Genomic DNA, 230,686 nt, shown 5'->3' with positions numbered 1-230,686 from the left:
GGATCGGCTGGAAGCGGCGCTCGAGGGCCGCGTCCTTCTCGAGGTGCTTGCGGTACTCGTCCAGCGTGGTGGCGCCGATGGTCTGGAGCTCACCGCGGGCCAGCATGGGCTTCAGGATCGAAGCGGCGTCGATGGCGCCCTCGGCGGCACCCGCACCGACCAGCGTGTGCAGCTCGTCGATGAACAGGATGATGTCGCCGCGGGTGCGGATCTCCTTGAGGACCTTCTTCAGGCGCTCCTCGAAGTCACCGCGGTAGCGGGAGCCGGCGACCAGCGCGCCGAGGTCCAGGGTGTAGAGGTGCTTGTCCTTGAGGGTCTCGGGCACCTCGCCCTTGACGATGGCCTGGGCGAGTCCCTCGACGACGGCGGTCTTGCCGACGCCGGGCTCGCCGATGAGCACCGGGTTGTTCTTCGTACGGCGGGACAGCACCTGCATGACCCGCTCGATCTCCTTCTCGCGCCCGATGACCGGGTCGAGCTTGGACTCACGAGCGGCCTGGGTGAGGTTCCGGCCGAACTGGTCGAGGACCAGGGACGTGGAGGGGGTGCCCTCGGCAGGACCGCCGGCGGTGGCGGTCTCCTTGCCCTGGTAACCGGACAGGAGCTGGATCACCTGCTGCCGCACCCGGTTGAGGTCTGCGCCCAGCTTGACCAGGACCTGGGCGGCGACGCCCTCGCCCTCACGGATCAGGCCGAGCAGGATGTGCTCCGTGCCGATGTAGTTGTGGCCCAGCTGAAGGGCCTCGCGGAGCGAGAGCTCCAGGACCTTCTTGGCACGGGGGGTGAAGGGGATGTGCCCGGACGGGGCCTGCTGCCCCTGCCCGATGATCTCCTCCACCTGCTGGCGGACCGCCTCGAGCGAAATCCCGAGGCTCTCCAGGGCCTTAGCGGCGACACCCTCACCCTCGTGGATCAGGCCCAGGAGGATGTGCTCGGTGCCGATGTAGTTGTGGTTGAGCATCCGGGCTTCTTCCTGAGCCAGGACGACAACCCGCCGCGCGCGGTCGGTGAACCTCTCGAACATCGTTAATCGCTCCTCAGAGCGGTCAGGCAGTAAGGGGACGCTCCCCTCCCTGTCCTTCCGCAGCTTAGTCCCGCAAGCGGGGACCGCTCATTCCAACTGCCGACACCGTCCTTGGCCTCCTGACCCCGAACGCCGACATCTGCTCCAACCTGATGGTGCGAGACGATGTTCCCGCAGGCCAGGCAGATACCCTCTCCCGCTGTACGCCGATGGCGAACGTGAGATGCCAAGGCCCTGCGTGTCGCCCCTCCCACTAGGCATGTCTTACCCGCGCGCACTGACAGTCCATGCCGCGCGCACCGGTTCCCTCCGCTACGGGCGAACACCCATGCCCGCCGGAACGCTCCCGCACGCCCCTTTTTCAGGAACTCTGCGCGTTCACGGAAATACCCAGCGTAACTCCGGAGGTCTTCCGGCTGTTGCTTCTTGCATGGTTCCCACCGTCCCTGTCCCCCGTCGGCCGTCCGATCCGGGTGGTCCCGTCGATCCGGTGTGCCAGTGGTACGAGAACGAACTGGGCTGGGCGGCAGTGCCCGGGGCGCCGGTACGGCTGGTCACGGGGCTGCGCTTCGACGTCCTGGAGGTGCCGGCGGAGGCGGGATTCCCGGCGCTGCGGCATCTGGAGCCGGCGTCCCCGGTGGTTCTGCACGGGGAGCGGATGCGGCTGCTGGTGGCCGCGGGGAGCGCGGAGGAGCTGCCGGGGCTGCTCGACTGGCTGGAGTGGGGCGCGCTCGCGCTGGATCTCACGGCGATCGGCGCGGGCGGAAGCGTCGAGGCTCCCCCGCCCACGGCCGGTCCGGAAACGGGGATCGGCCCGCGGGGGGCCGCCCGGTGGCTGCGGCCCCCGGAGCCCGGACGCGCGGTGGAACCGGCGTTGCCGACGCTGTCGGCGCTGGGCGGCGGGGCCGTCGGCGGGGGCGTTGGGGGCGCCCCCGATCTCGTACGACTGGTGCAGACGATGGCGACGCACTGCCACCGCTTGAGGCTGCGGCGAGCGTGCGCTCAGCCGTTGGCCTTCTCGTAGGCCTCGCGAATGGACGCGGGAACACGGCCGCGGTCGTTGACCTCGAGGCCGTTCTCCTTTGCCCAGGCGCGGATCTGCGCGGTGTCCTGGCTGCCGCCGGCGGCAGCGACGCGGGCCTTTCCGCGTCCGCCCGAAGCACGGCCTCCGGTACGACGGCCACCCTTGACGTAGGGGTCGAGAAGGCCACGGAGCTTGTCCGCATTGGCGGTCGTGAGATCGATTTCGTACGTCTTGCCGTCCAGCGCGAACGTCACGGTCTCGTCCGCCTCGCCACCGTCGAGGTCGTCGACAAGAAGGACCTGAACCTTCTGTGCCACCGGATTTCCTTTCATCGATAACTTCAGGGCAAGGAGGGCCTCGCGGCGTCCGCCGTTTCGCCGTCCCTTGTTATATGCAGTACTGCAGTACGTCGGAAAGCAAACCGCTTTTGCTGGAAAAACACAAACCCCTGGCGAAGACTCATGGGACTCCGCCCGCACGGAAACGTGCGCGTTTCGGACATAGGGAACGTGGGCAACGCACTCCGCCGGAATAGCCGGTCGCGATCACAGATGCAGAAGCATCCGGCTGTTGCCCAAGGTGTTCGGTTTCACTCGTTCGAGACCGAGGAACTCCGCGACGCCCTCGTCATAGGAACGAAGGAGCTCGGCGTACACATCGGTGTCGACGGGTGTCTCACCGATCTCCACGAAGCCGTGCTTCGCGAAGAAGCCGACTTCGAAGGTCAGACAGAAAACCCGTCGAACACCGAGCCAGCGGGCGGTCTGGAGCAACTTCTCCAGCAACTGATGACCGACGCCCAGGCCCTTGACCGTGGGGTTCACCGCGAGAGTGCGGACTTCCGCGAGGTCTTCCCACATCACATGGAGGGCGCCGCAGCCGACCACCTCGGCGTTGTCGTCGCGTTCCGCGACCCAGAACTCCTGGATGTCCTCGTAAAGGGTGACCGTGGGTTTGTCGAGCAGGATACGGCGGCGCACGTTCGCGTCGAGGAGTCGGCGTACGGCCGCGACATCGCCGGTCCTGGCCCGGCGGACGGTGACGGCTTTTGCGCTGGCTTCGGGATGGTCCGCCGGAAGCTCTGCCGGAACCTCCGCGGGATGCTCTGCTGACATGAGCGGACGCTATCGCCCGGAGGCGTCCCCGTCAGCGGCGGGGTTCTCCTCGGAGGGCTCGGGCGCCGGTGGCCTTTCGGCGGCTTCGGGGGCCCGGGGTTCGGGTCCTTGCACCATGCGGACGGCATCACTGAGGGCCACGCGCTGTTCCTCGCTCATCATCCCGAAGAAGGCGACGAGAGCGGCCGCGGGGTTGTCGCTCTGCGACCAGGCGTCGTTCATCAGGGCCGCCGAGTAGGCGGCCCGGGTGGACACCGCCTCATATCGATAGGCCCGGCCTTCCGCCTCGCGGCGCACCCAGCCCTTCTGATGGAGATTGTCCAAAACGGTCATCACCGTGGTGTACGCGATGGACCGTTCCTGTTGAAGGTCTTCCAGGACTTCCCGAACGGTCACCGGGCGGTTCCACTTCCACACCCGCGTCATGACCGCGTCTTCGAGTTCTCCCAATGGGCGAGGCACAGTTCAGAACAATAGTGGGAGAGGGGCAACAAAAAGGGCGTACGACTCGAAGGACGCAGGAAACGTCCGAGTCGTACGCCGGTGACGCCGCGGCCCGCCGGGGTCGGGCCCGCTCCGAGGGGAGCCGGGCCGAGCCGCGCGGGGCCGCCCGGGGCTCAGGCCCCGGCGTCCTTGGGGGCCGAGGTCTGTTGAGCGGCCTCCACGCGCGCGAGGGCGGCGTCGACGACCCCGTCCTCCTTGGCCTTGTTGGCCCCGCCCTGACTCTTCACGATCGTCACGATGAGCCCGATGAAGAACACGGCCATCACTACCGGGGGCACGAGCGCGGAGACGTAGTCCATGCCCCCAGAGTAGCCAGGGGGCGCCGTTCCGGGCTCGGCCGGGGTCCGGTGGCCGCCGCTAGCCCGCCGCGAGCTGCTGCGGCGGGTCGGCCGGAGGGGGGCCGGGCTTGCGGCGGGGCGGGAAGACCTCGCCGGGAGTGGGGATCGGGCGGTCCGGGCGGGGGGAGCGGACCGGCGGCTGGGGCTGCGGTCTCGGCTCGGGCCTCCGGTCGGGCTCCTCGGCGGCGCGGCCGCCGGGAAGGGCCAGCAGACGGGTGCGGGACGGGGGCACCGAGGTGACCGCGCGGCCCGCGAGCCGGGCGCGCACGTCCTGCTCGGCGAGGACCCGGCAGCGCTCCAGGAGAGCCGCCGCGACGGGGTTGCCGCGCAGTGCGCGGAGCGCGGCGAGGTCGTCGGGGTTCGGCCGGTATCCGGAGGCGAGGACCTCCTCCAGAAGGGCCAGATAGCCGGCGGCGGTGCCCGGCAGGGCGGCCCGGTAGCGGGCGAGGTCGGCCCGCAGGAAGGCCCGGAGCCTGGCCCCCTCGTGGGCCGCCTCGTCGAGGGACTCGGCGAGGCGGAGGAAGTCCTGGACGTCCTCGGCCGAGACGGGGCTGGGGTGCAGGGCGAGGGCGAGGGCACGACGGAGCACACGCAGCTCCTCCGCACCGAACGCCATGCCGCCGTGGGATCCGTAGGGCGTGGGCATGGGGCGACGATACGTGCTAATCAGACAAAAGCCGCATAGCGGAAGAAATGTGGCGCGTCCTGCCTTCGCCGGTTAGCGGGCGTCGGGCCTCGGGCCTCGGGCAGGGAACGCCCGAAGGGGCCCCGCGAACGCGGAGCCCCTTCGGTACCGACTGCCCGGCCGCCCGGCCGCCCACGGCGAGGCGGGCCGAGGTCACATGCGCGAGACGTTCCGCTCGTACACCAGACGCAGCCCGATCAGCGTCAGCCACGGCTCGTGCTCGTCGATCACCGAGGACTCGCCGAGGACCATCGGAGCCAGTCCGCCGGTCGCGATGACGGTGACGTCCTCGGGATCGTCGGCGAGCTCGCGCGCCATCCGGTTCACGACCCCGTCGACCTGGCCCGCGAACCCGTAGATGATGCCGGACTGCATCGCCTCGACGGTGTTCTTGCCGATCACCGCGCGCGGCCGGGCCACCTCGATCTTGCGGAGCTGCGCGCCCTTGACGCCGAGCGCCTCGACGGAGATCTCGATGCCGGGAGCGATGACGCCGCCGATGTACTCGCCGCGCGCGCTGACCGCGTCGAAGGTGGTCGCCGTACCGAAGTCGACGACGATCGCCGGGCCCCCGTACAGCTCGACGGCCGCCACGGCGTTGATGATCCGGTCGGCGCCGACCTCCTTCGGGTTGTCCGTGAGGATCGGCACGCCCGTCTTGACGCCGGGTTCGACCAGGACGGCGGGGACGTCGCCGTAGTAGCGCCGCGTCACCTCGCGCAGCTCGTGCAGCACGGACGGCACGGTCGCGCAGATCGCGATGCCGTCGATGCCGTCGCCGAGCTCCTCGCCGAGCAGCGGGTGCATGCCCATGAGGCCCTGCAGCAGCACGGCGAGTTCGTCGGCGGTGCGGCGCGAGTCGGTGGAGATGCGCCAGTGCTCGACGATCTCCTCCCCGTCGAAGAGGCCGAGGACCGTGTGGGTGTTGCCCACGTCGATGGTCAGCAGCATGCCGGGGTTACTCCGCCGCTCGCAGGTCGAGGCCGATGTCGAGGATCGGGGAGGAGTGCGTGAGCGCCCCCACCGCCAGGAAGTCGACGCCGGTCTTCGCGTACGCCTCGGCGTTGGCGAGGGTGAGCCGGCCGGACGCCTCCAGCAGGGCGCGGCCGGCGACGAGGGCGACCGCCTCCTCGCACTCGACCGGCGTGAAGTTGTCCAGCAGGATCAGGTCGGCGCCCGCGTCGACGACGTCGCGCAACTGGTGCAGGGTGTCGACCTCGACCTCGACGGGGACCTCCGGGAACATCTCCCGTACGGCCTTGAAGGCCTCGGCCACACCGCCCGCGGCGACCACGTGGTTGTCCTTGACCAGCGCCGCGTCGGACAGCGACATGCGGTGGTTGACGCCACCGCCGCAGCGCACCGCGAACTTCTCCAGGGAACGCAGGCCCGGCGTGGTCTTGCGGGTGTCCCGCACCCGCGTCTCGGTGCCCTCCAGCGCGTCCGCCCACGCGCGCGTGGCGGTCGCGATGCCGGACAGCCGGCACAGGAGGTTGAGGGCGCTGCGCTCGGCCGTCAGCAGGTCGCGGGTGCGCGTGGTGACGCTCAGCAGCTTCTGGCCGGCCTCGACGCTGTCGCCGTCGTCGACGTGCCGCTCGACCTCGAACTCGTCGGTGCAGACCACCGACAGGACGGCCTCGGCGACGCGCAGGCCCGCGACGACGCCCGCGTCCCGGGCCGTGAAGTCGGCGGTGGAGACGGCGTCCTCGGGGATGGTCGCGACGGTCGTCACGTCCACACCGTGGTCGAGGTCCTCCTGGATCGCCACGTTCGCGATGTCCTCGACCTCCAGGGGGTCGAGACCGGCGTCGGCCAGGAGCTGGGCCAGAGCGGGATCGAGGCCGCACTCCATGTACGCCTCGTCCATGTCTGCGCCGCAGCCGCAGCCGTCGCCGCAGCCGCCGCTCTCGGCGAGGGGAAGGTCGTGGGTGCTCACTTCGGTCACTGCTCCTGGGGACGGGACGGGGGCGCCGGGTGGGGCTGCCGGGATGTCGGGGGGAAGTCTGCGGTATCGGTGGTGCGGACGGCGAGGGTCCGGTCGGGATTCAGCCGTACGACGATGTGGCGGCGCCACTGGTCGTCGTCACGGTCGGCGTGGTCCTCCCGCCAGTGGCAGCCTCGGGTCTCCTCGCGCAGCAGCGCGGCGGCGACCAGGACGCGGGCCACGCACAGCAGGTTGGTGGCCTCCCAGGTGTCGACGCCCGGCTCGGCGGTCTTGCCGTTCTCGTCCAGGGCGTCCCGCGCGTCGGTGTGCAGCCGCTGGAGCTGCTCGGCGGCGGCCGCGAGGGACTCGGCGGAGCGCAGCACACCGGCGCCGCCCGTCATGATCCGCTGGATCGCGAAGCGGGTCTCGGGGGCGAGCAGCGGGTGCGCGGGCGTCTCGGGGTGCGGGACCGGCTGGGGCACGCGCGCGTGCAGACCGTCCTCGGCGTGGCTCGCCGCGATGTCCGCGGCGATCCGCTCGGCGTAGACGAGGCCCTCCAGCAGCGAGTTGGAGGCGAGCCGGTTCGCGCCGTGAACGCCCGTGCAGGCGACCTCGCCGCACGCGTACAGGCCGGGGACGGTGGTGCGGCCCCGCGCGTCGGTGCGGACGCCGCCGGAGGCGTAGTGGGCGGCCGGGGCGACCGGGACGGGCTCGGTCACCGGGTCGATGCCGTGGGCGCGGCAGGCGGCGAGGATCGTGGGGAAGCGGTGCTCCCACATGGCGGCGCCGAAGTGCCGGGCGTCGAGGAACATGTGCTCGGCGTCCTGCTCCAGCATGCGGCGCGTGATGCCCTTGGCGACGATGTCCCGGGGCGCCAGTTCGGCCAGCTCGTGCTGTCCCACCATGAAGCGCACGCCGTCGGCGTCGACCAGGTGCGCGCCCTCGCCGCGTACCGCCTCGGAGACCAGCGGCTGCTGGCCCTCCGCGTCGGCGCCGAGGAAGAGGACGGTCGGGTGGAACTGGACGAATTCGAGGTCGGAGACCTCGGCGCCCGCGCGCAGGGCGAGGGCCACTCCGTCGCCCGTGGAGACGGACGGGTTGGTGGTCGCGGAGTACACCTGGCCCATGCCGCCGGTCGCGAGGACCACGGCGGGGGCGTGGACGGCACCCACGCCGTCGTGCTGGCCCTCTCCCATGACGTGCAGGGTCACGCCCGCGGTGCGGCCCTCGGCGTCCGTCAGGAGGTCGAGGACGAGCGCGTTCTCGACCGTGCGCAGACCGCGCGCGCGGACCGCCTCGACGAGGGCCCGGGAGATCTCGGCACCGGTCGCGTCACCGCCCGCGTGCGCGATGCGGCGGCGGTGGTGGCCGCCCTCACGGGTGAGTTCGAGGGCGCCCTCGGAGGACTCGTCGAAGTGGGCGCCGGTCGCGATGAGCCGGCGGACCGCGTCGGGACCCTCGGTGACGAGGATGCGCACGGCCTCCTCGTCGCACAGGCCCGCGCCCGCGACCAGGGTGTCGTCCAGGTGCTGCTCGGGGGTGTCGCCCTCGCCGAGAGCGGCGGCGATGCCGCCCTGTGCCCAGCGGGTCGAGCCGTCGTCCAGGCGGGCCTTGGTGACCACGACGGTCCGCAGCCCCGCGGCCTCGCAGCGCAGCGCGGCGGTGAGCCCGGCGACGCCGGAGCCGACGACCACGACGTCCGCGGTCAGGGCCCAGCCCGGGGCGGGCGCGTGCAGGCGTATGCCGGTGCCAGTGGCGGTGTCTGAACCTGTGCCTTTGCCGGTCACGAGGCGGCTCCGAAGGTGAGGGGGATGTTGTCGATCAGGCGGGTCGTCCCGACCCGGGCGGCGACGGCGAGGACCGCCTCGCCGGTGAAGTCGTCCGGGACCTCGGTGAAGTCGTCCGGGTCGACGAGCGCGAGATAGTCCAGGACCAGCGGCGGCCGCAGACGGGCCGCCTCGTCCAGGACGAGGCGGGCGGCCGAGCGGACACCACCGGGCCAGCCGGGCACGGCCTTGGCGACCGCGTGCGCGTCGGCCGCCGCCCGGGACTCGCCTATGGCGCTGAGGGCCTCGGCGCGCTCGCGCGTGGCGGGCACCTCCAGGGCACGCGCGCGCAGTGCCTCCTGGGCTGCGTGCCGGTCGCGGCCGGCGAACAGTGCCTGCGAGAGGGCGAGCGCGGTGCGCCGCTCCTCGGCCGAGAGGTAGCGGTTGCGGCTGGAGAGGGCGAGCCCGTCCTCCTCGCGCACGGTGGGAACACCGGTGATCTCGACGCCGAAGTTCAGGTCGCGTGCCATGCGCCGGATCAGGGCGAGCTGCTGGGCGTCCTTCTGACCGAACAGGGCCACGTCGGGCCGGGTCAGGTGCAGCAGTTTGGCGACGACGGTGAGCATGCCGTCGAAGTGGCCGGGCCGTACGGAGCCCTCCAGACGTTCGCCCATGGGTCCCGCGGAGATCCGGACCTGGGGCTCGCCGCCGGGGTAGACCTCGTCGACGGAGGGGGCGAACACGACGTCCGCGCCCGCCTGTTCGGCGAGCTTCAGGTCGGCGTCGAGGGTGCGCGGGTAGCGGTCGAGGTCCTCGCCCTGCCCGAACTGGAGGGGGTTCACGAAGACGGTGACGACCACCTCGCCCGTCTCCCCCGCGATCTCGCGGGCGGTACGGATCAAGGTGGCGTGGCCCTCGTGGAGGGCGCCCATGGTCATCACGACGGCTCTGCGGCCGGTCCGGGCCCGCGCGGACAGTTCGCCGGCGGTGCGCAGCAGGGCGGTGGTCATCGGGTGTCTCCCTCGGTCCCCTGGGTCGCGTCCGTCCCGGCGGCGAGTACCCCCAGGAGGTCCTCGGCGAGTTCCGGCTTGAGCAGTCCGTGGGCGAGCGCGCGGTCGGCGGTCGCGCGGGCCATCGCCAGATAGCCGGCGACGGTCCCCGGGGCGTGCCGGCGCAGTTCGGCGACGTGCGCGGCGACCGTGCCGGCGTCTCCGCGCGCGACGGGGCCGGTCAGGGCGGCGTCGCCCGACCTGAGCGCGTTGTCCAGGGCGGCGCCGAGGAGCGGGCCGAGCATGCGGTCGGGGGCTTCGACGCCCGCGGTGCGCAGGAGTTCCATCGACTCGGCGACCAGGGTCACCAGGTGGTTGGCGCCGAGCGCGAGGGCCGCGTGGTAGAGCGGGCGGGACTCCTCGGCGATCCACTCGGGCTCGCCGCCCATCTCGATCACGAGGGCCTCGGCGGCCAGCCGGAGCTGGTCGGGGGCGGTGACGCCGAAGGAGCATCCGGCGAGCCGCTGGACGTCCACCGCGGTGCCCGTGAAGGTCATCGCGGGGTGCAGGGCGAGCGGCAGGGCGCCCGCCCTGAGGGCCGGGTCGAGCACGCGCGCGCCGTACCGTCCGGAGGTGTGCACCAGGAGCTGTCCCGGGCGGACGGCGCCCGTCTCGGCGAGTCCTTCGACGAGCCCGGGGAGCGCGTCGTCGGGGACGGTCAGCAGGACGAGGTCGGCGCGCTGGAGGACCTCGGCCGGGGACACCAGCGGGACGTCCGGCAGGAGCTGTGCGGCCCGCCGCCTGGAGGCGTCGGAGACGCCGGAGACGGCCACCGGGCGGTGTCCGGCGAGCTGGAGCGCCGCGGCGAGCGCGGGTCCGACGCGGCCGGCGCCGACGACGCCGACGGTCAGCCGCGCGGGGCGGTCCTTGGGCTCTGGCTGGGGATACGTACTCACGCGACGGCGGCCTTCCGTTCCAGTCCGCTCGGGGTACCGGACGATTTCTCGTCATGTTAACGCGATTGGTCCGACGGGAGTCCGGCCGTCCACAGGCTGTGGGTTTCCGCGCGCCGCGACACCCGTGCGGACCCTGACCGGGTGAACGGGATTTCCACAGGTCACCGGCGTGCGGAATTCGAGGTGACCGGCCGGGCCCGCGCGGGCCATGATCCTGGGATGAGCGATACGTCGGCACGAGGCGGTACGGACCCCGCGGAGCGGGGCGGGACGGACCCTGCGGGACAGGGCGAGGAGGGGGCGGGGATGGCTCCCGAGGAGCGGTTCGAGCGGCGCGTGGCGGCCTGGAAGGCGGCCGGGCGGGTGCTCTGGCGGCCTGGCTACCAGTTGTCGCTCCGCGAGCGCCTGGCCTGGCTGAACGAGGAAGCCGGTGAGGTGTGCGACCTCGACGAGCGGGTCGACATGTACGGCGGCGGCCTCGTCGAGACCCTGGAGGAGCGGGTCGCCGAGCTGCTGGGCGCGGAGGCGGCGGTCTTCTTCCCGACCGGGACCATGGCCCAGCAGGTCGTCCTGCGCTGCTGGGCGGGCCGGACCGGGAACCCGACCGTGGCCCTGCACGGGCTCAGCCATCCGGAAGTCCATGAACGGCAGGCCTTCAGCCAGGTCAGCGGCCTGCGCCCGGTCCGTGTGACGAACGAGCCCCGGCTGCCGACCGCCGAGGAGGTACGGGACTTCCCCGAGCCGTTCGGCGCGCTGCTGCTGGAACTGCCGCTCCGGGACGCCGGTTTCGTCCTGCCCACCTGGGAGGAGCTCACCGAGGTCGTGGAGGCGGCCCGGGAGCGGGACGCGGTGGTGCACATCGACGGGGCCCGGCTGTGGGAGTGCACCCCGCACTTCGGCCGCCCCCTGGCGGACATCGCCGGCCTCGCCGACAGCACGTACGTCTCGTTCTACAAGTCGCTCGGCGGTTTCGGCGGTGCCGCCGTCGCGGGGCCGAGGACGCTCGTGGACGAGGCGAAGACCTGGCGGCACCGGTACGGCGGCATGATCATCCAGCAGTTCCCGACCGTCCTGTCGGCGCTGATCGGCCTGGAGCGGGAGCTGCCCCGGCTGCCGGAGTACGTCGCCCACGCGCGCGTGGTGGCCGGAGCGCTGCGCGAGGGCTTCACGGAGGCGGGGGTCCCCTGGGTCCGTGTCCACCCGGAGGAGCCGCACACCCACCAGTTCCAGATCTGGCTGCCGTACGACCCCGACGTCCTCGGGGACGCGGCGCTGCGGCAGGTCGAGGAGACGAAGACCGGCCTGTTCGCGCAGGGCTGGAACCGGGGCGGCCCGGGACTGGCGTACACCGAGGTCACCGTGGCCGAACCGGCCCTGGAGTGGACGGCGGACGACGTGAAGGCGGCGGTCCGCACGTTCGTGGAGCGGCTGCCGGACCGGAACGGCTCGTAGTCCGGGAGCGGGCGGAGCGGGCGGGGCCTCTCGGGCCTCTCGGGCCTCTCGGGCCTCTCGCGGGCCGGGACCTCTGGCGGTCACGGCTCCGGGGCCGGGAGGCCGGGCGGTCATGGCTCCGGGTGCGGGAGGCCGGGCGGGGCTCAGCGGGCCGGCCGGCCGTGACCGCCGTGCAGCCAACGGCCCAGGGCTCCGCGCAGCCGCCCACGGGCCGGACGTCCGGCCATGACGGCCCGGAACCGGCGGTTCTCGCGCACCTCCCGCGCGGTCTCCCAGTCGTGGCTGCCGGGCGCCGGAGGCGGGGCGTCCCCGTGCTGCGAGGACCGGTAGCTGTCCAGGATGTACTGCTGGGTGATGCTCATGGCCGACCGCCTCTCGGGAGAGGGATGGGGTCCGAGGGCCCCGTGCTGACTGCCCCGGTCGTCCCAGGTTGCGCCTGATCACAGCGGCTGTCGCCTTGATTGACGGCCGTCGTCAATCGACGGCGGCCGCTGTCGGTGGCGGGGTGCACCATGGGGACATGAGCGTGCGCATCGACATCGGCGGCCTGCGGCCGGAGCGGGTCGCCGTCGTGCCGTCGCCGCTGGCCGAGCTGGGGATGGCGCTGCACGCGCTGGCGGAACCGGGGCACCACCCCGGGCTGCAGGGCTGGACGACGGGAGTGACCGCCGGGCTCGACGCCCACCTCGCGGACCGCATGTGCGAGGCGGACTTCCTGTGGCGCACGACGTTCTCGGACCTGTTCCTGCCGTGCGCGGGCGTCCCGGGCGGCGCCTCGGTGCCGGGCGGGACCCTGGCCGAGGACCTGGACCTGCTGGACAAGCTCACCGACGAGCAGTTCGTGGACGCGGCCCTGGAGTTCACCTGCGCGCTGGCGTACGGCACCGAGGGGCCGCACGCCCTCTCCGACCCCGAGGTGCAGCGCCGCGCCGTGGATCTGGCCGCCTCGCGGGGGCCGCAGCAGACCCGGTTCACGGAGCGGCTGCTGATGGACCCGCCGGGCGTGCGGGCCTGGCTGCGGCAGTTCCTGGAGGACTGCGACGAGGCGTTCTTCGCGGAGACCTGGGCCCGGCTGCGCCACCCGCTGGCCGCTGAGGCCCGGCACAAGACGGATCTGCTGCGGCACAAGGGCCTGTCCGAGGCGCTGGCCTCCGTCTCCTCCGCGCTGTCCCTGGACGAGGCGGCGCGGATCATCACCGTGGACAAGCTGACCGAGGGGAGCACCACGGTCACGGCGGACGGCGGTCTGCTGCTGGTCCCCACCAGCCTCGGGCGGCCGCACCTGATGGTGCTGCACCGCTATCAGTGGCAGCCGGTGCTGCACTACCCGGTCAGCTCCCCGGAGCTCGCCGCCCCGCCCTCCGTCGAGCAGCTCACCCTGCGGATGGCCGCCCTGTCGCACCCGGTCCGGATGCGCATCTGCCGGCATCTGGCCCGCAGCGCGTACACCACCGGCGAGCTCGCCCAGGTGCACGGCATGACCGCGCCGGAGATATCCCGGCACCTGAGCGTGCTCAAGAAGGCGGGTCTGATCACCACCCGGCGGCGCGGCCGCTATGTGCTGCACCAGCTCGACGTCGGCGTGGTGGCCCGGCTGGGGAGCGACTTCCTGGAGGGGATCCTGCGCTGAGGCGCGCCGCGGGGGCCGGCTGACACCGGTTGGACGGAGACGTGACCGTCAGTGGCGACGGGCAATTCAGCCCCTCCGGCGTTTGAGGAGCGGGGTCTGGGGCGGAGCCCCGGGTGCGATGGGGGTCCCCCTGGTCGAGCGAAGCCGAGACCTTGGGGGAGGGTAGGGGCGGAGGGGGCGAGAGACGACGGTGGCGGTGGCCCGGGGGCGGTCAGTCGAAGCGGATGTGGCGCACGCTCGTCCGCGCGCGGCGCAGGCGTCCGCGCAGGGCGCCGTCGCGGTTCGGCGCGAGGGTCAGCCCCGCCAGGACCGCAATGCGCTCGGCGGTCCTGGCGACCGACGTCTCGTCGGTCCACAGGTGCTCGGCGAACTCCGGCTCGCGCAGCCGCTCCAGGCAGTGGTCGAGCCGCCCCACCGCCCAGCTCTCGCGCCGCAACGGGGCGTCCTTCCCGGCGACTTGACCCACGAAGTGCCCGAAGCCGCGTTCGCGCAGCCGCCGCAGGACCGTCTCGCGCTCGGCCAGCAGCGTGAAGTGCCGTACGTCGTGGCCCCGTTCACGCAGCCGCCCGACCGTCTCCGCGAAGTACCCGGGGTCCGTGACCGTCATGGGGGCGATGACCACACCGTCCCGTTGGCCGAGCGCGAGGTCGAGCACCTCGACCACACCCTGCCGCCAGGACACCAAGTCCTGGAAATCTCCCCGGAGTTCGGGCGGGAGCATCCGGTGCAGGCCGAAGCCGGCGTGTTCCGGATCGCAGATGACGCTGCCGGGCAGCCGGCGCCGGATCTCGTGTGCGGTCTGTGTCTTGCCGCCCCCGAAGGGCCCGTTGATCCACAGGAGCATGGGCAGACCCTAGTGCGCGACGGTCACGTCCCGGTCACGTCTCCGTGCCGCGCCCGGCCGGCAGGCCGCGGCTTCGTACGTCAGCCGAGGCCGCCCGCCCGGACGAGGCCCGTCTCGTAGGCGAGGACGACCACCTGGACCCGGTCCCGCAGTCCCAGCTTGGTGAGGATGCGCCCGACGTGGGTCTTCACGGTGGCCTCCGAGAGGACCAGACGGGCCGCGATCTCCCCGTTGGACAGGCCCTGCGCGACGAGGATCATGACCTCGCGCTCGCGCTCGGTGAGCCGTTCGAGGCCCTTGTGCTGGGGCTCCTTGCCCGCGTTGGGCAGCAGCGGCGCGAACCGGTCGAGCAGCCGCCGGGTGGTGGACGGCGCGACCACGGCGTCGCCGCTGTGCACGGAACGGATGGCGGCGAGCAGCTCACCCGGGGGCACGTCCTTGAGCATGAAGCCGGAGGCGCCCGCCTTCAGTCCGGAGAACGCGTACTCGTCGAGGTCGAAGGTGGTCAGGATCAGGACCTTCGGCGGGTTCGGGTCCGAGCAGATGCGGCGGGTGGTCTCCACACCGTCGAGCTTCGGCATGCGTACGTCCATGAGGACCACGTCGACCTCGGTGGCGGCCAGCACCTGCAGGGCCTCGACGCCGTCGCCCGCCTCGGCCACGACCTCCATGTCCGGCTGGGCGGCGAGCACCATCCGGAAGCCGGTGCGCAGCAGCACCTGGTCGTCGACGAGCATCACGCGGATCGCCATCGGGGGCCTTTCACTAAGTCGGGGCCGGTCCTCGGACCGGGTGTGTACAGGTGTCAGTGGGCCGCTTTGAGCGGCAGCAGGGCGCTGATGCGGAAGCCCCCGCCGGGGCGCGGCCCCGCGTCCAGGGTGCCGCCGACCATGCCGACGCGCTCCCTCATGCCGATCAGTCCGTGGCCCTGTCCGTCGGCGCCGCCCTCCTCGTACAGCTCGTGGGGCGCTCCCTTGCCGTCGTCCTCGACGAGCAGCCCGAGGCCGTCGTCGAAGTAGACCAGACGCACGCTGGCGCCCGCGTTCGGGCCTCCGTGCTTGCGGGTGTTGGTGAGCGCCTCCTGGACGATGCGGTACGCCGTGAGCTCCACCCCGCTGGGCAGCGGGCGCGGGGTGCCCTCCACCTTGAAGTCGACGGGCAGGCCCGAGGTGCGGCACTGCTCGATGAGGTCGTCGAGCTGCTCGACGTCGGGCTGGGGCACGTACTCGCCGACCTCCTGGTGCTCGCCCGTGCGCAGCACGCCGAGCAGTCGGCGCATCTCGGCGAGGGCCTGCCTGCCGGTCCCCGAGATGGTCTCCAGCGCCTTCCTGGCCTGCTCCGGGGCGGTGTCCATGACGTATGCGGCGCCGTCGGCCTGAACCACCATCACCGAGACGTTGTGCGCGACGACGTCGTGCAGCTCGCGTGCGATCCGGGCGCGTTCGGCGGCGACCGCGACCTTGGCCTGCGCCTCGCGCTCCTTCTCCAGCCGGGCGGCCCGCTCCTCCAGTTGCGCCAGGTAGGCGCGGCGGGTGCGGATCGAGTCGCCGAGCACCCAGGCGAGCGCGAACGGCACGGTCTGGAAGATGGCGATGAAGACGCCGCCCGGCCCGCTGGACTCGGTGGGCCAGCGGAGCTGCGCGAGCGTGCCCGCGCACAGGCCGCCGATCAGCGCGAGCCGGGAGGCCCAGCGGGCTCCGTTGGCGGCGACCGTGTAGATGATCACCAGCATCGCGAAGTCCTCGGGCGCCGAGGGGACGTCCAGGACGAGCTGGGCGAGGCCCGCGGCCACGGCCAGGAGCAGCATCTTCTCGGGCATGCGGCGGCGCAGCGCGACGACCGCGCTCAGCGCGAAGGCGATCGGGAGCGCCACGGCGGTCGACGACGGCCCTTCCGCGGCGCCGTTGACATTGCTGATGCTCACCCAGGAGATCCCGAGCAGGGCGACGGCCCAGAAGGTGTCGACCCATGTCGGGTACCTGCGGAGAAGGTCATAGAGGCGCTGCACGTAACCCAGAGTAGGGAGGCGTTCGGTGTGCCCGGGTCAACCGGAGGACCGATCCGGGACCGCTCCTCGTACTCCCCAAGGTGGATGCCCCCCGCTCCGGGGCACCGGGAAGCGGCCCGGGAGAGCCTGGGGCGTGGCCTAGCCTGGCCCGGTGGACGGTGCGGCTGCGGGTGAGTGGCGTGGGTGGCGCGAGGCGGCGGAGGAGGCCCTGTACGGGCCCCGCGGCTTCTATCGCCGCCCCGAGGGACCCGCGGGGCATTTCCGGACCTCGGTGCACGCCTCCCCGCTGTTCGCGGGCGCCGTGGCGCGGCTGCTGTGCCGCCTCGACGCGGCGCTCGGCCGCCCGGACCCGCTGGCCTTCGTGGACATGGCGGCCGGCCGCGGCGAGCTGGTGAGCGGCGTCCTCGCCGCGCTCCCCGCCGACGTGGCCGGCCGTGTGCGCGCGTACGCCGTCGAGCGGGCGGACCGGCCGGAGGGCCTCGACCGGCGGATCTCGTGGCTCGGCGAGCCGCCGCGGGGCGTCACCGGGCTGCTGTTCGCCAACGAGTGGCTCGACAACGTGCCCGTGGACGTCGCCGAGATCGGCCCGGACGGATCGGCGCGGCGGGTCCTGGTCCGCGCCGACGGGACCGAACGTCTCGGGGAGCCGGTCACCGGGGAGGACGCCCGCTGGCTGCGCACGTGGTGGTGGCCCGTTCCCGACGACGGGCCCGCCTCGGGGGCGGAACCGGCCCCCGAGCGCGTACAGGAAGCGCCGCACCCACCAGGGGCGGGAGTGGCTCCTGGGGCGCCCCTCGCGCCCGTGGAGGGCGCGCGTGCGGAGATCGGGCTCCCCCGGGATCTCGCCTGGGCGTCCGCCGTGGCGGCGCTCGACCGGGGACTCGCCGTCGCCGTCGACTACGCGCACTTCGCGGGCGGACGGCCGCCCTTCGGGACCCTCACCGGCTTCCGGGACGGACGGGAGACGGCACCGGTGCCGGACGGCTCGTGCGACCTCACCGCGCACGTGGCGCTCGACGCGTGCGCGGCGCCCGGGGGCCGCGTGGTGACCCAGCGCGCGGCGCTGCGCGCGCTGGGCGTGAGCGGCGCCCGCCCCCCGCTCGCCCTCGCGTCGGCGGACCCCGCCGGCTATGTGCGCGCCCTCGCGGGCGCCGGGCAGGCGGCGGAACTCACGGCGCCGGGCGGGCTGGGCGACTTCGGCTGGCTGCTCCGGCCCGTCGGCTTCCCCGACGGGCTCCGGGACTCCCCCGACGCGGTCCTGCGCGAGGCCCTACTTGTCGATGTCCCCGACCACGAAGAACAGTGACCCGAGGATCGCCACCATGTCGGCGACGAGCGTCCCGGGCAGCAGTTCGGTGAGCGCCTGGATGTTGTTGAAGGACGCGGAGCGCAGCTTCAGCCGGTAGGGGGTCTTCTCGCCCTTGCTGACGAGGTAGTAGCCGTTGATGCCGAGGGGGTTCTCGGTCCAGGCGTAGGTGTGGCCCTCGGGCGCCTTCAGGACCTTCGGCAGGCGCTGGTTGACCGGGCCGGGCGGCAGCTCGGCCAGCCGGTCCAGACAGGCGTCCGCGAGGTCCAGGGAGTTGTGCGTCTGTTCCAGGAGGCACTCGAAGCGGGCCAGGCAGTCGCCCTCCTCGCGCGTGACGACCTTCAGGGTGTCCTGGAGCTCCCCGTAGGCGAGGTAGGGCTCGTCGCGGCGCAGGTCGAAGTCGACGCCGGAGGCCCGCGCGATGGGGCCGCTCACCCCGTACGCGTGCACGGCCTCGGGCGCGAGGGCGCCCACCCCGCGGGTCCGACCCCGGAAGATCTCGTTGCCGAGCACCAGGTCGTCGTAGACGCCCATCCGCGTGCGCAGCGCGGCGACGCAGGCACGCGCGCGTGTCGTCCATCCGGCCGGGAGGTCCTCCTTGAGGCCGCCGACGCGGTTGAACATGTAGTGCATGCGCCCGCCGGAGATCTCCTCCATGACGTGCTGGAGCTCCTCGCGCTCCGTGAAGGCGTAGAAGATCGGGGTGATCCCGCCCAGCTCCAGCGGATAGGAGCCGAGGAACATCAGGTGGTTGAGGACCCGGTTGAGCTCCGCGAGCAGCGTGCGCATCCATACCGCGCGCGCGGGGACCTCCATGCCGAGCATCCGCTCCACGGCGAGGACGACGCCCAGCTCGTTCGAGAAGGCCGACAGCCAGTCGTGGCGGTTGGCGAGCATGATGATCTGGCGGTAGTCGCGCGCCTCGAAGAGCTTCTCGGCGCCGCGGTGCATGTAGCCGATGACCGGCTCCGCGTGCTGGATCCGCTCACCGTCGAGTACGAGCCGCAGTCGCAGCACGCCATGGGTCGAGGGGTGCTGGGGGCCGATGTTGAGCACCATGTCGGTGCTCTCGGCAGCGCCGCCGATGCCGACCACGGTCTCCGTCGTGGGAGTCATGGCCACAGTCTCTCGTACGTACGCTTGCCGCATGGAGACGGGGAGCGTGCGGACCGAGGAGAGCGCCCCGGGGGAGCCGGTCTGGACCGGACTGCCTCCGGGGCTGCTGCGGATGCGACGGCTGTTGCTTGTGGTGTGGCTGGGGCTCCTGGCGATCGCCGTCGGACTGCTCCTCGCCCTGTTCGCCGGTCCTGGCTGGGCGGCCTTCGCCCTGCTGCCGCTCGCCCTCGTCGCGTGGGGCTGGCGCATGCTGGGGCGCAACTGGCGCTCCTGGCGGTACGCGGAGCGCGCGGACGACCTGCTGATCAGCCGGGGCGTGCTGTGGCGTGAGGAGACCGTGGTGCCGTACGGGCGCATGCAGCTCGTCGAGGTGACCTCCGGGCCGCTGGAACGTCACTTCGGGCTCGCCAGCGTGCAGCTCCACACGGCCGCCGCGGCCACCGACGCGTGCATCCCGGGGCTCGACCCGGCCGAGGCCGAGCGGCTGCGGGACCGGCTCACCGAACTGGGCGAGGCACGATCGGCGGGCCTGTGAGCACGGCCTCCCCGGACTCCTCGGGGCCCCCGTCGGCCGCCTCCGGAGCCCTCCCCGGCACGCCGGGCGCACCGGGCGACGGCGCGTCCGTACCGGAGGCGGAGCCGCTGTCCGAGCGGCGGCTGCACCCCGTGACCCCGTTCCGGCGGGCCTGGGCCCCGGTCGCGGTCCTCGCCGGCTGGGCCGTCCACGACCCGGGCCAGGCGCAGGAGCAGATCTCCCGGCTCACGACGACCGCGCTGCTCCTGGGGCTCGCGGTGGTCGTGCCGGGCGCCGCCCTGTACGGCTTCCTGAGCTGGTGGTTCACCCACTTCGCGGTGACCGGCACCGAACTGCGCATCCGCACCGGCCTGTTGTTCCGCCGCACCGCGCACATCCGGCTCGAACGGCTCCAGGCCGTCGACATCACCCAGCCGCTGCTGGCCCGGGTCGCGGGGGTCGCCAAGCTCAAGCTCGACGTCGTCGGAGCGGACAAGAAGGACGAACTCGCCTATCTGGGCGAGGGTGAGGCGCGGCGGCTGCGTGCCGAACTCCTCGCCCGCGCGGCCGGGTTCGCGCCCGAGTCCGCCCACGAGGTCGGCGAGGCGCCGGTCCGGCGGCTGCTGCACGTACCGCCCGCCGTCCTCGCCGCCTCCCTGCTGCTCACCGGCGCCACCTGGGCCTCCCTGGCCGCCGCGCTCGTCGTGCCGACGCTGCTGTGGCTCGCCACGCACAGCGCCTGGACGGTCCTCGCGACCGGACTGCCCCTGCTCGGCGCGGCGGGAGGCGTCAGCGTGGGACGGTTCGTCGGCGAGTACGACTGGACGGTGGGCGAGTCGCCCGACGGCCTGCGCATCGACCACGGCCTCCTGGACCGTACGCACGAGACCGTGCCGCCCGGACGCGTGCAGACCGTGCGGATCGTCGAACCCCTGCTGTGGCGCGGCCGATGGGTGCGTGTCGAGCTGGACGTGGCCGGGTCGTCGAACACGGTCCTCGTGCCCGTCGCTCCCCGCGAGGTCGCCGAGGCCGTGATCGCCGTCGTGCTGCCCGGAGTGACCGTGCCCGCGGCCCTGGACCGGCCGCCGCGGCGGGCCGGGTGGTGCGTGCCGTTCTGGTGGCGCGGGTACGGACTGGCCGTCACCGGCTCCGTGTTCGCGGCGCGCCGCGGGCTGCTGCGGCGCCGCCTGCACCTGGTCCCGCACGCCAAGGCGCAGAGCGTCCGGCTGACGCAGGGGCCCTGGGAGCGTTTCAAGGGGCTCGCCGACGTCCACATCGACGCCGGCGCCGGCAGGACGGTGACGGCGCGGCTGCGGGACGCCGCCGAGGCGCGGGCCCTCCTCCAGGCGCAGGCCGACCGGTCCCGCACGGGACGCCGGGAGGCCCGGCCGGACCGCTGGATGGCCTGAGGCCCGCCGGGCCCAGGGAACGAAAACGGGTGAGGGCGGTGGCTTCGTGCCACCGCCCTCACCCGCTCATGCTTGCTCTGCCCCGGTCACGCCCGCTCGGCGGCCCCGTCGGTCAGGAGGCCGCGCTCCGCAGCCCCGTCATGTCGATGTGCTCGGTCTCGTCGTGCTCGGTCAGGTCGATGACCTGGCGGTCGGCACCCTCCGGAGCCTGGCCCGCGGACCGGGCCCCGGACGCGCCGGCCTCGGCCTCGTGCTCGGCGAGCGCCTCCTGACCGACCACGTCGGCGAGGTCCTCGTTCTGCACGGCCTCCACGGCGGCGGCCTCGGACGCCTCCTTCTGCGTACCGAAGAAGTCGAACCCTCCCTCGACCGAGGGGCGCCGCACCGGCGCGGGCTGCGGGACGACGGCCACCGCGGTCGGCACGGTGAAGTGCCCGGAGCGCTGGGCCGACCTGGCGGGCGGAAGCGCCGCGCGCGCCGGAGGCGCCGTCACGGCCCGGCGGGCCCTGTCGGGCGCGGTGGACGACGACTCGGCGTCGGCGGCCGCGCGCTGGTGCTCGCGGGCCGCCTCGGGCTTCCCCTGCGCCCCACCCGCTTCCGCGACGGAGTCCGCGGAGGGACCCGTCCCGGTGGCCGGAGCGCTCTTCGGGGCGGCCTCGCCGTTCGCGGCCGTGTCCCGCTCGGCCACCCGGTCCCTCGTCGCGACGAGGTCCTTCGTGGCGGCCGCGCCCTTCTGCATCGCAGCGCGCTTCGCCGCCGCGTCCCGCTTGACGGCCGCGTCGAGCGCGGAGCCGCCGGGAGCGGGCACGTCGTTCAGGGACCTGGCGGTCGCGGTGCGGGTCTCGGGGACCTCGGCCGAGGCGGTTCCGGGAGCGGCGGCTTCGCGGTCCGCGTCCGGCAGCGCGAGCGCCACGGACGTCGGCGCCGTCCCGGTCCCGGTGCCCTCCGGGGCCTCGCCCACTGTCCGGTTCAAGGCCGCTCCGGCCCGCAGGAAGAGCGACGAACCGGCCGGGGAGAAGACCTCGGGAGACTCGTCGGCCCCGGCACCCGCCTCCGCCTTCGCGTCGTCCTCGTCGTCCTCCGTCTCGGAGACCGCGTCGTCGTCGGGCGCGATGAAGGCCTCGATGGCGTCCGACCCGCTCACCGGCGCGTCCGACCCGCTCGCGGCCACTCCGCCCCCGGAACCGTCGGACGGCGCCGGGTCCTCGGACGCCTCGCCCGATGCCGGGCCCTCGGACGCGTCCGGTTCGCCGGAGGCGTCGGGCGCCTCGGCCGTCCCGGTCGTGTCCGGCGCGTCCGCCGTTCCGGAGGAGTCAGCGGTGTCCGCGGTGTCTCCGGAGACCGGAGTGGCGTCCGGGTCCGGCGTGCCGGAGGGGTCCTGGGACTCGGCGGACTCGGCGGACTCGATGGTGTCGACGGCGTCGATCTCGTCCGGAGCCGTCCGCGCGGCAGGCAGGGCACGGGCGGGTACCGAAGCCTCTATGGCGAGCTGCCGGCGACCCTCCAGGGCGGTGGCCCGCTCGGTCTCGGCCGTGGCGTACCGCCGCAGCAGCGCCGCGTGCTCGTTGCGCAGGCCGGCCAGCTCGGTGCGCTTGGCGCGCAGCTTCTGCTCCAGCTTGGCGCGCAGTTCGCGCGACTCCTCGAGGTCCGTCTCCAGTTCGGCGACGCGCTCCTCGTGACGCCACTCGTCGCTCGCCCGCGCGCGCGTGAGGTCGGCGACACGTTTGCCCGCCGCGGTGTCCCATTGGCGCAGGACGACCGCGCTGACGACCGCCGTCGCCGCGGCACCGGCGGCCAGGACACGGAGCGCGAACGCGTCCGTGAACAGCCAGGGGCCTATGGCGCAGACGAGCGACACACCGGCGATCGCCGAAGAAGGCAGCACCCTGTGCAAGGGCGGGGAATGGCGGTGGCGTCCACGTGGCATGGCCAGAAACTTACCGCGCGTAGGCGAATCTTGGTGCCCCGCCCGGTAAAAACCCAGTGTCCCCGCAGGCTTTGTCCTGTACCAGGCACCTACAGGGCACACCGCTTGTCCCACAAAGCCCGTCCCGCCCCCCGATCGCACCGGCTCCGCGATCAATTCCACGGGCTCCGGACAGTTCCCGAATCGTCATCACCGGGAGGCGGCATTCCTCCGGGAACGGCATTTCCGGGTGCCGGACGACCCAATTGGTCCCGGGACGCCCCGGGGCGCGTCCCGGCCGGTCCGGCGGGGCCCGGCTGTCGCTGGGACGTCGTGTCCGGCGGGGCCCGCCGGTCGCCCGGACCTCGTGTCCGGCGGGGCTCAGCGGTCGCTCAGCCGTCCGCTGAGCCACTGGAGAGCACCCGGGATCTCCCTCCGCCAGGTGTTGAAGTTGTGGCCGCCGCTCTCGAGGATGATCGACGAGATCCTGGTGGGATTCCTGGATTTCACGAGGTCTATGAAGTCGAGCGTCGCCTTGTAGTTGGATTCGCCCGCCTTGCTGCTGGTGACGAGGAGCGAGGTGTCCGGGGCGGGCTTGTTCTTCAGGTACCAGCGCAGATCGGCGCTGTCGCGCAGGGCCTTGTCGCCCCGGAAGAGGTCACCCGTGGTCCGGTCGATCGGCGCCTTGTAGTACGGCGAGAGGCCGGCGCCCGCCGCGTACACCCCGGGGTGGTGGACGGCGAGTTTCAGCGCGCAGTACCCACCCGTGGAGTCGCCGATGATGCCCCAGCTCCGGGGATTTCCGCCCACCCGGTAATGCGCCGACACCGCCTCGGGCAGGTCCTTGGCGAAGAAGGACTCGGTCTGCGGCCCGCCGGGGATGTCCACGCACTCGGTGTCCCGCGGCGGAGCGACGGTCGGCCGCAGCATCACGAGGATCATCGGCTGGGTCCTGCCCTCCTTGACCAAACGATTCGCCGTCTGCGGGAAGTGGAGCGCCTTGATGAGCGCCTTGGCCGTGCCGGGGTACCCGGTCAGCACGGTGACCGCCGGGAACGTACGGGTGCGGTAGCGCGGCTGGAAGTACTCCGGCGGCAGGTAGACGTACGCCGGTGTGGCGATCCGGGTCGTACGGCCGACGATGTCGATCTTCTGGATCTGGCCGCCGGTCCGCGGCCGCGCACCGCCCGAGACGGCCACCTGCTCGGTGTCCACGACCTGGAGGGGGCCGCCGCCCGGCCCGTTGGCACCGTCGTGGTCGACGACCACGCCCTCGCCCCTCTCGCGCCCCAGGAGATCCGCCCAGCTCGCGTAGAACCCGAACGCCTGGTTGACGGACAGTCCGACGGAGGCGAACAGCATCACCTGGGTGGCCAGCAACAGCCCGACACGCCCGCTGACGGACCGCCAGGTACGCCGGGAGAGGCGGGGCCACCACCACACCGTGCCGACGAAAAGCAGTACGGCGAGCACGACCACCAAAGCCAGCATCTTGTTGCTCGTGAGACCCATGGGGTGCACCGCCTGCGCTTTCCGTCCGGGTCCGTCCCGCCCATTGGCGAGGCCTTGCCCTGGACTTTCCTTGCCTTTTGAACCGGCTTTCCGGAAGGGAGTGAACCTGTCTCCCCAAGACACCGTCCTAGAGGGCGCAATGTCGCCGGATGCCGGAATGGCACCGGATTCAAGGTCTCTCGCGGAACCACGGGATGCGATGTCTGTCAGGGTAGATGGGGAATTGTCGGGTGGGGTTCCGGGCCGGAGCGGCCGGACGCGGCGCGTGTTGCGCGGTCCGAGCCCGGAGGCCGTCCCCGCCCTGATCGCCAGGGCCTGCACGCTCGTGGGTCTCCTGGACGTCGCCGCGGGCGTCTTCCCGCGCTTCCGTCACAGCCGTATGCACGCCCTCGCCGAGGTGCTGCCCGGCTCGTTCGGGCCCTTCGCCGCGGCACTGTCGCTCAGCGCCGGCGTGCTCCTGCTGCTGCTCGCCCACGGGCTGCGGCGCCGCAAGCGCCGGGCGTGGCGCGCCGCGGTGCTGCTGCTGCCCGCGGGCGCCGCCGCGCAGTTCGCGTACCGCCACTCGGTGATCGGCGTCGTCATCTCGGCCGCGCTGCTCCTGCCGCTGCTGCGCCACCGCGACGAGTTCGCCGCGCTGCCCGATCCACGCAGCCGCTGGCGCGCGCTGGCCAACTTCGTTCTCATGGGCGCCGGTTCCCTCGTCCTCGGACTCGTCATCGTCAGCGTCCACGAAGACCGCATGATCGGCGACCCGAGCCTGGCCGACCGCATCAGTCACGTCCTGTACGGCCTGGTCGGCTTCGAGGGCCCCGTCGACTACGCGGGACCCACCTCCTGGACCGTCGCCTTCTCCCTCGGCGCGCTCGGCTGGCTCACCGCCGTCACCACCGTCTACCTCGCCTTCCGCCCCGAACACCCCGCCGCCCGCCTCACGGAGGACGACGAGGCCCGGCTGCGCGCCCTCCTGGAGCGGCACGGCGGCCGTGACTCCCTCGGCCACTTCGCGCTGCGCCGCGACAAGGGGGTCGTCTTCTCGCCCAGCGGCAAGGCGGCGGTCACCTACCGGGTCGTCTCCGGGGTGATGCTCGCCAGCGGCGACCCCATCGGCGACGTGGAGGCCTGGCCCGGCGCGATCGAGCGCTTCATGGACGAGGCGAGGGCGCACTCCTGGACGCCCGCCGTCATGGGCTGCTCCGAGACGGGCGGCGAGGTGTGGACGCGTGAGACCGGCCTCGACGCCCTCGAACTCGGGGACGAGGCGGTGGTGGACGTCGCGGATTTCTCCCTGTCCGGGCGCGCGATGCGCAACGTGCGCCAGATGGTCAAACGCATCGAACGCGCCGGCTACGAGACCCGGGTACGGCGCATCCGTGACCTCGGCGAAGGCGAGCTGGAACGGATACGGCGCGCGGCGGAGGACTGGCGCGGCACCGACACCGAACGCGGCTTCTCCATGGCGCTCGGCCGTATCGGTGACCCGTCCGACGGCGACTGCCTGATCGCCACCGCGCACAAGGCCGACGAGACGCCCGGCCCGTACGGCGACCTGAAGGCCGTCCTGCACTTCGTCCCGTGGGGCGCGGACGGCGTGTCCCTCGACCTCATGCGCCGCGACCGCTCCGCCGACCCCGGCATGAACGAACTCCTCATCGTGGCGGCGCTCCAGGCCGCGCCCCGGCTCGGCATCGAGCGGATCTCGCTCAACTTCGCGATGTTCCGCTCGGCGCTCGCGCGCGGCGAGAAGATCGGCGCGGGGCCGGTGCTGCGTGCCTGGCGGGGACTGCTCGTGTTCCTGTCGCGCTGGTTCCAGATCGAGTCGCTGTACAAGTTCAACGCCAAGTTCCGTCCGCGCTGGGAGCCGCGCTTCGTGGTCTACGCCTCCTCCCGGGACCTCCCGCGCATCGGCTTCGCCGCCATGCAGGCCGAGGGCTTCGTGAATCTCGCCCTGCCCCGCCTCCTGCGCCGCCGGGCGCCGGCCCCGCGCCCCTGCGCCCACGCGGTGCCGGAACGAGGGGTCAGGGCGGTGTAGCCGTCCGTACCGGGACCGGCGGAGGCGACGGGTCACATCACAGGGCGATGACGCCTCCGCCGGGAGGCCTAGGCTGGACGTATGAGTATTGAGCGCGGGCGCGGCCGAGTCGCGGGACTGCCGACGTGGGACCGCTGCGCGGTCATGGGGGTCGTGAACGTCACCCCCGATTCCTTCTCCGACGGCGGCCGCTGGTTCGACACGACGGCCGCGGTCAAGCACGGCCTCGGCCTGGTCGCCGAGGGCGCCGACCTCGTGGACGTGGGCGGCGAGTCCACCCGCCCCGGAGCCACGCGCGTGGACGAGGCCGAGGAGCTCAAGCGGGTCATCCCCGTCGTGCGCGGCCTCGCCTCCGAGGGCGTCACCGTCTCGGTGGACACGATGCGCGCCTCCGTCGCCGAGCAATCGCTCGCCGCGGGCGCCGCCCTCGTGAACGACGTGAGCGGCGGTCTCGCCGACCCCGCGATGATCCCGGCCGTGGCGGCTGCGGGTGCCCCCTTCGTGGTCATGCACTGGCGCGGTTTCCTGGCCGGCGGGAACGTCCAGGGCACGTACGGGAACGTCGTCACCGAAGTCCTCGACGAACTCCACGCGCGCGTGGAGGCCGTCCTGGCGGGCGGCATCGCCCCCGACCGCGTCGTCGTCGACCCCGGACTCGGCTTCTCCAAGGACCCCGAGCACGACCTGGCCCTCCTGGCCCACCTCGACCGTCTCCGCGCGCTCGGCCACCCCCTGCTGGTCGCCGCCTCCCGCAAGCGTTTCCTCGGCCGTGTCCTGGCCGGCCCCGAGGGCGCCCCGCCGCCCGCGCGCGAGCGGGACGCCGCCACCGCCGCCGTCTCGGCGATAGCCGCCCAGCAGGGCGCGTGGGCGGTCCGTGTGCACGAGGTACGGGCCACCGCCGACGCCGTACGGGTCGCCCGTGCCGTCGAGGGCGCGCGGACCGGCGCCGGCACGGACACCGCGGACTCTCCGGCCGCAGAGGGAGCCCGGTGAGCACACCCCGTACCGACGTCGAACAGGTCGAACTCGCCAACACGGCGTACTACGAGGCGATGGAACGGGGCGACTTCGAGGAACTGACCTCGCTGTGGCTCGCCCCGCTGGACACCTCCGACGACGATTTCGAGGGCGAGGGCGCGGTCGTGTCCTGCGTCCACCCGGGCTGGCCCGTCCTGAACGGCCGCGGCGAGGTGCTCCGCTCGTACGCGCTGATCATGGCGAATACGGAGTACATCCAGTTCTTCCTCACCGACGTGCGCGTGTCCGTGTCCGGCGACACGGCCCTGGTGACCTGTACCGAGAACATCCTCAGCGGCGGTCCCGCACCCGACGAGGGCGGTGAGCTCGGCCCGCTGGTGGGCCAGCTCGTCGTCGCCACGAACGTGTTCCGCCGCACGGCCGACGGCTGGAAACTCTGGTCCCACCACGCCTCCCCCGTACTGGCCGAGTCCGGGGAGGAAGAGGACGAGGAATCCGCCGGTTGAGTGGGATGGGGCGCTCCCGGGGCGGAGAGGTGATTGGAATCCCCGGTCCGGGGTAGGGGCGGCTACCAACCCGTGAGCCGCCGCGTTCCCCAGGGGAAACGCCCGGTGAAGCCTCGTGGCCTTCACCGGGACGCCCGCCCCGATGGGTGAGCGTTGTCGGTGCCCGCAGGTAGATTCGTTCGAGGCCGGTGTGCCGATCCCACTCGGCGTACGACGGCCCTCACCGACAATTGCAGGAGTGATTCGCGTGGATCGTGTCGCGCTGCGCGGCCTCAAGGCTCGCGGGCACCACGGCGTCTTCGAGAAGGAGCGCGAGGAGGGCCAGACCTTCATCGTGGACCTGACGCTGGGCCTGGACACCCGCCCGGCCGCGGCCGACGACGACCTGGCGAAGACCGTGCACTACGGCGTCGTGGCGGAGGAGGTCGTCGCCGTCGTCGAGGGCGATCCGGTCGACCTCATCGAGACGCTCGCCGAGCGCATCGCCCAGACGTGTCTCAAGCACGAAGGCGTCCAGGAGGTCGAGGTCTGCGTCCACAAACCGGACGCGCCGATCACGGTCCCCTTCGACGACGTGACCGTCACGATCATCCGGAGCCGAGTATGACCACGTCCTTCACCGAGGGTCAGAGCGACCCGACCGTCCAGCCGGTGCCCGCCTCCGTGGTCGAACAGGTCGACGCCGCCGACACCACGCTGAGCAACCCCAAGCGCGCGGTGATCTCCCTCGGCTCGAACCTGGGCAACCGTCTGGAGAACCTCCAGGGCGCCGTCGACGCCCTGGAGGACACCCCCGGCGTCCGGGTCAAGGCCGTCTCCCCGGTCTACGAGACCGAGCCGTGGGGTGTCGAGCCGGGCAGCCAGCCCTCGTACTTCAACGCGGTCGTGGTGCTCAGGACCACCCTCCCGCCGTCCTCGCTCCTGGAGCGGGCGCACGCCGTCGAGGAGGCCTTCCACCGCGTGCGGGACGAGCGCTGGGGCCCGCGCACGATCGACGTGGACATCGTCGCGTACGCCGATGTCGTCTCCGACGACCCGGTCCTGACCCTCCCTCACCCGCGCGCGCACGAGCGGGCCTTCGTCCTCGCCCCCTGGCACGACGTGGATCCCGAGGCGCAGCTCCCCGGCCGCGGCGCCGTCGCCGGGCTCCTCGACTCCCTCACCCGCGAGGGCGTCGCTGCCCGCGGCGACCTGGAACTCCGGCTGCCCGAGTAGTCGTTAAGGTCAAGACGACCACTGGCCGGCCCGACACGGGGCCCCGGCCGTACGCGGCTATCGAAGGGGCAACGTGAAAGAGCTGCGGATCAGGACACTGGCTGCCGTTTTCGTGGTGGCCGGAGTGCTGTCCTGGGCGGGCGCCCGCCTATGGAACGCGGTGGGCACGCTGCCCCGGGTCCCGCTGGCCGCCCCCATCGTCCTCGCCCTGATCGCGATCGTCCTCCTCGCGACGGCCCTGTCGCTGCGCTCCCGGCTCAAGGCCCAGCGCGAGCGCCGCCCCGGCGCCAAGGGCGTCGACCCGCTGATGGCCGCTCGCGCGGTCGTCTTCGGCCAGGCGAGCGCCCTGGTGGCCGCCCTGGTCGCGGGCATGTACGGCGGCACCGGCGTGTTCCTCCTGGAATCCCTGGAGGTCCCCGCCCGCCGCGACCAGGCCATCTACGCCGGCTTCTCCGTCCTCGCCGGAATCGGAGTGATAGCGGCCGCCTTCTTCCTGGAGCGCGTCTGCAAGCTCCCGGAGGACGACGACGAACACCACGGCGGCACCGCCCCGGTGGCGTAGCCGGGCGATGCCGCCCCCGGGTGGCTCCAGCGGGCTCCAGCGGGATCTAGCGGGATCTAGCGGGATCTAGCGGGATCTAGCGGGATCTAGCGGGCCATGATGAGGCTCATCGCCTCGTTGCGGGTCGCGGCGTCCCGCAGTTGTCCGCGCACGGCCGACGTGATGGTCTTCGCGCCGGGCTTGCGGATGCCCCGCATGGACATGCACATGTGCTCGCACTCGACGACCACGATCACACCGCGCGGCTCCAGGATCTCCATCAGGGAGTCGGCGATCTGCGTCGTCAGCCGCTCCTGGACCTGGGGGCGCCGGGCGTAGACGTCGACGAGACGGGCCAGCTTCGACAGGCCGGTGATCTTGCCGCTCGTGGACGGGATGTAGCCCACGTGAGCGACCCCCCTGAACGGGACGAGATGGTGTTCACACGTGCTGAACACCTCGATGTCCTTCACCAGGACCATCTCGTCGTGGCCCAGGTCGAACGTCGTCGTCAGCACGTCCTCGGGTCGCTGGACCAGGCCCGCGAATATCTCCTTGTACGCCCGCGCGACCCGCGCCGGCGTCTCCCGCAGGCCCTCGCGGTCCGGGTCCTCGCCGACCGCGATCAGGAGCTCGCGTACGGCGTTCTCCGCGCGCTTCTCGTCGAACTCACCGATCACGCCCTCGCCGTCCAGCGTCACGGGGTCGGTCATCTGGTCCTCGTTCCTGTGGAGCCTGTGCGTGCCTCGACGCGTCCAAAAGGTGCGGGCACACGAAAATGCCGCGCCCCCCAGGCTAGAACCTGGGGGGCGCGGCATCCATTCCGGGCCTGGTGAGGCCGCCCGGAGCCGAGCGGGCTCAGCTCTCCGTGCGGTCCTCCGGGGCCGTCTCCGTGGCCGGGACGGACTCCGTGGCGGTGGCGATGGCCGCCGTCGAACCGTTCGCCCCGTTCGTCAGCGACAGCTCCTTGGGGGAGAGCACCGGCGGGCGGGTGGACGGGGTGCGACGGGAGGAGCCGGTCCACGCGGGGCGGGCCGGGCGCTTCACGATGGGAGCGAAGACCTCGGCGATCTGCTCCTTGCTCAGCGTCTCCTTCTCCAGCAACTGCAGCACGAGCTGGTCGAGCACGTCACGGTTCTCGACCAGGATCTCCCAGGCCTCGTTGTGCGCGTTCTCGATGAGCTTCTTGACCTCTTCGTCGACGAGCGCGGCGACCTCTTCCGAGTAGTCGCGCGGGTGCGACATCTCCCGGCCCAGGAAGGGCTCGGTGTTGTCGCCGCCGAACTTGATCGCGCCGAGGCGCTCGGTCATGCCGTACTGCGTGACCATCGCACGAGCGGTGGCCGTGGCCTTCTCGATGTCGTTCGCGGCACCGGTGGTCGGGTCGTGGAAGACGAGCTCCTCGGCAGCGCGGCCGCCCAGCATGTACGCGAGCTGGTCCAGCATCTCGTTGCGCGTGGTGGAGTACTTGTCCTCGTCCGGCAGGACCATCGTGTAGCCGAGGGCACGGCCGCGCGACAGGATCGTGATCTTGTGGACCGGGTCGGAGTTCGGGGAAGCCGCCGCGACCAGGGCGTGTCCGCCCTCGTGGTACGCGGTGATCTTCTTCTCCTTGTCCGACATGATCCGGGTCCGCTTCTGCGGGCCCGCGACCACACGGTCGATCGCCTCGTCCAGCATGCCGTTGTCGATGAGCTTCTGGTTGCTGCGCGCGGTGAGCAGCGCAGCTTCGTTCAGCACGTTCGCCAGGTCGGCACCGGTGAAGCCCGGAGTCCGGCGGGCCACCGCGGACAGGTCGACGTTCGGAGCGACCGGCTTGCCCTTCTGGTGGACCTTGAGGATCTCCAGACGGCCCTGCATGTCCGGGCGGTCGACCGCGATCTGGCGGTCGAAGCGGCCGGGGCGCAGGAGGGCCGGGTCGAGGATGTCCGGCCGGTTCGTGGCGGCGATCAGGATGACGCCGCCCTTCACGTCGAAGCCGTCCATCTCGACGAGGAGCTGGTTCAGCGTCTGCTCGCGCTCGTCGTGACCGCCGCCGAGGCCGGCGCCGCGGTGGCGGCCGACCGCGTCGATCTCGTCGACGAAGACGATCGCCGGAGCGTTCGCCTTGGCCTGCTCGAACAGGTCACGGACTCGGGAGGCACCGACACCGACGAACATCTCGACGAAGTCGGAACCCGAGATCGAGTAGAAGGGAACGCCCGCTTCGCCCGCGACGGCGCGTGCGAGGAGGGTCTTGCCCGTACCGGGAGGCCCGTAGAGCAGGACGCCCTTGGGGATCTTCGCGCCGACGGCCTGGAACTTCGCCGGCTCCTGGAGGAACTCCTTGATCTCCTGGAGCTCCTCGACGGCCTCGTCCGAGCCCGCGACGTCCGAGAACGTCGTCTTCGGGGTGTCCTTGGTGATGAGCTTCGCCTTGGACTTCCCGAAGTTCATGACCCGGGAGCCGCCGCCCTGCATCTGGTTCATCAGGAACAGGAAGACGACGACGATGAGGACGAAGGGGAGCAGGGAGAGCAGGATCCCGACGAAGGCGTTCTGCTTGGTCGGCGAGACCGTGTAGCCGTCGGGGATCTGCTTGTTCTGGTACTTGTCCTGCAGGGTGTTGGCCAGGGCCACGCCCTGGTCGCCGATGTAGCTCGCCTGGATCTTCGAGCTGCCGTCAACCTTCTCGCCGTCCTTCAGCGAGACCTTGATGACCTGCTCGTCGCCAGTGGTGATCTTGGCTGACTCGACCTTGTTGTCATTGATCGCCTGGACGACCTGGCCGGTGTCCACCGTCTTGTAGCCGCCGGACGAACCGACGACCTGCATCAACACGACCACGGCAAGGACGGCCAGCACGATCCACATGACCGGCCCACGGAAGTATCGCTTCACGTCCATCCATACGGAGCGGTGCCGCCCCGTCCCTCCTGCCATAGTGAGTTTGATAAAGACTGTTCTTCGGACGGTACCCCAGCATTGTCACCCGAAGCCGCAGGGGACTGCTGGCAATCCTGTCCACGCATGCTCCAACGGCGGGAAACCCGCTGGGGTTCCCGATCGTCCTACCAGGACTGAGCGGCCCTCAGGGAGAGGACGCTCAGCCGCCGTAGACGTGAGGCGCGAGCGTACCGACGAACGGGAGGTTGCGGTACTTCTCGGCATAGTCCAGGCCGTAGCCGATGACGAACTCGTTCGGGATGTCGAAGCCGACCCACTCGACGTCGATCGCGACCTTGGCCGCGTCCGGCTTGCGCAGCAGCGTGCACACCTTGAGCGAGGCGGGCTCGCGCGAGCCGAGGTTGGAGATCAGCCAGGACAGGGTCAGCCCGGAGTCGATGATGTCCTCGACGATCAGGACGTGCTTGCCCTTGATGTCGGTGTCGAGGTCCTTGAGGATCCGCACCACGCCGGAGGACTGGGTGCCTGCGCCGTACGACGACACGGCCATCCAGTCCATGGTGACGGGGGTGGACAGCGCACGCGCGAGGTCCGCCATGACCATCACGGCACCCTTGAGCACTCCGACGATCAGCAGGTCCTTGCCCGCGTACTCCGCGTCGATCTTCGCGGCCAGCTCAGCCAGCTTCGCGTCGATCTCTTCCTTGGTGATGAGCACCGACTTGAGGTCGGTGCCCATGTCTTTCGCGTCCACCCGCATCACTTTCGGTCGTCCGTCCCACTTTTTTGGGCTCGTCACCTACAGGGCGCCATGTAACCGGCGACGGTCCCCTTCGGCACGCCCGCGCGGCCGTTCGGACCGACCGCGCCCCGAGTCGAGGGGTCCCGGGGAGCCGCGTGAGCGGCCCCGGTGCGGGGTCCGGATTCAGCCTTGCCGAATCACCAGTCTGCCACCCTGGCGCTGGGCGACGACTTTGCCCGGGAGATTGATGGCCCCCTGGCCGCGCCATCCGGTGATCAGCCGGTCGATCTCCTCGATGTGCCGGGCGAACAGCGAACCGGCCGGAGCGCCCGCCTCGATGGCCGCGCGGCGCAGGATCCGGCGGCGTACGGCGGGCGGCAGGGCGTAGAGCTTGGCGCACTCCAGGAGGCCTGCCGCGTCCCGTACGGACGCCTCCGCCTGACTGGCCCAGGCGTCGAGCGCGTCGGCGTCGTCCCGGGAGAGCTGGGCCGTACGGGCGAGGGCCTCGACGACTCCTTTGCCGAGCGCCTTCTCGAGGGCGGGCAGACCCTCGTGGCGGAGCCGGGAGCGGGTGTAGGCCGGATCGGCGTTGTGCGGGTCGTCCCAGACGGGCAGCGACTGGACCATGCACGCCTTGCGGGCGGTCTGCCGGTCCAGGTGCAGGAAGGGACGGCGGTAGCGGCCGTCGGCCCCCGAGACCGCGGCCATACCGGAGAGGGAGCGGATGCCGGAGCCGCGGGCGAGGCCGAGCAGGACCGTCTCGGCCTGGTCGTCGCGGGTGTGGCCGAGGAGGATCGCGGTGGCGCCGTGGCGCTCCGCGGCCGAGTCCAGGGCGGCGTACCGGGCGTCGCGGGCGGCGGCCTCGGGGCCTCCGTCGCGGCCGACGGTGACGGCGATCGACTCGGCCGGGGCGAGCCCGAGCTCGGTGAGCCGCAGCACGACCTCGTCGGCGCGCAGCCCGGAGCCGGGCTGCAGACCGTGGTCGACGGTGATGCCACCGGCGCGGATGCCGAGTTTGGGGGCTTCGAAGGCGAGGGCGGAGGCGAGCGCCATGGAGTCGGCGCCGCCGGAGCAGGCGACGAGCACGAGCGGCGCCGGGGGGACGTCCTCGCCCGGCCGGGGCCGGGAGCTCGTGTGGGCCTGGTCGTGCGCGGCGCGCGCGGGCACGGCGACGCTGCGCCGCGTCCCGGGGGCGGGGACGCGTTCCGCGTCGGGCGCGCAGGGGCGCGCGGCACCGCGCGCGGGCGTGCGCCGGGTGTCGTGGGCGGGCGGTTGCTCGGTCAGGATGTCGTGGAGTACGCGGCGGACCGCCAGGCGTATCGCTGCGACCGCAGGATGGGGACCCATGTCCGGTTCCCTTCATGAAGTTTTCGGGGGGTGAGCCCGGGGATCTGTCACTCAGAGTGTGTAGATGGTGACAGAACCGGGGCGTTCCCCGAGCATTGCACGCCTACCCATGCTCCACGGTCCCTCGGACGGGTGATAGCAGGAGCGTTTGCCTGCCATCGGCCGGATTCGTTTCACGACCGTCCCGTAGGGTTCACGACTCCGCCTTGCGGTGCACCCGCGCGACCCAGTCCGCCGGTTTGGCGATCTCCGCCTTGGTCGGGAGCGTGTTCGGAGAGGTCCACACACGGTTGAAGCCGTCCATGCCGACCTCCTCGACAACGGCCCGTACGAACCGCTCGCCGTCCCGGTACTGCCTGAGCTTGGCGTCCAGGCCCAGCAGTTTGCGCAGGGCCATGTCGAGGCGGGAGGCCCCCTTGGCGCGGCGCTGCTGGAACTTCTCGCGGATCTCGGCGACGGAGGGGACCACGGCGGGCCCGACGCCGTCCATCACGAAGTCGGCGTGTCCCTCCAGGAGGGACATCACGGCGGTGAGCCGGCCGAGGATCTCGCGCTGGGCGGGCGTCTGCACGATTTCCACGAGGGAACGCCCGCCGTCGTCCTCCTCGGTGTCGGGGCGGGAGCCGGAGAGCGACTGGGCGGCCTCCCTGATGCGCTCCAGGACGGTCATGGGGTCGACCTCGGTCTCCGCCAAGAACGACTGGATTTCGCCCTCCAGGTGGTCGCGCAGCCAGGGCACGGCCGAGAACTGGGTGCGGTGCGTCTCCTCGTGGAGGCACACCCACAGGCGGAAGTCGTGGGGCTGGACGTCGAGTTCGCGCTCCACGTGCACGATGTTCGGGGCGACCAGAAGGAGCCGGCCGCCGCCCTTGCCGGAGGCGGAGGGCGCCCCCGCGGGCAGGTCCCGGGTCGCGGGCGCGAACGTCTCGTACTGGCCGAGGACCCTCGACGACAGGAAGGACAGCAGCATGCCCAGTTCGACGCCGGTGACCTTGCCGCCGACGGCGCCGAGGACGGCTCCGCCCGGGCTGCTCCCGCGCCGCTCCTGCATCTTGTCCAGCAGGGGCTTGAGGATCTCCCGGAACCCGGCGACGTTCGCCCGGACCCAGCCGGGGCGGTCGACGACGAGGACGGGGGTGTCGTGAAGGACGTCATCACCCATGCGGGTGAAGCCCCTGACGTGTTCCTCCGAGGCCTTGGCGTGTCGGCGCAGCTCGGCCACGATGGCCCGGGCCTCGTCACGGCTCACCTCGGGGCCCGGCCGTACGAGCCGGGTCGCGGTCGCCACCGCGAGATTCCAGTCGACCATCCCAGTAGATGCAGCACCACCGATGCTCGTCATGCGTCAACCGTACGTGAGCGGGTCCCGCTGCGGTGAGGGTCCGGCGCCGTCCGCGTCCCGGCCGAGGGGCCGGTGGTGCCTCTGGTTCGCCAGGGGCCGGGAGGGGCCCGATTCCCGGGCCCTGAGGGCGGGAAGGGGCCGCGTCCCGGTCCGGGCCCGCGTCTCGGGCGGGTCGGCCGGGTTCCGCTGCGGCCGGGTTCCGGTGCGGTCGGCCGGATCCCGGTGCGGTCGGATCCCGCTGCGACCGGGTTCCGGTGCGGTCGAGTTCCGGTGCGGTCGGCCGGTCTCGGTGCGGTCGGGTCCCGGTCCGGTCGGCGCTACGGGCAGCCGCACGCCACCAGTGCCGTCGCCGCATGGTCCAACGCGGCCCGCGCCTCCAGGGTGTTCGGGGGGTTGACGGCGTCGGAGGTCAGGAACGCGAAGGCCAGCAGGCGGCCGTCCTTGTCGACGACGGTGCCGGCGAGGGTGTTGACCCCGGTCAGCGTGCCCGTCTTCGCGCGGACGACCCCGGTGGCGGTCGGGGCGTCGGTGTACCGGGTGCTGAGGGTGCCCGTGAAGCCGGCGACGGGCAGGCCGGTGAGGACCGGACGGAGCTCGGGGTGGGCCGGGTCGCCGGCCTTGGCCAGCAGGGCCGCGAGCAGGTCGGCGGAGAGCCGGTCGGCGCGGTTCAGGCCGCTGCCGTCCGCGAACCGCGCCCCGGCCAGCGGGAGTCCGGCCTTCTGGAGCTGGGTGCGGATCGCCTTCGCGTCGCCGTCGAAGCTGGCCTTCTCGCCGGAGGCGAGGGCGACCTGGCGGGCCAGGGCCTCGGCGATGTCGTTGTCACTGTTGGTCAGCATCCGCTCGACCAGGGCGGACAGCGGCGGCGAGGAGACGGAGGCGAGGGCCTGGGAACGGCTCGTCGCCTTCGAGGGGCCGGGCGCGGTCGCGGTGACACCGTGGTCGTGCAGCAGGTCGGCGAACGTCCGCGCGGCGTCCGCGGCCGGGTCCGGGGCACGCCTGGCCGTCCCGCTGGTCGAGCGGTCGAGGCGGCCCTCGTCGACCATCAGCGGGGTGACCTTCGCGATGTTGTCGTTGACCCCGATGGGGTGAAGGTCGGGGCCCGAGTACAGCGAGGTGTCGTAGGAGAGCGTCACGTGGTCCATGTGACGGGCCTTCAGGGCGGTGGCCGTCTTCTCCGCGAGGGTGCTCAGGTCGGCCCAGCCGTCCGTGGGCTTGCGGGCGGTCAGGGTGGGGTCGCCGCCGCCGACGAGCACGACCTCCTTGGTGTCGGGCTCCAGCACCGCACGCGTCTGGATGCGGTGGTCGGGCCCCAGCGCCGTGAGGGCGGCGACGGCGGTGGCGATCTTCGTGGTGGAGGCCGGCGTCTGGACCTGCTCGGCGCCCTTGCCGTACAGCCGCTCGCCGGTCGCCACGTCGATCACGACGGCGGTGCGCACCGAGCCGAGGACGGGGTTGGACAGCAGCGGGTCGAGGACGCCCGCGAGGGCCTTCCCGGTGGGCGCGGGCCCGGTGCCCGCCCGGCCGCCGAGCCCGGCGAGGACGGAGGCGGCGCTGGGAGCGGGCCGGGGGGACGTCCGGTGCGTACCGGACGTACGTGCGTGATGTGTGCCACCCTCCGGCGCCCGCGATGCGGCCCAGTCCCGCTCGGCCGTACGCTGACCGGTGGAGTCCCAGGGACCGGCCACGGTCACCGCCCCGGCCGCGAGTGCCAGGCCGGCGGTCGCGGCAACGGCTGTGAGCTGCGGTGTCGTCAATCGCCCGGCACGCGGCCGGACGGCTTGGGTGACCCGCGCCACATGCGGTCTCACCATCCGCGCGACCCGCACCACATGCGGTCTCGCGGCCCGCCAAGCCCTCAGCTCTGGCACGACCACCAGCCCCTTTCGCGATCACCCACCTGCGTGAGGGACACTTAATCACCAGAACTATGTGCTGATCATGGAGGAGCCACCGGTGGAGTTCGACGTCACGATCGAGATTCCGAAGGGTTCACGGAACAAGTACGAGGTGGACCACGAGACCGGTCGGATCCGTCTGGACCGTCGACTCTTCACCTCGACCAGCTACCCGGCCGACTACGGCTTCGTCGAGAACACCCTCGGCGAGGACGGCGACCCGCTGGACGCGCTGGTCATCCTGGACGAGCCGACCTTCCCGGGCTGCCTCATCCAGTGCCGCGCGATCGGCATGTTCCGTATGACGGACGAGGCCGGCGGCGACGACAAGCTGCTGTGCGTCCCCGCGCACGACCCGCGCGTGGAGCACCTGCGCGACATCCACCACGTGTCGGAGTTCGACCGCCTGGAGATCCAGCACTTCTTCGAGGTCTACAAGGACCTGGAGCCCGGCAAGTCCGTCGAGGGCGCCGACTGGGTCGGCCGCGCGGACGCCGAGGCCGAGATCGAGCGGTCCTACAAGCGCTTCAAGGACCAGGGCGGTCACTGACCCCCGAGGGCGGGGTCACCGCCCTTCGCGGGCGGTCTCCGACCTCCGCGCTCTTCCGAACGGGCCGCGTCACCCCCAGGGGTCACGCGGCCCGTTCGTGTGTCCGTACGCATACTGAGGCATACGGAAGGCAAGAAGAACAGCCACACAGACGGGAAAGGCGAGGCTGGAGTTGGTGGCGGACCCGGAAGCGGAAGACCGCAAGCCGCACTCGGACGAGGCGAGGAGTGCTTTCAGCCCGCCCGCGGGTGTGGCGTCGCCGGGACCGGTGGCGGCCGAGGACGAATCCTCGACGACATCGGAGTTCGCGCTCCCCCAGGGCCTCGACGCGCCGCAGTCCGCCGGGCCCGGGCACGAGGGCTCGGCGTTCAGCACACCGCGCACCTACAGCGCCCGGCAGGCACCTCCCGCGTTCACGCCCGCGACCGGGATCCCCATGGTCAGCCTGACCAAGGACGCGCCCTGGCAGGACCGCATGCGCACGATGCTGCGCATGCCGGTGACCGAGCGGCCCGCGCCCGAGCCCGTGCACAAGGAGGACGAGTCGGGGCCCGCCGTCCCGCGCGTCCTCGACCTGACCCTGCGCATCGGCGAGCTGCTCCTGGCGGGCGGCGAGGGCGCCGAGGACGTGGAGACGGCGATGTTCGCCGTGTGCCGCTCCTACGGCCTCGACCGCTGCGAGCCGAACGTCACCTTCACCCTGCTGTCGATCTCGCACCAGCCGTCCCTGGTGGACGACCCGGTGACCGCGTCACGGACGGTACGCCGCCGGGGCACCGACTACACGCGCCTGGCGGCCGTCTACCGGCTCGTCGACGACCTCAGCGACCCGGAGACCGCGATCCCGCTGGAGGAGGCCTACAGGCGCCTCGCGGAGATGCGGCGCAACCGGCACCCCTACCCGGGCTGGGTGCTGACGGCCTCCGGAGGGCTGCTGGCCGGCGCGGCTTCGGTGCTCGTCGGCGGTGACGCGATCGTGTTCGTCGCCGCCGCGCTCGGCGCGATGCTCGGCGACCGGCTGGCCTGGCTGTGCGCGGGACGCGGACTGCCGGAGTTCTACCAGTTCACGGCCGCCGCGATGCCGCCCGCCGCGATAGGGGTGGCGCTCACGGTGGCGCACGTCGACGTGAAGGCGTCCGCCGTCATCACCGGTGGGCTCTTCGCGCTGCTGCCGGGACGGGCGCTCGTCGCCGGGGTGCAGGACGGGCTGACCGGCTTCTACATCACCGCGTCCGCGCGCCTGCTCGAAGTCATGTACTTCTTCGTGGGCATCGTCGTCGGCGTCCTTGTGGTGCTCTATTTCGGCGTGAAGCTGGGCGCGCAGCTCAACCCGGACGCGGCGCTGAACATCTCGGAGCGGCCGCTGCTCCAGATCGCCGCGTCGATGCTGCTGTCGCTCACCTTCGCGATCCTGCTCCAGCAGGAACGTTCCACTGTCCTGGCGGTGACCCTCAACGGGGGCGTGGCCTGGTCGGTGTACGGGGCGATGCACTACGCGGGCGGGATATCGCCGGTGGCCTCCACGGCCGTCGCCGCGGGCCTGGTGGGCCTCTTCGGGCAGTTGCTCTCGCGCTACCGGTTCGCTTCGGCGCTGCCCTACACGACGGCCGCCATCGGGCCGCTGCTGCCCGGTTCGGCGACCTACTTCGGACTGCTGTCGATCGCGCAGAACAACGTCGACAAGGGACTGGTGTCGCTCACCAAGGCCGCGGCCCTCGCCATGGCCATCGCGATCGGCGTGAACCTGGGGTCGGAGATCTCGCGGCTGTTCCTGCGTCTGCCGGGCGGCTCCGCCGGCGGCCGGCGGGCCGCCAAGCGGACACGCGGGTTCTGAGGGCGCGTCCCGGCGGCCCGCGCCGGGCGGAGGCCCGGTCCGCCGGGCGGAGGCCCGGTCCGGGGAGGACCGGGCGGGTGCCTCAGTTCTGCGCGGGGCCCTGGCCGTACGGGTACTGGTCGGCGTCGTACGGACGGCGGGGGTGGCCCTGGGGGTGCTGCTGCGGGTGCTGCTGGGGGTTGGCCTGGCCCTGGTCGTAGCCCTGCTGGTAGCCCTGGTCGTACTGCTGCTGGTCGTAGCCGTAGCCCTGGTCCGAGCCGTACGGCTGCTGGGGCTGGGGCTGGTACTGCTGGGGCGGCCGGGGCTGGTGCTGGGACGGCTGCGGGTGCTGGGGCTGCTGGTACTGCTGCTGGGCCGGGTACGGGTCGCCCTGCCGGCCGTAGCCCTGCCCCGGGTTCCCATAGGAGCGGCCCTGGCCCTGGCCCTGGTCGCCGTACGACTGACCCTGGTTCCCGTACGACGACTGGCCCTGACCCTGGTTCCCGTACGACGACTGGCCCTGACCCTGGTTCCCGTACGACTGGTCCTGACCCTGATGGCCGTACGACTGGTCCTGGCCCTGGTGGCCGTACGACTGGCCGTGGCCCCCGTCGCCGTAGGGACGGGCCTGGTGGCCGCCGCCGTACGGCGAGTCCTGGCCCTCGTGGACCGGCGGGACGCGCAGCGGCCTGGTCGCGTCGTCCATGACGGGTGCGGCGGGGCGGGTGCGGGCGGCCTCGGACGGGGCCGGGAAGGGCTCCTGGAAGTCCTGCGGCTCCTCGGCCTGCGGCGGGTTCTTCTTGGCCTGGGAGCGGGCGCGCAGGAACTCGATGATGATCGGGACCACCGAGACGAACACGATCAGGATCAGGATCAGTTCGATGTGCTTGTTGACGAACTCGATCTTGCCGAGCCAGGAACCGAGCAGCGTGACGCCCGCGCCCCACAGGACGCCGCCGATGACGTTGAAGGTGAGGAACGGGCGGTACCGCATGCCGCTGACGCCCGCGATGATCGGCGTGAACGTGCGCACGACGGGCACGAAGCGGGCCAGCACCAGGGACTTGGGACCGTACTTCTCGAAGAACTCGTTGGCCTTGACCACGTTCTCCTGCTTGAACAGGCGGGAGTCCGGGCGGGTGAACAGCGAGGGGCCGACCTTCTTGCCGAAGAGGTAGCCCGCCTGGTCGCCGAGGATCGCGGCGAGACAGATCAGCGGGACCGCCGCCCACAGCGGGAAGTCCATGGCGTCCGTGGCGATCAGCAGACCGCAGGTGAACAGCAACGAGTCACCCGGCAGGAAGAAGCCGATGAGCAGGCCGGACTCCGCGAACACCACCAGCAGCAGGCCCCAGATGCCGAAATTGTCCAGGAGCGTGTTCGGATCAAGCCAACTGGGACCGAGGGCAAGCGTCATCACGGGTCCGGGCTCCTGAGGGGTGAAGGGAGGTACGGCGGTCCTGTACGGCCGGCCAAAGCTATCAACGCAATGTGTCGACGCCAGGTTCCACCCGTGACTCCAGGATGCACTGTGCGACGACTGGGACAAAGCTGTGGACCATGGGCATCGATGAATACGGCGGCGGCCAGGGTCCCCACGCGGACGTCATGGTCGTGACGACGAACGACGTTCCCGGCCACCGCGTCGAGCAGGTCATCGGCGAGGTCTTCGGACTCACGGTCCGCTCACGGCATCTGGGCAGCCAGATCGGCGCGGGCCTGAAGTCGATGATCGGCGGTGAGCTCAAGGGGCTCACCAAGACGCTGGTGGAGACCCGCAACCAGGCCATGGAACGGCTCGTCGAGCAGGCACGCGCGCGTGGCGCCAACGGCGTGCTCATGTTCCGCTTCGACGTCTCCGAGGCGGCGGACGTGGGCACGGAGGTCTGCGACTATGGCACGGCCGTGGTCCTGGTGAAGGAGTAGGCGCAGCGCGCGACGCCCGGCATCGGCACGGGCCGCCCACCGGTCAGGGGGCGGCAGGCCCACCCGGTCAGGGGCACGTCTCGGTGAGAGGCACGCGACGCGCGCGCGTAAGGGGCGCCCGCAGTGGCGGACGCCCCTTACCGGTCAGGCCTCCCCGGGGTGCCGGGCCGCGTTCGCCGTGATCGCGTCCCTCAGGTGCTCGGCCAGCCCCGGCCGCATGGAGTCGTAGAACGCCTTGAACCGTTCGTCCGCGACGTACATCTCGCCGAGACCCCGGTGGATCTCGTACGTGCAGGTGTAGAACCACTTGGTGATGTGCTGCCGGTGTTCCTCGGCCATGTCCATGGCCCGCGTGCCGTCCGGCCGCTCCCCGTCCGCCATCAGGGCGTCGTAGCGCTCGCCCCAGGAGGCCACCTCGGCCTGCATGCGCTTCCAGTCGTCCTTGGTGTAGCGGGCGGTGCGGCGCTGCGACTCGGCGTACGTCTCCGTGCCGCCCCAGCGGCGTTCGGCCTCCTCGGCGTGCTCCTCGGGGTCCTTGTCGCCGAAGACCTCGAACTTCTCCTCGGGGGTGAGGTTGATGCCCATCGTGCGTGCCTCCATGGCGTGCTCCACGGCCGCGGCCATCTTCTGCAGCTTCTCGATCCGGGCGGTCAGCAGCTCGTGCTGGCGGCGCAGGTGCGCGCGCGGGTCCGCCTCCGGGTCGTCGAGCAGGGCGGCGACCTCGTCGAGCGGGAAGCCGAGCTCCCGGTAGAACAGGATCTGCTGCAGCCGGTCGAGATCGGCGTCGCTGTAGCGCCGGTGGCCCGCGTGACTGCGTTCCCCCGGCGCGAGCAGACCGATCTCGTCGTAGTGGTGCAGCGTGCGCACCGTGACTCCGGCGAATCCGGCGACCTGGCCCACTGAGTAACCCACTTCCGCTCCTTCCTCGGTACGCCCTTCACGATGGGGCCTGACGTGACGTGAGGTGCAAGCCCGAAGTGCCGGGCCCGGCCGGGTCGGTGGCGACGCTCGGGATGTTATGTCCGATTCGCGCGCTTAGGGTGAGCCCGTGACCCACGAAGCGGCTCCCCCGGGACCGGCCCCCGCCCGGGCGACGCCCGCACGGACGCTGCTGCCGCTGTTCCTTCCGGCCGTGGTCGTCGGCGCGATCTCGAGCCTCCTCTACATCGGGGTGAGCAAGCTCGCCGACCGGCTCAAGGACGTGCTCTGGACCGACCTGCCGGACGCGCTCGGCATCGGCGGATACTCCTCGCTCTGGATGATCGTCATGCTCACCACCACCGGCATCCTGGTCGGTCTGGTGGTGTGGAAGGCCCCGGGGCACGCGGGCCCCGATCCGGCCACGGTGGGGCTCCAGGCGGAACCGATGGCCCTCTACATCCTTCCCGGGCTGCTGGTGGCGACCATGCTGATGCTGGCGGGCGGTCCGAGCCTCGGTCCCGAGAACCCGATCATCGCCACCAACGTCGCGCTGGCGTTCTGGGCGGGCCGCCGGTTCGCGCCCGCGGCCCCCGGGGAGCTGTGGATGATGCTGGCCGAGGCGGGGACCATCGGCGCCCTGTTCGGCACCCCCGTCGCCGCGGCGCTCGTCATCTCCGAGGCGCTCGCCGGACGGCAGGTCAGGGGCATGCTGTGGGACAACCTCTTCGCGCCGCTGACGGCCGCCTCGGTGGGCTCGATCACGACGGCGCTGCTGGGCCACGCGAGTTTCGACCTGGGGCTGCCCCCGCTCGGCAGCCCTGGCTGGGCCGATGTGCTGTCCGCGGTGGTCGTCGCCTCGGCCGCGGCCGTGCTCGGCCTGGCCGGGGTCTACGCCTTCCCCTACGTGCACAAGGCCTTCTCCCTCCTGCGCCATCCCATGGCCGCCCTGCCCGTCGGCGGGCTCGTCCTCGGCCTGCTGGGCTGCCTGGGCGGGCCGCTGACGCTGTTCAAGGGCCTGGACCAGGTCGCCGAGATCGCCCACGACCCGGACGGCTGGTCGGCGGGCCGGTTCGCCCTCATGGCCGTGGTGAAGCTGGCCGCGCTCGTCGTCGCGGCGTCCTGCGGATTCCGTGGCGGCCGGATCTTCCCCGCCGTCTTCATCGGCGCCTCGTTCGGCCTGTGCGCCCACGCGCTGGTGCCGGCGGTCGAGCCGTCGCTGGGACTGGCCGCGGGGGTCCTGGGCACGCTTCTCGCGACCACCCGGCAGGGCTGGGTGAGCCTGTTCACGGCCGCGGTCCTGGTGTCCTCGCCGTCGATCATCGCCCTCCTCTGCATCGCCTCCCTGCCCGCCTGGCTGCTGGTGACCGGGCGGCCGCAGATGCAACTGCGCAAGGACGGAAGCGCGGTCCGGTGAACCGCCGGGGCGCCCTCGTCCGATGAACAAATGGGACGCCCGTCCCGCAGACCGTTGGGAGAAGCCCGTGCCGCTCCACCAGGGCCAGCAGAAGCCCGATGCCCACCCCCACTCCGTCAACCCCTTCTACGGCGAGGCCAACCCGGTCAGCGGCATGGTCCAGGCGCCGCCCAAGCACCGCCTCCCGGACGGCCCGCTGCCGCCGACGACCGCGCTCCAGCTCGTCCACGACGAGCTCATGCTGGACGGGAACTCCCGGCTGAACCTCGCCACCTTCGTCACCACCTGGATGGAACCGCAGGCGGGCGTCCTGATGGCGGAGTGCCGGGACAAGAACATGATCGACAAGGACGAGTACCCCCGGACGGCCGAACTGGAGCGGCGCTGTGTGTCGATGCTCGCCGACCTGTGGAACGCGCCGGATCCGTCGGCCGCGGTGGGCTGCTCCACGACCGGGTCGAGCGAGGCGTGCATGCTCGCCGGCATGGCGCTGAAGCGGCGCTGGACCCAGCGCAACGCGGACCGCTACCCGGGCGCCCGGCCCAACCTCGTCATGGGCGTGAACGTCCAGGTGTGCTGGGAGAAGTTCTGCAACTTCTGGGAGGTCGAGGCCCGCCAGATCCCCATGGAGGGCGACCGGTTCCACCTCGACCCGGAAGCGGCGGCCGCGCTGTGCGACGAGAACACGATCGGGGTGGTCGGCATCCTCGGCTCGACCTTCGACGGGTCCTACGAACCGATCGAGGAGCTGTGCGCGGCCCTGGACCGGCTCCAGGAGCGCACCGGACTCGACATCCCGGTCCACGTCGACGGCGCGTCCGGCGCGATGATCGCGCCGTTCCTGGACGAGGACCTGGTCTGGGACTTCCGGCTGCCGAGGGTCTCGTCGATCAACACCTCGGGCCACAAGTACGGCCTGGTCTACCCCGGCGTCGGCTGGGCGCTGTGGCGGACGGCGGCCGAGCTGCCGGAGGAACTGGTCTTCCGGGTGAACTACCTGGGCGGCGACATGCCGACCTTCGCGCTCAACTTCTCCCGCCCCGGCGCGCAGGTCGTCGCGCAGTACTACACGTTCCTGCGGCTGGGCCGGGAGGGCTACAGAGCCGTGCAGCAGACGACCCGGGACGTGGCACGCGCCCTCGCCGAACGCGTGGACTGCCTGGGCGACTTCCGGCTCATCACCCGAGGGGACGAACTGCCGGTCTTCGCCTTCACGACGGCGCCCGAGGTCACGGCGTTCGACGTGTTCGACGTGTCCCGCAGAATGCGCGAGACCGGCTGGCTGCTGCCCGCGTACACCTTCCCCGAGAACCGCGAGGACCTGTCCGTGCTGCGCGTGGTGTGCCGCAACGGCTTCTCGTCCGACCTCGCCGACCTGTTCATCGAGGACCTGACCCGGCTGCTCCCCGAACTGCGCCGCCAGCCCCACCCCCTGACCCACGACAAGGAGGCGGCGACGGCCTTCCACCACTGAGGGCCGGCCCGGCCCACCTTCCCCGGCCGCCGGCTCCGGGCCGGGCCACCCGGGACCGGTGGGTCCCAGGCAGCCCGGCGGCCCCGCCCCGGGTCGTTCCGTCAGCGGCTCAGGCGGGCGAAGCGCCGTACCGCCAGCGGGAAGAAGACGGCGAGCAGGGCCAGTGGCCACAGGATCGCGGCGCCGATGTGGCCCGGTTCGCCGCCCGGTCCGCCGAACAGGTCGCGGACGGCCGTGGCCGTCTGGGACATGGGGTTCCAGCCGACCACCGTGCCCAGCCAGCCGGGCATGGAGTCGGGGGAGGCGAAGACGTTGGACAGGAAGCCGACGGGCCACACCAGGATCTGCACGGCCTGCACCAGTTCCGGCTTGCCGGCCACCATCGCCAGGTGGATACCGATCCACAGCATGGCGAAGCGGAGGAGCAGAAGCAGCCCCATCGCTCCGAGGAACGCCCCGGGGGTGCTGTCGGGACGCCAGCCGAGCGCGTACCCGACCCCGGTCAGCACGGCCAGGCTCACCGCGGACTGAACCATGTCGGCGGCCGAACGGCCCACGAGGACGGCCCCGTTCGCCATCGGCAGGGAACGGAAGCGGTCGATGACGCCCTTGCCGAGGTCCTGGGTGACGGCCAGCATCGTGCCTTCAAGGCCGAACGCCATGGTCAGGGTGAGCATGCCCGGCACCAGGTACCCGACGTAGTCGCCCTCGACGTCCCGGCCGCCACCGACCAGATATCCGAACATCAGGAGCAGCATCACGGGGAACACCAAGCCGACCGCCGCCTGGACGGGCTGCCGTGCCCAGCGGGCGAATTCGCGGCGGGTCATCGTCCAGCAGTCGGAGAACAACCTTGCTCCCGCGCCGGGTTCGCGCGGCCCGCCAGGACCCGCCGGCCGCCTGGATGTCCGATTCCCTGCGCGGAAGGTGTCGTACGTCGTGTTCACACGGCCTCCTTGGTACGCGATGTCTCCCCGGTGAGGTGCAGGAACACCTCGTCCAGCGTCGGGCGCCGCAGCGCGATGTCCTCCGCCTCGATCCCGGCCTCCTCAAGGGCGCGCACGACCGCGGCGAGGGCCGCCATGCGGTCGGCGACCGGAGCGCTGAGCAGCCGGCGGTCCGCGTCGACCGAGACCCCCTCGCCCGCAAACGGCAACAGGGTCACGGCGGCGCCCAGCAGGCCCGCGTCACGCAGCACCACGTCGATGCGGTCGCCGCCCGTCCGGGACTTCAGTTCGTCGGCCGTGCCGTCCGCGATGACCCGCCCGCGGTCGACGACCGAGATACGGTCGGCGAGCTGATCGGCCTCCTCCAGGTATTGCGTGGTGAGCAGCACCGTCGTGCCGCCGCCGACCAGGGAGCGCACCGCCGCCCACACCTCCGCCCGGCCGCGCGGGTCGAGCCCGGTCGTCGGCTCGTCCAGGAACAGGACCTCGGGGTCGGTGATGAGCGACGCGGCCAGGTCCAGGCGGCGCCGCATGCCGCCGCTGTACGTGCGGACGGCCTTGCGGCCGGTGGCGTCCAGGCCGAAGCGCTCCATGAGTTCGCCGGCCCGTGTCCGAGCGGCGCGGGAGCCCAGATGATGAAGGCGTCCGAACATCTCCAGGTTCTGCCCGCCACCGAGCTCCTCGTCGAGCGCGGCGTGCTGGCCGAGCAGGCCGATGCGCGACCGCACCCGGCGGGCCTCGCGCGCCACGTCGTACCCGGCGACCTCCACCCGGCCACCGTCCGGGCGCAGCAGCGTCGACAGGACCCGGACCAGAGTCGTCTTGCCCGCCCCGTTGGGGCCGAGCAGCGCGTGCACCGTGCCGTGCCCCGCGCACAGGTCCAGTCCGTCCAGCGCGTGATGGTCCCCGTACCGCTTGCGTACGCCTTCGACGACGATCGCTTCGGTCATCCCGCTCCCTCCGTTCCGGCCCGCTTCCGAGCCGGTCCACAGCCGGTCCCCGATCCGGTAATCAAACTTGACTACCAATCCACGAGAACGGAGGTTAAGCCCGGCCCAGGCGTTAGTCAAACTTGATTAGTGGCTCGGTGGAGTCGCGGAGCCGGCGGGGTCAGGACGCGTCCTCCGGATGCCTCTCCCCCGTCGCGTACGGGTTCTCCTGGTCGTCGCGGAGAACCCCGACGAACGGTGCGCCCTCCCCGGCGAAGGTGTAGGCGCCGCCCTCGACGCGGGCGATCAGGCCGCGGGTCCACGCCGCGTCGGCGTCGGCCGAGTGGACCCAGAGATCCATGATCTCGCCGATGTGCCCGAGCTGGGCGGGACCGCCCTCGGGCACGTAGTGCTCGGTGACGGCCGTACGCCACTGCTCGATCCCGCGGATCCGCTCCTTCAGGAGGGCCACCGCCTCGCCCCTCGGCAGGTCGACGATGAAGCCGATGCCCGCCGAGCGGACGTCCATCTTCTGGTCGTAGGACGTCAGGGACTCGCGCAGCAGCGCCAGGTACTCCTCGGTCCCCGCGGGCGTGATCTCGTACTCGGTGCGCGGCGGCCCGCCGGCGGTGGACGGCGCGATCTCGTGGGCGCGCAGCAGTCCTTGCTTGGCCATCTGCTTGAGCGCGTGATAGATCGAGCCGGGCTTGGCGTTGGACCACTCGTGCGCGCCCCAGTACTCCAGGTCGTTGCGCACCTGATAGCCGTGGGCCCGCCCGTGCTGGCGGACCGCGCCGAGCACGAGGAGACGGATCGCTGACATGCCGTCCAGCCTAGGGGTGGTGCGGTCAGCCCCAGGTGGAGCCCTGCTCCAGTGCCACGAGTTCGAAGGCCGTCTTGCCGTCCAGGGACTCGCGGATGATGTCGGCGTGCCCGGCGTGCCGGGCCGTCTCGCGGATCAGGTGGAGGGCCAGCCAGCGCATCGACACGCGGCCCTCGGGCGGGAACCACGGGTCCGGTGGGAGCGCGAAGGTGTCGTCGAGGCTCGGCACCGAGCGCAGGAAGGCCTCCGTCTCGGCGGCGACCTTCTCCCAGTACGCGAGCTGCGAGGCGACCGTCTCGCCGTCGGCGAGGACGAAGCACTCGTGCCAGTTCGACTCGTCCCGCCGGACGGCCGGCGGCTCGCCCTTGGCCCGGGCGATCCAGCCCTGCTCGACCTCGGCGACATGCTTGAGCAGCCCGCCCAGGGACAGTTCGCTGGCGCTCGGCCGGCTCGCGGCCTGCTCCTCCGTCAGTCCGAGGAGCGACCGGCGGATGCCGCCGCGCTGCTCCTCGATGAACGCGAGCAGCGCCCCGCGCTCGTCGCCCCGCTCTTCCGCTCGCACATGCGTGACCATGACCGGCCGCCTTTCATCGGGTCCTTCCGACTGACACCGACGACGCTACGGACCCTTGCGGTCAGTTCCTGTCCGCAAGGGTCCGGGCACGCTGGAGGATCACGCGAAGGCGGCTCAGAAGGGGAAGCGGCTCCGCCCGTGCTGCACCGAGATCCACTTCGTCGTGGTGAAGGAGTCGACCGTCGTCTCGCCGTTCAGGCGGCCGATGCCGGAGTGCTTCTCGCCGCCGAAGGGGACGAGGGGTTCGTCGTGGACGGTGCCGTCGTTGACGTGGAACATGCCGGTGTCGATCTGCTTGGCGAAGTTCACGCCGCGCTCGATGTCAGCCGTGTGGACGGCGCCCGAGAGGCCGTACGGGGTGTCGTTGACGATCCGCACCGCGTCCTCCTCCCCGTCGAACGGGACGAGGAAGACGACCGGGCCGAAGACCTCCTGGCGCAGCAGGTCCGAGCCGGCGGGGACACCGGTCAGGACGGAGGGCTCGACCAGGTTGTCCGTGGTGGTGCCGTGCACCAGGGCGGTGGCGCCCTCGGCGATCGCCTGCTCGACGACGTTCGCCAGCGCGTCGGCCTGGGAGGAGTTGATGACCGGGCCGATGACCGTCTGCGGGTCCCTCGGGTCACCGGCCTTCAGCGTCCTGACCTTGGCGACGAACTTCTCGGTGAACTCGGCCTCGATCGAGCGGTCCACGAGCACGCGGTTGGCGGCCATGCAGACCTGACCCTGGTGGACGTAACGGCTGAAGACCGCCGCGTCGACCGCGTAGTCGATGTCCGCGTCCTCCAGGACCACCAGGGCGCTGTTGCCGCCCAGTTCGAGCACCGAGCGCTTGAAGTTCGCGGCGCAGACCGTGGCGACGTGCCGGCCGACCTTGTCGGAGCCGGTGAAGGAGATGACCTTCGGGACCGGGTGCTCGATGAAGGCGTCGCCGATCTCGGCGATGTCGGTGATGACGACGTTGAGGAGGCCGCCGGGCAGGCCCGCGTCCTCGAAGATCTTCGCGACCAGCGAGCCGCCGACGATCGGGGTGTTCTGGTGCGGCTTCAGGACCACGCCGTTGCCGAGCGCGAGCGCGGGGGCGACGGACTTCACCGACAGCAGGAAGGGGAAGTTGAAGGGGCTGATGACGCCGACGACACCGACGGGGACGCGGTAGAGGCGGTTCTCCTTGCCGTCGACCGGCGAGGGGATGATCTTCCCCTCGGGGCGCAGCGCGAGCTGGACCGACTCCCGCAGGAACTCCCGCACGAGGTGCAGCTCGAAGGCCGCCTTGAGGCGGGTGCCGCCGAGCTCGGCGATGATCACATCGGTGATCTCCGCCTCGCGCTCGTCGATGATCGCGAGCGCCTTCTCGAAGACCGCGCGGCGCGCGTACGCGTTGGTCGCGCCCCACTTCTTCTGGGCGCGCTCGGCCGCGCGATAGGCGTCGTCGACCTCTTCGACCGTGGCTATCGTGATCGACGCCAGCTTCTCGCCGTCGTACGGGTTGAAATCGATGATGTCCCAGGAGCCTGTGCCCGGGCGCCACTCGCCGTCGATGTACTGCTGGGCCAGGTCGGTGAAGTAGGACGACATGTGCTCCCTCAATCCCTGTGCTGCCGAGACAGTCCTTGGCCCGGGTCAGCAGACATCCGATCACGGTCTGATCACATGTCATCGTACTTGTGTTTCAAGGGAGTTGAAGGAGACCAGAGAAGTCCGCGGCTGCTCCTGGGAAGGTCAGGAGAGCTGGAGCAGCCCGCGCAGCAGATCACGGCTCTCGGCCGGCCCGGGGCTGTCCTGCTGGAGCTGCTTGAGCGCGCCCTCGTACTGGTTGACGTCCTCGCGCTTGTCCAGATAGAGCGCGCTGGTGAGCTGCTCCAGATAGACGACGTCCGACAGATCGGACTCGGGGAAGCTCAGGATGGTGAACGCGCCGCTCTCGCCCGAGTGGCCGCCGAAGCTGAACGGCATGACCTGGAGCCGCACGTTGGGCCGCTCGGAGACGTCGATCAGGTGCTGGAGCTGTCCGCGCATCACCTCGCGGTCGCCGTAAGGGCGGCGCAGCGCGGCCTCGTCGAGGACGATGTGGAACTCGGGGGCGTTCTCGGAGACGAGGTACTTCTGGCGCTCCAGGCGCAGGGCCACACGCCGGTCGACGTCGGCGGCGGAGGCGCCCTTCATCCCGCGCCGGACGACGGCGTGCGCGTACGCCTCGGTCTGGAGCAGGCCGTGCACGAACTGCACCTCGTACACCCGGATCAGGTGGGCCGCGCCTTCCAGACCGACATAGGTGGGGAACCAGCTCGGCAGGACGTCGGAGTAACTGTGCCACCAGCCCGCGACGTTGGCCTCCTTGGCGAGCGAGACCAGGGAGGTGCGCTCGGCCTCGTCCGTGATGCCGTAGAGCGTCAGCAGATCCTCGACGTCGCGGGTCTTGAAGCTCACCCTTCCCAACTCCATACGGCTGATCTTCGATTCGGAGGCGCGGATCGAGTAGCCGGCCGCTTCACGGGTGATGCCACGCGCCTCACGCAGGCGCCGCAGATGTGACCCCAGCAGCATGCGCCGCACCACCGAGCCGCTCGACTCACCAGCGCTCACGTTCGTCAGCCTCCCCAACCGTCTTCCAGACGCCGCAGTCTGCCACTAAAACACTTCAAGCAGTACTCGTTCAGTTACGGAAACGGAAAGCAGCCAAAGCAGAAGCACAGAAAAGGATCAGTGAAGCGTCGACTGCTGAGAATAAGGTGAAGGAAGAAATGACCAAGAAGTAGCAGAGGAAGGCCCAATTCGGGCGCGTGCACGTGCATCTGCCCTTGCATCTGCTGTACGCATTCGGAACCATGGTCCCCGCGCCACCGCTGCATCGCAACGACCGCGAACACCCGGGAGTGCCTCGCATGGGGACGAATGGATCGACCATGCTCGAACCCTTACGGCAGGGACTTCCGCCTCTCGATCCCGCGGCCGTGTCCAGCGCCGCCTCGTGCGCCTTGCCCGCCCGCTACGAAGCGGTGCGCGAGGCCCGGCAGTTCACCCGCGGCACGTTGGACCAGTGGGAGATCGGCGACCGTTTCGACGATGTCTGCCTGGTGGTCTCCGAGCTCGTCACCAACGCCCTGCGGCACGCGCTGCCCGCGGACACGCCCCGCAAGGACGACCAAGGGCCGCCCGTACGGCTGCACTTGATGAGGTGGACCTCACGACTGGTGTGCGCGGTGCGCGACCCCAGCCACGAGAGCCCGGTCGCCGGCGACTCGGACGACTTCGCGGCGGAGTCGGGGCGCGGCCTCTTCCTGGTCGACTCGTTCTCCGACAGCTGGGGCTGGCACCCGCTCGCCGGAACGCTCAGCGGCAAGGTCGTCTGGGCGCTGTTCCGGCTGGGAGCACAGCCGGACACGGCCGCGCTCTCCCCCGAATAGCAACCGCGGCGCCTTTTGGCGCCGCGGTTCTACGCGCGTTACTGAACGCAGAGTGAGGTTCACCCTCGGTTTACGCCGCCCGTACCCTCGCCGGCTCTCGGCGACCCATCGGTTCGGGACGGTTCGGGATCACGGCTGTCAGCCCGCGATCAGGTGGTCGAACTCGCCGTCCTTGATGCCCAGGAGCATGGCTTCGATCTCGGCGCGCGTGTAGACGAGCGCGGGCCCCTCGGGGAACCGCGAGTTCCGCACGGCCACGTCACCGCCGGGCAGCCGCGCGAACTCCACGCAGGAACCCTGTGAGTTGCTGTGCCGGCTCTTCTGCCAGGCGACGCCGTCGAGCTCGGTCGCGGCCATGCCGTTGTACACGAATTCAGCCATACCGTCGTACACGTCATCCACGTCGAACACGTCGTGGTCCACAGGTCGCTCCCCGGTCGTGCAGTGGCTGAGGTGGCCATAGATGCAGTAGTCAACTGACTCGGATCATAGCTCTGTTCATGTGCAGATGCATGGGCAGATGCACGTGCACGCGGGGTGGTCCTGCGGTTACAGCTTTTACCGGCCCTTGACTACCGGTTGTCGTACGCCTGACTACGGTCCGCACCTCACCGGAGTGGGTGCGGGCCTACATCCGGTCCAGCGCATTCCCCAGAGATCGCATCACATGCGACCTCCAGCCCCCGTCCATGATCTTCCGCGCCATCATCTGGGCGGGATCGTCCGGATCGAATCCCGCGTGTACTAGGAAGAGACGCGTACCGCGCCCTTCCTGTTCCAGTGTCCAGGTAATGGTCCAGTCCGCTGGCCGCCGGGCGTGCGCGTCGGCCCAGCCGACGCTCAGCATCCGCTCCGGCTCGAAGGCGAGAACGCGCACGTCGACGGTGCCGGAGAAGTTCGCGTTGGGACGCGGGACGGCGGTCAGCGTGTACCGGTGGCCGACCTCGAGCCGGAAGTTCTCGGAACCCGGCATCTGCCACTGCGCGAGCAGCCCGGGCTCGGTGAGGGCCCGCCAGACCTTGGCCGGCGGATGCGGCAGGAACTGGGCGACGCGGATGGTCGTGAGGTCGTCATCACCGAGGGCGGGATCGGCGCCGGTGCCCTGCGGGTCGGGGTTCGTGCCCTGCGGGTCGGGGTTCGCGCCCTGCGGGTCGGGGTTCGCGCCCTGCGGGTCGGGGTTCGTGTCGTGCGGGTCGGAGGTCATGTCTCGGCATCGTCGGGCATGCGGTCCAGGAGGGCTCCGAGGCCCTTCAGCCTGTCGCGCCAGAACCGCTCGTACGGATGGAGCCAGTCCTGGACGTCGGCGAGCGGGGCCGCCTCCAGGCGGTAGATGCGCTGCCGGCCGGCGCGTTCCTCGGACACGAGTCCGGCCTCCCGGAGCACCTTGAGGTGTTCCGAGAGGCTGGGGCGCCGCATGGCGAAGTGATCAGCCAGGGCCTGGACGGGCTGGGGGCCCCGCTCACGCAGCAGCCGGAGCACCTCACGACGGGTGGAGTTGGCGAGCGCCGCGAAGAGCTGGTCCTCACGTGCGGCGGGCGAGTCGGCGCCGGCGCGATCACCGGCTTCGACCGGAGCATCGACTCCGGCGGGTCGGCCGGTCCCGACAGACGAGTCGGCTCCGGCGGGTCGACCGGCCCCGACAGGCGAGTCGGCTCCGGTGGGTCGGCCGGTCCCGGCAGGCGAGTCGGCTCCGACGGAGACACCGGCCGCGGCGGACGAGTCGGTGCCGGTGGTCGGATCGGCTCCGGCGGGGGCACCAGGGGACTCCCCCGGTTCGGCACGCACTCCGGCCGTGGCCCCCGGTCCGACCCCGATCCCCGTCATGGCGCGTTCAGCGTCCTTCCCTCTACTCCGAGGCCGACTCCAGGGCCTTCTCCGTGATCAGCATCAGACCGTTGCCGTCGGGGTCCCGGAACGAGGCCATACGGCCCCAGGGAAGGTCGTCGGGACCCTCCACCGTGACACCGGCGGCGGCGAGCCGCGCGCTGTCGGCGTCGACATCGGTCGTCCCCAACATGATCCCCCGGGCCTCGCCGGGCGTGAAACCCCCCATCCCGGGACCCGAGAGCGTGAAGACGGTCTGCGCTCCCTTCGGCGCGACCTGGAGCCACCGGCCGGGCGGCATGTCCAGGTCGGCGGTGACCTCGAGTCCGAGAACGTCCCGATAGAAGCGAAGGGCCCGGTCCTGGTCGGCGACGGGAAGCGTGACGAAGGAGGCGTGAGTGATGTTCATGGCCACAGAATAGGTAGGAGATTCCCTACGAGTCAATCGTAGGGAATCTCCTACCTATCGCGTCCCCGGAGGGGCCCTCCGGACCTCCTGATAGCTTGCTGCGATCGTCCGGGCGACCCGCATCCATCCCACCCTTGGGGGCTTCAGTGACTACGGCGACCTTCCCGTCCCGCCACGCGCGTCTCGCGGCAGCGGCCGCGGGGCTGGCGGCGGCGGCCGTGCTGACCGGTTGCAGCAGCGGGGGCGACGACTCCGGGGACCCGTCGGCGACCCCGAGCGCGTCCGCGACGGACGGCGCCGGTACGGGCGGCGGCTCCGGGAGCACCTCCACGGCGGGCGGCAAGCTCCAGGGGAGCTGGCTCACGACCGCGGACGGCAAGGCCGTCGTTCTCATGATCAACGGCAAGCAGGCCGGCCTCTTCGCGACGGGCGGCACGGTGTGCAGCGGCACCTCGTCCGACGAGGCGAGCATGCAGATGATCCGCCTGGCCTGCACGGACGGCAGCAAGAAGCGCGCCGTCGGCATGGTCGACTCCGTCACCGGTACGACCCTGACGGTCACCTGGGAGGGCGCCGTCGGCAAGGAGACGTACACCAAGAGCCAGGGCGGAAAGCTGCCGACGGGCCTGCCGACGGCGAGCCTGGGCTCCTGATCCCCGGGCGGTCGACGGCATCGCCGTGAGCCCTAGGGGATCGCGGCGGCCGCCCTCGGCGACACAGGAACGTCAGCGGACCCGACATGGCGGGAACGTCCGCGGACAATATCGGGCGATACCGTTCCCTTGCGGGTGAACAGTGAGGGGTGCGCAACCTCGGTGGACCCGGGTGCGTGATGATCCATGCACATCGTCACGACTTCCAGGGGAACCCATGCGCGCTCTGCCCATCGCCGTCACCGTCCTCGCGGCGGCCCTCGCCCTGACCTCATGCGACGGCGGCGGCTCCGGCAGCACCGGCAGTTCCGAGAAGTCCGGTGCCACGGCCGGCTCGGCGAAGCAGTCGACCGCCGCGGCCTGTGCCATCGGTGACACCGCGATCCAGGTCGGCCCCGCGAACGCCGCCACGGCCGCCGGGGACACGGGCAACATCCCCGTCACCCTCACCAACAAGGGCAGCCGGTGCAACCTGAAGGGCTTCCCCGGACTGGGCGTGGAAGCGGGCGGGACCTCCGCGGACATCGCGGCGGACAAGTCCGCGGCGCCGGAGGCGCTGACCCTCGCCAAGGGCGACACCGCGACCTTCACGATCACCTACGTACGGGGCGCGGAGGGCGACGCCAAGACCCTCGCCGCGAAGACGCTGAAGATCAGCCTGCCCGGCGCCGACACCACGCAGAGCTTCCCGTGGTCGTACGGACCGCTCGCCGGGAAGGGATCGGCGAGCGAGCCGAACGCCTCCGTGACACCGTTCCAGCACGCGGGCGACTGACGCACGCACCGTAGGGCTGCTGCATTCCTAAGCAAGGACGCACCGCTGGACTGCTTCGCGGGGCGCGGGCGAGCCTGTCAGCGGGCTCGGCCCACCGCGTGAGCGCACGGCCTCCGTCGGCGGCCCCGGCCCGGCCCCAAGGGAACGGGCGCCCTAAGGGAGCGGGCGCCGGCCCCTGACCTGGGCGCGGTCCGCCGCAGCGGCGCCCTCGTGCCAGCCGGCCTCGTCGGTGATCCCGCGCATCCTGGTCGTCACCGTCTCCGGGAACATGTGGTCCAGGTGGTCGGTGACGGCCACGTCACGGGCCGCCAGGACCGGCAGCAGCTCCCCCTCCGTCCCCGTGGCGTTCACCTGCTCCTCGGCGACCGACGCGAGCCGGTCGCCGATCCGGTGCGCGTACGCGGCCAGGAACGACTGCCGGAACGTCTTCGTGCGCTTGCGACCGCCCGCCCGCTGCGCCGCCTCCGCCTTCGTCATCGCCGCCGTGGCCTGCACGAGGAGCGAGGTGTAGAGGAGCTCGACCGCTTCCAGGTCGGGTTCGAAGCCGACGACGGTCGAGAAGCACAGGGCGTCGTTCCACACAGCCCGACAGCGGTTCGCCCCCGCGACCGCGTCCAGGAGCACCGCCTTGGCCGTCTCGTACGGGGGCTCGACGCCGACACGGCAGGCGCCCGGCGTGTCCTTCGCGTGGGTCCGGGCCGCCAGGAGCGCCTCGTCGATGGTGTGCCGCGCCATCAGCTCCTGCGCCTTCGCGCTCAGCGCCTCGGCCTCCTCCGGGAACCCGGTCGCCTCCGCCTTCGCCAGCAGGGCGCGGATGCGGGTGAGCATGCGCGTCTCCTGCGGGGCGGCGGCCGTCCCCGGCGCCCGGGGCGGGTCCAGGGGCTCGATGGGGGGCAGGCGCAGGAGCAGGCGGTAGAGCTCCAGGATCGCGGTGGCACGTGAGAAACGGTCGGTCCGGAGGTCGTGGGGTTCGGCCCCCAGCTCGTCGAGCTGGGCCGCCCAGCGTGCGCCCCGGGGCTCGCGGTCGCCCTCCCGCTGCCCGAGGATCGAGGAGATCACCAGGCGTACGTGTACGTCGTCCAGGTCGCGCCGCACGATCCGTACGACGTCGGCGGGCTGCCAGCCGCGCCGCCAGGCCGCCGCCACGAACTCCTCGCCGCGCCGGGCGAGTTCAGCGTCGGAGGCGGGGTCGGCCGCGAGCGCGGAGGCTCCCGTGTCGAGGGCCGTGTCGGTGTCGGCGTAGAGGGCGGCCGCGAAGGCGCGCTCCACGGTGCTGGACGTACTCATCCCACGATCGTGTCACGGGCGGACCGGGGGCCGGTGTCCGCCTCGGCGCCGCGGCCGCGGACTCGTCCACACCCTGTGGACAGAGCGTCGGCCGTCGGCGTCGGGACGCCGGAAGCAGTACGGGCGCCACATCCGGCGACTGTCAACTTCGGGTTGACACCCCCAGACTGTCAACCTACCGTTGACACATGACGACGAATTCTCCCGGCAAGGCATCCGTGCGTCTCGACGACCTGATCGAGGCCATCAAGAAGGTGCACAGCGACGCACTCGACCAGCTCCAGGACGCGGTGATCGCGGCGGATCACCTGGGCGAGGTGGCCGACCATCTCATCGGGCACTTCGTGGACCAGGCACGACGTTCCGGGGCCTCCTGGACGGACATCGGCCGGAGCATGGGCGTCACCCGTCAGGCCGCGCAGAAGCGGTTCGTGCCCAAGGCGGAGGCGGACCTCGACCCCAGCCAGGGTTTCGGCCGCTACACCGAACGGGCCAGGAAGGCCGTCATGGTCGCGCACGAGCGGTGCAAGGCCCTGGGCGGGACCGAGGGGCTGCCCGAGCACCTCGTCCTCGGCCTGCTCAGCGAACCCGACGCGCTCGGCGCCCGGGCCATCACCGCGCAGGGGGTCTCCCTGGACGCCGTCCACGAGGCGGCCCTGGCCGCGCTGCCGCCGGCGGCCGACGAGGTCCCCGAACTGGTCCCGTACGGACCGGCCGCCAAGAAGGTCCTGGAGCTCACGTTCCGCGAGGCCCTCCGCCTCGGCCACAACTACGTCGGCACCGAACACATCCTGCTCGCCCTGCTGGAGTTCGAGAACGGCGAGGGCGTGCTCAGCGGCGCGGGCGTCGACAAGACGGCGACCGAGGCGCACATCGGACGCATGATCACCGAGCTGGTGAAGGAGAAGACGGAGGCGGAGGCGAGGTCGGCGGCAGAGGCGGAGGGCGCATCCTAGGGGCAGCCGTCTCGTATGGGCATCCCCTTCGGAGCGCCGCCCGGCGGGGATGCCCGAAGAGCATCGCCGCCCGGCGGGGATGCCCGAAGGGCAGCCTCGGCAACGCCGGCGGACGGCCGGTCGCTACAGCCTGGTCGGAGTCGATACAGCCTGGTCGGAGGGGCGTTGTCAGACCCTCCTGCGAGACTCGGAGGCATGACCGAGCGCTGGGCTCTCGCGCCGGCCGAGGACGGTGGCGTGGAGCTCGCCGCCCTCGGCCCGGACGGGCTGCCCGCGGGAGAGGTCCGCCGGGAGGCGGACCTCGCGGAGGCCGTACGGACCCGGCCGGACGTGAGCCGGTGGGTGTGGCGGTCGACGGCCGATGTCTATCCGCGTCTGCTCGCCACGGGGGTGCGAGTGGAGCGGTGCTACGACATGGAGGCCGCCGAGACCCTGCTGCTCGGACACGAGGGGCGGCTCGGCGAGCCCCGGTCGGCGGCCGCCGCGCTGGCGAGACTGCGCGGCGGCCCCGTGCCGCCCGACCCGCCGCAGCGCTCCGCCGAACCCGGTTCGCAGTCCTCCCTTTTCGAACCCCGCCCGGTGCACGTGCCGCTGACCGACCTCCTCGCGGTCTACGCCGACCAGCAGCGCCGGCACGACGCGGCCGCGCACCCGGACCGGATGCGGCTGCTGACGGCCGCCGAGTCCGCGGGGATGCTGGTCGCCGCCGAGATGAACCGGGCCGGGCTGCCGTGGAGCGCGGACGTCCACCGGGACGTGCTGCACGAACTGCTCGGCGAGCGGTACACCGGCGGCGGTGAGCCCCGGCGCCTGGCCGAGCTCACCGACGAGGTGTCCGCCGCGTTCGGACGACGGGTCAGACCCGACCTGCCGGCCGATGTCGTCAAGGCGTTCGCGCAGGCAGGGATCAAGGTCAAGTCCACCCGGCGGTGGGAGATCGAGTCGATCGACCATCCGGCCGTGAAGCCGCTCCTCGAGTACAAGAAGCTGTATCGGATCTGGGTCGCCCACGGCTGGTCCTGGCTCCAGGACTGGGTGCGCGACGGACGGTTCCGGCCCGAGTACCTGCCGGGCGGGACGGTCACCGGACGCTGGGTGACCAACGGCGGCGGCGCGCTCCAGATCCCCAAGGTGATCCGGCGTGCCGTCGTCGCCGACCCCGGCTGGCGGCTGGTCGTCGCCGACGCCGACCAGATGGAGCCGCGCGTCCTCGCCGCCATCTCCCGCGATCCCGGCCTGATGGAGGTCGCGGGCCGGGAGAGCGACCTCTATCAGTCGGTGTCGGACCGGGCGTTCTCCGGCGACCGGGAGCAGGCCAAACTCGCCGTGCTCGGCGCCGTCTACGGCCAGACCTCCGGCGACGGCCTGAAGAACCTCGCCCTGCTCCGCCGCCGTTTCCCCAAGGCGGTCGCGTACGTGGACGACGCGGCCCGCGCGGGCGAGGAGGGGCGGCTGGTGCGGACCTGGCTGGGGCGGACCTGCCCTCCGGCCGCCGGGTCGGGCGACGGCGGCGGGGACGAGGCGGGCATCCCGCAGGACGAACCCGTGGAGTCCCCCGCAGAGGAGGGCTGGGTGCCGGGGTACGCGTCCTCCAACTCCCGCGCCCGCGGGCGGTTCGCCCGCAACTTCGTCGTGCAGGGCAGCGCGGCCGACTGGGCCCTGCTGATGCTGGCGGCCCTGCGCCGCACCTGCTCCGGGCTCGCCGCCGAACTGGTCTTCTTCCAGCACGACGAGGTGATGGTGCACTGCCCGGCCGAGGAGGCCGACACCGTGGTGGCCGCCATCCGTGAGGCGGCCGAACTGGCGGGCCGCCTCACGTTCGGGCAGACGCCGGTGCGCTTCCCGTTCACGACGGCGGTCGTACGGTGCTACGCGGACGCGAAGTGACGCGGCCCGCCCGTCGCCGGACGGTCCGGGGCGCCGATGCCTGCCGGGACACCGGCCGACCTCACGACCCGCCCGCCACCACCACGCCGCCCATCGCTCGGTCCACTCCGGCCCCACTTCCTGCTCCGGCGACTCCGCCTGCTCTGCCGGTTCCGGAAGCTCCGACAGATTCGGCCGCTCCGGCTGCCAGCAGGTTCCGCAGTTCGCCCGTCACCGGGCTGTCCGTCTCCGCCAGGGCCTCCAGAGCCGACGTCCACTCCGCGTAGGCCGCCTCGGCGTCGCCGCGTTCCCACAGCAGCAGTCCCGCCTGGTGACGGGCGAGGCCTCCGGTGTACCGGTCGGCGCGGCGGTCGGCGCGGCACCGCAGCAGGTCGCACTCGCGCGCGGCGCGTTCCCCGTGGCCGACACCGCGCAGGGCCCGCACCAGGCCGAGCCTGGTCTGTGACTCGCCGTGCCAGTCGCCGTGACCGCCGAGGATGCGCAGACTCTCCTCGAAGTGCGGTACGGCGGCGGCCGGTTCGCCGAGCGTGAGGTGGGCGTAGCCGATGTTGCAGTGCGCCGAGTGCCGGATGATCACGTCCTGCACGGCGTCGCCGATCGCGAGACTGCGCTTGTGGTGGTCGATGGCGGCCCGCGGGTCGGTGTGCTCGTACAGGTTGCCGAGGTGGCTGTAGGTGATGGCCTCCATGTGCGGGTCGCCCAGCTCCCGCGAGAACTGAAGACTCTGGAGCAGTGCCTCACCGGACTCGGCGTGACGGCCCAGGGATTCGAGGAGCATGCCCCGGTTGTTCAGGGCCCGCCGCTGGCAGGAACGCACGCCGAGGCGGCTCCAGATCGCGAGCGCCTCGTCGTTCAGGGTGAGGGCCTCGCCCACGCGGCCCGTCATGAAGTGCAGGCCACCGAGGTCGCCGAGCGCGTACGCCTCGGCGGCCTCGTCGCCGAGCAGGCGCGCCGCGTCCAGCGCGGCCCGCTGCAGGACCTCCAACTCGGCGACCCGGCCGCTGCGTTGCACGTACGGGTTGAGCAGGCGGGCCAGCAGGGGGAAGTACGGCGAGGCGTGCGCGTGCCGCTCGGCGAGCGCGACCACGTTCGCCAGTTCCGTGTCGCCCCAGGCGAAGGCCTCCCGCCCGGAACAGAACGGGGGTGTGGCCGCCACATCGGCCGCGTGCCCGGCCGGCTGCGAGGCGGTCGGCCTGCTCCGGTCCTCCCTGTCGAGGCCGGGTTCCAGAATCGCCTCCAGGGCGCGGGCGGCGACACCGGCGTACCAGCGCAGGGCACGCTCGGCGACGACAGTGTCGTGGCCGAGCGGTTCGGTCCCGGTCGTCGCGGGGTCCGCGCCGGTGGTGGCGTGGGTCTCGGCGCCGGCGTCGTCGGCCATGGGTGCCACGGCTGCGGCTGCGGCCGTCGCCGTCGCTGTCGCGAGGACGCACTCCGCCGCGCCCGCGATCTCCCGGGCGAAGTCCCGTACGAGATCGTGCGGCGCGTACCGCCCGTACGCGGTCTCCTCGAGGAGGGCCACGTCGACGAGGCGGTCGAGCGCGGCCTCGGCGCGGCGTTCGTCGGTTCCGGTGAGGCGGGCGACGAGGGCGGCTCCGTACGCGGGCAGGTCGAGCGCGCCGATACGGCACAGGGCGAGCGCCGCGTCCCGGTCGGCCTCGCGCTCGGAGGCCCGCAGCGCGTCGTGAGCGACGGCGAGCGAACGGCGCACGCTCAGGTCGTCGTACTCCAGATGGTGCAACCGGCCTTCCGTGGCGGCCAGTTGACCGGCGAGGACATCGGGGGTCAGCGCCCGGCGTGCGGCGAGACGGGCCGCCACGACCCGGAGGGCCAACGGCAGCCGGCCGGTGAGTTCGACGAGAGGGTGGCCTCCGTCGAGCCCGTCCTGGCGGCCGGAGACCGCGCGGAGCAGGGCCGCGCTGTCCTCGTCGGTCAGGGGCGCGAGCGGGAAACGGTCGGCGCCGTCCAGGGCGGTGAGCGGCGAGCGGCTCGTCACGATCACCGCGCAGCCGGTGCCGGCCGGCAGCAGCGGGCGCACCTGGGCGGCGTGCGCCGCGTCGTCCAGCACCATGAGGGTGCGGGTGGGCGCGAGCATCGACCGGAGCAACGCCGCCGCGGCGTCCGGGTGTTCGGGGATGCGGCGGGGTTCCGTGCCGAGGTCGCGCAGGAGCGCGGCCAGCGCCTGACCTGCGGTGAGCGGGGTCATGCCGGGGGTGGCGCCGTGCAGGTTGACGTACAACTGGCCGTCGGCGAATCGTTCCCGCAGTCCGTGCGCGACGTGCAGCGCGAGCGCGCTCTTGCCGACGCCCGCCATGCCGCTGATCACCGCGACGCGCGGGCGGCCCTGTGCGCCGGCGATCTCCGTGGCCCCGGGGTGTCCGGACGCACGGGCGGATGCACCGGCGAACGCGTCTGCGGATGCTCCGGCGCCGGGTGCGCCCCCGGGTGCGCCGGGGTGGCCGACCGGATGTGCCGGGTCCTCGGCCTCGGGGTGCGTGCGACGGGGGAAGTTCTCCGGGTCCAGGACCCGGAACAGGCGGTCGCGGACGTCTTCGCGTCCGGTGAAGTGGGCCGGGGGCGGCGGGAGTTGAGCGGGCCGGGGCGGCGCGGCCACGCCCCGCTCACCCCGGACGGAGCCACTCCCGGGCTCCGCACCGCCACCGTCTCCATCGGTGGCGGCAACCCGGCCGACGCCGGTGTCCCGGTCGAAGCTCCCGGCAGCGTCGGCGCCGGCGTCCCGCCCCGCGGCCCGGTCGCGGACCTCGGTCGCGGAGCGGTCGGCGTCACCGTCCCGGCCGCCGTCGCCGCCGCGGTCGGTGCTCCGGTTCCGGCCACTGTCGTCGCCCACACCGATGTTCCGGTCGGTGCTCCGATTCCGGCCACCGGCCTCGCCGACACGGCCGTTCCGGCCCCCGCTCCGATTCCGGCCACCGTCGTCGCCGACACCGCCGTTCCGGCCGGCACTTCCGTCGCCTCCGACGTTCCCGTCCCCTCCGACGTTCCCGTCGCGGCCGGCGCCCTCGCGGCGACCGTCGTTCGGCTCTCGGCCGGCGCTCCCGCCCTCGTGCCCGTCGTCAGCCCTGCCCCAGCCCTCGTCGCCGCCGTTCTCGGCCCGATTGCGGCCCCGGTCGGCCGTGCCGGCCGCCCGGCGGTCCCGGTCCCGGTCGTCGCCCCGTCGTCGGTCGCCGCCCCTTCTCCGGTCCGCTCCCACGCCCGGGATCCAGGCGTTGCCCTCCCCGCCGCTCCCGATCCCGTCCGGACCCCCGGCACCCTCCCGGGGCCCGTCCGGAACCCGGTCGTAGTCCCGCAGGATCTCCAGGTGGGCCCTGCGCACGGCCGGCCCGGGCTCGATGCCGAGCTCGTCGAGCAGGCGGGCCCGCAGGTCACGGTGGACGGCGAGGGCTTCGGCCTGGCGCCCGGTGCGGTGCAGCACCAGCATCAGCAGCCGGTGGAACGACTCGCGGAGCGGATGCTCGGCCGTGCGGGCGGCCAGCTCCGGGGCCAGCCGGTCGAGCCGGGACGCCGTCGGATCGAGGCACAGCTCCGCCTCGTACCCCCACTCCAGGACGAGCAGCCGGCCCTCCTCCAGCCGCTGCGCGAAGGCGCGTCCGCCGGTCTCGGGCGGCAGGCCGACCAGCGGGGTGCCACGCCACAGCGCGAGCGCGTCGGTGGCGTGCCGCAGCGCCCGCTCCCAGTCGCGCTCGGCGTGCGCGTCCCGCGCGGCGGTGGCGTTCCGCTCGAAGACGCGGGCGTCCAACTCGCCCTCGCCGACGCGCAGGACGTACCCGGGCGACACCGAGCGCAGCCGTTCCGGATCGTCGAGGAGGCGGCGCAGCCGGGTCACGTGGTTCTGGAGGGACGCCTGGGCGGAGGCGGGCGGCGCCCCGCCCCACAGCGCGTCCTTGAGCGCGCCCACGGAGACGACCCGGCCCGGTTCGAGGAGCAGCGCGGCCAGCAGGGCACGCATCTTCCGGCTGCCGATCGAGACGACCTCGCCATCGGCGTCGTACAGGACCGGCGGCCCCAGCAGCCCGAACCGCAGCCCGTTCCGCATCACGCCGCCCATTGCCTTTCCGCCCGGCCGCGCCGGCCGCGCACCACGGCGGTTTCGCGCCCTCCCAGGACGAGTTCGCGCCGGTCAAGTGATCGTCCCCGAGGGAACCGTTGGCCATATGTTAGCGATCCGTTGGCGCAGGCTGATGTGATCAAGCCATCGGATCTGGCCCGACGGTGCGCGCGTACTACGCGTAACTCGGGGGAGTGTCGCCGCCGCGGCCGGATCCGGGGACGTCAGAGGCCCCGGTCGTCGAGGTGATCGACCGGGGCCTCCGTCCGTACCCGTCCGGTGAACCGCCCGGACGACAGGCCGCGCCGATCCGGCCGACAAACCGTGCCTCCGGACGGCGGCCCGTGCCACTCCGGCGGACAAGCCGTGCCACCGGACGGCGGGCCGAACCACCCCGAACGCCACACCGCCCCACTCCGAACGCCACACCGCCCCACCCGGGACGGCGAGCGGTGCCACCCCGGCCGACGAGCGGCCCGGGACGGCGACGGCCGGCTCCTGTGACGAACCGGCCGTCGACCCCAAGCTCAGAGGCCCCTCTGGCTCAGATGACCCGCAGGCTCAGATGACCCGCAGACTCAGATGCCCCGCAGACTCAGATGCCCCGCAGACTCAGATGCCCGGCGGGCTCAGATGACCGGCGGGCGCCCCAGGCGGGTGAGGCGCCAGACCGTCCTCCATCGCATCGGGCGCCGCTCTCCGCCGGGCCGCCGCAGCCCCTCCGCGAAGCCGCCGAACCAGGCCCGCAGCCCGCCGACCGACCGGGTCCGCAGGAGCGTGAGCACGATCCAGATGCCCAGGTGCACGGGGATCAGCGCCAGGGGCAGCCGGCGGCGGGTCAGCCAGACCCGGTTGCGGGCGGTCACGCGGTAGTAGATGGCGTGCCGGGCGGGCGAGGTCTTGGGGTGCTGGAGCAGCAGTTCGGGCTCGTACAGCACGGTCCAGCCGGCGTCGATGGCCCGCCAGGCGAGGTCGGTCTCCTCGTGCGCGAAGAAGAACTCGGCCGGCCAGTCCCCGGTCTCGGCGAGCATCGGCATGGACAGCGCGTGGCCGCCGCCGAGGAAGCCGGTGACCGGTCCGCCGCGCATCGGGTCCTTGGCGCCGACCCTCGGCACGTGGCGGCGCTGCGTCTCCCCGTTCTCGTCGGCGATGCGGAAGCCGACGATGCCGAGCCGCGGCCGGGCGGCGTACAGGTCGCGCACCTTGCGCAGCACGTCGCCGTCGACGAGGAGCCCGTCGTCGTCGAGTTCGACGACCACGTCCACGTCCCCGAACTCACGCAGCCGGCTCAGTCCGACGTTCCGGCCGCCGGGGCAGCCGAGGTTGTCGTCCAGCTCGACGGTGGTCACCTCGCCCGGCAGGCCGAGGCGTTCGGCGAACTCGGGCAGCGGGCAGCCGTTGCCGACGATCACGATCCGGGTGGGGGCCACGTCCTGCTTGGCCACGGAGGTGAGCAGCGCGTCGACCTCGACGGGCCGGTTGCCCATGGTCACCACGGCAACGGCGATCCGTGGCCCCTCCTCCGCCTGCGACACGACACCCACCCCATCCCGGCCGACAACTGTGCCGCGATGCTAGTCGTTCACCGGGATGACCCCTCAAGTACGCCGTCAGGTCCGCCGTACGTACGTCCTGATCTACGCCCATAAGTACGTGATCAGGAGCGCCGGTTCTCCTTGCGGCGGACGAATTTCAGTCCCGACCAGTCCTCCCCCAGGGCCGCCACCTTCACGTCGACGAGTCCGAGCGGCAGGAAGAGGTCCCGCAGATCGTTCTCCGCGATGTCGCTGCGGTGTCCGGCAGCGCGGCGGGGCCAGGCGATCCACAGCATGGACTCGTCCGCGAGGTCGCCGGCCAGTCCGGCCGCCCGCGCCGCCAGTCCGGCGTGCTCCCGGAAGAAGGCGAGGGTGACGTCCGCCCCTTCCGGGCCGCTCTCCGCGACCTCGCAGTCCTCCGGCAGCCCGGGAATCTCCCAGCCGGGCGGAGCATGGACCAGCCGCACCCGGTGGCCCGCCTTGATGCCGATCTTCCGGGCGAGTGGCGTACCGGAGTACCCGCCGCCCGCCGCGCTGGATCCCGTCATCCCCGCAGGATGACACCGCCCGGCCCGGCCGGCCCGCGTTCCCGGGCCACCCGCGCACGCGGCGCCGCCGACCTCCGACGTACGCGAGGACGCACGGGAGCGCGAAGGGGGCGGCGCGGGGGCGGCGCAGGGGCGACGAACGGGGCGGCGCGGGGGTGACAGCCGTCCGGGGCACGCTCGACTACCGGTTGTCGGCGAGCGGGTTCATGCTGGTGAGAGCGGCCCGGTCCCCCGGACGTCCCCGGTGATTCCCGGGATGCCCAGGGCTCGCGGGCCGGGGACAGCGTGCGCCCGGTCCACCCCCGGCGGGCGCCACCAGGTTCCGGAGGGCGCCATGAGCTCACCATCCGTCCCGCCGCCGCCCGCGCCCCTGCCACCGCTGGGCCCGGGCTCCACGGACAAGGGCCTCAAGGGCGGCGCCCTGGGTCTGTTCTCCAGCACGGTGATCGGGCTGGCCTCCACGGCCCCCGCCTACAGCCTCGCGGCGACCCTCGGCGTGATCGTCGGGATCGTGGGCTTCCAGTCGCCGATCGTGGTCATCCTCGCGTTCGTGCCGATGTTCCTGATCGCCTACGGCTACAAGGAGCTGAACCGGGCCGACCCCGACTGCGGCACCACGTTCACCTGGGCGGCCCGCGCCTTCGGCCCCCGTACCGGCTGGCTGGGCGGCTGGGGCATCGTCGCGGCCGACATCATCGTGATGGCCAACCTGGCGCAGATCGCCGGCGCGTACGGCTTCCAGCTCATCGGCGCGGACGGGCTGGCGCAGGACACCTTCTGGGTCACCTTCGTCGGCGTCCTGTGGATCGCCCTGATGACCCTGATCTGCTACATCGGCATCGAACTCTCGGCCAACCTGCAGAAGGCGCTGCTCACGATCGAGATCGTGGTGCTGTTCCTGCTGTCGATCACCGCGCTGGTCAAGGTGTACGGCGGGACGGCGCCGAACGTCTCGTCGGAGATCTCGTGGTCGTGGTTCAACCCCTTCGAGATCAACTCGTTCGACGACCTGACCAAGAGCATCCTCGCCGGCGTGTTCATCTACTGGGGCTGGGACACCGCGGTGTCCGTGAACGAGGAGACCGTCGACCGCGACCGCACCCCCGGCCGCGCGGCCGTCATCTCGACCGTCATCCTGCTGCTCGTCTACGTCCTGGTCACCACGTCCGCGCAGGCCTTCGCCGGGGTCGGCGACAAGGGCATCGGGCTGGGCAACCCGGACAACTCCGGAGACGTCCTCTCCAGTCTCGGCGCCGAGGTCTTCGGCTCCGGGGGCTGGGGCACGGTCGCCACCAAACTCCTGATCGTCATGGTCCTCACCTCGGCGGCGGCCTCGACCCAGACGACCATCCTGCCGACCGCACGCACGACGCTGTCCATGGCCGCATTCAAGGCCATCCCGCAGCGCTTCTCCCGCATCCACCCCCGGTTCCTCACCCCGACCTGGTCCACCGTGGGCATGGGGATCGCCTCGATCGTCTTCTACGTGATGCTGACGCGGGTGAGCGAGAACGTCCTGGCCGACTCCATCGGCTCGGTCGGGCTGATGATCGCCTTCTACTACGGGCTCACGGGCTTCGCCTGCGTCTGGTACTACCGCAAGGTCCTCACGCGCAGCGCGCACGACCTGTGGACCCGCGGGATCATGCCGGGCCTCGGCGGTCTGATGCTGCTGTACTTCTTCATCAACGCCTGCATCGTGTACGCGGCCGCCGACTACGGCAGCACCTCGTGGACCCTGCCGTTCCCGCCGCACCGGCAGCTCGGCGGCGTGTTCGTCACCGGCGTCGGCGCGCTGCTCCTCGGAGCGATCCTGATGTTCGCGTACAGCGCGTTCCGCCCCGCCTACTTCCGCAAGGAGACGATCCCGGTCTCGTCCCACGACCGGGACTCCCACTGACCCACGCGCGACCGGGACGCCCGCTCACGTGCGCGACCGGAACGGCGTGTGACCGACGGCGACCGGAACGGCGACCGACCCGCGCGGGGGCGCGGGTCGGGAGAGCGGTGAGCCGCCCCGGTGGCGCGGGGGAAGTGACCACCGGGGCGGTGCTGAGGGGCGGTGGCGTCAGGCCGACGCGCCCACCGCGACGTCCGTCGAACCGTCGGAGAGGACTTCGCCGTCCTCGTCGACGTCCGGCGGGATGGTCGACAGCGCGCTGGCGTGGAGGTCCTTCGTACGCAGCATCGTGAAGCCGATGACCGCGGCGACGAACCCGAGGATCGCGCTCAGGGTCATGGCGCCGTGGAAGGCGCTCATGAACGCGTCCTGCCCGGTGGCCAGCACCTTGTCGCGCAGCGGTCCCGCGGCCTGGGCGACGGCGTCGAGCGAGCCGGCGCTGATGCCGTGCGCGGCCTCCTCGGCGGCGCCATCGCCCATCTGCTTGCCGACCGCCGAGGACGTGAAGTCGTCGGCCACGCTGTGCTGGAAGTACGCGCCGACGCCGGCGATACCGACCGCGATACCGACCTGCTGGAACGTCTCGTTGATACCGGAGGCGACACCGGCCTTGGCCGGTTCGGTGACGCCGATGGCCAGCGCCGCACGGGCCGGGTTGAAGGCGCCCATGCCGAAGCCGGAGATGACCAGCGCCGGGACGAGCACGGTCCAGGACGAGTCGGCCTTGGTGAGGTTCAGGAACAGGATGCCGACGGCCATGACCGCGGTGGAGCCGCCCAGCAGGATCCGGAAGGGGACCTTGCCGATGAGCCCGCCGCCGAGCGCTCCGGCGACGAACATCGCGCCGGTCAGCGGCAGGAACCTGAGGCCCGTGCCCCAGGCGTCCACGTGCAGCATGTTCTCCAGGTAGCTGGTCTCGAAGAACACCGACGGCAGCGCTCCGGCGTTGCCGATCATGGCGACGAGGGAGATGCCCACGAAGGTGGGGCTGCGGAAGAACGCCGGGTCGATCAGGGCGCGCTCGCCCAGGCGGCGCTCGATGACCACGAAGAGGACCAGGAAGAGCGCGCTGGCGGCGTACAGACCGAGCGTGGTGCCGCTGGTCCAGCCCTCCACGGGCCCGCGGATGGTGGCGAAGACCAGTGCTCCGAGCGCGACGCTGAAGGTGGCCAGACCGGTCCAGTCGGTGGGGTGGGCCCGCTTGTTGAGCGACTCACGGACGCGCAGCGCGCCGACGAGCAGGGCGAGCACGCCGACCGGCACGTTGATGTAGAAGATCCAGCGCCAGGACAGCGCGTTGATCAGCGAGCCGCCGATGAGCGGGCCGGTGGCGACGGCGAGACCGACGGCGGCACCGAACGCGGTGAAGGCGGTCGCCCGCTCCTTGCCGTGGAACTCGTGGCTGAGCATGGCGGGACCGACCGCGAACATGATGGCGGCGCCGACACCCTGGACGGCACGGAACCAGCTCAACTGGCCGGATCCGTCGGCCAGTCCACAGGCCAGGGAGGCGATGGTGAAGATGGCGAAGCCGACCTGGAAGACCTTCTTGCGGCCGATCCGGTCGGCGAGCGATCCCGCCGCCACCAGGAAGATCGCCAGCGTGAGGGCGTAGGCGTCGAACACCCACTGGAGGTCGGCGAAGCTGCCGCCCAGGGAGCGATGGATCTGCGGAAGCGCGATGGAGACCACGCTCAGATCGAGCATCAGCATGAACGAGCCCAACGCGACGATCCCGAGTGTCCACCACCTCGTGGGCGACGGAGCGCGTTCTGCGGACATGGGAGAACCTTCCAATCAGCAGGATCCTTAGATGATGGAAATCTAGATGATTGGAAAGCCATACGTCAACGTTCGTGACGTTCGGTAGCGGCGGGCGCGTCCGCCGAGGACCGACCAGCCCTTCACCGGAGTGCGGTCACCCGCGGTGACGGCAGCAGGTGCGCGACGAGAGCCCTCGGCGGCGGCGAAACGGCACACCGGGCGAAACGGAAGCCGACGCGGACGCCGCCGATCCCGTGGACGTGGCCGGTGCCGCCGCCACCGTCGCGTCGCCCGATACGGCAGAAGCCCGCGGCGCCGTCGAAACGGCGCCGCGGGCTTCCTGGGGCTCTGTGGGCTTCGCGGGCTCCCGCGGGGAGAAAGCGCGGGCGAGTGGAAAACGGGTGTCAGTCGGAGCAGACCGAGGCGGGCCAGCGGCCCGCCATGAGGATGCCCAGCGTCTTGCGCAGCGCCTCGCGCTCGTCCTCCGCGAGTGCGCCGAAGAAGCCCGACTCGACCTCCGTGGCCACCCGGTCCGCGGTCGCGAGCGCCGCACGGCCGGAATCCGTGAGGATCAGGTTGTAGCGCCGCCGGTCGGCCGGATTGCGCCGGCGCTCGACGTGCCCGTTGCGCTCCATCTCGTCGATCACCGTCACGACGGTGGTCGGATCGAGGTTGAGCAGCCGGCTGAGGTCCTGCTGCGAGAGCTCGGGCCCGCCCGCCAGCGCGGCCAGCACGAAGAAATCGCGGATGCGCATGCCGACCCCGGCCAGCGCCTTCTCCACATCCTCCACCAGCACCAGCCCTGCCTTGTGGAGCAGATAGCCGGGCCGCTCGGCGATGAGGAAGTCCTTCCGGGGGGACGCCCCGTGCTGCTCGGCGTTACCGCTGCGCACCATGAGCCGACTCCTTCGATCGTGGCAGTCTCCACCATCGAAGATACAACGATTCTTCCGCGGGTAACCCCTCCCCCTGGCGGGATCCCGGCGACCGGGGCCCCGCGCCCCTCGGCGGCGGCCACGGGAAGGACAGATTCCGGAGCGGGAGGAATTCATCCGTCCGCAATCGGCCCCGCGATGCCGCACGTTACGTCGATGCAAAATCGAACGGACCATCACGGTCCGGGTCCCCGAAATGGAATCAGCCATTCTCCGGGAATGGGCGAGGTCAGACAATTGATGATCACGTGCGGAGTCGGCCATTCGGCCGAGGCGACGGGGTGTCGCCTGTGGCTCGCATCACATAGGGCGTTGTGGCGCGCCTGCTAGGCTCCTGAATTGCCTGGCCAGAACATCGCTCACAGCGACTCGAGCCAGGCACGAGGAAAACAAGAGCGCTTCGCGCGACGGGGGAAAATAGAAATGGTTAATTTTTCGATCAGATGCTGTAGCGGACAACGCTGACGCCGGGGAACGCGCGCCTCTACGCGCCGATCCCGCACCACTGGTGCCACAGTGCCGGTCTGACACAACCGGCCTGAAATCACTGGTCCGGCGTCCCACACCGGCCTGTTCGGCCGGTTCGGCGTCCTTCACCCGCCTGCCGGCACCGGCACGGCATCCATCACTGATCCGACCTCATCCGACTTCAAAGGTCTGACACCGCGCACTGCGCCGCGCTACGCGCGTCGCGCCCTGTGCCGCTTTGTCACGCACCTCTCCATCACCACGGCCGTTTTTCGGACAGGGCTGCCTTTCGACGCCGCTGTCCTCTCCAGCATGGAATGGAAAAGCTCGATGAAACAATCAAGCACCGCCCTCGCCGAAGCCCTGGAGGACTGGCTCGGCGACCCCGCGGTGGAGCGGAACTCCTTATCTTTCGCGGGGGCACTGGAGCTCGACGAACGCGACGAACTTCCGTCCGCGGGAATCGAACGGGTCCGTGCTTTCGGATTCAACCGTTATTTCGTTCCGGAACGACTGGGCGGCGATCTCCGGGCCGCCGAGGACATCCTCATGCTGACCAGGGTCATCGCCCGCCGGGACATGAACGTCGCGGTGAGCGAGAGCACCCAGGTCTGGATGATGCTCGCCTGGGTCGGCGGGGACGCCGAACAGCAGGAGAAGCACGCGGCCACGGTCCTCGCCGGCGGGGTCGTGCCCTGTCTGGCCTACTCCGAGCCGGAGCACGGCGCCGACCTGGCCGCCAACCGGTTCACGGCCACCCCGGACGGCGGACAGTACGTCCTGACCGGCGAGAAGTGGCCGATCAACCGGGGCCGGACCTCCACCCACGTGGTGCTGCTCGGCATCACCGGCGACGAGACCACGCCGGCCAAGCGGCAGCAGTCCATGTTCCTCGTGGACCGGTCACAGATCGTCTCCGGCGAGGTGTCCGGCGTCCCCCGCGTCCCGACCTACGGTCTGCGCGGCTGCGACATCAGCGGAATCGCCTTCGACGGCGCCCGGGTGGACGCCTCGGCCCGGCTGGGCGCCGAGGGCGAGGGGCTCGAACTGGCCCTGCGCGGCCTCCTGATCACCCGGACCTTCTGCACCGGCCTGTCGCTCGGCACGGGCGACACCATGCTGCGGACCGTGACCGGGTTCCTGTCGGAGCGGATCCTCTACGACGGACCCGCCACCGAGATCCCGTACGTCACCGAATCCCTCGCCAACGCCTACCTGAACCTGCTCGTCGCGGAGTGCGAGAGCCTCGTCGCGATGCGCGGACTGCACCTGTACACCGAGCAGTTCAGCATCTGGGCGAACCTGGCCAAGGTGCAGGTGGCCCGCCTGGTCGACTTCAACAGCAAGGCCCTGGCCCGCACCCTGGGCGCCCGGTACTTCATGCGCGCCGCCGAACACGTGGGCACCTTCCAGAAGATGCTCCGCGACGGCGCCGTCGTATCGGTCTTCGACGGCAGCGAGCCGGTCTGCCTGGACAGCCTCGCGCTCCAACTGCCCGCCCTGGCCAAGGCGCAGGGGCACACCCCGGATGAGGACTGGCGGGCGCTGTACGACCTGCGGGCCGAACTGCCCGCCTTCGAGCCGCACCGGGTGAGCGTGTTCGGGCGCGGCAGGGACGCCACGTTCGCGAGCCTGCCCGCGCTGATCACCCGCCTCGGCGAGCTGTCGCCGTCCGCCGGCTGCGACGCGGACCGGCTCGCCGACCTGCGCGGCCGGGCCGGGGAACTGAGCCGGGAACTCGACGCGCTGCTCGCACGGGTCCAGGAGGTACGGCAGTCGGGCGCCGGACTGCCCGCCCAGCCGACGGCCTCCGCCAAGTCCACCCCGCCCCGGCTGATCCGGATCGCGGAGGAACTGAGCGCCCTGCACGCCAAGGTCGCCGCTCTCGGCGTGTGGCTCTTCAACCGGGACCACCTCGACGAGTTCTTCGCCGGCGGCGAATGGCTCCAGGCCGCGCTGGCCCGCCGCCAGGTCCACCAGTACGAGACCGGCGAACTCGACCCCGAGACCGCGCACCGGCTCTTCGCCCAGCTCAACTCCCAGTACGCCACCGACGAGTTCTTCTCGATCCGCCGCATGCGCATGGCCTCGCCCGGCGCGCGCGAGGCCGGCCGGGGCGACGAGTCGAACGCCGCCTGACAACCCCCCACCACCACCGAACACCGGAAGGTATCGAACTGCGATGAGCACGACCGACATGACGATCGAAGAAGTCAAGAGGGTCCTCCTCGAGGCCGTGGCCACCGAGGCGGGAGTCCCGGCCGCCGAGCTGGAGACCGACCGGCCCTTCACCGACTACGGCCTGGACTCCATGGCGGCGCTGACCGTCGGCATGGAGATCGAGGACGTCTGCGGCCTCTCCGACCTGCCCGTGGACCTGCTCTGGGACCACCCGACGGTGGACACCCTGTCCGAGGCCCTGTGGAAGCTGATGAACAACCAGCCCGTCTCCGCCGCCATGGACGGCACGCGATGACGACAGCGCCTCCGACGACTACGGCCGACACGACGGCCGACACGACGGCTCCGGCAGGCTCCACGGCTCCGGCAGATCCGGTCGACTCCGTGCGTCCCGTCAACGCCCAGCAGGCCGGCCTGTGGTTCATCCACGAGACCGACCCGGGGTGCTCCGCGTACCACATCGTGTTCGGCGCCGAGGTCACCGCCGACGCCGAACTCGGCGTCCGGGCCCGGGACGTCCTCGACGGCCTGACCCGTGAGCACGACGCCCTCCGGACCGGCTTCCGGGCCGGCCCGGAGGGCCCCGAGCAGTTCGTGCGGGACGCCGTGCCGCTCGACATCCGCCTCACCGACGCACGGGGGACGGACCCGCAGGAGCTGCGGGACCTCGTCCGGACCGACAGCCGGACCCCGTTCGACCTGTCCCGGCCGCCGCTGTGGCGCGTGCACCTCTACCGCACCGGCGAGCACACCTGGGTGTTCACCCTCGTGATGCATCACATCGCGGCCGACTTCTGGTCACTGGCGCTGCTCCTCTCCGAGGTCCGCAGCCGCCTGGAGGGGACGCCGGGCCGGTTCGCCCTCGACGGCGCCGCCTTCGCCGCGTACGCCGACCAGCAGCAGTCCTTCCTGGCCGGCGAGAAGGCGCGGACGCTGCGCGACGGCGAGGAGAAGCGGCTGGGCGACGCGCCGACCCATCTGGACCTGTACGGCGACCGGCCGCGCCCGCCCGCGCCGTCCTACGACGGCGGCTCGGCCCCGTTCGCGCTGTCCGCCGCCACGACCGAAGCGGTACGCCGACTGGCGCGGGAGACCTCCGCGACGCCGTACACCGTGCTGCTGTCGGCGTACTTCGTGCTGCTGAGCCGGCTGAGCGGCCAGTCGGACATCGTCGTCGGCACCCCGACCTCGGGCCGGCTGCACCGCAGGTTCCGCGACGCCCTCGGCAACTTCGTCAACACCGTCGTCGTACGGGGCGAGGTCGACGAGGAGTCGACGTACCGCCGGCTGCTCACGGCCTCGCGCGAGCGGGTGCTCGAAGCCATGCGGGCGCAGGAACTGCCCTTCCCCTGGCTGGTACGGGAACTCGCCCCGCCGCGGGACCCGAGCCGCACCCCGCTGTACCAGGCGGGCTTCGCCTGGGACCGGCTGCCGTTCCTCTCCGACATGGACGCGTTCTTCCTGCTGGAGCCGGGCCCCGGCGGCGAGCTGGACGTCGCCGGCGCCACCCTGCGGCCGTACCCGCTGCCGCAGCAGGAGGGCCAGACCGATCTGTGGATCGAGATGGGCGCGGAACGCGACGGGGCCTTCGCGGGTGTCCTGCGCTACAACACGGACATCTTCGGCGCGGGCACCGCCCGGGAACTCGCCGCCACCTTCGTCACCACGGTGGAGAGCCTGGTCACCCGCCCGGACGAGCCCCTGCGCGACCTGGTGCGCGGCGACGAGCGGCAGCGGGCCCGGCTCGCCGCCTGGGGCACCGGACCCGAGCGGGAGATCCCGGAGGCCCGGCTGCCGGAGCTCTTCCGGGACCGGGCCGCGCGGACGCCCGACGCGGGCGCGCTGACCGCCGACGGCGAGGAGTGGAGCTACGCGCGGCTCCTGGACGAGGTCGAGCGGACCGCGACCGCCCTGCGGACGGCCGGCGTCGCGCCGGGCGACCGGATCGCGGTCATGGCCGAGCGCGGCGCACCGCTCGTGGCCTCGCTGCTCGCGGTACTGGACGTGGGCGCCGCGTACGTCCCGCTCGACCCGAAGCTCCCCGTCGAGCGGCTGACGTACATGGCCGAGGACTCCCGTGCCCGGCTCCTGATCAGCCAGAGCGACCTGCGCGACAGCCGCCTGCCCGGCCTGCCGGTACTGGAACTGGACGACCTGGCCGCGGGGGTGCACGGCGTCGGCACGGACGGGGCCGGTGCGGACGGGGCCGGTGCGGACGGGGCCGGTGCGGGACAAGCGGCGGCGGAGGCCGACGGCGGGGCCGCGGCGGTCGCCACCGCCTCCGATCCCGCGGCCGGTCCCTCCGACCTGGCGTACATCCTCTACACCTCGGGCTCCACCGGACGCCCCAAGGGTGTGGCGATCCCCCATCGCGCTCTGACGAACCTGCTCCTCGCGATGCGGGACGACACCGGATTCACCGCGTCGGACAGCCTCCTCGCCGTCACCACGATCTCCTTCGACATCGCCGGCCTGGAGCTGTACATGCCCCTGGTCGCCGGTGGCCGGGTCATCGTGTGCGACAGCACGACCGCCGGCGACGGCGCCGCCCTCGCGGCCCGCATCGAGAACTCCGGCGCCACCTGGATGCAGGCCACCCCCACCTCCTGGCGCATGCTGCGCGACGCCGGCTGGAAGGGCGAGGCCCGCCTCAACGTCCTGTGCGGCGGAGAGGAACTCCCGCTGGACCTGGCCGAGTTCCTGGCCGAGCGGGTCGCGAGCCTGCGCAACGTGTACGGGCCGACCGAGACGACCGTGTGGTCAACCTCCGGCCGGGTGGAGCCCTCCTCCGGCATCGACATCGGCGCGCCCCTCGCCAACACCCAGCTCCACGTCCTCGACCCGCAGGGCCGTGGCGTCGAGCCGGGCGTGCCCGGCGAGCTGTGGATCGGCGGCGACGGCCTCGCCCTCGGCTACTGGGACCGTCCGGAGCTGACCGCGGAGCGGTTCGTCACCGGACTGCCCGCCGCCCCCGACCGGCGTCTCTACCGCACCGGTGACCGGGCCCGCTGGACGAGCGACGGCCGGCTGCTGCACCACGGCCGCCTGGACAACCAGGTCAAGCTGCGCGGCTACCGCATCGAGCTCTCCGAGGTCGAGGCCGTCCTCGGAGCGGTGGACGGCGTCTCCGCGGCCGTCGTCGTGGTCCGCGACGACCGGCTCGTCGCCTATCTGGTCGCCGAGCCCGGGACCGAGCTGCGGACGGCGGACGTCAAGTCGGCCGCCTCGGTGTCGCTCCCGCCGTACATGGTGCCCGGCATCGTCATGGTCCTCGACGAACTGCCCCTGACCGCCAACAAGAAGATCGACCGGAACCGGCTGCCGGAGCCCGTCGTCACTCCGGGCGCCGGATTCGAGCAGCCGCGCGACGCCACGGAGATCGTCCTGGCGCGGATGTGGACCGAGATCCTCGGGATCTCCCAGGTCGGCATCCACGACAACTTCTTCGACGTGGGGGGCCACTCGCTGCTCGCCGTCCGGCTCAGCGCGGCCATCCGCACCGAGTGGGACGTGGACGTCCCGATCTCCGACATGCTGCGCCAGGGCACCATCGCCGAACTGGCCGCCATCGTGCGGTCCGGCGGCCAGGGGACCTCGCGCACCCCGGTCGTCACCCTGCGCGAGGGAACGGCGGGCGAGCGGCCCGTCTTCCTGTTCCACCCCTTCGGCGGCACCGTGTTCTGCTACGTCGAGCTGACCCACCACCTCCCGCCGGGCAGGCCGGTCCTGGCCATCGAGGCCCCCGGCATCCAGAACGAGGGCGAGGCGGAGATCAGCGTGGAGGCGATGGCCACCCGCTACATCGCGTACCTCAGGGAGATCCAGCCGGCCGGCCCGTACGCCCTCGGCGGCTGGTGCTTCGGCGGAGTCATCGGCTACGAGGTGGCCTGCCAACTCCGTGCCGAGGGCGAGGAGATCGAGTTCCTGATCGGCATCGACAGCCGGGCGCCGATCGAGGAGAACATCCCGGAGTCCGCGGACGACTCGACGATCCTCTCCTGGTTCGCCCGGGACCTCGCCGTGCCCGCCGGGAAGACGCTCGACATCCCCGCGGACCATCTGCGGGCCCTCGGCGGTGACGCCGCGTTCGACCACATCCTCGAACGGGCCGCCGCCATCGGCGTCCTCGCCGAGGACGCCGACCGCGCGCAGATCCTGCGCTACTTCGAGGCCTACCTCGCCAACGGCATCGCCCTGCAGACCTACCTGCCCGAGCCCGCCGAGCTGGACCTGGTCCTGCTGCGCGCGGCCGACGAGCCCGCCGAGTACGGGCCCAAGCTCGGCTGGGAGGCCCTGATCAAGGGATCACTGAACGTCATGGACGTCCCCGGGGACCACAACTCGGTGATGTATCCGCCGCACGCCGAGACCGCCGCACGGGCGATCGCACCCCACATGGAAGGAGCCACCGACGATGGCGACCACTGAAACGGTCAAGGCCGAGTACGCGTTCCGCCTCCCGGTGACGCCCAAGGAGGCGTTCGCGCAGATCTCCGACCCCGCGCAGGACCCCGTCTGGCAGGCGGCGTGCGTGGACGTGAAGCTGCTCGACGGGGAGCCGCGGCCCGGCGGCCGCTACGAGATCACCTTCCAGCTCATCGGCAAGCGGATGGAATTCACCGTCGAGATCAGCGAGTTCGAGCCGGGCCGGCGCTCGAAGTTCCACACCCTCGACGGTCCTTTCCACTACGTCGGCACCTACGACTACGAAGAGAACGAGGACGGGACCACCACCGTGCACTGGACGTTCGAGGTGGAACCCGGGGACTACTTCGGGATCATGCCGAAGACCCTGCTCCGGAAGGTGCTCGTCAACTCGGTGAAGAAGGACTCCGGAAAGCTCGCGGCACAGCTCGGACAGGGAGCACGCAACCGATGAACACACATCAGGACGACGCCCGCCAGAACGCGGCGCACCAGGACGGCGCCCGTCGGGACAAGGCCCGTGAGGACGAAGCCACGAAGGTCGTCGTCACCGGGCTCGGGGAGATCACCGCGCTCGGCGAGGACGTGGCCGGCACCTGGGACGCCATGCTGCGCGGTGAGAGCGGCTTAGGTCTGCTGGACGAGGAGTCCTGGGCCAAGGACCTTCCGCCGCTGCTCGGCGGCCGGTCGAAGGCGGACCCCGGTCTCGGCCTGGAGCACCAGCAGCGCCGGCGGCTGAGCCGCTCCGCCCAGTTCGCGGTGAAGGCCGCGGCGGAGGCGTGGGCCGACGCGGGACTCGACGACGCGCCCACGGCCCCGCACCGGGTGGCCGTGGTGGTCTCGGCCGCGCTCGGCGACATGACCTCGATCATCGACGGCTGGGAGGCGCTGAAGACGCGGGGCTGGCGACGCGTACCCCCCATGACCGTGCCGATGTCCATGGGCAACGGCTCCGCGGCGGCCGTCGCCCTGCTGGTGAACGCGCGCCTCGGCGTGCACGCGACGGTGAACGCCTGCTCCTCCGGCACCCAGGCGCTGGTCACGGCGGCCGAACTGATCCGGGCCGGGGACGCGGACATCGTGGTGGCGGGCGGCGCGGAGGCCCCGCTGCACCCGCTGGTCCTGTCCTCGTTCGCGGCCATGCGGGCGCTGTCGCAGCGGGTCGACGACGCCGCGTCCGCCTGCCGCCCGTTCGACGCGGACCGCGACGGGATGGTCTTGGGCGAGGGTGCCGGCATCCTCGTCCTCGAGTCCGAGCGGCACGCCCGCGAGCGTGGCGCCCGGATCTACGCCGAGCTCGCCGGCGTGGGCATATCGTCGGACGCGTACCACATCGTGCAGCCGGAGCCGAACGGCACCGGCACCGTCGCCGCCGTCCGCTCCTCGCTGAAGGACGCGGGTGTGACACCCGCGGACGTCGCGCTCTTCAACGCCAACGGCACGGCGACCGGACCCGGCGACTCGTCCGAGGCCCGCGCGGTGCGGGCGGTGTTCGGGGACGCGGAGCAGGGTCCCGCGCTGACCGCGAACAAGTCGATGACCGGGCACAGCCTCGGCGCGGCGGGCGCGATCGAGTCGATCACCACGATCCTCTCGCTCTACCACGGCCTGGTGCCGCCGACCCGCAACTTCACCCGCCTCGACGAGGGCCTCTCGGTCGACGTCGTGCACGGCAGTCCGCTCAAGCTGGGCCCCGAGCAGAACGTCGCGGTGAAGAACTCCGCCGGGTTCGGCGGCCACAACGTGGCCCTGACCTTCCGGGGCCCGGTCGACCGCGCCGACGCAGAGGCGGACGTGACGTGACGTCGGCCGGAGGCCGGGAGCACGGCGCGGTCGTGACCGGGCTGGGCGCCCTGACACCGCTCGGCGCGAACGCGCCCGACGCGTGGCAGGCCCTGCTCGACGGGCGGTCCGGAGTACGGCGCCTGGACGAGGAGCGCGAGGACTGGCCCGAGGATCTGCCGGTGCGGATCGCCGGGACGGTGACCGCGGACCCGGTCGAGATACTCGGCCGGGTCCAGGCCCGCAAGCTCGACCGCGGGGAGCAACTGGCCGTGGCGGCGGCCCGCGAGGCCTTCCAGGACGCGGGCCGGCCCCCGGTGGAACCGGAACGCCTCGCCGTGGTCGTCGGCACCGGGATCGGGGGCATCCTGAGCGCGCTCGGACAGGACGACCTGTACGAGCGGGCGGGCATGCGGAAGCTGTCCTCGTTCGCCGTCCCCATGCTGATGCCGAACGGACCGGCGGCCTGGGTCAGCATCGATCTGGGGGCGCGGGCGGGGGCCCGCGCCCCGGTCAGCGCCTGTGCCTCGGGCGCCGAGGCGATCGCGCTGGCCCTGGACCTGATCCGGCTGGACCGCGCCGACGTCGTGGTGGCCGGGGGCACCGAGGCCAGTCTGCATCCCTTCATCACGGCCGCGTTCGCGCAGATGAAGGCGCTGTCGCGGCAGGAGGGGGACCCGGCCGCGGTGTCCCGGCCGTTCGACGCGGCCCGCTCGGGCTTCGTGATGGCCGAGGGCGCCGCGGTCATGGTCCTCGAACGCGCCGAGTTCGCCCGCGCCCGGGGTGCCCGGGTCTACGGCACGGTGGCCGGCGCGGCCGTGGGCTCCAGCGCCCGGCACATCTCGGCGTCCGACACCGAGGGGCAGGTCCTCGCGATGCGGGCGGCGCTGCGCGACGCGGGACTGGAAGCCCGCGACGTCGGCCATGTGCACGCCCACGCCACCTCGACCCCCGGCGGCGACCTCGCCGAGGCCGAGGCGGTGGCCAAGGCACTGGGCGAACATCCCGTGGTGACCGCGACGAAGTCGATGACCGGTCACATGCTCGGCGCCTCGGGCGCGTTCGGCGCCATGTCCGCGCTGCTCGCGCTCCACCACGGGGTGGTCCCCGCCACCCGCAACCTGGACGACCCCGACCCGGCCGTCCGGCTGGACGTGGTCAACGGCACCAACCGCACGGGCCGGTGGGACGCGGCACTCGCCAACTCCTTCGGCTTCGGCGGACACAACGTCAGCCTGGTGCTGACACGCACGACATGAGCCGCGTCCGGGGGGACGCGTACGGGGGAAGGGGGAGCAAGGCCATGAAGATCGGAGTGCTGGGAACGGGCACGATCGCCGCCACCCTGGCGACGATGTTCGCCCGGGCGGGACACGAGGTACACGTGGGCCCGGGCGCCGACGGAAGCCGCGCGACAGTGAGCGGCGGGGGCGGGGGCGGGGCGATCGTGTCCGGCGGGAGTTGCGAGGAGGTGGTCGCGCGGTCCTCGGTGATCGTCCCCGCCTTCCTCGGCGTTCAGGGAGCGGTGCAGCAGCTCAGGCCCTGGCGGGCCGGGCTGCGGGGGAAGATCCTGGTGGACGTCACCAACCCGTTCACCGGCGGGCACATCGACTTCGTGGGCCCCTGGGCGGTCGGCGGCACCGAGGACCTCGCCGCGGCGTTCCCCGGGGCGCGGCTGGTCGGCGCCTTCAAGAACGTGTGGTGGGAGGCGTTCGACGGATGCCCGGACCCGGCCGCCCCCGACATCCAGGTGATCTCCGACGACACGGAGGCGAAACGCACGTTCCTGCGCCTGTGCTCCGCCACCCCCTTCACCTACGTCGACGCCGGCGGCCTGAACCAGGCCCGCCGGGTGGAACGGATGGCACTGTCGGGGGTGAGCTGGACGGGGGTGTCGGCGGCCTGAGACGACGAAGGGGCCGCCGGCCCCATGGCCGGACAGCCCCTCGTACAGCCCCACTCGGCAAGCGACGAAGACCGTTGCGTGCGGCCGACCCGGGATCAGGGCGGCCCCCCGTCCCTCGGGGCCGCCCCGTCAGTCCCGGCGGATGAGTTCCGGGTCGATACGGCGGCCCACCAGGGGCAGCGACCCCACCGCCGCCATCGCCACCACCCCGGCCGCGGCGAGCACGAGCAGGGGAACGCCGGCCACGTCCCAGCGGATCGCGCCGCCGCCGGTGATCAGGTAGCTGGACTCGGCGAGTTTGCCCGAGACCAGGGCCAGCACCAGTCCGAGGCCCAGGGGCAGCACGACCTGGGCGCACTGGACGGCCCGCATGGTTCGCGCCCGCGCGCCGATCAGCGTCACGGCGGTGACCTGCGCGCGACGCTCCACGGCCCGGTCGGTGACGGACACGAGGAACGCGGCCACCCCGATGACCAGGCCCATGATCATGCCCAGGGCGAGCAGCGTCTCGACCACGGAGATCTGCTCCAGCCCCTGGATGTTCAGTCCGACCAGCTCGACCTCCGCGATCGGGGCGACGGCGGCGATCCCGTCGAGAACGGCACGCACCTGACCGGGGTCGGAACCGCCGGCGAGGAGGAACTCCGCGTCGCGGGGCCGGGCGTCAGCGGGGAGGGCGGACGGCGGGACGAGGAGTTCGGCGGAGCCGACCGCGGAACCGGAATAGCCGCTGTAGACGACCCGGTCCGCGGGCACGGGGACGTTCAGACGCTTGTCCCGCCCGCCGCCGTCCCGGAGCCGGAACGGGAAGGACTCGCCCGGCTTCATGTCGGATCCCACGCTCGAATTGGGGTCCACCAGCCGCAGCACCTTGCCGTCGGCACAGCCCTCGACACGTACGGTCATGCGTCGCAGATCGGCGCAGGTGGCCACCAGGGCCGTGGTCGGGGACGCAACGACGCCCGAGCGGCTGGCGTTGAGATCCACCCAGGAGTTCATGAGAAGGCCGTGCGCCCGGACTCCGGAGACGTCCTCCAGGTCCCGCTGTTCCCGGGTGCCGAGCCCCGACAGGGCCAGGGAGTAGTCCTGTACCGCTCCGGACGGCCGGGTGACCTGTTCGAGCTGGATGAGAACACCCTGGGCCAGCGAGGCTACGTAGACGAGCAGGACGAGACTGGTGACCACCCGCATCGTGCTGCCCGGCTCGGCCTCGTTGCGCCGCATCGCCAGGTTCAGCGTGAGGGACCCGGTGGTCCGCGCCACCCGGCGGGCGAGCGCGTACGACAGGAGCGGCAGGGTCAGCACCAGTCCGACGCCGGTGAGAACGACCCCGGCGACCACCAGCAGCGCGTTGATGCCGAGGCTCGAGGCGGGATGCCCCACCAGGCCCGTGGCACAGAAGCCGCAGACGATGCCCAGGCCGCTGAGCAGGAGCAGACCGACCCACTTGGACGGGGGCCGCGGCACCGCCGTACGCCGCACCGCGAGCGGATTCGCGGTCGCGTCCCGCGCGCTCTTGCGGCTGACGAGCCAGGCGAGGACGGGACAGCCGACCAGGCAGACGGCGATCGTCGCGACGGACAGGGCGCCGTCGCCGGGATACCACCGCAGCCCCGGCAGACCGGCCCGGGACATCACCTGGTTGAGCAGCCAGTACTCGCCGAGTCCCAGCACCGCGCCGAGCAGTGCCGCGACGACGGTCTCGGCGGCGTTCACCCGCTGCATGCCCTTGACGCTCAGGCCGAGCAGACGCAGTGCCGCGAGGCGGCGCATCCGGCTGGCGGCGGAGAGCCGGGCGCAGACCGACAGGAAGATGCCCAGGGGCAGCAGGACCAGCGTGGCCAGGGCGAACCGCACGTCGGTGAGGGTGGACGGCTCGACGGCCGGGAACGGCGCGTAGCTGTAGCCGAACCCCTTCAGGGTCCGGCCCTCGTGGGCCAGCGCGGCCCGGTCGGTCCCGATGTAGGCGTAGAGCTCGTCGGGATGGGCGAGCCCGGCCGGGCCGATCACGCCCGCCTCGTGCCCGGGAAGGAGTGCCTTGGCCGCGGGCGCGGACCGCAGCAGGTCGTGCACGCGCGGGGAGACGAACACCTCGCCGGGAGCGGGAAGCTCGCTCAGCCCGGGAGGTACCGCACGCGTGCCCCCGGTGCCCTTGGCGACGAACACCCGGGTGAAGGACCGGGAGCCGTAGGCGTCGTCGCGTTGCAGGACGAGGGTGCCGTCCACCGGCCCTTTCGCGGAGGTGACGGGCTGACGGGCGGCGTCGCGGCCGTCGTGCGCGTCCAGGATCGCCGGAACGGTGAGGACGAGGGCGAGACAGCAGACGCCGATCGAGCCGCCGGCGGCCATGAGGAAGAAACGTATGCGGTTGCCGCGTCCCGCCCCGAACAGCAGGCGCAGACCGAGCAGGAATTCCCTCACACGGCACCCCGTGGGCTCAGGACTCCGTCGGCCATCGTGTAGCGGGTGTCGGCCTGGGCGGCGACGGCCGGGTCGTGCGTCACCAGGATGACGGCGGTGCCCTGTGACCGGGCCAGGCCCAGGAACTCCTTGAGGACGGCCGAGGCGTTGGCGCTGTCGAGCGACCCCGTGGGCTCGTCGGCGAACACGATCGCCGGCCGGTGCACCAGGGAACGCGCGACCGCGACGCGCTGGCTCTGCCCGCCGGAGACCTGTCCGGGACGCCGCTCGCGCAGTTCACCGAGGCCGAGCCGTTCGAGCACCTTGCCGGCCGCCGCGAGGGCGGGGCCCTTGCGTTGTCCGGCCAGTCGCAGCGGCAGGGCCGTGTTCTCCTCGACGGTGAGTTCCGGCAGCAACTCGCCGTACTGGAAGACGAACCCGAACCGTTCCCGCCGAAGCGCGCTGATCTCGTCGTCGCCGAGCTCCCCGAGCGCCCGCCCTTCGAACCGCACCTGACCGCGCTTGACGGGAAGAACTCCGGCGAGACAGTAGAGAAGCGAGGACTTCCCGGACCCACTCTGCCCGGTGATCGCCACGACTTCTCCGACGGCCACCGAGAGATGAGCGTCGAGAACGGCCGGCTGATTGCCGTAGGAGAGGTCGACTCCCGTGGCAACAAGTATTTCTGACATGCTGTTGGCTTCCCCCAAAGAAGCGTGCGGGTCCAGGAGTACGTCCTGGACCCGCGGTCTTGCCCGAGTGGCCGACTACCTCTGGTAGTGCTTCGTCGGCGAGCAGTTGTCAGGGTTCAGCGAGCCCTTGTCGCGGCAGACGCGTATGTAGGCGTTGCTGGTGTACTGCGCCGCGCCGTCCCAGTTCAACTGGTCGAGAGGAACGGACGTCCGCTGCTTGCCGTTGTAGCGGCTCCAGTCGTAGCCCTCGACCCTCACCTGCACGTAGACGTTGTGCCCGTCACCGCCGTCGGTGTCCTTGAGGTTGCCCTTCCACTCGAAGGCACCGTGGTTCTGCCCGGACGGCCAGAACGCGTACTGACCGCCCTGGAAGGACGCGCCCCCCGTGGTGAGCGTCGGAATGGTGTGCCACGAGACCGCCATCGCGGTCCCGGCGCTCAGGGCGAAGATCCCGCCGGCGAGCACGCCGACTGCCAACTTGCGCATTATTTCTCCCGTTTGGTTGTTCACCCTGGTTGGTCATGGTGCTTCCAGGGCCGCCGATGATCGTAATGGGATCATCGAGAACCAAAACCGAATTAAGTGGGACAGCGCCTGTTTGGCTGGATTCCGTCGTCGTCCTGTACCTGCCCCCGACGTCACATCGGAGTGGCAGGGAGCCGACCCAACTCCCTGCCGGCAGGGGCGGGCATGCCGACCATCCTGGAGATCCTGTGGCACCCCCGGACCAGTCGGCCGCGCCGCCACCTGAAAGGGAGGGGTTCGGCTATCAACGCCGGGCCGCGCGTCGGCGGGTCAGCACGACCCCGCCCGCACCGGCGGCCAGGACCGCGGCGGCCACGCCCGCGAGGGGGAGAGTGGAGCCGGCGCCGGTGTTCGCCAGGCCGCCACCGGTACCCGAGGAGCTCTCCGAGCCTGCCGCCACGGAACCGCCCACAGACCCCGAGCCGACCGTGGACGCGGTGCCGGAGCCGGCTGTTGAGGAGCCCCCGGTGGAGGATGTCGAGCCGGAGTCACCCGTGGAGCCGGTGCCTCCCGCGGAGCCGCCGCCCGTGGAACCGGTGCCGCCCGTCGAACCGGATCCGCCCGTGGAACCGGTGCCGCCCGTCGAACCGGATCCGCCCGTCGAACCGTTGCCGTCGGTCCCGAGGAGGAACACGGCCGTGTCGTTCTTCTTGTTCTTGTCGAACGGGCGCTCCTTCGCCTCCAGGGCCACCGAGCCCTTGGCCCCGGCAACCGCCTTCACGATGCGCAGGTGGAACGGGAAGGTGTAAGTGCTGTTCTCGTTGGCCCAGTAGTAGCTGCTCGGAACGCAGCTGTAGCTGCCTGCGTCGACCTTCTTGCAGCCATCGGCCTTCAGGGTCACGGTCGTTCCCGCGGGCATCTTGACCAGGACATGGGTCACCGCTCCACTCTCGCCGTTGTCCGGCATCACCCAGGCCGGTCCCGCGTTGGTGAACTTCGCCTCCAGCGTGACGAACTGCCTGTCGCGGTCCGTCACTTGCGCGGCCACCTGGAAGTCCGCCGTGTTCACCGCCGTCACCGGCACACCGGCATAGTCGTAGGCGGGGTTCTTGGCCGGCCCGATCCCGCCCAGCGGAGTGGTCGAGGGCAGCTCGACCAGCTTCACGGCGGGTCCGGTCCCGGACACGTCGTCGACAGGGCCGTTCTCGGACATGACCGGGTCATAGTCGCTGATCGTCACCGCAAGGTGCTCGTACAGCGCGTGGCCGAGGACATCCAACGACAACGGCTTCTCCGGCGCGTAGACGGCACCGGGCTTCACCTCCTGATCGAACTCGCAGGCCACGAAGTACTTGCCAGGGAGCCCTTCTTCGTCGACGGGGACCGCGGGGGCTCCCGGCTTCTCCCCACGAGAGCGTTCACAGTTGGAAGGCAGTTCCTGGTGCGTCAGTCCGCGGCTGAAGTCGTAGGTCAGCCAGACCTTGTCGAGTGTCTCGGTGCCCTTGTTCGCGAAGGCGCCCGGCAGCTCAAAGCTGCCGCCGGGCTTCACGCCCGTGACCGGCTTCAAGAGACCCAGCACCAGGCCGGGCCGGGTGTTGTCGGCCGAGGCGGGCCCCGCGGCCAGGGCCAGGGCGGTCAGGGCGACGGCACCGACCATGGCGGAGGTCCTGCGGAGCGGGCGGGCGCGGTCGGCAACGGATCGAGGCACGGGGAGTCCCTTGCGGTGAAGCGACGGAGGCGTACGGGCGAACAACTGGGAACAGCGGTTCCGCCGCGTCAGACACCACGTGGCACCGGACGGTTGTACGACGCTCCCGACGAACGTGATCACGCGGGCGCCACGCCGCAGAAAGGAGAAAGGGAAACGCCCTGAGGGATTCAGGAACCCTCTCCAGCCCGCCGGGCCCCGTCACCGGATCCGGAAAAAGCAAAAGCCCCAGGTCACGGCGAGTGAGTCCTGGGGCTTCCACAGAGCCGCCTTCGGGATTCGAACCCGAGACCTACGCATTACGAGTGCGTTGCTCTGGCCATCTGAGCTAAGGCGGCGCGCTGTCCACACCTATGGTGCGATCAGCAACGTCGGTAAGTCTACACAGTTTCCGGGGGTGCTCCGTACACGGCCCGGTGTGGGGGTTCCGCAGGGGCTCGGAGGGGCTATGAGCAGCGCTTTCCCTTCTCGGGAGGGGTGCCCTGGAGGAGGTAGCGGTTGACCGCGGAGTCGATGCAGGTGCTGCCGCGCCCGTAGGCGGTGTGTCCGTCGCCGACGTAGGTCAGGAGCTTGCCGGAGGAGAGCTGGGAGGCGAGGGACTGCGCCCAGGGGTACGGGGTCGCCGGGTCCCGGGTGGTGCCGACGACGAGAATCGGCGCCGCCCCCTTCGCCTCGATGCGGTGCGGCTCGCCGGTGTTCTTGACCGGCCAGTACGCACAGTTCAGCGAGGCCCAGGCCAGACCCTCGCCGAAGACCGGGGACGCCTTCTCGAAGGCGGGCAGCGACTGCTCGACCTGGTCCGGGCCGGAGAAGGCCGCCGGCAGGTCGAGACAGTTCACGGCGGCGTTGGCGGACATCAGGTTCGCGTACCTGCCGTCGGCGTCCCGCTCGTAGTAGCTGTCGGAAAGGGCCAGCAGACCCGCGCCGTCGTCGTTCTTCATCGCGGACGTGAGCGCGTCACGGAGCTGCGGCCAGGCCGTCTCGTCGTACATCGCCGCGATCACACCGGTCGTCGCCAGCGCCTCCCCGAGCTTGCGGCCGTCCGGGTCCCCCGTCGGGATGGGCCGCTTGTCCAGTTGCCGGAAGAACGCCTTCAGGTTCCGGCCCACCTCGTCCGGGCTCGTACCCGCGTCACCGAGCGGACAGTCGCTGTGCCGCACGCAGTCCTTCGCGAAGGACTGGAACGCCGTCTCGAACCCGGCCGTCTGCTCCTCGTTGAGCTTGCGCGCGTCCAGGGAGGGATCCAGCGCGCCGTCCAGCACCAGCCGGCCCACCCGGTCCGGGTACAGGCCCGCGTACGTCGCCCCCAGAAGCGTCCCGTACGACGCCCCCACGTACGTCAGCTTCTCGTCGCCCAGGACGGCCCGCAGGATGTCCATGTCACGGGCCGCCTCGACCGTGGAGACGTGCCGCAGCAGCTCGGGCGAGTGCGCCCCGCAGCCCTCGGCGAACTTCTTGAAGGCCTCGACGAGCTGATCCGTCTCCCGGCGGTCGTCCGGTGTCGTGTCCGTCTGGGTGTACGCGTCCATCGCGCGCCCGTTGAGGCATTCGACCGGCTCGCTGCGGGCCACTCCCCGCGGGTCGACCGCCACCATGTCGTAGCGGGCACGGACGTCCGCCGGATAGCCGATCCCGGCGTACGACTGGAGGTAGCCGACGGCCGATCCGCCCGGCCCTCCCGGATTGACCAGCAGTGAACCGAGCCGCTTGCCCGGCCCCGTGGCCTTCTTGCGGGAGACCGCCAGCCGCACGTCGCCGGAGCCAGGCTTCGCGTAGTCGAGCGGCGCCTTCATCGTGGCGCACTCGAATCCGGGGACCCCGCAACTGCGCCAGTTCAGCTTCTGCCCGTAGTACGGCGCCAGCGCCGACGGTGTGGCGCTCGGCAGCGCGGTGAGCACCGCCTGGGTCGTCGCGGCGGTCGTCGTGGAACTTCCCGAGGAGCAGGCGGAGAGCATCAGCGCCGCGGCGGCCAGCAGCACGCCGCTCGCACGGAGGGGTCGGGTCGGCCGTGTGGTGCGCCTCATGTGCATCTCGCGAGCGTAACCGTGTGCGATCACAGGATCACCTCCAGTCGCGGAAGCGGCTCGTACGAGTGACCCGGTCAACCAGCCACCGGTTACGTTCACCGGTCGCCCGACACGAGCCAGGCAGGTCGCTTTCCTACCCAGGTCTACACCGAGCGGATCGCTCCCCGCCCACCGCGACGGCCGGACCCGGACGGATCTCCCCCGTCTCGAGTCGGGTCGGCGCGCCGGGATCAGCCCGCGCGGAGCGCCAGCGTCATCGCCTCCACCGCCAGCAGCGGAGCGACGTTCCGGTCGAGTGCCTCGCGGCACGCGGCGATCGCGTCGATGCGGCGCAGCGTCGACTCCGGCGAGCTGCCACGGGCCAACCGCTCCAGCGCGTCCTCCGACTCCGCGTTGGCGATGGCCAGGCGGGAGCCGAGCTGAAGGGCCAGGACGTCGCGGTAGAAGCCGGTGAGGTCGATCAGGGCGAGGTCCAGGCTGTCGCGCTGCGTACGGGTTCTTCGGCGCTTCTGCCGGTCCTCCAGCTCCTTCATCACGCCCGCCGTGCCCCTGGGCATCCGGCCACCCTGCGCCGCGCCAAGGGCCGCCTTCAGGTCCTCGGTCTCCTTGACGTCGACCTCCTCGGCGAGCTGCTTCGCGTCCTCCGCCGCCGTGTCGATCAGTTCCTGGGCCGCCTTGAGACAGCCGCCGACGTCGTCGACCCGCAGCGGGAGCTTGAGGACGGCGGCCCGGCGCTGCCGGGCGCTCGGGTCCGTCGCCAGGCGGCGGGCCCGCCCGATGTGGCCCTGCGTCGCGCGCGCGGCGGCCGCCGCCACGGCGGGCTCGATGCCGTCACGGCGGACAAGGATGTCGGCGACGGCATCGACCGGCGGGGTACGCAGCGTGAGCAGCCTGCAGCGGGAGCGGATGGTGGGCAGCACGTCTTCGATGGACGGCGCGCACAGCAGCCAGACCGTGCGGGGAGCGGGCTCCTCGACGGCTTTGAGCAGGACGTTGCCCGCACCCTCCGTGAGACGGTCCGCGTCCTCGAGGACGATGACCTGCCAGCGCCCGCCGGCCGGGGAGAGCTGGGCGCGGCGGACCAGGTCGCGGGTCTCCTTGACGCCGATGGAGAGCAGGTCGGTCCGGACGATCTGCACGTCGGCGTGGGTGCCGACCAAGCTCGTATGACAGCCGTCGCAGAACCCGCAGCCGGGGATCCCGCCGAGCGCGCGGTCGGGGCTCACGCACTGCAACGCGGCCGCGAAGGCGCGCGCGGCCGTGGAGCGGCCCGAGCCGGGCGGGCCCGTGAACAGCCAGGCGTGCGTCATCTTCGACGCCTCGGGGAGCGTGGCTTGCGCGGCGACGGCCGTGACGAGGGCGTCGGCGTCCCGGGCCGCGGCGGCGAGCTGCTCGCTCACCTTCTCCTGGCCCACCAGGTCGTCCCACACAGGCATGGGCTCCGCCCCTTCCGTCGCACTTTGCCTCGCGTCGTCCATTGTGCGGGTCGCCACTGACAACGGGGACCACCCGCCGGACCACCGGCCCCACCGAGGCCGCCCGCCGGACCACCGGCCCCACCGAGGCCGCCCGCCGGACCACCGGCCCGCCGGAGCCACACACCGAACCACCAGGGCCGCGGAGGAAACCCGCCGGACCCGCCGACGGCCGACGACCGGACTCACCAACGGGCGGACCAAAGGACCCATCGGACCGACCGGACCAGCCAGACCCGCCGAACGCCGACCGCAGACCCGGCGACCGGCAGACCGCCCACCGGCGACCCGCCTGATCACAGACCCGCCGACCCGCCTAGCGTCGCCGCCCGCCCCGCCCGCGGCCCGGGCCCTCGTCCCAGTCGTCCTCCTCGTCGCGCGGGCCCAGCAGTTCGTCCGCCAGGGTCGGGAGGTCGTCGAGCGGGGTCTCCTCGGCCCAGTCGGGGCGGGGCCTGCGGCGCGGAGCGCCCGTCTCGTCCACCTGCGGCAGTTCCCGCGTGCGGTCGGAGGGACCCTCGGGCCCCGCCGCCGGCCGCTCGTCGCGGAAGAAGCCCCGGGGCATCCGGTCCGTCGGGTTCCCGGACGGCGCGTCGCCCCGGCTCCCCGCACCCCTGTCCCGTACCGGCGGAAGCACGGCCGTCTCGTCGGCCGCACCCGGGTCGGGGGAGACGGCCGGCAGCACCGCCGTCTCGTCCGCCGCACCGCCGGGAACCGGCGGCTTGGGCAGCGTGGCCGTGTCCTCGACGTCCGAGCGGGACCCCGAACGACCACCCGAGCGGCTCTCACCACCGGGTCGTACGGGCGGAAGCACGGCCGTCTCGTCGGCCGCCCTCGGGTCGGTCACGACCGGCGTCGGCACCGTCGGCTGGTTGTCCGGCGCGGAAGGCGCCGCGGCCCCGGACGACACCGCAGCCCAGGAAGGCTTCGAGGGAGCGGCGGGGGACGCCGGCGGAGTCGCCGAGCGCTTCGAGGCCTCACCGGCCTCGGCCACCTTCCCGGATCCGGACTGCGAACCCGTCGGACCGGCCGGCTTCGGGGCCGTCCCGGCACTCGACACCGCGGCCTCGGCCGAAGCCGCCGCGGCCGCCGAAGCGGCGGCGGCCTCCGCTGCGAGCCGCCGGGCCTCCTCGGCCCGCAGCAGCGCCTCCTCGGCCTTCCGCTGCTTCTCCAGACGGCGTTCCTCGGCCTCGGCGCGCAGCCGCGCCTCCTCCTCGGCCTGCCTGCGAGCCCGCTCCTGCTCCGCGGCGCGCGCCTCCTCCTCGGCCAGAAGCCGGAGCCGCTCCTCCTCGGCGCGGCGGCGGGCCTCCTCGGCACGCTGCCGGGCCTCCTCCGCCTGGCGCTCGGCCTCACGCCGCTGGGCCTCCTCCAGCTCGCGCTGCTTGCGCTCCTCCTCCTCGGCGCGCAGCTTCGCGAGCTGGGCCTGGCGCTCACGCTCCAGGCGTTCCTCCTCCGCCTTGCGGGCGGCCTCTTCCTCGGCCTTGCGACGGGCCTCCTCCTCGGCCGCCCTGCGCGCCTCCTCCTGGGCCTTCACCTCGGCCTCGGAGAGGGGCAGCATCACGTCGAGCCGGTGCCGTACGACGGTGGTGACGGCCTCGGGCTCCTGCGCTGCGTCGACGACCAGGTAGCGCCCCGGGTCGGCGGCGGCGAGCGTCAGGAAACCGGACCGCACGCGCGCGTGGAACTCGACCGGCTCCGACTCCAGCCGGTCGGGCGCCTCGGTGAACCGCTCGCGGGCGGCTTCGGGCGACACGTCCAGCAGGACGGTCAGATGCGGTACGAGCCCGTCCGTCGCCCAGCGGTTGATCCGGGCGATCTCCGTGGGGGACAGATCGCGGCCCGCGCCCTGGTAGGCCACGGACGAGTCGATGTAGCGGTCGGAGATGACGATGGCGCCCCGCTCCAGCGCGGGACGTACGACCGTGTCGACGTGCTCCGCGCGGTCGGCGGCGTACAGCAGGGCCTCGGCGCGGTGCGAGAGGCCCGCGGACGACACGTCGAGGAGGATCGAGCGCAGCCGCTTGCCGACGGGCGTGGCGCCCGGCTCACGGGTCACGACGACCTCGTGGCCCTTGGCGCGGATCCAGTCGGCGAGTGCCTGGGCCTGGGTGGACTTGCCGGCTCCGTCGCCGCCCTCCAGGGCGATGAAGAAGCCGCTGGTGGCGGGCACCTGCGCCGGGTCGTCGCCGCCGCGCAGGGCGTCGAGCAGGTCCTTGCGCAGCGGCACGCCGGAACGGTCGTCGACCTTGGCGAGCACGAGGGCCGCGACCGGCAGCAGGAGCGCGCCGACCAGCATCAGGGTGAAGGCGGCGCCGCCGTGCGCGAACACGAACTTGCCGCTTTCCAGCCGGTGCGGGCCGATCGCCGCGGCCACCAGGGGCGCCACGATCGCGCCGACCGCGACGAAGACCCGTACGACCGCGTGCAGGTGCTCGGTGGTGCGGGCCCGCCGGTGGTCCTCGGTCTCCTGGTCGAGCAGCGCGTGCCCGGTGTTGGCGGCGACACCCGCGCCCACGCCGGCGAAGGCGAGGATCAGCAGCACGGTGGTGACGTCCGGGACGAGGCCCGCGGCCAGCAGCGTGATGCCGGTGAAGGCGATCGCGAGGGCGAGCAGCCGGCGCCGCGACAGCGACGGGAGCAGCGAGGGGGCCGTGCGGATACCGGCGACGACGCCGCCGGTCAGCGCCAGCACCAGCAGTCCGTACGTCACCGGTCCGCCGCCCAGGTCGATGGCGTCCAGCACGGCGACGGCGACGGCCGCCGCGATCGCCCCGGCGACGGCGGCGCAGGCCGGCACGAGGAGCGGGATCGCGCCCGTGCGGCCCTTGTCGCCCGCGGTGCCCGTCTTCGGGCGGCGCAGTCCTTCGAGCGGCGACCGCGCGCGCGGGGTGCGCGCGTCGGGCAGTTCGAGGAAGGTGATCACGGACAGCGAGGCCGCGAACAGTCCGGCCGCCACGTACGAGGCGAGCGCCACCTGGTGCAGGTGGAACCAGTCGATCCCGGCGCCCAGCATGTTGCTGACGAGGGAGACGGCGACCAGGGCGAGGGCCGCGATCGGCACCGCGACGAACGCGGTGCGCAGGGACAGCCGCCGCAGGGCGTCCATGTGGTCCGGCAGCGGGCGCACGGTGGCGCCCTCCAGCGGCGGCGCGGGCAGCAGCGCGGGTGCCGCGCTCTCCCGGCACACCGTCCAGAACCGCTCGGCGACCCCGGACACGAAGACGATGACCAGGAGCACCGCGAGCGCGTTGTCCGGGGTCCAGTCGATGAACAGGGGCGCGACGATCAGGAGCGCGGCCCGCAGGCCGTCGGCCACGAGCATGGTCCAGCGCCGGTCGAGCGGTCCCTCGTGCGACGTGAGCGATGTGAGGGGTCCAAGGAGCACGGCTCCGAAGAGCAGCGTCGCGAGGACGCGCGCCCCGAAGACGGCCGCCACGGCGAGGGCGGCCCCGCGGGCGCCGCCACCGAAGGAGCCCTCGGAGATCGCCGCCTGGAGCGCGAGGACGACCAGGACAAGCAGGGACAGGACGTCCGCGACACCTCCCACGAGGTGTGCGCTCCACAACCGCTTCAACTGCGGTTGCCTCAGCAGTGCGCGGACGGCACGCTCGCGCGAATCCGCGACCAGGGCTTCGTCGGGGGCCCAATTGTGGGCCGTTGGCTGCTCGGCTCGCGTCATCCTGCAAGCCTATCCGGACCCACTGACTCCCCGAGGTGCTGCCCGAACATACGGACGCCCCTACACGAAATGGTGTAGGGGCGTCCGCTTTTCCGTCACGTCACCTGGACCGACGGATCGGTCCCGTCGGCTCAGCCTTCCGAGGCAGCCGTCTTCTTCGCGGCGGTCTTCTTGGCGGGCGCCTTCTTGGCCGCCGTCGTCTTCGAAGCCGTCGTCTTCTTGGCGGCGGTCTTCTTGGCCGGCGCCTTCTTCGCGGGCGCCTTCTTGGCCGCCGTCTTCTTCGCGGTCTTCTTGGCCGGACCCTTGGCACGCTTCTCGGCGAGCAGCTCGTAGCCGCGCTCCGGCGTGATGTCCTCGACGCTGTCGCCGGAGCGCAGGGTCGCGTTCGTCTCGCCGTCGGTGACGTACGGACCGAAGCGGCCGTCCTTGACCACGACGGGCTTCTCGCTGACCGGGTCGGTGCCCAGTTCCTTCAGCGGCGGCTTGGCGGCCGCGCGGCCCCGCTGCTTGGGCTGGGAGTAGATCTCCAGCGCCTCTTCCAGCGTGATGGTGAAGAGCTGGTCCTCGGCGGTGAGCGAGCGCGAGTCCGTGCCCTTCTTCAGGTACGGACCGTAGCGGCCGTTCTGCGCGGTGATCTCGACACCTTCGGCGTCCGTGCCGACGACGCGCGGCAGGGACATCAGCTTGAGGGCGTCGTCCAGGGTCACCGTGTCCAGCGCCATCGACTTGAACAGCGAGGCCGTACGCGGCTTGACGGCGTTCTTGCCCGTCTTCGGGGTGCCCTCGGGGAGCACCTCGGTGACGTACGGGCCGTAGCGGCCGTCCCTGGCGATGATCTGGTGACCCGTCTGCGGGTCGGCGCCGAGCTCGAAGTCACCGCTCGGCTTGGCGAGCAGTTCCTCGGCGAGTTCGACGGTCAGCTCGTCCGGGGCCAGGTCCTCGGGGACGTCGGCGCGCTGGTGGTTCTCGTCGTCCTTCTCCCCGCGCTCGACGTACGGGCCGTAGCGGCCGACGCGCAGCACGATGGAGTTGCCGACCGGGAACGAGGAGACCTCGCGGGCGTCGATGGCGCCCAGGTCGGTGACGAGCTCCTTGAGACCGCCCAGGTGGTCGCCGTCGCCGTTTCCGGCCTCGGCGGCGCCGGCCGCGTCGCCCTCGCCGAAGTAGAAGCGCCTGAGCCACGGCACGGCCTGCGCCTCACCGCGGGCGATGCGGTCGAGGTCGTCCTCCATCTTGGCGGTGAAGTCGTAGTCGACGAGCCGCCCGAAGTGCTTCTCCAGGAGGTTGACCACGGCGAACGACAGGAAGGAGGGCACCAGGGCCGTCCCCTTCTTGAAGACGTAGCCGCGGTCGAGGATCGTGCCGATGATCGACGCGTACGTCGACGGGCGGCCGATCTCGCGCTCTTCGAGCTCCTTGACCAGGGAGGCCTCGGTGTAGCGGGCCGGCGGCTTGGTGGCGTGGCCGTCCACCGTGATCTGCTCGGCCGACAGCGGGTCGCCCTCGCCGACCTGCGGCAGACGGCGCTCACGGTCGTCGAGCTCGGCGTTCGGGTCGTCCGCGCCCTCGACGTAGGCCTTCAGGAAGCCGTGGAAGGTGATCGTCTTGCCGGACGCGCTGAACTCGGCGTCCCGGCCGTCGGCGGACGTGCCCGCGATCTTCACGGTCACGGAGTTGCCGACCGCGTCCTTCATCTGGGAGGCGACGGTGCGCTTCCAGATCAGCTCGTACAGCTTGAACTGGTCGCCGGTCAGTCCGGTCTCGGCGGGGGTGCGGAAACGATCACCCGAGGGGCGGATCGCCTCGTGCGCCTCCTGCGCGTTCTTGACCTTCCCGGCGTACGTACGCGGCTGGGCCGGCAGGTAGTCGGCGCCGTAGAGCTGGGTGACCTGGGCGCGGGCGGCCGTGACGGCCGTGTCCGACAGGGTCGTGGAGTCCGTACGCATATAGGTGATGAAGCCGTTCTCGTACAGCTTCTGCGCCACCTGCATGGTCGCCTTCGCGCCGAAGCCGAGCTTGCGCGAGGCCTCCTGCTGGAGCGTCGTCGTACGGAACGGGGCGTACGGCGAGCGGCGGTAGGGCTTGGACTCGACCGAGCGGACCGCGAAGTCCGTGTCCGCCAGGGCGGCGGCGAGCGCGCGGGCGTTCGTCTCGTCCAGGTGGAGCGTGTTCGCGCCCTTGATCTGGCCGAGCGAGTCGAAGTCGCGGCCCTGGGCGACGCGCTTGCCGTCGACGGCGGTCAGCCGCGCGACGAGGGTGGACGGGTCGCTCGCGTCACCGGTGCGGCCGGTGCCGAAGGTGCCGGTCAGGTCCCAGTACTCGGCGGAACGGAACGCGATGCGCTCGCGCTCCCGCTCGACGACGAGCCGGGTCGCCACGGACTGGACACGGCCGGCCGACAGGCGCGGCATGACCTTCTTCCACAGGACCGGCGAGACCTCGTAGCCGTAGAGACGGTCGAGGATGCGGCGGGTCTCCTGCGCGTCGACCATGCGCTTGTTCAGCTCGCGCGGGTTGGCGACGGCGCTGCGGATCGCGTCCTTGGTGATCTCGTGGAAGACCATCCGGTGGACGGGAACCTTGGGCTTCAGGACCTCTAGGAGGTGCCACGCGATGGCCTCGCCCTCGCGGTCCTCATCGGTGGCGAGGAAGAGTTCGTCGGAGTCCTTCAGCAGGTCCTTGAGCTTCTTGACCTGAGCCTTCTTGTCGGCGTTGACCACATAGATCGGCTGGAAGTCGTGTTCGACGTCCACACCGAGGCGGCGGACCTCGCCGGTGTACTTCTCAGGCACCTCCGCGGCGCCGTTGGGGAGGTCGCGGATGTGCCCGACGCTCGCTTCGACGACATATCCGGGGCCGAGGTAGCCCTTGATCGTCTTCGCCTTGGCAGGCGACTCGACGATGACGAGTCGGCGGCCGCCGTGTGCGGTGTCGCTGGTCGGGGACAACTTCGCTCTTCTCTCCGGTCGACGCGGAATCTCCTCGGGGCCTGGCTCCCGAGAGGTCGGGTCATGCTGACGCTGCGGAGTGTGACGGTACATCCCGCCCCCGTGTCAAACGGGAAAAGCCCGCAACGGCCACTCGAACGGTAACCCGACTACCGCCATTCCTGCCGCCCGGAGTGTCGACCCGCTCTTCCGGGCCTATCCGGAGGGTAACTTCCCAGTTACCCGAGGCGTGCTGCTCACGCACGGTCTCACAGGCGCGTGAAGCACCACACGGCGAGCACCAGTGCCCCGCTTCCGGCGACGCTCGCGAGGGTCGCCGATGCGACGCGGTTCACACCGTGGGCGACCGGCTCGCCCTGCCGTACCCGGACCACCGTCCAGGCCAGGATTCCGCCTCCGAACAGGGCGAACACCATCCCCGCGAAGATCGCCGGCCCGCTTTCCATGGCTCTGTCCTCTCACCCCGGGTCCCCAGGCTCGGGACGCTGACACGCCCCGGCAGCGGGCGTACGAACCCACGGTGAACACCAGGCAACCGGTGCCCCATGGGCCCCTCACGCAGCACCCGACACGGGGATCCACCCCGCCGCCCGGTGTCCGCGGACGCGGCCTCCCACGCCCCCGACTGTGGCGAATCCGTCGTTCCCGCCCCGTCCCGCCGATGGCCGGCAGCCTCCGCGCGGCGCTCCGCCCGCTCCCGGCTCCCCTCGATCCCGCCTCGACCCGATCCAGCCTCGACCCGCCGCCACGGAGTCGCCCTCCCTCGCAGCCGGTCCCTTTCCTCCTCGCTCTCGTCTCTTTTTCTCGTCCTTTCCACGGACGCCTTCGCTGTGACCGGAGTCCGTGTCCGCGTCGGCGTCGGCGTCGGCGTCCGTCCGCCCATCCATATCCGTCATGCGGGCCGGCCATTCATATCGGCTGTCCGGCCCGTATCTGTCCGAGCCGGACGGTTACGCCGGGTAACTGCTGCGGGTGATTGCGGCGCCGGTGAGGCCGCCCGGAGGTTGGCCGGTTTCCCCTCCCGGGCGGCCGACAGCGAACCCCCCGTTTATTCGACCGGCTCCAGGAATCCCTGCTCGACCAGCAAGCGGATCTGGGCGGGCGTGCGGTCCCGCAGCAATACCGGGTCCTCACCGACCAGTTGGGCGATGGCGTCGAGGATCCGGCCCGCGCTCAGTGTGCCGTCGCACACGCCGGCGAAGCCCGCGCCGACCGTGTCCACCTTGGTGGCCCTGCGCATGCCGCGGTGCTGACGCAGCACCACATGCTCCGGGTCCTCGGCGCCGGGCAGCCCGACCTGCTCCTGCACGACCTCCGCCACCAGTCTGAAGTGACCGGCGAGCAGGCCCGCGTCGTCGTTCCGTCTCAGATAGTCGACCCGGTCGAAGTGCTCCCGTACGGCCTCGCCGAGCGGCTGCTCGACGGAGTGCGGCCACTCCTCCACCGTGACCGACGGCTCGGCCGCCGTCGTCCTGCGCAGGGTGATCCATCCGAAGCCGACGGCCTTCACCTTGCGGGCCTCGAACTCGTCCAGCCACGCGTCGTACCGCGCCTGGTAGTCGGCCTGGTCGGCCCGGTGGTCGCCCGAGTCGCGCAACCACAGCTCCGCGTACTGCGTGACGTCCTGCACCTCGCGCTGCACGATCCACGCGTCACAGCCGCGCGGCACCCAGGAACGCAGCCGGTCCTGCCAGTCCTCGCCCTCCACGTGCTGCCAGTTGGCCAGGAACTGGGCGTACCCGCCTTCGTTCAGCCGGTCCCCCGCCTCCTGGACGAGCGTGCGGCACAGATCGTCGCCGCCCATTCCGCCGTCGCGGTACGTCAGCCGGGCGCCCGGCGAGATCACGAAGGGCGGGTTCGAGACGATGAGGTCGTACGTCTCGTCCGCGCGGATCGGCTCGAAGAGGGAGCCCTGGCGCAGGTCCGCGGCCGGTGCGCCGGAGAGCGCGAGGGTGAGCGCGGCGATGTGCAGGGCACGGGGGTTCAGATCGGTCGCCGTCACGCGCGTGGCGTGCTGCGCGATGTGCAGGGCCTGGATCCCGGAGCCCGTGCCGAGATCGAGCGCGGAGTCGACGGGCCGGCGCACGGTGATGCCGGCGAGGGTCGTCGAGGCGCCTCCCACCCCGAGGACGACCTCTTCGTCCCGGCTGCCGATGCCGCCCGCTCCCCCGACGGCGCAGCCGAGGTCGGACACGATGAACCAGTCCTCGCCATCGGGCCCGCCGTAGGGCCGGATGTCGACGCTCGCCACGACCTCGTCCCCGCCCGTCCGGGTCAGCCAGCCGCTCTCCAGGGCGTCCTCGACGGGCAGCACCTCCGCCACACGCGCGTACGGCACGGGCTGCTGCAGCAGGAACAGCCGGACGAGCGTCTCCAGCGGTGTGTCTCCGCGGGTCGCCCGGAGCGCGGGCACGGTCTCGCTGCGCGCCAGCGCGGCGTACGCGGGGGCACCGAGCAGGTCGAGGAGACCGTCCGCGGTGAAGGAGGCCCCGAGGAGGGCGCTCCGCAGCCGGGCGGTGGTGTCGGCGTGATCGGACGAGGGCAACGGTGACAGGCTGGTGTGACTCACGCCTCCCATTGTGTCCGCTATCGCCCACGGGCACCCACACCTGTGGACAGAGCCCGGCCTGTGGACATCCCCACCTGTGGACAGAGGTTCACCCGTAGGCCGGGGCTCCTCCGCTCACCGCGGCTCGTCTGTCGACGGCGGCCCCGCTGGGGACGGCGGGCCGGCGCGCGCCGCGCGGGCCGAGAGCCCGGCGCGCACGCGCGCCGGGCTCTCCTCGGGCTCTGCGGACTGCCTCAGCCGTTGGCCGCCGCCGGGGACCCGGACGCCGACTTGCAGCTCTCCTGCTGCGCCATCGCCTTGCCCACGTCACCCTCCTCCAGCTTCTTCAGGGCGTCGTTCCCGCTCTGGCTCAGCTTGCCGAGCTGGGTCGCGATGCCCTTGAGGCCCTCGGCGAACTTGGCCTGGTCCTTGGTGTCGAGCTTGGCGACCTGCGTCTTCAGGGCGGCGTACTGCGCGGAGATGCCGTTGAGCTCCTTGACCGCGTTGGTCTGCTTCGTCTTGCCGTCCTCGACGTCCGGCGGTCCCGCGTTGTCGACGGCGGTGCCGATCGCCTTGTAGGCGTCGGACATGTCCTGGAAGGCCTGAGCGTCGGTCTTCTGAACGGCTTCCGGCGTGCTGTTGTCCGAGGTCTGCTTCTGGATCGCGGCGTTCGCTTCCTCGATCTTCTGCGCCTGCGGCTTCACCGCGTCACAGACCTGCTTGGCCCAGGAGTTCAGCTTGTCGTTGCCACTGTCCCCGCTGCTGCCGCATCCCGACAGAGCGAGCACCAGTACCGCACCGCCGGACAGTGCGACCGCGAGCTTCTTGTTCACCGGTTTGGTCCCTTCCATGGCTCTCGGCCCCGGAACATACACGCCATGTGGGCGACACCCACATGGCGAATGCCCGCTATGACTGCTTTTGAAGCCATTTGCACCAAGCGAGAGAAGGCTCACGGCGACAACGTGAACACACGCAGAACGGGCGCGCGGCACGTCAACACGCGCCGCGCGCCCGCCTGTTGGCCCGTATCTGATCCGGCACGGAATTCCGTACCGGATCAGACGCGGAACCGGTGCGCTACGAAACCACCGCGGGGTCGGCCGACTTGGCGACCCCTTCGTCGTTGTCCTCCTCGTCGCCCATGACGATGCCGCGCCGCTTGGAGACGTACACGGAGCCCACGATCACGATGAGCGCGAGGACGGCGATGAACACCCGTACGCCGACGCTCTTGTCGTCGCCGTACGAGAACTTGACGATGGCCGGAGCGATCAGCAGCGAGACCAGGTTCATGACCTTCAGCAGCGGGTTGATCGCGGGGCCCGCCGTGTCCTTGAACGGGTCGCCGACGGTGTCACCGATCACCGTCGCCTCGTGGGCCTCACTGCCCTTGCCGCCGTGGTGGCCGTCCTCGACGAGCTTCTTCGCGTTGTCCCACGCGCCACCGGAGTTGGCGAGGAAGACCGCCATCAGCGTGCCCGTGCCGATCGCGCCCGCGAGGAACGAACCGAGCGCGCCGACGCCGAGCGTGAACCCGATCGCGATCGGCGTGAGCACCGCGAGCAGACCGGGTGTGGCCAGTTCGCGCAGCGCGTCCTTGGTGCAGATGTCGACGACTTTCCCGTACTCGGGTTTCTCGGAGTAGTCCATGATCCCCGGGTGCTCGCGGAACTGCCGCCGCACCTCGTAGACCACCGCCCCGGCGGACCGCGACACCGCGTTGATCGCCAGCCCCGAGAAGAGGAAGACGACCGCGGCGCCCGCGATGAGACCCACCAGGTTGTTGGGCTGTGAGATGTCCATCATCAGGTTCATCGGAGCGCCCGGCCCCGAGACCTTCTGGCCCACGTCGCTCGCGGCCGTGGTGATCGCGTCACGGTACGAGCCGAAGAGGGCCGAGGCCGCGAGGACGGCGGTGGCGATGGCGATGCCCTTGGTGATGGCCTTGGTGGTGTTGCCGACGGCGTCCAGGTCGGTGAGCACCTGCGCGCCCGCGCCCTCGACGTCGCCGGACATCTCCGCGATGCCCTGCGCGTTGTCGGAGACGGGACCGAAGGTGTCCATCGCGACGATGACACCGACCGTGGTGAGCAGGCCCGTTCCGGCGAGCGCCACGGCGAACAGCGCCAGCATGATCGACGTACCGCCCAGCAGGAACGCCCCGTACACGCCGAGGCCGATCAACAGGGCGGTGTAGACGGCCGATTCGAGACCGATGGAGATACCGGCGAGGACGACGGTGGCCGCGCCGGTGAGGGAACTCTTGCCGATGTCCCGGACGGGACGGCGGCTGGTCTCGGTGAAGTAGCCGGTCAACTGCTGGATGAGCGCGGCCAGCACGATGCCGATCGCGACGGCGACGAGTGCGAGCACCCGTGGGTCACCGTCCTTGGCCTTGATCGCCGCGTCCGTGACCCCGTCCAGTTCGCCGTAGGTCCCCGGAAGGTAGATGAAGACGGCGAGGGCGACCAGGACGAGCGAGACCACCGCGGAGATGAAGAACCCGCGGTTGATCGCGGACATGCCGCTGCGGTCGGAGCGCCGGGGCGCCACCGCGAAGATGCCGATCATCGCGGTGAGCACGCCGATCGCGGGCACGATCAGCGGGAACGCGAGCCCGGAGTCGCCGAACGCCACCTTGCCGAGGATCAGCGCGGCGACGAGCGTGACGGCGTACGACTCGAAGAGGTCGGCGGCCATACCGGCACAGTCGCCCACGTTGTCGCCCACGTTGTCGGCGATCGTCGCGGCATTGCGCGGGTCGTCCTCCGGGATGCCCTGCTCGACCTTGCCGACCAGGTCGGCACCGACGTCGGCGGCCTTGGTGAAGATGCCGCCGCCGACACGCATGAACATCGCGATCAGCGCCGCGCCGAGACCGAAGCCCTCCAGGACCTTCGGCGCGTCGGCCGCGTACACGAGCACCACACAGGAGGCGCCCAGCAGACCGAGCCCCACCGTGAACATGCCGACGACGCCACCGGTGCGGAAAGCGATCTTCATGGCTTTGTGCGAGACGGCGGTGAGATCCTTTTCGGGCTCACCCTCCGCCGGGGTCGCTTCCCGTGCGGCGGCGGCCACGCGGACATTGCTCCGTACGGCGAGCCACATTCCGATATAGCCGGTGGTCGCCGAGAACGCCGCGCCGATCAAGAAGAAGATCGATCGTCCGGCGCGCTGATTCCAGTCGTCCGCGGGAAGCAGCATGAGCAGGAAGAACACCACGACGGCGAATACGCCGAGCGTGCGCATCTGACGTCCCAGGTAGGCGTTCGCGCCTTCCTGGATCGCCGTCGCGATCTTCTTCATGCTGTCGGTGCCCTCGCCGGCCGCGAGAACCTGGCGCACCAGGATCCCGGCGACCACGAGCGCTGCCACGGCGACGACCGCGACGACCGTCACGATGAGACGGTTGCCGTCCGTCAGGACCGCGGCTGCGAAGGTTGTGGGGTGGTCAAACTGATGAGGGGTAGAAAGCCCCGCCATTCGTCCTCCTTGACGCTTGGGCTGAGCTCAAGATGTGGACGGATTCTAGGTACCGGAACCTGATCAAAACAGTGCGCGGTAAGCGGAATTAGCCTTCACTTGCCCTTCAGCAAATGATCGACAGGCGTCCACGGACCCAAATGCAGTAATGCCCCAGAAGCGTTGACGCTTGATCCAATTATCACGCGACTGATCGTGAACCAATTCACGAAACGCCGTGCGCGATCAACGGAATACACGATCACCGGAGCGCACGATCACCGTAAGGGTGAGGCAGGTTTCCCGGACATGCCGAAGGGCCCCACCGAGTAGGGCCCTTCAGGTCGAACTCAAGAGGGACGGCTGTCAGGTAAGAGCCACGGCCGGCGGCGTGGTGGGCCAGCTCATCCTGATCAGTCCGCCGTGCTCTCCGGCGATGACTTCAACGTCGTCGACGAGGCCGCTGATGACCGCGAGGCCCATCTCGTCCTCCTCGGCCTCCGCGTCCGAGACGGCGCCGGACGCCGCCCCGCCGGGTACGGAACCCGGCGCCTCGTCACCGACCTCGATGGAGAACTGCTTCTCCTCCTCGATCAGCGTCACGTGCACCGGCGCCGCGATACCGCCGCTCTGGTGCAGTCCGACAGCACGAGTACAGGCCTCACCGACGGCGAGCCTGACCTCGTCGAGGACGGCCTCGTCCACTCCGGCCCTGCGCGCCACCGCTGCCGCCACCAGACGGGCGGTCCTGACGTGCTCGGGCAGCGCGCTGAAGCGGAGTTCAACGGTGGCCATGCATCCCCCTCTGAACTACGGGCGTGCTGTCTGGGGGCCGGGCCGAGGGGCCCGGTCCCCGATGTGTGCGAACCCGGGCCCCTCGGCCCGGGAGACCGGCCGTCAGTCGGTCGCGTTCACCGCCTCGTCCACCGAGGTGTGGATCGGGAACACCTTGGTGAGACCGGTAATACGGAAGATCTTCAGAATGCGCTCCTGGTTGCAGACCAGACGCAGCGAGCCCTCATGGGCCCGTACGCGCTTCAGGCCGCCCACCAGCACGCCGAGACCGGTGGAGTCGAGGAAGTCCACGCCCTCCATGTCGACGACGAGGTGGAAGCTACCGTCGTTCACCAGCTCGACCAGCTGCTCTCGCAGCTTGGGCGCGGTATATACATCGATTTCGCCGCCGACCTCGACGACCGTACGGTCGCCGTTAGGGCCGGACACATTGCGAGTCGACAGGGACAGGTCCACGGATCCTCCAGCACCTTGCTATCGAGCGGTCGCCCCATGGGACACCTCGGCAGAGCCCCCGGGACGGTTCGCCAGCCGCGATGGCATTCAATCACTTACCGGCAGGCGTGCACGACGCCTTGGGCCCATTGTCCGTCACGCCAGTGACACACTCGATGCCGATGGCCAAGAATCACCGATCCGATCGTTCCTCGGCGGACACCGCTTCCCGCCCCTCGCCGAGCACCGTCCTGGACCGGCTCGCCTCGGGGCCGAGCCGGGCTTCGCGCATCACTCATACGGAGCACTTGCCCCCGCGAGCGGGTCGCCATGCCGTCTGGCCCGACCGGATCCGTTCCGAGGTCATCGCCGCCGTGCAGGCGGCGGGCATCGAACACCCCTGGGCCCACCAGGCGCAGGTCGCCGAGCACGCCCTGGACGGCGAGTCGGTGATCGTCGCGACCGGCACCGCCTCCGGCAAGTCCCTGGCCTACCTCGCCCCCGTCCTGACGGCCCTCCTGGAGGGCTCGGAGGCCCCGAACGGCCGGGGTGCCACCGCGCTGTACCTGGCCCCCACCAAGGCCCTGGCAGCCGACCAGCGGCGTTCGGTGAAGGAACTTTCACAACCGCTGGGCAATGCCGTCCGCCCGGCCGTGTACGACGGCGACACACCCTTCGAGGAACGCGAATGGGTACGCCAGTACGCGAACTACGTCCTCACCAACCCCGACATGCTGCACCGCGGGATATTGCCCTCCCACCCCCGCTGGTCCTCCTTCCTGCGCGCCCTGCGCTACGTCGTCATCGACGAGTGCCACACCTACCGCGGCGTCTTCGGCTCCCACGTCGCCCAGGTCCTGCGCCGCCTGCGCCGCCTCTGCGCCCGCTACGGCGCCTCTCCCGTCTTCCTGCTGGCCTCCGCGACCGCCGCCGAACCCGCGGTCGCCGCGCGCCGCCTGACCGGCCTCCCCGTCGTCGAGGTCGCCGACGACGCCTCCCCGCGAGGGGAACTCGTGTTCGCCCTGTGGGAGCCCCCTCTCACCGAGCTGCACGGCGAGAAAGGTGCACCCGTCCGGCGTACCGCCACCGCCGAGACGGCCGACCTGCTGACCGACCTCACCGTCCAGGGCATGCGCTCGATCTCCTTCGTACGGTCCCGGCGTGGCGCCGAGCTGATCGCGCTGATCGCACAGGAACGCCTCGCCGAGATCGACCGCTCGCTGTCCCGGCGCGTCGCCGCCTACCGCGGCGGCTACCTCCCCGAGGAACGCCGCGCCCTGGAGAGCGCGCTGCACTCCGGGGAACTCCTCGGCCTCGCCGCCACCACCGCCCTCGAACTCGGCGTCGACATCTCCGGCCTCGACGCCGTCGTCATCTCCGGCTACCCCGGCACCCGCGCCTCCCTCTGGCAGCAGGCCGGCCGCGCGGGCCGCTCCGGGGAGGGCGCCCTGGCGATCCTGGTCGCCCGCGACGACCCGCTGGACACCTTCCTCGTCCATCACCCCGAGGCCCTGTTCGACCAACCGGTGGAATCCACCGTCCTCGACCCGGACAACCCGTACGTCCTGGCCCCCCACCTGTGCGCCGCCGCCTCCGAGATCCCGCTGACGGACGAGGACCTGGACCTCTTCGGCCCCGCCGCGGCCGGGCTGCTGCCGCAACTGGAGGCCGCGAAGCTACTGCGCCGCCGGGCCACGGCCTGGCACTGGACCCGCCGGGAGCGGGCCGTCGACCTGACCGACATCCGCGGGGGCGGCGGCAGCCCGGTGCAGGTCGTCGAGGCCGGCACCGGCCGCCTGCTCGGCACGGTCGACGAGGGCGCCGCGCACACGGCGGTCCACGAGGGCGCGGTCCACCTGCACCAGGGCCGTACGTACCTGGTGCGCAAGCTGGACCTGGAGGACTCCGTCGCACTGGTCGAGGAGGCCAGCCCGCCCTACTCGACGGTCGCGCGCGACACGACGACCATCGCCGTCCTCGAGACCGACGTCGAAGTCCCCTGGGGCGACGGCCGGTTGTGCTACGGCTCGGTGGAAGTCACCAACCAGGTCGTCTCCTTCCTGCGCCGACGTGTCATCACCGGCGAAGTGCTCGGCGAGACCAAACTCGACCTCCCTCCCCGTACGCTCCGCACCCGCGCCGTCTGGTGGACGGTCACCGAGGACCAGCTCGACGCGGCCCGCATCACCCCGGAGATCCTCGGCGGCAGCCTGCACGCCGCCGAGCACGCCTCGATCGGCATGCTGCCGCTGTTCGCCACCTGCGACCGCTGGGACATCGGCGGTGTCTCCGTCCCGCTCCACCCGGACACGCTCCTGCCCACCGTCTTCGTGTACGACGGCCACCCGGGCGGCGCCGGATTCGCCGAGCGGGCCTTCCACACCGCCCGCTCCTGGCTCACGGCCACCCGTCAGGCCATCGCCTCGTGCGAGTGCGACGCCGGCTGCCCCTCCTGCATCCAGTCCCCCAAATGCGGTAACGGCAACGACCCCCTCCACAAGCGAGGCGCGGTACGCCTGCTCACGGAACTGCTTCGGGCGGCACCGGAGCCGGGCCCGGAGACACCGGTCGGCGAGGAATCGGGGCGCGTGTAGTCCGGCGGACGCGGTCGGGCCAGGATTGATTCGGGTGGGGCGCCAGGGCCGGATGGGTCGGTCGAGGTGCCGAGGCTTGGTGCGCTGGATCGGTCGGATGGTCCAGGCGGGGTGCCAGGGCCAGATGGGCTGGGCGGGTCGCCGGGACCTGGCGGGGTGCCAGGGCTGGGCGGGTCGCCGGGGCCGGATGGGCCGGCCGGGTCGCCGGGACCGGGCGGGTCGCCAGGGCCGGATACGCCAGATAGGCCGGATGGGTGAGGGCCGACGGCCGGTCGGAGGAAAGTTGGGCCGGGATAGGCCGAACGGGTGACGTGGGGGCGCTCGACCCCGCAGGCCCGGCTCTCGATCTGACCTCGGCGGTGATCGGCCCGGTTCCGGACGACGCCGTCACCTCCGAGATCTGACCCTCCACCTCGCACCGCACGAGCCGCGCGCCCTGTGCTCGGGCCACCCGGTCCGCGCGGGCGCAAGCCGCCGTCCCACCGTCGCTCCAGTGGTCCGCCGCCGCGAGGGCCGCCAAGTCCGCGGCCCCCGCGGCCCGATGCCGCACCACGACGGCCTGCCCCATCGACAGCACCGCCCCGAAGACGGCACAGAGCACGGCGACCGCACCCACCGTCCACACCGTCGCGGACCCTCTGTCGGAGGACGCACGCCACCTGCGGGAAGACGCACGCTCCCTGTAGGAGGGCACACACCACCTGCCGGAAGACGCACGCCACCCGGCACGGCGGCCCACCCCGACAGGCGACCACACCCATCACCGGCTCGGCCCGGCGCTCCGGTTCCTCATCTCCCCTCCACCTCGGCGGCCGTGTCCCCCACCGTCTCCTCAGCCAGCGCCACCGCCTCGTCCTTCAGTTCAAGGGACAGAGCGGCGGGACCGGGGGTCCGCGCGCCGACCGTGACCCGGACCAGATCTCCTTCCCGGCCCACCATGACCTTCGCGGCGGGCGGGGCCGCACGACGGGCCGTCTCCAGGACGGCCTCCTCCGGGTCCTGGCGCGCCGCCGACCGAGCGCCCGCCCTCGCCGCGTCCACGCACTGGATCTGCGCCGAGGCGGCGAGCAGGGCCCAGACGAGCGCCATGCCGACGAGCACCAGAGAGGGCAGGACCACGGCGGCCTCGGCGGTGACGAACCCACCGTCCCGGCGTGAGGCCGGACCCGCCCTCAACTTGGCTTGTCCCCTGCGGTGTTCACATCTGGACATTGAGCGCCCGTCCCACGATGCCTTGCAGTTCTTCGCCGACCTGCCCGCTCGTCACCACCTTGTAGAGCGCGGCCGCGAAGGCCACTGCCGCGATGACACCCACCGCGTACTCGGACGTGACCATCCCCGTGTCCCTGCGCGCCGCGACGGACGCGATCCGGGCCCGCACCCACGCACGTCCTCGCCCCCGCTCCCGCCCCCTTTTCCCCTCCAGCTCATGCGCCTGCTCTCGTCCCCGCCCTCGCGCCGATCCGAGAACTCGTGCCATCCCGCTCATGTCAACCTCCTTGAGATTCAGCCCTGTCGGTCACTTCGCTCGCTCGCGTTCACCACTGCCGTTCACCGCTCACCTCCGCCGCCTGTCACCCACCACCCCCTCGCAGCAGTCCGCCGGCGAGCCCGATCACCACGGGCAGCACGCCAATCGCGAGGAAGGCGGGCAGGAAGCACAGGCCCACCGGGGCGGTGACCATGACGGCCGCCCGGCGGGCCTTCGCCGTCGCCGTGCGCGCCCACTCGGCGCGGGCCTCCGCCGCGAGTCGGCCGACCGGCACAGCCGCCGGCACTCCCGAATCACCCGCCCGCTCCAACAGGCGCGCCAGCCCCCGAGCACCCGGCAGCGAGGCCAACCTCCGCCACGCGTCGACCGGTTCGCCGCCGAGCCGTACCTCCGCCGCACCCCGGGCCAGCCGCTCACCCACGGGTCCGCCCAGTGCCTCGCCGACGGCCTGCGCGGCCGCCACCGGACTGGCCCCCGCGGCGATACAGGCGGCCACCAAGTCGGCGGCGAGGGGCAGTTGGCGGGTGGCCGACGCCACGTCGTACTCCTCCGGAAGCGCCGCGTTCCGCCGCCGAAGCCACCGCCGGACTGCGAACCCGGCCGCCAGCCCGGCCAGAACGCCGCCGAGCCCGCCGACCAGAACCCAGCCGGCACACACCACACCCAGCAGAGGCAGCCATCGCCGGCCGAAGCCCCGTACCTCGTGTCGCCGCGGTGGCGGCTCGGGTTCCGGGAGCATCAACGCGGCCAGACGTCCACGCACCCTCCTCACCCGCCTCACCGTCCCGAGCCAACGGGCCGGCGAGCCGATCAGGAGCACTCCGCACACAAGTACCCCCAGCCTGTGGACAACTTCCGCGCTCATGCCGCCTCCGCTCCTCGTACGATCCGCAGCGCCCACCACATCCCCACGCCCTCCAGCACTCCGCCGACCAGCAGGCAGCCCAGCCCGGGACCCGTGTGCAGCAGCACGTGCAGGGGGTTCGCGCCGAGCGCGGTGCCGAGCAGGAGACCGAGGACGGGCAGGCCCGCGAGCATGAAGGCGGTCGAGCGCGACCCGGCCAACTGGGCGCTCATGTCGGCTCTTTGATCCCGCTCGGCTCGCAGCGCGCCCTCCAGCCGGTCCAGTCCCGCCGCGAGCCCCGCGCCCCGGTCCACGGCCACGCGCCAGCACGCGGCGAGCCCCACCAGTCCGTCGGCACCGGGCTGCCGTGCCGCCTCGGTGAGCGCGCCCGGCACGTCTCCGCCGAATCTCGCCGCGGCCAGCACCAACGGCTGCGCCTCGGCGAGTCCGTCCGAATCGCGGGCGGCCACGAGCAGTGCCTCACCGGGCTGGCGGCCGGCCCGCACCTCGCCCGCGAGTGCGCCGCACAGGGCGATCACCGCGTCGCCCCGTCGCTCACGTTCGCGCCGGGCCTCCCCCGCTCGCCACACCCGGCGCAACAGGGGCATGCCTGCGGCTCCGAGGAGCAGGGGCACGAGCGATGCGCCCAGTACCGCGATCACCGCTCCCGCCACCAGGGACCACGCTTCGGGCCGCAGCCGCCCGCGCAGCCGTAGCCAGTCGACACGGGCCCGCTCCCACGAAGGCGGCCCGGTCGCCGCACCGCCGCCGGCGAGCAGCATCCTCGCTCTGCGCGCGCCCGAGCCGTGCCCGCCGATCAGCCAGGCCGCGATCCCGGCGCACGCCACGGCCGCTCCCGCCGGCGCGTCCGCCATCTCACCGAACCTCATCCCGCTCCCCGTTCGCATCCCGACGTCCGCCCTTCGTGAAGACCCCGGCGTCCGCCACTCCCGCAGGACTCCTCGTACTCCTCCGATCCGGAAGGACTTCCTGGCTCCCGAGCCCGAACGGCTCGCGCCACCCCTGACCCGACGCCATCGGCGTGCGGCACACCTGGCTCGACCCCACCGGCTCGCGACGCCTCCGGCCCGGGCCGATCGCCCCGCGGCCGCCCTGAGTTCGGCCTTCCTGGCTTCCCGCCCGGAGGAGCTCCCGCAGCCGCTCCCACCCCCGTTCGTACGCGAAGGCGTCCTCGCCCCACCGCAGTGCCGGCACCGTCACCACCAGCCCCGACGGGGCTCGTTCGAGCACATGGACCTCGGCGATCCGGCGCCGGCCGGTCCGGTCCCGTACGAGATGGAGGACCACGGACAGTGCCGCCGCGAGTTGGCTGTGCAGCGCGGCCCTGTCGAGGCCGGCCGCGGTGCCCAGGGCCTCCAGCCGGGCCGGGACCTGCGCCGCCGCGTTGGCGTGGAGCGTTCCCGAGCCGCCCTCATGTCCTGTGTTCAGGGCCGCCAGCAGCGAGACGACCTCTGGACCTCGCACCTCGCCGACCACCAGCCGGTCCGGTCTCATCCGCAGGGCCTGCCGGACGAGATCCTGGAGGGAGACGAGTCCGACGCCCTCCTGATTGGCGGGCCGCCCTTCCAGGCGCACCACATGCGGATGGTCGGGTCGCAGTTCGGCCGAGTCCTCGGCGAGCACGATCCGCTCGCCCGGACCCACCAGCCCCAGCAACGCGCTGAGCAAGGTCGTCTTGCCCGAACCTGTGCCTCCGCTGATGAGGAAGGACAGCCGGGCGTCCACGAGTGCTCTGAGGACCTTGTCGCCACCCGGCGGCACCGTTCCCGCCGCCACCAGTTCGTCGAGGGTGAACGCGCGTGGCCGCACGACACGCAGCGACAGGCAGGTGGAGCCGACGGCCACCGGTGGCAGCACCGCGTGCAGACGGGTTCCGTCCGGCAGCCTTGCGTCCACCCAGGGGCGGGCGTCGTCGAGCCGTCTGCCGGCCACCGCCGCGAGGCGTTGCGCGAGCCGTCGTACGGCCGCCGTGTCCGGGAAGGACACCGAGGTCAGCTCCAGGCCGCCACCGCGGTCCACCCAGACCCGGTCGGGCGCCGACACGAGCACGTCGGTCACCGACGGATCGGCGAGCAGCGGCTCCAGCGGGCCGCTGCCGACCAGTTCGGAGCGCAGCCGCTCGGCCGCGCCGAGGACTTCGGCGTCCCCGAGCACCCGCCCCTGCTCGCGCAGCGCCTGGGCCACGCGCGCGGGAGTCGGTTCGGATCCGCTCTCGGCCAGCCACTGCCGCACGCCGTCCAGCAGCCCCGCACCGCCGTCCGGCGCGGCCCCGGGTCCGTCCCACGCCTCGATCCCCGGGGGCGGGAGGCCTGGCGGGCCGACCCTCGTCTCCTTTCTCGCGTCCCAGTTCATACGCCCCCTCCTTCGACCGGAACGCGCTGCCAGAAGGCCGCGCAGAACCGTGCCAGGGGCCCCTTCGCCGCGCTTCCCGGCGGCGGCCCGCCGTCGAGCGGGAGCGACTCCGCAGGCAGTTCGCCCACCAGGGGCAGGTCGAGCAGACGGGCGACCTCGCGGTCGTCGAGGCCCGGCGCGCAGGGGCCGCGGACCACGATCCGCAGATCGCGCAGAACCATGCCGACCGCGGACGCCACCCGCCCGGCGGCCGCGACCGAGCGCAGGTCGGCGGGGACCACCAGCAGCCCCATGTCGAGCTGGGCGAGGATCTCGGCGACACCTTCGTCGATGCGGCGGGGCAGATCGACGACCACCGCACCACCACGCCGTCTGGCGGCGGCCAGTACCGCCCGGACCGCTTGCGGGGGAACGGTGACCGTGTCGCTCCGGTCCCAGCTCAGAACGCGCAAGGAGTGCAGCCTGGGCAGGGACTCCTCCAGGGCGCCGCCGCCGACCCTGCCGCGGGATGCCGCGAACGCCGGCCAGCGCAGCCCCTCGGCCGTCTCGCCGCCGAGGAGTACGTCGAGTCCGCCTCCGAGAGGGTCCGCGTCCACGAGCAGAGTGCGCTTCCCCTCACGCGCGGAGGTGACGGCGAGCGCGCAGGCCAGCGTGGAGGCACCGGCCCCACCACGGCCGCCGAGCACGCCGACGGTGAGGGCGGGCCTGCCGACTCCTTCGGCCACGTCCGCGATGCGGTCCACGAGCCATTGCTCGCCGTCCGGCAGCACCAGGACGTGATCGGCGCCGATCTCGACGGCACGCCGCCAGACTCCGGAATCGTCCTGGTCGCGGCCCACCAGGACCACTCCCCTTCTCCGCACGGCGCCCCGTACGCGCGATGCCGCGTCGTCGCCGACCAGGACGAGGGGTGCCGCCTCCCAGCTCCCCCGGCGTTCCGGAATCCCGTGATGGACCTCGGGCCGCGCGCCCGCCGCGGCGCACAGGCGCAACAGGTCGTCGAGAAGGTCGACGTCCTCGGTGACGATCAATGGTCCGCCCTGCCGCCCCTCGGCGGTGGGCGGCCGGTCATGGGTGATGGCTCCCGCCACGATCTCCAGCCCCCTTCGCTGCTTCTTGCGCGGGGCCCTCCAGGACCCCGCGATTCACGCTCGTATGAAGAGCCGGCAAGCGGCCTCCATATGAACGGCCGTTACGAACCGGCCAAACGCGTCCGACAAACGGAACCGGCCATGAACCGGCCGCGAACGGAGCGCGTGGGAATCACGGTGCGGCGATCCCGGAAATCGTGTGGATCTTGGTCGAAAACTGTGGACAACTCGGCGGCTGTGAATATCGCCTTCACGCCTACCGGTGAACGCTCAACGACTTCCGCAGAGCATCACGGCGACTACACACGGTGACGGATCATGGGTACGCGAAGAGAGCGGAATCAGCGGTGCAGAGGAGGTTCCGGGGTCGCGCAGAAGCGGAGAAAACCCGTCCGGACATGCGACGACCCCCGCCGGGGGGGAGAGCGGGGGTCGTCCCCACGGCCGACTCGGGGGGGGAGGAGTCGGACCGGGTTAGCACGGTCGCGAACGATCCGTGACTTCCATGGTGTACCCGAGAGCCTTCTCAGGCAAACCCACGCGCCTCACCTTACGCCGAATGGTGGGCCCTATGCTCGACCTCGTGGAAAACCACTCCTTGCCTCGTACAGCGGCCTTCTTCGACCTGGACAAGACGGTCATTGCGAAGTCGAGCACGCTCACCTTCAGCAAGTCGTTCTACCAAGGCGGACTGATCAACCGCAGGGCGGCCTTGCGTACCGCATACATCCAGTTCGTGTTCCTGGCGGGCGGAGCCGACCACGACCAGATGGAACGGATGCGCAAGTACCTGTCCTCGATGTGCCGCGGCTGGAACGTCCAGCAGGTCAAGGAGATCGTCGCCGAGACACTGCACGACCTGATCGACCCGATCATCTACGACGAGGCCGCGTCGCTCATCGAGGAGCACCACAAGGCCGGTCGCGACGTCGTGATCGTGTCCACGTCCGGCGCCGAGGTCGTGGAGCCGATCGGCGAACTGCTCGGCGCCGACCGGGTCGTGGCGACCCGCATGGTCGTCGGCGAGGACGGCTGCTTCACCGGAGAGGTGGAGTACTACGCGTACGGGCCGACGAAGGCCGAGGCGATCAAGGAGCTGGCGGCGTCCGAGGGGTACGACCTGCCCCGCTGTTACGCCTACAGCGACTCGGCGACCGATGTGCCGATGCTGGAGTCCGTCGGGCATCCCCACGCGGTGAATCCGGACCGCGCGCTGCGCCGGGAGGCGGTCGCCCGCGCCTGGCCGATCCTGGACTTCCACCGCCCGGTCCGGCTGAAGCAGCGACTGCCCGGCCTGTCCGTGCCGCCCCGCCCCGCCCTCGTCGCGGCGGCCGCGATAGGAGCGGCGGCGGCCACGGCGGGACTCGTCTGGTACGCCAGCCGGCGTCGCGCGACGGCGGTGTGAACCCTCACGCGCGCGTGAGGGTTCTCCGCGCACAAGAGTTCTAAATGAAGTCCATTTCTCACCCTTTTGAACCTAAAAGTAAAGAAGTGCGGTAAGGGGTTTCGCTTCCTCCGAACCTGGAGTACAAAGGGTTTAACGGCCCGCGAGACCAAGGACATCCGAGAGGATCACCTTCAAACGCAACCAGGCCCCACGGACCGAGCACGAACATCGAGCACCCACGCGACGTCGACCCGTCGATTACGGGCCAGCCGCACCAGGTGACGGGCAGAAGATCCCGACCTGATGGGCATTTCTCGAGGACGCTTGGTAACCCGGTGAACGTGCCAGCGGCGGTACGAGAACTCGTACCGCCGCAACCCTTTTCCAGGCCGTTCGCGCCCCTAAGCGGCGCCTCGCTGCAGCGCCTCGCAGACCGCGGCGGACTCCCTGGCGCCCAGTTCCACGGCCCGGCCGCAGTGCGCGATCCAGGCGGCCATGCCGTCCGGGGTGCCGGAGACGTAACCGTCCAGTGCCCCGAGATAGGCCGCACGGCCCAGTTCCGCGTGGCCGACCTCCGCCGGACAGATGGACTTCGGGTCGAGACCGCTGCCGATCAGGACGATGCGCTCGGCGGCGCGCGCGACCAGGCCGTTGTGGGAGGCGAACGGACGCAGCGCGATCAGCTCGCCGTGGACGACGGCCGCCGTCACCAGGGCCGGCGCGGAACCGCCCGCGATGATGAGCTGGGACAGCCCTTCGAGGCGGCCCGCGACCTCGTCCGCGTCCGGCAGCGGAAGCTCCACCAGGGGCTCATCGGCCTTCTCGCCGCCCCGCCTCGGCCGGCCGACCGCCTCGCCCCGGTCGGCCGCCGCCACCAGGTGGAGCCGGGCCAGCACACGCAGAGGCGACTGCCGCCAGATGGACAGGAGCTGGCCCGCCTCGGCGGTCAGCCGCAGCGCGGCGCCGACCGTACGGTCCTCGTCCCCCGCACTGAAGTCCGTACGCCGGCGCACCTCTTCGAGGGCCCAGTCGGCCCCGGACAGCGCCGCGGAACCACGGGCCCCGCGCAGCGCCGCCTCGGACGTGATCTCGTTGCCGCGCCGCCGCATGATCCGGTGTCCGTAGACCCGGTCCACGGCCTTGCGCACGGACTCCACGGAATCGGCCACCCCGGGAAGTGAACCGAGGGCCGCGAGCGGATCGGCGGTCGCACCTGTCGTACTCATGAGTACGACATTACGCACCCCGGGCCCGCGCCCCACGAAGGAGTGGTCTTCTTCACGCGGCGCGAGCACCGGGAGCGACGGTCGCACTACCCTTGGTGAACATGAAAATTGCTTTCGTCGGGAAGGGCGGCAGCGGCAAGACGACCCTGTCGTCGCTCTTCATCCGCCACCTCGCCGCCTCAGGGGCACCTGTCGTCGCCGTGGACGCCGACATCAACCAGCATCTGGGGGCCGCGCTCGGGCTCGAAGAGACGGAGGCCGCGCAGCTCCCCGCCATGGGCGAGCGGCTGCCGCTCATCAAGGACTACCTGCGCGGCTCCAACCCGCGCATCCCCTCCGCCGAGACGATGATCAAGACGACCCCGCCCGGGGAAGGCTCCCGGCTGCTGCGGGTCGACGAGACCAATCCGGTGTACGACGCCTGCGCGCGACCGGTGGAACTCGACGGCGGCGTCGTCCGTTTGATGGTCACCGGCCCGTTCACCGAGGCCGATGTGGGAGTGGCTTGCTACCACTCCAAGACCGGTGCCGTGGAGCTCTGCCTGAACCATCTCGTCGACGGCCGGAGCGAGTACGTCGTCGTCGACATGACGGCGGGCTCCGATTCCTTCGCGTCCGGCTTGTTCACCCGCTTCGACATCACGTTCCTCGTCGCCGAGCCGACCCGGAAGGGAGTCTCCGTCTATCGCCAGTACAAGGAGTACGCCCGCGACTTCGGCATCACCCTGAAGGTCGTCGGCAACAAGGTGCAGAACCAGGACGACATCGACTTCCTGCGAGCGGAGGTCGGTGACGACCTGCTGGTCACGGTCGGGCACTCGGACTGGGTGCGCGCCATGGAGAAGGGGCGCCCGCCCCGTTTCGAGACCCTGGAAGAGGCCAACCGGCGCTCGCTGCACGCTCTGCGGGCCGCCGCCGACGCCACGTACGAGCTGCGCGACTGGGAGCGGTACACGCGCCAGATGGTGCAGTTCCACCTGAAGAACGCCGCCAGTTGGGGCAACGCCAAGACCGGGGCGGACCTCACCGGGCAGGTCGACCCCGGATTCGTGCTCGGCGAAAGCCCCATGGCCACCGCGTGACGAGCCGGTCCTGAACGAGCGGCGTCCCGGGCACCCCTGCGACCTGAACGACGGGACGGCCCGGGGCACCGTATCGGCTTGATCGCCGGTGCCCCGGGGACTCCGCTACGGCTTCAGCGCCGGTGCCCCCGGGACTCCTTTCGGGGCCGGGGCGGGGCGGCCTGCGAGGAAGGAGGCCCAGCCCTGCTTCGGCGCCTCTCCGACCTGGAGGCCGCGGAGCTTGTCGAGGGTGGCCGGGTCCTGGGCGTCGAGCCAGTCGGCCAACTGACGGAAGGAGACACAGCGCACCTCGGCCCTGGTGCAGACGCGCTCGACGACTTCGTCGACGGCACGCATGTAGGTGCCGCCGTTCCAGGACTCGAAGTGGTTGCCGATGATCAGCGGGGCGCGGTTGCCGTCGTAGGCGCGGTCGAAGCCCTTCAGCAGCCCGTCGCGCATCTGGTGGCCCCAGAACTCCTGCTTGGCCGGGTCGCCCTGGGTCTGCGTTCCCGACTGGTTGACCATGAAGTTGTAGTCCATGGTGAGCTGCTCGTAGGAGTGTCCGGGGAAGGGCACGAGCTGCATCGAGAGGTCCCACAGCCCCTCCTTCCGCTTCGGCCAGACCTGGTCGCCGACGCCACTGCTGTCGTAGCGGAAGCCCAGCTCATGGGCCGCCTTCATGAAGTTCTCGCGGCCCTCCAGGCAGGGCGTGCGGGCGCCGATGAGTTCCTTGTCGTAGTCGAAGGGCAGCGAGGCCGTGGACTTCAGGCCCGCGTTGGTCCTCCAGGACTTCACGAACGACTTCGCCTGGGCGATCTCGCTCTTCCAGTCCGCGACCGACCACTGACCGACCCCGGCCTCGGTGCCGCAGAAGTGGCCGTTGAAGTGCGTGCCGATCTCGTTGCCCTCCAGCCACGCGCCGCGCAACTGCTTCGCGGTGTCCGCGATGCCCTGCGCGTCGTTGAAGCCGATCTCCGAGCTGCCGGGAGAGTGCTGGGGCGGCCGGTACAGGTCACGCTTGTCCTCCGGCAGCATGTACACGCCGCTCAGGAAGTACGTCATCGTCGCCCGGTTGGCCTTGGAGAGCTCCCTGAAGTGGGAGAAGAGCTTCTGGCTGTCCTCGCCGGCGCCGTCCCACGAGAAGACCACGAACTGCGGCGGCTTCTGGCCCGGCCTCAGCCGCTCGGGCCGCGGAAGATGCGGCTGGGCCCCGGTGTACGACGTGGATCCGTCGCCGATCAGTCGGACCGCGGCGTTGGGCGCCAGGGCCCCCGTCCCCTTCTTCGCGCCGTGCGCCCGTTCGCGGGATGGCGTGCCGCCGCCCGCGCAACCGGCGAGCGCCGTGGCGCAGGCCGCGGCGATTGCCACACCCGCGGCGATCCTCTGGCTGGCGGCCATGTTCCGCCCTCCTTCTCCTCGGTCGGGCAGCGCCGGTCGGGGCACCGGCGCCGCTGTGCACCGACAGGTCCGCCAAGGTTTCACGGGACCGAGAAGGAATAAGTACGACAAGCCGATCAAAAGCTTGCTTCACCCCACGGGATGAATTCATGCCCCAATTGCCCCTATTTTCGACATCATCCCTTTACTCTGCATTACGATCCATTTACCGAGCGTTGAAGAATCCCGCCGCTGCACGCCGTGACCCACGGCCGCGACCCGCCCCCCGCCACTCCCGACGGGGGATCACCTGTTCCGCGACCGCGCCGCCCCGGAGGAGACGGGAACCATGTCTGCCTGCGTCCCCACCCGCGCCGCCGACCCCACTCGGCCCGCGCAGCTTCACCAGCCCCACAGCCCCCCGCCGACCCCGCCCCGACGCTTCCGCGTCGCGGGCGCCGATCTGTCCGCCTCGATCGCGGTCTTCCTGATCGCCCTCCCCCTGTCCCTCGGAATCGCCCTCGCCACCGGCGCGCCGCTCCAGGCCGGGCTGGTCGCCGCCGCCGCCGGCGGACTGGTCGCGGGCCGGCTCGGCGGCTCACCGCTCCAGGTGAGCGGACCCGCCGCGGGACTGACCCTCGTCACGGCCGAGCTCATCCAGCACTACGGCTGGCGCGCGACCTGCGCCATCACCGTCATGGCGGGCATCACCCAGCTCGGGCTCGGCTGCCTGCGCGTGGCCCGTACGGCCCTGGCCGTCAGCCCCGCGATCGTGCACGGCATGCTCGCCGGCATCGGGGTGACCATCGCCGTGGCCCAACTCCACATCGTGCTGGGAGGAATCCCGCAGAGCTCCGTCCTCGACAATCTCGTCGGACTGCCGGACCAGGTGGCCCGGATGCACTCCGCCGCGGTGTCGATGAGCGTGCTGACCCTGGTGCTGCTGTTCGCCTGGCCGCGACTTCCCGGGCGGACCGGACGGGCGCTGCGCAAGGTGCCCGCCGCCCTCATCGCCGTCGCCGGAGCGACCCTGACCGCCTCGGCCGCCGGACTGACGCTGCCGAGGGTCGAACTGCCGTCCTGGAGCAGCCACGCACTGGCCGGACTGCCCGAGGGCCCGGTGCTCGGCATCGTCGCCGCCATCCTCACCGTGACGCTGGTGTGCAGCGTGCAGTCGCTGCTCGGGGCCGTCGCCGTGGACAAGCTGGTGAGCGGCCGTCCGGAACTCCAGGGCCGGGTGGGCCGTTCCCGCCTCGACCGGGAGCTGCTCGGGCAGGGCGCCGCCAACGTCGTCTCCGGCGCGCTCGGCGGACTGCCCGTCGCCGGTGTCGCCGTACGAAGTTCCGCGAATGTGCACGCGGGTGCCGTCAGCCGGAACTCCACGATCCTGCACGGCGTTTTCGTAGTGATCGCCGCGCTGCTGATGGTCCCGATCCTGGAGCTGATCCCCCTCGCATCGCTCGCCGCCCTGGTGATGGCCGTCGGCATCCAGATGGTGTCCCTGCACCACATCCGCACGGTCACCCGCCACCGTGAGGTCCTGGTCTACGCCGTCACCACGCTCGGCGTCGTGTTCCTCGGAGTTCTCGAAGGTGTCGCCCTCGGCGTCTCCGTGGCCGTCGGTGTCGCCCTGCACCGGCTCGGCCGTACCCGCATCACGCACGAGGAGAAGGAAGGAGTCCATCACGTACACGTACGAGGTCAGTTGACGTTCCTCGCCGTGCCCCGGCTCAGCCGCACCCTGCACCTCGTGCCCCGAGGGGCGGACGTGGTCGTGCGCCTGGACGGCTCGTTCATGGACCACGCCGCGTACGAGTCGCTGCAGGACTGGCAGAGCACCCACACCGCCCAGGGCGGCACGGTCGACCTCGGCGGGCGGACCGGAACGCGGATCGCCGAGCCCGCGGACTCCGGACACTGCCGCTGCCGGCCCTGGACACCCTGGCGGAACCACCAGTGCGACGCCGCCGCCGAACCGGGGCCCCCGCCCTCGGAGTCGCTTCCGGACGGACAGGAGGACGAGATGGACGAGGCCAGACCGAGCGGACACCAACTGGCGCGCGGAATCAGCGCGTTCCAGCGCAACACCGCACCTCTGGTGCGCGATGAACTGGCCCGGCTGGCCCGGGAAGGACAGCGGCCGTCCCAACTGTTCCTGACCTGCGCCGACTCCCGGCTCGTCACCTCGATGATCACCTCCAGTGGTCCGGGCGACCTCTTCGTCGTACGCAACGTCGGCAACCTCGTGCCGCCGCCCGGGAAGGAGAGCGGGGACGACTCGGTGGCCGCGGCCATCGAGTACGCGGTGGACGTACTGAAGGTGCGCTCCATCACGGTGTGCGGGCACTCCGGCTGCGGGGCCATGCAGGCCCTGCTCGCCTCGGAGCCTGGAGGGGCGCTCACGCCGCTCAAGCGGTGGCTGCGGCACGGGCGGCCGAGCCTGGACCGGATGGCCGGCGCCGGGCCGAGCGCGCGGATCGCCGGCCGGGCACCCGCCGACACGGTGGAGCAGCTCTGCCTGACCAATGTGGTGCAGCAGCTCGAGCACCTGCGGGCGCACGAGTCGGTTGCGCGGGCGCTTCGGGAGGGCGTGCTCGAACTACAGGGGATGTACTTCCATGTCGGAGAGGCCCAGGCGTATCTGCTGGCCGGGGCCGAGGGGGCCGAACTGTTCGATCACGTAGGCGCGTTCGATCGGGCGGGCGCGGCGGAGGAGCTGAGGCATCCGGCGTGATCGGACGGTGGTGCGCGGTCCTGGTCGGCGGGACCGCGCACCACGCAGGGTCCCCAGGCGCAGGCGCCCCCTCCCGGCGCAGGCGCCCCCAGCCATGAGCGACGCACCCAGAAGTGGGCGACTCACCCCCGGATGAACCCGGTGGCCGGTACGTACGTGCCACAAGGGGGCAGACTCGTGCGAACTCGTGTGGTCTCGTGGAGGGCTGCGGGGCCGTACCGCGGGGCGCCGGTATGCCGGACGGGCCGAGGGCCGGACCGACGGCACGGCATAGGTCTAAACCAATTTATGGTCGGCCCTTGTCACCGGGCTCCCGGTCTGATGAGCTGTGGCCTGGGACACAACGGACACCCTGGGAAAGGGAGATGTCGTGAGCAACGAAAGCCTGGCCAACCTGCTGAAGGAAGAGCGCAGGTTCGCGCCGCCCGCCGACCTGGCGGCGAACGCCAATGTCACCGCGGAGGCGTATGAGCAGGCCAAGGCTGACAGGCTCGGCTTCTGGGCCGAGCAGGCCCGTCGGCTGACCTGGGCCACCGAGCCGACCGAGACACTGGACTGGTCCAACCCGCCGTTCGCGAAGTGGTTCGCCGACGGCAAGCTGAACGTCGCGTACAACTGCGTGGACCGGCACGTCGAGGCCGGGAACGGCGACCGTGTCGCCATCCACTTCGAGGGTGAGCCGGGCGACAGCCGGGCCATCACCTACGCCGAGCTCAAGGACGAGGTGTCGAAGGCCGCCAACGCCCTCACCGAGCTGGGTGTCGGCAAGGGCGACCGGGTCGCCGTCTACCTGCCGATGATCCCCGAGGCCGTCGTCGCGATGCTGGCCTGCGCCCGTATCGGCGCCGCGCACTCGGTGGTCTTCGGCGGGTTCTCCGCCGACGCGATCGCCACCCGCATCCAGGACGCCGACGCCAAGCTCGTCATCACCGCCGACGGTGGATACCGGCGCGGGAAGCCGTCCGCGCTCAAGCCCGCCGTCGACGACGCGGTGAGCCGGGTCGACGGGGTCGACAAGGTGCTGGTGGTGCGCCGCACCGGCGAGGACGTCGCCTGGACCGAGGGCCGCGATGTGTGGTGGCACGACATCGTCGGGCGCCAGTCGGCCGAGCACGCCCCGGAAGCCTTCGAGGCCGAGCACCCGCTGTTCATCCTCTACACCTCCGGGACCACGGGTAAGCCGAAGGGCATCCTGCACACCTCGGGCGGATACCTCACGCAGGCCTCGTACACCCACCACGCCGTCTTCGACCTCAAGCCGGAGACCGACGTGTACTGGTGCACGGCCGACATCGGCTGGGTCACCGGGCACTCGTACATCACGTACGGGCCGCTCTCGAACGGCGCGACGCAGGTCATGTACGAGGGAACGCCGGACACTCCCCACCAGGGGCGGTTCTGGGAGATCGTGCAGAAGTACGGGGTGACGATCCTCTACACGGCGCCCACGGCCATCCGTACGTTCATGAAGTGGGGCGACGACATCCCCGCGAAGTTCGACCTGACCTCGCTGCGGGTGCTCGGGTCGGTCGGCGAGCCGATCAACCCCGAAGCGTGGATCTGGTACCGCAAGCACATCGGCGGGGACCGTACGCCGATCGTCGACACCTGGTGGCAGACCGAGACCGGCGCGATGATGATCTCGCCGCTGCCCGGGGTCACCGAGACGAAGCCGGGCTCGGCGCAGCGCGCGCTGCCCGGCATCTCGGCCACGGTCGTCGACGACGAGGCGAACGAGGTGCCCGACGGCGGTGGCGGCTACCTGGTGCTCACCGAGCCGTGGCCGTCCATGCTGCGCACGATCTGGGGTGACGACCAGCGGTTCCTCGACACGTACTGGTCCCGCTTCGAGGGCAAGTACTTCGCCGGGGACGGTGCCAAGAAGGACGACGACGGCGACGTATGGCTGCTCGGGCGCGTCGACGACGTGATGCTCGTGTCCGGCCACAACATCTCGACGACCGAGGTCGAGTCGGCCCTCGTCTCCCACCCGTCGGTCGCCGAGGCCGCGGTCGTGGGTGCCACGGACGAGACCACCGGGCAGGCGATCGTCGCCTTCGTCATCCTGCGCGGAACGGCTTCCGCCGAGGACGAAGGACTGGTGGCGGAGCTGCGCAACCACGTCGGCACCACGCTCGGTCCGATCGCCAAGCCCCAGCGGGTCCTGCCCGTGGCCGAGCTGCCGAAGACCCGGTCCGGGAAGATCATGCGCCGGCTGCTGCGCGACGTGGCCGAGAACCGCGAGCTCGGTGACGTCACGACGCTCACCGACTCCACGGTCATGGACCTGATCCAGGCGAAGCTGCCGGCCGCGCCCAGCGAGGACTGAGGCGGGTCCGTCCCGCCGGCCCGGCCCTGAGGGGTGCGGGAGCACGCTCACCGTGCTCCCGCACCCCTCAGTCGTCGGCACCCTTCGGCCTCAGTCACCGGCGCCCCCTCCGGCCCGACCAGCCCTCCATCCGGCCCAACCCGCGCTCCATCGGCCCGGACCAGCGAGCCCCGCGTCCGTTTCAGCCGTAGCGTGAAGATCCCCCACCGACCCGGCCGGATCATGGGTAAAGTAAGTAAAGCGTCAAAGACGCGACAAGATCGTTCATGGTGTGCCGGGAAGTCTGGTCGGCGAGTGCTTCGTCCTGCCTGCTCGACCGGAGGTCCTCACCGTGGCCGCGCCCCCCAGCACCACCCCACGCAAGTTCCTGGGCCTGATGTCCCTGCCCGAGCGGAACTTCGTGGCGGAAGCGCTGCGCACCGAGACCGTGGGCGGAGTGCTCCTGCTGATCGCGGCGGTCGCGGCCCTGATCTGGGCGAACACCCTGCCGCACAGCTACGAGGCCGTCTCGCACTACCACTTCGGACCGGCCGCGATCGGACTCGACCTGTCCGTGGAGCACTGGGCGGCCGACGGACTGCTCGCCGTCTTCTTCTTCGTCGCGGGCATCGAGCTGAAGCGGGAACTGGTCGCCGGGGATCTGCGGGACCCCAAGGCCGCGCTGCTGCCCGTGGTGGCCGCGGTCTGCGGCATGGCCGTTCCCGCGCTCGTCGACGTCCTGACCAACGTGGCGGGCGGGGGCTCGCTCGACGGATGGGCCGTCCCCACCGCCACCGACATCGCCTTCGCCCTCGCCGTGCTCGCCGTCATCGGGACGTCCCTGCCGTCCGCGCTGCGCGCCTTCCTGCTCACCCTCGCCGTCGTCGACGACCTGTTCGCGATCCTGATCATCGCGGTCTTCTTCACCAGCTCCATCAACTTCGCGGCGCTCGGCGGAGCGCTCGCGGGCCTGGTCGTCTTCTGGCTGCTGCTGCGCAAGCAAGTGCACGGCTGGTACGTGTACGTGCCGCTCGCGCTGGTCATCTGGACGCTGATGTACAACAGCGGCATCCACGCCACCATCGCCGGTGTCGCCATGGGCCTGATGCTGCGCTGCCATCCGCACGAGGGCGAGAACCACTCCCCGGGCGAGCACATCGAGCATCTGGTGCGTCCGCTGTCGGCGGGACTCGCCGTGCCGATGTTCGCCCTGTTCAGCGCCGGTGTCGTGGTCTCCGGCGGGGCGATCCACGATGTGTTCACGCGGCCCGAGACGCTCGGCGTGGTGCTCGGACTCGTGGTCGGCAAGGCGGTCGGCATCTTCGGCGGCACATGGCTGACGGCCCGGTTCACCCGGGCCTCGCTCAGCGACGAGCTGGAGTGGGCCGACGTCGCCGCCGTCGCCACCCTCGCCGGCATCGGCTTCACCGTCTCCCTTCTGATCGGCGAACTCGCCTTCGCGGGCAACACGGAGCTCACCGACGAGATCAAGGCCGCCGTCCTGATCGGCTCGTTCATCGCGGCCGTGCTCGCCACGGCGCTGCTGAAGATACGCAACTCCAAGTACCGCGCCCTGTGCGAGGCCGAGGAGCGCGACGAGGACCACGACGGCATCCCCGACATCTACGAGGAGCACGAGCCGGCGTACCACCTGCGCATGGCGGCGATCCACGAGGAGAAGGCCGCCGAACACCGCAGGCTTGCCGAACTGGCGGGTGGGGCAAGCGAGGGGGACGACGGTCCGGCATGATCTGACAGGACCGTACAAACACATGCAGAAGAGGGAGATCGCGATGAGCGCACCCGACGGGAGCCCGGTCGGTGCCGAACGCAGCATCGGCCAGTTGGTCGCCGCGGCGACGACCGAGATGTCCGCGCTGGTGCACGACGAGATCGCGCTGGCCAAGGCTCAGCTCAAGCAGGACGTCAAGCGCGGCGCGGTCAGCGGCGGGGCGTTCTCGGCGGCAGGCGCGATCCTGATCTTCTCGCTGCCGATGCTCAGCTTCGCCCTCGCGTACGGCATCCGGACCTGGAGCCACTGGAATCTCGCGATCTGCTTCCTGCTGTCGTTCGCGGCGAACGTGCTGGTCGCGGCCGTGCTCGCGCTGATCGGCACGATCTTCGCGAAGAAGGTGAAGAAGAGCCAGGGCCCGCAGAAGGTGGCCGCCTCGGTGAAGGAGACGGCGGCCGTCCTGCCGAACGCCAAGCCGCACCCCCGGCCCGAACCGGTCGAGGACGCCGTCAAGGCTGTGGCACGCTCATCCTCATGACGGACCCCGCCACACCTTCGGCGCAACCCACCTCGGTCGTACGGATCGACCTTCCCGGCGACCACAAAGTCACGCACCGGGACGTGGCCGCCAACGGCGCGCGCTTCCACATCGCCGAGCTCGGCGACGGACCGCTCGTGCTGCTGCTGCACGGCTTCCCGCAGTTCTGGTGGGCCTGGCGGCATCAGCTCGTCGCGCTCGCCGACGCCGGGTTCCGGGCCGTCGCCATGGACCTGCGGGGTGTCGGAGGCAGCGACCGCACCCCGCGCGGCTACGACCCCGCCAACCTCGCGCTCGACATCACCGGGGTCGTGCGCTCCCTCGGCGAGCCCGACGCCGCTCTGGTCGGGCACGACCTCGGCGGCTATCTGGCGTGGACGGCGGCGGCCATGCGGCCCAAGCTCGTCCGCCGGCTCGCGGTGTCGTCCATGCCGCATCCGCGGCGCTGGCGCTCCGCGATGCTCTCCGACATCAGGCAGACGTCGGCGGGCTCGTACATCTGGGGCTTCCAGCGTCCCTGGATCCCCGAACGCCAACTCCTCGCCGACGACGCCGCCCTGGTGGGCCGTCTGGTGAGCGACTGGTCAGGTCCCCGGCAGCCGGACGAGGACGCCCTGGAGACGTACCGCCGGGCCATGCGCATCCCCTCGACCGCGCACTGCTCCATCGAGCCGTACCGGTGGATGGTGCGGTCCATGGCGCGCCCGGACGGCATCCAGTTCAACCGGCGCATGAAGCGGCCGGTGCGCGTGCCGACGCTGCATCTGCACGGCTCGCTCGATCCGGTGATGCGGACGCGGAGCGCGGCGGGCTCCGGTGAGTACGTCGAAGCCCCGTACCGCTGGCGGCTGTTCGACGGGCTCGGCCACTTCCCGCACGAAGAGGATCCGGTCGCGTTCTCCACCGAACTGATCAACTGGCTGAAGGATCCGGAACCCGACCGGTGACACCTCGGTCACCCGTGTGTGACGGTCCGACCGCGTTCGGTGCCGCGTCCGGAACACGGGCCGTGAACACCTGTCCTACGAACGGCCACTTGCCCGGCGCATAGGCCAATTGAGGGGCCGGGGCGAGGTTATCGACCTTCGGGCAGGGGCAGACGTCGGGGTATGGGCTGGACGCACGACTACAGTGACGCAGCACGCAATCGCCGCTCGGCCACGGGTCTGAGCTCTCGTCAGGGGGGCTCCGCTCAATGGGCGGGCACGGATCCGCGTGTAGGGATTCCGCACATTCTGCGACGCCGGGCCCGCTGGGTCTCCGTACGGCTGCGCCATCCGCGCGGCTGAGATCCGGCCGACACCCTCTCCGCGGCAGAGACCCCGCCCGCACCCTCCGGACGGCCGAGGTCACGGCCGCGCCTTCATGCGGTGAAGACCTCCGCCCGCGCCTCCTTGTGACGGAGGCCGGGCCTGCCGGTCAGAGCGCGCAGCTGTCGCTGTCCACCTGCTGGTCGGCCGTACGGCCCTTGGCGATGTCCTGCCGGACCTCGTCCGCGGTGAGCGCGTAACCGGTCTCGGCGTCGTCGAGCGACTTCGCGAAGACCACGCCGTACACCTTGCCGTCGGGTGTCAGCAGCGGTCCCCCGGAGTTGCCCTGACGGACCGTCGCGTACAGCGAGTAGACATCGCGGCGCACCGTCTTGCGGTGGTAGATGTCCGGGCCGTTGGCCGTGATGCGGCCCCGCACGCGCGCGGGCTGGACGTTGTACGAGCCGTTCTGCGGGAAGCCCGCGACGATCGCGCTGTCGCCGCTGGTCGCGTCCTTGGCGCTGAACCGCAGCGCGGGCGCCTTCAGGTTCGGTACGTCGAGGACGGCGATGTCGCGCTCCCAGTCGTACAGGACGACCGTCGCGTCGTACTTCTTGCCTTCGCCGCCTATCTGGACGGTGGGTTCGTCGACGCCGCCGACCACGTGCGCGTTGGTCATCACTCGGCGGTCGCTGAAGACGAAGCCGGTGCCTTCGAGGACTTTGCCGCAGCTCTGGGCGGTGCCCATGACCTTGACGATGGAGTTCTGCGAGCGGGTGGCCACGGGACTGGCGGCGAGCTGGGGGTCGGGCGGCTGGACCTCGGTGATGGGCTCGTTGGCGAACGGGCTGAAGACCTGCGGGAAGCCGTTCTGCGCGAGGACCGAGGAGAAGTCGGCGAACCAGGTGTTGGCCTGGGCGGGCAGCGCGCGGGAGACCCCGAGCAGCACCTTGGAGTTGCGGACCTCCTTGCCGAGCGTCGGCAGGGTCGTGCCGGCGAGGGCGGAGCCGATCAGCCAGGCGACGAGCAGCATCGCCACGACGTTGACCAGGGCGCCGCCGGTCGCGTCCAGGGCTCTGGCCGGGGACCAGGTGATGTACCGGCGGAGTTTGTTGCCGAGGTGGGTGGTGAGGGCCTGCCCGACGGAGGCACAGACGATCACGACGACCACTGCGACGACGGCGGCGGTCGTACTCACCTTGCTGTCGTCGGTCGTCCAGCTCCAGACGACGGGGAGCAGGTAGACGGCGACGAGACCACCGCCCAGGAAGCCGATCACCGACAGGATGCCGACGACGAACCCCTGGCGATAGCCCACGATCGCGAACCACACGGCGGCGACCAGCAACAGGATGTCCAGCACATTCACGAAGGTCACCTTGTCACGCGCGCCAGTCGAGCGGGACCTGCTTCTCGCGGTCCCACGGACGCTCCCAGCCCGCGAAATGCAGGATCTTGTCGATCACGCCGGCCGTGAAACCCCAGACCAGGGCCGATTCGACCAGAAATGCCGGACCTCGGTGGCCGCTCGGGTGGACGGTGGTCGCACGGTTGGCCGGATCCGTGAGATCCACCACGGGGACCGTGAAGACGCGGGCCGTCTCGCCCGGGTCGACGACGCCGACCGGCGTCGGACAGCGCCACCAGCCGAGCACCGGGGTGACCACGAATCGGCTGACCGGGATGTACAGCTTGGGCAGCACGCCGAAGAGCTGGACGCCGCTCGGGTCGAGGCCGGTCTCCTCCTCGGCCTCGCGCAGCGCGGCGTTCAGCGGTCCGTCGGTCGTCGGGTCGCCGTCCTCGGGGTCGAGGGCGCCGCCGGGGAAGGACGGCTGTCCGGCGTGCGACCGGAGGGTGCCCGCCCGCTCCATCAGCAGCAGCTCGGGGCCTCGCGGGCCCTCGCCGAAGAGGATGAGCACCGCGGACTGGCGGCCCGTGCCGTTCGCCGGCGGCAGGAAGCGGCTGAGCTGGAGCGGTTCCACGGTCTCCGCGACCTGCGCGACCGGGCCCAGCCAGTCGGGCAGGCCGTCCTTGCTGAGCACCGGCCCGCCCTGCGCGTCGCTCGCGTTCCGTGTGTTGCCTGCGTGCTTCATCGCCACCCCCGTTCTGCTGTTCCCAACGCCCGCCGAGGCCGTGTTCGTTCCGTCATCCGGCGCCCAGCGGGGGCGCGGGCCTGCCGCCCGCGTCCAGATAGGCCTGCGGGGGGTTGAGCCGCTGTCCGGGGAAGCCGCCCTTCTCGTACTTCAGGAGCTTCTTCGCCTTCTCGGGGTCCGTCTCGCCCTCCCCGTACGCCGGGCAGAGCGGGGCGATGGGGCAGGCACCGCAGGCGGGCTTGCGGGCGTGGCAGATGCGGCGGCCGTGGAAGATCACGTGATGCGACAGCATCGTCCAGTCGCTCTTCGGGAAGAGCGAGCCGACGGCCTTCTCGATCTTGTCGGGCTCGGTCTCCGCGGTCCACCGCCAGCGCCGTACGAGCCGCTGGAAGTGCGTGTCGACGGTGATCCCCGGCCGTCCGAAGGCGTTGCCGAGCACGACGAAGGCGGTCTTGCGGCCCACTCCGGGCAGTTTCACGAGGTCTTCGAGGCGGCCGGGCACCTCGCCCCCGAAGTCGTCCCTCAGGGCCTTGGAGAGCCCTATGACGGATTTGGTCTTGGCCCGGAAGAACCCGGTCGGACGCAGGATCTCCTCGACCGCCTCCGGGTCGGCCTCGGCGAGGTCCTCGGGGGTCGGATACCTGGCGAAGAGCGCCGGCGTCGTCTGGTTCACCCGCAGGTCGGTGGTCTGGGCGGACAGGACCGTGGCGACGATCAACTGGAAGGGGTTCTCGAAGTCGAGCTCCGGGTGGGCGTACGGATACACCTCGGCGAGCTCGCGGTTGATGCGGCGGGCCCGGCGGACGAGGGCGGTGTGCGACTCGTTCCGCGGCGGAGCCGCGACGGGCCGCACGGATGCCGCCTTCCCGGCGGAAGCCTCATCGGAAGCCGCCTTCTTGGAGCCGGCCGTTCCGACGGCCTTCTTGCTGCCCGTCTTCCCCACGGACTTCTTGGCAGCCGTCTTCCCCACAGCCTTCTCGTCGTCGGTCTTCGCCACAGCCTTCGCCGCAGCCTTCTTCGCCGGAGTCATCTTCTTGGCAGCCGTCTTCGCCGATGTCACCTTCGCCGATGTCACCTTCTTGGCGGTCCGAGGCGCCGTGTTCTTCGCGTCCTTCCCGCCGGCGGTCGCCGACGCGGCCCCGGAAGCCGCCCCCGGCACCGCCTTCACCGGCTTCGACTTTGCCGCTTTTGCCTGTTCTTCGGTTCCGTCGGGGGCCTGTTCGCCCACAGCGGAATCGCGACGTACAACCACCCGCCCAGCCCCCTTGGCCTGTGCTCTCACCGGCGATTTGGACACCCGGCCAGCCTAAAGCCCGGCACCGACATCCGCCCCGGACCCTGAAGATCGGCCCCCAATTGGCCCCCTGCCGCACTCGTTGGGACGCCAGTGCGGCAGACTTGTGACTGATCACACTGTTTGGACCGTCCGGCAAGATGGGGAACACGGTCCCCTGGTACCAAGGGGGAGCACGGTCCCCTGAGCAGGTCGACAAGGAGAGAACTCGTGGACGACGTTCTGCGGCGCGCCCCGCTCTTCGCGGCGCTCGATGACGAGCAGGCCGCGGAGCTCCGCGCCTCCATGAGTGAGGTGACCCTCGCGCGAGGCGACGCCCTCTTCCATGAAGGCGACCCCGGCGACCGCCTTTATGTGGTCACCGAGGGCAAGGTGAAGCTCCACCGCACCTCCCCCGACGGGCGCGAGAACATGCTCGCCGTCCTCGGCCCCGGTGAACTGATCGGCGAGCTGTCGCTGTTCGACCCGGGCCCGCGCACGGCGACCGCCACCGCGCTCACCGAGGTCAAGCTGCTCGGCCTCGGCCACGGCGACCTCCAGCCCTGGCTGAACGCACGCCCCGAGGTGGCCGCCGCTCTGCTGCGCGCCGTCGCCCGGCGCCTGCGCAAGACGAACGACCAGATGTCCGACCTGGTCTTCTCCGACGTGCCCGGTCGTGTCGCGCGCGCCCTGCTCGACCTGTCGCGCCGCTTCGGTGTGCAGTCCGAAGAGGGCATCCACGTCGTGCACGATCTCACGCAGGAGGAGCTCGCCCAGCTCGTCGGCGCCTCCCGCGAGACCGTCAACAAGGCGCTCGCCGACTTCGCGGGCCGCGGCTGGCTCCGCCTGGAGGCCCGCGCGGTGATCCTCCTGGACGTGGAGCGGCTCGCCAAGCGCTCGCGCTGACGCCTACGGCCGTACGTCGACGGGGTCCCGCCTCCCACCGAGGCGGGACCCCGTCGTCGTACCCCCGAAAAGGGGAAGGCGTCGCTGTCTCCCGTCACCCTCGACCTCGCCCCTCTCCCCTCCCCCGGCTGATCCGCGGGCCGATGCGCGGGCCGCTAAATGATCTGCGCCCCGGCCACCCTTCGCGGGACAGTGGCGGCATGACCGCACACGGGCACGGCAGAGGACTCGACGCCGAGGGATACATCGAGCGCGAGGGATCACTCGCGCGCGTGCCGTACGCCTTCGAGGACGTCGTCGCGGCGGCCCGTGAACAGGTCCTGGACGTCTTCGGAGCCCGGCTCGACGGCGCGTACCTCTACGGCTCGATCCCGCGCGGCACCGCGCGCGTGGGACGCTCCGACCTCGACCTGCTGCTGTCGCTGCGCGAGGAGCCGACCGACGCGGACCGCGCCGACACCCGCGCGCTGGAAGCGGCGCTCGACAAGGAGTTCGCCACGATCGACGGTGTGGGAGCGCTGCTGTTCAGCCGTACGCGGCTGCTGAGCGACCTGGAGACCCACGACCTCGGCTGGTTCGTCGCCTGCCTCTGCACCCCGCTCCTGGGCGAGGACCTGGCCGAACACCTCCCGCGCTACCGTCCCGACACGCTGCTGGCCCGCGAGACGAACGGCGACCTCGGCCTGCTGCTGCCGCGCTGGCGCGAGCGGATCGCCACGGCCGCGGACACGGACGAGGCGAGGCGCCCGCTGGTGCGCTCGATGTCCCGGCACCTCGTCCGCACCGGCTTCACGCTCGTCATGCCGCGCTGGAACGGCTGGACCAGCGACCTCGGGGAGATGGCCGAGGCGTTCGGCGCGTACTACCCGAGGCGGGCCGCCGAGATGCGCGCCGCGGCCGTATACGGCCACGAGCCGACCGGCGAGGCCGCGGTGCTCCGCTCGTACACCGAAGACCTGGGCCCATGGCTGGCGCAGGAGTACGCGCGCGTGCACGGCATCAAGGCGCCCCGCCCCTGACCACCGGACCGTCTCCCCAAGACCCCCGACAACGCGGCGCCGAACGCCACGCCCTGTAGGACGCCCTGCAGGGCGGGCGTTTCCTAGATGAGCCCGTGCTCCCGCAGATAGTCCATCTGCGCCCGCACGGACAGCTCCGCCGCGGGCCACAACGACCGGTCCACGTCGGCGTAGACACGGGCGACGACGTCCTGCGGCGAGCGGAGGCCGTTCTCGACGGCGGTCTCGACCTGGGCGAGCCGGTGGGCACGGTGGGCGAGGTAGAACTCGACCGCGCCCTGCGCGTCGTCGAGGACCGGCCCGTGACCGGGCAGGACGGTGTGGACACCGTCGTCGACCGTCAGCGAGCGGAGCCGGCGCAGGGAGTCGAGATAGTCGCCCAGGCGCCCGTCGGGATGGGCCACCACGGTCGTACCGCGCCCCAGGACGGTGTCCCCGGTCAGCACGGCCTGATCGGCCGGGAGATGGAAGCACAGCGAGTCGGCGGTGTGCCCGGGAGTGGACACGACCCGCAGTTCGAGCCCACCGAGGCTGATCACGTCTCCGGCGGCCAGCCCTTCGTCCCCGAGCCGCAGCGCGGGGTCCAGCGCGCGGACGGCGGTCCCCGACAGCTCGGCGAAGCGCGACGCGCCCTCCGCGTGGTCGGGATGCCCGTGCGTGAGCAGCGTGAGCGCGACACGCTTGCCTGCCCGCTCGGCCGTGTCCAGGACCGTCCGCAGATGTACGTCGTCCAGAGGGCCCGGGTCGATGACGACCGCGAGCTCGGAGTCCGGCTCGGACACGATCCACGTGTTCGTGCCGTCCAGGGTCATCGGGGAGGCGTTGGGGGCGAGGACGTTCACCGCGCGCGCGGTGGCGGGCCCGGACAGGACCGTGCCCCGCGGCCGGCCGGGGAGTGCTGCTGCTTCGGTCATGCGGAGGCTCCGCCGGTCGGGATGTGCTTGGTGAACTCGTCGTGCCCCGGCCAGGAGAGGACGACCTCGCCCTCCTCCAGGCGCGCCTCGGCCAGGACGGGGGTCAGATCACGGGCGGCCGCGCCGGCGAGGGCGTCGGCGGCACTCTCGTACGCCACGATCCCGCGCAGGGTCGCGATGGTGGGCGGCATCATCAGCAGCTCGCCCTTGTCGTAGCCGGCGGCCGCGTCCGCGGGACGGATCCACACGGTCCGGTCGGCCTCCGTGGAGGCGTTCCGCGTGCGCTGGCCCTCGGGGAGGACGGCCACGAAGAACCACGTGTCGTAGCGGCGGGACTCGAACTCCGGGGTGATCCAGCGGGCCCAGGCCCCGAGCAGGTCCGAGCGGAGCACGAGCCCTCTGCGGTCGAGGAACTCCGCGAAGGACAGGTCCCTGGCGACCAGGGCCGCCCGGTCCGCCTCCCAGTCGTCCCCCGTGGTGTCGCCGACCACGCTGTCCGGGCTGGGGCCGGCAAGCAGGACGCCCGCCTCCTCGTACGTCTCCCGCACGGCCGCGCACACGATGGCCTGGGCGGAGGTCTCGTCCACGCCGAGCCGCCGCGCCCACCACGCGCGCGTGGGGCCCGCCCAGCGGATCTGCTGCTCGTCGTCGCGCGGGTCCACGCCGCCGCCCGGATACGCGTAGGCGCCTCCGGCGAAGGCCATGGAGGCGCGTCTGCGCAGCATGTGGACCACGGGGCCGGTCTCGCCGTCCTTGACCAGCATCACCGTCGCGGCGCGCCGGGGCGTGACCGGCGTCAGCGTGCCGTCGGCGAGCGCCCGGATCCGCTCAGGCCAGTCCGCCGGAAACCATTGCCCATTCCCCATGGCCGGAGGCTATCCCGAGCCGGGCGGATGTTCGAGGCCCCACCGCCCCACAAGCCCTTTTCGCCCCCTCCGCCCCTGCCCGTCCCACCCTGGGGCTCCGCCCCGGACCCCGCTCCTCAACGCCGGAGGGGCTGGATTTTCCCGGCCGGGGCGGAAACTTTCGCCGGCCGCAACCGAATCCGTGACCGCGCCCGCAGCCGGAAAACGACGGAAGGGGCCGTGCCGGTACATCGATGCCCGTCGCCACCGACGGTCACATCCCGTCCAACGGCGACGGGCTGATGCACCGGCACGGCCCCGACCCACCCACCGGACGGGAACCGCACCCGGCCCCGGTGACACCCCGAAGGGCTACGCGTGCGTGAGCTCCACCTGGATCTCGACCTCGACCGGCGCGTCCAGCGGCAGCACAGCCACACCGACCGCGCTCCGCGCGTGCACACCCTTGTCGCCGAGAACGGCGCCCAGCAGCTCACTCGCCCCGTTCAGCACACCCGGCTGCCCGGTGAAGTCCGACGCCGACGCCACGAACCCGACGACCTTCACGACACGCGCGATGCGATCGAGGTCGCCCACGACCGACTTCACCGCGGCCAGAGCGTTCAGCGCGCACGTACGGGCGAGTTCCTTGGCCTCCTCGGCCGTGACCTCGGCGCCCACCTTCCCGGTGACCGGAAGCTTGCCGTCCACCATCGGAAGCTGGCCGGCGGTGTACACGTACACGCCCGTCTGTACGGCGGGCTGGTACGCGGCCAGCGGCGGAACGACGTCCGGAAGGCTCAGTCCGAGTTCGGCGAGCTTCGCCTCGGCAGTCCCGCTCATGCCGACTTCTCGCGCTTCAGGTAGGCCACGAGCTGCTCGGGGTTGGGGCCGGGCACGACCTGGACCAGCTCCCAGCCGTCCTCGCCCCAGGTGTCCAGAATCTGCTTCGTGGCGTGGACGAGCAGCGGCACGGTGGCGTATTCCCATTTGGTCATGTGGCCGACTGTAGCCGCTGGCGACCACCGCCTCCCGCCCGAGCCACCCCGTCGCCCGGCCGCCGACAGCGCCGGTTGTCCACAGCCTCCTGCTTACTCCGGCCGCGGACTGGTTAGGCTCGAATACGTGAGCAGGCTCCAGGTCGTCAGCGGCAAGGGCGGTACCGGCAAGACCACGGTGGCCGCCGCCCTCGCGCTCGCCCTCGCGACCGAGGGCAAGCGCGCCCTCCTCGTCGAGGTCGAGGGCAGACAGGGCATCGCGCAGCTCTTCGAAACAGAAGCGCTGCCCTACGAGGAGCGGAAGATCGCCGTCGCTCCAGGTGGCGGGGAGGTGTTCGCCCTCGCCATCGATCCCGAACTGGCGCTGCTGGACTACCTCCAGATGTTCTACAAACTGGGCGGAGCCGGCCGCGCCCTCAAGAAACTCGGCGCGATCGACTTCGCCACCACCATCGCGCCCGGACTGCGGGACGTCCTGCTGACCGGCAAGGCGTGCGAGGCGGTGCGCCGCAAGGAGAAGAGCGGCCGCTTCACGTACGACTACGTGGTGATGGACGCGCCCCCCACCGGCCGCATCACCCGCTTCCTGAACGTGAACGACGAGGTGGCCGGCCTCGCGAAGATCGGCCCGATACACAATCAGGCCCAGGCCGTCATGCGCGTCCTCAAGTCCCCGGAGACGGCGGTCCACTTGGTGACACTGCTGGAGGAGATGCCCGTACAGGAGACCGCGGACGGGATCGCGGAGCTGCGCGCGGCGAAGCTTCCCGTGGGCCGGATCATCGTGAACATGGTGCGTCCGGCACTGCTCGACGGCGTCGACCTGGAACTGGCGAAGACCACCGCGCGATCGGCGATCGCCAAGTCGCTCTCCTCGGCCGGTCTCGGCGGGGCGCGGCGCGGCGGACTCGCCGAACGGCTGGTGGACCCGCTCCTCCAGCAGGCCGAGGAGTACGCCGAGCGGTACACGCTGGAGACCGAGCAGCGGAGCGTGCTGGCCGAGCAGGACCTGCCGTTGCACGAACTCCCGCTGCTCGCCGAGGGCCTGGACCTCGCGGGCCTGTACGAACTGGCCGCACAGCTCCGTAAGCAAGGGATGTCATGAGTCTGGACCCCGCCCGCGTCCTCGATCTCGACCCGCTGCTCGACGACCCGGAGACCCGCATCGTGGTGTGCTGCGGTTCGGGCGGCGTCGGCAAGACGACCACGGCGGCGGCTCTGGGGCTGCGCGCCGCGGAGCGCGGCCGCAAGGTGGTCGTGCTCACCATCGACCCCGCGCGCAGGCTGGCGCAGTCGATGGGCATCGACTCCCTCGACAACACTCCGCGCCGGGTGAAGGGCGTCGAGGGCAGCGGTGAGCTGCACGCCATGATGCTGGACATGAAGCGCACGTTCGACGAGATCGTCGAGGCGCACGCGGACGGCGACCGGGCGGCGGCCATCCTCAACAACCCCTTCTACCAATCGCTCTCGGCGGGCTTCGCGGGCACGCAGGAGTACATGGCGATGGAGAAGCTGGGCCAGTTGCGGGCGCGCGACGAGTGGGACCTGATCGTGGTCGACACGCCGCCGTCCCGCTCGGCGCTGGACTTCCTGGACGCCCCGAAGCGGCTCGGTTCCTTCCTCGACGGGCGGCTGATCCGGCTGCTGACGGCGCCGGCGAAGCTGGGCGGCCGGGCGGGCATGAAGTTCCTGAACGTCGGGATGTCGATGATGACGGGCACCCTGGGCAAGCTGCTCGGGGGCCAGCTCCTGAAGGACGTGCAGACGTTCGTCTCGGCCATGGACACCACGTTCGGCGGTTTCCGTACGCGGGCCGACGCCACGTACAAACTGCTCCAGGCGCCCGGCACCGCGTTCCTGGTGGTGGCGGCGCCCGAGCGGGACGCGCTGCGCGAGGCCGCGTACTTCGTGCAGCGGCTGGCCGCGGAGGAGATGCCGTTCGCGGGGCTGGTGCTCAACCGGGTGCACGGCAGCGGGGCCACGCAGCTCTCCGCCGAGCGCGCGCTCGCCGCGGCGGAGGATCTGGATTCCGCCGACGGGGAGAACCCGGAATCCGCGGAGAACCCCGAGGTCGACGCCACGGGCGATCCGGAGGCCGCCGGCGCGAAGGACCCCGGCGCCGCCGACGGAGAAAATCTTGCCGGGGCCCGCATTGTGGATCAGGCGGACGGGAAGGCTGGACTTCGTAACTCTCCCGGCACGTACGGCAGTTCAGAATCACCGGCTTCCGGTGCCCCAGCTCCTGACGAAGGCTCCCCCGCCACCACGGACAGGACGGCCGGCCCGGACGACACCACCGCTACGGACAGGACCGCCGCCACGGACCCCGAGCGGTCGACCGACCAGCTCACCGCAGGCCTGCTGAGGCTCCACGCCGAGCGGATGCAGTTGCTCTCCCGCGAGCAGCGCACGCGTGACCGCTTCGCCGCGCGGCACCCCGAGGTGCCGGTGGCCGAAGTGGCGGCGCTGCCCGGCGACGTCCACGATCTCGCGGGACTGCGGGACATCGGGAACCGGCTCGCGGCCCACCGGCCGGAGCTGCCCGAGAGCTGAGCGCGGCGACTCCAAGGGGTCTCAGCGCAGTGCGGAGACCCCGAGGGCACCTCGGCCCAGCGCCGCGCCCCTGAGGGGCGGCGTCAGCCCTGCCCTGTCCCCACGACCACCGATCGGGCCTGGAGGACCCGTACGGGCCGGAGAGGCCCGAGAGCGGCGCCCTGGCCGCGACGGGCGAACTCCCCTCAGCCCACCGCCGCGTAGCGCTCGTACACCTCTTCCTCGTCGAGGGGCAGCAGGCCCGCCCCGCGCTCGTACTCCGTACGCGCGGTCTCGAGCAGGCGCCGCCACGAGGTGACGGTCGGCCGCCGGCGCAGCAACGCGCGGCGTTCACGCTCGGTCATGCCACCCCACACGCCGAATTCGACGCGGTTGTCGAGCGCGTCGGCGAGGCACTCCGTGCGAACCGGACATCCGGTGCACACTGCCTTGGCCCTGTTCTGCGCTGCTCCTTGAACGAACAGTTCATCTGGATCGGTAGTGCGGCAGGCCGCCTGCGCACTCCAGTCGGTTACCCAGCCCATACCGGCGCCGTCCTCTCCCGAATCGAGGCTCCCCCACGGCGGCAGCGGCATATTCACCGCCGCCAGTTGAGGACGTTACGGAAGGTGGGCACAGCGCAACACCCCCTTCGGGCCCAATCTTGAATGGCCCGAACGGACTATGCGTAAGCGGCAGATCACCCGGGGGAGTGAGCCGAGGACATGCGCGACTATCCCGGCAAACCGGGACAGTTGGGTCGAGTCACAACGGACGCCATGTGACACACAAGGCTGATTCGGGCACGCACTTCACAAGAGCGCGGAACTTCCGGAACGATTCGGGGTCGCCGGACGTATTGATACGTGGCCGCACTGCTGTGACAGTTGTGAGCAGCTTAGGCCAAGGCATATACGCGTGTCCGGCGAATGAGAACGTAGGCTGCCCTCATGCCAAAGAAGCGCTCGGGCGGTGGTCTGTCCACTACGCAGCAGGCCGCCAAGTTCCTCGGTGTCAGCGTGCTCGCGGGCGCCGTCATGGCCGGAATCGCGCTGCCCGCCGCGGGCGCGCTCGGTCTGGCGGCCAAGGGGTCGGTCCAGGGATTCGACGACATTCCGGACAATCTGAAGAGTCCGTCGCTGAGTCAGCGGACGACGATCCTGGACAGCAAGGGCGGCCAGCTCGCGACCGTCTACTCGCGCGACCGCACGGTGGTCGACCTCAAGGACATCTCGCCGTACATGCAGAAGGCGATCGTCGCGATCGAGGACTCGCGCTTCTACCAGCACGGTGCGATCGACCTGAAGGGCATCCTGCGCGCGGTCAACCAGAACGCGCAGAACGGCGGGGTGGCCCAGGGCGCCTCCACCCTGACCCAGCAGCTCGTGAAGAACTACTTCGTGGAAGAGGCCGGCGACGACCCGACCAAGGTCGCCCAGGCCACCCAGCAGACCATCGGCCGCAAGATCCGCGAGCTCAAGTACGCGATCCAGCTCGAAGAGAAGCTGGGCAAGAAGAAGATCCTCGAGAACTACCTGAACATCACGTTCTTCGGTGAGCAGGCCTACGGCATCGAGGCCGCCTCCCAGCGTTACTTCTCCAAGCCCGCCAAGAAGCTGAACCTCCAGGAGTCCGCGCTGCTCGCGGGCATCGTCCAGTCGCCGAGCCGGTACGACCCGGTGAACGACGAGGAGGAGGCCGTCAAGCGCCGCAACACGGTGCTGCAGCGCATGGCCGAGGTGCACGACATCTCCCAGGAGCAGGCCGACGCCGCCAAGGAGGCGAAGCTCGGGCTGCACGTGAGCCAGCCCAAGAACGGCTGCATCACGGCGATCAAGGGCGCCAGCTTCTTCTGCAAGTACGTGGAGAAGGTCTTCCTGAGCGACCCGGTCTTCGGGAAGACCAAGGAGGAGCGGGCCAAGGTCTGGAACCAGGGCGGCCTGACGATCCGTACGACGCTCGACCCGCAGTCCCAGGCGTCGATCCAGGCCTCGCTGAAGGACCACATCTACAAGTCCGACAAGGTCGCCGCGGCGGCCACCCTCGTCGAGCCCGGCACCGGCAAGATCCTCGGGATGGGCCAGTCGAAGCCGTACGGCTACGGGAAGAACGAGACCGAGTACAACTACTCGGTCAACTTCGACATGGGCGGCTCGAACTACGGCTTCCCGACCGGTTCGACGTTCAAGCCGTTCGTGGCCGCGGCCGCGCTGGAGCAGGGCCGGCCGGCGACGCAGGAGTACTCGTCGCCGAACAAGATGCCGTACCCCAGCCCGGTGCAGACCTGCGGCAGCAAGCCGTGGACCAACCAGAACAACGAGCAGGTCCCGAACGAAAGCGCCTCCGAGCAGGGCCCGTACCAGCTCAAGGAGGCGATGGCGAAGTCGGTCAACACCTACTTCGTGCAGATGATCTCCGACATCGGCCTGTGCCCGGTGATGAACCAGATCGAGAAGCTCGGCGTGGTCCAGGGCAACGGCGACAAGCTCCCCGAGGTGCCCGCCATCGCCCTGGGCTCCAAGGGCATCTCGCCGCTCACGATGGCCACGGCGTACGCCGCCTTCGCCTCCCGCGGCATGTACTGCACCCCGGTGGCCATCGAGTCGATCAGCCAGCAGATCGGCGGCCACGAGAAGTCCCTGGACGTGCCCAAGTCGACCTGCTCGCGGGCCATGTCCGAGCCGACCGCGGACACCGTCAACAGCCTGCTGAGCGGCGTGATCGACTCCGGTACGGGTCAGCAGGCCGGCCTCACGGACCGCGCCAACGCCGGTAAGACGGGTACGACGGACGAGCGCAGGAACGCCTGGTTCGTCGGCTACACGCCGAACCTCTCCGGCGCCGTCTGGGTCGGCAGCGCCACCCAGCAGGTCAAGATGCGGGGCATCCAGATCGGCGGTTCCTGGTACGACAAGGTGTACGGCGGTCAGGTCCCCGGTCCGATCTGGCGGGACCTGATGACGGGCGCGCTCGCGGGCAAGGACGCCCCGTCCTTCAACCTGGTCAACATCCCCGACCCCGACAAGAACAAGGGCAAGGGCCAGGACGACAACAACAAGGGCCGCGGCCGCCACGGTGGCAGGGGCAACGACAACACCACCGGCACGATCAACGGCAACACCATCAGCGGCCAGAGCGACGGCGGGGTGACGTTCCCGACGCCTTCCGTCTCGCTCCCCGACGGATGGATCCAGGGCAACACGAACAGCGGAAACACCAACAGCGGGAACGGGAACGGTGGCCAACGCTGAGGCGTAGCCCGTAGCCCGTAGCCCGTACGCCGCCGCGTGAACGCGTGAACGCCCCGTGTCCCAGGAGTCGATCCTGGGACACGGGGCGTTCGACGTAAGAGGTGCTGCGCGGCGGGCCCGGGATGCCACCCGGTCGGTCGCCGACCCGGCGAGGAACCCGGAACATCAACCGAACCAACCCGAACCTGAACCCAGACCCGGAGCCGAACCCGACCCCAGACCCGACCCCAGACCCGGAGCCGGAACCGGAGCGAACCCGAAACCGGCGCCGGAACCGGAACGGTCCAGGGGCGGTGTCAGCCCGCGAGCAACTGCTTCACGACGGCAGCGACACGACCACCCTCGGCCTGCCCGGCCACCTTCGGGTTCACGATCTTCATGACGGCACCCATCGCGCGCGGACCCTCGGCACCGGCCGCCTTGGCCTCCTCGACGGCCTGGGCGACGATCTGCCGAAGCTCGTCGTCGGAAAGCTGCTTGGGCAGATACACGGCGAGAACCTCGCCCTCGGCCCGCTCACGCTCGGCCGACTCGGCGCGCCCGCCCTGCGTGAAGGCCTCGGCCGCCTCACGACGCTTCTTCGCCTCGCGGGCGATCACCTTCTGCACTTCGTCGTCGGAGAGTTCGCGCTTGGTCTTGCCCGCGACCTCCTCATTGGTGATCGCGGAGAGGGTCAGCCGGAGCGTCGAGGAGCGGAGCTCGTCGCGCCCCTTGATCGCGGCGTTGAGGTCTTCCTGCAACTTCGACTTGAGCGTGGTCATGGTTTATTCATAGCCTTTTGTCATGGACCCGGTCAACGAGATATCGCAGGTCACAAGCGACTCGGCACGCCTCCGCAAGGTGGCCCGGATGACCGAAACTCAAAAGGCCCGAGGACGCGGACGTACCGACTGGACGGGAGAACCGGCGGCGATCTACTGCCGGATCTCCCACGTGAACGATGACGACCAAACGGGCGTCGACCGACAAGAGCGTATCTGCCGTGACATCGCGGAACGCCTCGGAGCCACCGTCAGCCACGACATGATCTACGCGGAGAACTGACCAGCCGGCATGCCGCAGGCATCCGCGTCTTCCGCGGAAGGAGATCAACCAGGGCGACTGGCGGGCTCGGGCGATCATCGAGCGCGGCACGTGAGACAAGGCCCAGGAGCGCAGGCGCCAACGAGCCGCAGTCAGCCGGGGCAGGCTCACTCCGCAGCACCCCTACATCCTCCGGGGGCCGGTCATCTGCAAGGGCTGCGGGAACCACATGAGAGGCAGAGGGGGTTCAACCGCCGGCGGCGGAACGACTCCGACTCCCAGCACTGTCACTGCACGGCAAGCGGAGCGCCCCTCGAACAGTTCGTCACCGACACTTCGATCAAGCTCCTCGCTTCCGCTTCGCCACCCTGACCATCGAGGAGGGTCGGACCGACGGCGGATACGTGGACTTCGGGCTCGTGGCGACCAAACCGAACCCTTCGACAACGCGAGCTCGTTTCGAGCCTTCGCGGCCGAACTGGCTATGGATACACGGGCAAGTTCTCAAGCAACCGTGAAAAAGAAACTATTGCCGGAATCAATCAGTCCACTCTCAAGACTCACTCAATTCCATTGAGAGATGCCCTGTGCAGCCACTAGGTTCTTACTTGTTCGCCAGTACGGGAATGCAGCCCGAGAGACGCGAACCAAGACCTAGGGGGACTCATGAATAGCACAGCGCGGATCGGCGTGCTCGTCGGCGCAGTAGCGGTGAGTATGGGTTTAGCAATTACTCCGGCCGCGGCCCAGGATGCGACAAAGACTCCTCGCGCAAGCCCCATCGCGCAATTCTTTGAGCCTGGAGCCAAGATACCTGGCAACCTCACCAAGCCTGGGGCCAGGTTGACAATCAAGCACAATACGGATTACGCGCAGTCACCCTCGATCGTCAGGCCTCGATGGGTATCGAATCTGGGCGAGTCGTGCAGCACGCAAGTAATTTCGAAGACTGCCGGAAACGGTAAGACCACCCTGGTCCTGTCCGTCACCAAGGAGCGATCGGTCCAGCTCAGCGGTAGCGCCGGCATCAGCAAAGGTCTCATCTCTGCGAATGTAGGCTTTGATGTGACAAATACCTATAAAGTCACTGATGAGACGCGCTACGAAGTCCCCAGAGGCAAGCATGGGAATATTGAAGCGTACACTCTCTTCCAGCACTATCTTGTCAAGTTCAGGGATATGCGGAGTATCCCCCACACAGTCGACGTGTATAAGCCTATCGGCGTATGCTTCAATCAGTGGCTGGACTAGACAGTCTAAATTTCCGGTGTGAAAGGGTGGCCCATGGTGCAGGTTCTTCGAAGGCTAGCCTTAGGGGCCACCCTTCCGCTCTTGTGTGTCGCATGCACTTCAGGAAGCGGAGATGGGGCTACGCACGAACCATCGGCTCCCCAATTCACACACCTGAGCCGACTTGACTCGATCGATGATACCGAAGAAAAAATCATCGCAGCGGATGAGTTCCCTTCGAATTCGCACGCCCCCAAGGTGATAGGAGAGGTCCGAAAGGATTCTTTCCGTCTGATCGCATACGTTCAGGGGGACTCCTGCGGCCTTCGGGTAGCTGACGCGACGAACCCAAATCGATCGTTTCTTCACATCACCTCAGCATGGCCTGAGAATGATTCGAGTGGAAGCGCCAAATATCCCGCCGGTCCCTACCATTTCGCTTCGGCGCAAGGTGCGAGTGGATCTGTCATGTGGGCTTCGCTTGGTTGCAGCAAGTCGGCGATGGTGATCGATTACTCGTCTCGGGCTCGGGGACCTGCGTCTGATCAGCGCGGCAACGTGTCCGTCAAAGAGCACTCCACGCGTCCTGAGGCTCTCACCGTGGTAATCGGTCCGCGAGAAGCTCGCGAAGAAGTCCTGCCACGGGCCTGATGACGACTGCGCCTGCCGAAGAGGTGGGCTTGCCCTCCGTCGGTCGCGATGAGGAGGCAACAGCCATCGCGACCGCACCCTTGGGCCGTGAAGACGAGGCCGCGCTCGTCACGCACCGCCTACTGGCAGACGCCGCGGCCCGCACCCGCGCGACCCATCGCGCGCTGATCCCCTTCGACGGGGCGAAGCAGGTACCCAAGCTTGCCAAGCACTCGAACGCCGAACCGAGCGACATCTACGCTGCGTTGACGACTCCAGGACATGCTGGACCGGGAGCGTGACCGCTCCGCTCATACCCCGAGGAGCGGGCGGGCCTTGCGTGCTGCAAGTGCCAAGTTCTGCAGTCCCGCAGCCAGTAGGTGTCTCAAGAAGCCGCTGGACAGGGACTTCCGGACTGTCCACAGGGGGTGAAGAGCGCTCGGCGGAGTCTGACACGATGGGCGTATGCGCGCGCGATACGGAGTACCCCTGGGAATCACGGCGGTGGGCGCCGCCGGACTGCTGTACTCGGCGGGGTTCGAGGCCCGTTCCTTCCGCCTGCGGCGGGTGACCGTCCCGGTTCTGCCTCCCGGGATGCGGCCGCTGCGCGTTCTCCAGGTCTCCGACATCCACATGGTGAGCGGACAGCGCAAGAAGCAGCGCTGGCTGCGCTCGCTGGCCGGCCTGCGCCCCGACTTCGTGATCAACACCGGGGACAACCTCTCGGACCCGGAGGGCGTGCCCGAGGTACTGGACGCACTCGGCCCCCTGATGGAGTTCCCGGGCGCGTACGTCTTCGGTTCGAACGACTACTACGGCCCCACCCTCCGCAACCCCGCCCGGTACCTGTTCGAGAAGGCGGCGGGCCGGCACGGGCTGAACGGCAACAAGCCGGTCGTGGGCGCCGTCCACAACCCGTGGGAGGACCTGCGGGAAGGTTTCGACACCGCGGGCTGGCTGAACCTGACGAACACCCGGGGGACGCTGAAGATCGACGGCGCGGAGATCGAGCTGACCGGCCTCGACGACCCGCACATCAAACGCGACCGCTACGCGCGCGTGGCCGGCGGCCCGTCCGAGTCGGCCGACTTCTCGATGGGTGTCGTGCACGCCCCGTACCTGCGCAGCCTGGACGCGTTCACCGCCGACGGCTACCCCCTGATCCTGGCGGGCCACACCCACGGCGGTCAGATCTGCCTCCCCTTCTACGGCGCCTTCGTCACGAACTGCGACCTGGACACGGACCGCGTCAAGGGCCTCTCCCGGCACACGGCGGAGGGCCACACCTCGTACATGCACGTCTCAGCGGGCTGCGGCGCGAGCCGCTACACCCCGGTCCGCTTCGCCTGCCCGCCGGAGGCGTCGCTGCTGACGCTGGTGGAGCGGGCGTAGGCACCTGAGGGGGGCGCGCCCTGGGACCGGATCCGGTGTGGGTGAGCTCGCCCGACCGGCCAGGCCAGGACCTCGGCCCAGGTCGTCCCGCGCCGCGGTGGATTCGACTGCACTGCGGCGGACGAGCAACCGAGACAGCACGAAGCCCCATCGACACGACCGGTGACGATGGGGCGACGCTGAACAGGATGACGACCACGCCCGTGACCATGTAACCCGCCCGGTCTACCCATATCGCCCAAATGCCTCGATCCGCTTAGCGTGAGGGCATGATCACCCCTATGCCCAGGGACATACCCGATCTCCCCGCGATACCGGGCATCATCCCGTCGACCCACCCCTTCGTCCCGGCGACGGCGGTGGTGGCCCCCTCGCACCGCCCGGTCACGGCGATCTACCGGGCTCTGGTGGCCCTCGCGGCGGCGACGGGCGTGGCCATCGAGATGAAGCTGGGAACCCCGGCCCGGGTGCTGAGCTACTTCACGATCCAGACCAATCTGCTCGTGGCCGTGGTCTTCGCGGCGTCGGCGCGCCGGGCCTGGTCGGCGCGCAGGCCCCTGCCCGGGGTGCTGACCGGCGGCACGTTGATCTACATCTCGATCACGGGCCTGGTCTACCACCTGATCCTGACGAACGAGTCGACACCGTTCTCCATGACCGGAGGCGACGACACGCTCTCCGGGTGGCACGCGGTCGCCAATCAGCTCCTCCACACGGTCACCCCGATCGCCGTGGCCCTCGACTGGCTCCTGCTGACCCGCCCGACCCCGCTGGCGCTGCGCAACGCGGCGACCTGGCTGATCTACCCCCTCGCCTACCTGGCCTTCAGCCTGGCCCGCGGCGCGATGCTGACGTCGGGAACGCCAGCGCGCTACCTCTACCCCTTCGTCGACGTCGACCGGCACGGCTACGGAGGCGTCCTCGGCAACACAGCCATCCTCGGCACCGCCTTCTACGCCCTGGGGCTCCTGATCGTCGTCCTCGACCACGTGCGCCCCGACCCGGTCCGACGCCGCGTCCGACGCCCAGAAAACCGGATTTCGTCTCAGGCCACCGGTGGGCTAAAGTAAACGACGTCGCCGCGAGAGCAGCGACAATCGGGGTGTAGCGCAGCTTGGCAGCGCGCTTCGTTCGGGACGAAGAGGTCGTGGGTTCAAATCCCGCCACCCCGACAGCTACATCGCAGGTCAGGCCCGGTGCTGAGAAATCAGCACCGGGCCTGCCTCGTTTTCCAGGGGCTGTCTGGAGAAATCCTGGAGAAGATCTTGGAATCTGCTGCCTCCAGATCGGCGCCGCTAGCGACCCTTCAACAGCGCGTCCAGAGCAGCCGCGGGTGAGCCGAGACTCGTCGTCCGGCGCGCGTCCAACGCTTCCGACCACATCCCTGTGAGTGCGGTCATCAGTGTCTGTCGCATCCTCGGCGTGATGTGGTCATAGCGCGACGCGACTGGACGGAGCCGTCCTCCTTGCCCATGCGTTCGTCCATGAGCTTCGGCGGCGTCCCCCACTCCCCTCATCAGGGTCTCGTGAGGGTGGCGCAACCCGTGCGGGGTGAGCCCCGGGGCGATCGGTGCCCAACACGCCTCAGCCCGCTTGGCGGCCCTCGCCCGCGGGCCGGGATGCCAGGACCCTGCGGTACGTTCGGCCTGTGACTGCATCAGATCCTGAGGTCGGTCCGGAAGGCGATGAGAGCGGTGGTCGCCCGTTCCAACGCGCGCAGACCGCCCTGCGGTTGCGGCTGGCGGACGGGACGTACCGCAAGGGCGACATGCTGCCGTCGCAGCGGAGCCTCGCGGACGACCTCGGGGTCTCACGAGACACCGTCCAAAACGTACTGAAAGCGCTGGCCGAGGAAGGCTGGATCACCTCCAGGCAGGGCAGCGGCAGCAGGGTGCTGAAGGTTCCGTCGGCCGCCACCCCCCAAGGGCGGCCTCAGCTCTACGACTTCATGCACAACGCGTTCTGGCAGTCGGAGGTGTCCTTGGATGTCTCTGCGCTGACCGCCGAGTCCTTCGTGGGCCTCTTCAGCCGGCAGGTAGAGCGAGTTGAAGCGCAGGAGATCGCTCCGCGCCATGTGCGTGTGCGGATGATGCTGCCCTCGGAGGACACGGCCCTCCTCTACCCGCGGGCCTGGGATGCGAACGACGGCCGGGTCCACCAGCGCTGGCGGGAGAGGGCACGGCAGAACGTCGCCGACATGAACGACTTCTGCGAGCGGCTCAGGGCCAAAGGGGTCGACGTAGATCTGCAAGTGCGCAGGGTCCCCTCGACGCCGCAGTTCAAGCTGTACATCGTCAACAACGCCGACGCGCTCGTCGGTTTCTACACCCCGGTCAGGGGGCCGATCAGGCTTGAGGACGGGATGACCGTCGTCGACGCCGTGGACGTCAAGGGCGCGGGGGCGACCCTTCGTCACCATCCGCGGCCCAAGGAGGGGAACGCCCGACAGGGCTCCTGCTTCGCCGACTTCCGCGACTGGTTCGACTCCACCTGGAACCTCCCCGAGCAGCTGACGTCTGGCCGGGACGAATCCGCTTAGAGGCGCCCTGGTCGACCTCCGAGGACCCGTGTCAGCCGATCGTGCAGCAGCCCCCGCGTCAGTAGCCGGCTGCGGTGACGTCCATGGCTCGGGCCGGTAGCGCCACCAGTCTCCGCTCTCGTCCCTCTTTGCTCGGCGCCACTGGTGTAATCCCAGCATGGACGGAACTACGGCGACTCTGATCGGTACCTCCATCGGCACGATCGGCGGTCTGGCCGGCGGGCTCTTCACCGCCTTCCTCGGCAACCGACAGGCACGAGTCCAGATCCAGGTCGAGGAGCGGCGCCGCAGAGATGACCTGCGGCGCGAAGCATGCAACGCCTTTGCCAACGCAGCCCACCAGTATCGGATGCACTGGTGGCAGCTCAACCGCACGTTGGACAGGGGAGCCGCGGATCAGGAACTGTTCGACAGCAGCGCCGCCCTGTGGACCGAGGTCACCGCGGCGCACAGTCGGACGGCGATCGCTGGGCCGACGAGCGTCGCGGAGGCCGCGGATCTACTGCTGGCCCAACTGCACGCGATGGACGACGCCGGCACGGAGTGGTTCTTCACGGTCAACACCGGTTCCCAGCACAGTGTGGACGTACTTCGGGACAACCTCCTGGCCACGAGACGTGCCGTCCGGGTGGGCGCATTCGCGTCCGTCGTTCGGCGAGAGCTCAACAACGACGAATCGTCGTACGCCGACATCGGCGCACAACCACAAGCGACCGGAGGCGTCCGCTCGCCTCGTGAGCATCCCCTCACCAGCCCGGACACGGCCTGAGAAGCGGCAGCCGGGGGCCGAACGAGGCAGCCGCAGCCGGACCGTCCCGGACAGTCGAGGCCGCAAGGTGCGGACGCCTCGGACCGCGGGCCCGCGGCGTCACGACGTCACGGCTCACGACGTCACGACGTCACGGCTCACGGCTCACGGCTCACGGCTCACGGCTCACGGCTCACGGCGTCACGATCGTGAAGTCCGGGTCCGGGGTGGCGAGATGGCTGAGGAGGGTGGTCAGGGCGCCGGGGTCGCCGGTGACGCGGACGCCGTCCCTCTCCGCGAGCTCGTCCGGGCCGATGAGGCCCAGCAGGACCGCGCGCAGGTCCGCCTCGGTCAGGGTGTAGGTGACGTCCGGCTCGGACTGCGCGGTCCGGGTCGGCCCGTGGGTCAGGACTCCGTTGCGGAGACGCTGGGTCACCGGTTGCCCGTCCGTCAGGTCCCAGCGCACGGTGATCACGGCGTCCCAGGCGCGCGGGCCGTCGACGCGGATGGCCAGGGCGTCGAAGAGCTGGTCCAGCGTGAGGGCCGCGAGCAGGTCGGGCGCGGCGGTCTCGATGGGGGTGCCGACCGGACCGTGGCGCAGTTCGTAGGCGCCCGTCAGGAAGAAGTTGCGCCAAGTGCCGTTCTCGCTGCCGTAGCCCAACTGTTCCAGCGCGTCGGCCTGCAGGGCCCGGGCCTCGGCGTTGTCCGGGTCGGCGAACACGACATGGTTGACGACCTGGACCACCCAGCGGAAGTCGCCGTCGTCGAAGGACTGCCGTGCCTGGCGCAGCACCGCCTCGGCGCCGCCCATGAACCGCACGTAGCGGCGGGCCGCGTCCGTCGGCGGGTGTTCCCACAGGTGGGCCGGGTTGCCGTCGAACCAGCCGAGATAACGCTGGTAGATCGCCTTGGTGTTGTGGCTGACCGAGCCGTAGTAGCCGTGCGTGTGCCAGGCCCGCTCCAGCGCCGGGGGCATCTCCATCCGCTCGGCGATCTCCGGTCCGGTCAGACCCTGGTTGAGCATCCTCAGCGTCTGGTCGTGGAGATAGGCGTACAGGTCGCGCTGCTCGGACAGGAACCCCAGTGCCCTTTCACCGCCCCAGACCGGCCAGTGGTGTGAGGCGAAGACCACGTCGGCGGAGGCCGAGAAGAGATCGATGGCCTCGCCGAGGTAGTGGGCCCACACCCGGGGGTCGCGGACCACGGCACCGCGCAGCGTCAGCAGGTTGTGCAGGTTGTGGGTGGCGTTCTCGGCCATGCACAGCGCGCGGAGGTCGGGGAAGTGGATGTTCAGCTCCGCGGGCGCCTCGGTGCCGGGGGTGAGCTGGAAGACCATCCGGATGCCGTCGATCGTCTCCGTCTGACCGGTGCGGGTGATGTCCAGGGTCGGCGGGATCAGACCGACCGTGCCGGTGGAGGTGGTCTGCCCGAGCCCCGCGCCGACCTGTCCGCGTTCGCCCCGCGGCAGCGCGGCGCCGTACATGTAGGCGGCGCGACGGCTCATGGCCGTACCGGCGTAGACGTTCTCGCTGACCGCGTGCTCCAGGAAGCCCTGGGGCGCGAGGACCGGCACCCCCGCGGCGACGTCCTCGTCGGTCAGGACGCCCCGGACGCCGCCGAAGTGGTCGACATGGCTGTGCGTGTAGAGCACGCCGGTCACCGGCCGGTCCCCGCGGTGGGAGCGGTAGAGGGCCAGGGCCGCGGCGGCGGTCTCGGCGGAGATCAGCGGGTCGATGACGAAGACCCCCCGCTCGCCCTCGACGAGCGTCATGTTCGACAGGTCGAAGCCGCGCACCTGGTAGAGGCCCTCGGTCACCTGGAACAGCCCGTGGTCGGCGCACAGCCTGCTCTGCCGCCACAGGCTCGGGTTGGCCGTGTCGGGGCAGTCCTGGTCCAGGAATCCGTAGGCGCCGAGGTCCCACACCGTGCGGCCGGCGGTGTCACGCACCAGCGGGTCCTCCGCCGTTCCCATGAAGCCGCGCCGGGCGTCCTCCAGGTCCCGGGTGTCGTCGAGGGGGAAGCGCCGGATTACGGCCCGGTTCGCGTCGGCGACCGCCGGGTGGGCGGGCTTGCTGTCGGTGGGCTGGGCCATCTCGCTCTCCCCTGTCGGGCCGCGTCGCGGGATCCGGCGGCAGGGTCCACTCTTGCCGGGAACGGGAGACAGGTACGAGAGGGCTTACGCCGTACGGGTAAGGCCATGTCCGCGCCCCGACCGCCGCTCCGTCGCCATGTCACCGCTGCCCTCGATCCCGGCGCCCCGGCACAGGCCGGAGGGCCATTCACCTGTCGGGGGCTCACTCGCCTCCCGGCGACCCGTCCGTCTGCCGAAGGCCCCTTCACCAGGTCGGGAAGGGGCCCGGGAGCGACCTCGTCCGGCGTCACTTCTCCCCTCCAGGCGTCACTTCGACATGATGAAGTCCAGGGCGAAGCCGGAAGCGGTGGTCCAGTAGGTGACGAGCTGGCCGTCGTCCGCGTACAGCTTCCTGACGGGCAGGGGGACGTCGATCGAGGTGCCCGCGGTGCTGCCGGGCTTGCTGCCCTGGAGATTGAGGGTGATGCTCCTCGCCTCGTACTCGTCCCTGGCGCCGCCGGCGACGAGCAGCGCCGCGTAGGCCTCCTGGCCCGGGGCGAGGGTGACCGGCACTCCCGGGGTCCCGTCGCTCTCCTTGATCACGGGGGTGTTCCGGGTGCCGGCGCCGATCCGCACGAGCGGGTAGCGGTAGAGGTTGCACTTCTTGTCGCTCGCGTTCTGGACGGTCAGGACGAGGTGCCTGGCGTCCCTCTCCTTCACGGAGGACACACCGAGCTCCTTCTGGGAACAGGTGGCGACGGCGGCCTTGGCTGCGGCGCGGTGCGTCACCGCCGCGGGGGCCTTCCCGGCCGTCCGCGCCCCTGAGGCCGAGGCCTGCGCCGACACACCACATCCGAGAGCCAGGACGAGACCCGCGGCCACGGCCACGCGGCGACCCACGACGGACTTCACGTTCATATGCGTGTTCCTTTTCCTATCGGTACGAGGTCGCCCGCAGATGGGTGTTCCCGTGGACGGGTGAGTCGGGGGAAGGGTGCGCTGCCGGGCGGCCGGCCGCTTCAGTCGGTGCGACATCCACAGCGTCGGATCCCGGGCCGGCCCGGGGCAACAGGCCCCGCCCAACCCGCAACGCCGGAACGATCCCACCCCCGACGAGCTGCGGAAACGAGGAGGGCTGGGATGCCCGTCCGGGACGGGAACCCGCTGGATCCGGCGGCGGATCGGCGGCACGGCGGCCGATGGTCCCCGCAGCGGCCGGTCTCCTCACTGGAACCACCCGCATCCGTGCGGCAGTCTTCTCCTCCGTGGGGAATCTTCCGTCTCAGAGTGCGTCGAGCGACGCCGCCGAACACATGGTGGTGGCCGGGGACGACGCCCTGGCCCAGCGACTGGCCGCCGAACTGCGTGGGGTGTACGGCGAGCGGGTGACCCTCGTGGTGCCGCCCGTCCAGCGTGGTGTGCGGCCGCCGGTCGTCGGGCGGGCGCGGGCCACCGCCCTGTTCGACCGGGTGTCCGCCGCCGTCAACCGGGCCTCCGGGAACGGGAACGGCGGAGGAGGAGGCGGAGGGGCGGGGGCGGGGACCGGTGGAAGCGACGAGGCGTCCGGTTCCGAGCGCGTCGTCGAAGCCGCCGAACTCACCGAGAACGCGCTCTCCTACGCGGGCGTCGAGCGGGCCACCGCGCTCGCCCTCGTGTACGACGACGACGAGACCAACATCCGTGCCGCGCTCACCGCCCGGCGGCTCAACCCGCGCATCCGACTGGTCCTGCGGCTCTACAACCGGCGTCTCGGCCAGCACATCGAGGCCCTCCTCGACCAGGCCTCGGCCCTGGCCGCCGCCGCTGCCGCCACCGCCGCCGCCGGACCCGACAGCACACCTGACGCCGGCGGCGCGAACTCCGCCGGAGGCGGCACCGGTTCGGGCGCCTCCCGTGCCGGCCGGACCGCCGAGATCTACGACGCCTCCACCACCGTCCTCTCCGACGCCGACACGGCCGCGCCCGCGCTCGCCGCGACCGCCGTGGCCGGCACCAGCAAGGTCGTCCAGACCGACGGGCTCATGCTGCGCGCGGTGGAGCGGCCGCCACCCGCTCCCGGTGAGGTCGCCGATCCGGGGCTGTGCACCCTGGCGTTGCTGTCCGCCACGGCCAACGACCCGGCCGGCGCCGACGGTTCCGAGGGCAGCGGCTCGCAGGGGCCTCAACTCCTGCCCGACGAAAGGGCGGTGGCAGCCGCCACCGGGCGCGGCACCGTCGTCCTGGAGAACGTGTCGTACTCCGGTCCCGAACTGGGCCCCGGCCGTGGGGTCGTGCCCTGGTTCGGCTCGCTGCTGTCGCGGCGGCTGCGCTGGTCGTTCGCCGGGCTCGTCGCGTGTGTGGTCGGGCTCGCCGTGGCGTCGATGCTGGTCACCGGGGAGCATCCGCTCCAGGCCACGTATCTGACCCTGCTCGATCTCTTCGCCATCAACGACCCGGCCATCGGGCAGCCCCTCGGGCGGCAGATCCTTCAACTCTGCTCCGGACTGGTCGGGTTGCTGCTGCTGCCGGTGCTGCTCGCCGCGGTGCTCGAGGCGCTCGGCACGTTCCGCAGCGGGACTGCCCTGCGGAAACCGCCCCGCGGGCTGTCCGGACACGTGGTGCTGCTCGGGGTCGGCAAGATCGGTACGCGCGTGCTGGCGCGGCTGCGTGAACTGCGGATCCCCGTGGTGTGCGTGGAGGCCGATCCCGAGGCCCGCGGGCTCGCGCTGGCACGGAGCCTGCGGGTGCCCGTGGTGCTGGGGGACGTCACGCAGGAAGGCGTGCTGGAGGCCGCCAAGATCCATCGGGCGCACGCGCTGCTGGCGCTGACCAGCGCGGACACCATGAACCTGGAAGCCGTGCTCTCCGCCCGCACCCTGAATCCCGACCTGCGCGTCGTGCTGCGGCTGTACGACGACGACTTCGCAACCGCCGTCTACCGCACCCTCCGGGCCGCGCATCCCGGCGCGCTCACCCGGAGCCGCAGCGTGTCCCATCTCGCCGCGCCCGCGTTCGCCGGAGCGATGCTGGGGCGACAGATCCTCGGGGCGATTCCCGTCGAGCGGCGGGTGCTGCTGTTCGCCGCGGTGGACGTGGGCGGACACGCGCAGCTCGAAGGGCGCACGGTGGGCGAGGCGTTCCGGGCCGGGTCCTGGCGCGTGCTCGCGCTCGACACGGCGACCCCGGAGGAGCGCCGGGCCGACCCGGCGCCCGACGCGCGTGGTCCCCGGCTGGTGTGGGACCTGCCCTCCAGTTACGTCCTGAAGCCCGAGGACCGCGTGGTGCTCGCCGCGACGCGAAGAGGCCTGGCGGAACTGCTCGGCCGCCGGCCCCGGCAGCGGGCGGGGGCGTAGCCCGGGGCTCGACAGCAGGCGGAGCCGGCCCGGGGCTGGGCAGCAGGCGGGACCGGCTCGGAACTCGGCCGACAGCGGTCCGGCGGGGCGTGGGCGCCCGACCCGGGGCTCGGCGACAGCGGCGAGGGCTGGTCCGGGCCGACAACCGGGGAGAGCCGACACGGGCCGGCGACTGGACGGAAGCAGCACGGGCCGACGACCGGCGGGAATCGGCCCGGGGGCTCGGGCGAGCCCCCGGGCCCTCGTGTCACTTGCCCAAGTGACGTTCCGCGAAGTCGAGTTCCAGGCGGACCTGCTTGATGCGTTCGTCGACGACCAGGGAGCCGTGGCCCGCGTCGTAGCGGTAGACCTCGTGGACGGCTTCGCGGGCGGCGAGGCGGGTGACGTAGTTGTCGATCTGGCGGATGGGGCAGCGGGGGTCGTTGACCCCGGCCGAGATGTACACGGGGACCTTCACCGCGTCGACGTACGTCAGCGGGGAGGACGCCTCGAAGCGCTCGGGGACCTCTTCCGGGGTGCCGCCGAGGAGCGTGCGGTCCATCGCCTTCAGCGCCTCCATCTCGTCGTGGTACGCCGTGACGTAGTCGGCGACCGGGACGGCGGCGATGCCGAGGGCCCAGGCGTCCGGCTGGGTGCCGACACCGAGGAGGGTGAGGTAGCCGCCCCAGGAGCCGCCGGTGAGGATCAGCCGGTCGGGGTCGGCCAGGCCGGAGGTGACCGCCCATTCGCGGACCGCCGCGATGTCCTCCAGCTCGATGAGGCCGACGCGGTGCTTGAGCGCGTCGGTCCACGCGCGGCCGTAACCCGTGGAGCCGCGGTAGTTGACCCGGACCACCGCGTAGCCGTGGTCGACCCAGGCCGCGGGGCCCGCCGCGAACGAGTCGCTGTCGTGCCAGGTCGGGCCGCCGTGGATCTCGAAGACGGTGGGCAGCGGGCCGGTGGCGCCGGCCGGCTTCTGGATCAGGGCGTGGACGCGGCCGCCGGGTCCCTCCACCCAGACGTCCTCCACCGGGACGGAACCCGGGGACTTCTGGCCGGGCGGGTCCAGGACGATCTCGCCGGTCGTCGAACGGACGGTGGACGGCTCCGCGGCCGAGGACCACAGATACTCCACCGTCCCGTCCGGGCGGGCCGTCGCCCCGGACACCGTGCCGGGCGGGGTCGGGACCCGGGTCAGCTCACCGGAGGCGAGGTCGTAGCGCCATACGTCGCTGCGCGCCTCGAAGCTGTGCGCGATGAGGAGGGCGGAGCCGTCCGGATACCACTCGGCGGCCACGTCACCGGGCAGGTCGAGACCCAGGTCGGTCTGCTCGCCCGTGGCCACGTCCCAGACGAGGGGCTCCCAGCGGCCGCGCCGCTGGTGCCCGATGAGCAGCCGGCTGTCCCCGTCGACAGGGGCGAAGCCCAGCACCTCGAGGCCCAGCTCGACCGTGCCGCCCTCGGTGTCGTCCAGCTCGGCGACCGCCGAACCGTCCGGGCGCAGCACCCTGAGCGCCGAGTGCATCGCGTCGCCGTGCTCGGTGTGCTCGACGGCGATCAGCGAGCCGTCGTGCGAGAGGTCGCCGACGCCGGCCGACTCGCGGTGCCGGTAGATCTCCACCGTGGCCTCGCCGGCGCGGGCCACGTGGATCGTCGATCCGTCCTCGTCGGTCGAGCGGCCCACGACCGCCGTACGTCCGTCGCGGCCGATGGCCAGGCCCGCGGGATAGGAGGGGTCGAGGCCGGGGACGGCCGGGTCGTCCACGGCGCCCACGACCAGGGCGGCGTCGAAGGGGCGGCGGCGCCACACGCCGAACTCGTCGCCGTCCTTGTCGTCGAACCACCAGATCCACTCGCCGTCGGGCGAGAGCACCCCGTCCGTCGTGCCGTTCGCCCGGTGGGTGACCTGGCGCTGCTCCCCCGTCGCTCGGTCCCACGCGTACAGCTCGTACGTCCCCGTCGCGTTCGAGACGAACAGGGAGCGGTGCGGTGCGTCCTCCGCCCAGTCCGGCAGCGACACCCGCGGTGCCCGGAAGCGCTTCTCCCAGTCGGGCATGTCTGCCTGCTGCGGCTCGGTGGACCTGGTGCTCTCAGTCATGGCCCCATAGTGCCTGGCCCGGCCCGTCCCGCGCCGGGGAGGTCCCCAGCCTGTGGACAACCTCGCGGCGCCCGCGCGCCCGGCCGGCCGCCCCACGGCCCGCGAAGCAGGCCCCGCGTTCCCGTGACGCGGTCGGGGCCGGTCCCGGGGAAGCGCCATATGCGCAGGTCGGAGCCGTTGTCAGTGGCCGGGTGCAGAATTTTTCGCATGACCGATCTACGCAAGGCCGTGGAGAGCTACTGGGCCGCCGCGGACGCCCGGGACTGGGAGGCGTTCGCGGAGCTGCTCGCCGAGGACGTCGTGTACACGTTGCCGCAGACGCGCGAGCGCATCAGCGGCCGGGAGAGGTACGTCGAGTTCAACCGCGAGTACCCGGGCGACTGGCACGTCGAGATCGAGCGCGTGGTGGCCGAGCCGGGCCAGGCCGTCACCTGGACCCGCGTCACGGTGGGCCTGGAGGAGATGCACGCGATCACGTTCTTCACTGCGGACGCGCGGGGCCGCATCGCCACGGTGACGGACTTCTGGCCCGAACCGTACGAGCCTCCGGCGGGCCGGGACCACCTGGCCGAGCGGTACTGAGCGGGCCCCACGGGCGAGTCCGGCCCGGCCGCCCCGTACCGTGGACGGCGTGTACCGGTTCCTGCTGACGCCCCGCTGGTGGGGGATCAACGTCTTCGTGCTGTTGGCCATCCCCTTCTGCGTCTTCATGGGGTCGTGGCAGTTGGGGCGGTTCGAGGACCGCGTCCAGGATCACCGGACGGCGGACGCCGAAGCCTCGTCGGCCCGGACGGAACCCGCCCGGCCACTGGCCTCGATGCTGCCCGTGACCACCGAGACGTCCGGCAGGCGGACCACCGCGACGGGGCGGTACGCCAAGCAGTTGCTCGTGCCGGGCCGGGAGCTGGACGGCAGGAGCGGGTACTACGTGCTCACGATGCTGCGGGTCGACGGCGGCAGGACGCTGCCCGTCGTCCGGGGCTGGCTGCCCGGCACCGCGGACGCGGCGAAGGCCCCGGTCCCGCCCACCGGCGAGGTCACGGTCACGGGTTCGCTCCAGGCGTCCGAGAGTCCCGGTTCGAACGGGGTCAGCGCGGTCGGCGGGCTCCCCGCGGGGCAGACGGCCGCGATCAGCTCCGCGTCGCTGGTGAACCTCGTGCCGTACACCCTGTACGACGCCTGGATCACGCTCGACAAGGCCGACGCCGGGATGAAGGCGGTGCCTCCGAGCGCGCCCGCGAACAGCGGACTCGACCTCAAGGCGTTCCAGAACCTCGGCTACACCGGCGAGTGGTTCGTCTTCGCGGGCTTCGTCGTCTTCATGTGGTTCCGCCTGCTGCGCCGCGAGACGGAGTTCGTCCGCGACGCCGAACTGGGACTGCTGCCGGAGACCCGGGACCCCTCGGGGACCCCCGGGACCCCGGCCGTCCCCGAGACCGCGGCCGAGCCGTCCGGGACGGCCTGAGCACACGGACAGGGCGGCGACGAAGCATCGCCGCCGCCCGATGGCGAAAGGATCAGCCGTCCGTCAGGACGACGCCAGGATCCCGGTGTGATAGACCGTGCCCGCGCAGGCGTTGCCCACGGTGACCGAAGCGCTCGCGCCGGTCGCCGCCGTGCTGGAGACGACGACACTGCCGTCCAGCGTGCCGTCCTCGACGAGGAGCTGGGGCGCTGTGCCCTCCGCGCCGGAGCCGGTGGTCGTACCGCCGGTGTCGGTGGCTCCCTGCGTCGGGGTGGGATCCGGTGAGGGCTCCGCGGTCGGGCAGGTCGACGAGGGCACCCAGGCGAACTTCACGACGTACGAGGTGCCCGGCTGGAGCACCAGGGAGGTGACCTCCGTGGACGGGTCGGGCAGCCCGGTGGCCGCGTCGCCCCCCACATGCGTCGCCACACCGATCCTGGCGGGGTCGGCCGCGCCCTGGGCGGACGTGCCGACCGTGCCGGCGCTGGTGACCGTGCAGGCGGTGGTGGAGACGTTCGAGACGGTGAAGGAGCCGTAGACCGCGCCGGTGGCGTCCGGTCCGGCCGCCGTGCCGGTCGCACCGCCGAGCTGGTCGGCCGTGCACGGGAGGGCGGCCGAGGCGGAGGCCGAGGGGTCGGCACCGCCGGTGGCGGCCCCTCCCGCGTCCTTGTCGGTGCCGCCCGGCGTCTCCGTCTTGTCGCCGTCGCCGGCGCCCTTGGACGTGCCCGTCGAGCCGGCGTCCTTGCCGGAGCCGCCGTCCGAGCCCTTGCCCTGGCTGGTGCCGCCCTGGGCCTGTGAGCTGTTGGCCGCGATGGACGGGTCGGGGTTCGACCCCGAGGAGTTGGAGACGTGGACGAACGCGGGGATCGCCGTGCCCATGAAGAGCGCCGCCGCCGCCATGCCGACCACTGCCTGCCGCTTGCGCGCCCGCCGCGCCGGAACCGCCCGGCGCAGATGTTCCAGGGTGCCGTCCGCGGGTTCGATCTCCTGAACGGCCTGGTGCAGCAGCCGGCGCAGTGCCAGCTCGTCGCCGAGCCCTTCGGGTCCCGCTCCGTCCATGTCCGGGATACCGGGCTGTTCGTCGGGGCCGTTGTTCACATTTCCGTTCCCAGCGTGCGATTGCGTGTGCTCGTGTTCCGGGCGTCCCTCGTCCTCGGGGCGCCGCCGGTCGTCGTGCTCGCTCATGCCGAAGCCCCCATGGCGACACGGAGCGCGGCGATGCCCCGCGAGCCGTACGCCTTCACCGAACCCAGGGAGACACCGAGCGTCTCGGCGACCTGGGCCTCGGTCATGTCCGCGAAGTAGCGCAGGACCAGGACCTCGCGCTGGCGCCGCTGGAGCCCCTTCATCGCCTTGATCAGGGCGTCGCGCTCCAACTGGTCGTACGCGCCTTCCTCGGCGCTCGCCATGTCGGGCATCGGCTTCGAGAGGAGCTTGAGGCCGAGGATGCGCCGGCGCAGCGCCGAACGCGACAGGTTGACGACGGTCTGACGCAGGTAGGCGAGCGTCTTCTCCGGGTCCCGGACGCGTTTGCGCGCCGAGTGCACCCGGATGAACGCCTCCTGGACGACGTCCTCGCAGGAGGCCGTGTCGTCGAGCAGGAGCGCCGCGAGGCCGAGAAGCGAGCGGTAGTGCGCCCGGTAGGTCTCGGTCAGATGGTCGACGGTCGTGCCCGCCGCCACGCTGTCCTGGGCGCCGTCACGCTGACTCGGGATGCGGGCGGGCCGCGCTGAGGGCATGGGGGCGATCACCGGCATGCCGCCGGGCGCGCCGGGGCTGCGGGGTCGGCGGGGTGGACGCAGGGCCATGCCCCTTGTCTGGACCGCGGTGAATTCGAGTACCTCTGCCACGCCAGTTGGACACACTTCCCCCCGGCAGGGTTGTACGCGACCGTCATCACATTCGTACCGGATGCCGAAACGGCCGGAACCCGTCTCCTCGGAACGCCCCCCGGACCCCCTGTCGTTACGCGGCCCCGCGCGCGCGACAGTGCACCAGATGCCCTCATGCGTAACAGCTCTTCCCCTGTGCCCAATGCTCTGCCGCCCCCCGGACGCCCCTGAATGGCGACGGCGAAGACGCTCACCGCCCTGCGCGCGGTTGCGCGGGGCGGTGACAAAATCTTCGAACGCCGACCCGGGTCCGTTCAAGTGGTCAGGACCATTAAGTTGATCACTGAACCGACAGAGATCCTACAAACCCGCCCCCCGGACGGCACCGGGATTACGGCCGGAGGCCGCCGGCGGCGCAGAACCTACGGGGTGCGGCTGATCTCGGCCGCCACCAGTTCGGCGATCTGGGCGGTGTTCAGGGCCGCTCCCTTGCGCAGGTTGTCCCCGCACACGAACAGTTCGAGGGCCGTCGGATCGTCCAGTGCCCGGCGGACCCGGCCCACCCAGGTCGGGTCGGTGCCCACCACGTCCGCGGGGGTGGGGAACTCACCGGCGGCCGGGTTGTCGAAGAGCACGACGCCGGGCGCGGTGTCCAGGATCTCCCGGGCCTTGTCGACCGTCACCTCGTCCTGGAAACGGGCGTGCACGGTCAGGGAGTGCGTGGTGACGACGGGAACCCGGACGCAGGTCACGGCGACCTTCAGCCGGGGCAGCCCGAGGATCTTGCGGGTCTCGTCGCGTACCTTCATCTCCTCCGAGGACCAGCCGTCCTCGGCGAGCGACCCGGCCCACGGCACCACGTTCAGCGCGACCGGCTCCGGGAACGGCCCGGTGTCGTCACCCACGGCCCGGCGTACGTCACCGGGGCTGTTCCCCAGTTCCGTGCCCGCGACCAGGGACATCTGGCGGCGCAGGGTGTCGACGCCAGCCCGGCCCGCGCCGCTGACCGCCTGGTACGAGGAGACGACGAGTTCCCGCAGTCCGAACTCGGCGTGCAGGGCACCCAGCGCCACGATCATGGACAGGGTCGTGCAGTTCGGGTTGGCGACGATCCCACGCGGGCGCACCCGCGCGGCGTGCGGATTCACCTCGGGGACGACGAGCGGCACTTCCGGGTCCATGCGGAAGGCGCCGGAGTTGTCGACGACGACCGCGCCCTTGGCGGCGGCGATCGGCGCCCACTGGGCGGCCACGTCGTCCGGGACGTCGAACATGGCGATGTCGACCCCGTCGAAGGCTTCCTCCGCCAGGGCCGTCACCTCGACCTCCACACCGCGCACGGCCAGCTTGCGGCCGGCCGAGCGCGGCGAGGCGATCAGTCGGATCTCACCCCAGATGTCCGCGTGCTGGGACAGGATCTGGAGCATGACCGTGCCGACGGCTCCGGTCGCTCCCACGACCGCGAGCGTCGGTCGTCGGGTCATCGCCCGGTGCCTCCGTAGACGACGGCCTCGTCGCTGTCGGAGTCGAGGCCGAAGGCGCTGTGCACGGCGCGGACGGCGTCGTTGACGTCGTCGGCGCGGGTGACGACGGAGATGCGGATCTCGGAGGTCGAGATCAGCTCGATGTTGACCCCGGCGTCCGTGAGGGCCTCGAAGAAGCCGGCCGTGACACCCGGGTTGGTCTTCATGCCGGCGCCGACGAGCGAGATCTTGCCGATCTGGTCGTCGTAGCGCAGCGACTCGAAGCCGATGACGCTCTTCGCCTTCTCCAGGGCGTCGATGGCCTTGCGGCCCTCGGTCTTCGGGAGGGTGAAGGAGATGTCCGTCAGGCCCGTGGTGGCCGCCGACACGTTCTGGACGATCATGTCGATGTTGATCTCGGCGTCGGCGATGGCGCGGAAGATCGAGGCGGCCTCGCCCGGCTTGTCCGGTACGCCGACGACCGTGACCTTGGCCTCGGAGGTGTCGTGAGCGACACCGGAAATGATGGCCTGCTCCACCTTCTGGTCCCCTTGCTTCATCGGTGCGCTGCTGACCCAGGTGCCCTGAAGTCCGCTGAAGGACGACCGCACGTGGATCGGGATGTCGTAACGGCGGGCGTACTCCACACAGCGGTGGAGCAGCACCTTGGAGCCGGAGGCGGCGAGCTCCAGCATGTCCTCGAAGGCGATCCAGTCGATCTTCTTCGCCTTCTTCACCACGCGCGGGTCGGCGGTGAACACGCCGTCCACGTCGGTGTAGATCTCGCACACCTCGGCGTCGAGCGCCGCGGCCAGCGCGACGGCCGTGGTGTCGGACCCGCCGCGGCCCAGCGTGGTGATGTCCTTCTTGTCCTGCGAGACGCCCTGGAATCCGGCGACGATGGCGATGTTGCCCTCGTCGAGCGCCGTACGGATACGGCCCGGGGTGACGTCGATGATCCGGGCTTTGTTGTGGACCGAGTCGGTGATGACGCCTGCCTGGCTGCCGGTGAAGCTCTGGGCGCTGTGGCCCAGGTTTTTGATCGCCATGGCCAGCAGGGCCATGGAGATCCGCTCTCCGGCGGTCAGCAGCATGTCGAACTCTCGTCCGCTGGGCATCGGAGATACCTGCTCGGCGAGATCGATCAGCTCGTCCGTCGTGTCGCCCATCGCGGAAACGACGACGACCACCTGGTGGCCGTTCTTCTTCGCTTCCACGATCCGCTTGGCGACGCGCTTGATGCCCTCGGCATCGGCTACGGAGGAACCTCCGTACTTCTGCACGACAAGGCCCACGTGCGCTCCTCGCTCAGTCCGTCTCTGCACCGCACTACTGCGGTCGGCTCAGTCTAACGAGCGGCCGGATTTCCCTTCCGGGGTATCGCATCGTGAGATGTCCCGCTCACGACGTGATCACTCCGGGCTGTCAGGTCGGCAAGGGAGTCCGGCCGCTCCGAGACGGCACCTGCCCGTGCCGGAGCCCCGTCACTCCGAACGTGCCCCAGGTCACAGCGGGGGCCGAGCGAGAAGCGGAGGGACGGACGGGCGGTGACGGGTCCTCGGCGGGCTACTTGACCGTGCGCAGACCGAGCGGGCCGGCGATCTCCTCCGCCATCACCTTGCCGGCCTCCTCCGCGAGCGCCTCCTCGCCGAGGTCCTGGTCGGTGTCGAGGCCGTTCAGCTCCTCCAGGGGCTGGTTCAGCCGGACGTGGGCGACCACGGACTGCAGGGCGCGCAGGGTCGCGGAGGCGGTGGAGCCCCAGTTCGAGAAGTAGGAGAACTGCCACCACCACAGGGCCTCCGTGGTGCGGCCCGCGCGGTAGTGGGCCATGCCGTGGCGCAGGTCGGCGATGACGTCGGCGAGGTCGTCGGAGATACGGGCCGGGACCGGGGCCTTGCGGGGCTCGTACGGGTCGAAGACCTCGGAGTAGACGTCGATCGGCTCCAGCATCACGGCGAGGCGCTCGCGGAGTTCGTCCACGTCCGCCTCCGGGCCGAGGTCGGGCTCGTAGCGCTCGTCGGGAACGATGTCCTCGTGCGCCCCGAGACGGCCCCCGGCCAGCAGGAGCTGGGAGACCTCCAGCAGGAGGAAGGGCACGGCCGAGTCCGGCTCGTCGCCCTTGGCCACCTCGGTGACGGCGACCAGGAAGCTCTCCACCTGGTCCGCGATCTGGACCACGAAGTCGTCGGGGTCCGGGCTGGTCTCGTGCAGCGTGGCGTCAGACATCTAGAAGTCGTCTCCCCTCGAAGGCGCGGCCGAGTGTGACCTCGTCCGCGTATTCCAGGTCGCCACCCACCGGGAGGCCGCTGGCCAGGCGGGTGACCTTGAGGCCCATGGGCTTGATCATGCGGGCGAGATACGTGGCCGTGGCCTCGCCCTCCAGATTCGGGTCCGTGGCCAGGATGAGCTCGGTGACCGTGCCGTCGGCCAGGCGGGCCAGGAGTTCCCTGATCCGCAGGTCGTCCGGGCCGACGCCCTCGATCGGGCTGATCGCGCCGCCGAGCACGTGGTACTTCCCCCGGAACTCACGTGTGCGCTCGACCGCGACGACGTCCTTCGGCTCCTCCACCACACAGATCACCGAGAGGTCGCGGCGCGGGTCGCGGCAGATGTTGCACAGCTCCTCCTGCGCGACGTTGCCGCAGGTCGCGCAGAAGCGGACCTTCGCCTTGACCTCCATGAGGGCCTGTGCGAGCCGGCGGACGTCCGTGGGCTCCGCCTGCAGGATGTGGAAGGCGATCCGCTGCGCGCTCTTGGGACCGACGCCGGGGAGCCGCCCCAGTTCGTCGATGAGGTCCTGAACAACGCCTTCGTACAACGGACTGCCTTTCCGAGTGTTTCGGTACCGCCTGGTCCCGTCCTACTGTTTCTTCCTGGTGCGTACGGTAGTTGGATGCCGCCGGTCTTAGAAAGGCAGACCGGGGATGCCGCTGCCGCCGCCGAGGCCCTGGGTGAGCGGGCCGAGCGTCTGCTGCTGGAGCGCCTGCGCGTTCTCGTTCGCCGCCTGGACGGCCGCGACGATCAGGTCGGCGAGCGTCTCGGTGTCCTCGGGGTCGACCGCCTTCGGGTCGATCACCAGGGCGCGGAGCTCTCCGGAGCCCGTCACGGTCGCCTTGACCAGGCCGCCGCCCGCCTGGCCCCCGACCTCGGTCCGCGCCAGCTCCTCCTGCGCGTTCGCCAGGTCCTGCTGCATCTTCTGGGCCTGCTGCAACAACTGCTGCATATTGGGCTGGCCACCACCGGGAATCACGATCAGCTCCTGGTTTCGAGTACGGCTGTGCGAGCGCTTCTTCCTGTCCAGCACGAGCCTACGTGGTCCAAGGGCCCGTCGCCCAAGCACTCTTTCGAGTGACATCGCAGCTCCGCCTATACCTGATCAAGGCCCTCTTCCGGGCGGAAAAGCCGGTAAACCCGGTCCATCGCCACCCATTGGGCGGTAGGAAGGGGGCTGCGCATTTGCACCACGCGTCACACGACGTCACGCACCGCACGCACTTCACGTACGGCCGGTGCCGTCACCGTCGTCACCGACGCCACCGTCGTCCGTCATCACCGTCGTCAACTAGGGAGTGCCGGGTGAGTCAGCCGGAGATGCAGCCGGAGGGGCCGCTCCAGGACGGGCGGAGCGAGGGCGCGGCGGGGCCCCGGCCGGGCGACCTGACCGGTCGGCCGTTCCCGCTCGGCGACTGGGGGGAGCCGGCCGAGCGGCTCCACGAGCTGTACCGCTGGGTGGAGCAGGGGGCGCTCGACACGGCCGCCTGGTATCTCTCCGACCGCGTGTGGAAGCGGCGGGCGGCACGGGTGCTGCGGTCCGGCGCCACGCTGGGAGCCGTCGCCGGGGCCGCGCTGCCGCTGCTCGACCTCGCCGGACCGGTCCGGGGGGCGGCTCCGTGGGGCTATCTGGCGCTGCTGCTCGCGGCCTCCTGCGTCGCCGTCGACCGCTTCTTCGGCGTGACCTCCGGATGGATAAGGGACGTCGCGACCGCGCAGGCCGTGCAGAGGCGGCTTCAGGCGCTGCAGTTCGACTGGGCCTCCGAGAGCGTCCGGGAGGTCCTCGGGCCCGCCGACGGAACGGCCAGCGAGGCCGCCGACCGCTGCATCGGCGTGCTGCGCCGGTTCTCGGAGGACGTCACGGAACTGGTGCGCACCGAGACGGCGGACTGGATGGTGGAGTTCCGTACGGGACCGGCGCCGCTGGGGATCCAGTCCTCGGCGGCGGGAGCGCCCCGCCCCGACGGGCCGCCGTTGAACGGCCGCGCCCCGCTGCCGCCGGGCACCCGCCCGAACATGCCCCGCCAGCGCCCGCCCGAGCCCAGGTAGCCGGGCCGCCGGCGCCCGCACGGGACCCGGCGGCGTCCGGGACGGCCGGGTCCGGCCCCGCCGCGGTACGGCACCGGGCGACGAGCCACGCGCTACGGCACCGGACGGCGAGCCGCCGGTCAGCCGGCTCCGCAGATCCTCAGCCCGACCGGCGTCCCGCAGGGGAGATGGCCGTGGGTGCGGACGACGTCTTGGCCGCTGCCCCGGCTGATGTAGGAGAGGAAGCTGGAGGCGAGCGAGTCGGCGGGCGGCTGTCCGTAGGTGTAGGCGTACTCGATCTCGCGGTACGGGTAGTCCGTGGTGCCGTGCTCCAGGTCCTCGACGGAGGCGGCGTGACCGTCGAGGCTGATCCGGTGCAGGCCCTTGTGGCCGGTGGCGTCGTTGAGTTCGCTGTAGCCGATCGCGCCGGGCAGCCTGGCGACCGTGTCCAGCACCTGCTCGGTGGAGCCGAGTTCGCACCGCACGACCGGTGCCGTCGCGTCGTCCTTGTGGACGCAGTCGAGCGAGGAGTTGGCGATCTCGCCGCGCCCGAGCACCCGGCGCTGGAACACCTGCCGGGTACCGGAGTTGGCGTCCCGGCTGACCAGGAGGACGGGTCGGTCGGGTCCGCCGAGCTGCTTCCAGTTCGTGATCTCGCCGCGGTACAGCCGTCGTACGTCGGTCAGCGACAGGTTCCTGACCGGGATGGCGTCGTCGACGACGAGCGTGAACACCGACACCGCGATCCGGTTCTCCCGCAGGCGCGGGAAGTCGCCGGGTTTGGGGCCGTCGGAGAGCGCGAGGAGGGCCGGGGACCCCTTCTTCGACGCCTGACCCGCCGCGTCGAGTTCGCGCACGCCGGCCGTGCTGCCGTGGGCGTCCACCGTGATCGTGGCGCCCTGGCAGTCGTGCTCGTACTTCTCGGCCAGTTCGCGCGCCACCGGCTCGAAGGCGGTGGAGCCCGTGACGGCCAGCGTGCCCCGCTCGCAGCCGATCGGGGGCGGGGTGTCGTCGCGCAGGACGACGATCACGGCGAGCGTCACGACGCACACCGTCAGCAGGACGGTGATCAGCCGCGCGGCCCGGCTGAACAGCGGCGGCTTGTCGTCCGGTGTCGTACTGCGGTTGGGCCGGACCTCGCCGTCCCGGATGCCGCCGACGATCCGTACCGGACAGCCCACGTCTCCGCCCGACAGCAGGACGAGCAGCTTGAAGTGCTCGCCCCGGTTGAGCGGGACCCGCGGGATGCGCAGCGTGCCGCGCTCGTAGCTGAGACCGGCGGCCGGGGTGAAGTGGTCCATCAGATGGTCGGTGCCGGGCGGCTGGGTCACGGACACACCGCGGATGGTGCGATCGGTGAACACCGCGGTCAGACCGTGCCGTTCACGGCTCGTGTAGTCCTCCGCGCCGATGCTCTGCGAGCCGTCGTTCTCGATCCGCAGCAGCACGAGGGTGGCGTCGGACATGCCGGGTGTCTCGTCGAACAGTCCGAGCCGTACGTTCGCGCGCCCCGAGCGGACACCGTCGCCGATGGGGTTGTCCATCTGGACGCGGTAGCCGACGGTCTTGCGGCGCGGCACCCTTCGCTCGTACCAGACCATCACGGCGGAGGAGACGACACCGATCACGGCGGTCCCGACGGCCACGACGTTCTCTGCGCTCAGCCACTCCACGTGAGCCACTCCCCCGAGCCCTGCCCTGCGGTGCGGTCACCGTACGGCTCTGGCCGGAAACACCCCACATACGGGAAGTGAACTTCAACAGCCCTGACAGGCAAAGGGGTTGGCGCACACGCCGAACCGGCCGAGCGCACACGCCACGCCGAACCGGCCGGGCGCACACGCCGAACCGAGCGGCCGCCCACGGACGGCTCGCGGGACGTCCCGCGAGCCGTCGCCCGCGGGACGGCCAGGGACTCAGCCGCTCCTGGTGTACGTCAGCTCGGCCTCGGCCGCCGAACCGGTCTTCGCCCGCCGCAGCCTGCCGTCCGGCAGCAGCGTGACCTCGGAGGCCGCCCCCGGCTTGCAGGACGGCGGGGCACCGACGGTGACCTGGGAGGGACCGATCTCCAGCGGCCCGGCGGTCCCGGGGGCGGCGGCGAGGGCGGCCTGGAAGACACAGTGATAGTTGCTGCCGTCCGCGGTGACCGTCAGCACCGTGTCGCCGACCGCGCCCTGCTGGATGGTCATCCGGCGGGTGTGGTGGCCGCTTTCGTTGTCGATGACCGCGTCCCAGGTGCCGAGGAACGCATCCGGGACGGTGCCCGACTGCGTCGTCTGCGCGCCGGACGACTCGGGGGTGCCGCCGGCCGGGGGCTGCGAGGCGCTCTGCCCCGGTGTCGTCGGCGCGCCGGAGGTGGAGCCGGACGCCTTGGGGTCGTCCTGGCCGCCCCCGCTCCCCCGCCCGTTCAGCAGCGCGAACACGCTGCCGCCCGCGCCGAGCGCGACGACCAGGGCCACCACCACGAGGAGGGCCGTGGAGCGGCCGTTGCGCTGCGCGGGCTCCGGTCCGAGCGGGGCGACACCGGGACCGTACGGAGGGGTCGCGCCGTAGGGAGGGGTCGCTCCGCCGGGACCGTACGGCTGGGCGGCCACACCGGGACCGTAGGGAGGCGTCGAACCGTACGGCGGCTGGACCGAACCCCAGCCGGCCTGCGGATAGCCGTACGCGGGGTGGGCCGGACCCTGGCCGGCGGGCCCCGGGTGCTGCTGCGGATAGCCGTAGGCGGGGTGCGGGCCGGCCGGCGCCGGGGGAGGCGTCGCGCCCGAGCCCCCGATCACCGTCGGGAGATGGTTCACGGGGCCGGGCTGCCCCGGAAGCGGCGGGGTGGCGCTCCCGTCGGCGGGCGCGGGCGCGTGTTCCGGGGAGGCCTCGGAGGACGCGGCGGGTGCCGAGGAGGAGGCCGAGGGCGTCGAGGAGGCGGCGGAGGCCGAGGGAGCGGGCGAGCCGGCGGGCGGCTTGGAGAGATCGGGGGCGGCGACGGGAGCCGGCGGCAGGGCCGGACGGGCGCCGGGCGCCGGAGCGCCGGGCGGGAGCTGCGGCGGTCCCTGGTCCGGGTCCTCCGTGTCCAGCAGCCGCACGGCGTGCCGTCCGAGCTGGGCCACGAGCGAGCCGGGCAGCCAGGGGTCGAGGGTGCGGCCCTCCGCGACGGTGTCCTCCGCGCCCGTGCGCTCCAGGATCTCGTCGAGCCCGGGCCGGGCGGCGGGATCCTTGCGCAGGCAGTCCCGTACGAGGTCGGCGAGCCCCTCGGGCACTCCCGTCAGGTCCGCCTCCTCCTGCGCGATGCGGAACATCATGGCGTGCACACCGCTGTTGGCCGCGCCGAACGGAAGGGCGCCGGTGGCCGCGTACGACAGGACCGAGCCGAGGCAGAAGATGTCGCACGCGGGCGTGACGCGGTCGCCGCGCACCTGCTCGGGAGCCATGAATCCCGGCGAGCCGACGAGCGCCCCGGTGTGGGTCAGGCCGCCGTCCGTCACCGTCTCCAGGGCCCGTGCGATGCCGAAGTCGATGACGCGGGGCCCGTCGATGGTGACGAGGACGTTCGAGGGCTTGAGGTCACGGTGGATCAGGCCCGCGGCGTGGATGTCCTGGAGCGCGTGCGCGAGACCCGCGGCGAGGATGCGCACGGACCGCTCGGGCAGCGCGCCGTGATCGCGTCCGACGACGGCCTGGAGCGAGGGCCCCGCGACATAGCCGGTGGCCACCCAGGGAATCGCGGCATCGGTGTCCGCGTCCAGGACGGGCGCGGTCCACAGCCCGCCGACCCGGCGGGCGGCCTGCACCTCCTGGCGGAAGCGGGCCCGGAACTCCTCCTGTTCGGCGAGTTCGGGCCGGACCAGTTTGACCGCGACGGTACGTCCCCGGTCGGACCGCGCGAGATAGACGTGGCCCATTCCTCCGGCGCCGAGTCGCGCCAGCAGTCGGTACGCCCCGATCTGCTGCGGATCCCCCGCCCCCAGCTTCTCCATGGCAGTGCCCACCCTCCCCCATATGTGTGCAACAGACCGAGGATAGTGCGCCGTGGCCGAAGCCGGGCGGGGCCGTGTCCACGGTTCCGTCACGGCTGGTGCCGTTTTGGTAACGGGGCGCATCGGCGTCCTCGCGCCCTCCGCCGGGAACCGTCCCGTGGGGTCGGCGGACTCCCGTGCCGGGGCCCGGCCAAGCCCGACAGTCTGTCGCGGAAAGCCCCCGACCGCAGACAGGACGCCGATGTCGCGCCCGGTCCGTGGACATTTACGCTTCGCCGCATGACCCCTCAGCCCAACCCCCAGGCCGGCGCCGCCGTGAAGGCCGCGGACCGCGCGCACGTGTTCCACTCCTGGTCCGCGCAGGAGCTCATCGACCCGCTCGCCGTCGCCGGCGCGGAGGGGTCGTACTTCTGGGACTACGAAGGCAAGCGGTATCTGGACTTCACCAGTGGGCTCGTCTTCACCAACATCGGCTACCAGCACCCGAAGGTCGTCGCCGCGATCCAGGAACAGGCCGCGACCCTGTCCACCTTCGCGCCCGCCTTCGCCGTCGAGGCGCGTTCCGAGGCGGCCCGGCTGATCGCCGAGCGGACCCCCGGCGACCTGGACAAGATCTTCTTCACCAACGGCGGCGCGGAGGCCGTCGAGAACGCCACACGGATGGCCCGGCTGCACACCGGCCGTCCCAAGGTGCTCTCCGCCTACCGCTCGTACCACGGCGCCACCTCCACGGCGATCAACCTCACCGGCGACCCGCGGCGCTGGCCGAACGACCTCGGCGCGGCCGGTGTCGTCCACTTCTGGGCGCCGTTCCTGTACCGCAGCCCCTTCCACTCCGACAGCGAGCGGCAGGAGTGCGAGCGCGCGCTCCAGCACCTGGAGGACACGATCGCCTTCGAGGGACCGGGGACCATAGCGGCCCTGATCCTGGAGACGATCCCGGGCACCGCGGGCATCATGACGCCGCCGCCCGGCTACCTCGCCGGTGTGCGCGAGATCTGCGACCGGTACGGGATCGTCTTCATCCTGGACGAGGTCATGGCCGGGTTCGGCCGCACCGGCAAGTGGTTCGCGGCGGACCACTACGAGGTGACGCCGGACCTGATGACCTTCGCCAAGGGCGTGAACTCCGGCTACGTGCCGCTGGGCGGCGTGGCGATCTCCTCCGCCATCGCCGAGACCTTCGCCCGGCGGCCCTACCCGGGCGGGCTGACCTACTCCGGCCACCCGCTGGCCTGCGCCGCCGCGGTCGCGACGATCAACGTCATGGAGGAGGAGGGGATCGTCGGCCAGGCGGCCACGATCGGCGAGACCGTCCTCGGACCGGGGCTGCGCGCGCTGGCCGAGCGGCACCCGAGCGTCGGCGAGGTGCGCGGCACGGGCGTCTTCTGGGCGCTGGAGCTGGTGAAGAACCGGGAGACCCGCGAGCCGCTGGTCCCGTACAACGCCTCGGGCGAGGCGAACGCGCCGATGGCCGCGTTCGGCGCCGCGGCCAAGGCCCGCGGTCTGTGGCCCTTCATCAACATGAACCGCACCCACGTCGTGCCGCCGTGCAACATCACCGAGGCCGAGGCCAAGGAGGGCCTCGCGGCCCTGGACGAGGCGCTGTCGGTGGCGGACGAGCACACGGTGTGAGGCCCTCGAGGCCTTGAGGGTGCCCGCTCCCGGGTGCTCGGGAGTTCGTCTCCCGGGCGCCGGGAGTTCCCCTCCCCGGTGGTCAGGGGTCGTCGCTCCCGGTGGGGGTCGGTCGTGGTGGTTCCTCGTGTCCCTCCGGGGGTGGCGGGGAGTCGGGCGGCCGGCCCCCACGGCGTATGGTGGCCTGCTCGAAGAGATACGCGAGCGGACGCGCACCGACCCACGCGACGGGGAGTGAGATCACCACCATGGCCGGCACCGGCGGCAGTGGCGCCGTAACACGCAGCACCCTGCGGCAGCAGATCGCGGACGCGCTCCGTGACGAGGTGCTCGGCGGGCGCCTGCGGCCCGGCCAGGAGTTCACGGTGAAGGAGATCGCCGAGCAGTACGGCGTGTCCGCCACCCCGGTCCGCGAGGCCCTGGTCGATCTGTCGGCCCAGGGACTCCTGGACGCGGACCAGCATCGCGGCTTCCGCGTCCACGAGTACTCGGGCGCCGACTACCGCGGCATGATCGAGGCGCGCAGCCTGATCACGGAGGGCATGTTCCGCAGCCTCGTGGCGAGCGGCATGCCGCAGGCCGACGACCCCCGCGCGCTCGCCGCCCTCGCGGCCGTCCGGCGCCGCGGCGAGGAGGCCCAGCGCGCGGCGACCGCGGGCGACCTGAACATCCTCATCGGCTACGACCTCCGTTACTGGCGCGAACTCAGCAACCTGTTCGGCAACTCCTATCTCGCCGACTTCCTGCACCGGATGCGGGTCCAGTCGTGGGTCTGCACGGTCCAGCACCTGCGCCACGTCTCCGATCTCAAGGGCCATCTGTGGTCCGGCCACACCGAGCTGGTGGACGCCCTCGCGCGCCGTGACGCCGACGGGGCGCGGGCGATCGTGACGGCGTACAACGAGCACGCGCTGACCCTCATCGAGCGCCTCGACGCCCCCTGAGACGCGGGCCCCGGCCGGATCGTCCCGTTCCCGTGTTTGGGGACACTCCCCGCGGGTGATCGGGAGGATGGGGGCGTGCCCCCTGGAGACGGACAACCCCGGCCGCCCGGCGGCCTACTTGCGCACCGGCCTCTTCACAGGACCGCCACGCGCATTACGCTGCCCTGACCACCCTGCACCCCAAGGAGCAAGAGGAGCCGTCTGTTGGCCTGTGACCTGTGGTTGGTCCCGCTCGTCGACGTGCTGTGCCACACCCCCGACAACCCCTTCGCCGAGGAACTGGCGCTCTACGACAAGGTGCTCGCCGAGGCCGGGCTCCCGCCGGTTCCGGTGTACGCGTACATGCCGGGCCTATCGGGTGACGTGGCCCCGGTCGCCGGCTTCGACTACGACGCGCTGCACTTCCTGCGCCGCGCGTACCTGCTCCAGATGTGCGGGCTCGCGGTGGCGCCGGTCGACGAACTCGGCGGCGACTACGAGCAGTTGCTGGAGATGTTCGAGTCGAACGCCCAGCAGTCCCATCTGGTCTGGCACTACGACCACGCGGGCGCCTACGTCCCGGTGGACTTCCCGCACCCGCTGGCCAACGACGAACTCCTCGCGGGCGGCGGGCCGCTGGGCTCGTCCCAGGTTCTCCTGCGCGAACTCGAGTTCGTGGCCCCCTCGATCGGCATCGACCCGGCGAATCCGCCGGCGCCGCCGCAGCCCCCCAACGCCCCGACGGAGCTGGAGGAGCCCGCCGCTCCGGCCCCCTACGACTCCAGCCCCTTCGCCCGCGAGCGTCACGTCTGGCTGGGCCTGCACGCCGCGGCGACCCGGAGCCTCGCCCAGGGCTCCATGATCGTGTTCAGCTGATCCGTCCGTGCCTGGGTGCGGGGCCCGGTCTCACGGCCCCGCACCCGGTGACGCCCGTCAGCCGAGCTGGGACAGCCCCTTGTGGAGGTCCTCCGGGTTCATGACGGGGGTGAACTCCACGCGGGCACCGAGATGCATGAAGAACGGCTCGGCGATCACCGGCATCTGGCTGCTGTCCTGCATGTCGAAGACCATGTAACAGGTGCGGCTGCCCTCCTGGGCGGTGAAGTAGGCGCATTCCGGCTTCAGCCGGTCCATCGTCTGCCGCATCAGCTCCGGCAGCTTTCCGCTGCTGATGAGTTCGTTGGCCTTGTCCGTGTCCATGGTGGCCTTGAGCATCACGCGCATCGCACTCTCCTTGTCCGTCTGCCGACGCACGCGGAAGCACCAGAACGTGCGCTTTCAGGCTATTCCCCCCGCCTTCTGCGCACTCACCGCGCCGGCCCGGACATCACTCTCTCCAGTGAGGCCCGGTCCGCGCCCCGGCCGGCCCGTCCCGCGCGGCGCGTCGGCGGGACCCGCGGCCCGCAGGCCGCAGCCCGCCGCCAACGGGTGCGCCCCCGGACGTCGTCCGGGGGCGCACGCGTGGAATCAACCGCTCCGGACCAGGGTCCGGACGCTCGGCACTAGATGAACGAGTTGACCTCGATCGTCTCGGTGCGGCCCGGGCCGACACCGATCGCGGAGATCGGCGCGCCCGACATCTCCTCCAGCGCCTTCACGTAGGCCTGCGCGTTCTTCGGGAGGTCACCGAAGGTCTTCGCCTTGGTGATGTCCTCCGACCAGCCGGGCAGGGTCTCGTAGATCGGCTTCGCGTGGTGGAAGTCGGTCTGGGAGTACGGGAGTTCCTCGACACGCTTGCCGTCGATCTCGTACGCCACGCAGACCGGGATCTCCTCCCAGCCGGTCAGGACGTCCAGCTTGGTGAGGAAGAAGTCGGTCAGACCGTTCACGCGGGTCGCGTAGCGGGCGATGACCGCGTCGAACCAGCCGCAGCGCCGGTCACGGCCGGTCGTCACACCGCGCTCGCCGCCGATGCGCCGCAGCGCCTCGCCGTCCGCGTCGAACAGCTCGGTCGGGAACGGACCCGAGCCGACGCGGGTGGTGTACGCCTTGAGGATGCCGATGACCCGGCTGATCTTGGTCGGGCCGACGCCGGCGCCCGTGCAGGCGCCGCCCGCGGTCGGGTTCGACGAGGTCACGAACGGATACGTGCCGTGGTCGATGTCCAGGAGCGTGCCCTGGCCGCCCTCGAAGAGCACGACCTTGTCCTGCTCCAGCGCCTGGTTGAGGATCAGGACGGTGTCCGCGACGTACGGCTTGAGCCGGTCCGCGTAGCTCAGCAGCTCCTCGACGACCTGGCTCGCCTCGATGGCGCGGCGGTTGTAGAGCTTGGTGAGGAGCTGGTTCTTGACCTCCAGCGCCGCTTCGACCTTCTGGGTGAGGATCGACTCGTCGTAGAGGTCCTGGATGCGGATGCCCACGCGGTTGATCTTGTCCGCGTACGTCGGACCGATGCCGCGTCCGGTGGTGCCGATCTTCCGCTTTCCGAGGAAGCGTTCCGTCACCTTGTCGACAGTGACGTTGTAAGGCGTGATGATGTGAGCGTTTCCGCTGATCAGCAGCTTGGAGGTGTCGACGCCGCGCTCGTTCAGTCCGTTCAGCTCGGAGAACAGGACGGACGGGTCGACGACGACTCCGTTGCCGATCACCGGAGTGCACTCCGGCGTGAGGATTCCGGAAGGGAGGAGGTGGAGGGCGTACTTCTGATCGCCCACGACTACCGTATGGCCGGCGTTGTTACCGCCCTGGTAGCGCACCACATAGTCCACGGATCCACCGAGCAGATCGGTGGCCTTTCCCTTGCCTTCGTCACCCCACTGAGCACCGAGCAGCACAAGTGCGGGCACAGGCGTACACCCCTTCCGGGCGGGGCATGTCCAAGGTCGGGGACGTACGTGGCCGTGGCTACGGCTGCGCACACCGGCGACCACCATTGGCCGCGACCGTCGGACCGGATGCCCCGGAATAGACGAAGCCCCTGGCGCAAAGGCGCAAGGGGCTCTTGCAGAAAGATGCTACCCGAGGAAGCGAGGCAGGACCGAGGTGGCGGCTTCCGACCAGCTCCTGGTGGTCATCGACCCGGTCGCCCGACGAACCGACGGCGAGTCCGTCCGGATCGCGAAAGACGTGCTCAGCGCGGGTGCGGCGACGAAGGTGTGCCTCCCCGAGGGGCCCGAGGAATTCGCTCGGGCGCTGATCCGACGGGGCGCGCGCCGACCCGTCGTCATCGGTGACGACGGCGCCCTGCTGCGGGCGGTGTCCCTGTTGCACCGGCGGCGGGAACTCGCCGGTTGCGCGCTGTCCTTGGTGCCCGTGGGCGGCGCGCTGTCGCTGTCCCGTTCGCTCGGGGTGCCCATGGGTGCCGTGGCGGCGGCCAGGGCGGTCCTCGACGGGGCCGAACGGCGGCTCGACCTGCTCGTGGACGACAGCGACGGCGTGGTGCTCGGCGCGCTGCGCATCCCCTCGCTGCCTTCCCCGCACCCGGCTCCGGTGCCCGCCGGAGCACCCGGGGAGGAGGCGGGCGGGCATCCGTGGCTGCGTACGTGCCAGTCCCTCGTACGGACCTTCGCCTCCCGGCCGTCCCGGCTCGCCTCCGCGCCCGGGGCGGGGCCCTCCCGGCTGCGGATCGAGGTCGACGGGGTGTGCGTGGTGGACCTGGACCAGCCCGTGGAAGCCGTGTCCGTGACGCCGGGGGGCTCGGGGACCGGGGCCGAGATCGAGGTGCGCGCGGTGTCCGTGGGGGCCGGATCCTCGCCGCTGCGGCTGCTGGGCCACAAGGTCACCGTCTCCGGCGCCGACTTCCGCTACGGCGCGGACTCCGTGGTGAGCGGCCCGGTCCGCACCCGGACCTGGACGGTACGGGAGTCGGCCTGGGGCCTGACCCTCCCGTCGGCACCCTGAACGGCCGACAGGAGACGGACCCTGCACCGCCCGGCGTGCGGGCCGTCCGTCTGCGGCCGGCGTCAGGCGTCCGTGCCGAACAGGGTCTCGCGGTGGGCGCGCCAGCGTTCCATCATCGCGGCGATCTCACCGTCGACGAACTCGAAGAACGCGAGGGTCTCGGAGAGCCGCCGCCCGGCCGGGGTAGCGGCGCCGAGGGAGTCGACACCGGCGCGCAGGGCCAGTTCCCAGCGCTTGAGCACCGCGTCGCGGTTGGTCAGCGCCTCGTACCACTGGTTGCTGTGCACGCGGTACCGCTCGCGCCGCGAGCCGGGTTCGCGCTCGCGCGAGACCATGTGCTGCTGCGCGAGGTAGCGCACCGCCCCGGACACGGCGGCGGGGCTGACCCGGAGCTGTTCGCCGAGTTCGGCGGAGGTCATGGCGCCGGAGTCGGAGGCCAGCAGCGCGGCGAAGACGCGGGCGGGCATCCGCTGCATCCCGGCCTCGACGAGCTGGGCCGCGAAGCCCTCGACGAACTGTGAGACCGCCTCCGGGTCCCGCTCGGCCGCCCTCGGTTCCGCCATCTCCCGATCATCTCCCCTGCTCACGCTTCGCGGTCGAGTGTATCCAGGATTTATACGTTTCCTTAACTTCACAAATTTCTGAAGGAAGCGTACGTTCGGGCCATGACGAAGGCAATCAGCGTCGCCGGACTGCACAAGTCGTTCGGGAAGACGCACGCGCTGGACGGCCTGGACCTGGAGGTCGAGGCCGGCGAGGTGCACGGCTTCCTCGGCCCCAACGGCTCCGGGAAGTCCACCACCATCCGGGTCCTGCTCGGCCTGCTGCGCGCCGACTCCGGCACGGCGCGCATGCTGGACATGGACCCCTGGGCGGACGCGGTCGAACTGCACCGCCGGGTCGCCTACGTCCCCGGCGACGTCACCCTGTGGCGCAACCTCTCCGGCGGCGAGGTCATCGACCTCTACGGACGGCTGCACGGCGGGGGCCGTTCCCGGCGCGGCGGACCGGGCGGCGGACGCAGCGGCGGCCTCGACCCGGCACGGCGCGCCGAACTGATCGAGCGCTTCGAACTCGACCCCACCAAGAAGGGGCGCACCTACTCGAAGGGCAACCGTCAGAAGGTCGCCCTCGTCGCCGCCTTCGCCTCGGACGTCGACGTGCTCATCCTGGACGAGCCGACCTCGGGCCTGGACCCGCTGATGGAAGAGGTCTTCCAGAAGTGTGTCCGGGAGGAACGCGACCGCGGCCGCACGATCCTGCTGTCCTCGCACATCCTGAGCGAGGTCGAGGAACTCTGCGACCGCGTCAGCATCATCCGCGCGGGCCGGACCGTGGAGAGCGGCTCCCTCACGGACCTGCGCCACCTCACCCGTACCAGCGTCACCGCCGAACTCGCCGGCCCGCCGAACGGACTGGCGGACCTGCCCGGAGTCCACGAACTCGACGTCCAGGACGCCGGGGTCAGGCCCGACGGATCCGGCCACCGGGTCCGGTTCCAGGCGGACGGCGACCGGCTGGACGCCGTCCTGCGCTCACTGGCCGACTCCGGCGTCCGGTCCCTGACCTCGACCCCGCCGACCCTGGAGGAGCTGTTCCTGCGGCACTACCAGGACGACGTGCGGCCGGACGGATCCGAAGGCGCGGTGGCCCGATGACCGCCACGACCGCGGGCACCTTCGCCGCACGCGTCGGCGGCTCCCGCCCTCTGGCCGGCACCGGGACCCTGCTGCGCTTCGCGCTGCGCCGCGACCGCGTGACGATGCCGCTGTGGATCGGCGTGAACGCGCTGATGGTGCTGTCCCTGCCGGCCTCGCTGAAGAGCGTCTACAGCACCCCGGCCGAACGCGCGGGCCTGGCACGGCAGATGCTCGCCGACAACTCCCTGCGCGCCACCTACGGCCCGGTGTTCGGCGACTCGCTCGGCGGCCTCACCGCCTGGCGCATCGGCGTCTACGCCGGAATCCTCGCCGCCGTCATGAGCCTGATCATCGTCGTCCGGCACACCCGGGACGAGGAGGAGAGCGGGCGCCAGGAACTCGTCTCCGCCGCGATGGTCGGGCGCCGGGCCCCGCTGACCGCCGCCCTGCTCGCGGCGCTCGTCGCCGACGGGGTCCTCGCCCTCCTCGTCACGGTCGGCCTCGCCGGACAGGGCGCCGCCGGGGCCCTGGCGCTGGGGCTCGCGATCGGCGCGACCGGGATGGTCTTCGCGACCATGGCCGCGATCGTCGCCCAGCTCACGCAGAGCGGGCGGCTCGCCAAGGGACTGACGGGCGGGCTGATCGGCGCCGCCTTCGTCCTCAGGGCGGCGGGCGACTCCGCGAGCGACGACGGCTCGTCGGCGCTGACCTGGATCTCACCGCTGGGCTGGCTGGAGAACGTCCGCGCCTTCGCGGACGAACGCTGGTGGGTCCTGGCGCTGTTCGCCGCCGCCGTCGCCGCGCAGGGCGCCGCGGCCTACGCCCTCGCCGGGCGGCGCGACCTGGGCATGAGCTTCCTGCCCACCCGGCCGGGCCCGGCGACCGGCCGTCTCGGCACGGCCGGGGCGCTGGCCTGGCGGTTGCAGCGCGGCGCCGTGCTCGGCTGGAGCCTCGGCTTCCTCGCGGCGGGCGCCGCGTTCGGCGGCATCACGAAGGGGGCCGCGGACCTGGTCGGCGGCAACGCCAAGACCCGCGAGATCATCGAGCGGATGGGCGGGCAGGCCGGGATCACCGACGCGTTCCTCGCCGCCATGGTGAACATGCTGGGCATGGTCGCCGCCCTCTACATCGTCGCCTCGGTGCTGCGGCTGCACGGCGAGGAGACCTCCCAGCGCGCCGAACCGCTGCTCGCCGCCGCCGTCGGCCGGCTGCGCTGGGCCGGCGGGCACCTGGTCCTCGCCTTCGGCGGCGCGGTCCTCGTCATGCTGCTCGGCGGACTCGGTCTCGCCCTCGGCTACGGCGCCGAGACCGGCGCGATCCTCGGCGCCTGTCTGGTCCAGGTCCCGGCGATCTGGACCCTGGGCGGCCTCGCCGTCCTGCTGTACGGCGTCTCGCCCCGGGTCGCCCCCGGCGCCTGGGCCGTGGCGGGCCTCGCCCTCGTGCTCGGCTGGATCGGCCCCGCCCTGAAGATCCCGCAGGCCGTCATGGACCTCTCGCCCTTCGGCCACCTGCCGAAGCTGCCGGGCGGCACGATGACCTGGACACCGGTCCTCGTCCTCACCGCGATCGCGGCGGCCCTCACGGCGACGGGCCTGGCCTGCCTGCGCCGCCGCGATCTGGCCACCTGAGGCGCCCGGCGGCGCGACCCGACGCGACGGAACGAGGGGGCGCGCCGCCCGGAGGGAACGGCGAGCGGTCGCGCCCGCCGGGCGGTACGGCGAGCGGTCACGTCGCGGGGCGCGGCGGCGACGGAGGTCAGACCTCCACCGGCAGGCTCTCCAGTCCGCGGATCACGAGGCCCGGCTTGCGGACCGGCTCCCCGGCGAGCCGGAGACCGGGCGCCTTCGTCAGGAGCGCGCCCATGGACGCGGCCAGCTCGATGCGGGCCAGCGGGGCGCCGATGCAGTAGTGGATGCCCGCGCTGAAGGAGATGTGCGGGTTCTCCGCCCGGGTCAGATCCAGCGTCTGCGGGTTCTCGAACACCGCGCCGTCCCGGTTCGCGGAACCGAAGAGCATCGCGATCTCCGCACCCCGCGGCACCGTCGTCCCGTCGATCTCGATGTCGTCCAGCACCCAGCGCTCGAACAACTGGAGCGGGGTGTCGTACCGCATCAGCTCCTCCACCGCCGTGGGGATCAGGCTGTGGTCGGCCCGCAGCCCCGCGAGCTGCTCCGGATGCCGGAACAGGGTCCACCAGCCGGTCACGGTGGCGTTGACCGTCGCCTCGTGCCCCGCGTTCAGCAGCAGCACGCAGGTCGAGATCATCTCCTGCTCGGTGAGCCGGTCGCCCTCGTCGTGGACCGCGATGAGCCCCGAGATCAGATCGTCGCCGGGCTCCTTGCGGCGGGCCTCGATCAGCCCGCGCAGATACTCGGTGAACTCGACCGACGCCCGTACCGCCCTGCGCGCCGTCTCCTCCGACGGATTCAGCTCGTACATCCCGCAGATGTCCGCCGACCAGGGCCGCAGCGGCGCCCGTTCGGACTCCGGGACCCCCAGCATCTCGGCGATCACCGACACCGGCAGGGGCTCGGCCACGTCGGCCAGCAGGTCCCTGCCGCCGGCCTCCACCAGCCGGTCGACCAGCTCGCCCGCCAGCCCCTCCACGTACGGCTTCAGCCGCTCGACCGTGCGGGGCGTGAACGCCTTCGACACCAGCCGCCGGATCCGCGTGTGGTCCGGCGGCTCCAGGTCGAGCATCCCGTGGTCGTTGAGCACGTGGAACGGCTCGTGCTCCGGCGGCGGCGCCGTCCGCCCGAAGTCCTCGTGCGTGAAGCGGTGCTGATAGGTCCGGCCCAGCCGGCGGTCCCGCAGCAGTGCCGACACGTCCGCGTGGTGCGGCACCAGCCACTGGTTCGTCGGCTCGTAGTAGTGCACCCGGCCCCGCGCGCGCAGTTCCTCGTACGCCGGGTACGGGTCCGCCACGAACGCCGGATCCCAGGGGTCGAAGGCCCGCGTACTCTCCAAAGCTGCCATGAACGGACGCTAGCCCGGCCCACCCCCCGCTGACCAGGGCCGACCCGGACCGCGGGCGCCGGACGCCGTCATCTGGGGGTGACCAGCCGCGCCTCGTACGCGAACACCGCCGCCTGCGTGCGGTCCCGCAGCCCCAGCTTCACCAGGATGCGGCTCACATGGGTCTTGATCGTCGACTCCGCGACGACGAGCCGCTCGGCGATCTCCGCGTTCGAGAGCCCCTGCGCGATCAGGACCAGCACCTCCGTCTCCCGGTCGGTCAGATCCCCGTACGAGCCGTGCGCCGTCGCCGGCAGCCTCGGCTCCTCCGCGAGCTTGGAGAACTCCGTGATCAGCCGCCGGGTGACCGAGGGGGCGAGCAGCGCCTCCCCGGCCGACACCACCCTCACCCCGTCGGCGAGCTGGCGGGCCGAGGCGTCCTTGAGCAGGAAGCCGGAGGCCCCCGCGCGCAGCGCCTGGTACACGTACTCGTCGAGGTCGAACGTCGTCAGGACCAGCACCTTCGCGGCGCCGTCCGCGGCGACGATCTCCCGGGTCGCGTCGATGCCGTTCATCTCCGGCATGCGGATGTCCATCAGCACGACGTCCGGCCGCAGTTCGCGGACCCGCTCGACCGCCTCCCGGCCGTTGACCGCCTCGCCGACCACCTCGATGTCCGGCATCGCGCCCAGCAGCACGGAGAAGCCCTCGCGGACCATCATCTGGTCGTCGGCGATCAGCACGCGGATCGCCCGACCCGTACCGTCCGTCATCCGTTCTGCTCCCCCGACGGCACCGGCAGGAACACCGCCACCTCGTACCCTCCGTCGTCCGTGACGCACGTCGTCATCTCGCCGTCCAGCATGGTGACCCGCTCGCGCATGCCCGTGATGCCGTGCCCCGCGCCGTGCGTGGACTTCTCCAGGGTGGTCACCGGCGCGGGGCCGTTGACTATGCGCAGGCCGAGCCCGCCGAGCACGTAGCCGATCTCGACACGGGCGGAGGCGCCCGGCGCGTGCCGCAGGGTGTTGCTGAGGGCCTCCTGGACGATCCGGTACGCCGACAGCTCGACGCCCTGGGGAAGTTCGCGCACCGCGCCGGTGACCGCCTTCTCCACCGTCAGACCCGCCTCCCGCACATTGGCCAGGAGCCCGTCCAGGTCGGCGAGGGTGGGCTGCGGCGCGTCCGGCGCCTCGTAGTCCTCGGCCCTGACCACGCCCAGGACCCGGCGCAGCTCGGTCAGCGCCGCCACCGCGTTCTCCCGGATCGTGACGAACGCCTGCTCCAGCTCCGGGGGCGGGTTCTCCACCCGGTAGGGCGCCGCCTCCGCCTGGATGGCGACCACCGACATGTGGTGGGCCACCACGTCGTGCAGCTCGCGGGCGATCGTCGTGCGCTCCTCGAGCAGCGTGCGCCGGGAACGCTCGTGTGCCGTCTCCGACTGGTGCGCCGTGACCTCCTGAGCGGCCTCCCTGCGGATGTTCCTGACCGTGACGATCAGGAGGATCAGCGCGGAGACGAACAGGAGCGGGAAGGAGTTCGCGCTGTAGTAGCCCCCGCCGAAGAAGGTCTCGGCCGCCAGGCTGTACGCGGCGGTCAGCAGCCACATCCAGACCGCGACGCGAGGACGCGACCGCAGGGCGACGACCGTCAGCACGATGACGTGGGCCATGAAGCTGCCGGGCGCCCAGGGCCAGTCGCCCCACGAGCCGTCGAACACGGAGACGACCGGGACCGCGGCGAGCGAGAGCCAGAAGGCGCCGATCGGACGGACGAGCGTCGCCAGGACCGGGAGCAGGGCGAGGAGCCCGCACAGCAGGGACGCGAACGGTCCGCTGCCGGGGCCGCCGGCGGCGGTGGACCCCGCGGCCATGGCCAGCAGGCCCGCCGCGGCCACCACCGCGTGCGGGGTCCAGGCGGCGTACCTGCGCAGGCCCGGAGACAGGCGACGGGTGATGGGGCCGTCGGTGCGCATGCGGGGCAGCGGGCGGTAGGCGAAGGCGTCGTGGAACATGTCCTGCCGCAGGCCGCGCAGGGCGTCCGCCGCGAGGCGGTACTCCGGGCTGTGCTGCCTGCCCCCGGCGCCGCCGGGGGGCGGGGACGTCGTCTGCGTGTGGGTCGTCTCGGTCACGTTCAGAACGGTAGGCCGGACGGGGGCCGCGGTCGTCACCTGCGAGGAGGGTCCTTCCGGGTCCGTCTCAGGTACTACGGGCGGCCCCGTCCGTCATCCCCGCTCCTGAGCGCGCTACCAGGCCAGTTGCGCGATCTCCTCGGCCACCACGGCGCAGGCGTCGGCGGCCGGGTCGATCAGGGGGAAGTGGCCGACGTCCTCCAGCAGCGTCAGCCCCACCACCTCGCCGGCCTTGGCCGCCGCGTCCGCGTACGACTCGGCCACCGCCTGCGGGACGACGATGTCGGTGCGGCCCTGGACGAGCGTGGTGGCGATGCCGGTGGGGAGCAGGCGCACGGGGTCGGCGTAGGGCAGGCGTTCCGCGAACGTGGCCTGTCCTCCGAGGAGTTGGCGGGAGGCCCCGCCGCACACGTCGAGTTTCTCCGCGACCTCGAAGTCGGCGATCGGGGCGAGGGCGACGACGCCGCGCAGCGGTGCGGGGCGGTCGGTGTGCCAGGGCGCGTCGGCGGGCAGGAGGTGGCGGGCCGCGGCCCACAGGGCCAGGTGACCGCCCGCCGAGTGACCGGTGATCACGATGCGCCGGGCGTCGGCCTGGGGAAGCGCCGCGCGGACGAGGGCGGGCAGCGCGTCGAGCGCGGCCGCCACGTCGTCGAAGGTGTCGGGCCAGCGGCCGGCGACCGGGGCGCCGGCCGCGGTGTCATCCGTCCCGGAGGAGCCGGCGTCGTCCCGTCCGGGGTCGGCGGGGCCGCTCTGCGCGGGGATCGCGGGCCCGGCACCGGCGGGTGAGGGCGCCTCTCCCCGGCGGTACTCGACGTTCGCCACGGCGAATCCGCGGCGCGTCAGGAAGTCGGCGAACGGGGTGATGTGGCGGCGGTCGTAGGGGGCACGCCAGGCGCCGCCGTGCAGCACGACCACGACAGGGGTGAGGACCTCCGGGTCGGGGTCGCGGGGGGCGTAGAAGTCGATCACCTGGTCGGGGTGGTCGCCGTACGCCAGGGTGACGTCCGGGTCCACCGGCGGGTGCGAGAAGGCCGACGCCTCTTCGGCGGCGTCGCGCGCGATCGCGGCGTCGTCGCCGTCCCGGGGTGCGGCGTCGTCCTGCATGCTCCAACCTCTCAGCGGTGAAACGGATTTGGCGGGCGGGGGAACAATTCGGCCGTTCGCGGGGACGGTATCAGGCCGGTGACGTGGGTCGACAGCGGGCTGTCACTCTCGGTCATCGGGGGAACGGTTCTCCTGTTCGCCCTGTCCCGGGTGGGCAGTCGCCCGGCGTACGGGCAGGGGCGGAGGGGATTTCGCCCCCTCCGCCCCTGCCCGTCCCGTACCCGGGGCTCCGCCCCGGACCCCGCTCCTCGAACGCCGGAGGGGCTGAAATTCTCGCCACGGGGCTGAAATCTGCCCGGCGGCCGGGCCTCGCGGCCGATTCAGCCCAACGTCTCCGCCAGGATCCTCGCCGCTCGTTCCGCGTCCGTGAAGCCGACGTACAGGGGGGTGAAGCCGAAGCGGAGGATGTCCGGGTGGCGGAAGTCGCCGACCACTCCGTTGTCGATCAGCCGCTTCATCACCGCGCCCGCGTCCGCGCAGCGCAGGGCCACCTGGCTGCCCCGTTCCGCGTGCGCGGCGGGGGTCACGGACTCGACCCGGCCCTCGGGGACGTACGCCGCGACGCACTCCAGGAAGAAGTCGGTCAGGGCGAGCGACTTGGCGCGGACGCTGTCGATCGAGACCCCGTCCCACACCTCCAGCGCCGCTTCCAGGGCCAGCATCGAGAGGATGTCCGGCGTGCCGACCCGCCCGCGCAGCGCGCCCGGCGCGGGCTCGTAGGACGAACTCATCGCGAAGGGCTCGGCGTGCGAGTTCCAGCCCGGCAGCGGGGAGTCGAACCGGTCCTGGAGGTCCGCGCGCACGTACAGGTACGCGGGCGAACCGGGGCCGCCGTTCAGGTACTTGTAGGTGCAGCCGACCGCGAGGTCCACCCCGTGCTCGTCGAGACCGACCGGCAGGGCACCCGCGGTGTGGCACAGGTCCCAGACGGCGAGCGCGCCCGCCGCGTGGATCGCGGCGGTGAGGGAGGGCAGGTCGTAGCACCGGCCGGTGCGGTAGTCGACGTGGTTGAGCAGCACGGCCGCCGTGCGCGGGCCGAGCGCCGAGGGCACCTCGTCCGGGTCGACCGGGCGCAGCTCACAGCCCGTCATCCGGGCCGCCGACGCCGCGATGTACCCGTCGGTCGGGAACGTGGTCGCGTCGACGAGGATCTCGTCGCGCCCCTCGCCCGCCAGCCGTACGGCGCCCACCAGGGCCTTGAAGACGTTCACGCTGGTCGAGTCGCCGACCACGATCTGGCCCGGCGCCGCGCCGACCAGCGGGGCGATGCGGTCGCCGATCCGCTCCGGCGCGGTCCACCAGCCGCTCTCCTCCCAGGAGCGGATGCGCAGTTCGCCCCACTGCCTGCGCACGACGTCCTCGACCCGGCCGGGCACCTCGGCCGGCAGCGCGCCGAGCGAGTTCCCGTCCAGGTACACCACGTCGTCGAGCACGAACCGCTTGCGCAGTCCGGCGAGTTCGTCGGCCGCGTCCAGCTCGGCCGCCCGCGCGGCGAGCGCGGACAGATGGGCTCGCTCAGACATAGGACCTCGCCGTCCACAGCTCGGGGAACACGTTCTTCTGCGCGCGCTTCTCCAGCCAGGCCACTCCGGCGGAGCCGCCGGTGCCGGTCTTCGAGCCCATCGCCCGCCGGGTCGCGACGAGGTGGTCGTTGCGCCAGCGCCACACCAGCTCGGCGACATCGGTCAGCGCCTCGCCCAGGCGGGCGAGCTCGTCGCTGTCGTCACCGGCGTACAGGGCCGTCCACACGGCCTGCACCTCGGGCACGGGCTCGTAGCGGAGCGACACGTCACGCTCCAGCACCGAGGCCGGGATCGCGTGGCCGCGCCGCGCGAGGAGCCGCAGCACCTCGTCGTACAGGCTCGGCTCGTGCAGCGCCTTCTCCAGCTCGGCGTACACCCGCGGCGCGCCCCGGTGCGGGACGAGCATCGAAGCGGACTTCTCGCCGAGCAGGAACTCCATGCGCCGGTACATCGCCGACTGGAAGCCGGACCCCTCGCCGAGGGCCGAGCGGTAGGAGTTGAACTGCGCGGGCGTGAGCTGTCCGAGCGGCCGCCAGGACGCGTTGAGCGCCTCCAGCTCCCGCACGGACCGCTTCAGCGCGGCCACCGCGACGGGGACGTCGTCCGCGCGCAGCGCCTTGGCCGCCGTCTCCCACTCGTGGACGATGACCGTGAACCACAGCTCCATGACCTGGGTCGTCACCAGGAAGACCATCTCTCCGGGGTCGTCGGAGAGGGTGTGCTGGAGGTGGGTGAGCACGTCCGCCTGTACGTAGTCCTCGTACGGCGTCGTGCCCTGGAAGTCGAGATGCGGGGTCTCGGGCTCCTGAGCCTGCGTGGGCTGAGCCTGGTGGGACATCGCTGTCTCCTGATTGTGCTCCGGGTAGCGGTCCGCCCCTGCCGTTACCGACACGGGGGCCCCGGTCCCCACCGGGCATCCTCCACAATCGTCCCCCGAAACCGCAAGGTCCGCCCGGTCACACCGGGCGGACCCGCGCCGGGGGCCCCGCGGACGGGGCCACCGGCGGGATTCCGGCCTAGCCGAGGGTCTGGGCCGCCGTCGGCGAGGAGTCCTTCAGGAACTGGCTGCAGCGCTCGTACTCCTCCTGCTCGCCGATCGCCTGCGCGGCGCGGGCGAGGGCGTGCAAGGCGCGCAGGAAGCCGCGGTTCGGCTCGTGCTCCCAGGGCACCGGGCCGTGGCCCTTCCAGCCGTTGCGGCGCAGCGCGTCCAGGCCGCGGTGGTAGCCGGTACGGGCGTAGGCGTACGACTCGACGACGCCGCCCCGCTCGAACGCGTCGTCGGCGAGCTGCGCCCAGGCGAGCGAGGAGGTGGGGTACTTCGCGGCGACGTCGGTGGGGGCCGTGCCGTTCGCGAGGAGCTCGCGCGGCTCCGGGTCGTCGGGCAGACGGGTCGGGGGCGGTCCCCCGAGGAGGTTCTCGTGAATCGTCATGGGTTCCAGTCTGCTGCATTCTCCGTGATCGTCGACGGTCGCCCACGGCGGCGGGGGAACGATCCGCTCCGGACGCGGGCCCCGGACGGGCGCCGGCCGGACGTGTTCACGCCACGCGGTCGGAGCCGGGTGGGTCGCCCCCGAGGACGCCCCGGGAGCGCTCCGGCTCCAGCGGGGGTGCCGTCAGGGAACCGTGCCTGCGGCACTCGGGGCGCAGACAGCCCGGCGGCGGGCGGCGCACCGTCGTGAAGGCCAGCACCGCGCCGACCACCAGCACGCCCGCGCACAGCGGCATCGCCCGGCGGAACGCCGCGTCGAAGGCGTCCGCCGAGCGGTACGCCTCCGGTCCCATCCCGGTCAGCAGCGGCAGCGCCGCCACGGCGACGAGCCCGGCCGCGCGGGCCGCCGCGTTGTTGATCCCGCTGGCCAGGCCCGCCCGCCCGGTGTCCACCGAGGCCAGGACGGTCGCGGTCAGCGGCGCCACCAGGGTCACCATGCCGAGGCCCATCACCAGCAGCGCGGGCAGCACGTCGGCCACGTACGACGCGTCCTCGCCGACGCGCAGCATCAGCAGCATGCCCGCCGCGCACAGCAGCGGCCCGACCGTCAGCGGGATGCGCGGTCCGATGCGCTGGGAGAGTTCGCCGGAGCGGGCGGAGAAGAGCAGCATCAGGGCCGTGGTCGGCAGGAGTGCCGTGCCGGCCTGGAGCGCCGAGTAGCCGGCCACGACCTGGAGCTGGAGCGCGGTCAGGAAGAAGAACCCGCCGAAGGCCGCGTAGACGCACAGGGTCACCAGGTTGACGGCCGTGAACTGGCGCGAGGCGAAGATGTCGAGCGGCATCATCGGATCGGGCCGCCGCCGCTCGACGTACACGAAGGCCACCCCCGCCGCCACGCCCGCGACCGCGGCGACCGGCACCAGCACGGAACCGCTCGGGGCCTCGATCAGGGCGTACGTCACCAGGGCGAGCGAGAGCGCGCCGAGGACGGCGCCGAGGACGTCGAAGCCTCGGTGGGCGGCACCTCCCCCGCTCCCGGCCCCGTCCGGGCGGGCGGTCGACCCGGTGGATTCCGGCACGTGGCGCAGGGCGACCGGGGTGCACACCAGCGCGACGGGAATGTTCAGCAGGAACACCCAGCGCCAGCCCGGCCCGTCCACCAGCCAGCCGCCCAGGAACGGCCCGACGGCGGCCCCGACTCCCCCGAAGCCCGACCACAGGCCGATGGCGCGGGACCGGTCGTCCGGATGGAAGGAGGCCTGGATGATCGCCAGCGAACCGGGGGTGAGCAGCGCCCCGCCGACACCCTGGAGGACGCGGGCCGCGATCAGCACGTCCACGTTCGGCGCGAGCCCGCACAGCAGTGAGGCGGCGGCGAACCACACCACGCCGAGGACGAAGATCCTCCGGCGCCCGAACCGGTCCCCGAGCGAGCCGCCCAGCAGGATCAGCCCGGCCAGCGAGAGCATGTAGCCGTTCACGGTCCACTGGAGGGCGGCGAGGCTCGCGTCCAGGTCACGGCCGATGGTCGGCAGGGCCACGTTGACGACGGTCGAGTCCAGCAGGGCCATGCTGGAGCCGAGGACGGTGGTCAGCAGGATCCACTTCCCCGTCGGGGAGGCGATCCGCACCGCGGGTCCACTCGCCGCGGGTCTGCCGTCCGATGCGTCGCGCGCAGGCACAGCCATACCTCGGAGCATACGGAAGGGCCCGGCACCATGGCAGGTGCCGGGCCCTTCCGAGGGGACGATCGACAGGCGGCCGTACGGCCGGCGGACGGTCCCCGGTCGACTACTTGAGGCGGGTGCCCGTGGAACGCAGGGCGGCGCAGGCCTCGGTCACGCGCTGGGCCATGCCGGCCTCGGCGAGCTTGCCCCAGGTGCGCGGGTCGTACTTCGACTTGGTGCCGACCTCGCCGTCGACCTTCAGGACACCGTCGTAGTTGCGGAACATGTGGTCCACGACCGGACGGGTGAAGGCGTACTGGGTGTCGGTGTCGAGGTTCATCTTCACGACGCCGTTCTCCAGCGCGGTGGCGATCTCCTCGGCGGTGGAGCCGGAGCCGCCGTGGAAGACGAAGTCGAACGGGCTCGCCTTGCCGTACTTGGCGGCGACACCCTCCTGGAGGTCCTTGAGGAGCTCGGGGCGCAGGACGACGTTGCCCGGCTTGTACACACCGTGCACGTTGCCGAACGAGGCGGCGAGCAGGTAGCGGCCCTTGTCGCCCAGGCCGAGGGCCTCGGCGGTGCGCAGCGCGTCCTCGACGGTCGTGTACAGCTCGTCGTTGATCTCGTGGCTGACGCCGTCCTCCTCGCCACCGGTCGGGGTGATCTCGACCTCGAGGATGATCTTCGCGGCGACGGCCTTGGCGAGCAGCTCCTGGCCGATGGCCAGGTTGTCGGCGAGGGTCTCGGCGGAGCCGTCCCACATGTGGGACTGGAACAGCGGGTTCTCGCCCTTGGCGACGCGCGCGGCGGAGATGTCGAGCAGCGGACGTACGTAGCCGTCCAGCTTGTCCTTGGGGCAGTGGTCCGTGTGCAGCGCGACCGTGATGTCGTACTTCGCGGCGACGATGTGCGCGAACTCGGCGAGCGCGACGGCGCCGGTCACCATGTCCTTGTTGTGCTGACCGCCCAGGAACTCCGCACCACCGGTGGAGATCTGGATGATGCCGTCGCTCTCGGCCTCCGCGAAGCCGCGCAGCGCAGCGTGCAGGGTCTGGGACGAGGTCACGTTGATGGCCGGGTAGGCGAACTTGCCTGCCTTCGCCCGGTCGAGCATCTCGTTGTAGACCTCGGGGGTTGCGATGGGCATCTGTCCGCTCCTTGTATGTGCGGGTCTGCGTACTGCTGCTGCGGTACGACGGGACTGGTGCTTATGGCCCTGACCTAGGGGGGGCGACGTCATCGTCGGCCCCATCTTTCCAGACGCCGCCGGTGAGATAGGACACCCCGTCCGACATGCGGGACCCGGCGTTCGGCCGGGTCCCGTGAGAGCGTCGTCAGTCGAGTCCCAACTCGCCCTTGGCGTAGGCGAAGAGGTACGGAACACCGGCGCCGGCCTCGATCTTCTCGGCCGCGCCGGTGGCACGGTCGACGATCGTGGCGACGCCGACGACCTCGGCCCCGGCCTCGCGGACGGCCTGGACGGCCTCCAGCGGGGAGCCGCCGGTCGTCGAGGTGTCCTCGACCACGAGGACGCGGCGGCCCTTGATCTCGGGACCCTCGACACGGCGCTGCAGACCGTGCGCCTTGGCGGCCTTGCGGACGACGAACGCGTCCAGCCTGCGGCCCTGGGCGGCGGCGGCGTGCAGCATCGCGCCGGCGACCGGGTCGGCGCCCATCGTCAGCCCGCCGACCGCGTCGAAGTCCAGGCCTTCGGTGAGGTCGAGGAGGACCTGCCCGACGAGCGGGGCGGCCTCGCCGTCCAGCGTGATCCGGCGCAGGTCCACGTAGTAGTCGGCCTCAAGACCCGAGGAGAGGGTCACCTTGCCGTGCACCACGGCCTTGTCCTTGATCTGCTGCAGCAGCTCGCCGCGTACGTCACTCATGGGGGCCAGCTTAGAGGCGCCGCCAGCTCCAGGTCGTGGTGGCTTCGAGGGGCTCGATGGGTGTGACCAGCCGGGGGTGGGTGTTGAGCCCGTTCGGCGGACCCGTCTGCGGCTCCACGCACACGGCGGCCTCCTGCTCGTCGTAGACGACGACCCACTGCTCACGGCTCGCGACCTTCAGCTCCAGTCGCTCCGGCCAGGTAAGGGTGACGTCGACGCCCTCCGGCATGCCGAAGCAGTCGTCCCAGGGGCCGGGCGCCGGGTCGACGCGGCGGCCGGTGGGCAGGTGGTCGTCGCCCCGCTCCTCCTGCCAGGCCGGCTGGAAGTCCACCCGGACGTCGTCGCCGCCGTCCCCCAGGTTCCTGTTGAACCAGGGATGCCAGCCGATCTGCGCCGGGAACGACTCCCCGTACGTCTCCACCGACATGGTGATCGCCAGGCTGTCCCCGGTGAGGGCGAACGCCTGGGTGACGCGGGCGGGGTGCGGCCAGGGCTCGATCAGGTCGTACGTGATCACGGCCTCGTCCGCGGTGACGCGGGCCCTCTTCCAGGCGCCGTCGCGGGCGGTGCCGTGGATGGCGTGCGGCGGGGAGTTGAGCGGCATCTGCCGGACGGTGGCGCCGTCGAGGAACCGGCCGTCGCGGATCCGTCCGCACCAGGGGACCATCGGGAAGCACCCGAACTTCGCGCCCTGCCGCAGCAGTTCGACGCCGCCGACCCACAGACTCCCGACCCGTCCGCCGTTGCCCGGCGTCACGGTCACCTCCGCGTCACCCGCGGTCAGCGTGATGTCTTCGTTACTCACGGAGCCGACCCTACTGGGGCGGGAGCACCGTGTGATTCCCCCGCCCTCGTCACCGGCGGGAGCGCGGCGCGGTTCCCGCCGCCGTCGTCACCGGCTCAACGGCGCTTGCGCAGGGCCCGGGTGAGCGCGATCGCCGAGGCCAGCGCCAGGGCCGCCGCGGGGGCCGCCCAGCGCAGGGTGGCGCGTGCGGCGGTGGCCTCCGGCGGGGGGACGGGGGCGTAGCGGCCGCGCGGCGGGGCGTGGTCGACCTCCTCCGCGCTGCGCCCGATCATCGTCCGCCGCGCGTGCGCCGCCTCGGCCATCGCGTCCGCCCTCCCCGGTCCCGCGGTCTCCGCCGCGAAGTCCTCCCCGTCGAACTCGTCCTCCTCGCCCACGGGGCCGAGCGAGGAGGAGGCCACGTCGGCCTCGAATCCGGGCTCGGAGTCGGCCTCGAATCCAGGCTCGCCCTCGGAGTCGAACCCGGACTCGGAATCGACCTCGGCTCCGGACCCGGCGTCGGGGAAGGACCCCGGTCCGGCATCGGACGCCGGTTCGTCGCCTTCGGGCACGGGTCCGGATTCGGCGGGCGCCGGTTCGCCTTCGGGCACGGGCTCTTCGGCGGGTGCCGTTCCGGCCTCGGGATCGGGGCCGACCTCGGGGGCCGGCGTGGGCCCGGGCGCGGCCTCGGCTCCCGGCCCAGGGCCGGGCTCGGAGCCGGAGCCGGAGTCGGGGGCGGAGCCGGAGCCGGGGGCGGGTTGTGCCGCGAGGTCCGATGTCACGGCTTCGGCGAAGCGGGTCAGCAGGCGCGTGCCCGTCGAGGCCACGGCGTCGTGCGGGAGTTCCGCCACGCGGCCGTCGCCGGAGGCCGTCCCCCCGAACGCGAGGGTGGTGCCGCCTTCGGCGGGAAGAAGCCGCAGGATCAGCGCCAGCTTCACCGCACCGCCGCCGCGCACCTCGGTCGCGTCGCCCTCGACGGCGTACGAACCGTCGCCGCGGGCGGAGACACGGAACGCTCCGCGATAGGTGATCGTGTGACCGGCGACGCGGACCTTCAGCCGCCCGGCGACCCGCGCGTCCCGCCCGTCCCCGGCACCCGAGGACCCGTCCGCGCCGGCCCGCCCGGCCCCGGGGACGGACGGCGAGCCGCCGTCCGCGTCGGCCGCGCCGTCGGCACCGGCCGACGCGTCCTGCTGGAGACCCGGGATCGCGCGGGCGACCCGGACGGGATCGGCCAGCAGCTCGCGCAGCCGCCCGGCCGGAAACGGAACGAACACCTCATGCTCCATGTCAGCCGAGCCTACCCAGCACGAACCGGACCGCACCCGCGTATCCCGGGATTCCCGGACTCCCCCTCAGTCGGGGTACCGCGGATGCACCAGCGTGGACGGCGGGAGCGGACGGTGACCGCGACTGCGGGAGGCGGCGCGCGCGTCCGCGGTGAGGGCCGCCTGGGTGAGGGTGCGCAGCCGCGGGCAGGAGGAGTCCAGCCGCAGGGGCGCGGGCGCCCGGGAGGCGAGGATGAAACCCCAGTCGCCCGCGGCCCCCGGGACCCGGTCGGCGCGGCGGCCGGGCCGGGCCGCGGGGCCTGCGTCCCGGCCGCCGACCCGGTACGCCCTGGTGGACAGGCCCGCCGCCCGGATCGTCGCGTCGACCGTCCAGAACGCCCGGTGCCGGTCGGCCAGCGGCCCGGCGTGGACCACGAGACGCCCGCCGGGCGCGAGCACGCGGCGGGCGAGGCCGTAGAACTCCTGCGAGTACAGCTTGGTGGCGGCGGTGACGCAGGGGTCGGGCAGATCCGAGACGACGACGTCGTACGTCGACCGGGCGAAGCGCAGCCGGCTGAAGGCGTCCGCCGTCACCTCGTGGACCCGCGGGTCGTCGTACACGTGATCGTTGAGGGCGGACAGCGCGGCGTCGTGGCGCGCGAGCCGGACCACGTCCGCGTCGGGTTCGACGATGTCGACGCGGCGCACACCGGTGTGGCGCAGCACCTCACGGGCGGCGAGCCCGTCGCCGCCGCCGAGGATGAGCACGCGCGCGTGCGGTCCGTTCATCGCGGGGTGGACGAGCGCCTCGTGGTAGCGGCGCTCGTCGCGGCCGCTGAAGCGCAGCCGGCCGTCGAGGAAGAAGCGGAGCGGACGCCCGTGGGAACCTCCGGTGAGGACGGCGTCCTGGACGCCGCTGCGGAGCGCGACACGGGCGTCCGCCCCGTACAGGGCGTGCCGCGCGGCCCGTTCGAAGTCGTCGACCAGTATCGCGGCCGAGGCGAGGAGGCCGAGCACGACGACGTTGGCGACGAGGAGGGTCCAGCGCGCGCGGCGGGTCAGGTCGCCCCGGAACAGTCCGAGTACGAGGGCGCCCCCGGCGATCACGTTGACCGTTCCGGTCAGCAGCGCGCCGGAGAGCTGGCCAAGCAGGGGCAGCAGCAGGAAGGGGAAGGCGAGGCCGCCGAACAGGGCGCCCACGTAGTCCGCCGCGAACAGGTCCGCGACCGCGCCGCCGGGGTCCTGGCGGCGGATGCGCTGTATCAGCTCCATGAGCAGCGGGACCTCGGCGCCGATGAGCAGGCCGATGGTGAGGGCGAAGACCACCAGCAGACAGCGGGGTCCGTCGGCCCACAGGCCGCCCCAGCCGCCCGTCCAGGCGAACACCGCGTACAGGGCCATGGCGCTGCATCCGCCGACCAGGGCGAGCAACGCCTCGACGGCGCCGAAACCGGCCGCGGCGCGCGGGCGCAGCCGCTTCGCCGCGAGGGAGCCGACGCCCATGGCGAACACCATGACGGAGAGCACCACGGACGCCTGGGTGACCGAGTCGCCGATCAAGTACGAGGCGAGGGCGACGAGTTCGAGTTCGTACACGAGTCCGCAGGCCGCGCAGACGAACACACCCGCGAGGACGAGGAACCTGCCGATGCCCGGGCGGACGGGCAGCCGCGCCTGGCCCTGGACGCCCCAGGGCGGCGGCGCGCCGGGTGGGGCTGGCGCGTGCGGTTCGATCACCCCGTGAACGCTACGTCACGCCGCCACCACGTCTCGTCACCCACACGTGTGGAAACCCTTGCTCTTCCTGGTGTACGGAGTTGACCTGGGCATCTTCCCGGCAGGGCGCGCGCGAACCCTCGCCGTCAGACGCCGGACGCGCTGAGGGCTTCGGTCCGTACGCCGACTCGCGTACGTGTCGCGACCAACTGGCCGTCCTGCGGGTACGCGTGCCACGTACGCCAGTGGACCTGGCCCTCATGCCGCTGGGCGAGCATCGCCGTGAACGCGTGCGGGCTGCCGGGGAAGACACCGGCGAGGCCCTGGGGGTGGCCGGAGACGAGGGCCAGCAACTCCTGGGCGCGGCCCGCGAAGGAGCCGGGGGACAGGATCTCGACGCGCGCCGCGAACTCGTACTCCCAGTCGCCGAACCTCTTCGCGACGCCGAGCGGCAGGGGTGTGCTGCTGCCGGCGATACAGGCGACGGTCTCCGAACAACTGCCCCGCTCCTCCTCCAGAAGGACCTGGTGGGACGCGCCGAGGAGTCTCAACTGGAGTTTCGCGTCGTCCAGTTCGAGATCGAGGGTGGCGAGGGCCGGCAGCGGTTCGCGGCCCAGCGCCCAGGCGAGGTCGGCCGCGCGCGTGTCGGTGTACGAGGTTTTCAGGGTCGTGAGCATGGGTCGGCTCCGCTAGCACGCAAAGGTGAGGTGGGGTTCCTGCGCACCCGGTCAACACCGGGGGAACGGCCAGGTCAGCCCGGCCGGAAGGGCATCCGGCGGAAGCGTCCGATAAGACCGTCCGATGGACTTCCGAGGCCTGTCGGCCCAGGGCTGCTTGGTGATGTACCAGGGCCGCTTTGGTGGTTTAGAGGGAATCATGAACTGTGCTGCCGCCACAGCGTTTTTACCCAACTTCGTGGGGTTTCCATCCCCCCGAGGGCTCCACAGCTCAACTGTTCAACGACGACGTGCGCCCGGCGCGCGAACGCGCCCGCCGGCCGTGGTCGGCCGACGGGCGCGTTCCGCTGCCGGAGCTCGGCTGCCCCGTGTCAGCTGCCTCCGCCGCAACCGCCCCCGCCGCACGAGGACCCGCCTCCGCAGGACGAGCCTCCGCACGACGAGTGCCCCCCGCAGGAGTGACCCCCGCCGCCGTGGTGGCCGCCCGACGAGCCGGACGAGCAGGAGGACGCGGCACCACCCGCACCACCCGCCCACCAACTGCTGTCGCCGCCACCGCCGCTCCGGGAGGAGCGCCTCTTCTTCCTGCCGCTCTTGCCCCCGCCGACGGCCCCCATGATCACAACGAGCAGGACGACCGCCAGGATGATGCCGATGACCATGGCGTCACCCTCCTTCCGTTCCCCCGAAGCGGCCCCCCGTGGGCCGTGTCTCTCGGTTCCAGCCTTGCGTGCCAGGGGGATGCCCCCACGCTTCCCGGCCCAAAGCAGAGTTGAGCAACTTCTGAGGGTCCATCACGCGAAACGGCCCATGACCTGCACGGACGATCAGATCTGCGGCCGTCGGCGCGTCGGTGTCCCCCCTTCGCGTTGGCGTGTCGGACGGTCGGTGCCGGTGAGCGGCGCAAGAGTGGCGAGGGACACCCACGAGGACACCCGTCCGAAGGAGCGCGCATGCCCGAAGTCACCACCCCGTACGCGACCGGCACCCCGTGCTGGGTCGATCTGATGGCGAAGGACCAGCGGGCCGCACTGGACTTCTACGCCGACCTGCTCGGCTGGGCCGGGCAGCCGGGCCCGGCCGAGTTCGGCGGGTACGCAGTCTGTGAGCTCAACGGCAAGGCCGTGGCGGGCATCGGCCCGGCGATGGCCCCGGAGGGTGCGCCCGAGCCGCCGACCGTCTGGACCAGCTACCTGGCCAGCACCGACGCCCAGGCCACCCAGGACGCGATCGTCTCCGCCGGCGGCACCCTGATCGCTCCGGTCATGGACGTCGGCGACCTGGGCCGGATGCTGATCGCCGCCGACCCGCAGGGCGCGGTCTTCGGCGTCTGGCAGCCCGGCGAGTTCTTCGGCGCCCAGGTGGTCAACGAGGCCGGCGCGCTGACCTGGAACGAACTGCACACCAGCGACGTCCTGGCCGCCACCGCCTTCTACGGCGAGGCGTTCGGCATCGAGATCGAGCCGCTGGAGGGCGCCGACAGCTACTGGCAACTGACGGTCGGCGGCCGGGCGGTCGGCGGCGTCACCCTCCTCGCCAACGACCCGCCCGGCACGCCCGCGCACTGGCTGACCTACTTCGCCGTCGACGACACCGACTCCACCGTCGACGCCCTGGTCAAGCGCGGCGGCACCGTGCTGGTCCCGCCGTTCGACATGATGGCCGGCCGGATGTCGGTGGTCGCCGACCCGCAGGGCGCCCCGTTCGCCCTCATCAAGCCCCAGCCGCTGTAGACCGTCCGGCGGGGACTCCGGCCGCTTCGTCCCGCCCACTCGCGGAGGTGGGCGGGCACGGCACATGAGTTGAGGAACTCCGGAGCTTGGGCGCAGGATGGCGGCCATGACCTCCAGTGCGCGCCCCTTCCTGAACCGTCGGCTCGCCGAGTTCGGGACGACGATCTTCGCCGAGATGTCCGCCCTCGCGATGAGCACCGGCTCGATCAACCTCGGACAGGGCTTCCCCGACACCGACGGTCCCGAGGAGATCCGGGAGGCGGCCGTCCGCGCGCTGCGGGACGGCCGCGGCAACCAGTACCCGCCGGGCCCGGGCGTCCCCGAGCTGCGCACCGCGATCGCCGCGCACCAGAAACGCCACTACGGCCTGTCGTACGACCCCGACACCGAGGTGCTGGTCACGGCGGGCGCCACCGAGGCGATCGCCGCCGCGCTGCTCGCGCTCCTGGAACCCGGCGACGAGGTGATCGCGCTGGAGCCGTACTACGACTCGTACGCGGCCTCGATCGCCATGGCGGGCGGGACACGCGTCCCCGTGACGCTGCGCCCCGACGAGACCGGCGACGACGAGGACGGCGGGAACGGCGGGCGGCGGTTCCGGCTCGACCTCGACGAGCTGCGCGACGCGGTCACCGAGCGGACCCGGCTGCTGCTGATCAACACCCCGCACAACCCGACCGGCACCGTCCTGACGCGCGCGGAGCTGACGGAGATCGCGCGGATCGCCGTCGAACGGGATCTGCTCGTGGTGACGGACGAGGTCTACGAACACCTCGTCTTCGACGACGCCGAGCACGTGCCCCTGGCGACGCTGCCGGGGATGCGCGAGCGGACGGTGACCATCGGCAGCGCGGGCAAGACGTTCTCGTTCACCGGCTGGAAGGTGGGCTGGGTGACCGCGTCCCCGGCCCTGGTCGCCGCCGTACGGTCGGCGAAGCAGTTCCTGACGTACGTGGCGTCGGGTCCGTTCCAGTACGCCGTCGCCGAGGCGCTCGCGCTGCCGGACGCGTACTTCGAGGACTTCCGCGCGGACATGCTGCGCAAGCGGGACGTGCTGGCGGCGGGTCTCGCCGAGGCGGGCTTCGCCGTCTTCCGGCCGCGGGGGACGTACTTCATCACCACCGACATCCGCCCGCTCGGCGAGACGGACGGCTTCGCGTTCTGCCGCGCCCTGCCGGACCGCGCGGGCGTCGTGGCCATCCCCAACGCGGTCTTCTACGACCACCGCGAGGCGGGCGCCCCGTTCGTGAGGTTCGCGTTCTGCAAGCGGGACGAGGTCCTTCAGGAAGCCGCCGGGCGACTGCGTCGTCTGGCGTCCTGAACTCCGGCCGGCCCGGGACGGGGGACCTGGGCCGGTCCGGCCCCGGGCGGCTCGTACGCGTCAGTGGAGTGCCCAGGCCAGGGCCACGGTGGCGGTGAGGGTGAGCAGGGCGGGGCCGAGGGGGAGGCCGCGGGCTCGGCGGGAGGCCGGCTCGGTGGGGCGCAGTTCGGGGTGGTGGCGCAGGGCGTTGACCTCCTGGGCCATGCGGGCGTAGGAGGGTTCAAGGCCGAAGCGGCGTTCCAGGTTCGGTACTCCGACGCCGGGCAGCCGCCACTCGGTGCCGTCCGGGAGCCTTGTCTCCACGCTCCCTTCCTTGGTGCACCGGACCGGCCGCAGACCGTCCCACGGCACGTGTCGCACCTTCCACCCGCCGGTCAGCCACAGCCCCGAACCGTCCGCGGTGACACGCCAGTTCAGCAGCACCGCGGCGATCCCGACCCACGTCAGCAGGCAGAGCAGGAAGAAGACCTCCCGCACGCCGATCCCGTCCGTCACCAGGGTGCGGGTGTCGAGGGCCACGCCCGCGATCGTGGTCAGGGCCAGGGCCGCGCCGCCGGTGCGCGCCAGGGGGCCGGGGCCCCAGCTCAGCGGGCGTCCGGTCGTGACCAGCGTCGCGGGGACCGGCGTGGCGGCGGCGTGGGCCTCGGCGCCCTCGGTGTCCGGCTCCAGGTGCGGGGCGCGTCCCGGTCCCCTTCCGGGATACGGCATCCGGACGGAGCCGCTCGTACGCAGGACCGCCGGTTCGCCGTCCCGGAACGTCGTGACGAGCAGCAACTCGCCTCCGTCACAAGGAGCGCCGTACAGGACGGCCTCGCGCGGCCGTACGGCCGCCGAGAACGGGTCCTCCCGGTCGTCCCGCTGCTTCGGGATCACCTCGTGCGTACCGGGAGCGGGAGCGTCGGCGACGAAACTCGCGCCCAGGACGGGCAGACGCGCGGCGGTGTCGTCGCCCGCGTGGATCCAGACCAGGCCGTCGTCGTCCACGCGTTCCACGACCCGCAGGACCGGAACCGGCCCCCGGCGCAGCGCGGCGGCCCGGCGGCGGGCGAGCAGACCGGTGACGAGGAGGGAGAGCCCGGGCAGGCCGGCGGCCAGCACCCCGAGCTGCGGGCCCGTCGCGTCGTACGGCTCGGACGCCAGGCGCCGCCACGAGCCGTCCTCCAGCACGGTCAGAGCGGAGCCGGGTCGATGGTCCTCCGGGTAGAGCGAGTCGAGCGTCAGCCGCCGGCCGTCGTCGGTACGGACCCGGACCGACTCGTCGTCGCGGCCGACCACCTTCGCCACCGTTCGGGCCGCGCGGTCCGCGTGCCGCTCGTCGTCCCGGACGCCGGAGAGTCCCTGCGCCACGAAGAACGCGGCGACGGCGACGAGGACCAGTCCGGCCGCGATCGGGATCGTTCCGCGGCGCAGGGGCGCGAGGGGTCCGGGAAGCGGGTGCCGTACGCCCGCGGCGCCCTCCACCAGGTCGCGCTGCCGGCGCCGGGCGGCGAGACGTTCGCGGGCGGCGGCCCAGCCGAAGGCCAGGGCGCCGAGGACGCAGAGGTTCGCGGCGAGGGAGTCCGGGCCCGCGTCCGGCAGTTCCAGCCGGGCCACGACGACCGCCAGCGCCGGGGCCGCGACCAGCGTCAGCTCCGGCAGCCGGGCGAGCCAGTACAGCAGACCGACGGCCAATCCCATCTCCACCATGCCCGGCCAGTCCGCACCGCAGGGCGCGGCATCGGTGCAGGGCGGTTCCGGCGCCGCCGCGATCGCCCAGGCGACGGTGATCAGCAGCGCCAGGACGGACCAGAGGGGGCGGGCCCAGGAGGCATGCCGGAGGCGCGACCACCGGGCCGCCTCCTCGGCGGACCACAAGGGTGCGCCCGCGGGAGCGGAGCGGGACGGCATCGGGGCCGGTATCGGGGCCGGGGTCTGTGACACGCGAGGATTATGCGGCACCGCCGCCCACGCGCCCCTGCCCGGTGGCGGCAAGGATCCGGGCCTGGAGCTGCCCGAGGACGACAGCTCCGGAACCGCCGGAGGACGCCAACTCCGGAACCACCCGAGAACAGCAGCTCCCGAACCACCCGAGGGCAGCCGTTCAAAAGGGCCGGCCCCGCCGCTAGCACCGCCCGCACCCCCCGCGCGGGCGGCGCGCCGGAGGCCCCGCAACGGAACCCGCACGGACGATCAAAGCTCGCGAATACCCCGTACGGAACGCACAGTTCGGGGTGTGACCCACCCGACCACCCTCGCTCGCCCCGCTCCCCCGGAGTCCGGCGACCGTGCCGTCCGGCCCTCCCGTTCCTCCCGCTCCTCCCGCGCCGCGCGCCGTCTGCCGTCCGCCGCGATCACGGCGCTCGGGGTGTTCGCGGCCGCGCGCCTGGCCGGACTCCTCGTGCTCGCCGGGACCGCCTGGGCCACCGGCAGGCACCCGGTCGCCCTGCTCGCCCGGTCCTGGGACTCGGCCTGGTACCTGGGGATCGCCGCGCACGGTTACGGCAGGACGCTCTACTTCCATCCCACCGTGATCCACAGCGACCTCGCGTTCTTCCCGCTCTACCCGGCCCTCGTACGGGCCGTCACCACGCTGACACCGCTGACCGGGGGCTCGGCGGGCCTGCTGGTCTCCTGGACCGCGGCGGCCGTCGCCGCGTGCGGGGTGTACGCGATCGGGGCCCGGCTGCACGGCCGGGCGGTCGGTACGGCGCTGGTGCTGCTGTGGGGCCTGCTGCCGCACTCCGTGGTGCTGTCGATGGCGTACACCGAGCCCGTACTGACCGCGTTCGCCGCCTGGTCGCTGTACGCGGTGCTCGACCGGCGCTGGCTGTGGGCCGGCTCGCTGGCCGCGCTCGCGGGGCTGGCCAGGCCGAACGGCTTCGCGGTGGCCGCGGCGGTCCTCGTGGCAGCGGCGTACGAGATCTGGCGCAGCCGCGGAAAAGTTTCCCACAGGGTGTGGACGGGCGCCGCGCTCGCGCCGGTGGGCTGGACCGGCTACGTGCTGTGGGTGGGCCACCGCGAGGGCGACCGGCTGCGCGGCTACTTCCAGGTCCAGCGGCTGTGGGGCTCGCGCTTCGACCTCGGCGAGGGGTCGCTCCACTTCGTCAAGCACCTGCTGCTGCACGGCGACCGGTTCGTGTTCCCGATGACCATGGTGATCGTCGCCGCGGCCGTGCTCCTGTACCTGCTGCTGATCGCGGACCGCGCGCCCCTGCCGCTGCTCGTGTACGGCGGCGTCCTGCTGCTCATCGCGGTGGGCGGCTCGGGGTTCTTCGAGTCGAAGCCGCGCTTCCTGCTCCCGGCGTTCCCGCTGCTGCTGCCCCTGGCCCGCGCCCTGGTGCGAACGGCGAGAGCCCGGCCCTGGCACGCGACCTTGGTGGTCGGTGCCCTGGCCGGGCTCTCGTTCGCCTACGGCGCCTATCTGGTCGTGATCGCGCACACCCCGCTCTAGGGCGTGGCCCAGGGGTCGGTGCGCGCGGCGGACCGGCGGCGCCGCTGGGAGGGAGGACGGGCCTACTCTTCCTCGTCGTCCCCGGGCTTGTCCGTCTCGTTGATCTCCTGCTCCAGGCCGAGCTGCTCGACGAGCCACTTGTCGAACTCGATCGCGGCGCGGACCCAGCTCACCGTGGAGGACACGAAGTGCTCCAGGCTGACGCCGGTGCCGATCAGCATCTGCGCCTCGCCGATCAGGCGGACGGTGCCGTCGTCGTGGGTGTGGCTGTAGACCTTGGGCCACAGCGTGCGACGGTTCCAGTCGTCGATCGACTCGAGGAGCGCGGGCTTCTCCTCGAGCTGGTGCGGCCGGTCGTAGAACGTCCGCACCGAGAAGACCTGCTGGTCACCCTCGCCGCGGAACATGAAGTACGTACGGAACTCCTCCCACGGCGCCGCGAGGTCACCCTCGTCGTCGACGACGTACTTCAGCTCCATCTGCTCCAGGAGCTGCTTCACGAGGTCCTGATCCGGGACCACGGGGCCGGCGGGGCCGCCGGGCTGCGGCTCGGGCTGGCCCCCGAAATTCGGAATCGAGGACGGGTCGATGCTCACCGTGTATTTCCCTTCGTACGGATGCTGCCATCCTCTCTCATGCGGGGCGGGGAGTGGCAACCTCTGGCGGGGCCTGTCCGCCGGGGGCTGACAAGATCCGGTCACGTACGGGCATCGGCGCGGCAAAGGGGGAGGGCCCGCGGCGGTGTGCCGCGGGCCCTCCCCCGCCGGATCCGGGTGGCGGTTACAACGTCTTGCCCGTGGCCGGGCCCACGATCAGGCCGTCGCCGAAGGCGTCCACGCGGACGGTGTCGCCGTCCTTGACCTCGCCGGCCAGGATCTCCTTGGCCAGCCGGTCGCCGATGGCGGTCTGGACGAGGCGCCGCAGCGGGCGCGCCCCGTACGCCGGATCGTTGCCCTCCTCGGCGAGCCAGGCCAGCGCCGCGTCGGTGACCTCCAGGGTGAGCCGCCGCTCGGCGAGCCGCTTCGCCAGGGAGTCGATCTGGAGCCTGGCGATGCGCTCCAGCTCCTGCTGGTCGAGGGCGGAGAAGACGACGAGGTCGTCCAGCCGGTTCAGGAACTCCGGCTTGAAGGACGCCCGGACGACCTCCAGGACCTGCCGCTTGCGCTCCTCGTCGGAGGCCGACGGATCGGCGAGGCTCTGCCCGCTCAGGAACTGGCTGCCGAGGTTCGAGGTGAGGATCAGGATGGTGTTGCGGAAGTCGACCGTGCGGCCCTGACCGTCCGTCAGCCGCCCGTCGTCCAGCACCTGGAGCAGGATGTCGAAGACCTCCGGGTGCGCCTTCTCCACCTCGTCGAGCAGGATCACGCTGTACGGGCGGCGGCGCACCGCCTCGGTGAGCTGACCGCCCTCCTCGTAGCCGACGTACCCGGGAGGCGCGCCGACCAGCCGGGCCACGCTGTGCTTCTCGCCGTACTCCGACATGTCGATGCGGACCATCGCCCGCTCGTCGTCGAAGAGGAAGTCGGCCAGCGCCTTCGCGAGTTCGGTCTTGCCGACGCCGGTGGGGCCGAGAAAGAGGAAGGAGCCGGTGGGCCGGTCCGGGTCGGCGATCCCGGCGCGGGTGCGCCGCACGGCGTCGGACACCGCCCCCACGGCCTCGGTCTGGCCGATCAGCCGGCGGCCCAGCTCCGCCTCCATGCGCAGCAGCTTCTGCGTCTCGCCCTCCAGGAGGCGGCCGGCGGGGATACCGGTCCAGGCGCCGACGACGTCCGCGATGTCGTCCGGCCCGACCTCCTCCTTCACCATGGTGTCCTTGGAGACCTCCTCCTCGGCCTGGGAGGCTTCCTCCAAGTCCCGCTCCAGCGTGGGGATCTCGCCGTAGAGCAGCTTGGAGGCGGTGTCGAAGTCGCCGTCGCGCTGGGCGCGTTCGGCCTGGCCGCGCAGTTCGTCGAGCTTCTCCTTCAGCTCACCGACGCGGTTGAGGGACTGCTTCTCCTTCTCCCAGCGGGCGTTGAGACCGCGCAGCTCCTCCTCCTTGTCGGCGAGGTCGCGGCGCAGCCGCTCCAGCCGCTCCCTGCTGGCGGCGTCCGTCTCCTTGCCGATGGCCAGCTCCTCCATCTTGAGCCGGTCGACGACGCGCTGGAGCTCGTCGATCTCGACCGGGGAGGAGTCGATCTCCATGCGCAGCCGTGAGGCCGCCTCGTCGACGAGGTCGATGGCCTTGTCGGGGAGGAAGCGGGAGGTGATGTAGCGGTCGGACAGGCTCGCGGCGGCCACCAGGGCCGAGTCGGCGATCTGGACCTTGTGGTGCGCCTCGTAGCGTCCCTTGAGTCCGCGCAGGATCGCGATGGTGTCCTCGACCGTCGGCTCGGCGACCAGCACCTGCTGGAAGCGCCGCTCCAGCGCCGGGTCCTTCTCGATCCGCTCGCGGTACTCGTCGAGGGTCGTGGCGCCGACCATGCGCAGCTCGCCGCGGGCGAGCATGGGCTTGAGCATGTTGCCGGCGTCCATGGCGGAGTCGCCGCCCGCTCCGGCGCCGACGACGGTGTGCAGCTCGTCGATGAAGGTGATGATCTGCCCGTCGGAGTCCTTGATCTCCGCGAGCACGGTCTTCAGGCGCTCCTCGAACTCGCCCCGGTACTTCGCGCCCGCCACCATCGCGCCCAGGTCGAGCGAGACGAGCCGCTTGTTCTTCAGGGACTCGGGGACGTCGCCCTTCACGATCCGCTGGGCGAGCCCCTCGACGACGGCGGTCTTGCCGACGCCGGGCTCGCCGATGAGGACGGGGTTGTTCTTGGTGCGGCGGGACAGGACCTGCACCACCCGGCGGATCTCGTGGTCCCGGCCGATGACGGGGTCGAGCCTGCCCTCGCGGGCCGCGGCGGTGAAGTCCGTGCCGAACTTTTCGAGCGCCTTGTACTGGCCCTCGGGATCCGCGGTCGTCACCCGGCGCCCTCCCCGTGTCTTCTGGAACGCGTCCAGCAGCTTCTTCGCACTGGCCCCCTGCTGGGAGAGTACGTCGGCGATCGCCCCGCCCTTCGCGGCGATGCCGATGAGCAGGTGCTCGGTGGAGATGAACTCGTCGCCCAGGTCCTTGGCGCGCTCGGCGGCGTCGGCGATGACCGCGAGGGTCTCGCGGTTCGGCTGCGGGGGCGCGACGGTGGAGCCGGTCACGCTGGGCAGGCCGGCGAGCACGCGTTCGGTGCCGGAGCGGACCGACGCCTGATCGGCGTCCACGGCCGCCAGCAGATCGATGAGGTTCTCGTTGTCCTGCCCCTCGAGCAGAGCGAGCAGCAGGTGGGCGGGGGTGAGGTCCGGGTGCCCCTCCCGTACCGCGCGGTTGCTGGCCGCGTTGATCGCGTCCCGGCTCCTGTTGGTCAGCTCGGCGTCCACGTTCGCGTTCTCCTCCTCCTGGTCCCTGACCGTTCCCTGACTCGTCCAGCGTACACAAAGTTGAGTCTATTCCACTCAAGGCTGCAAGGACGGGAAATCGGACGCCCACCAGGCGTAGATTCAGGCCTCATGGCTTCCTATCCGGTGGACCCGCGGCAGCCCGACGCCGCCTACCTGAGCTTCTGGCGCGAGCGCCACCTGTGCACCCTGACCACCTCGCGGCCCGACGGAAGCCCGCACGTGGTGCCCGTCGGCGTTACATACGACCCCGAGGCCGGTCTCGCTCGGGTCATCACGAACAAGTCGAGCAGGAAGGTGGCCCACGTCCTGGCGGCCGGGCCGGACGGGGCGCGGGTGGCGGTCTGCCAGGTGGACGGCGCGCGCTGGGCGACGCTGGAGGGGCGGGCGCGGGTCACCGCGGACCCGGAGCGCGTCGCGGAGGCGGTGCGGCGCTACGCGGAGCGCTACGAGCGCATGCCGTCGCCGAACCCGTCCCGGGTGGCGATCGAGATCGAACTCACGGCGGCGATGGGCCGCGGATGAGACCGCCGACAGGCGTCCGGCGGCCGACGGCGGCCCGGGACCGGACGGGCCGAAACCCGGAGATTTCCCCGGAAACTGCAGCGGCGTCACCGTGTTCAGGTCACGGTGACGCCGCTGCGGGGGGAAGTACCTGCGCGATCTACTACGACGGGGGAATCGCGTCAGGCACTGCGGGGGGTGGCTGCGATGGTCTCGACGTCCGGGACGTCGGGTCCGGTGAGCTGGTGGTCACGCTGATCGAGGTTGACGAAGATCATTCCATACCGGATGGCGCACCGGACGGGCTGCGGCGCCCCCCGAGGCCGCCGCAGACACCGGTAGGCCCGTACGTCCTCGTCGTCGTCGCGGGTGACGACGACGGGCTCTCCGAAGACGGTCACCATCAGCGAGTCGCCGCTGTAGGGGATGGCGGTGACCAGGTCGATGAAGTGCCAGCCGGACCGGTAGGCCGTGGCCATCTCCCGGCGGAAGGAGCGGTCGTCGGGAGGAATGCTCATGCTTCTGCGCTCGCGGAGATGATCGTCCAGCCGCTGTCGCCCAGAGCCGTGGCCTCGGCACTGTTCCAGCCACTGTCCGCCGGGGTCAGTTTCACGCTGTCCCAGCCGCTGTCGCCCGGGAGCGCCGCGGCCTCGATGTCGGTCCAGCCGCTGTCGCCCGGCACGGCCTCGGCGGCGGTCCAGCCGCTGTCCGCCATGGTCGCCTTCACGCTGGTCCAACCGCTGTCCGGGCCGGCCCAGGTCCGGGCACCCCCGGCATCAAGACCCGAGGCTCCCAGGGAGCCGGACGCCACAGCGACAGAGAAGACTGCGGCAAGCACTGAACCAAGCAATCTCGCTCGCATAGTCGGCTTCGTCCTCACTTGATGGAATCTTCTCCCCCGTCGTCACAAGACGATGGCTCATTCAGGCACGTCAATGCCACAGCAGCGATGCATCATGTTCCTGCACGTTCAGGACCCTGGGGGGTGGAGATTTGCCCACAAACAACTCACAACCGACACATCCCCACGCTGTCACCACGTTGTGTGACGAAGGAACACGCCTTTACGCCAGTGCGTTGCACTCCGGCCGCATCACGCGGGTCGAAGTGGAAACAGCCCCTTGCCTCTTGGAGTTCGCGCTGCTTCATCCCGACCCCGACGACGAGAAGTGGCTGCGCCCCGTCCCGCCGTCGGTCGCGCTCGCCCAGCGCCTGCAGCCCCTGGAACGGGAGATCCAGGAACGCCGCCGGCTCGCGATCGAACTGACCGACTCCTTCGACCCGTTCATCGCGATCAGCACGCAGAGCACCGCGAGTATCCACGCCATCACCGTCCTGGAGGGATTCGACCGCATCAACGCGGCACTCAATTCGGCCACCGCCGAGTGCCAGACGGAGATGCTGACGATCCAGCCGGGCGGCGGCCGGCCCGCCGACGCGCTGATGCAGGCACTGGAGCGCGACCGGCCGCTGACCGACCGCGGGGTGCGCATCCGCACGCTCTACCAGCACACCGCGCGGCACAGCCAGGGGACGCTCGCGTACGTGGAGCGCATATCCGGGGGCAGGATCCAGGTCCGCACCCTGGAGGAACTCATCGAGCGGCTGATCGTCATCGACCGGACCGTCGCCTTCATCCCGGCCAGCGACGACCGGCGGGTCGCCCTCGAACTCCGCCACCCCGGGCTGGTGCTGTACCTGAGCAAGGTCTTCGAGCAGCTCTGGCAGCGGGCGGTCCCGCTGACCGAGGACGTCCCGAACGACGTCGGGCCCAACGGCATCACCGGCGTCCAGCGCTCGATCGCGAAACTGCTCATCGAGGGGCACGTCGACGAGGCCATCGCCCGCCGCCTCGGCATGAACGTCCGCACCTGCCGCGCCCACATCGCCAAGCTGGCCTCCGCCCTCGGCAGCGGGAGCCGGGCCCAACTCGGCTTCCTGATCGCGCAGTCGGGGCTCCTGGACCAGCCCGAGGGAGGGGAGTGACCCCGGCCGGCGGCAGGGCGTCCGACGGGGCCGGCCGGGCTGTGGTGGCCGTTCCCTGACCGCGGCCCTCAACGGCCGGTCGGGGAACCGCGGTCGGGCACGGCGGGGGCCTTCGGGGCGGCGGCCTCGGCGACGGCCACCGGTTCGGGGCCGGGGGAACGCTGCGGCCCGTCCAGACCCGCCTGGGCGATCCGCACGCCCAACTGCGTCCGGCTCGCGGCGCCCAGCGTCTCCGACAGCCGGGCGATGTGCGCCCGGCAGGTCCGCACGCTGATGCCCAGGCGCTCCGCGACCACCGCGTCCTGATGCCCCTCGGCCAGCAGCGCCGCGATGGAGCGCTCCCGGTGGGTGATGCCCTCGATGCCCGTCGACGGCATGGGCGAGGTCAGCGGGATCGCCAGGCGCCACAGCCGCTCGAAGACCGTCACCAGGTAGTCCACCAGCGCCGGGTGGCGCAGCTCCAGCGCGATCGTGCGGTCCGGGTTGGCGGGGATGAACGCGACCGTTCGGTCGAAGAGGATGAGCCGCTCCACGACCTCGTCGAGGGTACGGGCCTCGGCGGCGTCGCCCATCAACTCCATGTAGTTCAGCAGGCCTTGGCCGTGCCGGGCCACGTGGGTGTACAGATCGCGCATCCGCACCCCGCGCCGGCGCATCTCCTGCGCCCGGTGCAGCCCTTCGACGAGTTCGTCCTCGCGCCGGATGCCGCCCGGCTGCACGGTCAGGACCTCGCGGGTGCACTCCTCGGTGGCCTTGTCCATGGCCGCGTGGATCCGCGGCAGCCCGTCGAGGACCCGGATCGCCACACCTTCGGCCGGTGCCCGTACCCGGCCGCCGAGCCCCGCGTACCACTCGAAGGCCGACACCGCGTCGCCCACCCGGGCCTGGCTCGCGCTGACTTCCTCGTACACACCGCGCAGGAGCCGGTTCATGACCTCCTGGGGCGAGGTCGGCACCAGCCAGCCCATGTCGTCCGGATCAGGGTGCAGCAGCGCCAGTTCCAGCAGGCAGGGCACCGACTCGGCGTCCTCGCGGGGCACCCGGCCCCGCCGCACGGCCCGGGAGTACACCCGGTCGCCCGCGTCGCACAGCCGGTCAGCGCCGTGCGGATGCCTGTCCGTCCCGTGCCCGGCCATCTCCCACCCCTGGCTCCAGCTCCAACCCCTGGCGTGAGCCCCGCGTCAGGGCGTCCTCCGCAGCGCAACTATGCGCGGACGCGTCCTGCATCGCAACAAGGCTGCGCGGCCGAGGAGCGTCCGTTCGCCCCGGCTCGCCCGCATAAATCCGGACCTCCGCCGGGGCCCTTGCAACAAGCTGAAGGCACCGGCCGCCCGCCCTCCCGAAGCCCTTCCCGAACCGCGGCGCCGACACCCCACCTCCTCCCCCGGAGAACCCAACTCGGTTCACGGCAAGGAGACTTGAAACGATCAGCCGTACCACCGCGGCTTTCACCCGCACGACCCCACACACAGAACCGGAACCTGAGCTTCCCCCACCTGCGGTACCGGAAAGTTCACACACCCTGTGGATCGGGTCGATCGGCGCCCGTCGCGGATGCCCGGCGACGGAGGCGAGGGGATCATGCCGGAGGGGGCGCACAGCCGCGGAGGGGCGCCGCGAGGGGCGCGAGGCGCCGGAGTGGGCAGGCGCGGGCGCTCGGGCGCGCAGAAGGCCGTACAGCGCTCCTACGGAGGCGCGGCGCTCCTGAGGGGGATTCCCGAGCCGGGACAGCGGAACGGCCCCGGGCGGGGTGGCGCTGGGGGCGCTCGTCCGCGGCGGGGCCGGAACCGTGCTGGTCCTCGCCCGGCCGTCTCGGTGCCGAGACGGCCGGGCGGGGCGTCCTGCTTGGTGCGTCCTACTTGATGCCGAGCGAACCGCAGAGCGACTTGTAGGGCGCCGTGCAGATCTTGGCGACGGGGTAGATGCCGTCCTGGACGACCGTGTCCTCGATGTTGTCCTTGGTGAGCGCCACGACGGGCACGAGCTGGGACGGGATGTCCTTGTTCGTGGGGCTGCTGACCTTGTCGCGGGTGAGCGCGTCGAACTCGATCGAGCGGCCCTGGACCCGGGCGACGGCCATCTCGGCGGCCGCGTTGGCCTCCTGCGGGTACGACTTGTACACGCTCATGTACTGGTCGCCCTTGATGATCCGCTGCACGGCGATGAGCTCGGAGTCCTGGCCGGTGACCGGCGGCACCTTGCTGACGCCCGCGGCCTTGAACGCGTCGATGACCGCGCCCGCGATGCCGTCGTTGGCGGCGTAGACACCGGCGATGTTGCTCAGACCGACGGACTGGATGGACTTCTCCATGTTGGCCTTGGCGTTGACCGGGTTCCAGTCCTTGGTGTCGTACTGGGCCGCGATGATCACCTTGTCCTCGAGCTCGGACTTGGCACCCGACTTGAACTGCGCGGCGTTCGGGTCGGTCAGCGAGCCGTTCATCATGATGATCTTCTTCGAGGCCGAGTTGGAGCCCAGCGCGGCGACGAGGGCCTTGCCCTGGGTCTCGCCGACCAGCTCGTTGTCGAAGGAGATGTACGCGTCGATCGGGCCCTGCGCCAGGCGGTCGTAGGCGATGACCGGGATCCCGGCCTCCTTGGCCTTGCGCACGCCCTTGGCGATCGTCACCGAGTCGACCGCGTCCACGAGGATGACGTCGACCTTGTCGTCGATCATCTGCTGCATCTGGCGGAGCTGCTTCGCGGCGTCCTGCTCCGCGTTCAGGTACAGGACGTCACCCTTCTTCTCGGTGAGCTTCTGCACCTGCTCCCGGATGATCGGGTAGTCGAACTTCTCGTAACGGGTGTTCGCCTTCTCCGGAAGGAGCAGGCCGACCGTGATGTCGTCGCCCTTCGTGGCGCTGGCCGAGCTACTGCCCCCGCCGAAGCCGGCCACGCCGCATCCGGCAAGGGTGAGGGCGGTGGCCGACGAGGCCACCGCTATGACGGTACGGCGGAGGCCGGTGTTACGAGTCTTCACATCAGGTGCCTTCCGGGCGAGGTTGCAGCATTGCGACCCAGGTGGCTGAAAGCCAACGCGGCGATCACCTCAGCGTCAAGGAGTAACCACTTAACGAGATGGCAACGGCGTTTCGTGTTCCACAAGTGAACGCGACGGGAAAAGACTACGCCCATCCACTGACCGATCCCCTCAGCTTCACCTTCTGTCATTCACAGGTACAACCAAGTTCCGTTCACAGGAGTCGTGATCGTCGACGGTTTTTAACCGCCGTTGACGATCGGCAGACCTGAAGGAACACATGCACAGAGCCCCTGTCACGAAGGGCGCCGTCTCCTCGGCCCTCGTGCTCGCCACCGCGGGCGGCCTGCTCACCGCAGCCGGCCCGGCCGCCTCCGCAGTGACCAACTGCACATCGCCCGTCTATAAGCGGCAGTTCTACGCGAACACCACCTTCTCGGGCACACCGAAGAAGACGGACTGCGATACGGCGATCGACCAGAACTGGGGCTCCGGCGCGCCCGCGTCCGGACTTCCCGCCGACAACTTCGGCGTCCGCTGGACGGTGACCCGCGACTTCGGCTCGGGCGGCCCCTTCACCCTGCCCGTCACCACCCAGGACGGAATTCGGGTCTATCTGGACGACATACGCAAAGTCGACCTCTGGAAGAACGTATCGGCCACACAGTCAAAAACGGTCAGCCTGACCATTCCGTCCGGAAAACACACACTGCGCGTCGATTTCGTCAACTGGACAGGCAAGGCGAACGTCACTTTCGCCTACAAACCCGTCACTTCGGCCGGTACCGACAAAACCAAGCCACTCGTCCCCGCGGGTTCCTCGGCGTCGTACGACACCGCGACCGGCCGGGCCAAGGTCTCCTGGTCCAAGAACCAGGAGATGGACCTCGCCGGCTACCGCGTCTACCGCCGCCTCAAGGGCAGCACCACCTGGACCCTGCGCACCACCACGACGACGACCACGTCGTACACGGACACCTCCCTCCCCGCGACCGGCGCCACCTACTACTACGAGGTCCGCGCCTACGACAAGGCGGGCAACGAGTCCTCCGGCACCACGGACCGCCCGGTGACCACCACCGACCGGACGGCCCCGGCGCGCGTCACCGGTCTGTCGGGCCGGGGCACCACCGCGGGCAACACCCTGACCTGGCAGGCCTCCTCCGCGGACGTCGACCACTACGAGGTGTGGGCCGCGCCGACCGGGCAGAGCGACCCCGACGGGCCGGAGATCGTGTTCGGGACCTCCTACACGGACCGGATCGCGCAGGTGGGGACCGACTACCGGTACACCGTCCAGGCCGTCGACGGCGCCGGGAACGTCTCCCCCGTCTCCGACGGCCTGACGCTCATGCGCCCGGAGGAGTCCACGGCGCCCGCGCCGGCCTCGGTCCTGGGCACGCCCACCGACGCCTCGACCCGCGTCTCCTGGACCCCGGCACAGGACCCCGACGCGATGGTCACCGGATTCCACGTCTACCGCCGCACGTCCGCGCAGGGCGCCTGGATCCTGGTGGGCAGCGCCGGGGCGACGGCCGTCTCCTACGACGACACCTCCGCCCCGAAGGGCACCGCGTACTACTACGTCGCCTCGGTCGACAACGGAGGAGCCGAGTCGAACCCCTCGGCGCAGACCACCGTCGACCGTCTGACGCCGGCCACCGCCACCGGTCCCGCCGCGCCGCGGCTGACCGTGCTCTCCGAAGGCGGCACCCGCTTCCCCATCAGTGTCGGGGTGCGCCCCGGGACGGGCGACGAGGCACGGCTGCTGAAGGGGTACGCGTGGGACGTCTCCGGCGCCTGCGGCTTCAGCGGCACACAGTTCACCGCGTCGGACACCGTCTCCTGGACCCCGCAGTACACGGGCCCCTGCACGGTCTCCGTCCGCGCCGTGGACGCCTACGGCCGCAAGGGCGAGAACGCCGCCTCCGTCGAGGTCATGGTCAACCGCTGACCGCCTGACGGCACACGAAGGGGCCCCACGGTTCAGGTGAACCGTGGGGCCCCTCCGGCCGAGCGTGGAGGTCAGTCGGACGTCCGCTTGGGGCGCCAGACCACCAGGGCGCTCGTCTGCTGGACCTCCTGGTACGGGACCAGGTCACGGCGGTAGGACGCGTGCACCGCGGCCTCGCGCTGCTGCATGGCCACCGCCGCGCCGTCCAGGGCCGACTCCAGCTCCGCCACGCGGGACTGGAGCGCGGCCACCTGGTTCTCCAGCTCGATGATGCGCTTGATGCCGGCGAGGTTGATGCCCTCGTCCTGCGACAACTGCTGCACGGTCCGCAGCAGTTCGATGTCGCGGGCCGAGTAGCGCCGGCCCCGGCCGGCGGTGCGGTCGGGAGAGACCAGACCGAGCCGGTCGTACTGACGCAGGGTCTGCGGGTGCAGTCCGGAGAGCTGGGCCGCCACCGAGATGACGTAGACCGGGGTCTCCTCGGTCAGTTCATAGGGGTTGCGTCGACGACCGGTCGTGTCCATGGCTCCGTCATGCTCCCTTCGCGGCCTGGAACAGCTCCGCCCGCGGATCCTCACCCGCGGTCGCCTCGCGATACGCCTCCAGCGCGTCACGAGCCTTGCCGGACAGGTCCTGGGGGACCGTCACCTCGACGGTGACGAGGAGGTCGCCCCGCGTGCCGTCCTTGCGGACCGCGCCCCTGCCCCGGGCGCGCATCGTGCGTCCGTTGGGGGTGCCCGGCGGCAGCTTCAGCGTCACCGGCGGGCCGCCCAGCGTCGGCACCTTCACCTCGCCGCCCAGCGCCGCCTCCGCGAAGGTGACGGGCACGGTGACGGTGAGGTTGTCGTCCTTGCGGCCGAAGACCGGGTGCGCGTCCACGTGGACGGTGACGTACAGGTCGCCGGCCGGGCCGCCGCGCTCACCGGGAGCGCCCTTGCCCCGCAGCCGGATCCGCTGGTTGTCGCTGACGCCCGCGGGGATGCGGACCTGCATCGTGCGGGACGACTTGGCCCGCCCGCTGCCCGCGCACTCCATGCAGGGGTGCTCGGCGATGAGGCCGCGGCCCTTGCAGTCCGGGCACGGGTCCGTGAGCGAGAACCCGCCGCCCGAGCCCCGCGCCACCTGCCCGGTGCCGACACAGGTCGGGCACACGCGCGGTGTGCCGTTCTTGTCGCCGGTGCCCGAACAGGCCTTGCAGGCCGCCTGCGAGGTCATCCGCAGCGGAACGGTCGCGCCGTCCACCGCCTCCGTGAAGGAGAGGGTGACCTCGGTGTCGATGTCCTGGCCGCGCCGGGGCTGCGTCCGCGTGCCCGTGGTGGCGCCGCCGCGGTTGAACAGGCCCCCGAAGACGTCACCTATGCCGCCGCCGAAGCCGCCGGCCCCTCCCGCTCCCTGACCCGGGGCGCCCCCTCCGAAGAGGTCGCCCAGGTCGAAGTTGAAGTTGCCGCCGCCCGCGCCGGGACCCGGCCGGAAGCCACCGTTGCCGAAGAGGGCGCGTGCCTCGTCGTACTCCTTGCGCTTCTTGGGGTCGCCGAGCACGTCGTTCGCCTCGGAGATCTCCTTGAAGCGCTCCTCGGCCTTGGCGTTGCCCTTGTTGGCGTCCGGGTGGAACTCGCGGGCGAGCTTCCGGTACGCCTTCTTGATCTCGGCCTCGGTGGCGTCCTTGGGGACGCCGAGGACCTTGTAGAAGTCCTTCTCGATGAAGTCCTTGGTGCTCATCCCCGACGTCCCTCCTTCCTCGTCCGTTCAAGCTCAGCCCTCGTCCGGGCCACCGCTCTCCTTGTCCTCCGCCGCCTCGGCCGAGTCCTCGGCCTTGACCGGCTGCGCCCCGGGCTGCGGTTCGGCGACGGCCACCCGCGCGGGGCGGATGGTGCGCTCGCCGAAGCGATACCCCGGCTGCAGAATCGCCACGCACGTCGTCTCCGTGACGTCCGGCGCGTACGAGTGCATCAGGGCCTCGTGGATCGTCGGGTCGAAGGGCTCGCCCTCCTTGCCGAACTGCTGGAGCCCCATCTTCGCCGCGACGGTCTCCAGCGATTCGGCGACGGACTTGAATCCGCCGACGAGCTCCCCGTGATCCCGCGCGCGGCCGATGTCGTCGAGCACGGGCAGGAGTTCGGTCAGGAGGCTCGCCACGGCGACCTCCCTGACCGCGATCCGGTCGCGCTCGACACGGCGGCGGTAGTTCTGGAACTCGGCCTGGAGGCGCTGGAGGTCCGCGGTGCGCTCGGACAGAGCCATGCGCGCCTGGTCCAACTGTGCTGTCAGGCCGGTCAACTGTGCTGCTGCGTCCCCGTCCGGGGCCGCCGCCCCCTCCGCAGAGGGGGTGGCGGTCTGCGGCTCGGCGTCGTCAGAGGTGGCGCCGGAAGGGACGTCGGGCTGCTCTTCGAAGCCCGGGGTCTCCTCCGTCACGCGGCACCGTCCCGGCGGTCCTCGTCGACGATCTCGGCGTCGACGACGTCGTCGTCGGCCTTCGGGGCCTCGGCGCCGTGGGCGTCGCCACCCGCGGCCTGGGAGGCCTGGGCGTCGGCGTACATGGCCTGGCCGAGCTTCTGCGAGACCGCGGCGACCTTCTCGGTGGCGGTGCGGATCTCGGCGATGTCCTCGCCCTTGAGCGCGGCCTTCAGCTCCTCGACGGAGGCCTCGACCTCGGTCTTGATCTCGCCGGGGACCTTGTCCTCGTTGTCCTTGAGGAACTTCTCGGTCTGGTAGACGAGCTGCTCGCCCTGGTTGCGGGTCTCGGCGGCCTCGCGGCGGGCGTGGTCCTCCTCCGCGTACTTCTCGGCCTCCTGGCGCATGCGGTCGACCTCGTCCTTCGGCAGCGAGGAGCCGCCGGTGACGGTCATCTTCTGCTCCTTGCCCGTGCCGAGGTCCTTCGCGGTCACGTGCATGATGCCGTTGGCGTCGATGTCGAAGGCGACCTCGATCTGCGGGACACCGCGCGGGGCCGGCGGCAGACCCGTCAGCTCGAACATGCCGAGCTTCTTGTTGTACGCCGCGATCTCGCGCTCGCCCTGGTAGACCTGGATCTGAACGGAGGGCTGGTTGTCCTCGGCGGTGGTGAAGATCTCGGACCGCTTGGTCGGGATCGTCGTGTTCCGCTCGATGAGCTTCGTCATGATGCCGCCCTTGGTCTCGATGCCGAGGGACAGCGGGGTCACGTCGAGGAGCAGGACGTCCTTGACCTCACCCTTGAGGACACCGGCCTGGAGCGCGGCGCCGATGGCGACGACCTCGTCCGGGTTCACACCCTTGTTGGCCTCGTTGCCGCCGGTCAGCTCCTTGACGAGCTCGGCGACGGCGGGCATACGGGTGGAGCCGCCGACGAGAACGACGTGGTCGATCTCGGAGAGCTGGATGCCCGCGTCCTTGATGACGTTGTGGAACGGCGTCTTGCAGCGCTCGAGCAGGTCGGCGGTGAGCTGCTGGAACTGGGCGCGCGTGAGCTTCTCGTCCAGGTGCAGCGGGCCCTCGGCGGAAGCCGTGATGTAGGGCAGGTTGATCGAGGTCTCGGTGGACGAGGACAGCTCGATCTTGGCCTTCTCGGCGGCCTCGCGCAGACGCTGGAGCGCCATCTTGTCCTTGGCGAGGTCCACGCCGTGGCCGGAGCGGAACTGCTGCACCAGGTAGTCGACGACGCGCTGGTCCCAGTCGTCACCACCGAGGTGGTTGTCACCGTTGGTGGCCTTCACCTCGACGACGCCGTCACCGATCTCCAGGAGGGACACGTCGAAGGTGCCGCCACCGAGGTCGAAGACGAGGATCGTCTGGTCGTCCTTGTCGAGGCCGTACGCGAGCGCGGCCGCGGTGGGCTCGTTGACGATACGAAGGACGTTGAGACCGGCGATCTCGCCGGCTTCCTTCGTCGCCTGGCGCTCGGAGTCGTTGAAGTACGCCGGGACGGTGATGACCGCGTCGGCCACCTTCTCGCCCAGGTACGCCTCGGCGTCGCGCTTCAGCTTCTGCAGGATGAAGGCGCTCATCTGCTGCGGGTTGAAGCTCTTGCCGTCGAGCTCGATCTTCCAGTCGGTGCCCATGTGACGCTTCACCGAACGGATGGTCCGGTCAACGTTGGTGACCGCCTGGCGCTTGGCGACCTCGCCGACGAGCACCTCGCCGTTCTTCGCGAAGGCGACGACGGACGGCGTGGTCCTGGCGCCTTCGGCGTTGGTGATGACGGTGGGCTCGCCGCCTTCGAGAACGCTGACGACGGAGTTAGTCGTGCCCAGGTCGATGCCGACCGCACGTGCCATTTCGATTCCTCCAGCAATGACTTGAGTGGAACGGACTCAAGTGTGCACGACGTCCGGCTCCCGGTCAACAGACCTGAGTCGTGGGGGCTCAACTCTTATCCGCTCCTTACACGCATGGAGCTTCTGACCTGCGCCTTTCTCGCTGTGTCAGTGAACCTTCACCGCGCCGGGAGACTCCGGACGGGGACGCCCGGGACGCCCGAGCACTCTCGGGACGGGTCCCCCGGGGGCGGGGATCGCATGCGGATGGACACGGCGCGGACGCACCCCGGGACGCAGGGCCCCCGCGACGGCGACCGCCGCCACGGCACCGGCCACCCACCAGGCGGCTCCCGCCCCCAGCCAGCCGAGGTCGATGCACAGCCCCACGAACGCGCCCGCGAACGCCGCCAGCCCCGTCACGACCAGGACCCCCTGCCGGGTGAGGCCCGCCCGCCGCAGCCGGTGCACCAGATGGTCCGGTGCCGGTCGCAGCAGCGGCCGTCCCGCGCGCCGCCGCGACACCAGGACCAGGACGCCGTCCGCGGTGGCCACGGCCGTCAGCGCGAAGGCGGCTCCGAGGCCGGGCCCGGCGGGCCGCTCGGCGTGCACCTGCACGACCGCGGAGGCCAGCAGGAAGCCGGCGAACAGCGACCCGCACCGCCCCGGCGCGATCCGGGCCGGGGGCCATCCGTGCATCAGGAAGCCCGTGAGGGCGGCGGCCAGCACGCTGAGCAGCGCCGCGAGCCCGTCCATGAGCTCGGCGGCCGCGCACCCGCTGAGGGCGAACGCGGTGATGACGCCGACCGTTCCCACCACCCCGTCGGCGTGGTCCAGCGAGCGGAAGGCGTGCGTGACGAGGACCGTCCAGGCCACCGCCAGCACTCCGGCGGGCAGACCGAGTTCGTCGTAGGGGACGGTCAGCGCGGCGGCGACGGCGACCCCCGCCACGCACACCACCGGGGGCACGGGCAGCAGGTCGGCGGCCAGGCCCAGCAGGGCGACCGCGATCGCGGCGACCAGCAGCCGGCCGGCCTCGGGGCCGAGCGGGGCGGCGCCGGTCCAGTCCCCGGCCCAGCCGACGAGCGCGGTCGCGCCGGCCACGGCGACCCCGCCGAGGAGCGGGACCGGCCGTGCCCTTCCGGGCGCCCGCGGTTTCGCCCGGCGTGCCGGCAGCCCCCTTCCGCCGGCCGGGCCGAGGCGCAGGGAGAACGCCCGCAGCAGCGCGGCGAGCGTCGCGGTCAGGAGCAGAGCGGCGGTGGCGGCCGTGATTCCGTACAGCACATCGCCAATTTAGGGGTAATTGTCACAGTATTGGGTGAATAACACGATCGGGTTTACGTGTCCCGTCGACCCCGGGCGAACCGCACCCCGTGCCCGCATTCCGGGCGCCCACTCAGGCTTCCCTCAGCGACGCAGATCACCGCACCGCTGACTACAGTGCGGCGAAGGAAGTGGGTAGTCTCAGACGGACTGCATAAGTTACCGCTTAGTAATCACCTTCGAGGTCACCCTCGAAGCAACACCTCGCAGGCCCGAGGAGCCCCCGAATGCAACTCGCCGCGATCATTGTGTCGCTGGTCCTGACCGTGGTCGGCGTTGCGCTGCTCGCACGCGCCATCGGTCAGTTCGTCCGGTACTTCAAGCTGGGCCAGCCGGTCCCGGCCGGTGCCCGGACCGACAACCCCTACGCGCGCAGCGTGACCCTGGTCAAGGAGTTCCTCGGCCACACGCGGATGAACCGCTGGGGCATCGTGGGCTTCGCCCACTGGTTCGTGGCGATCGGCTTCCTGACCCTCCCGCCGACCCTCGCCCAGGCCTTCGGCCAGCTCTTCCAGGCCGACTGGACGCTGCCGGTCATCGGCGACTTCCTGCCGTTCGAGCTGTACATCGAGTTCATCGGCGTGATGACGACCATCGGCATCGCCGTGCTCATCGTGATCCGCCTGCTGAACCTGCCGTCCCGCCCGGGCCGCAAGTCCCGCTTCGCGGGCTCCAAGGCCGGCCAGGCGTACTTCGTCGAGTACGTCATCCTCACCATCGGCCTCGCGATCTACACCCTGCGCGGGCTCGAGGGCGCCATCCACCACGTGGACCACTACGAGGCCGCGTACTTCGCCTCGTACCCGCTGGTCCTGGCCTTCAAGGGCCTGAGCGTCGCCACCCTGCAGAACCTGATCTACCTCACCGCCATGGTGAAGATCGGCACCTCGTTCATCTGGATGATCGTGGTCTCGCTCAACACCAACATGGGCGTGGCCTGGCACCGCTTCCTGGCGTTCCCGAACATCTGGTTCAAGCGCGAGGCGACCGGCGGGACCGCCCTCGGCGGCCTCCAGCCGATGACCTCCGGCGGCAAGGCCATCGACTTCACCGACCCCGGCGAGGACGACGTCTTCGGTGTCTCCCAGGTCGAGCAGTTCTCCTGGAAGGGCCTGCTCGACTTCTCCACCTGCACCGAGTGCGGCCGCTGCCAGTCGCAGTGCCCCGCCTGGAACACCGGCAAGCCCCTCTCCCCCAAGCTCCTGATCATGTCGCTGCGCGACCACGCGCACGCCAAGGCCCCGTACCTGCTGGCCGGCGGCGGCAAGGACATGGAGGGCAACGAGAAGGCGTCCGAGGAGCAGCTCAAGGACGTGCCCGCGGCCGCCCTCGCCGAGGCCGAGCGCCCCCTCATCGGCACCGCCGAGGAGAACGGCGTCATCGACCCGGACGTCCTGTGGTCCTGCACCACCTGTGGTGCCTGCGTCGAGCAGTGCCCGGTCGACATCGAGCACATCGACCACATCGTCGACATGCGCCGCTACCAGGTGATGATCGAGAGCGCCTTCCCGTCCGAGGCGGGCACGATGCTCAAGAACCTGGAGAAGAAGGGCAACCCCTGGGGCCTGGCGAAGAAGCAGCGCCTGGAATGGCTCAAGGAGGTCGAGTTCGAGGTCCCGGTCGTCGGCAAGGACATCGAGGACCTCTCCGAGGTCGAGTACCTCTACTGGGTCGGCTGCGCCGGCGCCCTGGAGGACCGCGCCAAGAAGACCACCAAGGCCTTCGCCGAGCTCCTGCACATGGCGGGCGTCAAGTTCGCGATCATGGGCGGCGACGAGAAGTGCACCGGTGACTCCGCCCGCCGTCTCGGCAACGAGCCCCTGTTCCAGGAGCTCGGCATGGAGAACGTCGCGGCGCTGAACATGGCCTTCGGCGAGGACGACGAGGACGAGTCGACCAAGAAGCCGAAGTCGGCGAAGAAGATCGTCGCCACCTGCCCGCACTGCCTCAACACGATCGGCAACGAGTACCCGCAGCTCGGCGGCGACTACGAGGTCATCCACCACACGCAGCTCCTCCAGCACCTCATCGACGAGGGCAAGCTGCTGCCGGTGACCCCGGTCGAGGGTCTGATCACCTACCACGACCCGTGCTACCTGGGCCGCCACAACAAGGTCTACACTCCCCCGCGCGAGATCATGTCCGCCGTCCCGGGCCTGCGTCAGCAGGAGATGCACCGCCACAAGGAGCGCGGCTTCTGCTGCGGCGCCGGCGGTGCGCGGATGTGGATGGAGGAGCGGATCGGCAAGCGCATCAACAACGAGCGCGTCGACGAGGCTCTGTCGCTGAACCCCGACATCGTCTCCACCGCCTGCCCGTTCTGCCTCGTCATGCTGACCGACTCGGTCAACGGCAAGAAGAACGAGGGCAAGGCGAAGGAGTCCGTCCAGGTCGTCGACGTCGCCCAGCTCCTGCTCGAATCCGTCAAGACGCCGGTCGAGGAAGAGCCGCCGGCGGGCGCGGCCGAGTCGGAGAGCGAGCCGGAGCCGGAGCCGGTGAAGTAGCCGTCCTCCCCCGGTGCCCCCGGTGCGGCCCGATCCGTTCCGCACCGATCTGTTCCGCACCGTCCGGACGAGCGTCCGACACGACTGTCTGAACAGCCGCCTGACCCGGCCGTCAGGCACAGCCGACCGGCCCGTTCCGGATCGGTACGACCGACACCCCCGTGCTCCGTGGAGCACGGGGGTGTCGCCGTGTGCGGCCCCTCGAACACCGCGCGCCCGGCCGGAACGGAACCGAACTCACGTACAACCCTTGCCCACCGTCGTCGGTCTCCTGATCGTCGATCGGTCGGTGAACTGCCGGACAACTCCAGGCAAATGCAGCCGGTCGGCTCCCTATTGACAGGGACGCGCGCCCAGCGTCCCCGCATGCCGCAGGAGAATCCCGCATGCTCATGCGTCACCCGCGCCACGTGCGCCTCGCCCTCGCGACGGCGACCGCCGCCGCTCTGACGGGCGGTCTTCTGACCTTCTCGGCCGCGACCGCGACCGCCGCGGACTCCACCACGGTCCCGCAGGCCGACTTCAACGGCGACGGCAAGGGCGATGTGGCCCTCTCGGCCCACGGCGCCTACGTCAGCGGCCACGCCGGCGCCGGCCAGATCGTCGCCCTCTACGGCACGACCACCGGCGTGTCGTCCGCCAAGCGCTCCACGATCAGCCAGAACACCACCGGCGTGCCCGGCACCGCCGAGGCCGGCGACGCCTTCGGCGCCGAGACGGCGTACGCGGACTTCAACGGTGACGGGTACGACGACCTCGCCGTCGCCTCCCCCTCGGAGAAGGTCGGCACCGACACCAACGGCGGCGGCCTCGCCATCCTCTGGGGCTCCGCGAGCGGCCTCACCGGCAAGGGCGTCGACGTCCCGGACCCGTCCCCCTCCTCGCACGACTACTGGGGCAAGGACCTGGCCGCCGGCGACTTCGACGGCGACGGCAAGGCCGACCTCGCGGTCGGCAGCTCCTCCAGCACGATCTACGTCTACAAGGGCGGCTTCAGCACGGCCGGCACCCCCGGCGCCCGTACGACGATCAAGCCCCCGATCCAGTCGGGCACCAACGACAACCCCTACGGCCCGCTCAGCCTGACCGCCGGCGACGTGAACGGCGACCACAGGACCGACTTGATCGTCGACGGCTTCGAGACGCAGACCGACGACGGCTGGAACACGAACTACTACGTGCCCGGCACGGCCACCGGCCTGAGCGTGGCGTCCGCCAAGGCCCTCAAGCCAGGCATCGTCACCGGCATCGGCGACATCAACGGCGACGGCTTCGGCGACATCGTCAGCGGCGCGGGCTGGGACGCCACCACGGAGAACGGCACGCCCGTCCCGGACGCCGCCAACGGCGGCAAGGTGAACATCACCTACGGCTCGGCCTCCGGACCGGCCGGCACGACCGGCGTCACCCAGAACAGCGGCAGCGTCCCCGGCACCTCGGAGAAGGGCGACGCCTTCGGCTGGGACCTGGACATGGGCGACGTCAACGGCGACGGCTACCAGGACCTGGTCGTCTCGGCTCCGGACGAGGACATCGACGGCGTCACCAACACCGGCATGGTCACCGTCCTGTACGGCTCCGCGGCCGGCGTGAACGTCTCCTCCGGCACCCAGGCGTTCGCGCAGAGCACGGCGGGTGTCCCCGGCAACGACGAGAAGGGCGACCTGTTCGGCGCGGACGTCAAGCTCGACGACGTCACCGGCGACGGCCGGGCCGACCTGCTCGTCGGCTCGTACGAGAACTCCGCCAACGGCGCGGTGACCTACCTGCCCTCGAACGGCAGCAAGATCACCACGACCGGCTCCCGCACCGTCTCCCCGAGCACCTCGGGCGTCTCGACCTCGGGCACCCCGCAGTTCGGCGCCCTGTTCGCCGACTAGCGGGTGACCGGCGGCCGGCACCCTGTTCGCCGGCCGTCGGACGACCGGCGGTCCGCACCGTCCGTCACCCCGATCGTCCCGTCCCACACCGCCGGGCCCGCGCACACGGGCCCGGCGGTTTCTCGTTCACCGACCCGCCGGAGCACGTCACCAACTGGGCCTCCGTGTCGGCGCCTTGACCGGCCGGTCCGCCGTTCCCGTGCCTTGATCGTTCCGGCCTCCCGGGAGGGTCCGGAGGGCGGTCCTGCGGACCCGTAGGGGCGGACTCGGCGCTCCCGTAGGGGATGTCACAGCTCGGCCCCAATGCCCGGCCCGCCGCCCCTGAGCCGCCACGTCACTCTTCGGGACCAGGTACGTTCGATGACGTGGCTGGATTCAGGATCGGACGCGGCGGCCGGGACAACCGTGCACCGCAAGGGCGACCGCAACAACAACCGTCGTACGGACAGTCCTCCCAGGGACGTGGACAGCAGTCCCCCCAGGGAGGCGGGCAGCAGCCGTACGGCTACCCGGGCGCGCCGTCGCAGCCCCAGTACGGCGGACAGCAGCCGTACGGCGGGCAGCAGGGCTCCCAGCCCTACCGCGGCGGGCAGCAGGGCGGCTGGCCCCAGGGCGGACAGGGCGGACAGGGCGGCGGGTACGGCGGCGGGCACGGTGAGCCGGAGTACTTCGGCGACGGGCACCCGCAGCAGGGCCCGGACCCGTACGCCGCGAACAGCCCCGGTCACACGCAGGCCTTCTCGATCGGCGAGGACCCCTACAGCCAGGGGGACGTCTACCGCGCGGGCCAGGCGGCCGCACCGCCGGTCGGCCCCCGGCTGCACTGGAAGGACCTGCTCAAGGGCATAGTCGCGGCCCCGAACCGGACCTTCCTGCAGATGCGCGACTACACGATGTGGGCCCCGGCCCTGATCGTGACGTTCCTCTACGGTCTGCTGGCGGTCTTCGGCTTCGACGGCGCCCGCGAGGACGCCATCACCGCGACCCTCTCCAACGCCGTCCCGATCGTCCTGACGACCGCTGTCGCCCTCGTGCTCAGCACGTTCGTCCTCGGCGTGGTCACCCACACCCTGGCCCGCCAGCTCGGCGGCGACGGGGCCTGGCAGCCCACGGTCGGCCTCTCCATGCTGATCATGTCCATCACGGACACCCCGCGCCTGCTCTTCGCCATGTTCCTCGGCGGCGACGCGTCCTTCGTGAAGCTCCTCGGCTGGATCACCTGGGTCGCCGCGGGCGCCCTGCTGACCATGATGGTCGGCAAGTCCCACGACCTCCCCTGGCCGAAGGCGCTCGCCGCGTCCTCCATTCAGCTCATCGCGATCCTGTCGATCATCAAGCTGGGCACGTTCTGACCCGGCGGGCGGCACGCAGACCCGCCCAGAACTGAGAAAGAGGGGCTCCCGGCACACCGCCGGGAGCCCCTCTCACGTCATACGCCGACGCGCCAAGGCCCAGAAGTCGAGGCCTACGCGTCGAGGGCCTGCCCGGGCCCGGTCGCCCGCCTCCGCGCTCCGGATCCCCGGTTCGGTCGCGACACACGACCATGTGCGGTCTCGGTGGGGCGCACGAACGTCCAGGCGACCGCCCCGACCCATGGTCAGGGCGCTGCGCGTCTCCGCCGTACCGAATATGACGAACTGTCATACTGCGTCACGTTCTGTCAGTCCGGTCGAGAGGATTGCTGTGGCCATCTGTCAAACCGTGAGGGGGGTGGGCGCGCAGGAGACCCTCCCGTCGTCGGCGCCGCCTGATCTTCGAGTCCGTCGCTCGTGGCGGGATGGGTTGCTGCGGGCGCTGGTGGCAGGTCTCGTCGCAGCGGCCGGCCTGGCCCTGCCCATGGTGGCCCCGCAGCCCGCCCAGGCCGTGCCGCCCGGCACCTACGCCTACGTCACCAACTTCAACGCCAACACGGTGTCGGTGATCAACACGGCGACGAACACGGTGGCGGTCACGGTTCCCGTCGGCGCTGCGCCGTGGGAAGTGGCGGTGTCACCGAACGGTACCCGCGCCTATGTCACCAACCGCGCCGATGACACGGTGTCCGTGATCAACACCGCGACCGACACAGTCGTCGCCACCGTCCCCGTCGGCCCTGAGCCCCTGGGGGTGGCGGTGTCGCCGAACGGCACCCGTGCCTACGTCACCAACTTCGGCGCCGACACGGTGTCCGTGATCAGGACGGACACGAACACGGTCGTCGCCACCGTCCCCGTCGGCGATGCCCCCATCGGGGTGGCGGTGTCGCCGAACGGGACCCGTGCCTACGTCACCAATTCCGACGACGACACGGTGTCCGTGATCAGGACGGCGACGAACACGGTCGTCGCCACCGTCCCCGTCGGCGCCTTCCCGTTCGGGGTGGCGGTGTCGCCGAACGGCACCCGCGCCTACATCACCAACCTCAACGACGACACGGTGTCCGTGATCAAAACGGTGACGAACAGGGTCGTCGCCACCATTCCCGTCGGCGATGCGCCCCAGGGGGTGGCGGTGTCACCGAACGGCACCCGCGCCTACGTCATCAACGCCGACACCGACACCGTGTCCGTGATCAAAACGGCGACGAACAGGGTCGTCGCCACCATCCCCGTCGGCGATGCGCCTCGAGAGGTGGCGGTGTCGCCGAACGGAACCCGCGCCTACGTCACCGACGCCAACGCCGACACGGTGTCCGTGATCAACACCGCCACCAACACCGTCGTGGCCACCATCCCCGTCGGCGACCTCCCGTTCGGGGTCGCGATCGGGGTCGTGCGCTGCCCGGGCCACGGCAGGCCGGGACACGGGAAGCCCGACCACGGCAAGCCGGATCACGGAAAGCCCGGCCACGACCGGCCGGCCACGGCCACCGTCCCGGCCCGCGGTAACTGCACACCGGTATGACGAACGCCCCGGCGCCGGGGGCCCTGGGGCCACCGACGCCGGGGCACCCCGTGACCACGCAACCCCACACCACGGCCCGCCGCCCAAGCCTCCGTGGTGTCGACAGCGAGGCGACGACAAGCGGGCATCGCCGCCTTCCGCCCTGCGGCTAGAGGGCTAGAGGGCTTCCTTGGAGGGGGTGACCGGCTCGCCGGACCTACGCACTACAGGCAAGACACTCCACGGGAAGTTGATCCACTCGTCGGTGCGCTTCCAGACGTACTCGCACTTCACCAGCGACTGGGTCTTCTCGTAGATCACCGCGCTGCGGACCTCGGCGACCTCGCCGACGCAGAAGTCGTGCACGAGCTTGAGCGTCTTGCCCGTGTCGGCGACGTCGTCGGTGATCAGGACCTTCTTCTGCGAGAAGTCGATCGCGTTGGGGACGGGGGCGAGCATCACCGGCATCTCCAGCGTCGTCCCCACCCCCGTGTAGAACTCGACGTTCACCAGGTGGATGTTCTTGCAGTCGAGGGCGTAGGCGAGCCCGCCCGCGACGAAGACACCGCCACGGGCGATCGACAGCACGATGTCGGGCTCGTACCCGTCGTCGGCGATCGTCTGGGCGAGTTCGCGTACGGCGACGCCGAACCCTTCGTAGGTGAGGTTCTCGCGCACGGGAGACATGGTCATCGCCTCAGACCTGGGTGCGGTGGAAGTTCAGGAAGGACCGCGAGGCGGTGGGTCCGCGCTGGCCCTGGTAGCGGGAGCCGTAGCGGTCGCTGCCGTAGGGGAACTCGGCCGGCGAGCTGAGCCGGAACATGCAGAGCTGCCCGATCTTCATCCCCGGCCACAGCTTGATCGGCAGGGTCGCGAGGTTGGACAGCTCCAGGGTGACGTGCCCGGAGAACCCGGGGTCGATGAACCCCGCCGTGGAGTGGGTGACCAGGCCCAGGCGTCCCAGGGAGCTCTTGCCCTCGAGCCGCGACGCGAGGTCGTCGGGCAGCGTGATGACCTCGTACGTACTGGCGAGGACGAACTCCCCGGGGTGGAGGATGAACGGCTCGTCCCCCTCGGGCTCGACGAGCCGCGTGAGGTCCGCCTGCTCGACCGAGGGGTCGATGTGGGGGTAGCGGTGATTCTCGAACACCCGGAAGAAGCGGTCGAGCCGCACGTCGATGCTCGACGGCTGCACCATGGATTCGTCGTAGGGATCGATCCGGACCCGCCCGGCGTCGATCTCGGCCCGGATGTCCTTGTCTGAGAGAAGCACCTCCTGAGGATACGCAAGGCGCGCGGAGCCACGACAATCGTGGCTCCGCGCGCCGGTACTCCTGCCCGTCCTACTGCTCGGTCCCCGCCCTCTCCAGGGTCACCGGCACCACACTGCGGAGCCGGGCACACCGTGGACACCTCAGCAGCCGGCCGGGGCCGAGCCGCTCGGCCTGCTGCATCGGGAACGAAGCGGTACTGAACACGTGCCCCTCGGCACAACGGACGACGGTGCGCTCCATCAAGTCCCAGAGTCCCTTCCCCAAGAGCCGCGTCAGGCTGATGCCCTGACAACGAAAGCCACATTACGGGATGAAAGGGACGGCTCTCCAGGCGGCACTCCGACCCCGCCCGGACCCACTTCAACGCCCCCACCGTACGCCCCAACTCCGGTCCCCCGCAGCCGCATCCACCCCCCGAAACGCGCGGCGGCCCCGCGGCTTCGACGCCGGGGGCCGGGCATGAGGTACAGTGAGCGGGCATTCCGACACCGGCCCAACCGGCGTCTTACGCGGGTGTAGTTTAGTGGTAGAACATCAGCTTCCCAAGCTGAGAGTGCGAGTTCGATTCTCGTCACCCGCTCCATGTGAAACCCCCAGGTCAGTGACCCGGGGGTTCTTTGTTGTCCAGACCAGTGGGTGATGAGCACACCACCTGCGCACCAGCAGGACCGGCTGGCTGCCGGTCGGCTCCTTGCGGTGCGCCGGATCACCCTCGCGCCGCTTCGCCCGCTCAGCGCGCACCATGCCATCAAGCCCCGACTGCGCTCCGCCCCGCCGTGTCCTTGCGGGCCTACGCACCCACTGCCAAGATCATCGCCATGACCGCCCCAAGAGCTGCACGGCAGGCTTTCGTTCTACGAGCTGACCACGGTTGACGGGAGCCATGAGGTGGCGCTGCCGAAGAAGGACGCCCCACTGGTTCTGATCGCGATAGGCCAGGATTCGCTGGAGCCGCAGGCCGCTCGGAGGCAGAGAAGTTGACCACACCGACCGACCGTGTCGACCACGAACTGATCCGGGCAGCGGCACACCTCGCGGCCACGCGCTGCCGGGGCGACAACCACACCATGGCGGCTGCGGGCCGTGCCCGGGACGGCCGGATCGTCACCGCGGTGAACGCCTATCACTTCACCGGAGGCCCCTGCGCGGAGCTGGTCCTGATCGGCGCTGCTGCCGCCCAGGGCGCCTACGACCTGGACACGATCGTCGCGGTGGGTGACCGCGACCGAGGCGTCGTGCCCCCGTGTGGCCGCTGCCGCCAAGCCCTCCTTGACTACTTCCCGGCCCTCGAGGTCATCGTCGGGACAGAGGGCGGCCTCCGGATGGTGCCCATCACCGACCTGCTTCCCGAAAGCTACGTCTGGGCGGACCACCAGCTCGACGCCGAGGAGAGCGCACCACTTCCAGAGGAACCTGCCGATACGTGATCCAACACCGAGTCCCTGCGGGCGTGTTGACCTACAGGGCATGGGTGAGCAGCATGCGCTTGTGATCAAGCATCATCCCGCAATGACACAGGGCCACCATGGCAGTTGAACCACGGCACGAGATGCGCCGACTGCGCGTTCGTCTGCGCGGCTACATCCTTGCCGTGCTGTTCCTCGCCGGGTGGACGGTCCTGGGCCACTGGTGGGTGCCTGAACCGTGGTCAGCCGGCATAGCGACCGCGCTCTTCATCCTTGCGGCATCCGTGCTCTACGGCGAGATCCGCGCGTGGCGCCTCCGTCGCAGCCACCGTATGTCCGGCCGCAGAACGACAACAGGTGGAGGGCGTGATGCCTGGACAGGTGACCGCGGTGAGCCGTAACGAGGGGTACTCGTTCAGCAAGCCCCATCGCGATTCCATCAGGCTGCTCACGGGGCTCGGCGTGGAAGGAGACGTTCACGCAGGTGAGACGATCCGCCACCAGTTCCGCATGACGTACGAGCCGGACCTGCCCAACCTGCGCCAGGTCCACCTGATGCACGAGGAACTCTTCGACGAACTCGCGCTCAAAGGCTTCAAGGTCTCCGCGGGCCAGCTCGGCGAGAACGTCACCACGCGCGGGGTGGACCTGTTGTGCCTGCCCACCGGCGCCCTGCTCCATCTCGGGGAGCAGGCGGTGCTCGAGGTGACCGGACTGCGCAACCCGTGCTCGAAGATCAACGACTTCCGCAAGGGGCTGCTCGGTGAGGTCTTCGCCATGGACCCCTTGTCCGGCGAGTTCACGTTCAAGTGCGGCGTCATGGCTGTGGTCCGCCGTGGAGGGATCGTCCGCCCCGACGATTCCATCCAGGTCGAGCCCCCGCCACCGCCTCACCGCCCGCTGGAACGGGTCTAGGTTCTTGTCCCGTGGTCATCGGCGTTGCCCGCGACCTCGCCCGTCCGTGCCCGCTCGGGCCGGTCGTCGGCGGCCGCGGCGGCCATGGCGCGGTCGCAGACGAAACGTGATCTTCCTGCTCCGAAACTTTGTTCCCCTGCGTCTCGGTGCGATCTACAGTTACTCAGCCCCTGTGTGGGGCCTGTGTTCGTGATCCATGGGGGGTCGACAACTTGAGACTGTTCATGCGCCGCCGTGCCGCGGCGCTCGCGACCGCGGCGGCGCTCGCCGCGGTGGGCACCCTGGCGAGCGCTCCGAGCGCCGCCGCGGACGACGCCGGGCCCTGGCCCGGCACCGAGGGAAAGATCCTCACCGACGGCCCGACGCTGGTCGATCCGGTCACCGGGACCGCCACCCAGGTGGGCACCCACATGGGGAGCTACGCGGCCTGGGCGCCGGACGGCAGCCGCATCGTCTCCGAATGGGGCCAGCTCGCCAGCGAACGCCCCGACGGCAGCTCGCGCTTCAGCCTGCCCTGGGCGGCGGGCGTGCGCTCCAGCGCCGAGCAGAAGGACATCACCTTCTGGTGGGGCGGCCGGTACGTCGTCTACTCCACCGGCGGCCAGCTCGTCTACGGCCCCTCCGACGCCTCGTGGGCCCCCAAGCCCCTGCTGTCGGCCACCCAGGAGCCGTCCACCGTCTGCGACGAGGACCCGACCGTCAGCCCGAAGGGCCTGCTGGCCTTCTCCCGTCGCATCAACTACGGCTGCTACGACAACGACGGCGTCTGGGTCTACGACTCGTCCGCGAACACGGTCAAGCGCGTCCTCACCGACGCCGCGCAGCCGGCGTTCTCCCCGGACGGCACCAAGCTCGCCTTCGTCCGCAACGTAGGCGGCGGGCTCAGCCAGCTCTTCACCGCGAACGCCGACGGCACCGGCGTCCAGCAGATCACCACCGACGGCCGCGGCTACGCGAACCCGTCCTGGTCGCCGACCGGCACCCGGATCATCGCCGACGTCCACACCTCCGGTGACAGCGCCGACGTGCACACCACGGAGTACGTCACCGTGGCCACCGGCGCGACGACCGCGGTCCGCGGCACGCCGCAGGGCAGCAACCCGAGCTGGCAGCCGCTGCGCAAGAACTCCGCCGGCCGCGTCTGGGGCTCCGACGTCTACGGCAGCAACATCGCCTCCTCGCGCTGGACGTGGAACACGTACGGCGGCACCAAGGTCCCGGGTCTAATGGACGCGAAGGCCGCCGTCCTGATCAACCGGGACGACTCGGCGTACTCGCTCACCGCGCCCGCCCTGGCCGGCAAGAAGCAGGGCCCGGTCCTCGGCACCACCAAGAGCGGCCTGACGACCGCGGTGAAGAACGAGTTGAAGCGCACGCTGAAGCCGGGCTCGAACGTCTACCTCATCGGTGGCACGTCCATCCTGACCAGCACGGTCTCCTCGCAGGTCACGTCGCTCGGCTTCACCCCGAAGCGGCTGTCGGGCACCGACCGCTACGCCACCTCGGTCGCCGTCGCCAAGTCGGTGACGAGCAGCCCGAAGTACGTTTTCCTGGCCACCGGCACCGACTACCACTCGGCGCTCGTGGCCGCCTCCGCGGCCGGTGCCGACGGCACGAGCAGCGCGGGCAGCGTCGTACTCAACAACGGCAATGCGCTGAGCTCGTCGGTGAAGTCGTACCTGAACAGCCTGAACCCGAAGAACACCATGGTCATCACGGTGGGTTCCTCGGCGAAGTACGCGCTGACGCACACGTACTTCTCCAACTGGCCGTCGACGTTCACGTATTACCCGATCACGGGCTCGACGAACGAGGCCACCTCGATCGCCGTCGCCAAGTTCTGGTGGTCCGCGCCGAGCACGACGGCGCTCGCCTACACCAACTCCTGGCGCGGCGGGGTCTCCGCGGGCGCGGCCATGAACGTCTTCGGCCCCGTCCTGTGGACCGCCAAGGACAGCCTCTCCAGCGAGGTCAAGAGCTACCTGCTGCGCGAGTCGGCGAGCACGAACTCGGTGATCGCGTTCGGCGGCACCGGTTCGGTCGCCAAGGCCGCGCTGGACAGCGCGGGCGCCGCGATCAGCGCGAGCGCGAGCCAGTTCGTGTACCACCCGTACTACGACGGCCTCGTCGCACCTGCCTCCCAGCAGAGCACCTACGCGGCCCGCACCAACGGCGGCCAGCCCGCCACGGTCGCCCGCACCGGCCCGACCGGCGCGGACCCCCACCTGGACTCGCTCAAGACGGTCCAGCACCAGTAGCGCGACCGGGCGGGGGCGCCGATCAGCACGACCGGCGCCCCCGCCCCACGGGCCACCCACACCCCTGCACCGGATCAGCGCACCAGATCCATCACGGACCCGGTCCCTCACTCATGAGGGCGACTCCGCCTGTGCCGAACCCAGTCGGTGGCCATGAAGCAGACCGTGACGACGAGCAGCATCACGGCACCGAGCACCACAGTGACCCCCGCCGCAACAGCGGGCATCACCCACCAATACGCATCATCGTCCTGCACGCCTACCCCCTCCGACACTGATCCCCGACGCCCAGAGATCGCGAAAGGTTCCCGCCCGAGCGAAGCGAGCTGTTCAGCAGCGAACCGGCTGGGGATACGGATCGGACGGGTGCGCCGGAAACGGCTGATGACCGGCGGTGAGCCGGTCATCAGCCGTGTCTTGGGTCAGGTGGTCAAGGCTGCTCCCAGGCGATGTCCACCCGGGCGCAGTTGTGTCGTCGGGCAGCTCAGGAGTGGCCGTACCCGCCGTACCCGTCGCACTTGTCGCCATAGCCGGCCGTGCACTCGCGTTCGTTCTCGACCTTGACCGTGACGTCCTCGTGGGTGCCGTCGATGACGTAGGGCCCGGTCACCGGGTTGTCGGGCAGGACGTAGCCGTCAGGGACGGCGGTCTCGCGCAGGTAGTACGTGCCGTACTCGAGCGGGTCGAAGTCACAGGCGCCCGTGGCGCCCGTGGTGCATTCGGTGCCCGTCAGGGTGTCCGGGTTCCCGCCGTTCGTCTGCAGCCCGGCCCGGCCGTTCGACTCCTTCCACAGTTCGAACACGGCGCCTTCCAATGGCCGCCCTGTCTTGGCGTCGGACTTCTTCAGGTGGAGCGAGCCGTCGTGTTCCTCAGGCGTCTTCGTGTCCGCCGCGGTCACCGAAACACCCGCGTCGGCGTTCCCATCAGTGAGAACCAACGGACCGAACACCGCGGGATTCGGCAGGTCGTAGCCGTCAGGAGCAGCCGTCTCCTGCCAGTAATACGTGCCGGTCGGAACGGTCTGCCCGCACGTACCGGCCAAGCCGGTGACGCAGGGGTCGCCGACCTTGGTGTCAGGGTTGATACCGGTGGTCTGCAGACCGGCCGTGCCGTTGGTCTCCTGCCACAGCTGGAACTCCGCACCACGCAACGGGGCACCGGAGTCCGCGTCGACCTTCCGCACCCGCACCCGACCCTGGCCAGGGGTCACAGGCGTCTTGGTGTCGTTCGCGGTCACCGAAACACCCGCGTCGACGTTCCCATCAGTGAGAACCAACGGACCGAACACCGCAGGATCCGGCAGGTCATAACCGTCAGGGGCAGCCGTCTCCTGCCAGTAATACGTGCCGGTCGGAACGGTCTGCCCGCACGTACCGGCCAAGCCCGTGACACACCGATCACCGACCTTGGTGTCA

189 protein-coding genes, 3 tRNA genes and 4 pseudogenes (1 of these 196 only partly in view) are annotated in these 230,686 nt (G+C 71.4%); 75 read left to right on the top strand and 121 right to left on the bottom strand.

Annotation, left to right across the window (positions count from 1 at the left end; translation table 11 throughout):
- Nucleotides 1-1,024 carry the beginning of an ATP-dependent Clp protease ATP-binding subunit gene (locus ACFRIC_RS13895; protein ID WP_103552418.1) on the bottom strand. Its footprint begins 1,502 nt before the window's first position, so 1,024 of the gene's 2,526 nt are visible here — the first part of the coding sequence; it begins with the start codon at nt 1,022-1,024; its stop codon lies beyond the left edge, outside the window.
- A gap of 430 nt (nt 1,025-1,454) precedes the next feature.
- On the opposite strand from ACFRIC_RS13895, the gene ACFRIC_RS13890 reads away from it, so the two are divergent.
- Nucleotides 1,455-2,048: an SCO3374 family protein gene (locus ACFRIC_RS13890; RefSeq protein ID WP_382784137.1), complete on the top strand. Its 594-nt coding sequence runs from the start codon at nt 1,455-1,457 to the stop codon at nt 2,046-2,048.
- Here the strand turns inward: ACFRIC_RS13890 and ACFRIC_RS13885 are convergent.
- The 10 genes from ACFRIC_RS13885 to ACFRIC_RS13840 form a co-directional block, all read right to left on the bottom strand.
- Nucleotides 2,027-2,365: an Lsr2 family protein gene (locus ACFRIC_RS13885; RefSeq protein WP_382784134.1), complete on the bottom strand. Its 339-nt coding sequence runs from the start codon at nt 2,363-2,365 to the stop codon at nt 2,027-2,029. The two genes, ACFRIC_RS13890 and ACFRIC_RS13885, sit on opposite strands and share 22 nt — an antisense overlap.
- A gap of 228 nt (nt 2,366-2,593) precedes the next feature.
- Nucleotides 2,594-3,163: an amino-acid N-acetyltransferase gene (locus tag ACFRIC_RS13880; protein ID WP_382784131.1), complete on the bottom strand. Its 570-nt coding sequence runs from the start codon at nt 3,161-3,163 to the stop codon at nt 2,594-2,596.
- A gap of 9 nt (nt 3,164-3,172) precedes the next feature.
- Complete coding sequence (locus tag ACFRIC_RS13875; RefSeq protein ID WP_382784127.1) at nt 3,173-3,625, bottom strand: BlaI/MecI/CopY family transcriptional regulator; 453 nt, start codon at nt 3,623-3,625, stop codon at nt 3,173-3,175.
- 155 nt (nt 3,626-3,780) lie between these two features.
- A complete protein-coding gene (locus ACFRIC_RS13870) occupies nt 3,781-3,966 on the bottom strand; it encodes a hypothetical protein (RefSeq protein WP_382784124.1) in 186 nt (61 codons plus the stop codon).
- Nucleotides 3,967-4,024: 58 nt separating this feature from the next.
- Nucleotides 4,025-4,621, bottom strand: a complete 597-nt coding sequence (locus tag ACFRIC_RS13865; protein ID WP_382784274.1) for a hypothetical protein — start codon at nt 4,619-4,621, stop codon at nt 4,025-4,027.
- A 222-nt stretch (nt 4,622-4,843) separates the two neighbouring features.
- Nucleotides 4,844-5,641 carry a type III pantothenate kinase gene (locus ACFRIC_RS13860; RefSeq protein ID WP_339130709.1) on the bottom strand — a complete coding sequence of 266 codons (798 nt, stop codon included), beginning with the start codon at nt 5,639-5,641 and terminating at the stop codon, nt 4,844-4,846.
- A gap of 7 nt (nt 5,642-5,648) precedes the next feature.
- The gene (gene nadC, locus ACFRIC_RS13855; protein WP_382784120.1) at nt 5,649-6,626 is read right to left on the bottom strand and encodes a carboxylating nicotinate-nucleotide diphosphorylase; all 978 of its coding nucleotides are present in this window, start codon (nt 6,624-6,626) and stop codon (nt 5,649-5,651) included.
- A gap of 5 nt (nt 6,627-6,631) precedes the next feature.
- Nucleotides 6,632-8,401: an L-aspartate oxidase gene (locus ACFRIC_RS13850; RefSeq protein WP_382784117.1), complete on the bottom strand. Its 1,770-nt coding sequence runs from the start codon at nt 8,399-8,401 to the stop codon at nt 6,632-6,634.
- A complete protein-coding gene (gene panC / locus ACFRIC_RS13845; RefSeq protein ID WP_382784115.1) occupies nt 8,398-9,390 on the bottom strand; it encodes a pantoate--beta-alanine ligase in 993 nt (330 codons plus the stop codon). The genes ACFRIC_RS13850 and panC overlap by 4 nt, the downstream gene beginning before the upstream one ends.
- Nucleotides 9,387-10,325, bottom strand: a complete 939-nt coding sequence (locus ACFRIC_RS13840; protein ID WP_382784112.1) for a Rossmann-like and DUF2520 domain-containing protein — start codon at nt 10,323-10,325, stop codon at nt 9,387-9,389. The genes panC and ACFRIC_RS13840 overlap by 4 nt, the downstream gene beginning before the upstream one ends.
- Before the next feature lie 219 nt (nt 10,326-10,544).
- On the opposite strand from ACFRIC_RS13840, the gene ACFRIC_RS13835 reads away from it, so the two are divergent.
- The gene (locus ACFRIC_RS13835) at nt 10,545-11,777 is read left to right on the top strand and encodes a threonine aldolase family protein (RefSeq protein ID WP_382784110.1); all 1,233 of its coding nucleotides are present in this window, start codon (nt 10,545-10,547) and stop codon (nt 11,775-11,777) included.
- A 143-nt stretch (nt 11,778-11,920) separates the two neighbouring features.
- Here ACFRIC_RS13835 and ACFRIC_RS13830 read toward each other — a convergent pair whose 3' ends face one another.
- Nucleotides 11,921-12,139 (bottom strand): hypothetical protein, encoded by a 219-nt coding sequence (locus tag ACFRIC_RS13830; RefSeq protein ID WP_382784107.1) that lies wholly within the window; start codon nt 12,137-12,139, stop codon nt 11,921-11,923.
- Between the two features lie 158 nt (nt 12,140-12,297).
- Here ACFRIC_RS13830 and ACFRIC_RS13825 point away from each other — a divergent pair, with 158 nt between their 5' ends.
- Nucleotides 12,298-13,407, top strand: coding sequence for a DUF5937 family protein (locus ACFRIC_RS13825; RefSeq protein ID WP_382784102.1), 1,110 nt, complete (start codon nt 12,298-12,300; stop codon nt 13,405-13,407).
- A 211-nt stretch (nt 13,408-13,618) separates the two neighbouring features.
- On the opposite strand, the gene ACFRIC_RS13820 is transcribed toward ACFRIC_RS13825, so the two are convergent.
- The 3 genes from ACFRIC_RS13820 to ACFRIC_RS13810 all read right to left on the bottom strand — a co-directional run bounded on the left by ACFRIC_RS13820 (nt 13,619) and on the right by ACFRIC_RS13810 (nt 16,259).
- A complete protein-coding gene (locus tag ACFRIC_RS13820; RefSeq protein WP_382784099.1) occupies nt 13,619-14,251 on the bottom strand; it encodes an AAA family ATPase in 633 nt (210 codons plus the stop codon).
- An 80-nt stretch (nt 14,252-14,331) separates the two neighbouring features.
- Nucleotides 14,332-15,003 carry a response regulator transcription factor gene (locus ACFRIC_RS13815; protein ID WP_361684771.1) on the bottom strand — a complete coding sequence of 224 codons (672 nt, stop codon included), beginning with the start codon at nt 15,001-15,003 and terminating at the stop codon, nt 14,332-14,334.
- 53 nt (nt 15,004-15,056) lie between these two features.
- Nucleotides 15,057-16,259: a sensor histidine kinase gene (locus ACFRIC_RS13810; protein WP_382784095.1), complete on the bottom strand. Its 1,203-nt coding sequence runs from the start codon at nt 16,257-16,259 to the stop codon at nt 15,057-15,059.
- 151 nt (nt 16,260-16,410) lie between these two features.
- On the opposite strand from ACFRIC_RS13810, the gene ACFRIC_RS13805 reads away from it, so the two are divergent.
- Complete coding sequence (locus ACFRIC_RS13805) at nt 16,411-17,565, top strand: SAM-dependent methyltransferase (protein WP_382784093.1); 1,155 nt, start codon at nt 16,411-16,413, stop codon at nt 17,563-17,565.
- Here ACFRIC_RS13805 and ACFRIC_RS13800 read toward each other — a convergent pair.
- Nucleotides 17,530-18,681: an NADH-quinone oxidoreductase subunit D gene (locus ACFRIC_RS13800; RefSeq protein WP_382784090.1), complete on the bottom strand. Its 1,152-nt coding sequence runs from the start codon at nt 18,679-18,681 to the stop codon at nt 17,530-17,532. The genes ACFRIC_RS13805 and ACFRIC_RS13800 overlap by 36 nt on opposite strands.
- Nucleotides 18,682-18,712: 31 nt before the next feature.
- On the opposite strand from ACFRIC_RS13800, the gene ACFRIC_RS13795 reads away from it, so the two are divergent.
- Both ACFRIC_RS13795 and ACFRIC_RS13790 read left to right on the top strand, forming a co-directional pair.
- Nucleotides 18,713-19,216 carry a PH domain-containing protein gene (locus ACFRIC_RS13795; protein WP_382784087.1) on the top strand — a complete coding sequence of 168 codons (504 nt, stop codon included), beginning with the start codon at nt 18,713-18,715 and terminating at the stop codon, nt 19,214-19,216.
- A complete protein-coding gene (locus ACFRIC_RS13790; protein WP_382784084.1) occupies nt 19,213-20,604 on the top strand; it encodes a PH domain-containing protein in 1,392 nt (463 codons plus the stop codon). The genes ACFRIC_RS13795 and ACFRIC_RS13790 overlap by 4 nt, the downstream gene beginning before the upstream one ends.
- Before the next feature lie 112 nt (nt 20,605-20,716).
- Here ACFRIC_RS13790 and ACFRIC_RS13785 read toward each other — a convergent pair whose 3' ends face one another.
- The gene (locus ACFRIC_RS13785) at nt 20,717-22,531 is read right to left on the bottom strand and encodes a hypothetical protein (RefSeq protein WP_382784081.1); all 1,815 of its coding nucleotides are present in this window, start codon (nt 22,529-22,531) and stop codon (nt 20,717-20,719) included.
- Between the two features lie 360 nt (nt 22,532-22,891).
- Nucleotides 22,892-24,022, bottom strand: a complete 1,131-nt coding sequence (locus tag ACFRIC_RS13780; protein WP_382784079.1) for an alpha/beta hydrolase — start codon at nt 24,020-24,022, stop codon at nt 22,892-22,894.
- Nucleotides 24,023-24,221: 199 nt separating this feature from the next.
- On the opposite strand from ACFRIC_RS13780, the gene ACFRIC_RS13775 reads away from it, so the two are divergent.
- The 6 genes from ACFRIC_RS13775 to ACFRIC_RS13750 all read left to right on the top strand — a co-directional run bounded on the left by ACFRIC_RS13775 (nt 24,222) and on the right by ACFRIC_RS13750 (nt 29,312).
- Nucleotides 24,222-26,051 carry a phosphatidylglycerol lysyltransferase domain-containing protein gene (locus tag ACFRIC_RS13775; protein ID WP_382784077.1) on the top strand — a complete coding sequence of 610 codons (1,830 nt, stop codon included), beginning with the start codon at nt 24,222-24,224 and terminating at the stop codon, nt 26,049-26,051.
- Between the two features lie 81 nt (nt 26,052-26,132).
- A complete protein-coding gene (gene folP / locus ACFRIC_RS13770; protein ID WP_382784074.1) occupies nt 26,133-27,044 on the top strand; it encodes a dihydropteroate synthase in 912 nt (303 codons plus the stop codon).
- On the top strand, nt 27,041-27,535 hold the full coding sequence (locus tag ACFRIC_RS13765) for a nuclear transport factor 2 family protein (protein WP_382784072.1): 495 nt from the start codon (nt 27,041-27,043) through the stop codon (nt 27,533-27,535). Before folP ends, ACFRIC_RS13765 begins: the two co-directional genes overlap by 4 nt.
- A gap of 247 nt (nt 27,536-27,782) precedes the next feature.
- Nucleotides 27,783-28,142 (top strand): dihydroneopterin aldolase, encoded by a 360-nt coding sequence (gene folB / locus ACFRIC_RS13760; protein ID WP_382784069.1) that lies wholly within the window; start codon nt 27,783-27,785, stop codon nt 28,140-28,142.
- On the top strand, nt 28,139-28,750 hold the full coding sequence (gene folK / locus ACFRIC_RS13755; RefSeq protein WP_361684793.1) for a 2-amino-4-hydroxy-6-hydroxymethyldihydropteridine diphosphokinase: 612 nt from the start codon (nt 28,139-28,141) through the stop codon (nt 28,748-28,750). Before folB ends, folK begins: the two co-directional genes overlap by 4 nt.
- A 73-nt stretch (nt 28,751-28,823) precedes the next feature.
- Nucleotides 28,824-29,312: a DUF3180 domain-containing protein gene (locus ACFRIC_RS13750; protein ID WP_103552701.1), complete on the top strand. Its 489-nt coding sequence runs from the start codon at nt 28,824-28,826 to the stop codon at nt 29,310-29,312.
- Nucleotides 29,313-29,398: 86 nt separating this feature from the next.
- On the opposite strand, the gene folE is transcribed toward ACFRIC_RS13750, so the two are convergent.
- From folE to dacB, 6 genes are all read right to left on the bottom strand, one after another.
- Nucleotides 29,399-30,004: a GTP cyclohydrolase I FolE gene (gene folE / locus ACFRIC_RS13745; RefSeq protein ID WP_382784064.1), complete on the bottom strand. Its 606-nt coding sequence runs from the start codon at nt 30,002-30,004 to the stop codon at nt 29,399-29,401.
- A 145-nt stretch (nt 30,005-30,149) separates the two neighbouring features.
- Nucleotides 30,150-32,177: an ATP-dependent zinc metalloprotease FtsH gene (gene ftsH, locus ACFRIC_RS13740; RefSeq protein ID WP_382784271.1), complete on the bottom strand. Its 2,028-nt coding sequence runs from the start codon at nt 32,175-32,177 to the stop codon at nt 30,150-30,152.
- A gap of 199 nt (nt 32,178-32,376) precedes the next feature.
- The gene (gene hpt / locus ACFRIC_RS13735) at nt 32,377-32,937 is read right to left on the bottom strand and encodes a hypoxanthine phosphoribosyltransferase (RefSeq protein ID WP_037625953.1); all 561 of its coding nucleotides are present in this window, start codon (nt 32,935-32,937) and stop codon (nt 32,377-32,379) included.
- A gap of 165 nt (nt 32,938-33,102) precedes the next feature.
- The gene (tilS, locus tag ACFRIC_RS13730) at nt 33,103-34,266 is read right to left on the bottom strand and encodes a tRNA lysidine(34) synthetase TilS (RefSeq protein ID WP_382784060.1); all 1,164 of its coding nucleotides are present in this window, start codon (nt 34,264-34,266) and stop codon (nt 33,103-33,105) included.
- A 193-nt stretch (nt 34,267-34,459) separates the two neighbouring features.
- The gene (locus tag ACFRIC_RS13725) at nt 34,460-35,608 is read right to left on the bottom strand and encodes a zinc-dependent metalloprotease (RefSeq protein WP_355766535.1); all 1,149 of its coding nucleotides are present in this window, start codon (nt 35,606-35,608) and stop codon (nt 34,460-34,462) included.
- A gap of 317 nt (nt 35,609-35,925) precedes the next feature.
- Nucleotides 35,926-37,419 (bottom strand): D-alanyl-D-alanine carboxypeptidase/D-alanyl-D-alanine-endopeptidase, encoded by a 1,494-nt coding sequence (gene dacB, locus ACFRIC_RS13720; protein ID WP_382784056.1) that lies wholly within the window; start codon nt 37,417-37,419, stop codon nt 35,926-35,928.
- A 142-nt stretch (nt 37,420-37,561) separates the two neighbouring features.
- On the opposite strand from dacB, the gene ACFRIC_RS13715 reads away from it, so the two are divergent.
- A complete protein-coding gene (locus ACFRIC_RS13715) occupies nt 37,562-38,053 on the top strand; it encodes an inorganic diphosphatase (RefSeq protein WP_037625961.1) in 492 nt (163 codons plus the stop codon).
- Between the two features lie 175 nt (nt 38,054-38,228).
- Nucleotides 38,229-39,887, top strand: coding sequence for a threonine/serine exporter ThrE family protein (locus ACFRIC_RS13710; protein ID WP_382784053.1), 1,659 nt, complete (start codon nt 38,229-38,231; stop codon nt 39,885-39,887).
- An 82-nt stretch (nt 39,888-39,969) separates the two neighbouring features.
- Here ACFRIC_RS13710 and ACFRIC_RS13705 read toward each other — a convergent pair whose 3' ends face one another.
- Nucleotides 39,970-41,283, bottom strand: a complete 1,314-nt coding sequence (locus ACFRIC_RS13705; protein ID WP_382784269.1) for a VTT domain-containing protein — start codon at nt 41,281-41,283, stop codon at nt 39,970-39,972.
- Between the two features lie 143 nt (nt 41,284-41,426).
- Here ACFRIC_RS13705 and ACFRIC_RS13700 point away from each other — a divergent pair, with 143 nt between their 5' ends.
- A complete protein-coding gene (locus ACFRIC_RS13700; RefSeq protein WP_382784050.1) occupies nt 41,427-41,792 on the top strand; it encodes a YbjQ family protein in 366 nt (121 codons plus the stop codon).
- A gap of 144 nt (nt 41,793-41,936) precedes the next feature.
- Here the strand turns inward: ACFRIC_RS13700 and ACFRIC_RS13695 are convergent, their stop codons facing one another.
- Nucleotides 41,937-42,704: a MerR family transcriptional regulator gene (locus ACFRIC_RS13695; RefSeq protein ID WP_382784047.1), complete on the bottom strand. Its 768-nt coding sequence runs from the start codon at nt 42,702-42,704 to the stop codon at nt 41,937-41,939.
- Between the two features lie 136 nt (nt 42,705-42,840).
- Between ACFRIC_RS13695 and ACFRIC_RS13690 the strand changes: the two genes are divergently transcribed.
- Nucleotides 42,841-44,127 (top strand): ion channel protein, encoded by a 1,287-nt coding sequence (locus ACFRIC_RS13690; RefSeq protein WP_382784044.1) that lies wholly within the window; start codon nt 42,841-42,843, stop codon nt 44,125-44,127.
- A 67-nt stretch (nt 44,128-44,194) separates the two neighbouring features.
- Nucleotides 44,195-45,601 (top strand): glutamate decarboxylase, encoded by a 1,407-nt coding sequence (locus ACFRIC_RS13685; protein ID WP_382784041.1) that lies wholly within the window; start codon nt 44,195-44,197, stop codon nt 45,599-45,601.
- A gap of 101 nt (nt 45,602-45,702) precedes the next feature.
- Here ACFRIC_RS13685 and ACFRIC_RS13680 read toward each other — a convergent pair whose 3' ends face one another.
- The 6 genes from ACFRIC_RS13680 to ACFRIC_RS13655 form a co-directional block, all read right to left on the bottom strand.
- Nucleotides 45,703-46,431, bottom strand: a complete 729-nt coding sequence (locus ACFRIC_RS13680) for an ABC transporter permease (protein ID WP_382784038.1) — start codon at nt 46,429-46,431, stop codon at nt 45,703-45,705.
- Nucleotides 46,432-46,544: 113 nt separating this feature from the next.
- Nucleotides 46,545-47,498 (bottom strand): ATP-binding cassette domain-containing protein, encoded by a 954-nt coding sequence (locus ACFRIC_RS13675; protein WP_382784035.1) that lies wholly within the window; start codon nt 47,496-47,498, stop codon nt 46,545-46,547.
- Between the two features lie 160 nt (nt 47,499-47,658).
- A complete protein-coding gene (locus tag ACFRIC_RS13670; RefSeq protein WP_382784032.1) occupies nt 47,659-48,300 on the bottom strand; it encodes a PadR family transcriptional regulator in 642 nt (213 codons plus the stop codon).
- Nucleotides 48,301-48,325: 25 nt separating this feature from the next.
- Complete coding sequence (locus tag ACFRIC_RS13665) at nt 48,326-48,874, bottom strand: DinB family protein (protein ID WP_382784029.1); 549 nt, start codon at nt 48,872-48,874, stop codon at nt 48,326-48,328.
- Nucleotides 48,875-48,988: 114 nt separating this feature from the next.
- Nucleotides 48,989-50,449, bottom strand: coding sequence for an aldehyde dehydrogenase family protein (locus ACFRIC_RS13660; protein WP_382784027.1), 1,461 nt, complete (start codon nt 50,447-50,449; stop codon nt 48,989-48,991).
- 144 nt (nt 50,450-50,593) lie between these two features.
- Nucleotides 50,594-51,418 carry a helix-turn-helix domain-containing protein gene (locus ACFRIC_RS13655; protein WP_382784266.1) on the bottom strand — a complete coding sequence of 275 codons (825 nt, stop codon included), beginning with the start codon at nt 51,416-51,418 and terminating at the stop codon, nt 50,594-50,596.
- Between the two features lie 338 nt (nt 51,419-51,756).
- Between ACFRIC_RS13655 and ACFRIC_RS13650 the strand changes: the two genes are divergently transcribed.
- Nucleotides 51,757-52,278 (top strand): ATP-binding protein, encoded by a 522-nt coding sequence (locus tag ACFRIC_RS13650; protein ID WP_382784025.1) that lies wholly within the window; start codon nt 51,757-51,759, stop codon nt 52,276-52,278.
- Nucleotides 52,279-52,416: 138 nt separating this feature from the next.
- Here ACFRIC_RS13650 and ACFRIC_RS13645 read toward each other — a convergent pair whose 3' ends face one another.
- The 4 genes and pseudogenes from ACFRIC_RS13645 to ACFRIC_RS13630 all read right to left on the bottom strand — a co-directional run bounded on the left by ACFRIC_RS13645 (nt 52,417) and on the right by ACFRIC_RS13630 (nt 54,511).
- Nucleotides 52,417-52,701 (bottom strand): DUF397 domain-containing protein, encoded by a 285-nt coding sequence (locus tag ACFRIC_RS13645; RefSeq protein ID WP_037625978.1) that lies wholly within the window; start codon nt 52,699-52,701, stop codon nt 52,417-52,419.
- A 205-nt stretch (nt 52,702-52,906) separates the two neighbouring features.
- Nucleotides 52,907-53,482, bottom strand: a complete 576-nt coding sequence (locus tag ACFRIC_RS13640; RefSeq protein WP_382784021.1) for an SRPBCC domain-containing protein — start codon at nt 53,480-53,482, stop codon at nt 52,907-52,909.
- Nucleotides 53,479-53,802: pseudogene (locus ACFRIC_RS13635) on the bottom strand (ArsR/SmtB family transcription factor); the annotation flags it as partial. The gene ACFRIC_RS13640 and the pseudogene ACFRIC_RS13635, both read right to left, overlap by 4 nt.
- A gap of 322 nt (nt 53,803-54,124) precedes the next feature.
- Nucleotides 54,125-54,511, bottom strand: coding sequence for a VOC family protein (locus ACFRIC_RS13630; protein WP_382784018.1), 387 nt, complete (start codon nt 54,509-54,511; stop codon nt 54,125-54,127).
- 146 nt (nt 54,512-54,657) lie between these two features.
- On the opposite strand from ACFRIC_RS13630, the gene ACFRIC_RS13625 reads away from it, so the two are divergent.
- Both ACFRIC_RS13625 and ACFRIC_RS13620 read left to right on the top strand, forming a co-directional pair.
- On the top strand, nt 54,658-55,164 hold the full coding sequence (locus tag ACFRIC_RS13625; protein WP_382784015.1) for a hypothetical protein: 507 nt from the start codon (nt 54,658-54,660) through the stop codon (nt 55,162-55,164).
- Nucleotides 55,165-55,381: 217 nt separating this feature from the next.
- Nucleotides 55,382-55,939, top strand: coding sequence for a DUF4232 domain-containing protein (locus tag ACFRIC_RS13620; protein WP_382784012.1), 558 nt, complete (start codon nt 55,382-55,384; stop codon nt 55,937-55,939).
- 153 nt (nt 55,940-56,092) lie between these two features.
- Here ACFRIC_RS13620 and ACFRIC_RS13615 read toward each other — a convergent pair whose 3' ends face one another.
- The gene (locus tag ACFRIC_RS13615; protein WP_382784009.1) at nt 56,093-57,226 is read right to left on the bottom strand and encodes a DUF2786 domain-containing protein; all 1,134 of its coding nucleotides are present in this window, start codon (nt 57,224-57,226) and stop codon (nt 56,093-56,095) included.
- A 188-nt stretch (nt 57,227-57,414) separates the two neighbouring features.
- Here ACFRIC_RS13615 and ACFRIC_RS13610 point away from each other — a divergent pair, with 188 nt between their 5' ends.
- Entirely contained in the window at nt 57,415-58,182 is a 768-nt protein-coding gene (locus tag ACFRIC_RS13610) for a Clp protease N-terminal domain-containing protein (RefSeq protein WP_382784006.1), read from the top strand.
- A gap of 195 nt (nt 58,183-58,377) precedes the next feature.
- Nucleotides 58,378-60,069 carry a bifunctional 3'-5' exonuclease/DNA polymerase gene (locus tag ACFRIC_RS13605; protein ID WP_382784003.1) on the top strand — a complete coding sequence of 564 codons (1,692 nt, stop codon included), beginning with the start codon at nt 58,378-58,380 and terminating at the stop codon, nt 60,067-60,069.
- Nucleotides 60,070-60,130: 61 nt separating this feature from the next.
- Here ACFRIC_RS13605 and ACFRIC_RS13600 read toward each other — a convergent pair whose 3' ends face one another.
- The 3 genes from ACFRIC_RS13600 to ACFRIC_RS13590 form a co-directional block, all read right to left on the bottom strand.
- Nucleotides 60,131-64,132: a BTAD domain-containing putative transcriptional regulator gene (locus ACFRIC_RS13600; protein ID WP_382784001.1), complete on the bottom strand. Its 4,002-nt coding sequence runs from the start codon at nt 64,130-64,132 to the stop codon at nt 60,131-60,133.
- Between the two features lie 629 nt (nt 64,133-64,761).
- Nucleotides 64,762-65,676, bottom strand: coding sequence for a glycosyltransferase family 2 protein (locus ACFRIC_RS13595; RefSeq protein WP_382783998.1), 915 nt, complete (start codon nt 65,674-65,676; stop codon nt 64,762-64,764).
- A 113-nt stretch (nt 65,677-65,789) separates the two neighbouring features.
- The gene (locus ACFRIC_RS13590) at nt 65,790-66,215 is read right to left on the bottom strand and encodes a DUF3052 domain-containing protein (RefSeq protein ID WP_382783996.1); all 426 of its coding nucleotides are present in this window, start codon (nt 66,213-66,215) and stop codon (nt 65,790-65,792) included.
- 334 nt (nt 66,216-66,549) lie between these two features.
- On the opposite strand from ACFRIC_RS13590, the gene ACFRIC_RS13585 reads away from it, so the two are divergent.
- Nucleotides 66,550-68,115 (top strand): APC family permease, encoded by a 1,566-nt coding sequence (locus tag ACFRIC_RS13585; RefSeq protein WP_382783994.1) that lies wholly within the window; start codon nt 66,550-66,552, stop codon nt 68,113-68,115.
- Between the two features lie 168 nt (nt 68,116-68,283).
- Here ACFRIC_RS13585 and ACFRIC_RS13580 read toward each other — a convergent pair whose 3' ends face one another.
- The gene (locus tag ACFRIC_RS13580) at nt 68,284-69,897 is read right to left on the bottom strand and encodes an MFS transporter (protein ID WP_382783991.1); all 1,614 of its coding nucleotides are present in this window, start codon (nt 69,895-69,897) and stop codon (nt 68,284-68,286) included.
- Between the two features lie 386 nt (nt 69,898-70,283).
- The gene (locus ACFRIC_RS13575; RefSeq protein ID WP_382783989.1) at nt 70,284-70,775 is read right to left on the bottom strand and encodes a MarR family winged helix-turn-helix transcriptional regulator; all 492 of its coding nucleotides are present in this window, start codon (nt 70,773-70,775) and stop codon (nt 70,284-70,286) included.
- An 837-nt stretch (nt 70,776-71,612) separates the two neighbouring features.
- Here ACFRIC_RS13575 and ACFRIC_RS13570 point away from each other — a divergent pair.
- Genes ACFRIC_RS13570 through ACFRIC_RS13540 form a run of 7 tightly spaced genes read left to right on the top strand, consistent with a single transcriptional unit; the run spans nt 71,613 to nt 81,576 of the window.
- Entirely contained in the window at nt 71,613-73,421 is a 1,809-nt protein-coding gene (locus tag ACFRIC_RS13570; protein ID WP_382783986.1) for an acyl-CoA dehydrogenase family protein, read from the top strand.
- Between the two features lie 43 nt (nt 73,422-73,464).
- Nucleotides 73,465-73,758, top strand: a complete 294-nt coding sequence (locus tag ACFRIC_RS13565) for an acyl carrier protein (RefSeq protein ID WP_382783982.1) — start codon at nt 73,465-73,467, stop codon at nt 73,756-73,758.
- The gene (locus tag ACFRIC_RS13560; protein ID WP_382783980.1) at nt 73,755-77,891 is read left to right on the top strand and encodes an amino acid adenylation domain-containing protein; all 4,137 of its coding nucleotides are present in this window, start codon (nt 73,755-73,757) and stop codon (nt 77,889-77,891) included. Before ACFRIC_RS13565 ends, ACFRIC_RS13560 begins: the two co-directional genes overlap by 4 nt.
- Nucleotides 77,878-78,342 (top strand): SRPBCC family protein, encoded by a 465-nt coding sequence (locus ACFRIC_RS13555; protein WP_382783977.1) that lies wholly within the window; start codon nt 77,878-77,880, stop codon nt 78,340-78,342. Before ACFRIC_RS13560 ends, ACFRIC_RS13555 begins: the two co-directional genes overlap by 14 nt.
- Entirely contained in the window at nt 78,339-79,691 is a 1,353-nt protein-coding gene (locus tag ACFRIC_RS13550; protein WP_382783974.1) for a beta-ketoacyl-[acyl-carrier-protein] synthase family protein, read from the top strand. Before ACFRIC_RS13555 ends, ACFRIC_RS13550 begins: the two co-directional genes overlap by 4 nt.
- On the top strand, nt 79,688-80,929 hold the full coding sequence (locus tag ACFRIC_RS13545) for a beta-ketoacyl-[acyl-carrier-protein] synthase family protein (protein ID WP_382783972.1): 1,242 nt from the start codon (nt 79,688-79,690) through the stop codon (nt 80,927-80,929). Before ACFRIC_RS13550 ends, ACFRIC_RS13545 begins: the two co-directional genes overlap by 4 nt.
- 44 nt (nt 80,930-80,973) lie before the next feature.
- A complete protein-coding gene (locus tag ACFRIC_RS13540) occupies nt 80,974-81,576 on the top strand; it encodes an NADPH-dependent F420 reductase (RefSeq protein WP_382783969.1) in 603 nt (200 codons plus the stop codon).
- Nucleotides 81,577-81,705: 129 nt separating this feature from the next.
- Here ACFRIC_RS13540 and ACFRIC_RS13535 read toward each other — a convergent pair whose 3' ends face one another.
- The 15 genes from ACFRIC_RS13535 to bldG all read right to left on the bottom strand — a co-directional run bounded on the left by ACFRIC_RS13535 (nt 81,706) and on the right by bldG (nt 104,234).
- Nucleotides 81,706-83,997, bottom strand: a complete 2,292-nt coding sequence (locus tag ACFRIC_RS13535) for an FtsX-like permease family protein (RefSeq protein ID WP_382783967.1) — start codon at nt 83,995-83,997, stop codon at nt 81,706-81,708.
- A complete protein-coding gene (locus ACFRIC_RS13530) occupies nt 83,994-84,668 on the bottom strand; it encodes an ABC transporter ATP-binding protein (RefSeq protein WP_382783964.1) in 675 nt (224 codons plus the stop codon). The genes ACFRIC_RS13535 and ACFRIC_RS13530 overlap by 4 nt, the downstream gene beginning before the upstream one ends.
- A gap of 75 nt (nt 84,669-84,743) precedes the next feature.
- Nucleotides 84,744-85,154: a hypothetical protein gene (locus ACFRIC_RS13525; RefSeq protein WP_382783961.1), complete on the bottom strand. Its 411-nt coding sequence runs from the start codon at nt 85,152-85,154 to the stop codon at nt 84,744-84,746.
- Nucleotides 85,155-85,437: 283 nt separating this feature from the next.
- Nucleotides 85,438-86,841: a hypothetical protein gene (locus ACFRIC_RS13520; RefSeq protein WP_382783958.1), complete on the bottom strand. Its 1,404-nt coding sequence runs from the start codon at nt 86,839-86,841 to the stop codon at nt 85,438-85,440.
- Between the two features lie 264 nt (nt 86,842-87,105).
- Nucleotides 87,106-87,179 (bottom strand) — tRNA-Thr (locus tag ACFRIC_RS13515).
- Nucleotides 87,180-87,287: 108 nt separating this feature from the next.
- On the bottom strand, nt 87,288-88,871 hold the full coding sequence (locus ACFRIC_RS13510) for an alpha/beta hydrolase (protein WP_382783956.1): 1,584 nt from the start codon (nt 88,869-88,871) through the stop codon (nt 87,288-87,290).
- A gap of 227 nt (nt 88,872-89,098) precedes the next feature.
- Entirely contained in the window at nt 89,099-90,304 is a 1,206-nt protein-coding gene (locus ACFRIC_RS13505; RefSeq protein ID WP_382783953.1) for a DNA polymerase III subunit delta', read from the bottom strand.
- Between the two features lie 355 nt (nt 90,305-90,659).
- Nucleotides 90,660-94,019 carry a dTMP kinase gene (gene tmk, locus ACFRIC_RS13500; protein ID WP_382783950.1) on the bottom strand — a complete coding sequence of 1,120 codons (3,360 nt, stop codon included), beginning with the start codon at nt 94,017-94,019 and terminating at the stop codon, nt 90,660-90,662.
- A 131-nt stretch (nt 94,020-94,150) separates the two neighbouring features.
- On the bottom strand, nt 94,151-96,967 hold the full coding sequence (topA, locus tag ACFRIC_RS13495) for a type I DNA topoisomerase (protein ID WP_382783947.1): 2,817 nt from the start codon (nt 96,965-96,967) through the stop codon (nt 94,151-94,153).
- 248 nt (nt 96,968-97,215) lie between these two features.
- Entirely contained in the window at nt 97,216-97,413 is a 198-nt protein-coding gene (locus ACFRIC_RS13490; protein WP_382783945.1) for a hypothetical protein, read from the bottom strand.
- A gap of 602 nt (nt 97,414-98,015) precedes the next feature.
- Entirely contained in the window at nt 98,016-99,545 is a 1,530-nt protein-coding gene (locus tag ACFRIC_RS13485; protein ID WP_382783943.1) for a methyltransferase, read from the bottom strand.
- Between the two features lie 224 nt (nt 99,546-99,769).
- Complete coding sequence (locus ACFRIC_RS13480) at nt 99,770-100,366, bottom strand: small secreted protein (RefSeq protein WP_382783940.1); 597 nt, start codon at nt 100,364-100,366, stop codon at nt 99,770-99,772.
- A gap of 229 nt (nt 100,367-100,595) precedes the next feature.
- The gene (locus tag ACFRIC_RS13475) at nt 100,596-103,004 is read right to left on the bottom strand and encodes a sodium-translocating pyrophosphatase (RefSeq protein WP_382783937.1); all 2,409 of its coding nucleotides are present in this window, start codon (nt 103,002-103,004) and stop codon (nt 100,596-100,598) included.
- Nucleotides 103,005-103,349: 345 nt separating this feature from the next.
- Nucleotides 103,350-103,778 (bottom strand): ATP-binding protein, encoded by a 429-nt coding sequence (locus tag ACFRIC_RS13470; RefSeq protein ID WP_382783934.1) that lies wholly within the window; start codon nt 103,776-103,778, stop codon nt 103,350-103,352.
- Nucleotides 103,779-103,880: 102 nt separating this feature from the next.
- Complete coding sequence (gene bldG, locus ACFRIC_RS13465) at nt 103,881-104,234, bottom strand: anti-sigma factor antagonist BldG (RefSeq protein WP_037625427.1); 354 nt, start codon at nt 104,232-104,234, stop codon at nt 103,881-103,883.
- Between the two features lie 80 nt (nt 104,235-104,314).
- On the opposite strand from bldG, the gene ACFRIC_RS13460 reads away from it, so the two are divergent.
- Nucleotides 104,315-106,807, top strand: coding sequence for a DEAD/DEAH box helicase (locus ACFRIC_RS13460; RefSeq protein ID WP_382783930.1), 2,493 nt, complete (start codon nt 104,315-104,317; stop codon nt 106,805-106,807).
- Between the two features lie 295 nt (nt 106,808-107,102).
- On the opposite strand, the pseudogene ACFRIC_RS13455 reads toward ACFRIC_RS13460, so the two are convergent.
- The 7 genes and pseudogenes from ACFRIC_RS13455 to ssd all read right to left on the bottom strand — a co-directional run.
- Nucleotides 107,103-107,501, bottom strand: a pseudogene (locus ACFRIC_RS13455) (Rv3654c family TadE-like protein); the annotation flags it as partial.
- A gap of 95 nt (nt 107,502-107,596) precedes the next feature.
- Nucleotides 107,597-108,019: a TadE family type IV pilus minor pilin gene (locus ACFRIC_RS13450; RefSeq protein ID WP_382783927.1), complete on the bottom strand. Its 423-nt coding sequence runs from the start codon at nt 108,017-108,019 to the stop codon at nt 107,597-107,599.
- Nucleotides 108,006-108,143 carry a DUF4244 domain-containing protein gene (locus ACFRIC_RS13445; RefSeq protein ID WP_382783924.1) on the bottom strand — a complete coding sequence of 46 codons (138 nt, stop codon included), beginning with the start codon at nt 108,141-108,143 and terminating at the stop codon, nt 108,006-108,008. Before ACFRIC_RS13445 ends, ACFRIC_RS13450 begins: the two co-directional genes overlap by 14 nt.
- 238 nt (nt 108,144-108,381) lie before the next feature.
- The gene (locus ACFRIC_RS13440) at nt 108,382-109,164 is read right to left on the bottom strand and encodes a type II secretion system F family protein (RefSeq protein WP_382783921.1); all 783 of its coding nucleotides are present in this window, start codon (nt 109,162-109,164) and stop codon (nt 108,382-108,384) included.
- Complete coding sequence (locus ACFRIC_RS13435; protein ID WP_382783920.1) at nt 109,161-110,033, bottom strand: type II secretion system F family protein; 873 nt, start codon at nt 110,031-110,033, stop codon at nt 109,161-109,163. Before ACFRIC_RS13435 ends, ACFRIC_RS13440 begins: the two co-directional genes overlap by 4 nt.
- A gap of 217 nt (nt 110,034-110,250) precedes the next feature.
- Nucleotides 110,251-111,516, bottom strand: a pseudogene (locus tag ACFRIC_RS13430) (TadA family conjugal transfer-associated ATPase); the annotation flags it as partial.
- The gene (gene ssd / locus ACFRIC_RS13425) at nt 111,513-112,607 is read right to left on the bottom strand and encodes a septum site-determining protein Ssd (protein WP_382783916.1); all 1,095 of its coding nucleotides are present in this window, start codon (nt 112,605-112,607) and stop codon (nt 111,513-111,515) included. The pseudogene ACFRIC_RS13430 and the gene ssd, both read right to left, overlap by 4 nt.
- 571 nt (nt 112,608-113,178) lie before the next feature.
- Between ssd and ACFRIC_RS13420 the strand changes: the two genes are divergently transcribed.
- Nucleotides 113,179-114,012 (top strand): HAD family hydrolase, encoded by an 834-nt coding sequence (locus tag ACFRIC_RS13420; protein ID WP_382783913.1) that lies wholly within the window; start codon nt 113,179-113,181, stop codon nt 114,010-114,012.
- Between the two features lie 383 nt (nt 114,013-114,395).
- On the opposite strand, the gene ACFRIC_RS13415 is transcribed toward ACFRIC_RS13420, so the two are convergent.
- Nucleotides 114,396-115,220, bottom strand: coding sequence for an oxidoreductase (locus tag ACFRIC_RS13415; RefSeq protein WP_382783910.1), 825 nt, complete (start codon nt 115,218-115,220; stop codon nt 114,396-114,398).
- A gap of 101 nt (nt 115,221-115,321) precedes the next feature.
- On the opposite strand from ACFRIC_RS13415, the gene ACFRIC_RS13410 reads away from it, so the two are divergent.
- On the top strand, nt 115,322-116,302 hold the full coding sequence (locus ACFRIC_RS13410) for an ATP-binding protein (RefSeq protein ID WP_382783908.1): 981 nt from the start codon (nt 115,322-115,324) through the stop codon (nt 116,300-116,302).
- A gap of 105 nt (nt 116,303-116,407) precedes the next feature.
- On the opposite strand, the gene ACFRIC_RS13405 is transcribed toward ACFRIC_RS13410, so the two are convergent.
- Nucleotides 116,408-117,679: a hypothetical protein gene (locus ACFRIC_RS13405; protein WP_382783905.1), complete on the bottom strand. Its 1,272-nt coding sequence runs from the start codon at nt 117,677-117,679 to the stop codon at nt 116,408-116,410.
- Nucleotides 117,680-118,007: 328 nt separating this feature from the next.
- Between ACFRIC_RS13405 and ACFRIC_RS13400 the strand changes: the two genes are divergently transcribed.
- The 6 genes from ACFRIC_RS13400 (at nt 118,008) to ACFRIC_RS13375 (ending at nt 126,259) form a co-directional block, all read left to right on the top strand.
- Nucleotides 118,008-120,392 carry a bifunctional SulP family inorganic anion transporter/carbonic anhydrase gene (locus ACFRIC_RS13400; protein ID WP_382783902.1) on the top strand — a complete coding sequence of 795 codons (2,385 nt, stop codon included), beginning with the start codon at nt 118,008-118,010 and terminating at the stop codon, nt 120,390-120,392.
- A gap of 328 nt (nt 120,393-120,720) precedes the next feature.
- A complete protein-coding gene (gene acs / locus ACFRIC_RS13395; protein WP_382783900.1) occupies nt 120,721-122,721 on the top strand; it encodes an acetate--CoA ligase in 2,001 nt (666 codons plus the stop codon).
- Between the two features lie 376 nt (nt 122,722-123,097).
- Entirely contained in the window at nt 123,098-124,450 is a 1,353-nt protein-coding gene (gene nhaA / locus ACFRIC_RS13390; protein WP_382784264.1) for a Na+/H+ antiporter NhaA, read from the top strand.
- A gap of 43 nt (nt 124,451-124,493) precedes the next feature.
- On the top strand, nt 124,494-124,970 hold the full coding sequence (locus ACFRIC_RS13385; RefSeq protein WP_382783897.1) for a phage holin family protein: 477 nt from the start codon (nt 124,494-124,496) through the stop codon (nt 124,968-124,970).
- The gene (locus ACFRIC_RS13380) at nt 124,967-125,917 is read left to right on the top strand and encodes an alpha/beta fold hydrolase (RefSeq protein WP_382783895.1); all 951 of its coding nucleotides are present in this window, start codon (nt 124,967-124,969) and stop codon (nt 125,915-125,917) included. Before ACFRIC_RS13385 ends, ACFRIC_RS13380 begins: the two co-directional genes overlap by 4 nt.
- Before the next feature lie 162 nt (nt 125,918-126,079).
- Nucleotides 126,080-126,259, top strand: a complete 180-nt coding sequence (locus ACFRIC_RS13375; RefSeq protein WP_382783892.1) for a hypothetical protein — start codon at nt 126,080-126,082, stop codon at nt 126,257-126,259.
- Nucleotides 126,260-126,389: 130 nt separating this feature from the next.
- On the opposite strand, the gene ACFRIC_RS13370 is transcribed toward ACFRIC_RS13375, so the two are convergent.
- Genes ACFRIC_RS13370 through nth form a run of 3 tightly spaced genes read right to left on the bottom strand, consistent with a single transcriptional unit; the run spans nt 126,390 to nt 129,541 of the window.
- Nucleotides 126,390-127,589, bottom strand: a complete 1,200-nt coding sequence (locus ACFRIC_RS13370; protein ID WP_382783889.1) for a MarP family serine protease — start codon at nt 127,587-127,589, stop codon at nt 126,390-126,392.
- 13 nt (nt 127,590-127,602) lie between these two features.
- Nucleotides 127,603-128,313, bottom strand: a complete 711-nt coding sequence (locus ACFRIC_RS13365) for an NUDIX hydrolase (RefSeq protein WP_382783886.1) — start codon at nt 128,311-128,313, stop codon at nt 127,603-127,605.
- A 52-nt stretch (nt 128,314-128,365) separates the two neighbouring features.
- Nucleotides 128,366-129,541: an endonuclease III gene (nth, locus tag ACFRIC_RS13360; RefSeq protein ID WP_382783883.1), complete on the bottom strand. Its 1,176-nt coding sequence runs from the start codon at nt 129,539-129,541 to the stop codon at nt 128,366-128,368.
- A gap of 276 nt (nt 129,542-129,817) precedes the next feature.
- Here nth and ACFRIC_RS13355 point away from each other — a divergent pair, with 276 nt between their 5' ends.
- The gene (locus ACFRIC_RS13355; RefSeq protein ID WP_006382668.1) at nt 129,818-130,492 is read left to right on the top strand and encodes a Crp/Fnr family transcriptional regulator; all 675 of its coding nucleotides are present in this window, start codon (nt 129,818-129,820) and stop codon (nt 130,490-130,492) included.
- Nucleotides 130,493-130,692: 200 nt separating this feature from the next.
- The gene (locus tag ACFRIC_RS13350) at nt 130,693-131,511 is read left to right on the top strand and encodes a nucleotidyltransferase (RefSeq protein WP_382783879.1); all 819 of its coding nucleotides are present in this window, start codon (nt 130,693-130,695) and stop codon (nt 131,509-131,511) included.
- Nucleotides 131,512-131,594: 83 nt separating this feature from the next.
- On the opposite strand, the gene ACFRIC_RS13345 is transcribed toward ACFRIC_RS13350, so the two are convergent.
- From ACFRIC_RS13345 to ACFRIC_RS13330, 4 genes are all read right to left on the bottom strand, one after another.
- Complete coding sequence (locus ACFRIC_RS13345; RefSeq protein ID WP_382783877.1) at nt 131,595-132,425, bottom strand: MBL fold metallo-hydrolase; 831 nt, start codon at nt 132,423-132,425, stop codon at nt 131,595-131,597.
- Nucleotides 132,422-133,291, bottom strand: a complete 870-nt coding sequence (locus tag ACFRIC_RS13340) for an NUDIX hydrolase (RefSeq protein ID WP_382783874.1) — start codon at nt 133,289-133,291, stop codon at nt 132,422-132,424. Before ACFRIC_RS13340 ends, ACFRIC_RS13345 begins: the two co-directional genes overlap by 4 nt.
- A 351-nt stretch (nt 133,292-133,642) precedes the next feature.
- Entirely contained in the window at nt 133,643-134,113 is a 471-nt protein-coding gene (locus ACFRIC_RS13335; RefSeq protein WP_382783872.1) for a RidA family protein, read from the bottom strand.
- Nucleotides 134,110-134,268 (bottom strand): hypothetical protein, encoded by a 159-nt coding sequence (locus ACFRIC_RS13330; RefSeq protein WP_351291915.1) that lies wholly within the window; start codon nt 134,266-134,268, stop codon nt 134,110-134,112. The genes ACFRIC_RS13335 and ACFRIC_RS13330 overlap by 4 nt, the downstream gene beginning before the upstream one ends.
- 127 nt (nt 134,269-134,395) lie before the next feature.
- Between ACFRIC_RS13330 and ACFRIC_RS13325 the strand changes: the two genes are divergently transcribed.
- Both ACFRIC_RS13325 and ACFRIC_RS13320 read left to right on the top strand, forming a co-directional pair.
- Complete coding sequence (locus ACFRIC_RS13325) at nt 134,396-135,373, top strand: ArsA family ATPase (protein ID WP_382783869.1); 978 nt, start codon at nt 134,396-134,398, stop codon at nt 135,371-135,373.
- Nucleotides 135,370-136,824, top strand: a complete 1,455-nt coding sequence (locus ACFRIC_RS13320) for an ArsA-related P-loop ATPase (RefSeq protein WP_382783867.1) — start codon at nt 135,370-135,372, stop codon at nt 136,822-136,824. The genes ACFRIC_RS13325 and ACFRIC_RS13320 overlap by 4 nt, the downstream gene beginning before the upstream one ends.
- Nucleotides 136,825-137,009: 185 nt before the next feature.
- Here ACFRIC_RS13320 and wblA read toward each other — a convergent pair whose 3' ends face one another.
- On the bottom strand, nt 137,010-137,348 hold the full coding sequence (gene wblA, locus ACFRIC_RS13315) for a transcriptional regulator WblA (RefSeq protein ID WP_028799159.1): 339 nt from the start codon (nt 137,346-137,348) through the stop codon (nt 137,010-137,012).
- A gap of 405 nt (nt 137,349-137,753) precedes the next feature.
- On the opposite strand from wblA, the gene ACFRIC_RS13310 reads away from it, so the two are divergent.
- Complete coding sequence (locus tag ACFRIC_RS13310) at nt 137,754-140,054, top strand: transglycosylase domain-containing protein (protein WP_382783864.1); 2,301 nt, start codon at nt 137,754-137,756, stop codon at nt 140,052-140,054.
- 296 nt (nt 140,055-140,350) lie between these two features.
- Here the strand turns inward: ACFRIC_RS13310 and ACFRIC_RS13305 are convergent, their stop codons facing one another.
- A complete protein-coding gene (locus tag ACFRIC_RS13305) occupies nt 140,351-140,815 on the bottom strand; it encodes a GatB/YqeY domain-containing protein (RefSeq protein WP_382783861.1) in 465 nt (154 codons plus the stop codon).
- A gap of 22 nt (nt 140,816-140,837) precedes the next feature.
- On the opposite strand from ACFRIC_RS13305, the gene ACFRIC_RS13300 reads away from it, so the two are divergent.
- From ACFRIC_RS13300 to ACFRIC_RS13280, 5 genes are all read left to right on the top strand, one after another.
- Nucleotides 140,838-141,098: a hypothetical protein gene (locus ACFRIC_RS13300; protein WP_382783859.1), complete on the top strand. Its 261-nt coding sequence runs from the start codon at nt 140,838-140,840 to the stop codon at nt 141,096-141,098.
- A gap of 645 nt (nt 141,099-141,743) precedes the next feature.
- The gene (locus tag ACFRIC_RS13295) at nt 141,744-142,328 is read left to right on the top strand and encodes a hypothetical protein (protein WP_382783856.1); all 585 of its coding nucleotides are present in this window, start codon (nt 141,744-141,746) and stop codon (nt 142,326-142,328) included.
- A 1,074-nt stretch (nt 142,329-143,402) separates the two neighbouring features.
- Nucleotides 143,403-144,329 (top strand): metallophosphoesterase, encoded by a 927-nt coding sequence (locus ACFRIC_RS13290; RefSeq protein WP_382783853.1) that lies wholly within the window; start codon nt 143,403-143,405, stop codon nt 144,327-144,329.
- A 281-nt stretch (nt 144,330-144,610) separates the two neighbouring features.
- Nucleotides 144,611-145,399 (top strand): Pr6Pr family membrane protein, encoded by a 789-nt coding sequence (locus ACFRIC_RS13285; protein ID WP_382783850.1) that lies wholly within the window; start codon nt 144,611-144,613, stop codon nt 145,397-145,399.
- Between the two features lie 28 nt (nt 145,400-145,427).
- Nucleotides 145,428-145,501: transfer RNA gene (locus ACFRIC_RS13280), tRNA-Pro, on the top strand.
- A gap of 123 nt (nt 145,502-145,624) precedes the next feature.
- Here ACFRIC_RS13280 and ACFRIC_RS13275 read toward each other — a convergent pair.
- Nucleotides 145,625-145,956: pseudogene (locus ACFRIC_RS13275) on the bottom strand (LacI family transcriptional regulator); the annotation flags it as partial.
- Nucleotides 145,957-145,977: 21 nt separating this feature from the next.
- Between ACFRIC_RS13275 and ACFRIC_RS13270 the strand changes: the two are divergent.
- A complete protein-coding gene (locus ACFRIC_RS13270; RefSeq protein WP_382783848.1) occupies nt 145,978-146,868 on the top strand; it encodes a GntR family transcriptional regulator in 891 nt (296 codons plus the stop codon).
- Between the two features lie 157 nt (nt 146,869-147,025).
- Entirely contained in the window at nt 147,026-147,637 is a 612-nt protein-coding gene (locus ACFRIC_RS13265) for a hypothetical protein (RefSeq protein ID WP_382783844.1), read from the top strand.
- Nucleotides 147,638-147,809: 172 nt separating this feature from the next.
- Here ACFRIC_RS13265 and ACFRIC_RS13260 read toward each other — a convergent pair whose 3' ends face one another.
- Nucleotides 147,810-149,708, bottom strand: a complete 1,899-nt coding sequence (locus tag ACFRIC_RS13260; RefSeq protein ID WP_382783842.1) for an alkyl/aryl-sulfatase — start codon at nt 149,706-149,708, stop codon at nt 147,810-147,812.
- A gap of 306 nt (nt 149,709-150,014) precedes the next feature.
- Nucleotides 150,015-150,605 carry a DUF4232 domain-containing protein gene (locus ACFRIC_RS13255; protein ID WP_382783839.1) on the bottom strand — a complete coding sequence of 197 codons (591 nt, stop codon included), beginning with the start codon at nt 150,603-150,605 and terminating at the stop codon, nt 150,015-150,017.
- A gap of 395 nt (nt 150,606-151,000) precedes the next feature.
- Between ACFRIC_RS13255 and ACFRIC_RS13250 the strand changes: the two genes are divergently transcribed.
- Nucleotides 151,001-153,019 carry an NAD-binding protein gene (locus tag ACFRIC_RS13250; protein ID WP_382784262.1) on the top strand — a complete coding sequence of 673 codons (2,019 nt, stop codon included), beginning with the start codon at nt 151,001-151,003 and terminating at the stop codon, nt 153,017-153,019.
- Between the two features lie 247 nt (nt 153,020-153,266).
- Here the strand turns inward: ACFRIC_RS13250 and ACFRIC_RS13245 are convergent, their stop codons facing one another.
- Nucleotides 153,267-155,096 (bottom strand): S9 family peptidase, encoded by a 1,830-nt coding sequence (locus tag ACFRIC_RS13245; protein WP_382783837.1) that lies wholly within the window; start codon nt 155,094-155,096, stop codon nt 153,267-153,269.
- 207 nt (nt 155,097-155,303) lie between these two features.
- On the opposite strand from ACFRIC_RS13245, the gene ACFRIC_RS13240 reads away from it, so the two are divergent.
- Both ACFRIC_RS13240 and ACFRIC_RS13235 read left to right on the top strand, forming a co-directional pair.
- Nucleotides 155,304-155,678, top strand: a complete 375-nt coding sequence (locus ACFRIC_RS13240; RefSeq protein ID WP_382783834.1) for a nuclear transport factor 2 family protein — start codon at nt 155,304-155,306, stop codon at nt 155,676-155,678.
- 49 nt (nt 155,679-155,727) lie between these two features.
- The gene (locus ACFRIC_RS13235) at nt 155,728-156,561 is read left to right on the top strand and encodes an SURF1 family protein (protein ID WP_382783832.1); all 834 of its coding nucleotides are present in this window, start codon (nt 155,728-155,730) and stop codon (nt 156,559-156,561) included.
- Nucleotides 156,562-156,624: 63 nt separating this feature from the next.
- Here the strand turns inward: ACFRIC_RS13235 and ACFRIC_RS13230 are convergent, their stop codons facing one another.
- The 7 genes from ACFRIC_RS13230 to ACFRIC_RS13200 form a co-directional block, all read right to left on the bottom strand.
- Entirely contained in the window at nt 156,625-157,746 is a 1,122-nt protein-coding gene (locus ACFRIC_RS13230) for a hypothetical protein (RefSeq protein WP_382783829.1), read from the bottom strand.
- Nucleotides 157,743-158,369 carry a SigE family RNA polymerase sigma factor gene (locus tag ACFRIC_RS13225; protein WP_382783826.1) on the bottom strand — a complete coding sequence of 209 codons (627 nt, stop codon included), beginning with the start codon at nt 158,367-158,369 and terminating at the stop codon, nt 157,743-157,745. The genes ACFRIC_RS13230 and ACFRIC_RS13225 overlap by 4 nt, the downstream gene beginning before the upstream one ends.
- Nucleotides 158,370-158,815: 446 nt before the next feature.
- Entirely contained in the window at nt 158,816-159,877 is a 1,062-nt protein-coding gene (locus ACFRIC_RS13220; RefSeq protein ID WP_382783823.1) for an aspartate-semialdehyde dehydrogenase, read from the bottom strand.
- The gene (locus ACFRIC_RS13215) at nt 159,874-161,151 is read right to left on the bottom strand and encodes an aspartate kinase (RefSeq protein WP_339130615.1); all 1,278 of its coding nucleotides are present in this window, start codon (nt 161,149-161,151) and stop codon (nt 159,874-159,876) included. Before ACFRIC_RS13215 ends, ACFRIC_RS13220 begins: the two co-directional genes overlap by 4 nt.
- 271 nt (nt 161,152-161,422) lie before the next feature.
- Nucleotides 161,423-162,082, bottom strand: coding sequence for a DUF5063 domain-containing protein (locus ACFRIC_RS13210; RefSeq protein WP_382783818.1), 660 nt, complete (start codon nt 162,080-162,082; stop codon nt 161,423-161,425).
- On the bottom strand, nt 162,075-162,674 hold the full coding sequence (gene recR / locus ACFRIC_RS13205) for a recombination mediator RecR (protein WP_362069269.1): 600 nt from the start codon (nt 162,672-162,674) through the stop codon (nt 162,075-162,077). Before recR ends, ACFRIC_RS13210 begins: the two co-directional genes overlap by 8 nt.
- 87 nt (nt 162,675-162,761) lie before the next feature.
- A complete protein-coding gene (locus ACFRIC_RS13200; protein ID WP_326786519.1) occupies nt 162,762-163,106 on the bottom strand; it encodes a YbaB/EbfC family nucleoid-associated protein in 345 nt (114 codons plus the stop codon).
- A gap of 326 nt (nt 163,107-163,432) precedes the next feature.
- Here ACFRIC_RS13200 and ACFRIC_RS13195 point away from each other — a divergent pair, with 326 nt between their 5' ends.
- Entirely contained in the window at nt 163,433-164,176 is a 744-nt protein-coding gene (locus ACFRIC_RS13195) for an SLATT domain-containing protein (protein WP_382783815.1), read from the top strand.
- 119 nt (nt 164,177-164,295) lie between these two features.
- Here ACFRIC_RS13195 and ACFRIC_RS13190 read toward each other — a convergent pair whose 3' ends face one another.
- Nucleotides 164,296-165,828 carry a substrate-binding domain-containing protein gene (locus ACFRIC_RS13190; RefSeq protein ID WP_382783812.1) on the bottom strand — a complete coding sequence of 511 codons (1,533 nt, stop codon included), beginning with the start codon at nt 165,826-165,828 and terminating at the stop codon, nt 164,296-164,298.
- Between the two features lie 243 nt (nt 165,829-166,071).
- A complete protein-coding gene (locus ACFRIC_RS13185; RefSeq protein ID WP_382783809.1) occupies nt 166,072-168,126 on the bottom strand; it encodes a protein kinase in 2,055 nt (684 codons plus the stop codon).
- A 279-nt stretch (nt 168,127-168,405) separates the two neighbouring features.
- Here ACFRIC_RS13185 and ACFRIC_RS13180 point away from each other — a divergent pair, with 279 nt between their 5' ends.
- From ACFRIC_RS13180 to ACFRIC_RS13170, 3 genes are all read left to right on the top strand, one after another.
- A complete protein-coding gene (locus ACFRIC_RS13180; protein WP_382783807.1) occupies nt 168,406-169,761 on the top strand; it encodes an aspartate aminotransferase family protein in 1,356 nt (451 codons plus the stop codon).
- Between the two features lie 248 nt (nt 169,762-170,009).
- On the top strand, nt 170,010-170,705 hold the full coding sequence (locus tag ACFRIC_RS13175) for a GntR family transcriptional regulator (RefSeq protein WP_382783804.1): 696 nt from the start codon (nt 170,010-170,012) through the stop codon (nt 170,703-170,705).
- Nucleotides 170,706-170,909: 204 nt separating this feature from the next.
- Entirely contained in the window at nt 170,910-171,560 is a 651-nt protein-coding gene (locus tag ACFRIC_RS13170) for a hypothetical protein (protein WP_382783801.1), read from the top strand.
- A 57-nt stretch (nt 171,561-171,617) separates the two neighbouring features.
- Here the strand turns inward: ACFRIC_RS13170 and ACFRIC_RS13165 are convergent, their stop codons facing one another.
- Nucleotides 171,618-171,908: a hypothetical protein gene (locus ACFRIC_RS13165; protein ID WP_382783798.1), complete on the bottom strand. Its 291-nt coding sequence runs from the start codon at nt 171,906-171,908 to the stop codon at nt 171,618-171,620.
- A gap of 278 nt (nt 171,909-172,186) precedes the next feature.
- Complete coding sequence (locus ACFRIC_RS13160; RefSeq protein ID WP_382783795.1) at nt 172,187-173,470, bottom strand: adenylosuccinate synthase; 1,284 nt, start codon at nt 173,468-173,470, stop codon at nt 172,187-172,189.
- Between the two features lie 196 nt (nt 173,471-173,666).
- Here ACFRIC_RS13160 and ACFRIC_RS13155 point away from each other — a divergent pair, with 196 nt between their 5' ends.
- Nucleotides 173,667-174,524 (top strand): diacylglycerol kinase family protein, encoded by an 858-nt coding sequence (locus ACFRIC_RS13155; RefSeq protein ID WP_382783791.1) that lies wholly within the window; start codon nt 173,667-173,669, stop codon nt 174,522-174,524.
- Nucleotides 174,525-174,586: 62 nt separating this feature from the next.
- Here the strand turns inward: ACFRIC_RS13155 and ACFRIC_RS13150 are convergent, their stop codons facing one another.
- A complete protein-coding gene (locus ACFRIC_RS13150; RefSeq protein WP_382783788.1) occupies nt 174,587-175,087 on the bottom strand; it encodes a GbsR/MarR family transcriptional regulator in 501 nt (166 codons plus the stop codon).
- 102 nt (nt 175,088-175,189) lie between these two features.
- Here ACFRIC_RS13150 and ACFRIC_RS13145 point away from each other — a divergent pair, with 102 nt between their 5' ends.
- Together ACFRIC_RS13145 and ACFRIC_RS13140 are read left to right on the top strand one after the other, a co-directional pair.
- Nucleotides 175,190-176,182 carry an ATP-binding cassette domain-containing protein gene (locus ACFRIC_RS13145; RefSeq protein WP_382783785.1) on the top strand — a complete coding sequence of 331 codons (993 nt, stop codon included), beginning with the start codon at nt 175,190-175,192 and terminating at the stop codon, nt 176,180-176,182.
- Nucleotides 176,179-177,792: an ABC transporter permease gene (locus ACFRIC_RS13140; RefSeq protein WP_382783782.1), complete on the top strand. Its 1,614-nt coding sequence runs from the start codon at nt 176,179-176,181 to the stop codon at nt 177,790-177,792. Before ACFRIC_RS13145 ends, ACFRIC_RS13140 begins: the two co-directional genes overlap by 4 nt.
- Nucleotides 177,793-177,919: 127 nt before the next feature.
- Here the strand turns inward: ACFRIC_RS13140 and ACFRIC_RS13135 are convergent, their stop codons facing one another.
- The 15 genes from ACFRIC_RS13135 to ACFRIC_RS13065 form a co-directional block, all read right to left on the bottom strand.
- Entirely contained in the window at nt 177,920-179,140 is a 1,221-nt protein-coding gene (locus ACFRIC_RS13135) for a cytochrome P450 (RefSeq protein ID WP_382783779.1), read from the bottom strand.
- A 68-nt stretch (nt 179,141-179,208) separates the two neighbouring features.
- Nucleotides 179,209-179,892, bottom strand: coding sequence for a response regulator (locus tag ACFRIC_RS13130; protein WP_382783776.1), 684 nt, complete (start codon nt 179,890-179,892; stop codon nt 179,209-179,211).
- Nucleotides 179,889-181,250 carry a sensor histidine kinase gene (locus ACFRIC_RS13125; protein WP_382783772.1) on the bottom strand — a complete coding sequence of 454 codons (1,362 nt, stop codon included), beginning with the start codon at nt 181,248-181,250 and terminating at the stop codon, nt 179,889-179,891. Before ACFRIC_RS13125 ends, ACFRIC_RS13130 begins: the two co-directional genes overlap by 4 nt.
- 114 nt (nt 181,251-181,364) lie before the next feature.
- Nucleotides 181,365-182,354 carry an alpha/beta hydrolase family protein gene (locus tag ACFRIC_RS13120; protein WP_382783769.1) on the bottom strand — a complete coding sequence of 330 codons (990 nt, stop codon included), beginning with the start codon at nt 182,352-182,354 and terminating at the stop codon, nt 181,365-181,367.
- A 320-nt stretch (nt 182,355-182,674) separates the two neighbouring features.
- The gene (kynU, locus tag ACFRIC_RS13115; RefSeq protein WP_382783765.1) at nt 182,675-183,877 is read right to left on the bottom strand and encodes a kynureninase; all 1,203 of its coding nucleotides are present in this window, start codon (nt 183,875-183,877) and stop codon (nt 182,675-182,677) included.
- A complete protein-coding gene (locus ACFRIC_RS13110; RefSeq protein WP_382783762.1) occupies nt 183,870-184,715 on the bottom strand; it encodes a tryptophan 2,3-dioxygenase family protein in 846 nt (281 codons plus the stop codon). The genes kynU and ACFRIC_RS13110 overlap by 8 nt, the downstream gene beginning before the upstream one ends.
- Before the next feature lie 178 nt (nt 184,716-184,893).
- Nucleotides 184,894-185,307 (bottom strand): DUF3151 domain-containing protein, encoded by a 414-nt coding sequence (locus tag ACFRIC_RS13105; RefSeq protein WP_382783758.1) that lies wholly within the window; start codon nt 185,305-185,307, stop codon nt 184,894-184,896.
- Nucleotides 185,308-185,413: 106 nt separating this feature from the next.
- Nucleotides 185,414-186,994, bottom strand: a complete 1,581-nt coding sequence (locus ACFRIC_RS13100) for an MFS transporter (RefSeq protein WP_382783755.1) — start codon at nt 186,992-186,994, stop codon at nt 185,414-185,416.
- Nucleotides 186,995-187,097: 103 nt separating this feature from the next.
- The gene (gene fbaA / locus ACFRIC_RS13095; RefSeq protein ID WP_361685384.1) at nt 187,098-188,120 is read right to left on the bottom strand and encodes a class II fructose-bisphosphate aldolase; all 1,023 of its coding nucleotides are present in this window, start codon (nt 188,118-188,120) and stop codon (nt 187,098-187,100) included.
- Nucleotides 188,121-188,307: 187 nt separating this feature from the next.
- Nucleotides 188,308-188,856 (bottom strand): orotate phosphoribosyltransferase, encoded by a 549-nt coding sequence (gene pyrE, locus ACFRIC_RS13090; protein ID WP_382783752.1) that lies wholly within the window; start codon nt 188,854-188,856, stop codon nt 188,308-188,310.
- Nucleotides 188,857-188,866: 10 nt separating this feature from the next.
- Entirely contained in the window at nt 188,867-189,661 is a 795-nt protein-coding gene (locus tag ACFRIC_RS13085) for an aldose 1-epimerase (RefSeq protein ID WP_382783749.1), read from the bottom strand.
- Between the two features lie 95 nt (nt 189,662-189,756).
- On the bottom strand, nt 189,757-190,926 hold the full coding sequence (locus ACFRIC_RS13080) for a carbon monoxide dehydrogenase (RefSeq protein WP_382783746.1): 1,170 nt from the start codon (nt 190,924-190,926) through the stop codon (nt 189,757-189,759).
- A gap of 66 nt (nt 190,927-190,992) precedes the next feature.
- Complete coding sequence (locus tag ACFRIC_RS13075; RefSeq protein ID WP_382783743.1) at nt 190,993-192,642, bottom strand: polyamine aminopropyltransferase; 1,650 nt, start codon at nt 192,640-192,642, stop codon at nt 190,993-190,995.
- Nucleotides 192,643-192,767: 125 nt separating this feature from the next.
- Nucleotides 192,768-193,298 carry a DUF2617 family protein gene (locus tag ACFRIC_RS13070; protein WP_382783740.1) on the bottom strand — a complete coding sequence of 177 codons (531 nt, stop codon included), beginning with the start codon at nt 193,296-193,298 and terminating at the stop codon, nt 192,768-192,770.
- A gap of 371 nt (nt 193,299-193,669) precedes the next feature.
- The gene (locus ACFRIC_RS13065) at nt 193,670-193,960 is read right to left on the bottom strand and encodes a hypothetical protein (RefSeq protein ID WP_382783737.1); all 291 of its coding nucleotides are present in this window, start codon (nt 193,958-193,960) and stop codon (nt 193,670-193,672) included.
- 291 nt (nt 193,961-194,251) lie between these two features.
- Here ACFRIC_RS13065 and ACFRIC_RS13060 point away from each other — a divergent pair, with 291 nt between their 5' ends.
- Together ACFRIC_RS13060 and ACFRIC_RS13055 are read left to right on the top strand one after the other, a co-directional pair.
- On the top strand, nt 194,252-195,031 hold the full coding sequence (locus ACFRIC_RS13060; protein WP_382783734.1) for a VOC family protein: 780 nt from the start codon (nt 194,252-194,254) through the stop codon (nt 195,029-195,031).
- A gap of 97 nt (nt 195,032-195,128) precedes the next feature.
- On the top strand, nt 195,129-196,352 hold the full coding sequence (locus ACFRIC_RS13055) for a pyridoxal phosphate-dependent aminotransferase (RefSeq protein WP_382783731.1): 1,224 nt from the start codon (nt 195,129-195,131) through the stop codon (nt 196,350-196,352).
- Nucleotides 196,353-196,412: 60 nt separating this feature from the next.
- Here the strand turns inward: ACFRIC_RS13055 and ACFRIC_RS13050 are convergent, their stop codons facing one another.
- Complete coding sequence (locus ACFRIC_RS13050) at nt 196,413-198,272, bottom strand: hypothetical protein (RefSeq protein ID WP_382783728.1); 1,860 nt, start codon at nt 198,270-198,272, stop codon at nt 196,413-196,415.
- A gap of 292 nt (nt 198,273-198,564) precedes the next feature.
- Here ACFRIC_RS13050 and ACFRIC_RS13045 point away from each other — a divergent pair, with 292 nt between their 5' ends.
- The gene (locus ACFRIC_RS13045) at nt 198,565-199,782 is read left to right on the top strand and encodes a hypothetical protein (RefSeq protein WP_382783725.1); all 1,218 of its coding nucleotides are present in this window, start codon (nt 198,565-198,567) and stop codon (nt 199,780-199,782) included.
- Between the two features lie 62 nt (nt 199,783-199,844).
- Here the strand turns inward: ACFRIC_RS13045 and ACFRIC_RS13040 are convergent, their stop codons facing one another.
- Both ACFRIC_RS13040 and clpB read right to left on the bottom strand, forming a co-directional pair.
- Nucleotides 199,845-200,378: a YbjN domain-containing protein gene (locus tag ACFRIC_RS13040; protein WP_382783722.1), complete on the bottom strand. Its 534-nt coding sequence runs from the start codon at nt 200,376-200,378 to the stop codon at nt 199,845-199,847.
- A 184-nt stretch (nt 200,379-200,562) separates the two neighbouring features.
- Nucleotides 200,563-203,175, bottom strand: a complete 2,613-nt coding sequence (gene clpB / locus ACFRIC_RS13035) for an ATP-dependent chaperone ClpB (RefSeq protein WP_382783720.1) — start codon at nt 203,173-203,175, stop codon at nt 200,563-200,565.
- A 129-nt stretch (nt 203,176-203,304) separates the two neighbouring features.
- Between clpB and ACFRIC_RS13030 the strand changes: the two genes are divergently transcribed.
- Nucleotides 203,305-203,718 carry a pyridoxamine 5'-phosphate oxidase family protein gene (locus tag ACFRIC_RS13030; protein WP_382783717.1) on the top strand — a complete coding sequence of 138 codons (414 nt, stop codon included), beginning with the start codon at nt 203,305-203,307 and terminating at the stop codon, nt 203,716-203,718.
- A 161-nt stretch (nt 203,719-203,879) separates the two neighbouring features.
- Here the strand turns inward: ACFRIC_RS13030 and ACFRIC_RS13025 are convergent, their stop codons facing one another.
- Nucleotides 203,880-204,215, bottom strand: coding sequence for a hypothetical protein (locus ACFRIC_RS13025; RefSeq protein WP_037614653.1), 336 nt, complete (start codon nt 204,213-204,215; stop codon nt 203,880-203,882).
- The gene (locus tag ACFRIC_RS13020) at nt 204,212-204,424 is read right to left on the bottom strand and encodes a hypothetical protein (RefSeq protein ID WP_382783714.1); all 213 of its coding nucleotides are present in this window, start codon (nt 204,422-204,424) and stop codon (nt 204,212-204,214) included. The genes ACFRIC_RS13025 and ACFRIC_RS13020 overlap by 4 nt, the downstream gene beginning before the upstream one ends.
- A 266-nt stretch (nt 204,425-204,690) precedes the next feature.
- Here ACFRIC_RS13020 and ACFRIC_RS13015 point away from each other — a divergent pair, with 266 nt between their 5' ends.
- Nucleotides 204,691-205,683 (top strand): helix-turn-helix transcriptional regulator, encoded by a 993-nt coding sequence (locus ACFRIC_RS13015; RefSeq protein ID WP_382783712.1) that lies wholly within the window; start codon nt 204,691-204,693, stop codon nt 205,681-205,683.
- 68 nt (nt 205,684-205,751) lie between these two features.
- Here ACFRIC_RS13015 and ACFRIC_RS13010 read toward each other — a convergent pair whose 3' ends face one another.
- Together ACFRIC_RS13010 and ACFRIC_RS13005 are read right to left on the bottom strand one after the other, a co-directional pair.
- Nucleotides 205,752-206,819 carry a LuxR C-terminal-related transcriptional regulator gene (locus ACFRIC_RS13010; protein WP_382783709.1) on the bottom strand — a complete coding sequence of 356 codons (1,068 nt, stop codon included), beginning with the start codon at nt 206,817-206,819 and terminating at the stop codon, nt 205,752-205,754.
- Nucleotides 206,820-207,538: 719 nt separating this feature from the next.
- The gene (locus ACFRIC_RS13005; RefSeq protein ID WP_382783706.1) at nt 207,539-208,663 is read right to left on the bottom strand and encodes a sugar ABC transporter substrate-binding protein; all 1,125 of its coding nucleotides are present in this window, start codon (nt 208,661-208,663) and stop codon (nt 207,539-207,541) included.
- Nucleotides 208,664-208,943: 280 nt separating this feature from the next.
- Here ACFRIC_RS13005 and ACFRIC_RS13000 point away from each other — a divergent pair, with 280 nt between their 5' ends.
- Nucleotides 208,944-210,617, top strand: coding sequence for a PA14 domain-containing protein (locus tag ACFRIC_RS13000; RefSeq protein WP_382783703.1), 1,674 nt, complete (start codon nt 208,944-208,946; stop codon nt 210,615-210,617).
- A 71-nt stretch (nt 210,618-210,688) separates the two neighbouring features.
- On the opposite strand, the gene ACFRIC_RS12995 is transcribed toward ACFRIC_RS13000, so the two are convergent.
- The 5 genes from ACFRIC_RS12995 to ACFRIC_RS12975 form a co-directional block, all read right to left on the bottom strand.
- Nucleotides 210,689-211,141, bottom strand: coding sequence for a heat shock protein transcriptional repressor HspR (locus ACFRIC_RS12995; protein ID WP_382783701.1), 453 nt, complete (start codon nt 211,139-211,141; stop codon nt 210,689-210,691).
- Between the two features lie 7 nt (nt 211,142-211,148).
- Nucleotides 211,149-212,336: a molecular chaperone DnaJ gene (gene dnaJ / locus ACFRIC_RS12990; RefSeq protein ID WP_382783698.1), complete on the bottom strand. Its 1,188-nt coding sequence runs from the start codon at nt 212,334-212,336 to the stop codon at nt 211,149-211,151.
- Between the two features lie 33 nt (nt 212,337-212,369).
- The gene (gene grpE, locus ACFRIC_RS12985) at nt 212,370-213,029 is read right to left on the bottom strand and encodes a nucleotide exchange factor GrpE (RefSeq protein WP_382783695.1); all 660 of its coding nucleotides are present in this window, start codon (nt 213,027-213,029) and stop codon (nt 212,370-212,372) included.
- The gene (gene dnaK / locus ACFRIC_RS12980; protein ID WP_382783692.1) at nt 213,026-214,870 is read right to left on the bottom strand and encodes a molecular chaperone DnaK; all 1,845 of its coding nucleotides are present in this window, start codon (nt 214,868-214,870) and stop codon (nt 213,026-213,028) included. Before dnaK ends, grpE begins: the two co-directional genes overlap by 4 nt.
- 147 nt (nt 214,871-215,017) lie before the next feature.
- The gene (locus tag ACFRIC_RS12975; protein WP_382783689.1) at nt 215,018-216,133 is read right to left on the bottom strand and encodes an MraY family glycosyltransferase; all 1,116 of its coding nucleotides are present in this window, start codon (nt 216,131-216,133) and stop codon (nt 215,018-215,020) included.
- Nucleotides 216,134-216,399: 266 nt separating this feature from the next.
- Between ACFRIC_RS12975 and ACFRIC_RS12970 the strand changes: the two genes are divergently transcribed.
- The 4 genes from ACFRIC_RS12970 (at nt 216,400) to ACFRIC_RS12955 (ending at nt 223,439) form a co-directional block, all read left to right on the top strand.
- The gene (locus tag ACFRIC_RS12970) at nt 216,400-218,676 is read left to right on the top strand and encodes a (Fe-S)-binding protein (protein WP_382783687.1); all 2,277 of its coding nucleotides are present in this window, start codon (nt 216,400-216,402) and stop codon (nt 218,674-218,676) included.
- A 386-nt stretch (nt 218,677-219,062) separates the two neighbouring features.
- Nucleotides 219,063-220,556 (top strand): FG-GAP and VCBS repeat-containing protein, encoded by a 1,494-nt coding sequence (locus ACFRIC_RS12965; RefSeq protein ID WP_382783685.1) that lies wholly within the window; start codon nt 219,063-219,065, stop codon nt 220,554-220,556.
- 284 nt (nt 220,557-220,840) lie between these two features.
- Nucleotides 220,841-221,908: a Yip1 family protein gene (locus ACFRIC_RS12960; protein ID WP_382783682.1), complete on the top strand. Its 1,068-nt coding sequence runs from the start codon at nt 220,841-220,843 to the stop codon at nt 221,906-221,908.
- A gap of 241 nt (nt 221,909-222,149) precedes the next feature.
- Nucleotides 222,150-223,439 (top strand): beta-propeller fold lactonase family protein, encoded by a 1,290-nt coding sequence (locus ACFRIC_RS12955; RefSeq protein ID WP_382783679.1) that lies wholly within the window; start codon nt 222,150-222,152, stop codon nt 223,437-223,439.
- A gap of 156 nt (nt 223,440-223,595) precedes the next feature.
- Here the strand turns inward: ACFRIC_RS12955 and ACFRIC_RS12950 are convergent, their stop codons facing one another.
- Nucleotides 223,596-224,111 carry a phosphoribosyltransferase gene (locus tag ACFRIC_RS12950; RefSeq protein ID WP_382783676.1) on the bottom strand — a complete coding sequence of 172 codons (516 nt, stop codon included), beginning with the start codon at nt 224,109-224,111 and terminating at the stop codon, nt 223,596-223,598.
- A 4-nt stretch (nt 224,112-224,115) separates the two neighbouring features.
- Nucleotides 224,116-224,691, bottom strand: coding sequence for a dCTP deaminase (gene dcd / locus ACFRIC_RS12945; RefSeq protein ID WP_382783673.1), 576 nt, complete (start codon nt 224,689-224,691; stop codon nt 224,116-224,118).
- Between the two features lie 510 nt (nt 224,692-225,201).
- Between dcd and ACFRIC_RS12940 the strand changes: the two genes are divergently transcribed.
- The 4 genes from ACFRIC_RS12940 (at nt 225,202) to ACFRIC_RS12925 (ending at nt 229,271) form a co-directional block, all read left to right on the top strand.
- A tRNA-Gly gene (locus ACFRIC_RS12940) sits at nt 225,202-225,275 on the top strand.
- A gap of 394 nt (nt 225,276-225,669) precedes the next feature.
- A complete protein-coding gene (locus ACFRIC_RS12935) occupies nt 225,670-226,119 on the top strand; it encodes a cytidine deaminase (protein ID WP_382783671.1) in 450 nt (149 codons plus the stop codon).
- Between the two features lie 348 nt (nt 226,120-226,467).
- Nucleotides 226,468-227,013: an MOSC domain-containing protein gene (locus ACFRIC_RS12930; RefSeq protein WP_382783668.1), complete on the top strand. Its 546-nt coding sequence runs from the start codon at nt 226,468-226,470 to the stop codon at nt 227,011-227,013.
- A 212-nt stretch (nt 227,014-227,225) separates the two neighbouring features.
- Nucleotides 227,226-229,271, top strand: a complete 2,046-nt coding sequence (locus ACFRIC_RS12925) for a cell wall-binding repeat-containing protein (RefSeq protein ID WP_382783665.1) — start codon at nt 227,226-227,228, stop codon at nt 229,269-229,271.
- A 484-nt stretch (nt 229,272-229,755) separates the two neighbouring features.
- Here the strand turns inward: ACFRIC_RS12925 and ACFRIC_RS12920 are convergent, their stop codons facing one another.
- Nucleotides 229,756-230,508 carry a collagen binding domain-containing protein gene (locus tag ACFRIC_RS12920; RefSeq protein WP_382783662.1) on the bottom strand — a complete coding sequence of 251 codons (753 nt, stop codon included), beginning with the start codon at nt 230,506-230,508 and terminating at the stop codon, nt 229,756-229,758.
- Between the last annotated feature and the right edge of the window lie 178 nt (nt 230,509-230,686).

Source organism: Streptomyces sp. NPDC056738 (assembly GCF_042790435.1).
Taxonomy (GTDB): domain Bacteria; phylum Actinomycetota; class Actinomycetes; order Streptomycetales; family Streptomycetaceae; genus Streptomyces.
This window is presented reverse-complemented; position numbering and strand designations above follow the sequence as displayed.

Excerpts from the sequence above, each read along its gene's own strand:
- ACFRIC_RS13890 (WP_382784137.1), top strand. The coding sequence starts at position 1,455 with ATGGTTCCCACCGTCCCTGTCCCCCGTCGGCCGTCCGATCCGGGTGGT.
- ACFRIC_RS13880 (WP_382784131.1), bottom strand. The coding sequence starts at position 3,163 with ATGTCAGCAGAGCATCCCGCGGAGGTTCCGGCAGAGCTTCCGGCGGAC.
- ACFRIC_RS13870 (WP_382784124.1), bottom strand. The coding sequence starts at position 3,966 with ATGGACTACGTCTCCGCGCTCGTGCCCCCGGTAGTGATGGCCGTGTTC.
- ACFRIC_RS13865 (WP_382784274.1), bottom strand. The coding sequence starts at position 4,621 with ATGGCGTTCGGTGCGGAGGAGCTGCGTGTGCTCCGTCGTGCCCTCGCC.
- ACFRIC_RS13860 (WP_339130709.1), bottom strand. The coding sequence starts at position 5,641 with ATGCTGCTGACCATCGACGTGGGCAACACCCACACGGTCCTCGGCCTC.
- panC (WP_382784115.1), bottom strand. The coding sequence starts at position 9,390 with ATGACCACCGCCCTGCTGCGCACCGCCGGCGAACTGTCCGCGCGGGCC.
- ACFRIC_RS13835 (WP_382784110.1), top strand. The coding sequence starts at position 10,545 with ATGAGCGATACGTCGGCACGAGGCGGTACGGACCCCGCGGAGCGGGGC.
- ACFRIC_RS13830 (WP_382784107.1), bottom strand. The coding sequence starts at position 12,139 with ATGAGCATCACCCAGCAGTACATCCTGGACAGCTACCGGTCCTCGCAG.
- ACFRIC_RS13825 (WP_382784102.1), top strand. The coding sequence starts at position 12,298 with ATGAGCGTGCGCATCGACATCGGCGGCCTGCGGCCGGAGCGGGTCGCC.
- ACFRIC_RS13820 (WP_382784099.1), bottom strand. The coding sequence starts at position 14,251 with ATGCTCCTGTGGATCAACGGGCCCTTCGGGGGCGGCAAGACACAGACC.
- ACFRIC_RS13815 (WP_361684771.1), bottom strand. The coding sequence starts at position 15,003 with ATGGCGATCCGCGTGATGCTCGTCGACGACCAGGTGCTGCTGCGCACC.
- ACFRIC_RS13800 (WP_382784090.1), bottom strand. The coding sequence starts at position 18,681 with ATGACTCCCACGACGGAGACCGTGGTCGGCATCGGCGGCGCTGCCGAG.
- ACFRIC_RS13795 (WP_382784087.1), top strand. The coding sequence starts at position 18,713 with ATGGAGACGGGGAGCGTGCGGACCGAGGAGAGCGCCCCGGGGGAGCCG.
- ACFRIC_RS13785 (WP_382784081.1), bottom strand. The coding sequence starts at position 22,531 with ATGCCACGTGGACGCCACCGCCATTCCCCGCCCTTGCACAGGGTGCTG.
- ACFRIC_RS13780 (WP_382784079.1), bottom strand. The coding sequence starts at position 24,022 with ATGGGTCTCACGAGCAACAAGATGCTGGCTTTGGTGGTCGTGCTCGCC.
- ACFRIC_RS13775 (WP_382784077.1), top strand. The coding sequence starts at position 24,222 with ATGTCTGTCAGGGTAGATGGGGAATTGTCGGGTGGGGTTCCGGGCCGG.
- folP (WP_382784074.1), top strand. The coding sequence starts at position 26,133 with ATGAGTATTGAGCGCGGGCGCGGCCGAGTCGCGGGACTGCCGACGTGG.
- folK (WP_361684793.1), top strand. The coding sequence starts at position 28,139 with ATGACCACGTCCTTCACCGAGGGTCAGAGCGACCCGACCGTCCAGCCG.
- folE (WP_382784064.1), bottom strand. The coding sequence starts at position 30,004 with ATGACCGACCCCGTGACGCTGGACGGCGAGGGCGTGATCGGTGAGTTC.
- ftsH (WP_382784271.1), bottom strand. The coding sequence starts at position 32,177 with ATGGACGTGAAGCGATACTTCCGTGGGCCGGTCATGTGGATCGTGCTG.
- hpt (WP_037625953.1), bottom strand. The coding sequence starts at position 32,937 with ATGCGGGTGGACGCGAAAGACATGGGCACCGACCTCAAGTCGGTGCTC.
- tilS (WP_382784060.1), bottom strand. The coding sequence starts at position 34,266 with ATGGGTCCCCATCCTGCGGTCGCAGCGATACGCCTGGCGGTCCGCCGC.
- ACFRIC_RS13725 (WP_355766535.1), bottom strand. The coding sequence starts at position 35,608 with ATGACGAGCATCGGTGGTGCTGCATCTACTGGGATGGTCGACTGGAAT.
- dacB (WP_382784056.1), bottom strand. The coding sequence starts at position 37,419 with ATGGTGAGACCGCATGTGGCGCGGGTCACCCAAGCCGTCCGGCCGCGT.
- ACFRIC_RS13705 (WP_382784269.1), bottom strand. The coding sequence starts at position 41,283 with ATGACGCTTGCCCTCGGTCCCAGTTGGCTTGATCCGAACACGCTCCTG.
- ACFRIC_RS13700 (WP_382784050.1), top strand. The coding sequence starts at position 41,427 with ATGGGCATCGATGAATACGGCGGCGGCCAGGGTCCCCACGCGGACGTC.
- ACFRIC_RS13680 (WP_382784038.1), bottom strand. The coding sequence starts at position 46,431 with ATGACCCGCCGCGAATTCGCCCGCTGGGCACGGCAGCCCGTCCAGGCG.
- ACFRIC_RS13675 (WP_382784035.1), bottom strand. The coding sequence starts at position 47,498 with ATGACCGAAGCGATCGTCGTCGAAGGCGTACGCAAGCGGTACGGGGAC.
- ACFRIC_RS13670 (WP_382784032.1), bottom strand. The coding sequence starts at position 48,300 with ATGTCAGCGATCCGTCTCCTCGTGCTCGGCGCGGTCCGCCAGCACGGG.
- ACFRIC_RS13665 (WP_382784029.1), bottom strand. The coding sequence starts at position 48,874 with ATGGTCACGCATGTGCGAGCGGAAGAGCGGGGCGACGAGCGCGGGGCG.
- ACFRIC_RS13660 (WP_382784027.1), bottom strand. The coding sequence starts at position 50,449 with ATGTCGTCCTACTTCACCGACCTGGCCCAGCAGTACATCGACGGCGAG.
- ACFRIC_RS13655 (WP_382784266.1), bottom strand. The coding sequence starts at position 51,418 with ATGCTGCTGGGGTCACATCTGCGGCGCCTGCGTGAGGCGCGTGGCATC.
- ACFRIC_RS13650 (WP_382784025.1), top strand. The coding sequence starts at position 51,757 with ATGGGGACGAATGGATCGACCATGCTCGAACCCTTACGGCAGGGACTT.
- ACFRIC_RS13640 (WP_382784021.1), bottom strand. The coding sequence starts at position 53,482 with ATGACCTCCGACCCGCACGACACGAACCCCGACCCGCAGGGCGCGAAC.
- ACFRIC_RS13630 (WP_382784018.1), bottom strand. The coding sequence starts at position 54,511 with ATGAACATCACTCACGCCTCCTTCGTCACGCTTCCCGTCGCCGACCAG.
- ACFRIC_RS13620 (WP_382784012.1), top strand. The coding sequence starts at position 55,382 with ATGCGCGCTCTGCCCATCGCCGTCACCGTCCTCGCGGCGGCCCTCGCC.
- ACFRIC_RS13615 (WP_382784009.1), bottom strand. The coding sequence starts at position 57,226 with ATGAGTACGTCCAGCACCGTGGAGCGCGCCTTCGCGGCCGCCCTCTAC.
- ACFRIC_RS13610 (WP_382784006.1), top strand. The coding sequence starts at position 57,415 with ATGACGACGAATTCTCCCGGCAAGGCATCCGTGCGTCTCGACGACCTG.
- ACFRIC_RS13605 (WP_382784003.1), top strand. The coding sequence starts at position 58,378 with ATGACCGAGCGCTGGGCTCTCGCGCCGGCCGAGGACGGTGGCGTGGAG.
- ACFRIC_RS13600 (WP_382784001.1), bottom strand. The coding sequence starts at position 64,132 with ATGGGCGGCGTGATGCGGAACGGGCTGCGGTTCGGGCTGCTGGGGCCG.
- ACFRIC_RS13590 (WP_382783996.1), bottom strand. The coding sequence starts at position 66,215 with ATGACGGGATCCAGCGCGGCGGGCGGCGGGTACTCCGGTACGCCACTC.
- ACFRIC_RS13585 (WP_382783994.1), top strand. The coding sequence starts at position 66,550 with ATGAGCTCACCATCCGTCCCGCCGCCGCCCGCGCCCCTGCCACCGCTG.
- ACFRIC_RS13580 (WP_382783991.1), bottom strand. The coding sequence starts at position 69,897 with ATGTCCGCAGAACGCGCTCCGTCGCCCACGAGGTGGTGGACACTCGGG.
- ACFRIC_RS13575 (WP_382783989.1), bottom strand. The coding sequence starts at position 70,775 with ATGGTGCGCAGCGGTAACGCCGAGCAGCACGGGGCGTCCCCCCGGAAG.
- ACFRIC_RS13570 (WP_382783986.1), top strand. The coding sequence starts at position 71,613 with ATGAAACAATCAAGCACCGCCCTCGCCGAAGCCCTGGAGGACTGGCTC.
- ACFRIC_RS13565 (WP_382783982.1), top strand. The coding sequence starts at position 73,465 with ATGAGCACGACCGACATGACGATCGAAGAAGTCAAGAGGGTCCTCCTC.
- ACFRIC_RS13560 (WP_382783980.1), top strand. The coding sequence starts at position 73,755 with ATGACGACAGCGCCTCCGACGACTACGGCCGACACGACGGCCGACACG.
- ACFRIC_RS13555 (WP_382783977.1), top strand. The coding sequence starts at position 77,878 with ATGGCGACCACTGAAACGGTCAAGGCCGAGTACGCGTTCCGCCTCCCG.
- ACFRIC_RS13550 (WP_382783974.1), top strand. The coding sequence starts at position 78,339 with ATGAACACACATCAGGACGACGCCCGCCAGAACGCGGCGCACCAGGAC.
- ACFRIC_RS13540 (WP_382783969.1), top strand. The coding sequence starts at position 80,974 with ATGAAGATCGGAGTGCTGGGAACGGGCACGATCGCCGCCACCCTGGCG.
- ACFRIC_RS13530 (WP_382783964.1), bottom strand. The coding sequence starts at position 84,668 with ATGTCAGAAATACTTGTTGCCACGGGAGTCGACCTCTCCTACGGCAAT.
- ACFRIC_RS13525 (WP_382783961.1), bottom strand. The coding sequence starts at position 85,154 with ATGCGCAAGTTGGCAGTCGGCGTGCTCGCCGGCGGGATCTTCGCCCTG.
- ACFRIC_RS13510 (WP_382783956.1), bottom strand. The coding sequence starts at position 88,871 with ATGCACATGAGGCGCACCACACGGCCGACCCGACCCCTCCGTGCGAGC.
- ACFRIC_RS13505 (WP_382783953.1), bottom strand. The coding sequence starts at position 90,304 with ATGCCTGTGTGGGACGACCTGGTGGGCCAGGAGAAGGTGAGCGAGCAG.
- tmk (WP_382783950.1), bottom strand. The coding sequence starts at position 94,019 with ATGACGCGAGCCGAGCAGCCAACGGCCCACAATTGGGCCCCCGACGAA.
- ACFRIC_RS13490 (WP_382783945.1), bottom strand. The coding sequence starts at position 97,413 with ATGGAAAGCGGGCCGGCGATCTTCGCGGGGATGGTGTTCGCCCTGTTC.
- ACFRIC_RS13485 (WP_382783943.1), bottom strand. The coding sequence starts at position 99,545 with ATGGGAGGCGTGAGTCACACCAGCCTGTCACCGTTGCCCTCGTCCGAT.
- ACFRIC_RS13480 (WP_382783940.1), bottom strand. The coding sequence starts at position 100,366 with ATGGAAGGGACCAAACCGGTGAACAAGAAGCTCGCGGTCGCACTGTCC.
- ACFRIC_RS13475 (WP_382783937.1), bottom strand. The coding sequence starts at position 103,004 with ATGGCGGGGCTTTCTACCCCTCATCAGTTTGACCACCCCACAACCTTC.
- ACFRIC_RS13470 (WP_382783934.1), bottom strand. The coding sequence starts at position 103,778 with ATGGCCACCGTTGAACTCCGCTTCAGCGCGCTGCCCGAGCACGTCAGG.
- ACFRIC_RS13460 (WP_382783930.1), top strand. The coding sequence starts at position 104,315 with ATGGCATTCAATCACTTACCGGCAGGCGTGCACGACGCCTTGGGCCCA.
- ACFRIC_RS13450 (WP_382783927.1), bottom strand. The coding sequence starts at position 108,019 with ATGTCCAGATGTGAACACCGCAGGGGACAAGCCAAGTTGAGGGCGGGT.
- ACFRIC_RS13445 (WP_382783924.1), bottom strand. The coding sequence starts at position 108,143 with ATGGTCACGTCCGAGTACGCGGTGGGTGTCATCGCGGCAGTGGCCTTC.
- ACFRIC_RS13440 (WP_382783921.1), bottom strand. The coding sequence starts at position 109,164 with ATGAGCGCGGAAGTTGTCCACAGGCTGGGGGTACTTGTGTGCGGAGTG.
- ACFRIC_RS13435 (WP_382783920.1), bottom strand. The coding sequence starts at position 110,033 with ATGAGGTTCGGTGAGATGGCGGACGCGCCGGCGGGAGCGGCCGTGGCG.
- ACFRIC_RS13420 (WP_382783913.1), top strand. The coding sequence starts at position 113,179 with ATGCTCGACCTCGTGGAAAACCACTCCTTGCCTCGTACAGCGGCCTTC.
- ACFRIC_RS13415 (WP_382783910.1), bottom strand. The coding sequence starts at position 115,220 with ATGAGTACGACAGGTGCGACCGCCGATCCGCTCGCGGCCCTCGGTTCA.
- ACFRIC_RS13410 (WP_382783908.1), top strand. The coding sequence starts at position 115,322 with ATGAAAATTGCTTTCGTCGGGAAGGGCGGCAGCGGCAAGACGACCCTG.
- ACFRIC_RS13405 (WP_382783905.1), bottom strand. The coding sequence starts at position 117,679 with ATGGCCGCCAGCCAGAGGATCGCCGCGGGTGTGGCAATCGCCGCGGCC.
- ACFRIC_RS13400 (WP_382783902.1), top strand. The coding sequence starts at position 118,008 with ATGTCTGCCTGCGTCCCCACCCGCGCCGCCGACCCCACTCGGCCCGCG.
- nhaA (WP_382784264.1), top strand. The coding sequence starts at position 123,098 with ATGTCCCTGCCCGAGCGGAACTTCGTGGCGGAAGCGCTGCGCACCGAG.
- ACFRIC_RS13385 (WP_382783897.1), top strand. The coding sequence starts at position 124,494 with ATGAGCGCACCCGACGGGAGCCCGGTCGGTGCCGAACGCAGCATCGGC.
- ACFRIC_RS13380 (WP_382783895.1), top strand. The coding sequence starts at position 124,967 with ATGACGGACCCCGCCACACCTTCGGCGCAACCCACCTCGGTCGTACGG.
- ACFRIC_RS13375 (WP_382783892.1), top strand. The coding sequence starts at position 126,080 with ATGGGCTGGACGCACGACTACAGTGACGCAGCACGCAATCGCCGCTCG.
- ACFRIC_RS13365 (WP_382783886.1), bottom strand. The coding sequence starts at position 128,313 with ATGAAGCACGCAGGCAACACACGGAACGCGAGCGACGCGCAGGGCGGG.
- ACFRIC_RS13350 (WP_382783879.1), top strand. The coding sequence starts at position 130,693 with ATGACCGCACACGGGCACGGCAGAGGACTCGACGCCGAGGGATACATC.
- ACFRIC_RS13345 (WP_382783877.1), bottom strand. The coding sequence starts at position 132,425 with ATGACCGAAGCAGCAGCACTCCCCGGCCGGCCGCGGGGCACGGTCCTG.
- ACFRIC_RS13340 (WP_382783874.1), bottom strand. The coding sequence starts at position 133,291 with ATGGGGAATGGGCAATGGTTTCCGGCGGACTGGCCTGAGCGGATCCGG.
- ACFRIC_RS13335 (WP_382783872.1), bottom strand. The coding sequence starts at position 134,113 with ATGAGCGGGACTGCCGAGGCGAAGCTCGCCGAACTCGGACTGAGCCTT.
- ACFRIC_RS13330 (WP_351291915.1), bottom strand. The coding sequence starts at position 134,268 with ATGACCAAATGGGAATACGCCACCGTGCCGCTGCTCGTCCACGCCACG.
- ACFRIC_RS13320 (WP_382783867.1), top strand. The coding sequence starts at position 135,370 with ATGAGTCTGGACCCCGCCCGCGTCCTCGATCTCGACCCGCTGCTCGAC.
- wblA (WP_028799159.1), bottom strand. The coding sequence starts at position 137,348 with ATGGGCTGGGTAACCGACTGGAGTGCGCAGGCGGCCTGCCGCACTACC.
- ACFRIC_RS13310 (WP_382783864.1), top strand. The coding sequence starts at position 137,754 with ATGCCAAAGAAGCGCTCGGGCGGTGGTCTGTCCACTACGCAGCAGGCC.
- ACFRIC_RS13305 (WP_382783861.1), bottom strand. The coding sequence starts at position 140,815 with ATGACCACGCTCAAGTCGAAGTTGCAGGAAGACCTCAACGCCGCGATC.
- ACFRIC_RS13300 (WP_382783859.1), top strand. The coding sequence starts at position 140,838 with ATGGACCCGGTCAACGAGATATCGCAGGTCACAAGCGACTCGGCACGC.
- ACFRIC_RS13295 (WP_382783856.1), top strand. The coding sequence starts at position 141,744 with ATGAATAGCACAGCGCGGATCGGCGTGCTCGTCGGCGCAGTAGCGGTG.
- ACFRIC_RS13290 (WP_382783853.1), top strand. The coding sequence starts at position 143,403 with ATGCGCGCGCGATACGGAGTACCCCTGGGAATCACGGCGGTGGGCGCC.
- ACFRIC_RS13285 (WP_382783850.1), top strand. The coding sequence starts at position 144,611 with ATGCCCAGGGACATACCCGATCTCCCCGCGATACCGGGCATCATCCCG.
- ACFRIC_RS13265 (WP_382783844.1), top strand. The coding sequence starts at position 147,026 with ATGGACGGAACTACGGCGACTCTGATCGGTACCTCCATCGGCACGATC.
- ACFRIC_RS13260 (WP_382783842.1), bottom strand. The coding sequence starts at position 149,708 with ATGGCCCAGCCCACCGACAGCAAGCCCGCCCACCCGGCGGTCGCCGAC.
- ACFRIC_RS13255 (WP_382783839.1), bottom strand. The coding sequence starts at position 150,605 with ATGAACGTGAAGTCCGTCGTGGGTCGCCGCGTGGCCGTGGCCGCGGGT.
- ACFRIC_RS13250 (WP_382784262.1), top strand. The coding sequence starts at position 151,001 with ATGGTGGTGGCCGGGGACGACGCCCTGGCCCAGCGACTGGCCGCCGAA.
- ACFRIC_RS13245 (WP_382783837.1), bottom strand. The coding sequence starts at position 155,096 with ATGACTGAGAGCACCAGGTCCACCGAGCCGCAGCAGGCAGACATGCCC.
- ACFRIC_RS13240 (WP_382783834.1), top strand. The coding sequence starts at position 155,304 with ATGACCGATCTACGCAAGGCCGTGGAGAGCTACTGGGCCGCCGCGGAC.
- ACFRIC_RS13230 (WP_382783829.1), bottom strand. The coding sequence starts at position 157,746 with ATGAGCGAGCACGACGACCGGCGGCGCCCCGAGGACGAGGGACGCCCG.
- ACFRIC_RS13225 (WP_382783826.1), bottom strand. The coding sequence starts at position 158,369 with ATGGCCCTGCGTCCACCCCGCCGACCCCGCAGCCCCGGCGCGCCCGGC.
- ACFRIC_RS13220 (WP_382783823.1), bottom strand. The coding sequence starts at position 159,877 with ATGACCCGACGACCGACGCTCGCGGTCGTGGGAGCGACCGGAGCCGTC.
- ACFRIC_RS13210 (WP_382783818.1), bottom strand. The coding sequence starts at position 162,082 with ATGTCTGACGCCACGCTGCACGAGACCAGCCCGGACCCCGACGACTTC.
- ACFRIC_RS13185 (WP_382783809.1), bottom strand. The coding sequence starts at position 168,126 with ATGGAGAAGCTGGGGGCGGGGGATCCGCAGCAGATCGGGGCGTACCGA.
- ACFRIC_RS13180 (WP_382783807.1), top strand. The coding sequence starts at position 168,406 with ATGACCCCTCAGCCCAACCCCCAGGCCGGCGCCGCCGTGAAGGCCGCG.
- ACFRIC_RS13175 (WP_382783804.1), top strand. The coding sequence starts at position 170,010 with ATGGCCGGCACCGGCGGCAGTGGCGCCGTAACACGCAGCACCCTGCGG.
- ACFRIC_RS13165 (WP_382783798.1), bottom strand. The coding sequence starts at position 171,908 with ATGCGCGTGATGCTCAAGGCCACCATGGACACGGACAAGGCCAACGAA.
- ACFRIC_RS13150 (WP_382783788.1), bottom strand. The coding sequence starts at position 175,087 with ATGGCGGAACCGAGGGCGGCCGAGCGGGACCCGGAGGCGGTCTCACAG.
- ACFRIC_RS13145 (WP_382783785.1), top strand. The coding sequence starts at position 175,190 with ATGACGAAGGCAATCAGCGTCGCCGGACTGCACAAGTCGTTCGGGAAG.
- ACFRIC_RS13140 (WP_382783782.1), top strand. The coding sequence starts at position 176,179 with ATGACCGCCACGACCGCGGGCACCTTCGCCGCACGCGTCGGCGGCTCC.
- ACFRIC_RS13135 (WP_382783779.1), bottom strand. The coding sequence starts at position 179,140 with ATGGCAGCTTTGGAGAGTACGCGGGCCTTCGACCCCTGGGATCCGGCG.
- ACFRIC_RS13130 (WP_382783776.1), bottom strand. The coding sequence starts at position 179,892 with ATGACGGACGGTACGGGTCGGGCGATCCGCGTGCTGATCGCCGACGAC.
- ACFRIC_RS13120 (WP_382783769.1), bottom strand. The coding sequence starts at position 182,354 with ATGCAGGACGACGCCGCACCCCGGGACGGCGACGACGCCGCGATCGCG.
- kynU (WP_382783765.1), bottom strand. The coding sequence starts at position 183,877 with ATGTCTGAGCGAGCCCATCTGTCCGCGCTCGCCGCGCGGGCGGCCGAG.
- ACFRIC_RS13110 (WP_382783762.1), bottom strand. The coding sequence starts at position 184,715 with ATGTCCCACCAGGCTCAGCCCACGCAGGCTCAGGAGCCCGAGACCCCG.
- ACFRIC_RS13105 (WP_382783758.1), bottom strand. The coding sequence starts at position 185,307 with ATGACGATTCACGAGAACCTCCTCGGGGGACCGCCCCCGACCCGTCTG.
- ACFRIC_RS13100 (WP_382783755.1), bottom strand. The coding sequence starts at position 186,994 with ATGGCTGTGCCTGCGCGCGACGCATCGGACGGCAGACCCGCGGCGAGT.
- fbaA (WP_361685384.1), bottom strand. The coding sequence starts at position 188,120 with ATGCCCATCGCAACCCCCGAGGTCTACAACGAGATGCTCGACCGGGCG.
- pyrE (WP_382783752.1), bottom strand. The coding sequence starts at position 188,856 with ATGAGTGACGTACGCGGCGAGCTGCTGCAGCAGATCAAGGACAAGGCC.
- ACFRIC_RS13080 (WP_382783746.1), bottom strand. The coding sequence starts at position 190,926 with ATGGAGCATGAGGTGTTCGTTCCGTTTCCGGCCGGGCGGCTGCGCGAG.
- ACFRIC_RS13070 (WP_382783740.1), bottom strand. The coding sequence starts at position 193,298 with ATGCTCACGACCCTGAAAACCTCGTACACCGACACGCGCGCGGCCGAC.
- ACFRIC_RS13065 (WP_382783737.1), bottom strand. The coding sequence starts at position 193,960 with ATGGTCATCGGCATCATCCTGGCGGTCGTCCTGCTCGTTGTGATCATG.
- ACFRIC_RS13060 (WP_382783734.1), top strand. The coding sequence starts at position 194,252 with ATGCCCGAAGTCACCACCCCGTACGCGACCGGCACCCCGTGCTGGGTC.
- ACFRIC_RS13055 (WP_382783731.1), top strand. The coding sequence starts at position 195,129 with ATGGCGGCCATGACCTCCAGTGCGCGCCCCTTCCTGAACCGTCGGCTC.
- ACFRIC_RS13030 (WP_382783717.1), top strand. The coding sequence starts at position 203,305 with ATGGCTTCCTATCCGGTGGACCCGCGGCAGCCCGACGCCGCCTACCTG.
- ACFRIC_RS13025 (WP_037614653.1), bottom strand. The coding sequence starts at position 204,215 with ATGAGCATTCCTCCCGACGACCGCTCCTTCCGCCGGGAGATGGCCACG.
- ACFRIC_RS13010 (WP_382783709.1), bottom strand. The coding sequence starts at position 206,819 with ATGGCCGGGCACGGGACGGACAGGCATCCGCACGGCGCTGACCGGCTG.
- ACFRIC_RS13000 (WP_382783703.1), top strand. The coding sequence starts at position 208,944 with ATGCACAGAGCCCCTGTCACGAAGGGCGCCGTCTCCTCGGCCCTCGTG.
- ACFRIC_RS12995 (WP_382783701.1), bottom strand. The coding sequence starts at position 211,141 with ATGGACACGACCGGTCGTCGACGCAACCCCTATGAACTGACCGAGGAG.
- dnaJ (WP_382783698.1), bottom strand. The coding sequence starts at position 212,336 with ATGAGCACCAAGGACTTCATCGAGAAGGACTTCTACAAGGTCCTCGGC.
- dnaK (WP_382783692.1), bottom strand. The coding sequence starts at position 214,870 with ATGGCACGTGCGGTCGGCATCGACCTGGGCACGACTAACTCCGTCGTC.
- ACFRIC_RS12970 (WP_382783687.1), top strand. The coding sequence starts at position 216,400 with ATGCAACTCGCCGCGATCATTGTGTCGCTGGTCCTGACCGTGGTCGGC.
- ACFRIC_RS12965 (WP_382783685.1), top strand. The coding sequence starts at position 219,063 with ATGCTCATGCGTCACCCGCGCCACGTGCGCCTCGCCCTCGCGACGGCG.
- ACFRIC_RS12960 (WP_382783682.1), top strand. The coding sequence starts at position 220,841 with ATGTCACAGCTCGGCCCCAATGCCCGGCCCGCCGCCCCTGAGCCGCCA.
- ACFRIC_RS12955 (WP_382783679.1), top strand. The coding sequence starts at position 222,150 with ATGGTCAGGGCGCTGCGCGTCTCCGCCGTACCGAATATGACGAACTGT.
- ACFRIC_RS12950 (WP_382783676.1), bottom strand. The coding sequence starts at position 224,111 with ATGACCATGTCTCCCGTGCGCGAGAACCTCACCTACGAAGGGTTCGGC.
- ACFRIC_RS12930 (WP_382783668.1), top strand. The coding sequence starts at position 226,468 with ATGCCTGGACAGGTGACCGCGGTGAGCCGTAACGAGGGGTACTCGTTC.